The 230,686-nt window shown below is 65.8% G+C and carries 206 protein-coding genes, 2 rRNA genes and 2 pseudogenes (2 of these 210 cut by a window edge); 101 read left to right on the top strand and 109 right to left on the bottom strand.

Features of this window, described 5'->3' with window-relative positions:
- Together FOB72_RS28385 and FOB72_RS28380 are read left to right on the top strand one after the other, a co-directional pair.
- Positions 1-771, top strand: the 3' end of a protein-coding gene (locus FOB72_RS28385) for a DHA2 family efflux MFS transporter permease subunit (RefSeq protein WP_150376452.1). Its footprint begins 789 nt before the window's first position; 771 of the gene's 1,560 nt are visible here — the last part of the coding sequence; its start codon lies beyond the left edge, outside the window; it ends in the stop codon at positions 769-771.
- 35 nt (positions 772-806) lie between these two features.
- Positions 807-1,736 carry an oxygenase MpaB family protein gene (locus FOB72_RS28380; protein ID WP_150376449.1) on the top strand — a complete coding sequence of 310 codons (930 nt, stop codon included), beginning with the start codon at positions 807-809 and terminating at the stop codon, positions 1,734-1,736.
- 11 nt (positions 1,737-1,747) lie between these two features.
- Here FOB72_RS28380 and FOB72_RS28375 read toward each other — a convergent pair whose 3' ends face one another.
- Positions 1,748-3,241 (bottom strand): MDR family MFS transporter, encoded by a 1,494-nt coding sequence (locus tag FOB72_RS28375; RefSeq protein WP_150377510.1) that lies wholly within the window; start codon positions 3,239-3,241, stop codon positions 1,748-1,750.
- A gap of 229 nt (positions 3,242-3,470) precedes the next feature.
- Positions 3,471-5,591 carry a methyl-accepting chemotaxis protein gene (locus FOB72_RS28370; RefSeq protein WP_150376447.1) on the bottom strand — a complete coding sequence of 707 codons (2,121 nt, stop codon included), beginning with the start codon at positions 5,589-5,591 and terminating at the stop codon, positions 3,471-3,473.
- Between the two features lie 715 nt (positions 5,592-6,306).
- Here FOB72_RS28370 and FOB72_RS28365 point away from each other — a divergent pair.
- From FOB72_RS28365 to FOB72_RS28290, 16 genes are all read left to right on the top strand, one after another.
- On the top strand, positions 6,307-6,690 hold the full coding sequence (locus FOB72_RS28365; RefSeq protein ID WP_411859857.1) for an RNA chaperone Hfq: 384 nt from the start codon (positions 6,307-6,309) through the stop codon (positions 6,688-6,690).
- 147 nt (positions 6,691-6,837) lie between these two features.
- Positions 6,838-8,025: a FliC/FljB family flagellin gene (locus FOB72_RS28360; RefSeq protein WP_150376443.1), complete on the top strand. Its 1,188-nt coding sequence runs from the start codon at positions 6,838-6,840 to the stop codon at positions 8,023-8,025.
- A gap of 126 nt (positions 8,026-8,151) precedes the next feature.
- On the top strand, positions 8,152-8,532 hold the full coding sequence (locus FOB72_RS28355; protein ID WP_223851608.1) for a flagellar protein FlaG: 381 nt from the start codon (positions 8,152-8,154) through the stop codon (positions 8,530-8,532).
- A gap of 38 nt (positions 8,533-8,570) precedes the next feature.
- On the top strand, positions 8,571-10,013 hold the full coding sequence (gene fliD / locus FOB72_RS28350; RefSeq protein ID WP_150376441.1) for a flagellar filament capping protein FliD: 1,443 nt from the start codon (positions 8,571-8,573) through the stop codon (positions 10,011-10,013).
- Between the two features lie 17 nt (positions 10,014-10,030).
- Positions 10,031-10,480 carry a flagellar export chaperone FliS gene (gene fliS / locus FOB72_RS28345; protein ID WP_150376438.1) on the top strand — a complete coding sequence of 150 codons (450 nt, stop codon included), beginning with the start codon at positions 10,031-10,033 and terminating at the stop codon, positions 10,478-10,480.
- A gap of 1 nt (position 10,481) precedes the next feature.
- Entirely contained in the window at positions 10,482-10,814 is a 333-nt protein-coding gene (locus tag FOB72_RS28340; RefSeq protein ID WP_150376436.1) for a flagellar protein FliT, read from the top strand.
- A gap of 59 nt (positions 10,815-10,873) precedes the next feature.
- On the top strand, positions 10,874-12,217 hold the full coding sequence (locus FOB72_RS28335) for a flagellar hook-length control protein FliK (protein ID WP_150376434.1): 1,344 nt from the start codon (positions 10,874-10,876) through the stop codon (positions 12,215-12,217).
- Positions 12,214-12,528, top strand: coding sequence for an EscU/YscU/HrcU family type III secretion system export apparatus switch protein (locus FOB72_RS28330; protein ID WP_150376432.1), 315 nt, complete (start codon positions 12,214-12,216; stop codon positions 12,526-12,528). Before FOB72_RS28335 ends, FOB72_RS28330 begins: the two co-directional genes overlap by 4 nt.
- Before the next feature lie 175 nt (positions 12,529-12,703).
- Complete coding sequence (locus FOB72_RS28325; RefSeq protein ID WP_150376430.1) at positions 12,704-14,953, top strand: tetratricopeptide repeat protein; 2,250 nt, start codon at positions 12,704-12,706, stop codon at positions 14,951-14,953.
- Positions 14,950-15,723 carry a glucose-1-phosphate cytidylyltransferase gene (gene rfbF / locus FOB72_RS28320; protein WP_150376428.1) on the top strand — a complete coding sequence of 258 codons (774 nt, stop codon included), beginning with the start codon at positions 14,950-14,952 and terminating at the stop codon, positions 15,721-15,723. The genes FOB72_RS28325 and rfbF overlap by 4 nt, the downstream gene beginning before the upstream one ends.
- Positions 15,708-16,799 (top strand): CDP-glucose 4,6-dehydratase, encoded by a 1,092-nt coding sequence (gene rfbG, locus FOB72_RS28315; protein WP_223851607.1) that lies wholly within the window; start codon positions 15,708-15,710, stop codon positions 16,797-16,799. The genes rfbF and rfbG overlap by 16 nt, the downstream gene beginning before the upstream one ends.
- On the top strand, positions 16,796-18,049 hold the full coding sequence (locus FOB72_RS28310) for a class I SAM-dependent methyltransferase (RefSeq protein ID WP_150376426.1): 1,254 nt from the start codon (positions 16,796-16,798) through the stop codon (positions 18,047-18,049). The genes rfbG and FOB72_RS28310 overlap by 4 nt, the downstream gene beginning before the upstream one ends.
- Positions 18,046-18,606, top strand: coding sequence for a dTDP-4-dehydrorhamnose 3,5-epimerase (gene rfbC / locus FOB72_RS28305; protein WP_150376424.1), 561 nt, complete (start codon positions 18,046-18,048; stop codon positions 18,604-18,606). Before FOB72_RS28310 ends, rfbC begins: the two co-directional genes overlap by 4 nt.
- A 46-nt stretch (positions 18,607-18,652) precedes the next feature.
- Positions 18,653-19,723: an FkbM family methyltransferase gene (locus FOB72_RS28300; protein ID WP_150376422.1), complete on the top strand. Its 1,071-nt coding sequence runs from the start codon at positions 18,653-18,655 to the stop codon at positions 19,721-19,723.
- 8 nt (positions 19,724-19,731) lie between these two features.
- Positions 19,732-20,541 carry an NAD-dependent epimerase/dehydratase family protein gene (locus FOB72_RS28295; protein WP_150376420.1) on the top strand — a complete coding sequence of 270 codons (810 nt, stop codon included), beginning with the start codon at positions 19,732-19,734 and terminating at the stop codon, positions 20,539-20,541.
- Positions 20,532-21,185 (top strand): hypothetical protein, encoded by a 654-nt coding sequence (locus FOB72_RS28290; protein WP_191002289.1) that lies wholly within the window; start codon positions 20,532-20,534, stop codon positions 21,183-21,185. The genes FOB72_RS28295 and FOB72_RS28290 overlap by 10 nt, the downstream gene beginning before the upstream one ends.
- A gap of 14 nt (positions 21,186-21,199) precedes the next feature.
- Here FOB72_RS28290 and fliE read toward each other — a convergent pair whose 3' ends face one another.
- Entirely contained in the window at positions 21,200-21,523 is a 324-nt protein-coding gene (gene fliE / locus FOB72_RS28285) for a flagellar hook-basal body complex protein FliE (protein ID WP_150376418.1), read from the bottom strand.
- A 396-nt stretch (positions 21,524-21,919) separates the two neighbouring features.
- Here fliE and fliF point away from each other — a divergent pair, with 396 nt between their 5' ends.
- From fliF to FOB72_RS28255, 6 genes are read left to right on the top strand one after another with little or no spacing between them, the layout of a single operon-like run.
- A complete protein-coding gene (gene fliF / locus FOB72_RS28280) occupies positions 21,920-23,605 on the top strand; it encodes a flagellar basal-body MS-ring/collar protein FliF (RefSeq protein WP_150376416.1) in 1,686 nt (561 codons plus the stop codon).
- Positions 23,592-24,605 (top strand): flagellar motor switch protein FliG, encoded by a 1,014-nt coding sequence (fliG, locus tag FOB72_RS28275; RefSeq protein WP_150376414.1) that lies wholly within the window; start codon positions 23,592-23,594, stop codon positions 24,603-24,605. Before fliF ends, fliG begins: the two co-directional genes overlap by 14 nt.
- The gene (gene fliH / locus FOB72_RS28270; RefSeq protein ID WP_150376412.1) at positions 24,592-25,401 is read left to right on the top strand and encodes a flagellar assembly protein FliH; all 810 of its coding nucleotides are present in this window, start codon (positions 24,592-24,594) and stop codon (positions 25,399-25,401) included. Before fliG ends, fliH begins: the two co-directional genes overlap by 14 nt.
- Entirely contained in the window at positions 25,394-26,863 is a 1,470-nt protein-coding gene (gene fliI / locus FOB72_RS28265; RefSeq protein WP_223851606.1) for a flagellar protein export ATPase FliI, read from the top strand. The genes fliH and fliI overlap by 8 nt, the downstream gene beginning before the upstream one ends.
- The gene (gene fliJ, locus FOB72_RS28260) at positions 26,856-27,317 is read left to right on the top strand and encodes a flagellar export protein FliJ (RefSeq protein ID WP_150376410.1); all 462 of its coding nucleotides are present in this window, start codon (positions 26,856-26,858) and stop codon (positions 27,315-27,317) included. The genes fliI and fliJ overlap by 8 nt, the downstream gene beginning before the upstream one ends.
- 19 nt (positions 27,318-27,336) lie before the next feature.
- Complete coding sequence (locus tag FOB72_RS28255; RefSeq protein WP_150376408.1) at positions 27,337-28,884, top strand: flagellar hook-length control protein FliK; 1,548 nt, start codon at positions 27,337-27,339, stop codon at positions 28,882-28,884.
- 76 nt (positions 28,885-28,960) lie between these two features.
- On the opposite strand, the gene FOB72_RS28250 is transcribed toward FOB72_RS28255, so the two are convergent.
- The 8 genes from FOB72_RS28250 to FOB72_RS28210 all read right to left on the bottom strand — a co-directional run bounded on the left by FOB72_RS28250 (position 28,961) and on the right by FOB72_RS28210 (position 36,488).
- Entirely contained in the window at positions 28,961-29,341 is a 381-nt protein-coding gene (locus FOB72_RS28250; RefSeq protein ID WP_150376406.1) for a hypothetical protein, read from the bottom strand.
- A 200-nt stretch (positions 29,342-29,541) separates the two neighbouring features.
- Positions 29,542-29,856: a hypothetical protein gene (locus tag FOB72_RS28245; protein ID WP_150376404.1), complete on the bottom strand. Its 315-nt coding sequence runs from the start codon at positions 29,854-29,856 to the stop codon at positions 29,542-29,544.
- Positions 29,857-29,976: 120 nt separating this feature from the next.
- Positions 29,977-30,855, bottom strand: a complete 879-nt coding sequence (locus FOB72_RS28240) for a hypothetical protein (protein WP_150376402.1) — start codon at positions 30,853-30,855, stop codon at positions 29,977-29,979.
- 8 nt (positions 30,856-30,863) lie between these two features.
- Positions 30,864-31,406, bottom strand: coding sequence for a hypothetical protein (locus FOB72_RS28235; RefSeq protein ID WP_150376400.1), 543 nt, complete (start codon positions 31,404-31,406; stop codon positions 30,864-30,866).
- A 64-nt stretch (positions 31,407-31,470) separates the two neighbouring features.
- Entirely contained in the window at positions 31,471-33,012 is a 1,542-nt protein-coding gene (locus FOB72_RS28230; RefSeq protein ID WP_150376398.1) for an LGFP repeat-containing protein, read from the bottom strand.
- 526 nt (positions 33,013-33,538) lie between these two features.
- A complete protein-coding gene (locus FOB72_RS28225) occupies positions 33,539-33,877 on the bottom strand; it encodes a hypothetical protein (protein ID WP_150376396.1) in 339 nt (112 codons plus the stop codon).
- A 1,614-nt stretch (positions 33,878-35,491) separates the two neighbouring features.
- A complete protein-coding gene (locus FOB72_RS28215; RefSeq protein WP_150376392.1) occupies positions 35,492-35,803 on the bottom strand; it encodes a hypothetical protein in 312 nt (103 codons plus the stop codon).
- Positions 35,787-36,488 carry a hypothetical protein gene (locus FOB72_RS28210; protein ID WP_191002288.1) on the bottom strand — a complete coding sequence of 234 codons (702 nt, stop codon included), beginning with the start codon at positions 36,486-36,488 and terminating at the stop codon, positions 35,787-35,789. Before FOB72_RS28210 ends, FOB72_RS28215 begins: the two co-directional genes overlap by 17 nt.
- Before the next feature lie 251 nt (positions 36,489-36,739).
- On the opposite strand from FOB72_RS28210, the gene FOB72_RS28205 reads away from it, so the two are divergent.
- Entirely contained in the window at positions 36,740-37,066 is a 327-nt protein-coding gene (locus FOB72_RS28205; RefSeq protein WP_223851605.1) for a hypothetical protein, read from the top strand.
- 1,017 nt (positions 37,067-38,083) lie between these two features.
- On the opposite strand, the gene FOB72_RS28200 is transcribed toward FOB72_RS28205, so the two are convergent.
- The 10 genes from FOB72_RS28200 to FOB72_RS28155 form a co-directional block, all read right to left on the bottom strand.
- Positions 38,084-38,509 carry a hypothetical protein gene (locus tag FOB72_RS28200; protein ID WP_150376390.1) on the bottom strand — a complete coding sequence of 142 codons (426 nt, stop codon included), beginning with the start codon at positions 38,507-38,509 and terminating at the stop codon, positions 38,084-38,086.
- Positions 38,510-38,833: 324 nt separating this feature from the next.
- Complete coding sequence (locus tag FOB72_RS28195; protein WP_150376388.1) at positions 38,834-39,313, bottom strand: hypothetical protein; 480 nt, start codon at positions 39,311-39,313, stop codon at positions 38,834-38,836.
- Positions 39,314-39,330: 17 nt separating this feature from the next.
- Complete coding sequence (locus tag FOB72_RS28190; protein ID WP_223851604.1) at positions 39,331-41,574, bottom strand: DUF637 domain-containing protein; 2,244 nt, start codon at positions 41,572-41,574, stop codon at positions 39,331-39,333.
- A 10-nt stretch (positions 41,575-41,584) separates the two neighbouring features.
- On the bottom strand, positions 41,585-42,187 hold the full coding sequence (locus tag FOB72_RS28185) for a hypothetical protein (protein WP_150376386.1): 603 nt from the start codon (positions 42,185-42,187) through the stop codon (positions 41,585-41,587).
- A gap of 349 nt (positions 42,188-42,536) precedes the next feature.
- Complete coding sequence (locus FOB72_RS28180; protein ID WP_223851603.1) at positions 42,537-42,749, bottom strand: hypothetical protein; 213 nt, start codon at positions 42,747-42,749, stop codon at positions 42,537-42,539.
- 5 nt (positions 42,750-42,754) lie between these two features.
- Positions 42,755-43,105: a DUF6883 domain-containing protein gene (locus tag FOB72_RS33010; RefSeq protein ID WP_411859856.1), complete on the bottom strand. Its 351-nt coding sequence runs from the start codon at positions 43,103-43,105 to the stop codon at positions 42,755-42,757.
- Entirely contained in the window at positions 43,077-43,484 is a 408-nt protein-coding gene (locus FOB72_RS28170) for a filamentous hemagglutinin N-terminal domain-containing protein (protein ID WP_411859855.1), read from the bottom strand. Before FOB72_RS28170 ends, FOB72_RS33010 begins: the two co-directional genes overlap by 29 nt.
- 488 nt (positions 43,485-43,972) lie before the next feature.
- On the bottom strand, positions 43,973-45,514 hold the full coding sequence (locus FOB72_RS28165; RefSeq protein ID WP_150376382.1) for a SpoVR family protein: 1,542 nt from the start codon (positions 45,512-45,514) through the stop codon (positions 43,973-43,975).
- Positions 45,515-45,532: 18 nt separating this feature from the next.
- The gene (locus FOB72_RS28160) at positions 45,533-46,807 is read right to left on the bottom strand and encodes a YeaH/YhbH family protein (RefSeq protein ID WP_150376380.1); all 1,275 of its coding nucleotides are present in this window, start codon (positions 46,805-46,807) and stop codon (positions 45,533-45,535) included.
- Between the two features lie 87 nt (positions 46,808-46,894).
- The gene (locus FOB72_RS28155; RefSeq protein WP_150376378.1) at positions 46,895-48,817 is read right to left on the bottom strand and encodes a PrkA family serine protein kinase; all 1,923 of its coding nucleotides are present in this window, start codon (positions 48,815-48,817) and stop codon (positions 46,895-46,897) included.
- A 715-nt stretch (positions 48,818-49,532) separates the two neighbouring features.
- Between FOB72_RS28155 and FOB72_RS28150 the strand changes: the two genes are divergently transcribed.
- Positions 49,533-50,435, top strand: a complete 903-nt coding sequence (locus FOB72_RS28150; protein WP_150376376.1) for a LysR family transcriptional regulator — start codon at positions 49,533-49,535, stop codon at positions 50,433-50,435.
- A 45-nt stretch (positions 50,436-50,480) separates the two neighbouring features.
- Here FOB72_RS28150 and FOB72_RS28145 read toward each other — a convergent pair whose 3' ends face one another.
- The gene (locus FOB72_RS28145) at positions 50,481-51,491 is read right to left on the bottom strand and encodes a tripartite tricarboxylate transporter substrate-binding protein (protein ID WP_150376374.1); all 1,011 of its coding nucleotides are present in this window, start codon (positions 51,489-51,491) and stop codon (positions 50,481-50,483) included.
- A gap of 224 nt (positions 51,492-51,715) precedes the next feature.
- Here FOB72_RS28145 and FOB72_RS28140 point away from each other — a divergent pair, with 224 nt between their 5' ends.
- The 3 genes from FOB72_RS28140 to FOB72_RS28130 are packed head-to-tail and all read left to right on the top strand — an operon-like array spanning position 51,716 to position 55,204.
- Positions 51,716-52,897: an acyl-CoA dehydrogenase family protein gene (locus FOB72_RS28140; protein ID WP_150376372.1), complete on the top strand. Its 1,182-nt coding sequence runs from the start codon at positions 51,716-51,718 to the stop codon at positions 52,895-52,897.
- Positions 52,898-52,933: 36 nt separating this feature from the next.
- Positions 52,934-54,319, top strand: coding sequence for an MmgE/PrpD family protein (locus tag FOB72_RS28135; protein WP_150376370.1), 1,386 nt, complete (start codon positions 52,934-52,936; stop codon positions 54,317-54,319).
- Between the two features lie 24 nt (positions 54,320-54,343).
- Positions 54,344-55,204, top strand: a complete 861-nt coding sequence (locus FOB72_RS28130) for a MaoC family dehydratase N-terminal domain-containing protein (protein WP_150377498.1) — start codon at positions 54,344-54,346, stop codon at positions 55,202-55,204.
- A gap of 27 nt (positions 55,205-55,231) precedes the next feature.
- Here the strand turns inward: FOB72_RS28130 and FOB72_RS28125 are convergent, their stop codons facing one another.
- The 3 genes from FOB72_RS28125 to FOB72_RS28115 form a co-directional block, all read right to left on the bottom strand.
- On the bottom strand, positions 55,232-55,477 hold the full coding sequence (locus tag FOB72_RS28125; RefSeq protein ID WP_150376368.1) for a DUF1272 domain-containing protein: 246 nt from the start codon (positions 55,475-55,477) through the stop codon (positions 55,232-55,234).
- Positions 55,478-55,505: 28 nt separating this feature from the next.
- Positions 55,506-57,047 carry an acetolactate synthase large subunit gene (locus FOB72_RS28120; protein WP_150377496.1) on the bottom strand — a complete coding sequence of 514 codons (1,542 nt, stop codon included), beginning with the start codon at positions 57,045-57,047 and terminating at the stop codon, positions 55,506-55,508.
- Between the two features lie 168 nt (positions 57,048-57,215).
- Positions 57,216-58,241 carry a VirK/YbjX family protein gene (locus tag FOB72_RS28115; protein WP_223851602.1) on the bottom strand — a complete coding sequence of 342 codons (1,026 nt, stop codon included), beginning with the start codon at positions 58,239-58,241 and terminating at the stop codon, positions 57,216-57,218.
- Positions 58,242-58,490: 249 nt separating this feature from the next.
- Between FOB72_RS28115 and FOB72_RS28110 the strand changes: the two genes are divergently transcribed.
- Both FOB72_RS28110 and FOB72_RS28105 read left to right on the top strand, forming a co-directional pair.
- The gene (locus FOB72_RS28110; protein ID WP_150376366.1) at positions 58,491-58,805 is read left to right on the top strand and encodes a hypothetical protein; all 315 of its coding nucleotides are present in this window, start codon (positions 58,491-58,493) and stop codon (positions 58,803-58,805) included.
- Positions 58,806-58,928: 123 nt separating this feature from the next.
- A complete protein-coding gene (locus FOB72_RS28105) occupies positions 58,929-59,426 on the top strand; it encodes an acyl-CoA thioesterase (protein ID WP_150376364.1) in 498 nt (165 codons plus the stop codon).
- 70 nt (positions 59,427-59,496) lie between these two features.
- Here the strand turns inward: FOB72_RS28105 and FOB72_RS28100 are convergent, their stop codons facing one another.
- The 4 genes from FOB72_RS28100 to FOB72_RS28085 all read right to left on the bottom strand — a co-directional run bounded on the left by FOB72_RS28100 (position 59,497) and on the right by FOB72_RS28085 (position 63,004).
- Positions 59,497-60,924, bottom strand: a complete 1,428-nt coding sequence (locus tag FOB72_RS28100; RefSeq protein WP_150376362.1) for a sensor histidine kinase — start codon at positions 60,922-60,924, stop codon at positions 59,497-59,499.
- A 306-nt stretch (positions 60,925-61,230) separates the two neighbouring features.
- Complete coding sequence (locus tag FOB72_RS28095) at positions 61,231-61,434, bottom strand: CsbD family protein (RefSeq protein ID WP_150376360.1); 204 nt, start codon at positions 61,432-61,434, stop codon at positions 61,231-61,233.
- A gap of 54 nt (positions 61,435-61,488) precedes the next feature.
- Positions 61,489-62,058, bottom strand: a complete 570-nt coding sequence (locus FOB72_RS28090) for a hypothetical protein (RefSeq protein ID WP_150377492.1) — start codon at positions 62,056-62,058, stop codon at positions 61,489-61,491.
- A gap of 160 nt (positions 62,059-62,218) precedes the next feature.
- Positions 62,219-63,004, bottom strand: a complete 786-nt coding sequence (locus tag FOB72_RS28085; protein WP_150376358.1) for a substrate-binding domain-containing protein — start codon at positions 63,002-63,004, stop codon at positions 62,219-62,221.
- Positions 63,005-63,162: 158 nt separating this feature from the next.
- Here FOB72_RS28085 and FOB72_RS28080 point away from each other — a divergent pair, with 158 nt between their 5' ends.
- Complete coding sequence (locus FOB72_RS28080) at positions 63,163-63,684, top strand: sigma-70 family RNA polymerase sigma factor (protein WP_150376356.1); 522 nt, start codon at positions 63,163-63,165, stop codon at positions 63,682-63,684.
- Positions 63,681-64,481 (top strand): anti-sigma factor family protein, encoded by an 801-nt coding sequence (locus FOB72_RS28075; protein ID WP_150376354.1) that lies wholly within the window; start codon positions 63,681-63,683, stop codon positions 64,479-64,481. The genes FOB72_RS28080 and FOB72_RS28075 overlap by 4 nt, the downstream gene beginning before the upstream one ends.
- A gap of 9 nt (positions 64,482-64,490) precedes the next feature.
- Here FOB72_RS28075 and FOB72_RS28070 read toward each other — a convergent pair whose 3' ends face one another.
- The 3 genes from FOB72_RS28070 to FOB72_RS28060 form a co-directional block, all read right to left on the bottom strand.
- Entirely contained in the window at positions 64,491-66,707 is a 2,217-nt protein-coding gene (locus FOB72_RS28070; RefSeq protein WP_150376352.1) for a DUF6351 family protein, read from the bottom strand.
- Between the two features lie 98 nt (positions 66,708-66,805).
- Positions 66,806-67,159 carry a hypothetical protein gene (locus tag FOB72_RS28065; RefSeq protein ID WP_150376350.1) on the bottom strand — a complete coding sequence of 118 codons (354 nt, stop codon included), beginning with the start codon at positions 67,157-67,159 and terminating at the stop codon, positions 66,806-66,808.
- Between the two features lie 41 nt (positions 67,160-67,200).
- On the bottom strand, positions 67,201-68,124 hold the full coding sequence (locus tag FOB72_RS28060; RefSeq protein ID WP_150376348.1) for a LysR family transcriptional regulator: 924 nt from the start codon (positions 68,122-68,124) through the stop codon (positions 67,201-67,203).
- Positions 68,125-68,252: 128 nt separating this feature from the next.
- Here FOB72_RS28060 and FOB72_RS28055 point away from each other — a divergent pair, with 128 nt between their 5' ends.
- Complete coding sequence (locus FOB72_RS28055) at positions 68,253-69,032, top strand: SDR family oxidoreductase (RefSeq protein ID WP_191002287.1); 780 nt, start codon at positions 68,253-68,255, stop codon at positions 69,030-69,032.
- Between the two features lie 259 nt (positions 69,033-69,291).
- Positions 69,292-69,729: a hypothetical protein gene (locus FOB72_RS28050; protein ID WP_150376346.1), complete on the top strand. Its 438-nt coding sequence runs from the start codon at positions 69,292-69,294 to the stop codon at positions 69,727-69,729.
- A gap of 519 nt (positions 69,730-70,248) precedes the next feature.
- Here the strand turns inward: FOB72_RS28050 and FOB72_RS28045 are convergent.
- Together FOB72_RS28045 and FOB72_RS28040 are read right to left on the bottom strand one after the other, a co-directional pair.
- Positions 70,249-70,404, bottom strand: a pseudogene (locus FOB72_RS28045) (integrase core domain-containing protein); the annotation flags it as partial.
- 554 nt (positions 70,405-70,958) lie between these two features.
- A complete protein-coding gene (locus FOB72_RS28040; RefSeq protein WP_150376344.1) occupies positions 70,959-73,544 on the bottom strand; it encodes a bifunctional aconitate hydratase 2/2-methylisocitrate dehydratase in 2,586 nt (861 codons plus the stop codon).
- A 412-nt stretch (positions 73,545-73,956) separates the two neighbouring features.
- Between FOB72_RS28040 and fliL the strand changes: the two genes are divergently transcribed.
- From fliL to FOB72_RS28000, 8 genes are all read left to right on the top strand, one after another.
- Positions 73,957-74,445 (top strand): flagellar basal body-associated protein FliL, encoded by a 489-nt coding sequence (gene fliL / locus FOB72_RS28035; RefSeq protein ID WP_150376342.1) that lies wholly within the window; start codon positions 73,957-73,959, stop codon positions 74,443-74,445.
- A gap of 67 nt (positions 74,446-74,512) precedes the next feature.
- On the top strand, positions 74,513-75,526 hold the full coding sequence (gene fliM / locus FOB72_RS28030) for a flagellar motor switch protein FliM (protein WP_150376340.1): 1,014 nt from the start codon (positions 74,513-74,515) through the stop codon (positions 75,524-75,526).
- Positions 75,519-75,968 (top strand): flagellar motor switch protein FliN, encoded by a 450-nt coding sequence (gene fliN / locus FOB72_RS28025; RefSeq protein ID WP_150376338.1) that lies wholly within the window; start codon positions 75,519-75,521, stop codon positions 75,966-75,968. The genes fliM and fliN overlap by 8 nt, the downstream gene beginning before the upstream one ends.
- Positions 75,965-76,522 carry a flagellar biosynthetic protein FliO gene (gene fliO, locus FOB72_RS28020; protein ID WP_411859854.1) on the top strand — a complete coding sequence of 186 codons (558 nt, stop codon included), beginning with the start codon at positions 75,965-75,967 and terminating at the stop codon, positions 76,520-76,522. Before fliN ends, fliO begins: the two co-directional genes overlap by 4 nt.
- Positions 76,519-77,307, top strand: a complete 789-nt coding sequence (fliP, locus tag FOB72_RS28015) for a flagellar type III secretion system pore protein FliP (RefSeq protein WP_223851601.1) — start codon at positions 76,519-76,521, stop codon at positions 77,305-77,307. Before fliO ends, fliP begins: the two co-directional genes overlap by 4 nt.
- A 12-nt stretch (positions 77,308-77,319) precedes the next feature.
- Positions 77,320-77,589: a flagellar biosynthesis protein FliQ gene (gene fliQ / locus FOB72_RS28010; protein WP_150376336.1), complete on the top strand. Its 270-nt coding sequence runs from the start codon at positions 77,320-77,322 to the stop codon at positions 77,587-77,589.
- Between the two features lie 10 nt (positions 77,590-77,599).
- A complete protein-coding gene (gene fliR / locus FOB72_RS28005) occupies positions 77,600-78,385 on the top strand; it encodes a flagellar biosynthetic protein FliR (RefSeq protein WP_150376334.1) in 786 nt (261 codons plus the stop codon).
- A gap of 187 nt (positions 78,386-78,572) precedes the next feature.
- On the top strand, positions 78,573-79,217 hold the full coding sequence (locus FOB72_RS28000) for a response regulator transcription factor (protein WP_150376332.1): 645 nt from the start codon (positions 78,573-78,575) through the stop codon (positions 79,215-79,217).
- Here FOB72_RS28000 and FOB72_RS27995 read toward each other — a convergent pair whose 3' ends face one another.
- Together FOB72_RS27995 and FOB72_RS27990 are read right to left on the bottom strand one after the other, a co-directional pair.
- Positions 79,218-80,837, bottom strand: coding sequence for a phospholipase D family protein (locus FOB72_RS27995; protein ID WP_150376330.1), 1,620 nt, complete (start codon positions 80,835-80,837; stop codon positions 79,218-79,220).
- 101 nt (positions 80,838-80,938) lie between these two features.
- Complete coding sequence (locus FOB72_RS27990; RefSeq protein ID WP_150376328.1) at positions 80,939-81,778, bottom strand: mechanosensitive ion channel family protein; 840 nt, start codon at positions 81,776-81,778, stop codon at positions 80,939-80,941.
- Between the two features lie 137 nt (positions 81,779-81,915).
- Here FOB72_RS27990 and FOB72_RS27985 point away from each other — a divergent pair, with 137 nt between their 5' ends.
- Positions 81,916-83,112 (top strand): hypothetical protein, encoded by a 1,197-nt coding sequence (locus FOB72_RS27985; protein ID WP_150376326.1) that lies wholly within the window; start codon positions 81,916-81,918, stop codon positions 83,110-83,112.
- Positions 83,113-83,114: 2 nt separating this feature from the next.
- Here the strand turns inward: FOB72_RS27985 and FOB72_RS27980 are convergent, their stop codons facing one another.
- Genes FOB72_RS27980 through FOB72_RS27970 form a run of 3 tightly spaced genes read right to left on the bottom strand, consistent with a single transcriptional unit; the run spans position 83,115 to position 87,341 of the window.
- A complete protein-coding gene (locus FOB72_RS27980; RefSeq protein WP_150376324.1) occupies positions 83,115-84,587 on the bottom strand; it encodes an efflux transporter outer membrane subunit in 1,473 nt (490 codons plus the stop codon).
- 14 nt (positions 84,588-84,601) lie between these two features.
- Complete coding sequence (locus FOB72_RS27975; protein WP_150376322.1) at positions 84,602-86,206, bottom strand: DHA2 family efflux MFS transporter permease subunit; 1,605 nt, start codon at positions 86,204-86,206, stop codon at positions 84,602-84,604.
- Complete coding sequence (locus FOB72_RS27970) at positions 86,199-87,341, bottom strand: HlyD family secretion protein (RefSeq protein WP_150376320.1); 1,143 nt, start codon at positions 87,339-87,341, stop codon at positions 86,199-86,201. Before FOB72_RS27970 ends, FOB72_RS27975 begins: the two co-directional genes overlap by 8 nt.
- A 111-nt stretch (positions 87,342-87,452) precedes the next feature.
- Between FOB72_RS27970 and FOB72_RS27965 the strand changes: the two genes are divergently transcribed.
- On the top strand, positions 87,453-88,169 hold the full coding sequence (locus FOB72_RS27965; protein WP_150376318.1) for a CerR family C-terminal domain-containing protein: 717 nt from the start codon (positions 87,453-87,455) through the stop codon (positions 88,167-88,169).
- An 18-nt stretch (positions 88,170-88,187) separates the two neighbouring features.
- On the opposite strand, the gene FOB72_RS27960 is transcribed toward FOB72_RS27965, so the two are convergent.
- Positions 88,188-88,838, bottom strand: coding sequence for a response regulator transcription factor (locus tag FOB72_RS27960; protein ID WP_150376316.1), 651 nt, complete (start codon positions 88,836-88,838; stop codon positions 88,188-88,190).
- Positions 88,839-89,125: 287 nt separating this feature from the next.
- On the opposite strand from FOB72_RS27960, the gene FOB72_RS27955 reads away from it, so the two are divergent.
- The 4 genes from FOB72_RS27955 (at position 89,126) to FOB72_RS27940 (ending at position 92,503) form a co-directional block, all read left to right on the top strand.
- Positions 89,126-89,947: an alpha/beta fold hydrolase gene (locus tag FOB72_RS27955; RefSeq protein WP_150376314.1), complete on the top strand. Its 822-nt coding sequence runs from the start codon at positions 89,126-89,128 to the stop codon at positions 89,945-89,947.
- 26 nt (positions 89,948-89,973) lie between these two features.
- Positions 89,974-91,587 carry an MFS transporter gene (locus FOB72_RS27950; protein WP_150376312.1) on the top strand — a complete coding sequence of 538 codons (1,614 nt, stop codon included), beginning with the start codon at positions 89,974-89,976 and terminating at the stop codon, positions 91,585-91,587.
- Between the two features lie 53 nt (positions 91,588-91,640).
- Entirely contained in the window at positions 91,641-91,913 is a 273-nt protein-coding gene (locus tag FOB72_RS27945; protein ID WP_150376310.1) for a XapX domain-containing protein, read from the top strand.
- Positions 91,914-92,116: 203 nt separating this feature from the next.
- The gene (locus FOB72_RS27940) at positions 92,117-92,503 is read left to right on the top strand and encodes a response regulator transcription factor (protein ID WP_150376308.1); all 387 of its coding nucleotides are present in this window, start codon (positions 92,117-92,119) and stop codon (positions 92,501-92,503) included.
- Positions 92,504-92,602: 99 nt separating this feature from the next.
- On the opposite strand, the gene FOB72_RS27935 is transcribed toward FOB72_RS27940, so the two are convergent.
- Complete coding sequence (locus FOB72_RS27935) at positions 92,603-93,316, bottom strand: YoaK family protein (RefSeq protein WP_150376306.1); 714 nt, start codon at positions 93,314-93,316, stop codon at positions 92,603-92,605.
- 340 nt (positions 93,317-93,656) lie between these two features.
- On the opposite strand from FOB72_RS27935, the gene FOB72_RS27930 reads away from it, so the two are divergent.
- Entirely contained in the window at positions 93,657-97,598 is a 3,942-nt protein-coding gene (locus FOB72_RS27930) for an ATP-binding protein (RefSeq protein WP_150376304.1), read from the top strand.
- Between the two features lie 32 nt (positions 97,599-97,630).
- Positions 97,631-98,296 (top strand): response regulator transcription factor, encoded by a 666-nt coding sequence (locus tag FOB72_RS27925; protein WP_150376302.1) that lies wholly within the window; start codon positions 97,631-97,633, stop codon positions 98,294-98,296.
- An 11-nt stretch (positions 98,297-98,307) separates the two neighbouring features.
- Here the strand turns inward: FOB72_RS27925 and FOB72_RS27920 are convergent, their stop codons facing one another.
- Both FOB72_RS27920 and FOB72_RS27915 read right to left on the bottom strand, forming a co-directional pair.
- Positions 98,308-99,258, bottom strand: a complete 951-nt coding sequence (locus tag FOB72_RS27920) for a helix-turn-helix domain-containing protein (protein WP_150376300.1) — start codon at positions 99,256-99,258, stop codon at positions 98,308-98,310.
- A gap of 57 nt (positions 99,259-99,315) precedes the next feature.
- Entirely contained in the window at positions 99,316-99,990 is a 675-nt protein-coding gene (locus tag FOB72_RS27915) for a hypothetical protein (protein WP_150376298.1), read from the bottom strand.
- A gap of 244 nt (positions 99,991-100,234) precedes the next feature.
- On the opposite strand from FOB72_RS27915, the gene FOB72_RS27910 reads away from it, so the two are divergent.
- The 7 genes from FOB72_RS27910 (at position 100,235) to FOB72_RS27880 (ending at position 112,417) form a co-directional block, all read left to right on the top strand.
- Positions 100,235-100,933 carry a hydrolase gene (locus FOB72_RS27910; RefSeq protein ID WP_150376296.1) on the top strand — a complete coding sequence of 233 codons (699 nt, stop codon included), beginning with the start codon at positions 100,235-100,237 and terminating at the stop codon, positions 100,931-100,933.
- 68 nt (positions 100,934-101,001) lie between these two features.
- Positions 101,002-102,870, top strand: coding sequence for an amidohydrolase (locus FOB72_RS27905; RefSeq protein WP_191002286.1), 1,869 nt, complete (start codon positions 101,002-101,004; stop codon positions 102,868-102,870).
- Entirely contained in the window at positions 102,870-103,313 is a 444-nt protein-coding gene (locus FOB72_RS27900) for a DoxX family protein (RefSeq protein ID WP_150376294.1), read from the top strand. Before FOB72_RS27905 ends, FOB72_RS27900 begins: the two co-directional genes overlap by 1 nt.
- A gap of 23 nt (positions 103,314-103,336) precedes the next feature.
- Positions 103,337-104,419: a porin gene (locus FOB72_RS27895; protein WP_263364844.1), complete on the top strand. Its 1,083-nt coding sequence runs from the start codon at positions 103,337-103,339 to the stop codon at positions 104,417-104,419.
- Between the two features lie 259 nt (positions 104,420-104,678).
- On the top strand, positions 104,679-105,068 hold the full coding sequence (locus FOB72_RS27890; RefSeq protein WP_150376290.1) for a response regulator transcription factor: 390 nt from the start codon (positions 104,679-104,681) through the stop codon (positions 105,066-105,068).
- A gap of 16 nt (positions 105,069-105,084) precedes the next feature.
- Positions 105,085-110,802: an AAA family ATPase gene (locus tag FOB72_RS27885; protein ID WP_150376288.1), complete on the top strand. Its 5,718-nt coding sequence runs from the start codon at positions 105,085-105,087 to the stop codon at positions 110,800-110,802.
- Between the two features lie 103 nt (positions 110,803-110,905).
- Positions 110,906-112,417: an MFS transporter gene (locus tag FOB72_RS27880; RefSeq protein WP_150376286.1), complete on the top strand. Its 1,512-nt coding sequence runs from the start codon at positions 110,906-110,908 to the stop codon at positions 112,415-112,417.
- 2 nt (positions 112,418-112,419) lie between these two features.
- Here FOB72_RS27880 and FOB72_RS27875 read toward each other — a convergent pair whose 3' ends face one another.
- A complete protein-coding gene (locus tag FOB72_RS27875; protein WP_150376284.1) occupies positions 112,420-113,595 on the bottom strand; it encodes an HlyD family efflux transporter periplasmic adaptor subunit in 1,176 nt (391 codons plus the stop codon).
- Positions 113,592-115,082, bottom strand: a complete 1,491-nt coding sequence (locus FOB72_RS27870) for an efflux transporter outer membrane subunit (RefSeq protein WP_191002285.1) — start codon at positions 115,080-115,082, stop codon at positions 113,592-113,594. Before FOB72_RS27870 ends, FOB72_RS27875 begins: the two co-directional genes overlap by 4 nt.
- 309 nt (positions 115,083-115,391) lie before the next feature.
- Here FOB72_RS27870 and FOB72_RS27865 point away from each other — a divergent pair, with 309 nt between their 5' ends.
- The 5 genes from FOB72_RS27865 to FOB72_RS27845 all read left to right on the top strand — a co-directional run bounded on the left by FOB72_RS27865 (position 115,392) and on the right by FOB72_RS27845 (position 119,673).
- Positions 115,392-115,670, top strand: a complete 279-nt coding sequence (locus FOB72_RS27865) for a hypothetical protein (RefSeq protein WP_150376280.1) — start codon at positions 115,392-115,394, stop codon at positions 115,668-115,670.
- Between the two features lie 15 nt (positions 115,671-115,685).
- Positions 115,686-116,855, top strand: a complete 1,170-nt coding sequence (locus FOB72_RS27860; protein WP_150376278.1) for a hypothetical protein — start codon at positions 115,686-115,688, stop codon at positions 116,853-116,855.
- Between the two features lie 240 nt (positions 116,856-117,095).
- Positions 117,096-118,049, top strand: coding sequence for a helix-turn-helix transcriptional regulator (locus FOB72_RS27855; protein ID WP_150377484.1), 954 nt, complete (start codon positions 117,096-117,098; stop codon positions 118,047-118,049).
- Positions 118,042-118,569, top strand: a complete 528-nt coding sequence (locus FOB72_RS27850) for a DUF3331 domain-containing protein (protein ID WP_150376276.1) — start codon at positions 118,042-118,044, stop codon at positions 118,567-118,569. The genes FOB72_RS27855 and FOB72_RS27850 overlap by 8 nt, the downstream gene beginning before the upstream one ends.
- 24 nt (positions 118,570-118,593) lie before the next feature.
- Positions 118,594-119,673 (top strand): cytochrome d ubiquinol oxidase subunit II, encoded by a 1,080-nt coding sequence (locus FOB72_RS27845; protein WP_150376274.1) that lies wholly within the window; start codon positions 118,594-118,596, stop codon positions 119,671-119,673.
- A 24-nt stretch (positions 119,674-119,697) separates the two neighbouring features.
- Here the strand turns inward: FOB72_RS27845 and FOB72_RS27840 are convergent, their stop codons facing one another.
- Positions 119,698-120,174 (bottom strand): Dps family protein, encoded by a 477-nt coding sequence (locus FOB72_RS27840; RefSeq protein WP_150376272.1) that lies wholly within the window; start codon positions 120,172-120,174, stop codon positions 119,698-119,700.
- A 274-nt stretch (positions 120,175-120,448) separates the two neighbouring features.
- On the opposite strand from FOB72_RS27840, the gene FOB72_RS27835 reads away from it, so the two are divergent.
- The 9 genes from FOB72_RS27835 to FOB72_RS27795 all read left to right on the top strand — a co-directional run bounded on the left by FOB72_RS27835 (position 120,449) and on the right by FOB72_RS27795 (position 129,380).
- Positions 120,449-121,897: a sensor histidine kinase gene (locus FOB72_RS27835; protein WP_223851599.1), complete on the top strand. Its 1,449-nt coding sequence runs from the start codon at positions 120,449-120,451 to the stop codon at positions 121,895-121,897.
- Between the two features lie 142 nt (positions 121,898-122,039).
- Complete coding sequence (locus tag FOB72_RS27830; protein WP_150376268.1) at positions 122,040-122,522, top strand: VOC family protein; 483 nt, start codon at positions 122,040-122,042, stop codon at positions 122,520-122,522.
- Positions 122,519-123,754 carry an FAD binding domain-containing protein gene (locus tag FOB72_RS27825; protein WP_150376266.1) on the top strand — a complete coding sequence of 412 codons (1,236 nt, stop codon included), beginning with the start codon at positions 122,519-122,521 and terminating at the stop codon, positions 123,752-123,754. The genes FOB72_RS27830 and FOB72_RS27825 overlap by 4 nt, the downstream gene beginning before the upstream one ends.
- 28 nt (positions 123,755-123,782) lie before the next feature.
- Positions 123,783-124,151: a DUF485 domain-containing protein gene (locus tag FOB72_RS27820; RefSeq protein WP_150376264.1), complete on the top strand. Its 369-nt coding sequence runs from the start codon at positions 123,783-123,785 to the stop codon at positions 124,149-124,151.
- Positions 124,148-125,719, top strand: a complete 1,572-nt coding sequence (locus tag FOB72_RS27815) for a cation acetate symporter (RefSeq protein ID WP_150376262.1) — start codon at positions 124,148-124,150, stop codon at positions 125,717-125,719. Before FOB72_RS27820 ends, FOB72_RS27815 begins: the two co-directional genes overlap by 4 nt.
- A 169-nt stretch (positions 125,720-125,888) precedes the next feature.
- Positions 125,889-126,476, top strand: coding sequence for a TetR/AcrR family transcriptional regulator (locus FOB72_RS27810; RefSeq protein WP_150377482.1), 588 nt, complete (start codon positions 125,889-125,891; stop codon positions 126,474-126,476).
- Between the two features lie 4 nt (positions 126,477-126,480).
- The gene (locus tag FOB72_RS27805; RefSeq protein WP_150376260.1) at positions 126,481-127,407 is read left to right on the top strand and encodes a LysR family transcriptional regulator; all 927 of its coding nucleotides are present in this window, start codon (positions 126,481-126,483) and stop codon (positions 127,405-127,407) included.
- 120 nt (positions 127,408-127,527) lie between these two features.
- Complete coding sequence (locus FOB72_RS27800) at positions 127,528-128,715, top strand: MFS transporter (protein WP_191002283.1); 1,188 nt, start codon at positions 127,528-127,530, stop codon at positions 128,713-128,715.
- A 155-nt stretch (positions 128,716-128,870) separates the two neighbouring features.
- A complete protein-coding gene (locus FOB72_RS27795; RefSeq protein ID WP_150376258.1) occupies positions 128,871-129,380 on the top strand; it encodes a copper resistance protein CopQ in 510 nt (169 codons plus the stop codon).
- A 101-nt stretch (positions 129,381-129,481) separates the two neighbouring features.
- Here FOB72_RS27795 and FOB72_RS27790 read toward each other — a convergent pair whose 3' ends face one another.
- Entirely contained in the window at positions 129,482-134,347 is a 4,866-nt protein-coding gene (locus FOB72_RS27790) for a response regulator (RefSeq protein WP_150377478.1), read from the bottom strand.
- A 201-nt stretch (positions 134,348-134,548) separates the two neighbouring features.
- Here FOB72_RS27790 and FOB72_RS27785 point away from each other — a divergent pair, with 201 nt between their 5' ends.
- Both FOB72_RS27785 and FOB72_RS27780 read left to right on the top strand, forming a co-directional pair.
- The gene (locus FOB72_RS27785; RefSeq protein ID WP_150376256.1) at positions 134,549-135,010 is read left to right on the top strand and encodes an ion channel; all 462 of its coding nucleotides are present in this window, start codon (positions 134,549-134,551) and stop codon (positions 135,008-135,010) included.
- Positions 135,011-135,194: 184 nt separating this feature from the next.
- Entirely contained in the window at positions 135,195-136,103 is a 909-nt protein-coding gene (locus FOB72_RS27780) for a MipA/OmpV family protein (protein WP_223851598.1), read from the top strand.
- Here FOB72_RS27780 and FOB72_RS27775 read toward each other — a convergent pair.
- Both FOB72_RS27775 and FOB72_RS27770 read right to left on the bottom strand, forming a co-directional pair.
- The gene (locus tag FOB72_RS27775) at positions 136,094-136,819 is read right to left on the bottom strand and encodes an alpha/beta hydrolase (RefSeq protein ID WP_150376254.1); all 726 of its coding nucleotides are present in this window, start codon (positions 136,817-136,819) and stop codon (positions 136,094-136,096) included. The genes FOB72_RS27780 and FOB72_RS27775 overlap by 10 nt on opposite strands.
- Positions 136,820-136,922: 103 nt before the next feature.
- Positions 136,923-137,234, bottom strand: a complete 312-nt coding sequence (locus tag FOB72_RS27770) for a hypothetical protein (protein WP_150376252.1) — start codon at positions 137,232-137,234, stop codon at positions 136,923-136,925.
- 269 nt (positions 137,235-137,503) lie between these two features.
- Between FOB72_RS27770 and FOB72_RS27765 the strand changes: the two genes are divergently transcribed.
- Entirely contained in the window at positions 137,504-137,701 is a 198-nt protein-coding gene (locus FOB72_RS27765) for a DUF2188 domain-containing protein (RefSeq protein WP_150376250.1), read from the top strand.
- Between the two features lie 55 nt (positions 137,702-137,756).
- On the opposite strand, the gene FOB72_RS27760 is transcribed toward FOB72_RS27765, so the two are convergent.
- Genes FOB72_RS27760 through FOB72_RS27745 form a run of 4 tightly spaced genes read right to left on the bottom strand, consistent with a single transcriptional unit; the run spans position 137,757 to position 143,657 of the window.
- On the bottom strand, positions 137,757-138,896 hold the full coding sequence (locus tag FOB72_RS27760) for a hybrid sensor histidine kinase/response regulator (RefSeq protein WP_150376248.1): 1,140 nt from the start codon (positions 138,894-138,896) through the stop codon (positions 137,757-137,759).
- Positions 138,897-138,930: 34 nt separating this feature from the next.
- A complete protein-coding gene (locus FOB72_RS27755; protein ID WP_150376246.1) occupies positions 138,931-139,563 on the bottom strand; it encodes a chemotaxis protein CheB in 633 nt (210 codons plus the stop codon).
- A 9-nt stretch (positions 139,564-139,572) separates the two neighbouring features.
- Complete coding sequence (locus FOB72_RS27750; RefSeq protein ID WP_150376244.1) at positions 139,573-140,427, bottom strand: CheR family methyltransferase; 855 nt, start codon at positions 140,425-140,427, stop codon at positions 139,573-139,575.
- A gap of 8 nt (positions 140,428-140,435) precedes the next feature.
- Complete coding sequence (locus FOB72_RS27745) at positions 140,436-143,657, bottom strand: response regulator (protein ID WP_150376242.1); 3,222 nt, start codon at positions 143,655-143,657, stop codon at positions 140,436-140,438.
- Positions 143,658-143,927: 270 nt separating this feature from the next.
- Between FOB72_RS27745 and FOB72_RS27740 the strand changes: the two genes are divergently transcribed.
- A complete protein-coding gene (locus FOB72_RS27740) occupies positions 143,928-145,100 on the top strand; it encodes a GGDEF domain-containing protein (protein WP_150376240.1) in 1,173 nt (390 codons plus the stop codon).
- 5 nt (positions 145,101-145,105) lie between these two features.
- Here FOB72_RS27740 and FOB72_RS27735 read toward each other — a convergent pair whose 3' ends face one another.
- On the bottom strand, positions 145,106-145,519 hold the full coding sequence (locus FOB72_RS27735) for a hypothetical protein (RefSeq protein ID WP_150376238.1): 414 nt from the start codon (positions 145,517-145,519) through the stop codon (positions 145,106-145,108).
- Between the two features lie 298 nt (positions 145,520-145,817).
- On the opposite strand from FOB72_RS27735, the gene FOB72_RS27730 reads away from it, so the two are divergent.
- From FOB72_RS27730 to FOB72_RS27720, 3 genes and pseudogenes are all read left to right on the top strand, one after another.
- On the top strand, positions 145,818-147,266 hold the full coding sequence (locus tag FOB72_RS27730; RefSeq protein ID WP_150376236.1) for a catalase: 1,449 nt from the start codon (positions 145,818-145,820) through the stop codon (positions 147,264-147,266).
- Between the two features lie 89 nt (positions 147,267-147,355).
- Positions 147,356-147,877 (top strand): ankyrin repeat domain-containing protein, encoded by a 522-nt coding sequence (locus FOB72_RS27725; RefSeq protein ID WP_150376234.1) that lies wholly within the window; start codon positions 147,356-147,358, stop codon positions 147,875-147,877.
- Between the two features lie 93 nt (positions 147,878-147,970).
- Positions 147,971-148,720 (top strand): annotated as a pseudogene (locus FOB72_RS27720) (YoaK family protein); the annotation flags it as partial.
- A gap of 35 nt (positions 148,721-148,755) precedes the next feature.
- Here the strand turns inward: FOB72_RS27720 and FOB72_RS27715 are convergent.
- Both FOB72_RS27715 and FOB72_RS27710 read right to left on the bottom strand, forming a co-directional pair.
- Positions 148,756-149,514: an SDR family oxidoreductase gene (locus tag FOB72_RS27715; RefSeq protein ID WP_150376230.1), complete on the bottom strand. Its 759-nt coding sequence runs from the start codon at positions 149,512-149,514 to the stop codon at positions 148,756-148,758.
- 79 nt (positions 149,515-149,593) lie between these two features.
- Positions 149,594-151,480: a DUF4153 domain-containing protein gene (locus FOB72_RS27710; RefSeq protein WP_150376228.1), complete on the bottom strand. Its 1,887-nt coding sequence runs from the start codon at positions 151,478-151,480 to the stop codon at positions 149,594-149,596.
- Between the two features lie 212 nt (positions 151,481-151,692).
- Here FOB72_RS27710 and FOB72_RS27705 point away from each other — a divergent pair, with 212 nt between their 5' ends.
- Together FOB72_RS27705 and FOB72_RS27700 are read left to right on the top strand one after the other, a co-directional pair.
- On the top strand, positions 151,693-153,153 hold the full coding sequence (locus tag FOB72_RS27705) for an MFS transporter (RefSeq protein WP_150376226.1): 1,461 nt from the start codon (positions 151,693-151,695) through the stop codon (positions 153,151-153,153).
- Between the two features lie 193 nt (positions 153,154-153,346).
- On the top strand, positions 153,347-154,201 hold the full coding sequence (locus FOB72_RS27700) for an oxidoreductase (RefSeq protein ID WP_150376224.1): 855 nt from the start codon (positions 153,347-153,349) through the stop codon (positions 154,199-154,201).
- Between the two features lie 12 nt (positions 154,202-154,213).
- On the opposite strand, the gene FOB72_RS27695 is transcribed toward FOB72_RS27700, so the two are convergent.
- The 3 genes from FOB72_RS27695 to FOB72_RS27685 are packed head-to-tail and all read right to left on the bottom strand — an operon-like array spanning position 154,214 to position 157,330.
- Positions 154,214-155,434 carry an MFS transporter gene (locus FOB72_RS27695; RefSeq protein WP_223851597.1) on the bottom strand — a complete coding sequence of 407 codons (1,221 nt, stop codon included), beginning with the start codon at positions 155,432-155,434 and terminating at the stop codon, positions 154,214-154,216.
- A gap of 11 nt (positions 155,435-155,445) precedes the next feature.
- Positions 155,446-155,955: a flavin reductase gene (locus FOB72_RS27690; RefSeq protein ID WP_150376222.1), complete on the bottom strand. Its 510-nt coding sequence runs from the start codon at positions 155,953-155,955 to the stop codon at positions 155,446-155,448.
- Between the two features lie 13 nt (positions 155,956-155,968).
- On the bottom strand, positions 155,969-157,330 hold the full coding sequence (locus FOB72_RS27685) for an LLM class flavin-dependent oxidoreductase (protein ID WP_150376220.1): 1,362 nt from the start codon (positions 157,328-157,330) through the stop codon (positions 155,969-155,971).
- A 150-nt stretch (positions 157,331-157,480) separates the two neighbouring features.
- Between FOB72_RS27685 and FOB72_RS27680 the strand changes: the two genes are divergently transcribed.
- The gene (locus tag FOB72_RS27680) at positions 157,481-158,050 is read left to right on the top strand and encodes a helix-turn-helix domain-containing protein (protein ID WP_150376218.1); all 570 of its coding nucleotides are present in this window, start codon (positions 157,481-157,483) and stop codon (positions 158,048-158,050) included.
- Between the two features lie 111 nt (positions 158,051-158,161).
- A complete protein-coding gene (locus FOB72_RS27675; protein ID WP_150376216.1) occupies positions 158,162-159,283 on the top strand; it encodes a phospholipase in 1,122 nt (373 codons plus the stop codon).
- Here FOB72_RS27675 and cheZ read toward each other — a convergent pair.
- The 17 genes from cheZ to FOB72_RS27590 form a co-directional block, all read right to left on the bottom strand.
- The gene (gene cheZ, locus FOB72_RS27670; RefSeq protein ID WP_150376214.1) at positions 159,207-159,851 is read right to left on the bottom strand and encodes a protein phosphatase CheZ; all 645 of its coding nucleotides are present in this window, start codon (positions 159,849-159,851) and stop codon (positions 159,207-159,209) included. The two genes, FOB72_RS27675 and cheZ, sit on opposite strands and share 77 nt — an antisense overlap.
- Positions 159,852-159,860: 9 nt before the next feature.
- Positions 159,861-160,250 (bottom strand): chemotaxis response regulator CheY, encoded by a 390-nt coding sequence (cheY, locus tag FOB72_RS27665; protein WP_109585495.1) that lies wholly within the window; start codon positions 160,248-160,250, stop codon positions 159,861-159,863.
- A 30-nt stretch (positions 160,251-160,280) separates the two neighbouring features.
- Positions 160,281-161,351, bottom strand: coding sequence for a chemotaxis response regulator protein-glutamate methylesterase (locus FOB72_RS27660; RefSeq protein ID WP_150376212.1), 1,071 nt, complete (start codon positions 161,349-161,351; stop codon positions 160,281-160,283).
- A gap of 22 nt (positions 161,352-161,373) precedes the next feature.
- On the bottom strand, positions 161,374-162,030 hold the full coding sequence (cheD, locus tag FOB72_RS27655; RefSeq protein ID WP_150376210.1) for a chemoreceptor glutamine deamidase CheD: 657 nt from the start codon (positions 162,028-162,030) through the stop codon (positions 161,374-161,376).
- Positions 162,030-162,947 carry a CheR family methyltransferase gene (locus tag FOB72_RS27650; protein WP_150376208.1) on the bottom strand — a complete coding sequence of 306 codons (918 nt, stop codon included), beginning with the start codon at positions 162,945-162,947 and terminating at the stop codon, positions 162,030-162,032. Before FOB72_RS27650 ends, cheD begins: the two co-directional genes overlap by 1 nt.
- A 69-nt stretch (positions 162,948-163,016) precedes the next feature.
- Positions 163,017-163,511 carry a chemotaxis protein CheW gene (locus FOB72_RS27645; protein WP_150376206.1) on the bottom strand — a complete coding sequence of 165 codons (495 nt, stop codon included), beginning with the start codon at positions 163,509-163,511 and terminating at the stop codon, positions 163,017-163,019.
- Positions 163,512-163,551: 40 nt separating this feature from the next.
- Complete coding sequence (cheA, locus tag FOB72_RS27640; RefSeq protein ID WP_150376204.1) at positions 163,552-165,573, bottom strand: chemotaxis protein CheA; 2,022 nt, start codon at positions 165,571-165,573, stop codon at positions 163,552-163,554.
- A gap of 59 nt (positions 165,574-165,632) precedes the next feature.
- A complete protein-coding gene (gene motB / locus FOB72_RS27635) occupies positions 165,633-166,670 on the bottom strand; it encodes a flagellar motor protein MotB (protein WP_150376202.1) in 1,038 nt (345 codons plus the stop codon).
- A 13-nt stretch (positions 166,671-166,683) separates the two neighbouring features.
- Complete coding sequence (gene motA / locus FOB72_RS27630) at positions 166,684-167,547, bottom strand: flagellar motor stator protein MotA (protein ID WP_150376200.1); 864 nt, start codon at positions 167,545-167,547, stop codon at positions 166,684-166,686.
- A 120-nt stretch (positions 167,548-167,667) separates the two neighbouring features.
- The gene (flhC, locus tag FOB72_RS27625) at positions 167,668-168,273 is read right to left on the bottom strand and encodes a flagellar transcriptional regulator FlhC (protein WP_150376198.1); all 606 of its coding nucleotides are present in this window, start codon (positions 168,271-168,273) and stop codon (positions 167,668-167,670) included.
- Entirely contained in the window at positions 168,270-168,587 is a 318-nt protein-coding gene (gene flhD, locus FOB72_RS27620; RefSeq protein WP_109585504.1) for a flagellar transcriptional regulator FlhD, read from the bottom strand. Before flhD ends, flhC begins: the two co-directional genes overlap by 4 nt.
- A 399-nt stretch (positions 168,588-168,986) precedes the next feature.
- Entirely contained in the window at positions 168,987-169,739 is a 753-nt protein-coding gene (locus FOB72_RS27615; protein WP_150376196.1) for a DUF4088 family protein, read from the bottom strand.
- A gap of 122 nt (positions 169,740-169,861) precedes the next feature.
- The gene (locus FOB72_RS27610) at positions 169,862-171,718 is read right to left on the bottom strand and encodes a methyl-accepting chemotaxis protein (protein WP_150376194.1); all 1,857 of its coding nucleotides are present in this window, start codon (positions 171,716-171,718) and stop codon (positions 169,862-169,864) included.
- A gap of 180 nt (positions 171,719-171,898) precedes the next feature.
- The gene (locus FOB72_RS27605) at positions 171,899-172,384 is read right to left on the bottom strand and encodes a chemotaxis protein CheW (RefSeq protein ID WP_150376192.1); all 486 of its coding nucleotides are present in this window, start codon (positions 172,382-172,384) and stop codon (positions 171,899-171,901) included.
- 88 nt (positions 172,385-172,472) lie between these two features.
- Positions 172,473-172,856, bottom strand: coding sequence for a response regulator (locus tag FOB72_RS27600; RefSeq protein WP_150376190.1), 384 nt, complete (start codon positions 172,854-172,856; stop codon positions 172,473-172,475).
- A 211-nt stretch (positions 172,857-173,067) separates the two neighbouring features.
- The gene (locus FOB72_RS27595) at positions 173,068-175,059 is read right to left on the bottom strand and encodes a putative bifunctional diguanylate cyclase/phosphodiesterase (RefSeq protein ID WP_150376188.1); all 1,992 of its coding nucleotides are present in this window, start codon (positions 175,057-175,059) and stop codon (positions 173,068-173,070) included.
- A gap of 174 nt (positions 175,060-175,233) precedes the next feature.
- Positions 175,234-177,024 (bottom strand): methyl-accepting chemotaxis protein, encoded by a 1,791-nt coding sequence (locus FOB72_RS27590; protein WP_150376186.1) that lies wholly within the window; start codon positions 177,022-177,024, stop codon positions 175,234-175,236.
- Between the two features lie 478 nt (positions 177,025-177,502).
- Between FOB72_RS27590 and FOB72_RS27585 the strand changes: the two genes are divergently transcribed.
- Positions 177,503-177,808 carry an H-NS family nucleoid-associated regulatory protein gene (locus FOB72_RS27585; protein ID WP_109585511.1) on the top strand — a complete coding sequence of 102 codons (306 nt, stop codon included), beginning with the start codon at positions 177,503-177,505 and terminating at the stop codon, positions 177,806-177,808.
- 80 nt (positions 177,809-177,888) lie between these two features.
- Here the strand turns inward: FOB72_RS27585 and galE are convergent, their stop codons facing one another.
- Positions 177,889-178,908: a UDP-glucose 4-epimerase GalE gene (gene galE / locus FOB72_RS27580; protein WP_150376184.1), complete on the bottom strand. Its 1,020-nt coding sequence runs from the start codon at positions 178,906-178,908 to the stop codon at positions 177,889-177,891.
- 56 nt (positions 178,909-178,964) lie between these two features.
- Positions 178,965-180,056: a tyrosine-type recombinase/integrase gene (locus FOB72_RS27575; protein ID WP_411859853.1), complete on the bottom strand. Its 1,092-nt coding sequence runs from the start codon at positions 180,054-180,056 to the stop codon at positions 178,965-178,967.
- A gap of 164 nt (positions 180,057-180,220) precedes the next feature.
- Between FOB72_RS27575 and FOB72_RS27570 the strand changes: the two genes are divergently transcribed.
- Positions 180,221-181,204, top strand: coding sequence for an NAD(P)H-dependent flavin oxidoreductase (locus FOB72_RS27570; RefSeq protein WP_150376180.1), 984 nt, complete (start codon positions 180,221-180,223; stop codon positions 181,202-181,204).
- On the opposite strand, the gene FOB72_RS27565 is transcribed toward FOB72_RS27570, so the two are convergent.
- The gene (locus tag FOB72_RS27565; RefSeq protein WP_150376178.1) at positions 181,201-181,764 is read right to left on the bottom strand and encodes a PadR family transcriptional regulator; all 564 of its coding nucleotides are present in this window, start codon (positions 181,762-181,764) and stop codon (positions 181,201-181,203) included. The genes FOB72_RS27570 and FOB72_RS27565 overlap by 4 nt on opposite strands.
- A 295-nt stretch (positions 181,765-182,059) precedes the next feature.
- On the opposite strand from FOB72_RS27565, the gene FOB72_RS27560 reads away from it, so the two are divergent.
- Positions 182,060-182,329, top strand: a complete 270-nt coding sequence (locus FOB72_RS27560) for a hypothetical protein (protein WP_150376176.1) — start codon at positions 182,060-182,062, stop codon at positions 182,327-182,329.
- Positions 182,330-182,478: 149 nt separating this feature from the next.
- On the opposite strand, the gene FOB72_RS27555 is transcribed toward FOB72_RS27560, so the two are convergent.
- From FOB72_RS27555 to FOB72_RS27460, 20 genes are all read right to left on the bottom strand, one after another.
- On the bottom strand, positions 182,479-183,483 hold the full coding sequence (locus tag FOB72_RS27555) for a Bug family tripartite tricarboxylate transporter substrate binding protein (RefSeq protein WP_150376174.1): 1,005 nt from the start codon (positions 183,481-183,483) through the stop codon (positions 182,479-182,481).
- Between the two features lie 70 nt (positions 183,484-183,553).
- Positions 183,554-184,285 (bottom strand): SDR family NAD(P)-dependent oxidoreductase, encoded by a 732-nt coding sequence (locus tag FOB72_RS27550; RefSeq protein ID WP_150376172.1) that lies wholly within the window; start codon positions 184,283-184,285, stop codon positions 183,554-183,556.
- A gap of 171 nt (positions 184,286-184,456) precedes the next feature.
- Positions 184,457-185,659 carry a 3-oxoadipyl-CoA thiolase gene (gene pcaF, locus FOB72_RS27545; RefSeq protein ID WP_150376170.1) on the bottom strand — a complete coding sequence of 401 codons (1,203 nt, stop codon included), beginning with the start codon at positions 185,657-185,659 and terminating at the stop codon, positions 184,457-184,459.
- A gap of 65 nt (positions 185,660-185,724) precedes the next feature.
- Positions 185,725-186,372, bottom strand: a complete 648-nt coding sequence (locus FOB72_RS27540) for a 3-oxoacid CoA-transferase subunit B (protein ID WP_150376168.1) — start codon at positions 186,370-186,372, stop codon at positions 185,725-185,727.
- A 21-nt stretch (positions 186,373-186,393) separates the two neighbouring features.
- On the bottom strand, positions 186,394-187,077 hold the full coding sequence (locus FOB72_RS27535; RefSeq protein ID WP_150377472.1) for a 3-oxoacid CoA-transferase subunit A: 684 nt from the start codon (positions 187,075-187,077) through the stop codon (positions 186,394-186,396).
- A 334-nt stretch (positions 187,078-187,411) separates the two neighbouring features.
- The gene (locus FOB72_RS27530) at positions 187,412-190,531 is read right to left on the bottom strand and encodes an AAA family ATPase (protein WP_150376166.1); all 3,120 of its coding nucleotides are present in this window, start codon (positions 190,529-190,531) and stop codon (positions 187,412-187,414) included.
- Positions 190,528-191,673, bottom strand: a complete 1,146-nt coding sequence (locus FOB72_RS27525) for an exonuclease SbcCD subunit D (protein ID WP_150376164.1) — start codon at positions 191,671-191,673, stop codon at positions 190,528-190,530. Before FOB72_RS27525 ends, FOB72_RS27530 begins: the two co-directional genes overlap by 4 nt.
- Positions 191,674-191,735: 62 nt before the next feature.
- Positions 191,736-193,118, bottom strand: a complete 1,383-nt coding sequence (locus tag FOB72_RS27520; RefSeq protein ID WP_150376162.1) for a sigma 54-interacting transcriptional regulator — start codon at positions 193,116-193,118, stop codon at positions 191,736-191,738.
- A 15-nt stretch (positions 193,119-193,133) separates the two neighbouring features.
- Positions 193,134-194,855, bottom strand: a complete 1,722-nt coding sequence (locus FOB72_RS27515) for a TadG family pilus assembly protein (protein WP_223851596.1) — start codon at positions 194,853-194,855, stop codon at positions 193,134-193,136.
- 12 nt (positions 194,856-194,867) lie between these two features.
- Positions 194,868-195,236 carry a DUF3613 domain-containing protein gene (locus tag FOB72_RS27510; RefSeq protein ID WP_150376160.1) on the bottom strand — a complete coding sequence of 123 codons (369 nt, stop codon included), beginning with the start codon at positions 195,234-195,236 and terminating at the stop codon, positions 194,868-194,870.
- A 32-nt stretch (positions 195,237-195,268) separates the two neighbouring features.
- The gene (locus FOB72_RS27505; protein WP_223851595.1) at positions 195,269-196,135 is read right to left on the bottom strand and encodes a pilus assembly protein TadD; all 867 of its coding nucleotides are present in this window, start codon (positions 196,133-196,135) and stop codon (positions 195,269-195,271) included.
- Positions 196,132-197,175, bottom strand: coding sequence for a type II secretion system F family protein (locus FOB72_RS27500; RefSeq protein ID WP_150376158.1), 1,044 nt, complete (start codon positions 197,173-197,175; stop codon positions 196,132-196,134). Before FOB72_RS27500 ends, FOB72_RS27505 begins: the two co-directional genes overlap by 4 nt.
- A gap of 11 nt (positions 197,176-197,186) precedes the next feature.
- The gene (locus FOB72_RS27495) at positions 197,187-198,113 is read right to left on the bottom strand and encodes a type II secretion system F family protein (protein WP_150376156.1); all 927 of its coding nucleotides are present in this window, start codon (positions 198,111-198,113) and stop codon (positions 197,187-197,189) included.
- Complete coding sequence (locus tag FOB72_RS27490; RefSeq protein ID WP_150376154.1) at positions 198,106-199,422, bottom strand: CpaF family protein; 1,317 nt, start codon at positions 199,420-199,422, stop codon at positions 198,106-198,108. Before FOB72_RS27490 ends, FOB72_RS27495 begins: the two co-directional genes overlap by 8 nt.
- Before the next feature lies 1 nt (position 199,423).
- Positions 199,424-200,641 (bottom strand): pilus assembly protein, encoded by a 1,218-nt coding sequence (locus tag FOB72_RS27485; RefSeq protein ID WP_411859885.1) that lies wholly within the window; start codon positions 200,639-200,641, stop codon positions 199,424-199,426.
- A gap of 34 nt (positions 200,642-200,675) precedes the next feature.
- The gene (locus FOB72_RS27480; RefSeq protein WP_150376152.1) at positions 200,676-202,097 is read right to left on the bottom strand and encodes a type II and III secretion system protein family protein; all 1,422 of its coding nucleotides are present in this window, start codon (positions 202,095-202,097) and stop codon (positions 200,676-200,678) included.
- Between the two features lie 15 nt (positions 202,098-202,112).
- Positions 202,113-203,060 carry a Flp pilus assembly protein CpaB gene (gene cpaB, locus FOB72_RS27475; RefSeq protein ID WP_150376150.1) on the bottom strand — a complete coding sequence of 316 codons (948 nt, stop codon included), beginning with the start codon at positions 203,058-203,060 and terminating at the stop codon, positions 202,113-202,115.
- A gap of 31 nt (positions 203,061-203,091) precedes the next feature.
- The gene (locus tag FOB72_RS27470) at positions 203,092-203,568 is read right to left on the bottom strand and encodes a TadE family protein (protein ID WP_150376148.1); all 477 of its coding nucleotides are present in this window, start codon (positions 203,566-203,568) and stop codon (positions 203,092-203,094) included.
- A gap of 219 nt (positions 203,569-203,787) precedes the next feature.
- On the bottom strand, positions 203,788-203,994 hold the full coding sequence (locus FOB72_RS27465; RefSeq protein ID WP_150376146.1) for a Flp family type IVb pilin: 207 nt from the start codon (positions 203,992-203,994) through the stop codon (positions 203,788-203,790).
- A 408-nt stretch (positions 203,995-204,402) separates the two neighbouring features.
- Positions 204,403-205,626, bottom strand: coding sequence for a collagen-like triple helix repeat-containing protein (locus FOB72_RS27460; protein ID WP_150376144.1), 1,224 nt, complete (start codon positions 205,624-205,626; stop codon positions 204,403-204,405).
- A 567-nt stretch (positions 205,627-206,193) separates the two neighbouring features.
- On the opposite strand from FOB72_RS27460, the gene FOB72_RS27455 reads away from it, so the two are divergent.
- Positions 206,194-207,843: a collagen-like triple helix repeat-containing protein gene (locus FOB72_RS27455; protein ID WP_150376142.1), complete on the top strand. Its 1,650-nt coding sequence runs from the start codon at positions 206,194-206,196 to the stop codon at positions 207,841-207,843.
- A 161-nt stretch (positions 207,844-208,004) separates the two neighbouring features.
- Positions 208,005-209,681 carry a ShlB/FhaC/HecB family hemolysin secretion/activation protein gene (locus tag FOB72_RS27450; protein WP_150376140.1) on the top strand — a complete coding sequence of 559 codons (1,677 nt, stop codon included), beginning with the start codon at positions 208,005-208,007 and terminating at the stop codon, positions 209,679-209,681.
- A 39-nt stretch (positions 209,682-209,720) separates the two neighbouring features.
- On the opposite strand, the gene FOB72_RS27445 is transcribed toward FOB72_RS27450, so the two are convergent.
- Complete coding sequence (locus tag FOB72_RS27445) at positions 209,721-209,927, bottom strand: dodecin (RefSeq protein WP_150376138.1); 207 nt, start codon at positions 209,925-209,927, stop codon at positions 209,721-209,723.
- Between the two features lie 135 nt (positions 209,928-210,062).
- On the opposite strand from FOB72_RS27445, the gene FOB72_RS27440 reads away from it, so the two are divergent.
- Together FOB72_RS27440 and FOB72_RS27435 are read left to right on the top strand one after the other, a co-directional pair.
- A complete protein-coding gene (locus FOB72_RS27440; RefSeq protein ID WP_223851594.1) occupies positions 210,063-210,698 on the top strand; it encodes a phospholipase D family protein in 636 nt (211 codons plus the stop codon).
- A 238-nt stretch (positions 210,699-210,936) separates the two neighbouring features.
- A complete protein-coding gene (locus FOB72_RS27435; RefSeq protein ID WP_223851593.1) occupies positions 210,937-211,335 on the top strand; it encodes a hypothetical protein in 399 nt (132 codons plus the stop codon).
- 190 nt (positions 211,336-211,525) lie between these two features.
- Here the strand turns inward: FOB72_RS27435 and FOB72_RS27430 are convergent, their stop codons facing one another.
- Positions 211,526-213,277 carry a ShlB/FhaC/HecB family hemolysin secretion/activation protein gene (locus tag FOB72_RS27430; RefSeq protein WP_150376136.1) on the bottom strand — a complete coding sequence of 584 codons (1,752 nt, stop codon included), beginning with the start codon at positions 213,275-213,277 and terminating at the stop codon, positions 211,526-211,528.
- A gap of 151 nt (positions 213,278-213,428) precedes the next feature.
- On the opposite strand from FOB72_RS27430, the gene FOB72_RS27425 reads away from it, so the two are divergent.
- Positions 213,429-214,145, top strand: coding sequence for a dienelactone hydrolase family protein (locus tag FOB72_RS27425; protein WP_150376134.1), 717 nt, complete (start codon positions 213,429-213,431; stop codon positions 214,143-214,145).
- A 43-nt stretch (positions 214,146-214,188) separates the two neighbouring features.
- Here the strand turns inward: FOB72_RS27425 and FOB72_RS27420 are convergent, their stop codons facing one another.
- Positions 214,189-214,635, bottom strand: coding sequence for a MarR family winged helix-turn-helix transcriptional regulator (locus tag FOB72_RS27420; RefSeq protein ID WP_150376132.1), 447 nt, complete (start codon positions 214,633-214,635; stop codon positions 214,189-214,191).
- Between the two features lie 157 nt (positions 214,636-214,792).
- Here FOB72_RS27420 and FOB72_RS27415 point away from each other — a divergent pair, with 157 nt between their 5' ends.
- Together FOB72_RS27415 and FOB72_RS27410 are read left to right on the top strand one after the other, a co-directional pair.
- Positions 214,793-215,344 carry a YggT family protein gene (locus FOB72_RS27415; RefSeq protein ID WP_150376130.1) on the top strand — a complete coding sequence of 184 codons (552 nt, stop codon included), beginning with the start codon at positions 214,793-214,795 and terminating at the stop codon, positions 215,342-215,344.
- Positions 215,345-215,543: 199 nt separating this feature from the next.
- Positions 215,544-215,837: a hypothetical protein gene (locus tag FOB72_RS27410; RefSeq protein WP_150376128.1), complete on the top strand. Its 294-nt coding sequence runs from the start codon at positions 215,544-215,546 to the stop codon at positions 215,835-215,837.
- A gap of 149 nt (positions 215,838-215,986) precedes the next feature.
- Here the strand turns inward: FOB72_RS27410 and FOB72_RS27405 are convergent, their stop codons facing one another.
- A complete protein-coding gene (locus tag FOB72_RS27405) occupies positions 215,987-216,916 on the bottom strand; it encodes a LysR family transcriptional regulator (RefSeq protein WP_150376126.1) in 930 nt (309 codons plus the stop codon).
- A 199-nt stretch (positions 216,917-217,115) separates the two neighbouring features.
- Here FOB72_RS27405 and FOB72_RS27400 point away from each other — a divergent pair, with 199 nt between their 5' ends.
- On the top strand, positions 217,116-217,934 hold the full coding sequence (locus FOB72_RS27400; protein ID WP_150376124.1) for an IclR family transcriptional regulator: 819 nt from the start codon (positions 217,116-217,118) through the stop codon (positions 217,932-217,934).
- 14 nt (positions 217,935-217,948) lie between these two features.
- Here FOB72_RS27400 and FOB72_RS27395 read toward each other — a convergent pair whose 3' ends face one another.
- Entirely contained in the window at positions 217,949-218,794 is an 846-nt protein-coding gene (locus tag FOB72_RS27395) for a phytanoyl-CoA dioxygenase family protein (RefSeq protein WP_150376122.1), read from the bottom strand.
- A gap of 264 nt (positions 218,795-219,058) precedes the next feature.
- Between FOB72_RS27395 and FOB72_RS27390 the strand changes: the two genes are divergently transcribed.
- The 5 genes from FOB72_RS27390 to FOB72_RS27370 all read left to right on the top strand — a co-directional run bounded on the left by FOB72_RS27390 (position 219,059) and on the right by FOB72_RS27370 (position 225,228).
- Positions 219,059-219,985 carry an AAA family ATPase gene (locus tag FOB72_RS27390; RefSeq protein ID WP_150376120.1) on the top strand — a complete coding sequence of 309 codons (927 nt, stop codon included), beginning with the start codon at positions 219,059-219,061 and terminating at the stop codon, positions 219,983-219,985.
- A gap of 50 nt (positions 219,986-220,035) precedes the next feature.
- Positions 220,036-221,121, top strand: a complete 1,086-nt coding sequence (locus tag FOB72_RS27385; protein WP_150376118.1) for a DUF58 domain-containing protein — start codon at positions 220,036-220,038, stop codon at positions 221,119-221,121.
- On the top strand, positions 221,118-223,124 hold the full coding sequence (locus FOB72_RS27380; RefSeq protein ID WP_150376116.1) for a DUF3488 and DUF4129 domain-containing transglutaminase family protein: 2,007 nt from the start codon (positions 221,118-221,120) through the stop codon (positions 223,122-223,124). Before FOB72_RS27385 ends, FOB72_RS27380 begins: the two co-directional genes overlap by 4 nt.
- A gap of 74 nt (positions 223,125-223,198) precedes the next feature.
- Positions 223,199-223,702 carry a MarR family winged helix-turn-helix transcriptional regulator gene (locus FOB72_RS27375; RefSeq protein ID WP_150376114.1) on the top strand — a complete coding sequence of 168 codons (504 nt, stop codon included), beginning with the start codon at positions 223,199-223,201 and terminating at the stop codon, positions 223,700-223,702.
- Complete coding sequence (locus FOB72_RS27370; RefSeq protein ID WP_150376112.1) at positions 223,702-225,228, top strand: MFS transporter; 1,527 nt, start codon at positions 223,702-223,704, stop codon at positions 225,226-225,228. Before FOB72_RS27375 ends, FOB72_RS27370 begins: the two co-directional genes overlap by 1 nt.
- 28 nt (positions 225,229-225,256) lie before the next feature.
- Here the strand turns inward: FOB72_RS27370 and FOB72_RS27365 are convergent, their stop codons facing one another.
- Both FOB72_RS27365 and FOB72_RS27360 read right to left on the bottom strand, forming a co-directional pair.
- Positions 225,257-225,598 carry a hypothetical protein gene (locus tag FOB72_RS27365; protein ID WP_150376110.1) on the bottom strand — a complete coding sequence of 114 codons (342 nt, stop codon included), beginning with the start codon at positions 225,596-225,598 and terminating at the stop codon, positions 225,257-225,259.
- A 239-nt stretch (positions 225,599-225,837) separates the two neighbouring features.
- A complete protein-coding gene (locus FOB72_RS27360) occupies positions 225,838-227,298 on the bottom strand; it encodes a DegQ family serine endoprotease (protein ID WP_150376108.1) in 1,461 nt (486 codons plus the stop codon).
- A gap of 178 nt (positions 227,299-227,476) precedes the next feature.
- Between FOB72_RS27360 and FOB72_RS27355 the strand changes: the two genes are divergently transcribed.
- Together FOB72_RS27355 and FOB72_RS27350 are read left to right on the top strand one after the other, a co-directional pair.
- On the top strand, positions 227,477-227,947 hold the full coding sequence (locus FOB72_RS27355; RefSeq protein WP_150376106.1) for a MarR family winged helix-turn-helix transcriptional regulator: 471 nt from the start codon (positions 227,477-227,479) through the stop codon (positions 227,945-227,947).
- 74 nt (positions 227,948-228,021) lie between these two features.
- The gene (locus FOB72_RS27350; RefSeq protein WP_150376104.1) at positions 228,022-228,447 is read left to right on the top strand and encodes an organic hydroperoxide resistance protein; all 426 of its coding nucleotides are present in this window, start codon (positions 228,022-228,024) and stop codon (positions 228,445-228,447) included.
- A 48-nt stretch (positions 228,448-228,495) separates the two neighbouring features.
- Here FOB72_RS27350 and FOB72_RS27345 read toward each other — a convergent pair whose 3' ends face one another.
- The 3 genes from FOB72_RS27345 to FOB72_RS27335 form a co-directional block, all read right to left on the bottom strand.
- The gene (locus FOB72_RS27345) at positions 228,496-228,783 is read right to left on the bottom strand and encodes a GIY-YIG nuclease family protein (protein WP_150376102.1); all 288 of its coding nucleotides are present in this window, start codon (positions 228,781-228,783) and stop codon (positions 228,496-228,498) included.
- 72 nt (positions 228,784-228,855) lie between these two features.
- Positions 228,856-228,969 (bottom strand): 5S ribosomal RNA (rrf, locus tag FOB72_RS27340).
- A 124-nt stretch (positions 228,970-229,093) separates the two neighbouring features.
- A 23S ribosomal RNA gene (locus FOB72_RS27335) occupies positions 229,094-230,686 on the bottom strand; it runs 1,286 nt beyond the window's last position.

Here is a 230,686-nt window from a genome sequence, read left to right as displayed (position 1 = left end):
ATCGTCGATCTTCGCCTGTTCAAGGGCCGCAACTTCCTGGCGGGCACGGTGGCGATCTCGGTCGGCTACGCAGTGTTCTTCGCGAACCTCGTGGTGCTGCCGCAGTGGATGCAGCAATACCTCGCCTATCCCGCCGTCAATGCGGGACTGGTGACCGCACCGCTCGGCATCTTCGCGGTGATCCTCGCGCCCGTGGTCGGCAAGTTCCTGCCGAAGGCGGAATTGCGCGTGCTCGCCACGCTGTCGTTCCTCGGCTTCGCGGCCGTGTTTTTCATGCGGTCCAACTACACCACGGGCGTCGATACCTTCACGCTCGTGCTGCCGACCTTGCTGCAGGGCATTCCGATGGCGCTGTTCTTCGTGCCGCTGACCGCGATCATCCTGTCGGGCCTGTCGCCGGACAAGATTCCCGCGGCGGCCGGCTTGTCGAACTTCGCGCGCGTATTCTGCGGCGCGGTAGGGACGTCGCTGGCCACCACGGGCTGGAACAACCGCTCCATCCTGCATCACGCGCAGCTGGCCGAGCAGGCAAACCCGAACAACCCGACCTATGTGGCCGCGATCGATGGCATCCAGCGCACGCTGAATTTCTCGCCGGACCAGGCCATCGCGTTCTTCGAGCGCAGCCTGAACACGCAGGCCGTGATGCTGGGGCTCAACGATATCTTCTGGATCTCGAGCCTGACGTTCGTGGTGATCATTCCGCTGATCTGGTTCACGCGTCCCGCGCGTAACGGCGGCGGTGCGGCGGCCGCCGCGGGCGCGCACTGAGGACAGCCTGGCGGCGCGCGTAGTATGCTGCCGCCATGGATGTCAACACGCGCCCCAACCGTCTGATCTCGCGCCTGCGCAACCATGCGGGCGCGCAGGTTCGCGCGATCACGCGCAGCAATTCGGGGCTCACGCTCGACTACGACAACCCGCCCGGCGACCCCGGACTCTTCGGACCCGATGCGGTTTGCTGGCGCGTGCATGCCGATTTCCCCGCGATGCTTGCCGGCGGTGTGAGTGCATTGCTGCTGCAGGCGCTGCATCCGCTGGCCCTCTCCGGCGTCTGGGATCACTCGACGTTTCGCGTCGATATGCAGGGGCGCCTCGGGCGCACCGCGCAGTTCATCGCTGGCACCACGTACGGTAACCGCGCCGATGCGATGCGGTTGATCGAACGCGTGCGCCGTATCCATGCGGGCATTCGCGGCACCGCGCCCGATGGGCGGCCCTACGCGGCAGACGATCCGGCGTTGCTGACGTGGGTCCATGTAGCCGAGGTGTCGAGCTTCATGGCCGGTTACCTGCGCTATGTAGGGCCGCTTTCCGCCGCCGAGCAGGATCGCTACTTTGCGGAGGAGGCGCGCATCGCGGCGCTGCTGGGGGCACCCGATGTGCCGGCCTCGCGCGCGGCCATCGATGCCTATCTTGCCGCGCAGCGGCCTTTTCTGGTGGCGAGCGAGCGGACGCACGAGGTGGTGCGGCTCGTGATGTCGATGCCCGTTCCGCGACGGCAGTTGCTGCCGGCTGTACGGGTGATGACCGATGCGGGGGTGGCGTTGCTGCCCGCGTGGGCGCGGGAGATGTTGCGGCTTGACGGTGCGTCGCTGCGGCGGCCGATTTCGCTTGCGGCGATGCGGGTGCTGGCGCCTACGATGCGGTGGACGCTTGGGGCCGGGTTAGCGGCGCGGGCGCGCCGGCGGGCGCTGATGCCCTCTCCCGACGGAGAGGGCGCCGACCCGCGATAGCGCAACGCGCGTTACTCCGCTGCGGCAGCCGCCGCCTTGGCCGCCTCCGCCGGGCTGCCGCGCAGCGCGACCTCCTTGAGTCGCATGACGAGGAACGGCGAGATCAGCGAAACCGCCGCGCTCAGCAGGAACAGCGTGCGAAACGCGTGTTCCGCCGCCGCGCGGACGGCGGCCGCGTCGGCCTGGTCGGCGCCGCCCAGCGCCCGGCGGAACATGCTCATCAGCACATCCTCGCCCGCATGCCCCGTCGACATCGCCACGCCGCTATGCCGCAGCAGCGCGATGAGCACCGTCGTCAGCACCGCCACGCCGACCGCGCCGCCCAGCAGGCGCGAGAAAGCGGTGAGTGCCGTCGCGATGCCCATCTGCTGTTGCGGCACCGCGTTCTGCGTCGCCACGAGGCCACTCGGGAATTGAAGGCCGAGCGACAGGCCGAGCACCACCATCACCAGCAGGCTCGGCAGCACGTCGTGCACGGGCACGAACGCCAGCCCGACGATCGCGATCGGTGCGACGACCGAGCCCGTCATCTGCAGCGGCTTGTAGCGCCCCGTCCACGACATCATGCGCCCGGCGATAAACGCGCCGAACGGAATCGCAAGCGTCAGCGGGACCAGACGCAGCGCCGCGATATCGGCGGGCGCGCCGCCCACCACCTGGAACCGCAGCGGCAGCAGCACCGACATCGCGATCAGTTGGAAGAAGCACAGGAACAGCGTCGTGCAGCAAATGGCCACGGTCGGCACGGCAAGCAGATCGAGCGGGATCACCGGATCGGTCGCGCGGCGCTCCTGCCAGACGAAGATCGCGAGCCCCAGCAGACCCGCGAGCAACAGGCCGATCGACTCGGCTTCGAGCGGCGAATGCCCCTGCCCGAGGCGCGTGAGGAAGACGAGCACACCGGTGAGACCGCCGCCGAACAGCAACGCGCCCGGATAGTCGATGCGATGGCGCCGGCCGCTGACCGGCAGATGGCGCAGCGTGCGCCGCACGACGACCAGCGCAATCAGCGCGAGCGGCAGGTTGATCCAGAAGATCCAGCGCCACGACAGCCAGTGCGCGAGGTAACCGCCGATAACGGGACCCGCCATGCTGGCCACGGCCCACACGCCGCTGACATAGCCCTGATACCGGCCGCGCTCGCGCAGCGGCACCACGTCGCCGATGGTCGCCTGCGATACCGAGATCAGGCCGCCACCCCCGAGCCCCTGCAGGATGCGCGCGAGAATCAGCATCGGCATCGACGTCGCCATCGCGCAGAACACCGATGCGAGCGTGAACAGGATGATCGAGAAACTGAGCACGGCGCGCCGGCCGAGCACGTCGGAAAGCTTGCCGTAGATCGGCGTCACCACCGTGGAGGCGACGAGGTAGGCCGAAATCACCCACGCCATGTCGTCGAAACCGTTGAGCTGCAGCGCAATATCGGGCAGCACGACCGCGACGATCGATTGCTCGAGCGCGCCCAGCAGGATGGCGAGCATCAGGCCGAACAGCACCTGCATGACGGGCACCTGTGGCAATGGCGCCTGTGTGGCGGAAGCAGCGGCAGCGGAGACTGCACTGTCTCGGGCGGGGGAGGAGGAAGACATGGAGCGCGGCAGACGGCGGCGCTCGGGGCTCATGGATGTGCCGATGTGCGGCACGGGCCCTCGTTGGCCTTGTCTGCTCTTGTGATCAAGGAGAACCGCCATTGTAGGCGAGTTCTCCTTCGACGCGCATGTCCGCTTTCTTTCAGAAAGTTTCCCACTCGCCGGCGCCGGCGGTCGCGAGCGCGGGGCTCGCGGCCGGGCGGGCATGGCCCGGACGGCGCGCGGGCTGCAATACCGGCTCGCGGCGCTGACGCTCCACCGGACCGCGCGCTTTGGCCGGTGTCGCCGGCGTGCGCGTGGGCAGCACGGAAGCCTGCGGCTTGCGCGTCACCGGCGGGCGGACCGCTGCGGGGACGGCGGGTTCGCGCGTGGCGCGCGGTGCCGGGGCGGCCGTCGGTTGGGCGGGGCGCTTCGTCTCGGCAGGCGCCGGGCGCGCCGCAGCCGGAGCGGCCGCCGCGTTCACCGGGCGCGAGATGGCGCGCACGCGCGTGGCGGGCGCCGTCGTCGCGGACGAGGCAGCGGGCTCGCGCACGACTGCGGGAGTCGGCGAAGGCAAGGCGCGTCCGGTGCGAGCCGCGGACGAGGTGGATGCGGACGCGAGGGCGGGCAGGCGCGATGGCAGCGCGCGTGCGGAAGGTGCGGAAGGTGCGGCAAGGGCGGGCACTGCGGCATGGGCGATGGCTGCGCGGCTCGTCGCGGCACCCTGCGTGCCGCCGATATCGAACTTGGCGACTTCGGTCACCAGCCCCTGCGCCTGCTGCAGCAGGCTTTCGGCGGCCGCCGCGGCCTCTTCGACGAGCGCCGCGTTCTGCTGCGTCACGCCTTCCATCTGGGTAATGGCCAGGCTCACCTGCTCGATGCCGGCCGACTGCTCCTGGCTCGCCGCGGTGATCTCGCCCATGATGTCCGTCACGCGGCGGACCGCGCCGACGATATCGTCCATGGTCCTGCCCGCCTGCTCCACCTGCTTCGCGCCGTCCTGCACCTGCCGGACCGACCCGTTGATCAGTTCGCCGATTTCCTTCGCCGCCGCGGACGACCGCTGCGCCAGCGTGCGCACTTCCGCCGCCACGACCGAGAAGCCCCGGCCCTGCTCGCCCGCGCGCGCCGCTTCCACGGCCGCGTTGAGCGCAAGAATATTGGTCTGGAACGCAATGCCCTCGATCACCCCGATGATCTCGGTCACGCGCTGCGACGACTTCGAGATGCCGTCCATCGTCTCCACCACGCCGCGCACGGCACGGCCGCCCTGGCTGGCCACGTCGGATGCATTCACCGCGAGCTGGTTGGCCTGGCGCGCGTTCTCGGCGTTCTGACGCACCGTCGAGGTCAGCTGCTCCATCGATGCAGCGGTCTGTTCGAGCGAGGCCGCCTGCTCTTCCGTACGCTGGGACAAATCCGTGTTGCCGGTGCTGATCTCGCGCGCGGCGGTGTCGATCGAGCCCGCCGCCTGCTGAATGCCATGCACAAGGCTGCGCAATTGACCGAAGGCCCCTTCGAGCGCGCCGAGCATGCGGCCCATTTCGTCCTGGCTGCGCACCTCGATCGTATGGCCGAGCCGGCCGGCCGACAGCGCCTCGGCCGCGTCCAGCGCGTGCCGGGCGGGCCGCGTGATGGAACGCGTGATGGCCATGCCGAGCATGGCAGCGACCACCGCGGCCACGATGGCCAGGCCAATCAGCACGTCACGTGTGAGCTCGTACCGCTCGCTTGCGGTACCGACGGCGGAGATCGCCATCTTGCGGCCCGATGCCGAGAGTTCGTCGAGCTTCTCGAAATACGGCACCTGCGCCGGACCCAGCCCATTGGCGAGACCGCTTCGCGCGCCGTCGAAGTCGCTGGCCCGCAGTTGCTGGATCACGGCATCGAGCTGCTTGTTATAGCCTTCGCGCGCCTGCGTCAGCGAGTCCAGCATCGCCTTGCGATCGGGATGGCCCGACTGCTCGAGCAGCTTGCTGAATTCCCCGAGCGTGCGCGCCACGTCCTCGCGCACGGCGACGATGCGCTCGGCATTGCGCGTGACGATCGCCGGATCCTGCGACAGTGCCGCGTCGCGCACCAGCATGCCGATCTGTTGCGCGTCGCCCTTGACGCGATTGAGGTCCAGCACGCGCAGCAGACGCTGCTCGACGGCCGTATGCATGGCGTCGTTCATGCCATGGAGCGACGACACGCCCACTGCCGCCACGGCGGCCAGCAACACGACCACCAGCAGAAATGCCAGGGACAGCCTTGTCCCGATGCCTGTATTTCGCAAGCCCATCACCGTTCCCCTTCTCTCTTGTTCGCTTTGGTTTGGCAGGAGCGGCGTATCACCCCCGGCAGTTCAGGCCATGCGGGGGGACGCACGGAGGCCCTAACGGCGTGGCCGGAAGGCGACTTGAGGCGGAATTTGAAATGACGGGTAAAACACTGGCAGTTCGGCAAATTGACCCGCTGCCGGGTGGCGTCTAATAGCTCCCGTGCACTCTGAAGGATATGGAGCGACGCGGGCTCGCCAAAAAAAGAAGCCCACGCGCGGGGTGCTCGTAGGCTTTCAGGACTGCTGTAGAAGAACCGGACTTTTGGCTCAGGCCACGAATATAAACCCGCTTACATGAGGTGTAAATCGACCTTCTATCAGGGAAACCCCTGATGGTGGGTGTAAGTGGCAAGTGAATTTCTTCACTAAAAACATTCGAAGGCATCACTTTTGGCGCTGCCGAGAGATAACGGCAGCATCTTCACAAACCTTGAGTCTTTGGTTTGTGCCGATCGCGATTCTTTTGGCAAGTCTGTAACTCTCAATCCGAGAGTTACCTCAACCTCACAATTTTCACAACGATATTGTTAGAGCAAACGCTCTAGCCGATGGTCAGCGCTCGCTCTCGTCACGATTTGTAAAACTTTGTTACCCTTTGGCCTGAAGTATTCCCCTTCTCTTCTGGCAGCGCCCGATAAACAAGGCGACTGCGGGATCTCCCGCGCCGGTACCGAGAGTGAATGTTTCATCCCTCGTATCGTCGTCAGCCGCCAGATCCCTTGTGGGCTCTTCCGGAGAAGTTGTGAAGCAGGAAAAAAAGGCCTCCAGACCCAGTCGCAAACTACAGCACCTGCAATTTGCGGCCCACAGCGCCAGTCGCGTTCCGGTCATCGTCCACTTGTCGAACGGCACACGCCTCACGGGCGTGGTCATCGCTTCGGACAATTACATGCTGCTGCTCGGGCAGGATCTCGACGATCCGACGCCCGTGCTGGTGTACAAGCGCGCCGTCACGGTGGTGACGCCGGCCGGCCCCGAGGGCGAGGCCGTGGTGCCGGACGCGGAAACCTCGCCGGATTTCGTGCGCCTGTTCGTACCGCGCACCCGCAAGCGCCGCTGAGCACAACTCTAGTAAAAGTCACACTAAAGCTTCCCCACCGCTGGTCGATAACCCTTGCAACGGAGGCACTCTACCCCTGCTCCAGCAGGCAGCCAACGTTACGGCACCCGCCGGAATGCCTAAAACATTGCAAATAGGAGTCGTACCATGGCGCAAGTCATCAACACCAACATTCTGTCTCTGCAAACGCAGAGCAACCTGAACACCTCGCAAGCTTCGCTGAACAGCGCGATCCAACGCCTGTCGTCGGGTCTGCGCATCAACAGCGCAAAGGACGACGCCGCTGGCCAAGCCATCGCCAACCGCTTCACCGCCAACATCCGCGGCCTGACGCAAGCTTCGCGTAACGCCAACGACGGTATCTCGATCGCTCAAACGACCGAAGGCGCGCTGACCGAAGTCAACAACAACCTGCAACGTGTCCGTGAACTGTCGGTGCAAGCCGCCAACGGCACGAACTCGGGTTCGGACCTGAAGTCGATCCAGGACGAAATCAAGCAGCGTCTGGCTGAAATCGACCGCGTGTCGTCGCAAACCCAGTTCAACGGTGTGAAGGTTCTGGCCAAGAACCAGAACATGACGATCCAGGTTGGCGCGAACGACGCTGAAACCATCACGATCGGCCTGCAGCAAATCACGTCGAAGACCCTGGGCATCTCGGGCTTCAGCGTTGCTGGCCCGCAAGGCACGACCGGCACGATCGCCAACGGTACCGCTGTTACCGCCATCTTCGGCAACGGCGCAACCGGCACCAGCGCAACCGGCGTGTCGGCTGCCGACATCCAGCGCGCTCTGGGCCTGAACACCTCGTCGGCTATCAACGCCCAAGACCTGGTGCAAGACTCGAAGGGCAACCTGTTCGTTCGCGTGAGCATGACCGGCCTGACCGCCGCCGACGACACGGCTCTGTCGGCCAAGGGCTTCGCTGGCAACGGCACGGCTACCTCGACGACGATGTACATCGCCGTCAAGGCAAGCGACGCCGTGAACAACGGTACGACCGCTGGCTTCACGATCAACGGTGCAGCGCTGACGTCCTCGGACTTCCAGCAAACCGCTACGACGAACCCGCTGGCCACGATGGACGCCGCACTGTCCACGGTGGACAACCTGCGTTCGGCCCTGGGTGCTGTGCAAAACCGGTTCGAATCGACGATCAACAACCTGAGCACGACGGTGAACAACCTGTCGGCTTCGCGTTCGCGCATCGAAGACGCTGACTACGCAACGGAAGTGTCGAACATGACCCGCGCGCAGATCCTGCAACAAGCTGGTACGTCGGTGCTGTCGCAAGCCAACCAGACGACCCAGAACGTGCTGTCGCTGCTGCGTTAATCACGCCGCAGGAAAGGCCGGGCCGCAAGGCCCGGCCTTTTTGCCGGAATGTTTTGCAGGCAGACCGCTGCCTGCAAAGCGTTTCAACAGGACACTGACCCGAGCCTTTTCGGACGGAGAAAGACCATGGCACACCCTAATACCGTTTCGATGCCCCCGGCGCAGGTCGCCGCGCATCCCGCCACGAGCCAGGCGCCAGCGCCGGCCGGCGCGGCCAAACTGCCTGGCGAGCCGCAACGCGCGGCGGACCCCGCTGCCCCGTCTTTCTCCAGGAACTCCGATTCGTCCTCCGACACCACCGGTGCCGTGCAGGAGCTCGTCGATGTTCTCAAGACGACGTCGATCGGCCTGCGATTCGAGATCGACGACAAGACGCACCGCGTCATCACCAAGGTGATCGACAAGGACACGGGCGAGGTCATCCGGCAAATGCCGAACGAGGAAGTCCTGCGCGTCGCCCGCGCGATCGACAAGTTGCAGGGTCTGTTTGTCAGTCACGCCGTGTAGAACGGCATCCAGTTGAAGAAAAAAACAAGGTAAAGAACATGGCAGGAATCTCCAACATCGGTGTCGGTTCGGGTCTGAATCTGCAGGATCTGCTCACGTCGTTGCAGACCAACGAGAATCTGGCGCTTACGCCCATCCAGGATCAGGCCACCGCCTATCAGGCGAAGCTGTCGGCTTACGGCAAGATCAAGAACGCACTGGATGCGTACCAGGCGGCAGCAAAGAACCTGACGAATCCGAAGACCTTCTCCGTGGTGAAGGCGGCCGTCAGCAACGGCATCCTGACCCCCACGACGAGCACCGACTCCGTGCCGGGCAGCTACGCCATCAAGATCACGAAGCTCGCACAGGCGCAGACGCTGGCCTCGGCGGGTCAGGCCAGCCAGACCACGGCGATCGGCGGCGGCACCATTACGTTCGATTTCGGCAAGGACCTTGCCACCGGCGGCGCGCCGACCAGCACCAAGACGGTCACCATCGGTTCCGACACGTCGCTGCAGGGCATCCGCGATTCGATCAACAAGGCCGACGTCGGCGTGAAGGCCAGCATCGTCAATGACGGTTCGGGCACGCCCTATCGTCTGGTGCTGACGTCCGCCAAGACCGGCGAAGACATGTCCATGCGCGTGAGCGCCAGCGACAGCGCGGTCAGCAACGTCCTCGCATTCGATCCGACGCAAGCGACGCAGCCGAACGGCATGCAGGAAAAGATCAAGGCCGGCAACGCCGCCCTCACGGTGAACGGCATCGACATCGTCAGCCAGGAAAACACCGTCAAGGACGCCGTACCGGGCACCACGCTCGCCTTGACCGCAACCGGCGACACCACGCTGACCACGACGCAGGACAACGACGCCATCAAGAAGGCCGTCACGGACTTCGTGAGCGCCTACAACGCACTGCTGACGGAGGCCGCGACGCAGACGGCGTTCGACACCAGCGCCAACAAGCCTGGCGATCCTTCGAGCTCGTCGCCGCTGACTGGCGATGCCACGCTGCGCAACATCCAGACCAGCCTGCGCTCGATGCTCAATGCCGGCCTGCCCGATGGCAAGGGTGGCACGCTGTCGCTGTCGCAACTGGGTATCTCGTTCGACCTCGACACGTCCAACAAGGGTCAGAACTACGGCAAGCTCAAAGTCAACGACGACAAGCTCGACGCCGCGATCCGCGACAACGCTTCGGGCATGTCCGCATTCTTCGGCGGCGTGAACGGCAGCAAGGGCCTGGGCAACACGATTTCGGACTATGTTGATGGCCTCAACGCCGATGGCGGCGCACTGAATGCCGTGACCACCGGCCTGACCGACTCGCTCAAGGACCTGAACGACAAGTACACCCAGACCCAGGACCGCATCCAGACGACCATGGACCGCTACAAGGCTCAGTTCACGGCACTCGATGCACTGGTCGCCCAGCTGAACCAGACCAAGTCCTACCTGACGCAACAGTTCGCGTCGCTGTCCAGCAGCAACAAGTAACACTTTCGGAGATCGCCATGTTCGCGCGCCAAGGTATCAACGCTTACGCCCAGGTCGGTGTCCAGACCGGCGTCATGAACGCGAGCCCGCACAAGCTCATCGTCATGCTGTACGACGGTGCCCGCTCGGCCATCGCGCGCGCAAAGTTCCACATGGAGAACGGCGAAACGGAAGCGCGCGGCAACGCGATCTCCAAGGCAATCAATATCATCGACAACGGTCTCAGAGCCGTGCTGGATCATGAGGCAGGCGGAGACATCTCCGCCAACCTCGAGTCTCTCTACGAATACATGACGCGCCGGCTCCTGCTGGCAAATCTGCGCAACGACGCCACCCTGCTGGATGAAGTCGATGCACTGCTCGAGAACCTGGCCTCGGCGTGGGCCGCCATAGGCGACCCCGCGGCATCCGAAACCCAGCAGCCCTCCCTGGCAACCGAGGCTCAGCCTGCGCTGCAAGAATCCTGAAATGCTGTCTATGTCCCCTATCGTTCGTAGCTATGAAGAGCTGCTGTTGCTCTCAGAGCAAATGCTCGAAGCCGCGCGTGCCGGAAACTGGGACGCGATGAGCGAACTGCAGCAGGTCTACCTGGCCGAGGTCGAGCGCCTGCGCCAGCTGGACCATGCCGTGCCCTTTTCCGACAACGAGCGCCTGCGCCGCTTCCAGTTGCTCGAGCGCATTCTGGCGTTCGATGCGCGCATCCGCGATCTCACGATGCCGCGCCTCGCGCAACTGGGTAGCCTGCTCAACAACTCGCGCACGCAGATGAGCCTGCACCGCGCGTACGGCGCAGTAGTCTAGACGTCCCGCCCCTTACCCGAGGGGCGACGGTCGCGCCCCGCGTTTCCTGATACGTGCCCATGACCGGCGTTCATCTGCCTCCCAGCCTTCTTCCCGGGCACACTCCCGATCCGCAGCTGACGCGGCCATCCCTGACGATCGACAGGCTTGCCGCGCTGATGCCGGCGCCCGAGGTCACGCAGGGCGACGTGCAGTCGTCCACGGGCGGCGCGCTGCCGACACGTCAGCCGAATGGCGTCGCAGCAGGCGCCGGCAATCTGGCGAACGCTGCCCAGACCACATCCACACGCGAGACGCTCAGCTTCGCGGCGCGCGCCATCCTGGACGTGATGGGCAACGCCGACTCCGTTCCCATGCGCGCGGCATCGCCGCTGTTGCCTTCCGCGCCCGCCGCCGGCACCGCGCCCGCATCCGCAGCCGCGATGGCGAACGGACTGGCCGCACTGGTTGGCGAGAGCGGCCTGTTCTACGAGTCGCACCTCGAACAATGGGTCAGCGGCATGCGCCCCTTGACCTCGCTGCTGGCGGAACCGCAGGGCCCGCTGCGCCAGCCGGTCGCACCCGGTAGCCAGCCGCCGGCGAACGCCGCACCGCAGCCGAGCCCGGGCCCGGTCGCCATGCTGCCCTACAGCGGCCCCGCAACGCCTCCGTCACCACAGAGCAACCCGGCCGCCACGCTGGCGGAACTGACGCGCCCTGTCGTCTTCCCGCCTGCCAGTACGCATGGCGCCCCGATTCCCGTCAACGCCGCCTCCCACGACGCAGTGGCCGCGGAAGTCCTGCGCGCGAACAACCGTATCCGCCAGTCGTCACCGGGAGGCGCAAGTCCGGCGGGGACAGTCGGCGACGAACGCCGCGCGGCGCAGGCCAGCGCGGCAGCACAGGCGTATCAGGCGACGGCAGAGGTCTCGCACGACGGCTATCACATCGCGCGGGCACAGCGCGAGGCCGCCATCGCCAACTGGAACACGCCCGACCCGACCCCTTCTCCCACCGACACGGGGCCGCCCGTGCATCCCGCGACCGAAGGCGTGGTGCGCCAGCAGCTGGAACTGCTGGCAACGCAGCAGTTCCGCTTTGCGGTCGATGCATGGCCAGGCATGCCCGTCGATTGGGAGGTCACGCGCCATGAAGGCGGACAACAACGCGAGGGCGCGGCGGAAGGGACGGCACAATGGAGCACGCGCGTGCGGCTGTCGCTGCCACAACTCGGCAACGTCGAGGCCGTGCTCACGCTGGGCGCGCGCGGGCTGGAAGCGCGGCTGCTCACCCATGACGACAGCGCCGCCGCACGCCTCGCCGAGACGCGGGATACCTTCCGGCAGCAACTGGAAGCCCGAGGTATCGCGCTCTTGAACCTGCAGGTCCAGACCGCGGACGTGGCGGACGGAGCGGCAGCATGAGCCACCAGAACAACCCGGACCACAGCGCCGATCGCAACGCCGCCGTAGCGCTGGCCTATGCCGCCAGGGACAACGCGCCCCGAGTCGTGGCCAAGGGATACGGCGTATCCGCCGAAGCCATCATTGCGCGCGCGCGGGAGGCCGGCGTCTACGTGCACGGCTCGCCCGCGCTCGTGAATCTGCTCATGCAGATCGACATGGACAGCCAGATTCCGCCGCAACTGTATGTCGCGGTGGCGGAACTGCTGACGTGGCTCCATCAGGTCGAGGCCGCTTCGGACTCGCCCGCGCCGATCCCCGCCCTCCCCTGAGAACGTTGCCTGGCGCGTCTTCCCAGCCAGGAGACGAACTCGCCACGCGGTACGAAATAGCGCCAATTTAGTCCCGTGTTCGGGCCAATGGCGCGCATTCCCCTTTGTTAAGGTTTTAGCATCGGCCAACCCATAAAGCTCTGGGTGGCAATGTGCCTAAACAAAGCAGAATGCCATGAATAAAAACGTCTCGATGAGCCCCGCGCAGCGCCTCATCCAGCAGGCCTGGGCGGCCCACGCATCCGGCAGATTCGCGGAGGCCATCAAGCTTGCGGGGACTGCCAAGCGCAGTGGCGCCAGCCTCGCGGACGCGAGCTACATCGAAGCCGTCGCGATGTCCGGACTGGGCCGCAATGCGGAGGCCAAGGCGCTGGGCGAAGCCAGCCTGAAGCGCTTTCCCAACCATGCCGGGTTTCTCGGCATGCTGGGCACGCTGGAGCTCCAGCTCGAGAATTTCGACGTCGCGGCAAAGCTGCTGAAAAGCAGCCTGGACCTGCAACCCGAGGTCGGCCATCTGTGGCAGGCCTATGGCGCGGCGATGTTCGCGCTCGGTCATTACAACGACGCGCGAATCGCCGGCGAGCGTGCCGTGGCGCTGCTGCCGAACGACCCCGCCGTGGTCGGCAACTACGCGAGCGCGCTGCGGGAATCGGGCGCCACCATGGAGGCGATTCCGGTGATGCGCCAGGCCTGCGCGCTGGATCCCCTGCAGCGCATCAACCGCTCGAACCTGCTGTTTACGATTCTCTACGACGAGACCATCGGCGCCGAGCAGCTGCGGCGAGAAGCCACCGACTGGGCGGAAACGCTGGCCCGCATGCCGATCGACGGAAAACTGCCCGAATTGAGCGGCAGCGATGGCGACAAGATTCGCATCGGCATCCTCTCGAACGACTTGCGCCGCCATGCGGTCGCCTACTTCCTGATTCCCCTGATCGCGAACATCGATCGCACCCGCTTCGAAGTGCATCTGTTCTCGCTCACGAGCGTGACCGACAACGTCACGCAGAAGATCCGCCAGTATGCGGAGAGCTTTCAGGATGTGTCGAAGCTGAAGGAGGCCGAAGTCGTCAGGCGCATCCGCGCCGCACGTTGCGACGTCATGGTGGACCTCGGTGGGTACACGGGCGCATCGCCGCTGCAATACATGGTGCACAGGCTCGCGCCAAAGCAGCTGACCTGGCTTGGATACCCGGGCACGACGGGTATGAAGGAGATCGAGTATCGCGTGACCGACTGGACGGCCGACCCCGCGGGATTCGAGCACAACTACAGCGAGAAGCTGCTGCGTGCGCCGATCTTCAGCGCGTTCCATCCGATGGTCACCAATCCGCTGTTCATCTACGAGCCGAAGTATCGCGTGTGTCCGACGCCCGCGCTGGAGAATGGCTACATCACGTTCGGCTCGTGCAATCACATCGCCAAGCTCGGCCCCAAGACCATGCGTCTGTGGAGCGCGGTACTCGCGCGCTGCCCCAACTCGCGGCTGCTGGTGGAAGCCGCGGGATGCGACCGCGAAAGCGTGCGCGAGATGTTGCGCACGCGCATGGAACAGCACGGCATCGACACCAGCCGCGTGGATATGATTCCGCGCGATGGCGCCAATCAGTACCTCACCTACCATCGCATCGACATCGCACTGGACACCGCGCCGGTCACCGGCGGCACCACCACCTGCGATGCGATCTGGATGGGCGTGCCCGTCGTCACCTTCGCGGGTGACACGTTCCATCAGCGCGTGTCCACCCCGTTCCTGCGCGCGGCCGGCCTCGACGAACTCATCTGCGAAACCGAGGAGCGCTACATCGAAGTGGCATGCGCGCTCGCGTCCGATATCGCGCAGCTGGACGGCATTCGCCAGTCGATTCGCCCGCGTGCCGAGAAAAGCGAGATGTTCGACGCCCCCCGCTTCGCCACCTGGTTCGAGGACGAGGTGACCGAGATGGTCAGGGAATTCAAGCCCACCTCCCACGAACGCGTGGCGCGCAGGGAAGGCGTGTTCTTTGGCGGTACCTGGTATCCGGCGGAAGACCTCGTGCTGTCGGTGGCCGCGCATCTGCATCTGCGCGAATACGGCCCGCTGCGCAACGTGCTGGAGAACCTGACGTCCACCTGGTATCGCCACTGGATGATCGCGTACGGGCTCGCCGAAATCAAATACGCGGAAGGCAAGCACGAAGAGGCCATCGAGCTGCTGGTGGAGGCCATCGGCATGCGTCCGTACGCATTGCCCCTGTACCGAAAGCTCGGCATCTGGATGGACGAGCAGGGCCTCGACAAGTCGGCACTCGCCCAACTGCTGGACGACCAGTTCGGCCTGGCGCTGGAAACGCTGGAAGCTTCGGCGGTACCCGACGTGTTCGAGATCCTTGGCATCACCATCGAGCGCATCGACAACAACGTGGCGGAGGAAGCAACCGCATGAAAGCCGTGATCCTCGCCGGTGGCCTTGGCACCCGCATCTCCGAAGAGTCGCACCTGCGCCCCAAACCGATGATCGAGATCGGCGGCAAGCCGATTCTCTGGCACATCATGAAGATGTACTCGGCGCACGGCGTGAACGAGTTCGTCATCTGCCTCGGCTACAAGGGCTACGTCATCAAGGAGTACTTCGCCAACTACTTCCTGCACATGTCCGACGTGACGTTCGATATGCGCGAGAACCGCATGGCCGTGCATCACCGCAAGGCCGAGCCGTGGAGCGTGACGCTCGTGGACACCGGCGAGGACTCCATGACCGGCGGACGCCTGCGCCGCGTGCGCGAATACCTGGAACCCGGCGAAGCGTTCTGCTTCACCTACGGGGACGGAGTTTCCGACATCGACATCAGCCGCGAAATCGCATTCCACCGCTCGCATGGCCGCCAGGCGACCGTTGCCGCCGTGCAGCCGCCGGGCCGTTACGGTGCGCTGGAGCGGACCGGCCATGATCTCGTCAGCGGTTTCACCGAGAAGCCGCGCGGCGATGGCGCATGGATCAATGGTGGCTTCTTCGTGCTGCAGCCCGAGGTGATCGACCTGATCGAGAGCGATGGCATCTCGTGGGAAGAAGCGCCGATGCGCGAGCTGGCCGGCAGCGGGCAGATGGCGGCGTTCGAACATACGGGGTTCTGGCAGCCCATGGACACGCTGCGCGAGAAGAATCTTCTCGAAGACCTCTGGCAATCGGGCAAGGCACCGTGGAAGATCTGGTAACGACGCCGGGCCCCGCGAACGTCTTCGCGGCCTATCGCGGGCGACGCGTTTTCATCACGGGCCACACCGGCTTCAAGGGCGCGTGGCTGGCCCTGCTGCTCGCGCGCTTCGAGGCGCAGGTGAGCGGCTATGCGCTCGCGCCCAATACCGAGCCGAGCCTGTTCCATGCGGCCGATGTCAGGTCGGCACTGGAGCGCCATACGATCGCCGATGTGCGCGACGCGGGCGCGCTCTCGCAGGCCATGCGGGACGCACAGCCCGAGATCGTGCTGCACCTTGCCGCGCAGCCGCTCGTGCGCGCGAGTTATCGCGATCCCGCACAGACGTGGTCCACCAACGTCATGGGCACCGTGAACCTGCTCGATGCCGTGCGCGCCTGTCCGTCGGTGCGCGCCGTGATCGTGGTCACCACCGACAAGTGCTACGACAACAAGGAATGGCTCTGGGGTTATCGCGAGACCGATGCGCTCGGCGGTCACGACCCCTACAGCGCCAGCAAGGCAGGCACTGAACTGGTCGCGGCCAGCTATCGCAAGTCGTTTCTGGCCGAACGCGGCGTGCTGCTTGCCACCGCGCGCGCCGGCAACGTGATCGGCGGCGGCGACTGGTCCGAAGACAGGCTGATTCCCGACGCGGCCCGCGCCACCGCCGCGGGCCGCGCGCTGGAGATCCGCAGCCCGCACGCGACGCGGCCCTGGCAACACGTCCTCGAGGCGCTCCATGGCTATCTGCGGCTCGGCAACCGCCTGCTCGATGGCGACGCGACGCTGGCCGACGCGTTCAACTTCGGGCCGGAGCCGCGCGACAACGTCCCCGTTGCCGCGGTGCTGAACGGCCTGCGGTCTCACTGGCCCGAGCTGGCCTGGAAACATTGCCCGCCACCGGGCGCCGCGCCGCACGAAGCGCACAACCTGTACCTCGACGCGGCGCGTGCCCGCACCGTCCTGGGCTGGACACCACGCTGGACGCTCGAGGAAGCACTGGCCGCCACGGCGCGGTGGTACCGCACGGTCCAGCTTGCGCCCTCAGAGGCACGCGCCATCACTGAACAACAGATCGGGCAATTCTGCGCATGAACGCTCAACTCAACGCTCACCCTGCGAACTGCCGCGCCTGCGGCGCGCCGCTGGCACACACGATGGTGGACCTCGGCCTGTCGCCGGTCTCCAACGCCTTTATCAAGCCCGAGCATATCGCGCGCGGGGAGATGTTCTATCCCCTGCACGCCATGGTGTGCGACAGCTGCTGGCTCGTGCAGCTTCGCGACGCCACCCCGGCGGAGACGCATTTCCACGACGATTACGTGTACTTCTCGTCGTTCTCCACGTCCTGGCTCGAACACGCGCGCCGCTATGTCGAGGCGATGACCGCGCGCTTCGGACTGAACCGCAACAGCCGCGTGATGGAAGTGGCCAGCAACGACGGCTACCTGCTGCAGTATTTCCAGCAGGCCGGCGTGCCCTGCCTTGGCATCGAGCCGTCGGCCAACACCGGCGAAGCCGCGCGCGCGAAGGGCATCGACAGTCGCGAGCTGTTCTTCGGCGAGCGCACCGCGCGCGCGCTGTGCGTGGAGGGCTGGCAGGTGGATCTGCTGCTCGGTAACAATGTGCTGGCGCACGTCCCCGATATCAACGACTTCGTGGGCGGCATGCCGGTGGTGCTGAAACCGGAAGGCGTGGTGACGCTCGAGTTTCCGCATCTGCTGCGCCTGCTGGAGCAGAACCAGTTCGACACGCTGTACCACGAGCACTATTCCTACCTGTCGCTGACCGCGCTGGTGCCCATCCTCGCGCGGGCGGGCCTGCGCGTGTTCGACATCGAGCATCTGCCCACGCATGGCGGCAGTCTGCGGTTGTTTGCCTGCCACAACGGCGCGAAGCATTCCACCTCGGCCAACGTCCAGGCATGCCTGGACGAGGAACTCCGCGGCGGGCTGACTTCGGTCGAGCGATACACGGCGTTCTCCGAGGGTGTACGCCGTGCCCGTATCGATCTGCTCGCCTTCCTGATCGATGCGCGCCGCAAGGGCAAGCGCGTGGCGGCCTACGGCGCCGCGGCCAAGGGCAACACGTTGCTGAACTACTGCGGCATCGACTCGGACCTGATCGAGTACGTCGTGGACCGCAACCCCGCGAAGCAGAACAAGCTGCTGCCGGGCTCGCGCATTCCCGTGCTGGCGCCGGAAGCCATCGATGCACGGCGGCCCGACTACCTCGTCATCCTGCCCTGGAACATCAAGGACGAGGTGATGGAACAGATGTCGGGCATCCGCGCCTGGGGCGGCCGCTTCGTGGTGGCCATCCCGGAAACCGTGGTGCTGCCGTGATCTTCACGCCGGCCCGCATCGCGGGCGCCTGGATCGTCGATCCCGAGCCGCTGGCCGACGAGCGCGGCTTCTTTGCCCGTACCGTCTGCGTGGAAACCTTCGCGGCGCATGGCATCGACGCGCGCTTTGCGCAGCAGAGCGTGTCGCGCAATACGCGCGCGGGCATCCTCCGCGGCATGCATTTCCAGCAAGGCGAGCACGCCGAAGACAAGCTCGTTCGCGTGACGACGGGCGCCGTGCACGACGTGATCCTCGACCTGCGCGCCGACTCCCCGACGTATCTGCAGTGGCAGGCCGTGGTGCTCGACGCGCAGATGCAGCGGGCCATTTATATCCCCAAGGGCGTGGCGCACGGTTTTCAAACGCTGTCGCCCCTGTCCGAGGTGTTTTACCAGATGACGGTACCTTTCGCGCCGGGCAGCAGTGCCGGCGTGCGCTGGGACGATGCCGACATCGGCATCGTCTGGCCCGATTGCGCGGAGCGGCTGATTTCCGCGAAAGACCTTGCCTTACCCACGCTGGCCGCACTGACGGCATCGACCGATCAGGCCGGCTGATCCTCTGATTCAACCTGAACACTGACTACCCGAAGCGGAGCCACCCATGACGACCGAACATTTGCAGAAGCTTTCCGACGCGTTGCGCACGGTGGGCGGCAGCGCCGCCGCCCGCGACAAGGTCATTGCCCTGTGCAAGAACATCGAGCAGGACCTTTCCGGCTACGAAGGCAGCGTGCGCGACGACATCACCGGTCCGATCGTCGATGCCATGTACAACGAAGAATCGCGCCTGCGGAAAACGCTGTCCGACGGCACGGTATTCGAGTTCCTGTACCGCACGAAGATCGCGCGCGATTTCCTGATGAGCTCCCCGTCAGCGCCGGACCACGTATGGGAACCGCAGACCACGAAGCTGCTGGTCCGCCTGTGCGAGCGCGGCGGCCACGCCGTGGTGGGTGGCGCCTACTTTGGCGATCAGGTCATCCTGATGGCGCGCCAGCTGGCCCGCGCGGGCGGTACCTGCCACGCATTCGAGCCCAACGCCGACCAGCTCGGCATGCTGCGCAACAACGCGCAACTGAACAATGTGGAGAACATTCGCAGCTGGCGCCTGGGCCTGTGGTCCGACAGCACCACGCAGCTGCGCCTGGTCGGCCATGACTCGTTCGCGCACGCCGAGCAGACCACGGATCAGACCGGCAGCGACAGCTTCATGACCGTGACGATCGACGACTACTGCGCCCAGCAGAATGTGGACAAGCTGAGCCTGATCATGCTCGACATCGAAGGCGCGGAGCTGAACGTGTTCAAGGGCGCGGCCAGGCAACTGGCCCGCCCGGCCGGCGAGGCACCCAATCTGGTCTTCGAAGTGCACCGCCACTACGTCGACTGGAGCCGCGGCCTCGAGAACGCCGAAATCGTCACGATGCTCAAGGGGTACGGCTACCACGTCTACGCCGTGCGCGACTTCAACTCGAATGTCGATATGCAGGGCCGCCCCGTGGAACTGGTGCCGGTGGACAACGTCTTCCTCGAAGGCCCCGCGCACGGCTTCAACATGGTTGCCGTCAAGGAGCCCGGTCTGCTCGAGGGTAATGGCTTCGCGGTCGTTCCCGGCGTCAGCCCGAAGCTGCTCTGGCACCGCGATCCGGCGCTGCACCACCCGGTCAACTGAGGAACGCGATGCGCTGTACCGTCATCGGCGGCGCCGGCTTCGTCGGCAGCCGCCTGGCCAGCACCCTGCGGCAGGCCGGCCATGAAGTCTGGGTCCCCGCGCGCGGGGACCGGGCGCTGTTCAACCGCGATCTCGGCCGCGTCTACTACTGCGCGGGGCTGACCGCCGATTACGCGGCGCGTCCGTACGATACGGTGGCGGCGCACGTCACGCTGCTGTCCGACGTGCTGCGTGCGAACCGCTACGACCATCTGGTCTATCTGTCGTCCACGCGGCTTTACGACGCATCGCAGCTGCCCCAGGGCGACGAGGCGGCGGCGCTGACCCTGCAGCCCGCCAACCCGCGCGCGCTCTACGATTTCTCGAAAGGGCTCGGCGAGAACCTGTGCCTGACCGTCGCCGAGGGCCGTACCGCCGTGGCACGGCTGTCGTGCGTATTCGACTGGACGCCGGACTCCCCGGGATTCCTTTCCGAATGGCTCGTGCGCGCCGCCGGCGAACGCACGTTCCGGCTCGACAGCGACGCCGGCTTCGTGCGCGACTATATCCACCTCGATGATGTCGTCGAAGCGCTGATCGGCATTTCGACGCGCGGCGCGGGCGGCATCTTCAACGTGGCCAGCGGCGAGAACGTGTCCAACGGCGAGCTGGCGGAAGTGTTCAACGGTGCGGGATGGGATGTGACGATGGCACGCAAGTCGCCCACGCAACGCGCCGCGGTGTGCAGCACGGCCGCGCTGCGCGCGCTGGGCGTCGTGCCCCGCGACGTGCGCACCGTGGTAGCCGGTTATCTTGCGGGGATTCGCCCATGGAACTGATTGGACAGACGCGCGATTCGCTGGCGGCCTATACCTGCGCGCAGGTGGCCAACCTCGTGCCGGACGGCCGCAACGACGGTTTGCTGCCGGTGGTGTCGCGCCATATGGACGAGGCGCTCGCGCGCACGGGGCGTTGCATCGATGCGGTGCGCATGTGGCGCCCCGGCCAGTTCAACTACCTGCACTCGTCGCAGTACTGCCAGTACCTGTATTACCTGGCCAACACGATCTGGCGCAACGAGCGCCACGGCGAGGCGTGCACGAAGCTGTTCCTGCTCAACAAGGCGCTGAATGCGATCGATCTGTTCTACGAGATCGAGATGCCCGAAGTGTTCTTCATCGGCCATTCGGTCGGCATCGTGCTGGCCAAGGCCACGTATGGGAACTATCTGGTGCTCTACCAGAACTCGACGGTGGGGAAGAATCACGGCATTGCACCCGTGATTGGCGACGGCGTGGTGATGTATCCCAACACGGCCATCATTGGGCGCAGCCATGTGCGCAATGGCTCGGTCATCGCACAGGGCGTGAGCGTATTGAACCGCGACACCCCGGGCGACTGCCTCGTCTATGCCGGCACGGCCGGCGACCTCGTCTGCAAGCCCGCGCAGGAGCGCGCAGCCGAGGAGTACTTCCGTCTCTGATCTTCCGTCTCTGATCAGACGGGCATGTTCATCATTTCCTGATACGCAGCCGCCAGGCGGTTGCGCACCTGCACGGCGGTCTGGAACGAGACGTTCGCCTTCTGCAGGTCGATCATCACGTCATTCAGCGCCACGCCGGGCTTGCCGAGTTCAAATGCCTCCGCCTGGTTGTTGGCGTGTTCCTGCGCGGCGTTGACGCGCGCGAGCGAGCGCTGCAGTTCACCGGCAAAGCCGCTCGTGGTAGCGGCCTGGGCCGAAGCCGCGCCGCCGCCGGCCGCGGTCTGGGCCAGGCCGCGCAACTGCTGCAGCATGCTTTCGATGGAAGAAATCGTGGTCATGTCGTAGATCGGTCCAGCAAAGGTTGGAAATCGGGATCGAAACCGCCCTCGAGACGCATGATGCGGCGAACGCATCACAACAAGATGGCTTCTCACCTGTTTCGGCCCTCGCACTGTAGACCCGGCCCGTCTCCATCCAAAGGTTGAAATCACGCGGAAAACCTCGCCTATTCAGTCGATTGTGGATCGACCGTTTGGCCGATGATCGCTACCGTGCCGAATCTGGCGTGCGGTCGTGAGTTCCCCGGCCGTTCGCCTTGGCGACCATCCATAACCTTCGCGGGGAGTACGCGTGTTTTCTCAGCAGCGTAATGAGAGCCGTGCCGAAATGACTAACGGCAAGACCAGCCAGAGTGGCAAGGGCAGGGTTTCCCCGGCCAATCCGGAGACGCGTGCATGAACGCCGCCGCAGCCCTGCCGGGCGGCTCCGCGCTGCTCGACAAGATCAAGGCCAATCCACGCCTGCCGCTGATGCTTGGCGGTGCCGCGCTGGCCGCCGCCATCGCCGTCGGTGTGATGTGGTCCCGTGCCCCCGACTACAAGGTCCTGTACACCAACCTGTCGGAGCGTGACGGCGGCGCAGTGATCGCCTCCCTCCAGCAGATGAACGTGCCGTACAAGTTCGCCGAAGGCGGCGGTGCGGTCATGGTGCCGGCCGACAAGGTGCACGAGATGCGCCTGCGCCTGGCTTCGCAGGGCCTGCCGAAGAGCGGCACCGCGGGCATGGAGCTCATGGACAACCAGAAGTTCGGCATCAGCCAGTTCGCCGAACAGGTCAACTACCAGCGCGGTCTCGAGGGCGAGCTCTCCCGCTCGATCGAATCGATCGCCGCCGTGCAGTCCGCGCGCGTTCACCTCGCGATTCCGAAGCCCACGCTGTTCGTGCGCGAGCGTCAGAAGCCCACCGCGTCGATCGTGCTCCAGCTCTATCCGGGCCGCGCGATCGACGAGGGCCAGGTCGCCGCGATCAGCCACCTGGTGTCGTCGAGCGTCCCCGAACTGACCCCGAAGTCGATCTCGATCGTCGATCAGCACGGCAACCTGCTGTCCGGCAACGGCGACCGCTCGCTGGACGCGACGCAGCTCAAGTTCGTGCAGCAAGTCGAGCAGAACTACGTCAAGCGCGTGGAAGCCATCCTCGCGCCGATCGTCGGCAAGGACAATGTGCACGCGCAGGTCACCGCGGACGTGGACTTCTCCACGGTCGAGCACACCGACGAGAGCTACAAGCCCAACCAGGATCCGTCGAACGCCGCGATCCGCAGCCAGCAGTCGAGCGAGTCCAGCCAGGAAGGCGCGGCACCGGTCGGCGGCGTGCCCGGCGCGCTGTCGAACCAGCCGCCCGCCGCCGCGCAGGCACCGATCGCCAACCCGCAGCCGCCGCGCCAGCCGGGTCAGCCGAACCCGCCGCCCGCGCAGGCCAACCAGGCCAGCACGCAGACCGGCACCGCCGAGAAGACCGGCCCGCGCAGCAACCGTCGCGATACCACCACCAACTACGAACTCGACCGCACCGTGCGCCACGTGCAACAGGCACCGGGCGGCGTCAAGCGCCTGTCGGTCGCGGTGGTCGTGAACTACCGCCAGAAGGCCGATGCCAAGGGCAAGATGGTCGCCGAGCCGCTGCCGGCCACGATGCTGACGCAGATCGAGAACCTGACCAAGGAAGCGATGGGTTACTCGAGCGATCGTGGCGACTCGCTGAACGTGGTCAACAGCCCGTTCACCGACGACCGCGTGATCGAGCCCGAAGTGCCGCTGTGGAAACAACCGCAAATGATCGATCTCGCCAAGACCGGCGTCGGCTACCTGCTGCTCGCGATCCTCGCGCTGTTCCTGTGGTTCAAGGTGGCACGCCCGGTGGTGCGCAAGTACACCGCGCCGCCGCTGCCCGCGCCGACCGAAGCCGACGCCACCACGGAAGCCGTGCTGCTGCCGCCGGAAGAAACGACGAATCCGGAGCTGCTGCGCCTCGCGGCCAAGTACGAAAGCGATCTCGCCCTGGTGCGCGACGCCGCGCAACGCGACCCGCGTCTGGTCGCCAGCGTAATCAAGCAATGGATGGCCAATGACGAACGCTAAGTCCACCTCCCCTGAAAAGGGTCTGCAGAAGAGCGCCATCCTGATGATGGCGATCGGCGAAGATTCCGCAGCAGAGGTCTTCAAGCATCTGTCGCCGCGCGAAGTGCAGGGCCTCGGCTCCGCCATGGCCAGCCTGTCGTCCGTGACGCGCGAGGAAATGGCCGAGGTACTCGCCGAGTTCCGCGGCGAGACCGAACAGTACCTGGCGCTCAACGTCGATTCGAGCTCGTTCATCAAGAGCGTCCTCAACAAGGCGCTGGGCGAAGAGCGCGCGCTGTCCGTCATCGAGGACATCCTCGAGTCCCGCGACCCGGGCGGCGGCATCGATTCGCTGAACTGGATGGATGCCACGTCGGTGGCCGAGCTGATCAAGGACGAGCATCCGCAGATCATCGCGACCATCCTCATCCACCTGGATCGCCAGAAGTCCTCCGAAGTGCTGGGCTTCTTCACCGACCGCCTGCGCAACGACGTGATCCTGCGTATCGCCACGTTCGGTGGCGTGCAGCCGGGCGCGCTGCAGGAACTGACCGACGTGCTGACCAAGCTGCTGGCGGGCCAGAGCCTGAAGCGCAGCCGCATGGGCGGTGTCCGTACGGCGGCCGAGATCATCAACCTGATGAGCACGGCGCACGAGGAAGCGGTCATCGACGGCGTGCGCACGCACGACGCGGACCTCGCGCAGAAGATCATCGACGAGATGTTCCTGTTCGAGAACCTGCTCGAAGTGGACGATCGCGGTATCCAGCGCGTGCTCAAGGAAGTTGCCACCGAGTCGCTCATCGTGGCGCTCAAGGGTGCACAGCAGGAACTGCGCGACAAGTTCATCCGCAACATGTCCACCCGCGCCGGCGAGATGCTGCGCGAGGACCTCGATGCGCTGGGCCCGGTTCGTGTGTCGCAGGTCGAGGCCGAGCAGAAGGCCATCCTGCAGGTGGTGAGACGCCTGGCGGAAGCCGGCGAAATCCAGATCGGCGGAGGCGACGATGCCTATGTCTGAACGCGGCTTTTCCGCAAGCCGCGGGTTTTCCGGCGGCAACGCGACCCTCAAGTCGGAATCCCGCTCGGATCTGAGCGACGACGGCTTTCAGGCATTCGGCGCGCCGCGCGGCGTCTCGCGCGGCCGTGGCGACAGCTGGCAGCGCTGGCAGATGGTCTCGCTCGATCCGCGAGATCGGCTCAAGGCGCTCGAGGCGCAGTTGCCTGTCGAGCCGCCGCCCCCGCCGCCGATCGACTTCGAAGCCCTCGATGCGATGCGCGAAGGCGCGCGCAAGGAAGGCTATGCGCAGGGCTACAGCCAGGGCCAGACACAGGGCTATGGCGACGGTCACCGCGAAGGCTATGCGCGCGGCCTGGAGTCCGCGCGCAATGAAGCCGCACGGCTGCAGGAACTGGCCGGCAACTTCCGCGATGCGCTCGGACGCGTCGATGCCGAGATCTCCGACGCGCTGATCTCGCTCGCGCTCGACGTGGCGCGCCAGCTCGTGCGCAAGACGATGGAACTCGACCCCGCGGCGCTGCTGCCGGCCGCGCGCGAACTGCTGACGGCCGAGCCCGCGCTCGCCGGCTCGCCCGCGCTGCTGCTCAACCCCGAGGATGTGCCGCTCGTGGAAACGCATCTGCGCGGCGAACTCGAAGCGGCCGGCTGGACCGTCCGCCCCGATCCATCCATCGCGCGCGGCGGCTGCATTGCCAGCGCCGCCAGCGGCGAGCTCGATGCGAGCCTCGCCACGCGCTGGAGCCGCGTCGTGAAGGCACTGGGCCGCAACGATCCGTGGGAGCCGCCTCATGCGTGATGCGCAGGCGAACGTGCAAGGTGTCGCGCCAGCGCCGGCATCTACCGCCGCACAGCAGCACACGCACCTCTGGCGCGATGCGCTGACGTCGGCCTCGACGGGCCTCGCCGATCTCGACAGCAAGCGTACCTGCGGCCGCCTGACGCGCGCGGCGGGTCTCGTGCTCGAGGCCGTGGGCCTGCGCCTGCCCGTGGGCAGCGACTGCCTGATCGAGCTGCCGGCCGGCCAGCATGGCCATGGCGGCCCGCGCACGGCGGAAGCCGAAGTCGTGGGCTTCGGTGCCGATCGCCTGTACCTGATGCCGCAATCGGACGTCGTCGGCCTGGTGCCGGGCGCCCGTGTCTATCCGCTGGAACCGTCTCCGCTGCCGGCCGGCGTGGCCACGCCGCGCGAGCCCGGCTCCAAGCGTCTGCCCGTGGGTGAAGGCCTGCTGGGACGCGTGCTCGATGCCGCCGGTCGCCCGCTCGATGGCCTGGGCCCGATCACGGCCGCCAGCGAAGTGCCGCTGGCCGGTACGCAGATCAACCCGCTGACGCGCGCGCCGATCGAAACCGTGCTCGATACGGGCGTGCGGGCGATCAATGCGATGCTCACCGTTGGCCGCGGCCAGCGCATGGGCCTGTTCGCGGGCTCGGGCGTCGGCAAGAGCGTGCTGCTCGGCATGATGGCGCGCTATACCAACGCGGAAGTGATCGTGGTCGGCCTGATCGGCGAACGCGGCCGCGAAGTGAAGGAATTCATCGAGAACATCCTCGGCGAAGAAGGCCGCAAGCGTTCGGTCGTCGTGGCCGCGCCGGCCGATACCTCGCCGCTGCTGCGTATGCAGGGTGCCGCGTATGCGACGCGCCTTGCCGAATACTTCCGCGATCAGGGCCGCCATGTGCTGCTGATCATGGACTCGCTCACGCGTTACGCGATGGCCCAGCGCGAGATCGCGCTCGCCATCGGCGAACCGCCCGCCACCAAGGGCTATCCGCCCTCGGTCTTCGCCAAGCTGCCGACGCTCGTCGAGCGCACGGGCAACGGCCCCGAAGGCGGTGGCTCGATCACGGCCTTCTATACGGTGCTGACCGAAGGCGACGATCAGCAGGATCCGATCGCCGACTCGGCCCGCGCGATTCTCGACGGCCATATCGTGCTGTCGCGTAGTCTCGCCGAGGCTGGACACTATCCGGCCATCGACGTCGAAGCATCCATCAGTCGTGCCATGACGGCACTGATCGACGCGCCGCAGTTTGCCTCCGTACGGCGTTTCAAGCAGTTGATGTCTCGCTACCAGCGCAATCGCGACCTGATCAGCGTCGGCGCCTATGTGCCCGGCAGCGATCCGGAGGTGGACCTCGCGATTCGCCTGCATTCGCGCATGGAGGCCTTCCTGCAGCAGGACATCCCCGAGCGCGCGGACTACGCGAACTCGGTTGCCCACCTGCATCAGCTATTCGAGAGGATGGAACATGCCTAAGCCCTCACCGCTGAATACGCTGGCCGATCTGGCCCAGGACAGCACCGACAAGGCCGCGCGCGAGCTCGGCCGCCTGCAGGGCCTGCGCACGCAGGCGGAGCAGCAGCTCAACGCGCTGACGCAGTATCGACAGGAATATCGCACGCGCATGCAGGCGATTGCGGCGGAGGGCATGACGTCGAGCCGCTGGCAGGACTTCTCGCGGTTTCTCGACTCGCTCGACCAGGCGATTCGCCACCAGACGAGCGCGCTGGCCAAGGCCGAGGCGGACCTGATTGCCGGCCGCGCCAACTGGCAGCATCAGAAGCGCCGCCAGAATTCGTTCGACACGCTGATCACGCGCGCGGAGACGCGCGAGCAGCAGATCGTCGCGCGCCGCGAGCAGCGTGCCAGCGACGAATTTGCAGCCCGTGCGGCGCGTGTCGCGCGGGAGCCGGCCAACGGCCAGAACTGAACTTCATTATCTGCCAACCATGATCGATATCAGCAAGATTCTCGGCACGGGCGCCGCGAAGGCAACCGGCACCGCCGGCGTCGGCGGCAGCACGATCGATGCCGCCTTCCAGGACGCCCTCTCCCGCGCGCGCGACAAGGCGCCGCGTCAGCAGAACAACGCGACGTCGCAGCCCGTCAACGTCGGCAAGCCGGCCAGCAAGGTAGCGGAGAAGGGAAACCAGAAGGCCGCCGAGAAGCCCGCGGACAAGCCGGCCGCGCAGGAAGCGAACAAGCCTGCCGACAAGTCCGCCAGCAAGTCGGATCCATCCGACGGCAAGACCACGCAGGCCGCCAAGGCGGACGAGGACAAGAAGGATACCGACACGGCGCAGAGCGCTGAAGACGCCGCGAAGGAAGCCGCAGCGGCGGCCGCGGCACTGGCGCTCGCGATGCTCGGCCAACCGCCGGCCCAGCAGACCACCGCAGGCAATGCCACCGATACGGTGGATCCCGCGCTTGCCGGCCTGAGCAGCCTGCCGGGTGTCAACGGCGCGGCGGGGACGGCCGCGCAACAGGGTGCCGCGACGAACCAGATCACCGCCACGTCGGCGGCCGCCGCCCAGGCAGCCGCGACTGCCGCAACACAGGCCGACGCAGCAGCCGCCCAGACGGATACGGTCGCCGCGCAGACCACGCTGCCGGCCGAGGTCAGCGTCACCAAGGCCACGACCATGAGCCCGGCCGACACGCTCGCGACCATCGCGCAGCAACGCGCCGCCGCGCAGGCCACGACCGGTACCGCCGACAAGCCCGCACAGCCGTCGATCACGCCGTCCGCGCTCGCCAATCAGGACGCGCATGGCGGCCAGACCGGCGGCCATTCGGGCAGCCAGCAATCGCAGGCAGGCCTCGGCCAGCCCGCGCAGGCCGCGCAGCCGCAGACGGCTGCCAATACCAGCGCGGCTGGCACCGCCGGCGCGAGCTACGCTGCCGCACAGGCCAATGCACGCACGGGCGAAGGCACCGACACCGGTGCCACCAACTCGAGCAGTGCTGCCACGCTGGCCTCGGCCATCGCGGCGCAGGCCCCGACGCCCGCCGCGCAAGCCACGGCTGCTGCCGCAGCCCGCGCCGTGGTCGCCCCGAACGTCGGCGACAACAACTGGTCGCAGGCACTGGGCCAGCATATGGTCCGGATGTCCACGCAAGGCAGCCAGACGGCCGAGCTCGATCTCAATCCGCCCAATCTCGGTCCGCTGAAGGTGGTGCTGAACGTCGTCAACGATCAGGCGCAAGCCCAGTTTGTATCCCCGCACCAGGCTGTCCGTGCCGCGGTGGAATCGGCACTGCCGCACCTCCGCACGTCGCTCGCGGAAAGCGGCATTCAGCTCGGCCATACGTCGGTGGGTTCGGAAGGTTTTGCGAATCAGGCGGGCAACGGCCAGCAGCAACAGCAGCGTCAATCGTTTGCTGGCGGCCAGGGGAGCAGCTTCGGCCAGGCTTCGAACTTCGGTAATGAACCGGCGGTGCCGGTGGCGCGCCCGCAGCGGGTGCTCGCGCAAGGCGAAGTGGATACGTTCGCCTGATGTCAGCCTGCTGCCCTCTCCGGTGCGAGAGGGCAGGCCCCCGCATCAGGCGCGGGCATCTGTGCCTGCACGGCCGCTATCGGTCCCGCGGGTCCCGCGGGTCCCGCTCGAGGATCTCGGCGGCATCGCGCTCGCGGAATTCGGCGGCATCGAAGTGCGTCGGCCACTCGCCGCCATGGGTCACGGCATCCAGCTCGATGGCATTCTCGTCTTCGAGCCAACACGCGAACGACCCGCCATCTTCGAGCCTCACGTGCTCGAAGGTCCAATCCCACTTGCGGCGATGCATGCCGGCGAGCGGCACCGAGAGCTGGATCCGCGTCAGAAACCCGACCTTGGTCTCGATCCGATGCTTTGCACGCAGGCCATCGATCTGCGCACGGATGGCGACACTCGTGGCATCGTCATCGCGGAATAGCTTGGACAGCGCATATTGTTCCTGAGCCGTGAGTCGCATCGGATTCATTTCCTTTATTAGAATTAAAGGCAAAAAAAGCCCGGCCGCATCGCGATAAGAACACCACCACTTGCCCTGCAGATTCCCATCTGCGACGCGCCGGACCGAACACACCGCGGGCAGATCGAGTGCCTGCGGAGGCCGGCTACGGCGTTATCGGGGATCCAATCCAACTTCGCGAGCAGCCAACAAGGAGTAATTTAGATAAATTCCTCCAAACCGACTATGGTATTTCGCCGATATTTCATTACTTTTTTCGATATTTTTTCGAATTTTTTATGATTAACCGCGATACCTTCGTTGTCATGATGATCGGGATTTTCTGACGAGAAATGGCAAGGCAACGCGCTGCGTCGTCGGTTGCGAGGGTAGTCGCCTGAGAAGCTTCCTAGATGGTTTTCGGAGCGCGGCGGGAACCGGCGGGGTGACGCCAGGGCGCTCGCAACCACCTGGATGCGCTCCGCGAGCATGGCCATCACGAGCGCGCCCGAGAGCCCCTGCAGACGCTGGGGCAAGCGTCACGGTGACACCTCTGCCGTCAGAAATACCGTCGAACCGACGCCCTATTTCTTCGCCGAAGGCAGTGCGGTCAATGTGACGGGCCGCCGGTCGTATGAATTGCCTGCCGGCTCAATCTAGCCACGACGCGTGGCGCCGGGGGACCCGTTGCAAGTGGTAGTCAGTTGCAGCGATCCGGCGTGAATTCCCGCGCCCGGCAGGTTGATGGGACCCGAGTCCAGCAGGAATGGCATCGTTTGACCCAGGCCTGCCTGACCTTTGAAGCTCAGTGTCACGGGAGAGGCCGACAGGGCAAACGGCGGCGACAATGTGATGGAGCCAACCGCAAACGCGAAGAAATCGGTCACGCGTGCTGGCGTTGGGGTACTGAACGCTGTCGGACTCCCATACACCGAGGGAGATGCCGGAATAGGAGTGGGCACCCCGATGCCCACGACCTTGCCGACATAGCGCGCAGTCAGGTTGTTTATCACGTCATGGATATCAAACAAGAACACGCCGACTTCCACGATCTCGCCCCCGGTGAGGCCTCCCAATAGTTGCAGGGTGAACGACTGACCATAGGGACACTGCGTGGCGGGTAGGCAAGGCCCCGGTAATGGAGGACGCGGATCGATGGGAATGTCGTGGTGCGGGTGCGGACCGTCTTGGAGATTGACAATGTCCTGATCCAGACTGGCTATCGTCTTGCGCCCGATGATATTGTCGATCTGATTGGCAAAGTTGAAGATGTGGCGCGCCTGCTTGTAGCGGGCTACGGCACTGGCAAAGGCGGCGTCATAGTTGCCGTTGACCGTGACCAAGCCAACGCCCAACTCGGGAATCTGTTCGGCGATGATGCTCAGTGCCAACTGCACCAGTTGGATGTGTTCGCCCTGTTGTCCGACGGTAAAATGGCTCACCGGTTCGTTTGGCACGCCATTGGCGCAATTTTCCAGGCGCTGGAAGACCGCAGTGGGTGCATGGGTGAACATATTGGATTTCAGCGTGCTCATCGTCCCTCTCAGCTCGGAAGTGTCTCGAAGTCCAGTGGAAAGGCAGCCATGCCCGACGCATACACCTCGACTTCCACGCGGCGGTTCTCGGCGCGCTGCATTTCATTTGCGGGTGTCTTGTTGATGAGTTGCGCGGCACCCATCGAATGCCTGACCATCAGGATGCGAGGCCAAACCAGACTAGCGTCAGGTGATCCGATCAGCGCGGAAAGTTGGTCGACAAACCACTGGCCGGCGCTGGCGACGCGCCCCACTGACGCCTCGTATTCGCTGTCGCGTCGTTGCTCTGCCGACATGTCCTGTCGATCCTGTCGATCCGAGTGTGCTGTCACGACAATGACCGCCGTCGACGTGGGGCTTTGCATAGCCGTGGCCACGCGCAGCACGAGGCCCGCCACGGCTTGTTGATCAGCAACTGGTGCCCGCGCCAAGCGAACGCCAAAATCGGACTCGCCTGACTGATAGCCGCCAAGTACATACAGGGATTGATTCCAGTTCGCCATCATTGACTCGCTGAAAATAAGAAATGTTTCAGAGTCGGCGCGTGACATAGAGAGCCGGGTTCAGCAGGCCCCAGATGTCACTCAAGTGAATGTTGTAGGTCATGCTCAACCCCTAACGGTTACGCGCTGTCAGCAAGATGGGCGAAATTCTCCTGCTACCTTTCAAGACGTTCTGAAGCGGCGCGCGGTCTTTTCCAAACACCAGAACAAGCTTGTCCAGATTCAGGAGCAGTCGGTCGGAGACCTTGCCCGACTGCGCGTCCCACCAAAGCTGTCCATGTTCGAAAATACTGATGCGGTCGAGCCCATCGGCACCGTTTCCTTCGATAGTGGCCTCGTCCGTACGGGGGTAGCCAAGGGGGCCTTCGCAATGACCCCGCCGCATATATTCCAGGAAGATTCCGCCGTACACGACGTGCGCGCCGAGGTCCGGATGCCAGAATAGGCCGCCCGTCGGTCCGTTGTTATTCGAGAAAATCTTGTATCGCCCTCCGCGAGGCCCACGGTTGTAGTTAGCGAGGGGAGAGTGCAAGTTAGCTTGCGGTACCCAAGCCGCCGCGCGCTCGTCATGAGCCAAGATGTCCTGCCATTTGGCGTCCAGCGGATCGCCCAAATCCTGCTTTCGTTTGGGCAACTGGATCACCACAGGCATCGCCCCTTCCAGCGTACATCTCGTGATATCCCGCGAACACTCTCCGGCCCTGGTGGCCAGCTTTGGCAGAAGTGCGTCCGTATCGTGGTAGGCGCTTTTTATCTTTTCGATATCGGGCGTCTCAAACTGCTCTGGAAACCGCAAAATGAAATCCAGCTGAGACCTGAGTGCAATACCCTCGACAATCCGCTTGCCACACTCCTTGATCGTGTCGTCTCGCACCGCCTGTTCCGCCCAACTTGGCCCAGGAGGCATCGGGAGGTAGGCGAATTCCTTGAGGGAGCACCGGAAGTCCACGGGGTCGGATTTGACGGCCTGGTTGAAGGTTTTGTAGAGGTCCTTCAATTCCTGCATATTGGTGGGATTCAGCTGCCCCGAGCCGCCGGCCATGATGACCCGGATCTGCATCGACGACTTCTTCTTGGCCTCGTCAATGGTGCTTTGAAAAGCCACGTTCACGTCGCCGCCCGCCATGAAGTTTCCGATGGACATATCCAGCGACATTTTCAAATCCTTATGGCTGGTCTCATCGTAGGTTTCGAAGACGAAGACACCATAGAAGTCGCCTCCGCTATAGACCTCATCGATATAATAATCCCCATAAGTCAGGCGAAACTGCTCGGGGGAGTTGCGATACGCCTGCTCGGCTTGTGGCGTAAGCCGCGCGCCTTTCATGTGGCGCGCAGGATTTTGTACGATCGCTGAAAATAAAATATAGATGGAGTATTGATTGACAGAGTGTTGTTGTGCGAGCGAGAACTTTGCATTGGCATTACCAAGCGGTAGATAATGCACGCTCGCGCTGACCGAAAGATTCATCGACTCCACCAACGACTCTTGCGATTCGATGATGCGCACATCAGACTGGACTTCTTGCCCACCGTGTCCGTCTCCGCCATTGACAATCGAGTCATAGGCAATGGCCTCCGCGCGCGGTTCTTCGGTAAGCCCGTCTACACCCACGCCAAAGCGCATACCTTCCGTAAGGTTCACTACCTTCATGATGCCCTCCCCAAGCGCGAGCCCCTTCGACAGGCGGTCATTTCTGAGCTTTGACCGGAAGGAGGGGAAATAAATGACGGCACAGCTCGCGTAATTCGCGCCCCGGCTTTCTTCTTGCGATGAAAGAACTGCTTTATTGAGCTATAAAGAAGAGTATTGTCTACGCGGCAATGTGGCCCGCAGAAGATCTTAGGCGTTGTAATCTGTACAAGCAAGGTAGAAAAAATTGTACTTCTCTGACGTAATCAGAGATTTAACTCTTGGCGCGCGCAGCCTGATTAATGACTTAGGCGAATGAGATTTGGGTTGTTGAGCGACTCTGTCTTGCGTATTGTTGTTGGCGACACAGTTGTCAGCCATATGATTTGGCCAACGTGCGGCTCATTGCTTGCCCAGGACGCGGGCAATACGTGTAATGATGCCTCGATGGGCGGTTAGGAAGAGCCGGACGGAGCCCCGAAGCTAGCGCCGTCTCCTGGGCAGCTCAAACGAGAAGCGCGAACCCTCAGTATCACGCTCGCGGGCGTTATCGGTCCCGCTCGCGGAACTCGGCGGCATCGAAGTCCGTCGGCCACGCGCCGCCGTGGGTCACGGCATCCAGCTTGATGGCGCTCTCGTCCTCGAGCCAACACGCGAACGACCCGCCATCCTCGAGCTTCGCATGCTCGAAGGTCCAATCCCACTTGCGGCGATGCACGCCGGCAAGCGGCACCGAGAGCTGGATCCGCGTCAGAAACCCGACTTTCGTCTCGATCCGATGCCTCGCACGCAAGCCATCGATCTGCGCACGAATCGCGACACTGGTGCCATCGTCGTCGCGAAAGAGCCTTGACAGTGCATACCGTTCCTGAGCCGTGAGTCGCATCGAATTCCTTTCCTTTATTGGATCTAAAGGCAAAAAAATCCCGGCCGCATCGCGATAAGAACGCCACCACTTGTCCTGCGGATTCCCATCGGCGACGCGCCGGACCGAACACACCGCGGGCAGATCGAGTGCCTGCGGAGGCCGACTACAGCGTCATCGGGGATCCAATCCAACTTCGCGAGCAGCCAACAAGGAGTAATTTAGATAAATTCCTCCAGCCCGACTATGGTATTTCACCGGTATTTCATTACTTTTTTCTATTTTTTTCGAATTTTTTATGATTACCCGCGATTCCTTCGTTGTCATGAGGATCGGAATTTTCTGACGAGAAATGGCAAGGCAACGCGCTGCGTCGTCGGTTGCGAGGGTAGTCGCCTGAGAAATTTCCTAGATGGTTGTCAGAGGGCGGCGGGGCCCCGCGCGCTGACGCTGCGCCCGACCCGCAGCAGCCGGCGGAGTTGCGTACCACCTGTTCGACCACCTGCAGGACTTTGATAGGTCTGAGTTGTATATTTTCCGAATCTTGGCGGTACGTTGGGATTCGCCAATTGACCGACCCGGCGACAGTTGCCCAAACATCTGAGCCGAAATCGAAGATCCCGTCGACTTCTGCGCCGTCTGCTGACTGATCTCCTGAGCCTTCTCGTTGCTGGTGCTATTCCACCGACTCAACGCGCTCGCCTGTGCCGATACGTTCTGCGCCTGCAGATTGCGCAACAGCGCTGACACACGCCGCTACCCCTCTGCGGCCGCCGCCGCGCCGTCCTGCCCAAGCGCTTGTGCCACACCTGCGCCGGCCAGCATTGCGATGGCAGTAATGAGCGCCGGATTGGCGCGGGCCGCGTTGGTCCGTACTCCCGCAGCATCGCCCACCAATGGCGCAACCACAGCCGAAGTCGCCCCACCAATGGCACCAACTACACAGCTACCGCTCGACCAATTCCAGGGACTGTTCTCGTATTACCGCCGGGCCCTTATAACGGACTCGGCTGAACATGGGGAATTTCATTGGCGGATCCTAGTGAAGCCAGAGAACAGTGTGTTTATTTTCATCGACTCCGGATCTTGCTGCTATGCGAGCAGCGCTATTTTCGATTGCGTCCGTTGCAGCACCACGTACAGCCCCATCAAGGGGCTTGGCACCGACCAGTTTGGCAATCAGTGGTATGCCAAAATACTGCCGGATGGATCCCACCTTTGGGGTAGTGTTCGAAATGGTGTTCTTCAGAACGGTGGCCTGAATACGACCCCCAGAGAACTTTTAATCCGGCTACCGGACTGTCGAGGGCAACTAAATGAACGTCCAACCAGATAGTGTCACTCTCAAGGAGGCGTACCTAGCAATGTACGAATTCTTGGTTGAGCTTTACCAGAGAACTCAGTCTGATGAGCTCGGTTCGCTGCTAGGTGATTTGAGTCTCCTTCCAGATGGCACCACAGCCGATCCCGCTGCCTGGGGAGATTGGCTGCGATGTATTGAGCGGGCTCGAGGTGGGGGAGTGGATGTTACCCTTGTGCTACCCCCACCTCATTGAACAGATCTATTCTGTGACTGCTGAGAGAAGACCCGGCCGTGGCCGGGTCTAGCCGCGCAGGGGCAAGTAACCAACCCTGCTACCGTCTGTCAAACCTCTTGTCCGATTCCAGCTCCGATTTAAAGCCCATTAGCAGACCAACCTCCAAGAGCTTGATGGCCGCAGCTCCGGAGAGCTTGAACGGAAAGGACTCCAGCGCGCCACTTATATATTCATAGGCAAGTCCATACTCCGCCGCGAGTTTAATGAACTCGCGTATTTGTGCCATCTGATCCTCATTCGATAACGTCGTCGCCGGGTAGTAGGCCGCAATCTCTGGTTGACCTTCCAACTCATTCAGAACAAACAGCAAGTTGGCTTCGATCAGATCATCGTTAGAAAGCGTGGTCATTTTTGGATTCCTTGGCAAATTGGGTTGCGGCAAACGCCTGCCCTGCGACTGCAGCCAACAGCACGGCGCCGGAGCCTGCCGTCACGATCGAGATGGCCACAGCGGCCGCCATCGCCACGATCTGACCCAGAATCCCGAAACCCTTCTTTTCCTTAATGAACTGCGTATGAATGTCGTCGGCCACCGTGCCTTCGACGTAGTTCAACCCAAGGCTCTCTTTGAGCTGCGCGATCAGCGCCGCGCTGGCGTCTGCATCGACCGATCCAACAGCGCGCGTAATCCGGAACGCATCGTTGATCGCGCGGATGCTGTCGGCCTCGATGTCCATCTGCATCGCCGACAGGAAGCCGCCCGGCTGCACCACCGTGCCCGTGACGACATTCCAGCCACCCTGCGCCTTGTAGGCATTGGTGCCGATGGACACCACGTTCGGGCTCAGGTCGATGCTCTCCGCCCTGACCGTCAGCGTGTCGCTCGCGACGATCTGGCCGGTATTGCGCAGTTGACCGTCTACGGCGATCCTGATGTTGTCGCCACTGATCGTGCCGCCGGTCGGCAGCGACAGTGCCTGCGCGTAGCCTTCCGGCAGGTAGACCTGCGGCACCAGCGCGTTCACGCTGGGACAGACGCTGCTCGCCGCGGTGCATCGCGGGTCGGGTACCGCCTGCTCGACGTACCACAGCATCGGCGCATCGAGCGCCTTGATCTGGTCGTCGGTCAGCGCCTGACCCGGCGTGATGTGAAGAGAAATCTTGCGTACGCACCCGGCCTGCAGATGACTCTTGACCCTCCATAACCGAGTGTTCACTCTATATGCGTCTCGTCCCCAAGACCGATCACTACGGGAAAAGCAAATGACGCACACAATGCATTTTTGGTTCGGCGTTGCCAACCTCCACGCTTGGCTCGTTAATTCCTGAGTCGTGGCGTGACGTTATGTCGTCCGAATTGAAATATATCAATCGAAATTCTATTTCCAGCGAGTGCAAAAATCTTAGTTCTGCTTTCATGGAAAAAGTATTCAGATGTCCTTTGCTAATCGCGCTCATCGAGGCCATGGTCAACGACGACAGTGACGAGGCCGCCAGCAGCCACCTCGCGCAAGGCAACCCCATCTACGCCTCGACCCCGGACACCCCTAGCGGCCGCGTCGAGAAGCGCTTCCCCGACGGTCGGCGACAGATCGTGCGATTCGACCTGAACGGCGAGCACGTCATCGTCGATGACGTGCAAACGGTATCCGGACAGTCACAGGACCCGTAGAGCAACGCCGACATACGCGAAGAACCCGGCTTCAGCCGGGCTCTGCAAATCTATCTTGGGTCTTCACTCTTGGCTGCGTGGACAGCCTTTAGCCAATCGTCCCATTGAGCGGGATCGTTTGTACTGCCGTCTGCCTAAATCGTCTACGCCATCCCGCTCAGCATTACTGCGATGTCATCGCTTCGGCAACCATCCCTCTCGTAGTACTGATCCAAAAAAATAAACATCGCACGATAGGCTTCATTCACTGTCAACCTTAAGACTACACCTGGGAACTGTGGATACCCGTTGGCAACATCACCGGCGGGTCCAGCGAGACGTTCGCGATCCACGAGGCTGCCCTTGAAGCCGGCCGCGCCTACCGCGAAGCCGAGTTGCGGCAGCTATAGAAACTGTGAACCCGACCAAGGCCGGGTTCACTCTGCAAAGTCGGCCTACCCTGGCCCTTACCTAAGGAGTACTCAACTTCTTGAGTCCTTTAGATATTTCGCCGAGGCGGCGTAATCGGAGCCATGGGTCTGCAACAAGCTCCCGCGGATCAACATCAAGTAGATGAGCATATCCATCCGCTATTCTTCCGAGAGTACCCTCCACCAGTAGCGCGAGATCCTGTTCACTCGCACGGCCATCCAAGATGTTCTGGAGCGCAGAATAGAATGCTGCATTGTATGCAGAGAGGTTAGCGAGCCCCTTTCGATCCCAATTTGATGCCAGCCATTCCAGTTCCTTCCTTAACTCAGGACTTGCCGTCATAGTTCTCCTCAACTCAAGATTGGGCCGATCGTCACTGCTACTAGTTGTCCACCAATTCGCAAACAGCTCCTAGCTCCGATGCCCTGTCCACAAATGAGCTTGTGCAATCTGGTGAAACGGCAACCACGACGGCATCCCCGCTAAGGATTGAATCAACATACTGCTTCGCCTCCGACAGGGACAGCCCGCAGTTCTCTCTAAGCAGAGAGCCAAGTTTGACTTTATTGAATCCAAACTTCCAGCCTGTTATCCGAATCGACGTCATTAATTCACCTTGCTTTTAACGCCGCGCGAAATTTCCCGCGGATTCGTACCGGTCGCCCTCGTTCCATTATTGATGACGACTTCAAGATCAGCGGGAAACCGACATGCTGCTTTAGCTATACTTCCATCCAACGCGACGCTCTTGAAATCCCCGCAGATCTCCGGCGCCCCACCGCTCGTATCGAGTGCAAGAACAAGGCAAGCATCCATATCCGTAAGCGTTGCCGTGCGCGCCTCGCCATCGTTCAAGCTCGAAACAAACGTCTCCCAGCACGAATATTCGAACCACATACTTCCACGATACTCCAGGCTGTGCCTGAACTGCTGCACGCGAACGACAACGTCCATTTTCATAGACGGAACATGCTCGTCTGTCGCAATGACGTCGAGCTCCAGCTGAAATGGCTTGTCGATCGTGACTTGCATAGCATCAAAGCCAACCGATGTTGCTCGTACTCGATCATTTCAATTTCATCCATTGCTTGCCCAGGACGCGGGCAATACGGTGTGATATCGCCTCGATGGGCGGCTAGGAAGGGGCCGACGGAACATGCCGGCATAAGGGAGGCGTCCCCAGTCCAGCGACTGGTGGCCAGTCTTCGGCGTCCGGCTCGGCCAGTACGTCGGCCGGCGTCGGCTCCGGCTCTTACTCGGGGAGCTGTGCGGCCGGGCGAGCGCCAGCCGCACCGGGTGCGTCGCCACGTGGATGTCCTGTAGTCGGGCATCACTGGCGCAAAGCGAACGCCAAGTCTACTGCCGTCTCATGGGTAGCTCAAACGAGAAACGCGAGCCCTCAGTCGTTTTCCCGCTGATTTTGGACGATGTCACCATATAGCTTTCAACGACACCTTCGGTACCAAACTTCCAAAGCTCCGTGCCATCTTGAGCAATGCCAACAAAGCCCATCTCATCGCGAACAATTAGCGAATCACCGATCTCGATGAATTCGTGAAACACCAAAGGCATGCGGAAGGAGAAGCACTTGATACCAATCGTCAAGTCATAGCAGACCAAATATTCATTGATACCCACAAGCATACGCTGACCATCGAGCACGGCCTGCGGCACCAGACCTAAGTTCGCGTAACCAACGTTCAGATGCGAGCCTTCCAGCGTTTGAAAATATCCCCACGTATTCGCATCGCAGGTCAACAGCGTTCCCAGTACCTTTCCCCCAGAAGCGCGCGCCTCCATGTCGCTGCGGGAGTCGCAAGGTACCCACTTCAGCATGTCAAATCCGGTCATAGTCACTTGGCGATAATGGTAAGTACCTTCCCGTTCAACTCAACAAACTGAACCTTTGAGCCTGTACCAGTTAGGCCTGGCAAATAGAACTCCCGCAGGTTGCTACCCGGCACCGTTCCCGGGCCAACAATGGATGACGGGTCATTGTAGGCTTGGTTAAGCAACTGCGTCACTGTTGCACGGTTTGCAGGAGTATCGGCAATTCCGATTCTGCTTGCATTCCCTGCTGCTCTAGCTGCGTTGTACACGTTCGACGAATCGATGTTGTTGTTGAACAGGAAGTCCAACTTGCGCCCGTTGTCACCGAACGTAAGCTCGCTCGCCACGTTTGTGGCCCCACCCAACGCCACCGCGGTGCGGCTGCCGGACGTCGTCGGCAAAGCATTGCTTTGGCCTCCACCACCAGGCAACGACCCGACCCCACCGCCGCTAAAACCCATAGAACTGATCAGCGCGTTATAGGTCAGTCCCAAGTCCCCAACAGGCAGCACACCTGCCTGAGCACCCGCGATGTATGCGTTGAGCGCCGCATTATGTAGCCAATTCCGCTCCTGCACCGTCAGGTTAGGGTCCTGTGCCGCTACGTTCAGATCCTGGATTGTTTGCCGGATGTCGGCCGCATTCAAGACGCTCGTCGGCTGGCTCTCGAAGCTGTATGCGCGAGTCAGGAGCGTGCGCGTCTTCGTGCTCATCGCATTGTTCAGCGCCTCGTTCTGCGCCGCCGCAGCCGCCGCATTGGCGTTCTGACCAAGAGCCGCAGCCAGCCCACCACCCGCCAGCATCGCAATCGCCACCGTCGCGGCGTTGTACACCGGGTTGTTGTAGCTCGTCGTGGTCGTTACCGTACCGTCCCCGTTGTCAACGGTGGTCACGGTCTGGCTGCCGCCGTACAGCCCGTCCCGCACCAGCGGCGCTACAACAGCACTGGCCGCCCCACCAATGGCACCGCTCTCGCAATCCCCACCCATCGCACTCTGCGCCGCGCACCCCAGCGCCGCATGGCTGGCGATGTTCTGCAAGCTCAGCGGGTCGGTGTGGCTGCCGATATCGTTTGCACCGAGCGCAGCCGCCTGCCCGACCAGGTTATTGATGAGCGCCTGTCCGAAGCTGCCCCCATTGAACGCCGTGTTGACCCCGGCGTTGATCAGCCCTGTGCCGACCATGCCGACCGCCTGCTGGTAGACGGTGCCGGTGGCACCATCCTTTGCCGCCTGCAGCGCACCCCCGGCGGTATTGCTGCCAGCCAGGTTCGCGAGGGTGTTGGTGTCTTTGAGCGACTGACCCCATTCGCTCACGCCAAAGCTGCTGCCATCGAACGTGATGCCATTGGTCAGGCCCGCTGTCACCGCCCCGATCAACCCCGCCTGCGCAATCTTCCCGAAGTTGAGACCCTGGCCAGAAACGATTTGGCTAGCCATGCTGCCGGCCATGCTGGACAAGGCGGCGACCATCATCGCCTGACCCAGCGTCATGCTCGACAGCGCCACTCCCATTGCCGCAGCGGCGGCGCCCGCCGTCACGATGGAGGCAGCAACGGCCGCGACCATCGCGACAATCTGTCCCAGCGGTCCGAAGCCCTTCTTCTCCTTGATGAACTGCGTATGAATGTCGTCGGCCACCGTGCCTTCGACGTAATTCAACCCAAGGCTCTCTTTGAGCTGCGCGACCAGCGCCGCGCTGGCGTCCGCATCGACCGATCCATCAGCGCGCGTAATCCGGAACGCATCGTTGATCGCGCGGATGCTGTCGGCCTCGATGTCCATCTGCATCGCCGACAGAAAGCCGCCCGGCTGCACCACCGTGCCCGTGACGACATTCCAGCCACCCTGCGCCTTGTATGCGTTGGTGCCGATGGACACCACGTTCGGGCTCAGGTCGATGCTCTCCGCCCTGACCGTCAGCGTGTCGCTCGCGACGATCTGGCCGGAATTGCGCAGTTGACCGTCTACGGCGATCCTGATGTTGTCGCCGCTGATCGTGCCGCCGGTCGGCAGCGACAGTGCCTGCGCGTAGCCTTCCGGCAGGTAGACCTGCGGCACCAGCGCGTTCACGCTGGGACAGACGCTGCTCGCCGCGGTGCATCGCGGGTCGGGTACCGCCTGCTCGACGTACCACAGCATCGGCGCATCGAGCGTCTTGATCTGGTCGTCGGTCAGCGCCTGACCCAGCGTGATGTGGTTGGCTTTTGCGTACTCGGCCGCGTTGTTGTAATGCAGGACCCCTTGCTTATCCCACGCTCGCTCCACTCATGCCACGCTAGCGAGGCTTACACTGCTGCCCATCTCCATAATTCTCGAGTAGCGCCTTTCTCCACTCCGGCACCAGATGATCAAACGGGAACAGTGCAGAAGCGCCTCCCTCTACTAATTCTTTGATGGGCTTAGCCCACAGCTGACCGAGTGGACCATGGAACCGTTCGTAATGGGCATCGTCGCGCAATGCGATTACTGCTACATCGTTGCTTTTCTCACAGTAAATGCACCATGCACCAGCGTCGGAAACGCAGACATATCGGTCTACCCTATAGAGCCAGCCGTTACCCGGCCCACCTGAACGTAGCGCCTCGTTGTATTCATCGACGGTTGTGACTCGATCTATGTAGATTGCTGCGACGCTCTCAAACTCCAAGACGGGTGTTGCGTCAAGATTAACGATGCAAGAAACTGTCCCATCTTCTAAGCACATGAGTTCCGTAACAGCATCGATAAAGTGCTTGCCGAAGATGCGATCTGATTCACAGAAAAGAAATCTGCGCCAAGCTCCAGAGAAGACGAACTCTGGGAGCAAGGCGTCGAAATTGATCGATTTCTTGACATTTTCGAATGCCGCCAATCGCGCGCAATTATCCATCTTCACCATTTCATCAACTCCCTCGCCTATTGCGGCTTAAGAGAAATCTTTGCCGATACGCCGCCAGGGCCGAAGTATTTGGCTCCAGCTTGACCAGTCGCCCGTTTCATTGACGAGCAAGGCGCGTCCACACGAACGTGCGGCCGCTCAGCCTTCCGGAGGGGAGGCCGGGCGCTCGATCGTAGGCTGAGGGAAATGCCACCTCGATGGGCGGGCCAGGAAAGGGCCAGCCGAACATGCCGCTAGAGAGCCTCGCCAGCCTGGCGACGTTGGTCCGCCTTCGGAGTCGGCCTCGGCGTCCAGCTCGGCCAACAGGTCAGCCCGTGCCGTGCGATTGTCGGCACCGCCTAGCAACAAATCACTGAATGTCGAGGGCGTCTATCGTCGCAAGCGCATATCCACCGCTGCCCTCCAAAAATGCCTCCACTTCATAGGCAACCGGTGCGCCGGGATCGCCGAATACGACCACAACTGACACAACCGTTCCAATCGGTAATACGACAACGTTGTGTTCGCCGATCATCGTGGCCTCGACTGCCTTCGACAACGAAAACACATCATTCTCTTTCATCACTCTCATTTTTTCGTCGGAATTCCCGTCACAAATCGAACAGTACCCGAATTGTCCTTCATGAACACAAACGTCGTATTAATCGTCTTTCCGTTTGCACCCGTGATTGGGATGACCTGCTCATAGGTTTGCCCGTACTGTGTAGTCTTCGTCGCTACGGCCGTAGCGGGGTCGAAACGCAACTGCGATGCAAGATCCCGCCAGTTGCTCCGGTCAAAACCAAGGGCTTGGCTAAACCAGTTAGCTTTGGTCTGATTCTGCGGATGTGCGGCGACAAGCAAATATCCGCTTAGTTTGCTTTCTAGGTTTGACGTATCGAAGCCAACGCTACTGCTTTTGTCCCCGCCCAAAGTCACGGCGGTTCGACTGCCGGTCGTGGTCGACGCTGATACCGTTGGGGTTGGCAATCACGACATTGGCGCGTGGCCCCAGCACGCTGAGCGGGCCCTCCAGCAGCGAAGGGTTCGTACCCGTGACCTGATTCAGGATCGTCCGCGCGCGTGCCGAGCTGTTGTCCAGATCGACGCCCGCTCGCGGGACATTGAACTCGCGATAGTTATTGGTGGAAACGCCACCCATGGCAGCCGCGACGCCCACGGTAATGTGGCCGCCCGCACCGGTCGTGACTGTCGTCGGCGTGCTGCCATCGGCAACGACACCCGCCGCGAAACAATGCGCGGCCATGACGCCAAGCAGACATGCCACCGCCGCCCCGCGCGTGCGGCGGCCGACCACTGGCGCGCGTGGCCGGACCCGTACAACCCGAACTCGATACAACGACCCACCCCTCTTATCTGATCTTCTTCTCTGATCTATTGCCGCGCACGATAGCAAACGAGAAATTCGTCGAAAAGCGTTAATCGAAACACGTTTGGCATTTGTCAAAACGCCGCAACTTTCGTCGGACAGTGATTTGAATATTTATTCGGGAATGTGCCGAGCCTGCGGTATTGACGGCGTAGGCAGCCGCATGGAGACTGCAGCAATGCTGTATTCGAGACGCAGCACCGCCCTCCGGCCAGTGCCCGATATTGGCGTGCTAAAGCTGTGGAAAATTGCGCCGTTAATCTTCGATAAGGGCGCATTCGCCCGCATCTCGACATTGCATCGGATGCTTCCTATCGATACGGCCGCGGCCCTACTGAAGTGGGATTGTCACGAACTCACGAACGATCGCCGGCCGATACCTTCCCTGGCGAGAAGGCACGGGCCGGGGTTCAATTTCAGGCAGCCTTCCTCTGCTGCCCATGCCGCCGTTCCGGCTTGCACTCGTATTTCATCTCGCTGCGGCCATCCTCGTAACCGACCTCCAGCCGGACCGTGAAGCCCCACAGCCGCGTCACGTGGCGGATCACCTCGTCGAAGTTTTGCGCGAGCGGGCGGCGTTCGTTCTGCATATGCCGTAGCGTCAGCGAGCGGTCGCCGCCGATGTCCACGCCCGTCACCTGGATGTTCGGCTCCATGTTCGACAAATCGTACTGGTTCGCCAGCAACTGGCGAATCGCACGATAGCCTTCGTCGTCGTGGATGGCCGTGACGCGCAGCTTGCCTTCGCGGTCATCGTCCAGTACCGAGAACAGCTTGAGTTCGCGGATCACGCGTGGCGACAGGAACTGGAGGATGAAGCTCTCGTCCTTGAAGTTGCGCATCGCGAAGTCCAGCGTCTCGCGCCAGTTGCTGCCCGCGATTTCCGGCGCCCAGCGGCGGTCTTCCTCGTCGGGGTTCTCGCACATGCGGCGCAGGTCCTGGAAGATCAGGAAGCCCAGCGTGTACGGGTTCAGACCGCTGTAATACGGGCTGTGGTACGGGGGCTGGTAGATGACGTTGGTATGCGCCTGCAGCAGCTCCAGCATGAACGCATCGTTGACGAGTTTCTCTTCGTACAACTGATGCAGGATCGTGTAGTGCCAGAACGTGGCCCAGCCCTCGTTCATGACCTTCGTCTGCCGCTGCGGATAGAAGTACTGCGCGATCTTGCGCACGATGCGCACGATCTCGCGCTGCCACGGCTGAAGCTTCGGCGCGTTCTTCTCGATGAAGTACAGCAGGTTCTCCTGCGGCTCGGGCGGGAACGCGATCTCCGGTTCGAAGTTGTCCTCCTCCTCGAGCCGCAGATGCGGATGCCGATGCTTCGGCAGCGTGCGCCACAGGTCATTGACCTGCATCTGCAGGTAGTTCTCGCGCTCGGCCTGCCGCGCGGCCTCTTCCGTGATCGACAGTTTCTTGGGCCGCTTGTAGCGATCCACACCGTAGTTCTGCAGCGCGTGGCACGAGTCGAGCAGCACCTCGACCTCCTGCTCGCCATAACGCTGCTCGCATTCGGCCACGTAGTTCTTCGCGAACAGCAGGTAGTCGATGATCGCGTCCGCGTTGGTCCACGTGCGGAACAGGTAGTTGCCCTTGAAGAACGAGTTGTGCCCGTAGCAGGCATGCGCGATCGTCAGCGCCTGCATCGGCATCGTGTTCTCTTCCATCAGATATGCGATGCACGGGTTCGAGTTGATCACGATCTCGTACGCCAGCCCCATGTAGCCACGCTGGTAGCTGCGCTCGGACGCGAGGAAATGCTTGCCGTACGACCAGTGGTTGTAGCCGACGGGCAACCCCGACGACGCATACGCGTCGAGCATCTGCTCGGCCGTGATGATCTCGATCTGGTTCGGATACGTGTCGAGACCGAACTCGCCCGCGATTCGCGCGATCTCGCGGTCATAACGCTGAACCAGTTCGAAGGTCCATTCGGAACCCGTGGAGAGGTAGGCCATATGCTTCCCCGATAAAAGCTACCGCGCCGGCCAGGCCGCGCGCTTCTGGAAGAGATCGTGCAGCACCGGATAGATCTCGTCGGCGCCGATGATCCGTTGCATCGCGAAGTGCTCGAACTGGCCCTTCACGGTCATGTACTCCTCCCAGAGGTTCTGTGGTTCCTCCGACGCCACCTCCACGTACGCGTAGTACTGCACCAGCGGCAGGATCGACTCGCGCAGCAGGCGGCCGCACAGCTCCGAATCGCCGGCCCAGTTGTCGCCGTCCGATGCCTGCGCGCAGTAGATATTCCACTGCCCCGGCGGATAGCGATCGTGGATCACCTCGACCATCAGCTTGAGCGCGCTCGACACCACGGTGCCGCCCGACTCGCGCGAGTGGAAGAAGTCTTCCTCCTCGACTTCCTTCGCCACGGTATGGTGGCGAATGAACACGACGTCGATGCGTTCGTAGTTCCGCTTGAGGAAGAGATAAAGCAGCATGAAGAACCGCTTGGCGAGATCCTTGCGGCTCTCGTCCATGGAGCCGGAGACGTCCATGAGGCAGAACATCACCGCCTGCGCCTGCGGACGCTTCTTCAGCACGCGGTTGTTGTAGCGCAGGTCCAGCTTCTCGATGAACGGCACGCGATCGACCTGCGCGCGCAGATGCTTCATCTTCTCCTGCAGCGCCAGCGCGTACTCGGAGTACGGCTCGCCCTTCTCGAGTTCTTCCGAATACTCGAGCTCGAGATCGCGCAGGCGTTTCTGGTAGGGGCTCGACAGCGCGATACGGCGTCCCAGCGAACTGCGCATCGTGCGCAGGATCGACAGATTGGACGGCGTGCCATCGATGGAGTAGCCGGCGCGCACCTTGCGCACGTCGGTAATCTTGGCGAGGTGACGCTTGGCCAGGTCCGGCAGCGCCATGTCCTCGAAGAAGAAGTTCAGGAAGTCCTCGCGCGATAGCGTGAAGACGAAATCGTCCTCGCCCTCGCCGCTGTCGCTCGCGCGGGAGCCACCACCGCCGCTGCCCTGCTGCTGGCGATCGAAGCTATCGCCGCGGACGAACTTCTTGTTGCCGGGATGAATCCATTCCCGCCGACCGCCCTGACCGTGGTGGAAGATGGGCTCGGAAATATCCTTGACCGGGATCGAGACCTGGCCGCTCTGCTCGATGTCCATGATCTTGCGGCCGGACACCGCCTTCGCCACCGCTTGCCGAATCTGCTCCCGGTACCGCTTGATGAAGCGTTGCTGATTGACGGCGCTTTTGTTGCCGCCGTTTTCGCGTCTGTCGATGACCGTAGCCATAAGCCGCCTTTATGGAGACCGCCCGGAAAAGCATCTGCTGAGTTCAGAACTGCTTCGCTTCATTTCCAGACGGTCTCGTGAAGTGTATTACGACGATTTCCTGACTCGCAGATACCACTCGACCAGCAAACGCACCTGCTTCGGCGTATATCCTTTCTCCACCATGCGGTTGACGAAGTTCTCGTGCTTGTCCTGGTCCTCGCGCGACGACTTGGCATTGAACGAGATCACGGGCAGCAGATCCTCCGTGGTGGAGAACATCCGCTTCTCGATCACCATCCTCAGCTTCTCGTAGCTGGTCCACACCGGATTCTTGCCGCCGTTGTTCGCCCGCGCGCGCAGCACGAAGTTCACGATCTCGTTGCGGAAGTCCTTGGGATTCGAAATCCCCGCGGGCTTCTCCACCTTCTCGAGCTCATCGTTCAGCGCATTGCGGTCAAGGATTTCGCCGGTATTCGGATCGCGGTACTCCTGGTCCTGGATCCACAGATCGGCAAACACCACGTAGCGGTCGAAGATGTTCTGGCCATACTCGGAATAGGACTCCAGATAAGCGGTCTGGATTTCCTTGCCGATGAACTCCACGAACGGCGTGGTCAGGTACTCCTTGATATACGACAGCAGCTTGGCTTCCTGTTCCGGCGGGAACTGCTCGCGTTCGATCTGTTGCTCGAGCACGTAGAGCAGGTGCACCGGATTGGCCGCCACCTCGGTATTGTCGAAGTTGAAGACCTTGGACAGTACCTTGAACGCGAAGCGCGTCGACAAGCCGTTCATGCCTTCGTCGATGCCAGCGTAGTCGCGATACTCCTGATACGACTTCGCTTTCGGATCCACGTCCTTCAGGCTCTCGCCGTCGTACACGCGCATCTTGGAGAAGACGTTCGAGTTCTCGGGCTCCTTGATACGCGTGAGCACCGCGAACTGCGCCATCATCTTCAGCGTGTTCGGCGCGTTGGGCGCCGCGGACAGCGAGCTGCTACGCAAGAGCTTGTCGTAGATCTTCACCTCGTCGGACACGCGCAGGCAGTACGGCACCTTCACGATATAGATCCGGTCGAGGAATGCCTCGTTGTTCTTGTCGGCCTTGAAGCTCTGCCATTCGGCTTCGTTCGAGTGCGCGAGGATGACGCCATCGAACGGAATCGCGCCGAAGCCTTCCGTACCCTTGTAGTTGCCTTCCTGCGTGGCAGTCAGCAGCGGGTGCAGGACCTTGATGGGCGCCTTGAACATTTCGACGAACTCGAGAAGGCCACGGTTGGCCAGGCAAAGTCCGCCGGAATAGGAATAGGCATCCGGATCGTCCTGCGGGAAGTCCTCCAGCTTGCGAATGTCAACCTTGCCGACCAGCGAGGAGATATCCTGGTTGTTTTCATCGCCAGGCTCCGTTTTCGCGATCGCGATCTGCGCCAGCACAGACGGACGCAGCTTCACCACGCGGAACTTCGTGATGTCGCCGTTGAACTCGTGCAGACGCTTGACGGCCCACGGCGAGGGAATGGTATTCAGGTAGCGCACCGGAATGCCATAGTCCTCCTCCAGAATCTTGCCGTCTTCGTCGGGCGAGAACAGCCCGAGCGGCGATTCATGGATGGGCGAGCCCTTGAGCGCGTAGATGGGAACCTCCTCCATCAGCGCCTTGAGCTTCTCGGCCAGCGACGATTTGCCGCCTCCGGGAGGGCCCAACAGATAGAGGATCTGCTTGCGTTCTTCGAGGCCCTGCGCCGCGTGCTTGAAGAAGGAGACGATCTGTTCGATCGTGTCCTCCATTCCGTAGAAGTCGCGGAACGCCGGATAAACCCGGATGACCTTGTTGAAGAACAGTCGCGACAACCGCGGATCGTGGTGTGTGTCCACGAGTTCGGGTTGTCCTATTGCGGCGAGCATGCGTTCCGCCGCAGTGGCATAGGCAGAGGTGTCCTTCTTGCAGATCTCCAGGTACTCCTGGATCGTGTACTCCTCTTCCTTGCGTGCTTCGAACCGCGTGGCGTAGTGGCCAAAAATGTCCATACCTCACTCCCGTCAGAGTCCCACCAGAGTCCACCTCCGAGGCGAAGAAGATGTTCTACTCCCCCAGCAGACTTCGCGGCAACGCTGACTCCATCACCCCGGCTTGACGGACTTGCCATGTTGCGAAGTCTTTACTTCATCATAGTCAAATAACGGCAGAGGTGAGATCGGAGTTGACGCCTGCAACGTGATGAAATGCATAACGACATCACGCTGCGCGCTTCGCTCATGAGCATCGATGAAAACTGACACTCGCGATCCTGACTCGCACGCGACGGGCCATTGACCATGCTTGTGACACACCTTACACCTTTCCAGCACAAGATGCATATCCGGGAAGGCTAACGGTTTGTAACGCCTGCGCGAAAAACGTTCCCCGCCTACATCGCTGTCAGCCAATTCCCTACAAGCATGAACGCCATTAGGTTGAGTGCGCTCATGCCAATGCAATGCGAATGGTGGAGTCTCGCGCGCTACCATCCCGCTTTGCGAAAACGCACGACGTGCGCATGCACGGTGCGTCGATGCATTAACCCATGATCGTCATGTGGAATCACGCACCGGTAGGGTGCGCGCGCAACGTCAGGCAGAATCCTGTCTGCGCTACAGCAGGTTGCATGCCAAATGGGCCCGCAGTGGATCAATGCGTGGCGACGCTGCAACGCAACATCGCCGCATAGCCAAATAGCGACTTCGGTCATAACGATATCCGCCCATGCACTACGACCTTACCGACCTGCGGCTGTTCCTGAACGTGGGCGAGACCGAGAACCTCACGCGCGCGGCCGAGCGCAGCTTTCTCTCGCTGCCCGCTGCCAGCACGCGTATCAAACAGCTGGAGGAGAGTTTCCAGACCCAGCTGCTGATCCGGCAGGTCAAGGGCGTGCGGCTGACGCCGGCCGGCGACGAACTGCTGCGCCATGCGCGCGAGGTGTTCCGGCAGCTCGAGTGCCTGCACTCGGACCTGCGCCCGTATGCCAAGGGCGTGAAGGGCCGCGTGCGCCTGCTGGCCAATACCACCGCGACCAACTCGTTCCTCGCCACCGCCCTCTCGCGCTTTCTTTCGGAGAACGCCGATGTCGATATCGAACTGGAGGAGCACCTGTCGGCGGAGATCGTGTCGGCAGTGAGCGCGGGAGCGGCGGACCTCGGCATCGTGGCGGGCGAGGTGGCCACGGCCGACCTCGACGTCATGCAGCTGTGCAGCGACGAACTGATCGTCATCGCGCCGGTCAACCACCCGCTGCGGGACTTCAAGCGGCTGCATTTCGCCGATCTGCTCGATACGTGCCGGTTCGTGGGTCTCAACCAGTTCTCGGCGATCCAGAGCTTTCTGGACCGCATTGCGAGCGGTATGGGCAAGCGCATCAGCCTGCGCATCCAGGTGGGCAGCTTCGACGCGGTGTGCCGTATGGTCGAAGCCGGGGCGGGCATCGCGATCGTGCCGAACAGTTGTGCCCGGCGTTACGCGAGCCGCAAGGTGCTGCGTTTCATCCCGCTGGAGGACGAATGGGCGCGGCGTGAACTGCGCCTGTGCCGCCGTCCGGGCCGCGAACTGCCGCAGTTCGCGGAGACCCTCGTGAAATATCTGGCGGAGGCGGCGCGCGAACCGGTCTGATCCCGGTCCGCGCCGCGCTCGGCCCGCGGTGCCCGCGGTCGGCCGTCAGTCCGCTTTCACGCCTGCTGCCTTGATGATCGGCGACCATTTGTCGATCTCGGAGGCCAGCCATGTCCGCAGTCCCTCGGGGGTCTGCTTGTCCTCGGGCACGATCACCGCGCCGAGCTCCTGCATGCGCCTGACCACCGCAGCGTCCTTCAGGGCGGTCTTGAGCGCGCCGTCGAGCTTGTCGATGACCGCCGGCGGCGTGCCCTTGGGCGCATAGATGCCGTGCCACACCTTGACCTCGAAGTCCTTGAGGCCACCCTCGCGCAGCGTCGGCGTATTGGGGAGCGCCGCGATGCGCTGGGCCGTGGTCACGCCATACAGCTTGACCTTCTCCGCCTTGATGTGCGGCAGCGTCTGCGTGGTCTGGTCGCACAGGACGTCCACCTGCCCGCCCAGCAGCGCGGTCAGCGCCGGCGCGGTACCCTGATAGGGAATGGTCTGCAGCTCCACCCCGATCGCCTTCTGGAACAGCATGCCGCACAGCTGCGACACCGCGCCCAGGCCCGCATTGGCGAGGTTCACCTTGCTCTGGTTCTTCTGGATATAGCTGACGAGCTCGGGCAGCGTGTTGGCGGGGAGGTCGTGCCGGCCCAGCAGCGTCATCGGCACGTCGGCCACCTGGCCGACGAACGAGAAGTCCGACAGCGGCTTGTACGGCAGCTTCGAATAGAGCGCCGGCGCCGTGGCCATGCCGTTATGGTGGATCAGGATCGTGTAGCCATCGGGCGCGGCCTTGGCCACATAGGCCGCCGACACCGTGCCGCCCGCCCCGAGCCGGTTCTCGACGACCACGCTCTGGCCCAGCGACCTGGACATGGCGGCGGCGACGGACCGCGCCACCACGTCGGTGGGACCGCCCGCCGCGAACGGCACGACCATCGTGATCGGGCGCGACGGGAAGGGGTCTGCCGCATGGCCGGTCGCGGGCAAGGCGGCCGCCGCGGCGACGGCCAGGGCGCAAGTCATGGCGGTGAAGGGGGGCATGGCAGGGATGCGCGAAGCGGTCATGAAGTCTCCTACGGTTGTTATGACATATCGAGCGAGCGTGAAAGGAATCGCCGGCTCACGCAATTCCGATTTGCCGAAGGCTGCGCACGTCGGCGCGGAAACCTAGGGTTGTCCCCAGCGCCCCCCCTAAATTCATCCCTAAGCCGTGCTTTCGCAAATCCGAATTTTCGCGAGACGGGGGCTCGGGAATAATCCGAACGACCCAACGCCAACACAGGCCCCCAATGCAAGCGAATCCGGAACAAACCCAGGACCACGACCAGATCTACCCCGAAATCCGGGAAGCCGTCCGCGACCTCTGCCAGGGGTTCGACTCCGCCTACTGGCAGCGCGTGGAGGAACAAAGTGCGTTTCCCGAGGAATTCGTGCAGGCGCTGACCCAGGCGGGCTGGCTGTCCGCGCTGATCCCGGAGGCCTATGGCGGGTCCGGCCTGCCGCTGACCGCGGCATCGGTGATCATGGAAGAGATCAACCGCAGCGGCGGCAATTCGGGCGCGTGCCACGGCCAGATGTACGTGATGGGCTGCCTGCTGCGCCATGGTTCGGAGGAACAGAAGGCACGCTGGCTGCCCGGCATCGCTTCGGGCGAGCTGCGCATGCAGTCGATGGCCGTGACCGAGCCGACCACCGGCACCGATACCACCAAGCTCAAGACCACCGCGGTGCGCAAGGGCGACCGCTATGTCGTCAACGGGCAGAAGGTATGGATCTCGCGGGTCCAGCACTCGGACCTGATGCTGCTGCTCGCGCGCACGACGCCGCTCGATCAGGTCAAGCGCAAGTCCGAAGGACTCTCGGTGTTCGTCGTCGATCTGCGCGATGCCATCGGCAATGGCCTGACGGTCCGGCCGATCCGCAATATGGTCAACCACGAGACGAACGAGCTGTTCTTCGATAATCTGGAGATTCCGGCCGAGAACCTGATCGGCGAGGAAGGCCGCGGCCTCAAGTACATCCTCGACGGCCTGAACGCCGAGCGCATCCTGATCGCGGCCGAGTGCATCGGCGACGGCTACTGGTTCGTCGATCGCGCCAGCGGCTACGCCCGCGAGCGCATCGTGTTCGACCGGCCCATCGGCCAGAACCAGGGCGTGCAGTTCCCGATCGCGCGTTCGTTCGTGAACGTCGAGGCGGCCAGCCTGATGCGCTATCGTGCCGCGCAGCTATTCGATGCGGGCAAGCCCTGCGGCAAGGAAGCCAATATGGCCAAGCTGCTCGCGGCCGATGCCTCGTGGGAGGCCGCCAATGTCTGCCTCCAGACGCATGGCGGGTTCGGTTTTGCCGCCGAGTACGACATCGAGCGCAAGTTCCGCGAGACGCGCCTGTATCAGGTGGCGCCGATCTCCACCAATCTGATCCTGTCGTACGTGGCCGAACACGTGCTGGAACTGCCGCGATCGTTCTGAGATTGATCGTTCTGAGATTCCGAGGAGACACCCGCCATGACCCTGTCCTCCAGCGAGGCCACCTACCCCACGCGCCAGCTCTGCGAATTCCTGGCCAACCTGAAGCTCTCCGACGTGCCGGCTCCCGTAGTCGAGCGCACCAAGGACCTGTATCTCGACTGGATCGCCTCGGCCATCGCGGGCAAGGATGCGCCCGCGATCCGCCGCCTGCAGGAGTTCGCGGGCGCGATGGGACCCGGCACCGGCGACGCCGAGGTCCTCGTTGACCGACGCCGGACCTCGCCCTACTTCGCGGCGCTGATCAACGGCGCGTCGTCGCACGTGGTCGAGCAGGACGACGTGCACAACGGCTCCGTGCTGCATCCTGCCGCCGTGGTGTTTCCGCCCGTGCTCGCCGCCGCGCAGGCCGAAGGGCGCAGCGGCAGGGACGTGCTGCTCGCCTCGATCGCGGGCTACGAGGCCGGCATCCGTATCGGCGAATTCATGGGCCGCTCCCACTATCGCGTGTTCCATACCACCGGCACCGTCGGCACGCTCGCCGCGGCGGCCGCCGTGGCCAAGCTGTTCGGCCTCGATGCCGAGGGTATCAACCAGGCGCTCGGCACCGCCGGCACGCAGGCCGCGGGCTTATGGGAGTTCCTGCGCGACGCCGCCGACTCCAAGCAGTTACATACGGCGAAGGCCGCGGCCGACGGCCTGCAATCCGCATGGCTCGCGCGCGCGGGCTTCACGGGCGCCAGACGCATTCTCGAAGGCGCGCAGGGCATGGCGGCCGGCATGTCGAGCGACGCCAACCCGGCGGCGCTGACCGATGGCCTCGGCACGCGCTGGGCCACGGCGGAAACCTCGTTCAAGTACTTCGCCTCGTGCCGCCATACCCATCCGGCCGCCGACGCGCTGGCCGCGCTCGTGCGCCGCGACGGCATTGCCGCTGAGCAGATCGCAAAGGTCACCGCGCACGTGCATCAGGGGGCGATCGACGTACTGGGCCCCGTCGTCAATCCCACCACGATCCATCAGGCCAAGTTCTCGATGGGGACGGTGCTCGGGCTTGTGGCCGTGCATGCGCACGCGGGCCTCGGCGAGTTCGAGACCCAGGCCCTGCAGGACGCACGCGTGGCGGCATTCCGCGACAAGGTGGAGATGGTGCTCGACGAGGAGATCAATGCCGCGTATCCGCGCCAGTGGATCGGCCGCGTGACCGTGCACACCACCGATGGCCGCACGCTCGAGGCGCGCGTGGATGTACCCAAGGGCGACCCCGACAACACGCTGTCGCGCCCCGAGCTCGAGGCCAAGGCCATTCAGCTCGGCGCGTTCCGTCACGGTGCCAGCGAGGCCGAGATGCGCGCGATCATTGCGCGGACATGGCGCCTCGACGCCGAGGCCGATGTCCGCAACTGGCTGCCTGCCGCCCGCTGATATCGACTACCAGACACGATGACCATGACTGAAGAGAAAACGCTGGCCCACCTCCGCGAATGGATCGGCCGCAGCGAATCGCGCACCGAGATCCTCGCCCCCGAACCGGTGCTGTCGCTGGCCGCCACGTTCAACCTAGATGGCGACGCGCTGGCCGCGGGGCCGCTGCCGCCGCTGTGGCACTGGCTCTATTTCCTGCCGCGCGCGCCGCAGGAGACGCTGGGCCCCGATGGCCATACCCGCCTCGGCGGCTTTCTGCCGCCCGTGCCGCTGCCGCGCCGCATGTGGGCGGGCAGCGAGATCGCGTTCCACGCGCCGCTGCGCGTCGGCGATACGGTCACGCGCACGTCAACGATCCGCGATGTCACGCACAAGAGCGGCCGATCGGGCGAGCTGTATTTCGTGACGGTCGATCATGCGCTGACCGTCAACGGCAAGACGGCGATCGACGAGCGCCACGATATCGTCTACCGCGCGGCAGCCGAACCGGGCCTGCCGATGCCGCCGCGTCCGCGCCTGGAGCACCGCGCGCAATGGCAGCGCACGCTGCAGGCCGACCCGGTGCTGCTGTTCCGCTACTCGGCGCTGACGTTCAACGGCCACCGCATTCACTACGATCTGGAGTACGTGCGCGATGTGGAGGGCTACCCGGGACTGATCGTGCATGGCCCGTTGCAGGCCACGCTCATGCTGGAATTGCTGCGGCAGGAACAGCCCGGCGCACGCGTGAAGACGTTCGGCTTCCGCGGGCTGGCGCCGTTGTTCCATATCGATACCGTCACCGTGGGTGGGGCGCCCGATCCGGCTACACCGGGCCGCGTGCTGCTGTGGACCGGCGACGATGCCGGCGGCCAGGCCATGCAGGGCTGGGCGACGCTCGGCTGACGCAAATCGCGGGGTGGGGGCAGGCGCTCAGGCGCCCCCGCACCCCGCCGGCTTGAACACCCGCTCCGTCGAGGGCGGAAACTTCGCGAGCTTTGCGGCGGGGCGCCTTGGCCGCGCCACGAGCTCGCCGCCGCAGTTCGGGCACACGCCATGCAGCTTGTCCGTCGCACAGTCCACGCAAAACGTGCATTCGAACGTGCAGATGCGCGCATCGGCGCTGTCGGGCGGCAAATCCCTGTCACAGCATTCACAGCCGGGCCGGAGTTGGAGCATGATCGCCTCCTTCGCGCTCAGATGACCGTCAGATAACCAGCTCGATCAGGAACGGGCCCTTGCGCTGGTTCGCCATCCGGAACAGATCGTTGAACGTATCCATGTCCGTCGCGCGCGCGCCTTCCACGCCCATGCCGTTCGCCAGCTTGACCCAGTCGAGATCCGGATTGCCGATATCGAGCATATCGAGCGCGGTCTTGCCCGCGTTGGCGCCCACACCCGCGAGTTCGCCCAGCAGGATCGCGTACTTGCGGTTGGCCAGCAGCACGATCGTGACGTCGAGCTTCTCCCGCGCCATGGTCCAGAGCGACTGCAGCGTGTACATGCCCGAGCCGTCAGCCTGCAGCGAGACCACGCGGCGGCCCGGCGCGGCGATGGCGGCACCGGTCGCGAGCGGCAAGCCCTCGCCGATCGCACCGCCCGTCAGTTGCAGCCAGTCGTGCGGCGCGGCGTGCACGGTGCCCGGATAGAACGCGCGGCCGAAGCTCACGCTCTCCTCGATCACCACGGCCTGCTCGGGCAGCAGCGCGGTCAGCGACTGCGCCACGGCTTCCGAGGTGATCGCACCCGATGCCGGCGAGTGCGCCAGCGAGGCGGTCGGCGGCAGTTCGGCCTTGCGCGCGCCGAGTGCTTCGGCCAGCCGCGCCAGGGCGTCGCCGAGATCCTGTTCCGGACGTGCAAGCACGTGGATGGTCGCGTCTTCCGGATAGGGACGCGGCGACTTGCCCGGATACGCGAAGAACGTCACGGGCGGCGGCGCGCCCACGAGCACCACATGGCGGATACCGGCAAGCTTGGTGCGGGCCACGTCGCCCGAGTACGGAATGCGGTCGATCGCCAGACGTCCGCGGCCACGCGTCACACGCGCGTTGGACATCGGCGTGATGAGCCGCGCGTCGGTGGCGGCAGCGATGCGATGCGCATGGGTCAGCGCGCCCTCGAGCAGCGCGCTGCCGGCCAGCACGATCAGCGTCGGCTCGCCGCTGCGCAGCACGCGCGCGGCATGCTCGATGGCATCGGGCGAGACCTGCGGAACGGGCAGCGGGGGCAGCGGCGCGGCCACCTGGCCGCCTTCGTCCCAGCACACATCGGACGGCAGGATCAGGCTGGCGACCCCACCGGGCGCGCCCATGGCTGCCTGCACGGCAATCGCGGCATCGGCGCCCACGGAGGCAGCCGTGGTCGCGGTGCGGGTCCAGACGGAAACGGGGCGTGCCCAGCCTTCGGTATCGGCCGTGAGCGGTGCGTCGAACGGACGATGGTAGGTGGCCTGGTCGCCGATGATATTGACGATCGGCGTCTGCGCGCGGCGCGCATTGTGCAGATTGGCGAGGCCGTTGGCGAGGCCGGGCCCGCAGTGGAGCAGCGTGGCGGCGGGCTTGCCGGCCATGCGCGCATAGCCGTCGGCGGCACCGGTGACCACGCCCTCGAACAGCCCCAGCACGCAGTGCATGCCGGGAATGCGGTCGAGCGCCGCGACGAAATGCATTTCGCTCGTGCCGGGGTTGGCAAAGCAGGTATCCACACCGCACGCGAGCAACGTCTTGACGAGGCTCTCGGCCCCGTTCATCGTTGTGCGGCCACTGGTCACGCCTTCGTTCTCACTCACGGTCTTCGTCTCCATTGCGGTGATCCGTCACGGTCGAGGGGGGAGACGCATAGTGTAGCGGCATCGATGCGGGCCCGGCGCACCCGTGGGGCGCGCCGCCAGCGCATTGCGTGCGAATGCCGGACGAAGTCAGGCCGCGCGAAGCCCGGTGTCCGCGGTATCCGATTCCTCACGCAGCGCGCAGGCCACGCTGGCGCGAATGCCCTCGGCCATGGCCTGCTTGCGCCGCCAGGCAGAACGCTTCTTCGAGGGGATGTCCGCGATATCGCGCACGGGCTGCAGCACGGGAATCGCCATATTGCCGTCCGGCAGGTCCACCGCGTGCGATTCCCGCCAGAACGTTTCGTAGTCCGCCTGAATCTCGCGCGGCGTATTGCGCTGGCGTCCAACGTGGTTCGCGCGCGAAACGGCGACGATGCGGCGCGCGCCGATATGGCCCGCCAGCGCGAGCAGCGCTTCCATGACGGCGTCCTTCGGGCGCACGCCCTCGCAGGCCTTCGTGGAAGCGCGAATGTACTCGCGGCTCGCCTCGCCCTTCGGGCCCTGGAGCCCGCCGATAAACACGGCGGGACCGTCGTAGCCATGCGTCAGGTAGAAGCTCAGTTGCGCCAGACAGGTGTCGGTCGCGCTATCGACCCAGTAGAACGCGAGCTCGCCTTCCTTCGGGTTCGGGCCGGAGTCACCGAGGCGCAGCGTGTAGCGGCCGGTCTCACCTTCCCCGTCGTCACCAAATTTCCACGTGAGACCGCCGTCGAGGTAGATACGCTCGCAGACGGGGAGCGGCAGCGTGGCATGCATGACGCCGTAGTGATCGGCCACGAGGCTGGCGCGCTCGTGGAACGTCATGCCGAGTTCGCCGAGCGGCCGATACGGACGCTCGAGCAGGCCGGGCCGCTTCGCGATCACACGTTGCAACAGCGTGCACGACCCGACGGACCGCAGCCACGGCCGCACCGCACCTTCCCGCAATGCCGACAACGCCACCATGCGCATGCGACGCGTCCAGCAGCGGCGCGTCCCGGCGGGATAGCACGCCGCCGACAGCATCGCCATGGCGCTCAGATATTTGAGATAACGCAGCGGCCCCGTTCCCCACGGTCCCCTGCCCTCCCGGACTCGCACGAGTCCCTGCCACATCGGAACGAATTCCTGCACGACTCACTGCTCCCCTGTCTTGCCCTGCCTACTTTCGCCTGTCTCACTGCTGGCTCGTAATGATCGGTAACGGATTGAAATATTCCTGCGTTGACAGGGGAGACGAGGAAAGTCAGCGCCTATTAGCGCACTTTTAAGGGGATAAGGGCAGCATGCGGCAACCCACACTACGAAACATATTGAAACGTGCGCCGGGCTGCGCGGCTGATAAGCTTGGAATGTGTCCGATCCGACTTCCGGGAGTCCACGATGCGCCGCACGATGCGCCAATCAGCCGCTCACCTCGTCCTGGCCGGTTGCTGCCTGATGACGCTCGCGGGACATGCGCTGGCAGACGCCCGCACGCGCGCCACTGCGGAGTGCAGGAAGGCGGTCAAGCAGCAGGGTCACGAGAACGCCAGATTCGACACCATCAACGCGATGGAAGGCCGGACCAGCATGGCCGTGGTCGGTGAAATCACCGACGGCGACAAGCGCTACGCGTTCCAATGCAACTTCGACAAGGCGCTGAAGGTCACCGACCTGCCGATGCGCGAGCTGCCCGCGCCCCAGCCGCAGAAGTAATCTCCCCTCCACGGCGGGCCCCCGCCGTTCCTCCCGTCAAGCCAGAATGCGTCATGCCCCGCACGTCTCCCGGGGCACGCGCCGGCTGCCGCGTTGCAGTCAGAACCCTTCAGGAGCTTTTCCATGTTGATGCGTGACGTGATTCCCCAAGTGCTGAACCGCGGTACCGCCCTGCTCGATCAGGACGCGCTGGAAACCACCCCGCAGAAGACCTTCCACCATGCCATCGATATCTATCTCAAGGACTCCAATGCCTTCATGAACACCTATTTCGCCCGGTACTTCGAATGGCAGGGCATCTGCCGCGAGCGCTGGTTCCATGAATGCATCCACGGTAACCTGCTTGCCGCCGGTGGCGTGTTCGTGACGAAGCGTGCCCATCAGGAATACGTCGAGGAAACGTTCCCGTTCCAACGCGTCGATTGCTACCTCAACACGTTCCAGGTGCGGCAATGCTCGGCGTACCTGCTGTTCCGCTTCAGCGTCGAAGGCCGCCCCGTGTCGCTGGGCTATCAGCAGATCGTCTTTGCAGACCGGGAAAAGCGTATCTCGCGCTTTCCGCGCGAGATCATCGAACGGGTCAAGGAATACGAGCTCGTGCTGCCGCCGTTCGCGAACTGAGCCCTCATCCCATCTTGTCGGAAGTGTGTAGTTGAGAGGGTATAGCTAAAAGTGCGTGCCGCCGGAGCGGTCAGCCGGCGGTGCGCGTGCGCAGCCGTTCGTCGGGACGATCGCCGAGCGGATGGAAGCGCGGCAGGCGCAGCGTGAAGGTGGTATGCACCCCGGGGCGCGACGCGCATTCGATACGGCCGCCAAAGGCTTCCATCACACGCCGGCAGAACGCGAGGCCCAGACCGTTGCCACGGCCATGCGCCTTCGTCGAGAAGAACGGCTCGAAGATCCGCGGCAGCACGTCCGCGGGAATGCCGGGGCCGGAATCGCTGAAGCGCAGCAGGTAGAAGTTGCCCTCGATGCCGCCTTCGATGCGGATCTCGCCGCTGCCATGCGCGCGAATCGCGTAGAGGCCGTTCTTGAGCAGGTTGAACAGCACATACACCAGCAGCGTATCGGAGCCGACGAATCGCCAGTCCGGCTCGAAGCCATGCACGCGCACACGCTCGCGCTCCTCGGGCTGGAACGGATAGCGTTCCATCGCCGCCTCCACGCATGCGGCCACACCATACGGCGCGAATGTGCTGCGGTCCAGCCGCTCGAGCGTCACGGAAGCCAGCGCCATGTCGATGACGGTGCTCGTCCCATCGACCTCGCGCGTAATGCCCCCGATGAGCTGGCTCATGCGCTCGATCTGTCCGGGCCGCATGCGGTCCTCCATCAGCCCGTGCTCGACGGCCAGGCGATACCCCTGCAGCAGCCGCGGCCATGCCAGCGCGATTTCCTGCACCTGCATGCGGATGGTCGCGAGCGGCGTGCGGACTTCATGCGCGACGGTGGCCGCGAGCGAGTACGGGTGCATCAGGTCGTAACGCACGACGCTGAGCGCGAGAATGCCGAGACTCATCGCGATAAAGATCGCGCCCGGCGGATAGAACGCGAGGCCGTAGTTGACGCCGTAGTCGACGGCGGCGACCGAGTACAACCCCAGCGCGAGCAGGCACAGGTTGAAGCGCCGGCGGCGTTCGGCCGTCGCATTGGTGCGCGCCTTGACCAGCAGCCACGCGCAGCGCGCAGCCAGCACGACCGTCTGCAGCACGTGCAGCGGATGCAGCGGCCCGGCTTTCGGATACTCGCCGAAGAACAGCGTGTAGTAGCCCGACACCACCTGATGCGTGGTCAGCAGCAGCACCGACAGGATCAGGCTCATGCCGTACGACACGAGCAGCGCGGGACGTTCCCTGCGGCACTCGGTCGCTTCGCAGATGAAGTGGTAGAACGTCGTCGGCAGGAACAGGATGAACAGATAGCCCACGCGCGCGAGCAGCAACGCGACGTCGGGATGTTCGGACTGGAACAGGAATGCCCACGTGCCCTGCCACGCGAACGTGGTCGCGCAGAGCAGGAAGAACGACGTCGATACGCGCGTGACGCCCTGGGTCACCAGCACATAGAGGCCGTAACCGAGGAAGATCGACGAGACGAAGGCGGGCAGGATCGCGTACATGCAATGCCGCGCCTTGGAGAATTTCGCGCGGCGCCGAAGCAGGTTGAGACGCCATTGGGAGCCGCAATGTTAAGTCGCGATCGATGGGGTCCGTACTAAATTCGGCGATATTCAGTCCTAATTAATGCTTAATTCGTCACGCACGGCAGGTATAGCGCGGCGTTTACGCCACAAAACACGCACCACGCACAGACGGCCCGGGGGATCGTCCCCACTTGAGTCGGGGTTCGGGAAACGACAACGGGGCCGAAGCCCCGTTGTGTGCGATGCACCGTCCGCGCATCGACTTTGGCGATCGATCGCTGCTTACCAGCGAGCGTCGCGTTCCCACGCCTTCATCTCTTCCTCGGCGCGCTCCTTGGTGTAGCCATAGCGCTCCTGGATGCGGCCCGCGAGCTGGTCGCGCTTGCCGTTGATGACGGTCATGTCATCGTCGGTCAGCTTGCCCCACTTCTCCTTGATCTTGCCCTTGGCCTGTTCCCACTTGCCTTCCATTTGGTCCCAGTTCATGTCGGACTCCTTGCGGGTTGGTGTGTCGATTGGTGTCGGAGGTCGCTCGCCGGATTAGCGTGCGTACTTGGCCTTCACGTTGGCCTGGCACTTGTCCTTGGCGTCGCCGGTCATGGCGTCACACTTTTCCTTGTCGGCCTTGTAGGCGGCGTCCGTGGTGTCCTTGCGGGCGTCCGCACGCGCCTCGGCGACATCGGTGCTGGTACCCGTGGCCGCAGCCTTGGTCACCTTCGCAGCGCCCAGGGCCTGCTCATGGGCAGCCTTGGCCTGCTTCACGCACACGTCCTTGTCGTTACCCGACTTGTCGTCGCACATTTCCTTCGACACGTCGTAGTCGCGATCGGCCTTGGTCTTCATGGCCTTGGCATGCGCCTTGTCCGTGCCGTCGCGGCGGGCTTCGGCATTGGCCTTCGCCACATCGCGGTCACGCTTGGCTTCCGCCTTGCAGACGTCCTTGGCGTTGTCCTTCATCGCGTCGCACTTCGTGTTCGCGGTCTTGTAGTCGGCGTCGGCCGTCTTCACGGCGGCGTCGTAGTCGGCTTTGGAACCGGCTTGCGCATACGCAAAGCCAGCGGGGGCGGCAACCATCATCGAACAGACTGCGGCGCAGAACAGTTTCTTCATCGTCATGTCGTGCTCCTTCTCTTAAGTGGATTTTTTCTCCGGGCCCGGCGTCTTGCGCCGTGGCCACACCGTAGTTGAAGGTTACGTTCCTGCACCGGGATGAAGCAGCGGCCCCCTTCCGAAATGTACGTAAGACAATTCCCACACTTATTTTTCGACGCTATTTTTCGACGCTATCGAGGCCCGAATCCTTGACGACCGTCTGTGCGGCCGGCGCCGAGAGAAACTCGAGCAGTGCGCGCGCTTCCGCCGGATGTGGCGCATTCACGGGAATGCCCGCCGCGAAGCGTGTGACCGATTGCACGGACTCCGGAATGCGCCCCGCGAACGACACACCCGGCACGGGCAGCAGTTCGCTCACCTGCTGGAAGCCGAGCTCGTACTGGCCATCGGCTACGACCGTCGCGACCGGAATCTTCTCGATCTTGCTGGCCTTGCCGCGCATCTGCGCGGTAATGCCCAGACGCGCGAACAGTTCCTTCTCCACATACACGCCGCTCGCGCTGTCCGAGTAAGCCACCGACTTCGCACGCAGCAGCGTCTCGCGCAAGGCATTCTCGGTGCGGATGTCGGGAACGGTCTGGCCCTGGCGCACGACCATGCCGATACGCGAGTCCGCGAGCTCCACACGCGATGCCGGATCGACCACGCCCTTGCGGATCAGATCGTCCAGCGCATAGCCGACCATGATCACCACGTCGGCCTGCTCGCCGCGCGCGAGGCGATTCGGAATGGCCTCCCGCGACTGTCCCATCGACGGTCCGAGTTCGGTCTCGATGGGGTTGCCGCTTTGCGCGCTGTATTGCGGACCGAGGATCTTGTAGGCGGCCGTGAATCCGCCCGACGTCATCACGCGCAGCGTGGCGGCATCGACCTGCGCGGTGGGCAGGAACGCGGGGACGAACGTCGCGGCGAGCAGCCATGCGGCCGCACGGAACTTGTACATAATGTCTCCTTCTTCTGAGGGTCTCGCCCGGACTCGGGCAAGGCACTTTAAGCCTCGCGCCGCACGTGCGTCCATTTTTTTCGCGGACGCGTGGAATAATCCCCGATGCCGTTCGTCTTCCCTGCAGTTGAACCCGAAAGCCCACTGGGCTGACCGACATGAGCAAGGACTTTACCGATGACGAACTGCGCGAGGTGATTCCGCGGCTGCGCCGTTTTGCGCTGTCGCTGACGCGCCAGGAGTCCAGCGCCGACGACCTCGTGCAGAGTTGCCTCGAGCGCGCGCTGTCGCGTCGCGAGACGCGGCGCGACGAGGGCGATCTGCGCGCGTGGCTGTTCTCGATTCTCTATCGCGTGTTCCTCGACGGCCAGCGGCGCGCCAAGCGTTATGCGGGCCTGCTGTCGCTGTTCGGCGTGGGCCAGGACGAGGACATGGCGCCCTCGACCGAAGACGTGGTGCTCGCGCGCTCGGCGCTCGACGGCTTTCACCGGTTGCCCGTCGATGCGCGCGCGTTGCTGCTGCTCGTCTCCGTCGAAGGACTCAGTTATCAGGAGGCCGCGGATACGCTCGGCGTGCCCATCGGCACGGTGATGTCGCGTATCTCGCGCGCGCGCAAGGCGCTCCGCGATCTGACCGAAGGCCAGGTCGTTGCCCAACCTTCCCTGCAGGTGATGAAATGAATGCCCTGATGCCCACCGAACCCGAACTGCACGCCTACGTGGATGGCGAGCTCGACGAGACGCGGCGCGGCCAGATCGAAGCCCTGCTGCCGACGCACCCCGAGATCGCGCGCGAGATCGAGCAGATCCGCCTGGCCTCGCAACGATTGCGCGCGAGCCTGGAGCCGCCGCCGGCCGATACGCCCGCGCGGCTCGATCCGTTCCGCATTCGCCGCACGCTGCGCGATCGCACGCGCCAGCGCATGTCGATTGCCGCTTCCGTCATGATGGCGCTCGTCGTGGGCGGCTTTGGCGGCTGGCAGTCGCGCGAGTACGCGATGCGCCAGACGTATCTGCCGATGGCCGATGCCGTGCAGGCGTATCGCATGTTCGCGTCGAACGATATACAGCCCGTGTCCGCGAACGCGGTGGCCAACGCCGGCGACGACGGCATGATGGTCGATATCAAGGCCAGCGATCCGCGCGAGTTGCAGGCCTGGCTCAACCATCATTTCGTGCAGCCGGAAACGCTGCCCGACTTCAGCGCATATGGCTTCAAACCCGTGAGCGGGCGGCTGATGTCCGCGCAGCAGGGCACGGCCGCGATGGTGCTCTACCGCAATGCGCAGGGGCAGTCGATCGTGTTCTATGTGCGGCCGCCCGGCGACGTGCTGCACTTCGACAACGGCAATCGCAAGGATGGCAACCTGCTTGCGCAGTACTGGCGTCAGGGGCGCTACTTCTACGCGGTGGTCAGCCCCACCGACACGCCGGCCACACGGCCCGTACAGCAGGCCGTGGAGCCGACGCGGAGCTGAGCCGGCGCGTCAGGTCTTGGTGATATCGAATACCACGTTGACCGGCGACGGGCCGAACGAGCCGTTCGGCACCACGCCGGTCTGGTTGATACCGGGCTTGCTCCAGTCGCATACGCCGTTCGGGAAGATCTGCTGGAGCCGCGTCATCTCGGCACCCGAGAACATCACCGTGTAGTCGGTGGCGGCTATCGGCTTGAGCGTGCACTTGATGATATTGGCCGCGACAGGCCCGCCGGCCACGATGCGCGGCGCCGTCCACGACGGGAACAGGCCGTTGCAGGTGGTGTTGGCGATGGGGCTCAGCGTCTGCGTCTCCGTGACGAAGGTGTTCGCGTCGCTCCAGCATCCATCCACGGCCGCCGCCGGCTTGTACGCCACCACCTTGTCCTTCTGCGCCGTGCCGGTCTTGTCGGCCTTGTACGCGGCCACCCATTGAATGAAGGTGTTCCACGCGTTGGCCGACGGCACCGGATTGCCGCGCCACATCACGTGATTGCGGCTATCGCCATTGGCCTGCACCATGCGCTCGCGCACGGCGAAGTGGAACCACTGGTAGTGATAGCCGGAGTCGTCGTTGTAGATGCCCGTGACGTCGAACACGGGAATGCTGGCGAGGCCGCCATTGGTGCCGAGCTGCAGGCCGCTCTGCTGCGCGCGCAGGATCGCGCCCGCGTCGCCCACCGTACGTGCGGGAACATAGTTCGCATCCTGGTCGTAGCCGCCGATCCGTTCGTTGAGATCGAGGAACTGCGTGGTCGTGATCGATCCCGCATTGAGCGCCGCGAGCCCGTATTGCACGCCGACGTTGTCGAACGGCCGCAGTGCGAAACCCGTTGCGGGATTCACGCCGTAGATGTTCTTCGACGCGTCGTAGACCGTACCGCGAATACCCGTTGGATTGGAGACCGGGTCATACCGCTGTGCGGTGGGCACGATCGCGTTGAACGGCGCCGACACATACCCGGCATAGTCCACGCGATTCGGCACGGGGTCCGTGCGGCCTGCCTGGTTCGCGGCATCCTCGAATGCCTTGCGGCTCTTGTATCCCGTGACCGCGGCGATCTGCGCGTCCGTGAACGCGGTTGGATTGACCGTGATGTAGTGCGTGATCAGATGGCCGTCCGACCCCGAGAACGCGATGCCGAGCGGATCGGGGAACGTGCAGAGCAGCATCACGCCATCGAACAGGCCTGGGATGCGGTCGGCCGGCTGCGCGCTACCGTAGGACCCGCCCGAGCATCCGGCGCTGACCGTGAAGTCGGGCACGCCGAACGTCTTGATCGCGGCTTCCTTCGACATCATCGCGGCCTCGCTTGCCAGCACGGCATTGCAGTTGTTCGACGCATGCTGGAGCGTGTTGGCGAACATCGCATAGCCTTCCGCGAGCCGCTGCACGTTGAGCAGACTGAAGTCGAAGCCCGCGCTCTGCAGGTTGCCCTGCGCGCCGCCCTGCACGTACCATCCGCCGGGGCAACCGAACCCTTCGATGGCGATCATGCGCCGGTTCCAGGCCTTGGGCGGTTTCAGCGGCGTGGGCGCGCTCTCGGTCGTCGGATCGTGCAGCACCGCGTTCTGGTAGATGCCGCGATCGACGGTGCCCGTTTCCACGCGCACGATGAACGGCACCTGCTGCCCCGCGAGCGTGGTGACGGTGGCAACGTCGGCCGGACGCGCGGCGGTGCTCGTCATCGGCTTGAGCGTACCGTCCGTCGTCGACTGGTACATGTAGGTGACGCGTGTGGCCGCCGAGCAGTTGGCGTCGAGCGCCGCGCCAAGCGTCGAGCCGTCGGGCAACAGGAACGTGGATGTCTGGCAGATGAACGGTGTCTGCCACGGTCCGGAGATCACGGGGCCCGTGATCGGATAGTTGGTCATCGTGATCGTCGACGACGCCTTGCCGACGCGCGCGACCACGCTGTTGAGCCCATTGGTCAGTCCGGTTACCACGGCCTGGCGATGCGAACCGTTGGCCGGACTCGGCTGGAACTGGCTGGTGACGTCGTTGCCGTTGAGCGTGATCTGCAGCGGACGTTTGTCGGTGACGGTGGTCGGTACCGCGACGTCGATCAATGCGGTGCCGCCTGTCACGTAGTCGGGTTGCGACGAAAGCAACTGGACCGTGGGCGCTACGCCCGGATCGTCATCGTCGCTTCCGCCGCAGGATGCAAGGCCGATGGCCAGCATGCCGGCGAGCGCGGCGCTGCACCATTTTCTGGACGCGTTCATGAGTGTCTCCAATCTCGTTGTGGAACGAATCGCGGGGCAGGTCGCTCAGCCAGCTTAGATCGCGGAGACAGTCATTACAAAAATACTTGCTTCACAGGTTAGTCGCCCAGCGCGGCGTCGATCATCGCGCCGGCCAGGCCGATAAGCAGCGCGAAGGCGGACGCAATGAACCAGCGTACGGTGCGGCGATACTCGGGTACGGCATCGTCCTCGATGCGCAGCGCGCGGAACAGCGCGACGATCTGCAGCGCAACGGCCAGCAGCAGGCACGCACCGGCAAGGATCGAGAGCGAACTCCATCGGCCCGTGCTCTCGAATCCCCAGAAACGCCAGAACGCGAGGGAGAAGCCGAGCAGTACCGTGATGGCGGTGATGATGCCCTGCCGGAATCCCGATGGCACGGTCGGTGGCGGAGGTGGAGGCACGGGACGCTCGTCGGCGGGTTCGGTCATGGGGCAGGCCGCGCGAATGGGATGTGACGAGTATAGATGGCTCAACGACCGTCAAAGCGCCGGCCGATGCCGCGTGCGCGGAAGGCATCGATCACGAAGTCGATGAACACGCGCGTGCGGGCGGGCAGCAGGGTCTTGTTCGGGTAGTAGAGCGAGATCGGTCCGTTGTCGGCGCACCAGCCCGGCAACAGTCGCTGCAGCGCGCCGGACTCCAGCCACCGCGCCGCGTGAGGCATGGGCAGCAGTGCAATGCCCAGCCCTTGCATCGCGGCGTGTGCCATCGCCTCGGGATCGTCGAAGATCGCGCGCGTGCGATGCACGGCGAGGGCTTCCTCGCCTACCGCGCTCCGCAGCGTCCATGCGCGCACGCGTCCGGTCGAAGCGGACCGCCGTGTAATGCCATCGAGCTCGGCGAGGTCGGACGGGTGCCGCGGCATGGGGCGGCCCTTCATGAAGGCGGGGGAGGCGGTGACCACGACATGCGTGCGCGCGAGCTCGCGCGCGACCACGCCTTCGGTCAGCTCGATACCGCCGCCGATCGCCGCGTCGAATCCGTCGCGGATGAGGTCGACGGCGCGGTTGTCGAAGTGCCAGTCCGGCACGATCGCCGGATACCGATCGAGGAAATCGTTGAGCAACGGCAACAGATGCTCGCGGCCGAACGCGAGGCCCATGCCCACCTTGAGCACGCCGGTCGGGTTACCGGCATCCTGCGCGGCGCCCGCGAATGCGTCGCGCAGCGTGGCATAGGGATCGGACACCTGCCGGAAGAACTGTTCGCCCCCCTGCGTGAGCGTGAGCCGCCGCGTGCTCCGCTGGAACAGGCGCAGCCCAAGGTGCGACTCCAGCCGCGCGACGTTCTTGCTGACTGCGGCCGGCGTAAGGCCCAGGCGGCGCGCGGCGGCCGAGAAGCTGCCCGTATCGGCCGACTGCACAAAGGATTCGAGAAGGTTGAGCGCTTCCATATGGAAAGCAGCTTATACCAGTCTTATACCTTTGGTTGAAGAAGTTTCTGCTTTTTCATTACTACCGGTACGGGAGTGCGGCGACCATACTCCGTTCACCTTCTACTGATTTCGAACTGGAGTTGAACATGAGCACGAACCTCGACAACACGCTGAACGACACGATCGCCCGCAACCTGACCGGCAAGGTCGCCTTCGTCACGGGCGGCGCACGCGGCATCGGCGCCGCCATCGTCCGCCGGCTGGCCAACGCGGGCGCGGCGGTCGCCTTCACGTACCAGCAGTCGGCCGCGGGCGCCGAAGCACTGGCCGACGCCATCCGCGCCGAGGGCGGCCGCGCCCAGGCCTACAAGGCCGATGCCGCCGACACGGCCGCACTGGCCAGGGCCATCGACGAGGCCGCACGCGAATTCGGCAAGATCGACATCCTCGTCAACAATGCAGGCGTGCTGCGCCTCGGCCCCGTCGAGGCGTTCTCGCTCGAGGACTTCGACCTGACGCTGGCGGTGAACGTCCGCGCGGTATTCGTCGCCGCGAAGGCAGCGCTGCCGTACATGGGCGAAGGCGGCCGGATCATCAACATCGGCAGCACCAACGCCGACCGCATGCCGTTCGCTGGCGGCGCCGCCTACGCGATGAGCAAGTCCGCGCTCAAGGGCCTGGTGCAGGGCATGTCCCGCGACCTCGGTCCGAAGGGCATCACGGTGAACAACGTCCAGCCGGGACCTGTGAACACCGACATGAATCCGGAGAACAGCGACTTCGCAACGTCCCTCCACGGCCTGATGGCCCTGCCCCGCCACGGCCGCCCCGAAGAAATCGCGGGCATGGTCGCTTACCTCGCGAGCCCGGAAGCGGCGTTCGTGACGGGCGCCAACCTGAACATCGATGGTGGCTTCGCGGCGTAAGTCTGCACGCCCAGCAAAAGCCCACGCGCAGCGATGCGCGTGGGCTTTTACGTTCTGAAGGAACATTTCGCATAACGCCGATGGATGCCCACTATCGACTCTTCTACTATCACCGCTCACAAACATGCGGCTCCAGCGGCGGCCGCCTCGTAGAACAACCCCACGGTGAAAAATGTCGGTACGTTCGGAAGCGCGTATGCGCTTTATAAAGAGAGTTCAACTCGCACTCGACGTGGCACAGGACAGAATTCGAGGTTTGATGAACGACCTTACGGTTCAGGCCGAAATTGTGCATAGCCGACAGGTCCCAGACATCATCGGCAAATGGAGATCCGTGGCAAAGCTTAACTGGGACGCCGCTCGGCGCAAGTGCGGTTCCACCACGAAAAGCTGCTTCGTCGGGATACGCACAGCGGAGATCGTTTGCATTCTTTCTCTGATCCGCGTTTCAAAGGCAGGGCTTCATACGAAGCTGCTGTTCATCGAGCGCGACGAGCATCAAGACCAATCAAAGGGGAAGGGATTCTTGGCCATCGAAGCGGTTCTCGAAGCCGTCGCTGCAGTTTTTGGTTCGGCGTACATTGTGCTCGACGCACCTCTCAAGGAAACGATAGAGTATTACTCCTCACATGGGTTTCGCGTCGCGCGCATCAGAGGCCGAAGCGCCCGCACCATGACGCGCCCGGTGAGAAGCTAGTAAGATTGAACAATGTTGTTTTGCTGATTCCCAACCCGGGACGATGTCATGGCTAATAGAGCTACTGCTAAACCTCGACTTGTCGCCAAGCCCCGCCTCACCGAAGCTGATGAGGAACGCGCGGCACTCGCTCGCGTGCGTGCCCTTTTCGCAAGACCCGACATGAGCGTTGAGGCGTTGAGGGCCAGGGCGGAAGAACTCCGGAAATGGGAAGAGGAAACAAACTTCAAAGGCGGCGCTTACGTTGGAATTCTCCGCTGAATGCACCACTTCCAAGGTTTGAGAAGCCCTGCCGATGCGGGGCTTTTTTCAGCTCCGTCTGAATACGCCACGCCCGTCACGAGCTTCCGCAGAACGACGCCGAGCGTCGCCTTCATGCCCCGATCATAAGAGGACTGAATAGCGGTGAAGGATCCGCGTACGCGCGCGTGGACCGTTCTGACCTGCCCCCGGTTTTAGTACGGCATGCGATTAGACAATCAGCGTCTTGGCGTGACGCATCGAAACAAACCAGTGTTAGTTCAGGCATTCGTCGCGGAACCGACCGTTGAAGCTCTGGATATAGGCATTCTCCACAGGCTTGCCCGGTCGAATGAACGAGAGCGTAACGCCTGCCTCGTAGGCCCACGCATCCAGCACCTTACCAGCGAACTCCGGACCGTTGTCGCGCGTGATCAACGCGCGCGCAAGCGTAAGCACCGAGGTGGCCGTTCGACTTGAGCAGTGGGTTGGCGGTCCGACTGCCGAAACATGGCTTGGCCTGCAAGCCAATTATGATTTCTGGCAACTGCGACATTCGAGGCAGATCTCACGGCTGGCGAAGGCACAAGCGCTAGTCAGCGTGCGTGAGGCGGTCGCCATAAATGAAATCGCACAAGTGCGATGGATGCCCCCCTCCGACTCATCTAACATCGCCCACTCGAAATCATTTGGGGCCTTCCGGATGACTGAGGTCACAGCAGCCTCGTGGCATCGCAATCCATGCCGAATGCTTCAGTCGTTCGCAAGTCCGCAGTCGCGCTTGACAACTGCGGCGGTGAATGCCCCGATGCTCGGGTTACTTGGTGTCCCAAATGGCACCCATTTACTCGATGCCCCAAAGGCATCTCTTAAGAAAGGGCGCGCGAGCGCCCTTTCTGCTTTTTAGGTCCAGGCGCGAATCGCACTGCACGTAACAAAAAAACCCCACGCGCATCGCTGCGCGTGGGGTTTTCAATAAGCCCGGAAGCTTAGGCCGTGACGGTGTCCGCCACTTCCTTGAAGTCTTCGATCTTGTCGAAGTTCATGTACTGATAGATCTTGTCGCCGTTGGCGTTGATCACGCCGATGTCGGTCATGTACTCGTCCTTGGTCGGGATGCGGCCGAGGCGCGAGCAGATGGCGGCGAGTTCGGCGGAGCCGAGGTACACGTTCGTGTTCTTGCCCAGGCGGTTCGGGAAGTTACGCGTGCTGGTCGACATCACCGTCGCGCCCTCGCGGACCTGGGCCTGGTTGCCCATGCACAGCGAGCAGCCCGGGGATTCCGTGCGGGCGCCGGCCTGGCCGAACACGCCGTAGTGGCCTTCCTCGGTCAGTTGCTTCTGGTCCATCTTGGTCGGCGGTGCCACCCATAGCTTCACCGGAATGTCGCGCTTGCCCTCGAGCAGCTTCGACGCGGCGCGGAAGTGGCCGATGTTGGTCATGCAGCTGCCGATAAACACTTCGTCGATCTTGGCGCCGGCCACGTCGGACAGCGTCTTCACGTCATCCGGGTCGTTCGGGCAGGCCACGATCGGCTCGTGCACGTCGGCCAGGTCGATCTCGATCACGGCGGCGTACTCGGCGTCCGCATCGGGCGCGAGCAGTTCCGGCTTGGCCAGCCACGCTTCCATCGCCTTGATACGGCGTTGCAGGCTGCGTGCATCTTCATAGCCCTGCGCGATCATCCACTTCAGCAGCGTGATGTTGCTGTTGATGTATTCGATGATCGGTTCCTTGTTCAGGCGCACCGTGCAGCCGGCAGCCGAACGCTCGGCCGACGCATCGGACAGCTCGAATGCCTGCTCCACCTTCAGGTCGGGCAGACCTTCGATTTCGAGGATACGGCCCGAGAAGATGTTCTTCTTGCCCTGCTTGGCCACGGTCAGCATGTCCTGCTTGATCGCGTACAGCGGAATCGCATTGACCAGATCGCGCAGCGTCACGCCGGGCTGCATCTTGCCCTTGAAGCGGACCAGCACCGATTCCGGCATATCCAGCGGCATCACGCCGGTGGCCGCGGCAAACGCCACCAGACCCGAACCTGCCGGGAAGCTGATGCCGATCGGGAAACGCGTGTGCGAGTCGCCGCCGGTGCCCACGGTATCGGGCAGCAGCATGCGGTTCAGCCACGAGTGAATGACGCCGTCGCCCGGACGCAGCGAGATACCGCCGCGCGTGCTCATGAACTTCGGCAGCGTGTGGTGCGTCTTCACGTCCACAGGCTTCGGATAGGCCGAGGTGTGGCAGAACGACTGCATCACGAGGTCCGCGGAGAAGCCGAGGCACGCGAGGTCCTTCAGTTCGTCGCGCGTCATCGGGCCCGTGGTGTCCTGCGAACCCACCGAAGTCATCTTCGGCTCGCAGTACGTACCCGGACGCACGCCCTTGCCTTCGGGCAGGCCAACCGCACGGCCGACCATCTTCTGCGCCAGCGTGAAGCCCTTGCCGGAGTCGGCCGGGTTCTGCGGCAGACGGAACAGCGTGGACGGGGCCAGGCCCAGCGCCTCACGTGCCTTGGCGGTCAGGCCACGGCCGATGATCAGCGGAATACGGCCACCGGCGCGCACTTCGTCGAACAGCACGTCGGACTTGACCTTGAATTCGGAGATGACCTGCCCGTTCTTCAGCGCCTTGCCATCGTATGGACGCAGTTCGATCACGTCGCCCATTTCCATCTGCGACACGTCGAGTTCGATCGGCAGCGCGCCGGCATCTTCCATCGTGTTGTAGAAGATCGGAGCGATCTTGCTGCCCAGGCACACGCCGCCGAAGCGCTTGTTCGGCACGTAGGGGATGTCTTCGCCCGTGAACCACAGCACCGAGTTCGTGGCCGACTTGCGGCTCGAGCCCGTACCCACCACGTCGCCGACGTAGGCGACCAGGTTGCCCTTGCCCTTCAGGTCTTCGATGAACTTGATCGGGCCGCGCTTGCCGTCTTCTTCCGGCGTGATGCCGGGGCGCGCGTTCTTCAGCATCGCCAGCGCGTGCATCGGAATGTCGGGGCGCGAGAAGGCGTCCGGGGCCGGCGACAGATCGTCGGTGTTGGTTTCGCCGGTCACCTTGAACACGGTGATCGTGAGGCTTTGCGGCACTTCCGGACGGCTCGTGAACCACTCGCCCTCGGCCCAGCTCTTGATCACGGCGGCGGCGTGGGCGTTGCCCTTGTCGGCCTTTTCCTTGACGTCGTGGAAGGCATCGAACATCAGCAGCGTGGTCTTCAGGCCGTTGGCGGCCACGGCGCCCACTTCGGCGTCGTCGAGCAGCTCGATCAGCGGCGAGATGTTGTAACCGCCGAGCATCGTGCCCAGCAGTTCGGTAGCGCGAGCGCGCGAAATCAGCGGCGTCTTCTCGCTGCCGAGTGCCACGGCGGCCAGGTACGAAGCCTTGACCTTGGCGGCGTCATCCACGCCAGCCGGCACACGATAGGTAATCAGATCCAGCAGGGTCTGCTCTTCGCCGGCCGGCGGATTCTTGATCAGTTCGATCAGGTCGGCGGTCTGCTGCGCGGTCAGCGGCAGCGGAGGGATGCCAAGCGCGGCGCGTTCGGCGACATGGGCACGATAGTTATCAAGCATGGGAACCTGCTGGTAATAGGGTTTTCAGTTCTTTTCTGTCTCGTCGCAGCGACCGGCGTAGCCGACCGTGCCGCCGTGATTGTAATCCGAAGTGGGAGAGAGATCAAATGTCTTATATCTTATATAAGAGTAACGACCGCAAAGCCTTATCCAGCCTAGCCCGTCCCCTGAAACCGACATAGAAGACCCGAGCGACGCCGCACGTCCGTTGTTTTCGCGACACGGGTGTCTTAAGTTCCGCCCGGGCGATTCGTTAACCAATGCATGCAGGGGCGATTGGCATGCACACGCCAGCGCCTTGCCACGCCCGTTCGGCTCAAACGGCCAAGCTGAGCGGGTTTCCCCCTTTTTATCGGCCCTTTGCTTGTCTGCGATTCCGGAAGAATGGCAGGCAATTCGACACAGGCTTCTCATGGCGAACACGCTTTCCCCCTCCCAGACTGGCGGCAACCCCAGCAAGCGCGGCCGACTGCTGCTGATTGGCGGCGGCGTGCTGGTGGCAGCGTTGGGCGTTGGCGGCTTCGTGCTCGGCAGCGTCTTCGGTGGCAGCCACACTCCGGCGGCTCCGGCCGCTCCGGTCGTGCCGCCGCCGATCTTCGTGCCGCTGGATGCGTTCACCGTCAACCTCAAGAGCGAGGACGGCGATCGCTTCCTGCACACCGGTCTGTCGCTGAAGGTGGCGGATAGCGAAACGCAGGCGCGTCTCCAGCAGTACCAGCCGGAAGCGCGCAGCCGCATCCTGCTGATCCTGTCGGCGCGCCAGCCGGCCGATCTCGCGACCGTGGAAGGCAAGCGCAAGCTGGCGCAGGACATCCAGCAGGCGGTGAGCCAGCCGTTCGCGACGGGTCTGCCGCCGCAGAAGATCCTGGATGTCTTGTTTACATCGTTCGTGGTGCAGTAAGGCAGGGCCGCCCCGCGAACCCAAGCAATTTGATATTTACACAGCCGTTCATGGGGCAGGACACTAGATGGCCTACGACAAGTTCCTCTCGCAGGACGAGGTTGACGAACTACTGAAAGGTGTATCGGGAGAAGCCGATACACCTGAAGCCAGCAGCGCACCCGCGGCCGACGAGACCGGGATCCGTCCCTACAACCTCGCGACGCAGGAACGCATCGTCCGCGGCCGTCTGCACACGCTCGAGATCATCAACGAGCGTTTCGCGCGTTCGTTGCGGTCGGCGCTGTTCAACTTCATCCGCCGCGGCGCCGACATTTCGGTGGGCACCGTGCGCATCGAGAAGTACGGCGACTTCGTGCGCAACCTGCCGGTCCCGACCAACCTGAACCTGGTCCACATGAAGCCGCTGCGGGGCACCGCGCTCTTCGTGTACGACCCGAACCTGGTCTTCCTCGTCGTCGACAACCTGTTCGGCGGCGATGGCCGTTTCCACACGCGTGTGGAAGGCCGCGACTTCACGCAGACCGAGCAGCGCATCATCCGGCGCATGCTGGACCTGACGCTCAACAGCTACGGACAAGCCTGGCGCACCGTGCATCCGATCGACCTGGAGTTCGTCCGGTCGGAGATGCATACCAAGTTCGCCAACATCGCGATCCCGACCGAGGTCGTGGTGACCACCGCGTTCCATATCGAGCTCGGCGCCGTGGGCGGCCAGCTCCATGTGTGCTTCCCCTATTCGATGATCGAGCCGGTCCGCGAACTGCTGACCAACCCGCTGCAGGATGAGGTCGAGGTCGACAAGCGCTGGCTCGGCCAGCTCTCCGACCAGCTTCGCTCGGCGGAAGTCGAGCTCGTGGCCGAGTTCACCCATCTCGAAAGCACCGTGGGCGATGTGCTCGCGCTGCGCGCCGGCGACGTGCTGCCAATCGAACTGCCGGAACATCTGTTCGGCAAGGTCGACGGCGTGCCCGTCATGCAATGCGGTTTTGGCACGATGAACGGCCAGTACGCGTTGCGCGTAGAACGGATGATCAATTACCAAGACACCGATTCCAACAAGGAAACCGATCATGACTGACGGCAAAGAGGACAAGCCGGTCGATCCGATGGACGATTGGGCCAGCGCCCTCGCGGAGCAGACCAGTGCCGAGGCAGAACCTGCCGCCACGCCAGCACCTACCGCGGCATCGCCCGTGGCAACTCCGGCGGCAGCCGCCGTGTTCCCGCCGCTGGCGCAGGACGCTCCGACCGGCTTCCACAACGATATCGGGATGATTCTCGATATTCCGGTGCAACTGACGGTGGAACTCGGCCGCACCAAGGTGCCCATCAAGAACCTGCTGCAACTCGCGCAGGGTTCGGTGGTGGAACTCGACGGCCTGGCCGGCGAACCGATGGACGTGCTCGTCAACGGCTACCTGATCGCCCAGGGCGAAGTGGTGGTGGTCAACGACAAGTTCGGCATTCGCCTGACGGACATCATCACGCCGTCGGAACGTATCCGGAAGCTCAACAAATGACAGCCGTAACGGGCCGGCCGTTCGTGCGCCGGCCTTTCATTCGCCGCGTGTGCGCCGGCGCGTTGTCGATGGCCTCGGTGGCCGCTCATGCCGCCGACGCGCTCGTGCTCAGCACGGCCAGCGCTGCCAGCAGCGTGGCGGCCAGTCCCGCCAGCCACGGCGCGGCACCGGCCATCAGCACCGGCGGCAGCCTCGCGCAGGCCGGCCTTGGCCTGTTCGGCGTCATCGCGCTGATCCTCGCCATTGCATGGATCGCGCGGCGTACCGGCCTCGTCCGCCATACCAACGGCGGCGGCGCGATGAAGGTCGTCGGCAGCCTGATGCTCGGCGCGCGCCAGCGTCTGGTGATGGTCGAGGTGGGTGACACCTGGATCGTGCTCGGCGTCTCCGCCGGCGAGATCCGTCCGCTCCATACGATGCCGGCACCGGCAGACCGCGCCGCGCATGTGTACGGCAGTACGTCCGGCACCGGCACCCAGCCGCCGCACGGCATGTCCGGCTCGTTCGCCGAACGGCTGCTGCGGTCGATGCAGGAAAACCTGAAGAAGTCATGAACAACGTGCGTGCCGCGATTGCGCGGCGCTTGCCCAAGGCCGTGGGGCCCCTTGCCGCCCTCGCGCTGCTCTCGCTCGCGCTGCTGTCGCCGTCCCTCGCGTCGGCACAGGGCCTGCCCGGCGTAATCAGCAAGCCTGCGCCGGGTGGCGGTCAGATCTGGTCGCTGTCGATCCAGACGCTGATCCTGATGACGTCGCTGTCGTTCCTGCCGGCGGCGATGCTGATGATGACGGGCTTCACGCGCATCATCATCGTGCTCGGCCTGCTGCGGAACGCGCTCGGCACGGCGTCCTCGCCGCCCAACCAGGTGCTCGTCGGCCTGTCGCTGTTCCTGACGTTCTTCGTGATGTCGCCGGTGTTCGACAAGATCTACACCGACGCCTACAAGCCGCTGTCCGAAAACAAGATCAGCCTCGAGGCCGCCGCCGGCAAGGCCGCCGCGCCGTTGCGCGCGTTCATGCTGCGCCAGACGCGCGAGAAAGATCTCGCCATGTTCGCGCAGATGGCCAAGGCGCCCGAGATGCAGGGTCCCGAAGACGTGCCGATGTCGATCCTCGTGCCCGCCTTCGTGACCAGCGAACTGAAGACCGCGTTCCAGATCGGCTTCACGATCTTCATCCCGTTCCTCATCATCGACCTCGTCGTCGCCAGCGTCCTGATGGCGATGGGTATGATGATGGTGCCGCCCGCGACGATCTCGCTGCCGTTCAAGCTCATGCTGTTCGTGCTCGTCGATGGATGGCAGCTGTTGCTCGGCTCGCTCGCGCAGAGCTTCATGAACTGACCGGAAGCCGCCATGACGCCAGAGATAGTGATGACCATCGCCACGCAGGCGATGAAGATGACGCTGATGCTGTCCGCGCCGCTGCTGCTGGTGGCGCTCGTGGCCGGCCTCGTCGTGAGCCTGTTCCAGGCCGCGACGCAGATCAACGAAATGACGCTGACGTTCATCCCCAAGCTGCTCGCACTGTTCATCACGATGGTGCTGGTCGGTCCGTGGATGATCAACACATACGTCGACTACATGCGGGAAGTGTTCGAAAGCATTCCCGCGATGGCGCGCTGAGCGGCCTTCCATGCTAGACGTCACCACCGACCAGCTCTACGGCTGGATCGCCGCGTTCCTGTGGCCCATGTTCAGGCTGCTTGCCCTGATCGCCACGGCGCCGCTGTTCGGTGAGTCGAGCATCCCCCGCCGCGCCAAGGTTGCCCTGGCCGGTCTGCTGGCGGCAGTCGTCTCGCCCACCCTCTCCAATATCCCCGCCGTGCCCGCGTATTCGTACGAAGGGCTGCTGATCATCGTCAACGAGGTCGGCATTGGCGTGGCGATGGGTTTCACGATGCGGCTCGTGTTCGCCGCGGTGCAGGTGGCCGGCGAATACACCGGCCTGCAGATGGGCCTGTCGTTCGCGTCGTTCTACGACCGCAATTCGGGCGGCCAGACGATGGTCCTGTCGCGCTTCATGAACCTCGTGGCGACGCTGATGTTTCTGGCGGTGGACGGCCACCTGACCATGCTCGCCACCGTGGTGGACAGTTTCAACGGGCTGCCGATCGCGGCCTCGCCGCTTTCTGGCCACGGCTGGGGTGCGATCGCACGCGCGGGATCGCTGGTCTTCGCCTGGGGCACGCTGCTGGCCCTGCCGATGATCGCCACGCTGCTCACGCTGAACCTGGCCCTGGGCATCCTGAACCGCGCGTCGCCGCAGTTGTCGATCTACGCGGTCGGCTTTCCGATCACGCTGGCCGGCGGCATGCTCGTGCTGATGCTGGTAATGCCGCAGATGAGCGCGTACATGCAGCATCTGATCGAAGCGGGCCTGCAGACGATGACGACGGTCCTCGAGCAGTTTGCCAATTAGGCGGAATGCCGGCACGACCCCGCGCGCGCAGTGTCTGCATAGGCGGAGTCGTCCCCTGTAACACCGCAGTTTGGCTAATATTCACAGCGCGATTTAAGTACAGGCCTAGCCCCGCAGCCTAGGAGAAATCCTATTATCTGGGGCCGCTTGTCGCCCCCTGCTTTCGCTGCGCTGGAATCCGACTGTCATGATCAAGGTTATCGTTGCCGACGACCATCCCGTTGTCCTCGATGGCATCGCCCGCGCGCTTGCGCAGGGCAACGGCGTCGAGATCGTCGGTCATGCAGCCAATTCCACGGAACTCGTGCGGCGGCTCGATACCGCCTCGTGCGACGTCATCGTGACGGACTATGCGATGCCGGGCGGCCAGTTCGGCGACGGCCTGCCGATGCTGCAACTGCTGCGCCGGAGGTACCCGACCACGCGCATCGTCGTCATGACGATGCTCGACAATCCCGCGCTTATCCGCAATATCTGGAAAGTCGGCGTGTCGTCGATCATCAACAAGGCCGACGAAGTCGAGCAGCTGTTTCCGGCCATCCGCGCCGCATTCCGCGGCCAGCACTACGTCACGCCGCTCGTGCAGTCGATGCTGTCCCTCGCCCACCCCGACCGTCCCGAACCGGGCCCGCGCCTGAGCCGCCGCGAGCTCGAGGTACTGCGCCGTTGCGCGCAGGGCATTCCGCTCGTGGAGATCGCGCGCGTGGCCAACCGCAGCGCCAAGACCATCAGCGCGCAGAAGAGCGTGGCCATGAAGAAACTCGGGCTCAGCAACGACTACGAGCTCTACGAATACGCCAAGGCGAATGGCCTGCTCGGCGACGCCGATTGATCAGAGCTCGTCCTCGATCGGCAGCAGGCGCAGCAGATTGACGCCAATATGCTGGAACGCGCTCATGCCGGGTTCCTTGTCCACGGTTACCATCGCGCCGCCCTGCTCGCGCGTCGTCCACGTGAGCGTTTCGCTGCCGTTCTCGTCCTTCCTGAGCCCCACCTTGTAGGCGACGTCGAGCAGGGTCTTGTCCATGTTGTCGGCAAAGCGCTGGCTCAGCGTGGGACTTTCCACGACCACGCCCATCTCCGTGTTGAGCCGGATGGAGCGAGGGTCGAGGTTCAGCGAGCCGATATAGAGCCGCTGGCGGTCGACCATATAGGCCTTGGCATGCAGGCTCGCGCGCGAGGAAGCGAACATGCGCGGTTTCTTGGTCGTGCGGGTCAGGTCGCCGAAGGCGGTCGCCTTGAGCTCGTACAACTCCACGCCCGCATGCAGCAGCTTCTTCCGCCAGGGCGCGTAGCCGGCATGCACGGCCGCGACGTCGGTCGCCTCGAACGAATTCGTCAGCACGAGGATATGAACGCCCCGCTGAATCTGCGCCTTGAACCAGTCGATGCCGTCTTCGTTGGGCACGAAATACGGCGAGACCAGCACCAGATCCGATTTCGCCTGCTCCAGCAGCTTGCGCAGCTGCGGACTGCCGTGCGACGACGCGTCGTCCGGATCCTCCCTGATCTTCTCGGGGCGGTCCGCAATCACGCCTCCGCCGCCGACGTAGCCGGGCAGCCGGCCCGCCTCGATGCCCTTGGCCAGACCGGAGTCGAGCAGCTCCTGTACATAGGGGCTGGCCCGTGCCGCCTCGCCCTCTTCCTGAATCTGCTTGCGCATCGCCCGCATCTCGGCCGGCGCTTCCTTCCCTTCGGGCACGAGGGTCGCCACGGCATAGGCGCTCTCGTCGTTCCAGTACTGATCGAAGGTGGCCGAAACCGCCGGGACCACCGGGCCGGCGACCATGACGTCGAGGTCCGAGAAATCCACGTCGGGCCGTGCCGAGAAATAGGCATCGCCGATATTGCGGCCGCCGACGATCGTCACGAGGTTGTCGATCGTCATCTGCTTGTTGTGCATCCGGCGGTTGAGCCGGCCGTAATCGACCAGCAGCTGGAGCCACCGCCCGCCGCGCTGGGCAAACGGATTGAACAGCCGGACCTCGATATTGGGGTGGGAATCCACCGCGGCCCAGACCTTGTCGGACTTGTCCGCGTGCAGGTCATCGACGAGGATGCGCACGCGCACGCCGCGGTCGGCGGCATCGATGATGTCACCGATCAGCGCCTTGCCCGTGTGGTCGGCGTCGAAGATGTAGTACTGGAGATCGAGCGATTTCGTGGCAGCCCGGGCCAGCGCCAGGCGCGCGGCCAGCGCATCGGGCCCGGTGCCCAGCGGATAGAAGATCGATTGCCCGGGGTTGCGGGCCAGCCGGGGCGCCAGCGCCTTGCCGAGCGCCGTGTCGGCGTTGTCCGTGATCGCGGTGGTCCGGGTGCGGCCCTCGTTGGGGGGCAGGCCCGCGCATCCCCCCAGCAGCACGGCCATCATGGCGGCCGCAAGCCATACCGCTACCCATGACCGCCCCACCCATGACTGCCCGACGCATGACCGCGCAACCCGTGACGCCATGATCCACTCTCCCTCGACACCTGCCAGTCATCCGCTCTTGTCCGGTGCCACGTCGCGGGCGTGGCTACCCGAACACTACACCGGCGCGTGATTTTGGGAAGTCATCCAGCGTCTGACACGGGCGTTTCTTTCTGTTGGGCACTGTGCCGGTAGTAAGCGCGCACAATCTTCTGCGCCACGGGCAGGCGGGAGCCGATGGGGACCGGAAACCGGACCACGGCGTCGTAGCGGCCGGCGTCCACGGGGTCGAACACCACGCGCGGCTCGAACTGCGACAGATCGACGAAGCGCATGTCGCCATACCGCCGCAGTTCGCGGCCGGCCTCGTCCATGAACGCCGCGCATGCCTCGCGCGCGGCCGCGAGGAGGCCGGCCTCCACCGCATCGGGATCGGTGCCGACCGGCAGCGGAATGCGCACCATGTCCAGCGCGTAGCCGCCGGCCTTGGAGTGATTGCGCACGGCCGTGGTCAGCAACATGCTGTTGGGCACGAGCACCGTGAAACCTGTGTACTGGCGCGCGGGCGCAACCTCCACGAGCGTCGTGGACAGCACGTCCATATCGATGACCTCGCCCGAAAACGGCCCGATCTCGACGAGGTCTCCAAGCTGGAACGGGCGCGAGATCATGCGCATGAACGCGCCAAGGAAACACATCACGAGTTCCTTGCCGACCAGCAGCATGGCCGCCGCGAACGCCGCCAGCGAAATGGCCACGCTCTTGAGTTCCGACACCCAGATGCCGAGCAGCAGCATGAACATGATGGCCGCCACGATGTTCCGCGTGGCAACGGTCCATGCGCGATAGCTGCCACGGTTGTCCGCCTGCAGCCGCGCCTGGAAGAAGCGGTTGACGAGCTTCATGATCAGCGTGCCAACCAGCACGATGATCGCGCTTGCCACGATATTGACCAGGATGCTGTCGTTCGCGTTGAAATGCATGAGTCACCGGGATCGGGGGAGAAGCCCCGCAGTTTAACCCCGTCGGCGCGACGCAATTGGCGGGTCGGCGATTGAGCCAATGCGGGCGCCCACGCTACCGTCATCTTTCCGGCGCCACGCGCTCCTGGACAAACCCCATGGATATCCTGATGCTGATGCTCGCCGCCACCTATGCGCAGCCGTCGCCGGACCCCGGCACGCGGCGAGCCAACGTCGCGCAATGCCTGCGGGCCCTGTCGGATCCGACCCGCGGCCGCACGCTCGCGGAGCGGTGCGTGGCGCCGCAAGACGACCCTGCGGCCAACCTCGGGGCCGATCCCGGGGGCGATCCCGGGGGCGATCCGGTAGCGAGATACGCCGCGTCGCGCGCGTGCGCGGCGCAGGCGCAGGCGCGGGACGGGCCCGGCGACCGTCGTACCCGGCGCCAGATCGACCCCTGCACCGTCCGCGTGCAACTGGTCATCGCGCTCTACCGCCTGTTGACGGGCAGCCGCTGGGATACGGCAGCCTTCGGCACGGCGATCGATCGGGCCGGCCTGGGTCAGCCATCGGGTCTCCACGGCACCTGGACACCGCAGTTCGAGCGTCACGTCCGCGACCACGCGCACGCAATGGGTCCGTCGTGGCGCCGGGTTCTCGACGATGCGTTTCGCGACGCCGCAACCGCGGCGATCGCCGCGGCCGGCAACGCCCATGCGGCACTGCACTATGTCTATCCCGTCACGCTACGGCGCGGGACCCACGCCGTGACCCCGCATCTGGCCGGGCAGCATGGCGCCCCGACGATGCTGGCGAATATCGATCTTGCGGTCATCCACTTTCAGCAGACGGCGATGGGAGGATGGCGCGGCGCCTCGGATCGGGACTGGCAAACGGTGCTCGGTGTCGCGACGCGCTGGCATGAGCGCTACGCCGCGGCCGCGGACGATGCCACGCTGCCGGCTCACCTGCGCGACGCCGCCCGCGCCGCGCGCTGGCATGCCTACGTCGTGCGCGAGCAAATTTCGAATCGCGATCCCAGCGAGATCTATCTGTATGTGACCCGCCACGGCGCGCCCCTGGGCATCCTCCGCGCAACGGTCAGCGAGGATCCCGAGGAGGCCGATGCCATGCCGCACTCGGACATCGAAGATCTGCTCCTCGCCCCCGACTCCGTGCTGGCGCTACCCGGGCAGCCTCGATTGATCGACATCGACAGCTTTGCCATCCAGGCGTACCTCGATCTGGCGCGGGACGACGGGCACCGCACCGTCACGTTCCCGGTCCACGGCGAGGCAGACGCCGCGCTGGCCTATCGCAACGGATTCCGGCCCCCGCGCCATGACGAGTTATAGGGTCAGCCGCCGTTGGTCCAGCCGAGACCGAGCGACTTCTGCAGCGAGACGTAGTCGCGCAGCAATCCCGCATCGCCCGAGATGCGATCCTGCTGTGCCACCACGCGCGTGCGTTCGACGTCGAGCCACTCGAGCAAGCTCGCCGTGCCCGCGCGATAGCGCTGCTGCTGCAGGGTGGCGGCTCGCTCGGCCGACGCCTCCACGCGACGCAGCGTCACGACGTTCTCGCGCTGATAGCCATAGCGGGAGAGCGCGATGTCGGCATCGCGCAGTGCCTTGAGCACCGTGCTCTCGTACGTGGCCTGTGCCTCGTCGCGGCCGGCTTCGGCACTATCGACGTTGGCGGCCACGCGGCCGAAGTCGAGCGCGTTCCATTGCAGGCGCGGCAGCGTGAGCCATGTCGCGTTGTCCTTGCGCACGAGGTGGCCCGGCACGGCCGCCGAATAACCGAGCGATCCCAGCAGCGACACCTTGGGGAACCAGTCGGCTTTGGCCGATCCGATCTGCGCGGTACGCGACGCGAGCCGCCGCTCCGCCGCGCGAATATCGGGCCGCGACTTCAGCAGCGCGGCCGGATCGCCCACGGCGACGGTTTCCGGCAGTTGCGGCAGCGGCCTCGCGTCCGTGAGTTCGGCATCGAGCGTGCCCGGACCGCGGCCGGTCAATTGCGCAAGCTGATCGCTGGCTTCGACGATCGCCGCCTCCACGGGCGCGATGCGCGCGCGCGTGTTCTCCAGTTGGGTGAGCAGCCGCTCCACCTCGAGCTGCGACGCCACGCCGCGCGCGCGGCGTTGCTCCGTGAGGTCGAGGATGTCCGCTTCCAGTTTTTCCGAAGCGCGCAGATGCGCAAGGCTGGCCTGCTGCTCGCGCAGGTTCACGTAGGCCTGCGCGACATCGGCGGCCAGCTGCACATGCGCATCGGCCAGCTCCTCCGACGAAGCCTCCGCTTCGGCGGAGGCGGCCTGTACCGCGCGCCGCGTGCCGCCGAACAGGTCGAGCTCCCAGCTGGCGTCGAAGCCCGCGATATAGAGCGTGAGCGGACCCCGCCCACCGCCGCCGCCCGCATTGCCATCGCCCGATTGGGACGAGAGCGCCGACAGGTCCGGCGAGCGCGTGCGCAGCATGGCCGCATCGACGCTGGCCTTGGGCAGAAGGTTGGCCTCCTTGCCGCGCAGGCCGGCACGAGCCTGACGCACGCGGGCCCGCGCCGCGCGGATATCGGGGCTGTTGGCCAGCGCCGTGGCGATCAGGCCGTCGAGCTGCGTGTCGCCAAGCGCGTGCCACCAGTCGGCCACGCCGGGCGCGGTGGTGGTGCGCACCGGCGCATGCGGAAACGCGGGTGCGGTCAGCGCGTTGCCGGCAACGTCGGGCGCGCCATGGTAGTCGGGGCCGACGGTGCAGCCCGCGGCCGCCAATGCAGCGGCAATTGCAGTCAGCGCGGCCAGCGTGCGGTGGGCGAAGGGAATACGTGTCATGTCCGGAGCCGGCATCAATGGCCGGAAGAAAGCGGCGTGCCCGCGCGCGGCGACTTGAGCATCAGTGCCAGCGGAATGCAGAGCAGCAACGCGACACCGAGTGCGTAGAAGGTTTCGGAGAACGTCATCACCGCGGCCTGCCGCGCGATCTCGCCCGACAGTTGCGCCACGGCCTGCAGCTTGGCGTGCGCGGCATCGCCGTGCTGCGCGATAAAGCCGCCGATGCTCTGCGCCATATGTTCCTGGCCGATCGTGCTGTTCGCGGTGACCGACTCGCGAATGACGGCATCGTGATAGGCGTTGCGGCGGTCGATCAGCGTGCCGAGCAGCGCCAGGCCGATGGAGCCGCCGAGATTGCGCGCCATGTTGTAGAGGCCCGCCGCATCGCCGGCCTCCTCGGCGGCCACGGCCGCCATCGACGCCTGGTTCAGCGGCATCATCGCCAGAATCTGCCCGAAACCGCGCAGGATCTGCGACAGCGCGAAGTCGTGCCCGACACTGTCCGTCGTCAGCGAGATATCGAGCATGCAACTGGCAAAGTACAGCACGAGGCCCGTGATCACGAGCCAGCGGCTATCGACCTTGCCGAGCAGGCGCGGCAATACGGGCATCATCAGGAACGCCGGCAGCCCCGATAGCAGCATGATGCCGCCGGCCTGTTCGGCGTTGTAGCCGGAGATCGTCGACAGGAACTGCGGGAGCAGATAGGCCACGCCGTACAGCCCGGCGCCGACCGTCGATACGATGAGGATCACGCTCGCGTAGCTGCGGTTGAGCAGCAGGCGCAGCCGTACGATCGGCTGCTTCGCGGTGAACTGGCCCACGATCATCATGCCGATGCCCACTGCCGAGACCACCGACAGCCACACGATCAGGTGCGACTCGAACCAGCGCTCTCGCTGCCCTTCCTCCAGCACCACGGTCAGCGAACTGAGGCCGATGGCGAGGCCGACGATGCCAAGCCAGTCCGCGTCGACGAACCTGCGGTAGTTGGGCTTCTCGGATTCCAGACCGAAATACAGCAGCGGCACGAGCACCATCGTGATCGGCAGATTGAGGAAGAAGCACCAGCGCCAGCTCGCGTTCTCCGCCAGCCAGCCGCCCACCACGGGGCCGAGCAACGGACCGAGCAGCACGATCAGCCCGAACATCGACATGCCGATGGGCATCTGATGCCGCGGCAGCCGCGTGCGCACGATCGTCTGCGCGGTCGGGATCATCGCGCCGCCGGCAAATCCCTGCCCGATACGGCCGATGACCATTTCGGTAAGCGAATGCGACATCCCGCACATGATCGAGAACGCGGTGAACAGCACCGCGTTCCACAGCAGGAAACGGCGCAGGCCGAACACGCGCGTGAGCCATGCGGTCAGCGGAATGATCACGATCTCGGCCATCAGGTAGCCCGTGGACACCCACGTGCCCTCGGTGCCGGCCGCACCGATCTGCCCCTGGATCTGGGGCAGCGCGGAGTTCGTGATGGAGATATCGAGCGTCGCGAGCAGCGCGCCGAGCGAGCCCGCCGCGACCGCGATCCAGTCGCCCGTGCTCGCGTTGGGCTGCCGCGCCGGCGTGGCAGGGTTGCCCGCGGCGCCCGCGGCCGCGGCGGCCTCAGCCATGCGCGGCTCCGGTGGCCGCGGTCGTGCTTGACTCATGCGCCCGCGTGTCGACATCGACCACGACCGACAGCCCCGGCACGAGCACCGGACGCGCGTCGTTCGGCACATCCACGTGGATACGCACGGGCACGCGCTGCACGATCTTCGTGAAGTTGCCCGTGGCGTTCTGCGCGGGCAGCAGCGCGAACTGCGAGCCGGTTCCCGGCGACAGGCTATCCACGGTGCCGTGCAGCGGCTCGCCCGGCAGCGCATCGACGTGGATGGTCACGGTCTGCCCGGCACGCATGCGACCCACCTGCGTTTCCTTGAAGTTGGCGGTGAGATAGAGCTCCTGCACGGGCACCACGGTCAGCAGGCGCGTGCCCGGCTGTACGAGCTGGCCCACGCGCACGCCGCGATCGCCCACGCGCCCGGCCTGCGTCGCCCGCACGACCGTATCGTCGAGATCGAGCCTGGCCTGACGCGCGCTGGCTTCGGCCACTTCAAGCTGCGCGTGCGCCTGTTGCAGGCGCGCCTGCAACGTCGTGACCTGCGTCTGTTCGACCTTCAGCGATGCCTCGTTGGCATTGAGCGTCGTGGTCGCGCGCGTCTGGGCGTTGCGCAGCTCGGCGCTGCGCTCTTCGGTCTCGGCGCCCGACTTCACGAGCGGCGCGTAACGTGCCACCTGCGAGGCCGCGTACGTTGCGTCGGCACGCGCCCCCTCGACCTGCGCGCCGGCCTGGGCAATGCGGGCCTTCTGCTGCGCGAGATCTGCCTCGGCCCGCGCGACATCGGCCTGGCGCGCGTTGACGGTGGCCTGTGCCTCGTCGAACGCCGCCTGGTACTGGCGATTGTCGAGGCGCACGAGCGGCTGGCCCACCGTCACCTGCTGGTTGTCGCGCACGTACACCTCGGCGACATAGCCCGTCACCTTCGGCGCCACGGCCATGCTGTCCGCCTGGAGATAGGCGTCGTCGGTGCTTTCGATAAAGCGGCCATAGGTCCACCAGCGCACACCGTAGACCGCGGCGGCGACCAGCACGACCACGCCGGCGACAATCAGGAAACGGCGGCGGCCGGACGCCCGCGCGGGCGCGGCCTTGGCCGGAGTGTCCACGGAGGACGCGGGTACGGACGGGGAGGAGGAGGCCGACATGAGGGATGCGTCGTGCAATTGCGATAGGAGCGCACAATTATTCCACTTGGAAAAAATGTGTCAACTGTTATATTTCGGCCTGTAGCGAAACACCACAAAAGGAAAGGACACATGGCGCGACACCGGCCCGCGGCGGAAGGCGGCTACCAGCGTGGGGAAGAAACCCGCGCGCGGATCATCGAGGCAGCCCTGGAACTGTTCGGCACGCACGGCTTCGAGGGCGCGTCCACGCGCGACATCGCCCGGCACGCGGGCGTCAATGCGCCGGCGCTCCAGTACTACTTCGACAACAAGGAAGGGGTGTACCTCGCCTGCATCCAGTTCATCATCGACCGGGTCTGGGCGCGGCTGGAGCCGACGGTCTCGGCGGCGGAGGCCGTGCTGGCGCGGGCGGATGCGGGCGAGGCCGGCGACGACGCGCTGATGGACGCCTACCTCGCCATCCAGTCGGTATTCGTGTCGTTCGCGGCGGACTGCGGCGATACCACGCCGTGGCGGCAGTTTCTCGCGCGCGAACGCGCGGGCCTGGGGCCGCCGGCCGCGTTCGACCTGTTCGACCGCGGCCTCAACCAGCGGCTGTTCGGCGTCACGAGCTCGCTGATCGGCCGGCTGACCGGACGCCCGGCGACGGACGAGATCACGCGCATCCGCACGATCGCGATCGACGGCCAGGGCGCGGCGTTTCCGACGAAGAAGCGCAACGTATTGCGCGCAATGGGATGGGAAACGATCGGTCCCGACGAGGCGGCCAGGATTCAGCGCGTGATACTGGAACAGACGCGGATGCTGCTGCGCGCGCTCGTGCTCGAGCGCGACGCAGGAAAGTAGGAGCCTACCCGGGGGAGCTTACTCGGTCTTGCAGATCCCGATCTGCTGGGCCATCAGCACGAGGTCCGCGAACGTGCGGGCCTTCATCTTGCGCATGGCCTGGCCGCGGTGGATCTTTACCGTGACCTCGCTGATGCCGATCTCGCCGGCGATCTGCTTGTTCAGCAGCCCGGCCACCGCCATGCCCATGACCTCCGACTCGCGCGGCGTCAGCGTGGCGTAATTCGTGCGGATCTCTTCCACCTTGCGCAGGCCGCGGCGGCGCAGCCGGTCTTTCTCGAGCGCCGCCGATACCGCGTCCAGCAGATCCTGGTCCCGGAACGGCTTGGCCATGAAATCCTCGGCGCCGGCCTTCATGGCCGCCACCGTCATCGCGATATCGCCGTAGCCCGTCATGAAGATGATCGGGATATGAATGCCCATCTGGCCGAGGCGGGTCTGCAGGTCGAGGCCGCTGGGGCCGCGCAGCCGTACGTCGAGCACGAGGCAGCAGGGCACGTCCGGCATCTTGTATTCGAGCAGCTCGGCCGCCGAGCCGAACAGCATGACCTGCATGCCGACCGACCGGAACAGGTTGCCCAGTCCCGCGCGCAGCATGGCGTCGTCGTCGACGATCAACACCATCGCGTCTTCGTTGGCGACGGCAGGCTCCCCGCTCTGCGATGTCACGATTTCTCTCCGTTCCGCTCGTGGGCGTCGTGTGCGGATTATATACAGCGGTGCGGGCGGCACAATGCAGCCGCCAGGGACGGCCACCCCGACCGTCCGGCGTGCATTTCAACACACTGCCGCCGTCACTGCCACCCATACCATTGGCTGAGTCCGCCGCTCTCGCGGCGGAGGCTTCACGAACCTCGATTATGGGTCGACCGACTAATACGAAGGGCCAATGGTTGCGGCCCAGTCCGAGGTCTAGTCTGACCATCCCCTCCCATGACTTCAATGGATCCATCGCCATGAGCTACATCACCACCAAGGACGGTACCCGCATTTTCTACAAGGACTGGGGCAGCGGCCGCCCGGTCGTCTTCTCCCACGGCTGGCCCCTCAACGCCGACGCCTGGGACGCGCAGATGCTGTTCCTCGTGCAGAAGGGTTTCCGCGTGATCGCGCACGATCGCCGGGGCCACGGCCGCTCGGACCAGCCCGCGCAGGGCAACGACATGGATACGTACGCCGATGACCTCGGCGCCGTACTCGACGCGCTGGATATCCAGGGCGCCACGCTCGTCGGCCACTCGACCGGCGGCGGCGAAGTCGCGCACTACATCGGCCGCCACGGCACGAAGCGCGTCGCCAAGGCCGTGCTGATCGGCGCGGTGCCGCCCATCATGCTCAAGACCGAAGCGAACCCCGGCGGCCTGCCGATGGAGGTGTTCGACGGCATTCGCAAGGGCGTCGCCGACAACCGCTCGCAGTTCTATCAGGAACTCGCGCTGCCGTTCTTCGGCTTCAACCGCCCGGGCGCCAAGGTGTCGCAAGGCACCATCGACAACTTCTGGGCACAGGGCATGACCGGCGGCGTGCTGGGCCACTACCTGTGCGTGAAGGAGTTCTCGGAAGTGGACTACACCGAGGACCTGAAGAAGATCGACGTGCCGACGCTGATCCTGCACGGCGACGACGATCAGATCGTGCCGATCGACGACGCTGGCGCGCTGTCCGCCAAGATCGTCAAGAACGCGACGTTCAAGGTCGTCAAGGGCGGTGCGCACGGCATGTGCGTGGTGCGCGCCGACGAAATCAACGCCGAACTGCTGGCATTCCTCAACACCTGATTGCAACCAAGACGCCACCCGCATACATGACCTCGACGACCGCCAGACCTGCCGCGGGCTCTTTCGCACCGCTCGCGCAACCGACGTTCGCCATCCTGTGGGTGGCCACCATTCTCGGCAACATCGGCAGTTTCATGCGCGATGTTGCCAGCGCGTGGCTCGCCACCGACCTGTCGACCTCGCCCGCGGCAGTCGCCACGATCCAGGCCGCGGCCACGCTGCCGGTATTCCTGCTCGCGATTCCCGCCGGCGTGCTGTCCGATATCCTCGACCGCCGCCGCTTTCTCATCGTCATCCAGATCGGTCTCGCGATCGTCAGCGGCTCGCTGATGATGCTCGCGTGGCGCGGCGCGCTGACCATCGAACTGCTGATCGGCCTCGCATTCGTGGGCGGCATCGGTGCCGCGATGATGGGACCGACGTGGCAGTCCATCGTGCCCGAACTGGTCCCGCCGAGCACCCTGCGGCAGGCCGTGGCGCTGAACGCGCTCGGCGTGAATATCGCGCGTGCGATCGGTCCCGCCACCGGCGGCCTGCTGCTGGCCGCATTCGGCGCATCGGCGACGTATGGGGCCGACCTGCTCAGCTATCTCTTCGTGATCGGCGCGCTGATCTGGTGGCGGCGCCCCGTGCAGCCGCCCGATCCGCTGCGCGAGCATTTCTTCAGCGCGTTCCGCGCGGGCCTGCGCTTCACGCGGGCGCACAGCAAGCTTCATATCGTGCTGCTGCGCGCGGCCGTGCATTTCGCGTTCGGCAGCAGCATCTGGGCCCTGCTTCCGCTCGTCGCACGGCAACTGCTGCATGGCGGCGCTGGCCTGTATGGCGTGCTGCTGGGCGCGGTGGGCGCGGGCGCGATTGCCGGCGCGCTGATCATGCCGCCGCTGCAGAAGCGGCTCGATGCCGACGGCATGGTGCTGCTCTCCGCCGCCGTCACCGCCGTGGTCATGGCCGTGCTGTCGTTCGCGCCGCCCGTATGGCTCGCGCTGCCGCTGCTGTTGCTGCTCGGTGCCGCGTGGATCATGGCGCTCACCACGCTCGGCGGCGCCGCGCAGGCGATCCTGCCCAACTGGGTGCGGGGCCGCGCGCTCGCGGTCTACCAGATGGTGTTCAATGGCGCGATGGCGGGCGGCAGCCTGCTGTGGGGCTTCGTCGCGCAGGCGCTCGGTACGCCGCACGCGCTGCTAATGGCCGCGATCGGCCTTGCGATCGCCGCCTCGCTGCTCCATCGCGTGCGCCTGCCGCGCGGCGAGGAGGACCTGGTTCCCGCGCAGCACTGGCCCGAACCGGAAATGGCCGATGGCATGGCCGACCGGATCACGCACGATCGCGGACCGGTGATGATCCTGATCGAATACCGCGTCACGCCCGCCAATCGCGACGACTTCCTGCGCGCGGTCTACAAACTATCCGAGGAACGCCTGCGGGACGGGGCGTTCAACTGGGGCGTGATGGAAGACCCCGCGGACCCCGACCTCATGACCGAATGGTTCCTCGTGGAATCGTGGGCCGAGCATCTGCGCCAGCACCGGCGTGTGCCGAACGCCGATGCCGACGTGCAGCGCGATATCGCGCAGTTCCACTCGGGTAGTGAGCCGCCGCGCGTGCGGCATCTGCTCGGCGTGGGTCTGCCCGCTGCCTGAGCAAGTGTTCGTTACAGCGCGTCATTCGCATTCACACTATTCGCATTCGAACCATGAAACTCTATCTCGTCTCCCTCGGTGCCGGCGTGCTCGTCGGCATCATCTATGCACTGATGCAGGTGCGTTCGCCCGCGCCGCCCGCAGTGGCGCTTATCGGGCTGCTCGGCATGCTGATCGGCGAACAGGTGGTTCCGCCTATCAAACGCATGCTGGCGGGCGAGCCGGTTACAGTCGCGTGGTTCCACGCGGAGTGCGTGCCGAAGATCACGGGCACGCCCGGTCCGCTGGCCTCGCGCGAGTCGCCCGCGAAGGACGAAGCGCACTGATCGGATGCTGTGCACCGGTGTCGCATGTGGCACGTTACGGTGGCAGGGGCTTCGTTCCACGAGCGAACAGTACCCAATTGTGGGATACCCAGATATGTCGCGTGCCAGTATGCTCACCTCAGATAGCAGCCGTCACGACACGACAACGCTGCTATCGCCCTGAGGAGCCTTAAGGATTCCGTGTGATTGCTGTCTCCGGTGTCATGTCACCGACCGCTTCCGCTACTACGCATGCCATTGCCATCGTCGATGACGATGAGGCCGTTCGGGTGGCGGTTGGCCGTCTGCTGCGCTCGTTCGACTTTCGCGTGGAACTCTACGCGAGCGGTCCAGACCTGCTCGATGCGCCGTGTATCGATACGCTCTCCTGCATCATCAGCGACGTACAGATGCCCGCGATGAGCGGATTTGCCGTGTGCCAGGCGTTGCGTGCGCGTGGCTGCGAAGTGCCGGTGATCCTGATGACCGCCTTCGCTGGCGACAACATGGAACAGAATGCGCGCGCCGCGGGTGCGACGCAGTTCCTCTCGAAGCCTTTCGACGAGGACGATCTGATCCATTGCATCGAGCGCGCGCTGAGCGGCGGCTGAGCGTCGGCTGAGCGTCGGATTGACCGGACCGGACCGCATCGAACGATGCGAATCCGGCAACCGTGCCTTCTCTTCATGCAATCGCTTCATGCAATCGCTTCATGCAATAGATTTCGCCGCGCCGACCGCCCGCACGCGCGTGCCGCTCAGTGTGGCCAGCACGACCACCGGCACCCAGGCGGCCCAGTAACCGACCCACAAATACAGCCGCGCCCCGAGAATCGCTCCCGCCGCGAACGCGAGCACGCCCGGCACCATCTTCGCCAGCCGCCCGCGAATCGCGGCACGCTCTTCCGGCGCCGCGGACAGCAGGTCCACGACATCGATCACCACCTGCGTCGTATTGCCCGTCATGATCGTCGTGGGACCGAGCTCGGCCAGCGCCGTGCGCGAGAGTGCGTTCTGCACGGCCATCGCAGTGACCGCGAGCAGTCCGGTCGCGGTGCCGAGCCAGACGGCAGCCGTCCCCGTGCTGCCGGTCAGCGCGATGCCGGCAACGGCAAACAGCGCCAGCAGCAGGCATTCGATGGCGACCAGCATCGCCACCGCATGGGGCTGCCGCGCCGCAAGGCGCTTTTCCGTGATGCGCACGAGCGCCACCGCCACGACGAACGTCGGCAGCGCGAGGACCTTGAGCGCGAGGGACTCCGCATGGCCGACCGAGGCGACGCCGATCATGATCAGGTTGCCGGTCACGTGTGCGGTAAACAAACCCGCGAGCGCGATAAAGCCGATGACGTCAATGAACCCCGCGACGAACGCGAACGCGGGCAGGTGGTATTTCGGGGAAGGTGGCTGGCTGGCGGATGGCATGCTGGCTCCGTGCAATGTTATTCAATTCGGCTCAATGCGTGCTTGCATAATCTGAGCGACCAGGGATGCAATATAGGCTGATACCGCCGAATCGAGCCCGGTTCGTGTCGAAGTCAATGTTCAATATTTTTGAATTAAAAGTTTGCCCAACGACTACCATTGCAAAAGCAGTCGCACCGTTGCCGGACGCGCCGAAAGACCGCGCTGGCATCAGGGGAAAGTCATCGGACAACCCTGACCCCTGTTAAAAGCTTGCGAAGTAAAAGTTTTGCTTTGCAGGCGATTGCCTCGGTTCCATCCGCGAGTGACGGATGTTGTGTGGGTAGCTGACGCTTGGACGATGTACGCCTCTTCATTTCTGGACGCACGCCGCGAATCTGGCTTCGAGATCTTCTGGGAAGATGCCGACGTCATCTTCGGCAAGTTCCGCCGTCCCGACGCGGAGGGACGCTGGCACCCCATGCTCGCGGTCTGGACGCACAGCGACAATCCGGCGCCCGCGACGCTGTGCCGCCTGGCGCGCGAATACGCGCTGCGCGACGTGCTGGACAGCGCCTGGGCGGCGCGCCCGCTGGCCTCGCATCGCGAGCGCGGCCATGGCGTGCTGCTGCTCGAGGACCCGGGCGCCACGCCGCTCTGCCGCCTGACCGGCACGTCGATGGACGTGGACCGGTTCCTGCGGCTCGCGGTACCGATCGCGTCCGCCCTGGCCGGATTTCATGCCGCCGGTCTGCTCCACCGCAATATCAAGCCCGCGCATATCCTCGTGGATACGGAGCGGGATGCCGCTGACGGCGCCGCCGAGGCCCGTGCGTGGCTGACCGGCTTCGGCATCGCCACGCACGAGGCCGACCGCGGCGACGCGCCCGCCCCGCTCCACGAGATTGCCGGCACGCTCGCCTATATGGCACCCGAACAAACGGGATGCATGGACCTGCCCGTGGATGCGCGCAGCGATCTGTACGCACTGGGGATCACGTTCTACGAGATGCTTGCCGGTACGCTGCCGTTCCGCGCGCACGACGCGAAGGATTGGGTCTACAACCATATGGCGCGCCAGCCCGCCCCCGTCGATCAGGGCCGGCGATGGATTCCCGCCGCGGTGGCACAAATCGTGATGAAGCTGCTGGCCAAGGCGCCCGAAGATCGCTATCAAAGCGCCGCGGGTCTCGCCGCGGACCTGCGGCATTGCCTCGAGGCCTGGCGGCAGGCGCGCGATATCGCCCCGTTTCCGCTGGGCCGCTATGAGCGCGCCGCGCGCGATCCCGCATTCCGCGCCGTGCCGCATGCCGACCGGGCCGGTGGCATGCGGCGCAACGATGCCGCGCCGCCGCGCGACATTCCGGAGGCCGAACGCCGGTTCGCCGCGCTGATCGATGCCAACGCCAACCTGTTCGAACTCGCCGCGGCAACGCGCATGCTGCTCGAACTGCTGATGGCGAGCGACCAGCGCGAACGCGCGGCCGCCGTAGGCGTGCAGTACCTCCAGCGCGCCGAGGGCGGATGGGCCGCGCATCCGCGCGCGGAGGACGTACAGCATGAGTTCCGCCTGCTGCGGCAGCGGTTGCGCGAACGGCTGGGGGAGCGGCCGGTCGCCGACCTGCTCGACCTGCCGCCGATGACCGACCGCGTGGCCCTGGGCACCATGGACGTGCTCACGGCCCTGATGCCGCCGGCCTGGTACACCGACGAGTATCTGCGCACGCGCGTGATCCTGCGCATGGTCAACCTGAGTCTTGCGCACGGCAATGCCGATACGTCGTCCCTCTGCTATGCGTGGCTGGCGATGATCCTCGAGCCGGCCGCGGGCAATGCCGAGAATGTCGCGTTCGCGCAACTGGCCATGGCGCTTGCGGACCGGCGCGGCATAGCCAATGTGCAGGCGCGCGTCTATCAGGTGGTGGGCGCGCATGTGCTGCCGTGGCGCGACCCGTTGCCGGTGGCGACCGGGGTGCTGCGCCGCGCGCTCGATGTGATGAGCCGCATCGGCGACGTGACCCACGCTTCGTTTATCCACAACAATCTGATCACGCATGCGCTGGTCGGCGGCGATGCGCTGGCGACGGTTCAGCCCGAGGCCGAGGCCGGCCTGGCCTATGCGCGCCACGCACGCTTTGGTCTGGCGACCGATCGCATTGCCCCGCAGCTGCAGTTGATTCGCACGCTGCGCGGCCTGACGCCGGTGTTCGGTTCGTTCGACGAGCCCGGCACCGACAAGGGAGCCGGCGAAGCGGGCGGATTCGGGCAGAGCGGTTTCAATGAAAGCGCCTTCGCGGGGCGTGTCACCGGCGACGCTGGTCTCGCGCTCGCCGCGTGCTGGTACTGGATTCGCCGGCTGCAGGCGCGTTTCTTCTCGGGCGACATCGATGCCGCCGTCCATGCGGCCGACCAGGCCGAGCGTCTGCTCTGGTCCTGCCCGTCGTTCCTGGAACAGGTGGAGCACTGCTTCTACGCCGCCCTCGCGCTCGCCGCCCAGCGCGACAACGCCACGGACGCGCAGCAACGGCGGGAGTCGCTGGCCGTCTACCATCGCCAGCTCCAGAGCTGGGCCGCGCATTGTCCGGCGACCTTCGCCGACCGCGCCGCGCTGGTCGGGGCGGAGATCGCGCGGCTCGATGGCCGCGACGGTCGCGATATGGAGGCCATGCGGCGCTACGAATCCGCGATCGAGGCCGCGCGCGATCAGGGACACATCCACCTGCAGGCGCTTGCGAACGAGCTGGCCGCGCGCTTCTATCTCTCGCGCGGATTGCCCAAGGTCGCGCGGATGTATCTGCGGGAAGCACGGCGCTGCTATAGCCACTGGGGCGCCGATGCCAAGGTCTGGCAACTCGATGCGCTGTATCCGCGCCTGGCCGATGAAGACCGCCCGCCCGCGCCGACGGGCGCTATCGGGAGCCCGCTCGGCGGCACCATCGGCGCCCCGCTGGAGCATCTGGACCTCGCGACCGTGCTCGAGGTATCGCAGGCGATCTCGCGCGAGATCCACCTCGACAAGCTTGTGGACACGCTCATGCGCACCGCGCTGGAGCAGGCCGGCGCCACGCGCGGCATGCTGATCCTGCTGCGCGATGGCCGCCCGCGTCTCGCGGCCGATGCCGTCGCCGACGAGAACGGCATCGTCGTGCGAACGCCCGAGGCGGAGGCCGAGGCGGGTATCCAGGCCGGCGCCCCCACTGCATCGGTCGCACCGCTCGCACCGCTGGGAGCGGACACCGCGCCGATCCCGCTGATCGAGCAGGTGCTCGCCTCCGGCGAGAGCGTGGCCGTGGACAACGCGCCCAATCTGTCCGCCTATATGAACGATCCGTACGTGCAGCGGCATCGGCCCCGCTCGATGCTGGGCCTCCCGCTGTTCAACCAGGCCACGCTGGTCGGCATTTTGTATGTGGAGAACCGGCTCGCGCCACGCGTGTTCATGCCGGCCCGCGCCGCGATGCTCAAGCTGCTCGCCTCGCAGGCCGCCGTCGCGCTCGAGAACAGCCGCCTGTACCACGAGCGCCGGCGCGCCGATGCCGCGCGAATGCAGGCGCAGTGCGAGCTTGCGCACGTCTCGCGCGTGATGACGCTCAGCGCGCTGGCCTCGTCCATCGCGCACGAGGTCAGCCAGCCCCTTGCCGCGATCATCGCCAACACGAGCGCGGCCATGCGCTGGCTGCGCCGCGCGCCGCCGAACCTCGACGAGGCGCAGGCCGCCCTGCAGGGCGTGGCCGCGCAGGGCGAACGCGCGAGCGCCGTCATCGTGGGCATGCGCGCGCTACTCAAGAAGACGGCTACCGCATACGAGCGCGTGGACCTGAACGCGGTCATCGGGGACACGCTGCCGCTGGTGCGCGGCGAGGCCGCGCGGCGCCGTTGCGCGATCGCCATGACGCTGGCGACGGACCTGCCACACGTGGCCGGCGACCGCGTGCAGCTGCAGCAGGTGGTGCTCAACCTGCTGATGAATGCCATCGAGGCCAGCGCCGAGCCGGAAGGCGTTGCCAGACCGCGCCGCCGCGAGATCCTCGTGCGTACCGCGCGGGCGGAGGCCGGGGGCGTACTCGTGGCCGTCCACGACGAGGGCGTCGGACTGCGGCCGGACCAGGCCGAGCAACTGTTCGAAGCGTTCTACACGACCAAGGAGCAGGGACTGGGCATGGGCCTTGCAATCTGCCGGTCGATCGTCGAGTCGCATGCGGGCCGCCTGTGGGCCTCGCCGAATCACCCGGCGGGCGCGATCTTCCAGTTCGTCATCCCGGCCGACGTATCGAATATCGATTCCCCCACTCATCACTCTTGAAAAGTTTCATCGAAAGCTTTAAGTATCGACACATGGAAGCCACCAACCGATTCTCAGACTGGACCGAAGACGCCGCGAACGAGTTCCTGGTGCTCGTCGTGGACGACGACGCGGCCGTGCGCGAAGCGGTGTCCGGTCTGTTCGCATCGATAGGCCTGCGCGTGGTGCAGCACACGACGGCCGAAGCCTTGCTGGCTGCGCCCCTGCCGGAACAGCCTAGCTGCATCGTGCTCGATATCTCGCTCGGCGGACTCAGCGGCCTGGAGCTGCAGACACGCCTGCGCAAAGATGGCATTCATACCCCCATCGTCTTCCTGTCCGGCGTCGGCGACGTGCCGATGACGGTGTCCGCGATGAAGGCAGGCGCGATCAACTTCATCGCCAAGCCGTTCCGCGACCAGGAACTGATCGATGCGGTATTCGAAGCGCTGCACCTCGACGTCCAGCGCCGCGCGGAACTGGCGCGCACGGCGGCCCTGCGGATCGGCTTCGCGAGCCTGACCCCGCGCGAACGCGATGCGATGACGCTGCTCGCGCGCGGTTTGTCGAACAAGCAGGTGGCGGACATGCTCGATATCAGCCCCGCGACGGTCAAGACCTACCGCGCGCAGACGATGAAGAAGATGCAGGCGCGTTCGTTCGCGGAACTCGTCACGATGGCGCGCGCGCTGGACCTGGTCACGGCGCAGCCGGACTGATCCGACGCCGATCAGGGCATTTCCCTGCCAACCGCCTCGCGGCGCCAGACTCCGGGGGTGACGCCCGTGGCGCGCGAGAACACGCGGGTGAAGTGGCTCTGATCGCAGAAGCCGCATGCCACGGCCACGTCGGCCAGCGCCAGTTCGGTATTGCGTAGCAGGCCATAGGCGCGCTCGAGCCGGCGCTCGATCAGCCACTGGTGGGGTGTCTGTCCCGTCGATTCGCGAAACGCGCGCGTGAAATGGCTGCGCGAGAGCTGGCACGCGTCGGCCACCTCGCCGACGGACAGGTTACCGTCCATGCGCGCGGCCAGCATTTCCTTGGCGCGCTCCACGCTGCGCTGGGGCAGCCGCCTGAGCGCCTTGCCGCCATCCTCGGGCAATGCCGCGCCGCCGCCATAGCGATGCACCAGATGCGCGCCGATGGCGAGGCTCAGTTGATCGACGAACAGCTGGCACGCCTGCTCCGGGTGCTGCAGCAGTGGCACCATCGCGTGGGCCAGATGCGCAAGCACCGGATCGGCATGGGCGGCCATCGGCTGGAGATTGCCCGTCCCCGCGCCGCGCTCGAGGGCCACGCGCTCGATAAACGCGCGCGAGATCTCCACGAGCATGAAATCGAAGTCGCTGCAGAAATCGGCCTTGTACTCCACCGCGAGACTGCGGAGGTAGATCGCGCCGTTGTCGAAGTCGTGCGTGTTCGCATGCCGGCCATCGAAGATGCGGCGACGGTGGCCGCCGCGCAACGATACGCCAAGCAGCACGCCGCGGTCCGTGGCGGGCATGACGACCTGCGTCGCGCGCTTGCCGAGCGAACTCTTGCGGTAGAACTGGACGTCCTTGCCGATCAGCGCCTGATCGTCGCTAAGCCGGTCGGCCGTGCAGCCGAAAGTGTCCACGCTGGCAGCGGCGGGCGCCTGAGGCAACGGCGGGGGCGCCGTTCGAGGAGCGATCGCGGGCATGAGAATCTGGAAGTCGTGCGGCATAAGACCACCAGAGGATAGCAGGATGCAGCGAAGTCATGCATGCGCGCGCGCACCGACGGGCGAGACTGGCATGACCGGAAGCTCCGCACTGCGGAGTGTCGCGCCATCGAGGGTCAGCGCCATGGTCACGCTGCCATGCGCATCCCGGCGCGCGGCCAGCTCCAGCCGCCCCGCGCCCGGCGGCGCCGATGTCCATGAGCCGAGACCGTCCAGTGTCTCCGCCAGCAGGCCCAGCACCGCATGCTGGACGCGCGCGTGCTCGCCCTGCACACGCGCCAGCGATGGCTCGACTTCGACATGCAGGTCGAACCCCGCGTTGTATACCGCGGCACGCGCGAGGGGCACCACGTCGTCGATGGCACGGCCGAGATCGAACAGGGCGAGACAGTCCCCCGGCACACCACCGGACAGTCCGCCCTCCGCCAGCATCAGGGCGTGCAGGCAACGGATCTGTGCTTCCGCGCGCGCGGCCTGCTCCTGAATACGGCGCAAGCCTTCCCGCAGGTTCGCCGCGACCTCGTCGTCGCCGATCTGGCCCGCCGTCTGGCCCGCCGTCTGGCCCTCACCCCCACGCAGCGCGCGCTGCGCGGCGCCCGCCTCGAGCCCGATCACGGTCAGCGGTTCGCGCATGGCGTGCGCGATCGACGCGGCAAGCGCTGCCAGCGGGTCCCGGCGTGAGGCCGGGTCCGTGCGGTTCGAGCGGGTCATGACAGCACCTTTCCTTATGCAACCGTCGATGCGACGGCGAATCTTCCCGGAACCGCGACTGGCGATCCCGTTGGCAATGTACATGCCGCACCGCGGCATCGATAGGACGGCTGTGCGGTTTTTGTACAAACGTGTGCCGCTCCTCCTGATAGTGGAAGCCGCTAATACGATGAGGGGATGGTCGCGAAGGAGGCTCGCACATAGTCTTCCGGTTCCTGCCCAACCCGTCGCAAGGAGTGACACCATGTCCAATCCCAAGCTCGAAGTGCTGACCCCGCACAACAGCCAGCTGATCATCATCGACCACCAGCCGCAGATGGCATTCGGCGTGCAGTCGATGGACCGCCAGACGCTCAAGAACAATGTGGTCGGCCTGGCCAAGGCAGCAAAGATTTTCAACGTTCCGACCACGATCACGACCGTGGAAAGCGATTCGTTCTCCGGCTACACGTACCCGGAACTGCTCGACGTGTTCCCGAACGCGAAGACGCTGGAGCGCACCTCGATGAACTCGTGGGACGACCAGAAGGTCCGCGACGCGCTGGCCGCGAACGGCCGCCGCAAGGTCGTCGTGGCCGGTCTCTGGACGGAGGTTTGCAACACGACGTTCGCGCTGTGCGCGATGCTCGAGGGCAACTACGAGATCTATATGGTGGCCGACGCCTCGGGCGGCACCACCAAGGATGCGCACGACTACGCGATGCAGCGCATGGTGCAGGCCGGCGTGGTGCCCGTGACCTGGCAACAGGTGTTGCTGGAATGGCAGCGCGACTGGAAGAACCGCGACACGTACGACGCCGTGATGGCCGTGGCCAAGGAACACTCGGGCGCGTACGGCATGGGCGTGGACTATGCCTACACGATGGTACACAAGGCAGCCCAGCGCACCGCCACCCCGCACGAGTCGATCGCGCCCGTGCACGCACCGGTGATCGAGCGCTGATGCGTCGTCGCCAGTTCCTTGCTTCGGCTGCCGCGCTCGGCGCGGCGGCTTCCTCGGAGATCTTTGCCATGTCCTCGTCCCAGACGCCAGATCTGATCCTCGTCAACGGCAAGTTCGCCACGCTCGACCGCTCGCGCCCGCAGGCGGACGCGGTGGCCATTCAAGACGGGCGCTTTGCCGGCGTGGGCACGCGCGAGGACATCATGAAGCTCGCCGGCCCGCAGACGCGCGTGATCGACCTCAACGGCCGCCGCGCGATTCCCGGGCTGATCGACAGCCACATGCACATCATCCGGGGCGGTCTGAACTACAACATGGAGCTGCGCTGGGACGGCGTGCGCTCGCTCGCCGACGCGATGCGCATGCTCAAGGCGCAGGTGGACCGCACGCCCGCCCCACAATGGGTGCGCGTGGTAGGCGGCTTCACCGAGCACCAGTTTGCCGAGAAGCGGCTGCCGACCATCGAGGAACTGAACGCCGTGGCGCCCGACACGCCCGTGTTCATCCTGCATCTGTACGACCGCGCGATCCTCAACGGCGCGGCGCTACGCGCGGTGGGCTATAACAAGGACACGCCGAACCCGCCGGGCGGCGAAATCGTGCACGATGCGCACGGCAATCCCACGGGCCTGCTGCTGGCCAAGCCGAACGCGACGATCCTCTACGCGACGCTGGCCAAGGGCCCGAAGCTGCCGCCCGAATACCAGAAGAACTCCACGCGCCATTTCATGCGCGAGGTGAACCGGCTGGGCGTGACGGGCGTGATCGACGCCGGCGGCGGGTATCAGAACTACCCAGAGGATTACAACATCATCGAGGAACTGCACGACGAAGGGCAGCTCACGGTGCGCCTCGCCTACAACCTCTTTACGCAGAAGCCGAAGGAAGAGCTCAGCGACTTCAAGACGTGGACGTCCACGGTGAAGCCGGGCCAGGGCGACGACCTGTACCGTCACAACGGCGCGGGCGAAATGCTCGTCTACACCGCGGCGGACTTCGAGGACTTCCGTGTCGAACGGCCCGACATGCCGCCGTCGATGGAAGCGGACCTCGAGCCCGTGATCCGCCTGCTGGCCGAGAAGCGCTGGCCGTGGCGCCTGCATGCCACGTACAACGAGACCATCTCGCGCGCGCTGGACGTGTACGAGAAGGTGGCCAAGGACATCCCGTTCACGGGCCTGAACTGGTTCTTCGATCACGCGGAAACCATCACGGACCGCAATATCGACCGGATCGCGGCGCTCGGCGGCGGTATCGCCGTGCAGCACCGCATGGCCTATCAGGGCGAGTATTTCGTCGAACGCTACGGCGCGAAGGCCGCCGAGGCCACGCCGCCCGTGAAGAAGATGCTCGAGCGCGGCGTCAAGGTCGGGGCCGGTACCGATGCCACGCGCGTGGCATCGTACAACCCGTGGGTATCGCTGTACTGGCTCACGACCGGCAAGACCGTCGGCGGCATGTCGATGTACCCGCAGGCCAACCTGCTCGACCGCGAGACGGCGCTGCGCCTGTGGACGGAAGCCAATACGTGGTTCTCGTCCGAGGAAGGCAAGAAGGGCCGCATCGCCGTGGGCCAGCTCGCCGACCTCGCGGTGTTGTCGGCCGACTACTTCTCCGTGCCCGGCGACGACATCCAGGACATTACCTCGGTGATGACGATCCTCGGCGGCAAGGTCGTGTACGGTGATGGCGAGTTCGGCAAGTTCTCGCCGGAACTGCCCCCGGCGATGCCCGACTGGTCGCCCGCGCGCCATGGCAGCCGCTATCAGCCGCGCCCGACGGCGCAGACGAAGCTGGCGCTGAACACGGCCTGCGGCTGCGCCTCCTCGTGCGGCGTGCACGGCCACGCGCATGCGCGCGCCTGGACATCGAGTGTGCCCGCGAGCGACGAAAGCTCGTTCTGGGGCGCCCTCGGCTGCTCGTGCTGGGCCTTCTGATGCGCGGCGTCTCCCTGCCCAACTGGGTGCGCACGCTAGCGCTCCTGCTGATCTGCGCGGCCTACCTGCAGGGCGGGCTCGTCAAGCTGTTCGACTTCGGCGGGGCGGTGGCCGAGATGCAGCACTTCGGCGTGTCGCCCGCGGTGCCGGCCGCGGCGGCCGTCATCGCGCTGGAGCTGGTGGCGCCGCTCATGATCGTGCTCGGCGTGTGGCGCTGGCTCGGCGCGCTCGCGCTGGGCGTCTTCACGCTGGGCGCGACCTTCATGGCCAATCGATATTGGGATGCGCCGCCCGAGGCGCGCTTCATGCTGATGAACGCGTTCTACGAGCACCTCGGCCTGTGCGGCGCGTTCCTGCTGATCGCATGGGAAGACCTGCGCCAGCGCAAAGCCAGACACGGCGCCGCCGCGGCATCCGACATGACCGGTAGCGCCCTGCGATGATGGCGACAAAGGTGAGGAAGGCGCTGGTGTTCGCGGCAGCCGGCGGCACCGCGGTGTTCACGGGGTCCGCGATGGCCGGTTCGCTGACCGTCTACGGCCGCCTGAACACCGCGATCGAATATTCGCGGGCGACTACGGCAACCGACGGCACCGCGCTCGGCAGCGTGGTGCGCCAGACCAATTACCGCTCGGTCTTCGGGCTGCGCGGCGAGGAGGACCTCGGCGGCACGTTCAAGGCGGTCTGGCAGATCGAAAGCAACCTGTCGCTGGACACGGGCCAGGGCGTCATCGCGAGCCGCAACTCGCGCGTGGGTCTGCAGGGCGACTATGGCCTGATCTTCGCGGGCCACTGGCACACCCCCTATACCGAATCGACGATGGGCTACGACCCGTACTATCCGACCACGGCCGGCTACATGGCCCTGATCGGGAACGGGTCCACCTCGACGTCGAACAATATCGACGACACGAGCTCGTTCGACCGCCGGCAGAAGAACATCGTCCAGTACCGTTCACCATCGTTCGGTCCGGTCAGCGTCTGGCTCGGCGCGGGCCTGCCCGAGGAAAAGACCATCGTCGCGCGCAATCCGGCGCTGTACTCGGCGGCCGTCGTCTACGACTCGGGTTCGCTGAACGCGACCGTCGCCTACGAAGTGCACCAGCATTACCAGGCCGCCAGCCGCAACGACGACGCCATCAAGTTCGGCGTGGCATGGCAGATTCTGACGGGCACGCGCGTGGCCGCCGTCTACGAGCATCTGCACTATCGGACCGACACCGGCGATCTGCAGCGCAACGCCTACTACGCCTCGCTGGTCCAGCAGGTCGGCGTGGGCAGCGTGCGCATCGGCTTCGCGCTGGCCGCCAATGGCACCGGCTCCTCCACGGACACGATCGGGTTCTTCCGCAGCGGTCCGGACACGGGCGCGACGCAGTTCACGGTCGGCTACGATTACCCGCTTTCCAAGCGCACGGCATTGTTCGCGTATTACAGCCGCATCAACAACCGCAGCCGGGCCATTTATGACTTCGCGATCAACGAACTGGGCGTCAGCGCGGGGGCGGATCCGCAGACCGTGGCACTCGGTATGCGGCACAATTTCTGACGCGTGAGGGCGGGAAACGAGATGGTTACGGGTAATACCAAGGTATTAGCGGCCACCCTTCTGGGGCGAGTAGCGGCGGTGCCCCGGGACAGGGTCTCTGCGACCCGCGTGGAGTGTGGCGGATTGCGCGGTGTGTCGGCGGGACGACGACAATACCACCGTATGATATGGGCCGCAGGCCGTCGGGACTATCCTGTCAGCAAGCGGTGGAGGGCGTCGGACCCCTCGTCATCGCTCAAGACGACTCGAAGGATTTTGTGTGACTGCCACCCCCGTGATTGCCATCGTCGACGACGACGCTTCCGTCAGGCATGCCATGGGACGATTGGTGCGCTCGTTCGACCTGGATGTGGAACTCTTCAGCAGTGGCCCCGAATTGCTGCAGTCCGCGTCGATCGACCACATTGCATGCCTGATCACCGATATCCAGATGCCCGCGATGAACGGTTTCGCATTGTGCGAAGCGCTGCGCGCGCGCGGCTACGACATGCCGGTGGTCTTCATGACCGCTTTTGCCCAGGAAGGTTACGAGCAGCGCGCCCGCGACGCGGGCGCTTCGTGCTTTCTGAACAAGCCGTTCCAGGACACTGATATCATCCGCTGCATCGAAAGTGCATTGCTGCCACGCCTGAGACCACCGACCGCCTGACGCCCTGCGCCGCATCATGACGAGCGAACGAATTGGCTTACCGGAGCGAGGCCTGCCTGACGTTACCCCCGTCACCCCGCCCGACGCCATCGCGTTACCTGAGTACCGCTTCGAGACCATCCATCAGGATGGCATCGTCGCGTTCGCGCGCGGTGTGCATCCCGGCACCGGCCATACGATCGTGCTCGCCCATGCGGCTTCGGCACAGGTGGAAGCGGAGGCCGCGCGCCGGCTCGAGAACGAGTTCGGCCTCCGCGCGCTGCTGCGCCCAGAGTGGGCCATCAAGCCACGCGGACTCGCGCGCTATCGCAACGGCGTGGCCGCGATCTACGACGACCATACCGGCACCCCGCTGACCCTCTTGATGGCCGAACGCCAGCCGCTTGCGCGCGTGCTGGCCATTGCCGTCAGCGCCAGCGCCGCGCTGCGCGCCGCGCACGAGTCGGGCCTGGTCCACTGCTCGCTCACGCCCTGCAGCCTGCTTGTCGAGCCCGGCGGCCGCTGTCGCCTGGGACGCTTCGATTTCGCGCAGCACGCGGTCGATGGCAGCACGAGCCAGAACGGCAGCCGCAACGGCACCCACTATCAGGGCGGCTTCAACGCGGGCCCGATGATCACGATCGCGGACCAGGCGCCGGCCTACATGTCGCCCGAGCATACGGGGCGCACGCACCATGCGATCGACGTCCGCAGCGACCTGTACTCGTTCGGCGTGGTCCTCTACCAGCTGCTCACCGGGCAATTGCCGTTCAGCGCGCGGAATCCGTCGGACCTGACCGAGTGGATACACAGCCATGTCGCGGGCACGCCCGCACCGCCGCACGAGATCGCGCCCGATGTGCCCGAGATGCTGGCGAACATCGCGCTGAAGCTGCTCGACAAGCGTCCCGCACACCGCTATCAGTCCGCGGCCGGCCTCGAAGCCGACCTCGCGCGCTGCGCCGAAGCGTTGGCCCGCGACGGCCGCATCGATCCATTCGAGCCTGGCACGCGCGACCGGCCGGGTGCCCTCGAGTTGCCGGACCAGTTGTTCGCGCGCGAGCCCGAACTCGCGCGGATGGCCGACCTCTGCACGCGCGTGGCCGCGAACTCGCGGCCCATCGCCGTGGCGCTGACGGGGCCGTCCGGCATTGGCAAGTCCGCGCTGATGCGCACGTTCGCGCAGGGCATGCCGCAGCGGCGCGTATGGTGCGCGGCCGGCAAGGCCGATCCGATCCGGCGCGACGTTCCCTATGCCGTTCTCGCCGACGCGTTCCGCGGCCTCGTGCACCAGATCGTGGGCCTGCCCGAGGACGCGGTCCGCATGTGGCGCATGCGCCTGCAGCAGGCACTGGGCGCCTATGGCCGCGTGGCGTCGAGCATCGCGCCCGCGCTGCGGCTGCTCGTGGACGAGTTTCCGGAGTTGCCCTCCGCCGAGCCGGTCGAACCGGACATGCACGTCGATCTGGCGATGCGGTGCCTGATCCATGCGTTCGCGCAACCGGACCGGCCCTTCGTGCTGCTGATCGACGACATCGAATGGCTCGACCGGCCGACACTCGAACTGCTCTCGCGCCTCGCGGGCGGCACGGGACCGCTGCGCCTGCTGCTCGTCTGCACCGCGCGGACCGCCGATGCCACGTCGCTGGCTGCATTGCGCGAGCGCGTCGCGGTGCACGATATTCCCGTCTCCGGCCTGCCCGTCGATGCCGTGGCGGCGATGCTTGCGCAGACGCTGCGCGCGCCCGATGCCGCCATGCGTCCGCTTGCGGAGGTCGTCCATGCGAAAACGCTCGGCAATCCGTTCTTCGTGCGGCAGTTCTTCAAGACGATGGCCGACGAACGGTTGATCGCCTATGCCGCGGACGCCGGGTCCGAGACGAGCGGATGGCGCTACGACCTTGCCGAGATCGATGCACGGACGTGCACGGACAACGTCGCCGAATACAGCCTCCAACATCTGCAGCAACTGCCCGACGACACGCGCCGGCTGATCGGTGGCATGGCCTGCCTCGGCAGCGTCTCGTCGTTCGCGCTGCTGTGCGACACCTTCGCGATCGACGAAGCGGCATTGCATGCGCGGCTCGCACCGGCCTGCGCGGCGGGTCTGCTGGTACCGACGCGGCACGATTACCTTTTTGCGCATGACCGCATCCTCGAGGCCGCGCATGCATGGCTCGACGATGACGCGCGCGCGCGCGTGAGCCTGCGCGCCGGGCGGCTGCTCGCGCGTGCGCTCTCTGCCGGCGAAGGCACCGGGTACGCGGGCGATATCCGCGACCACGCGCGCGGCGACGGCATGCGGGACGACGTGCTGTTTCGCGCGGCCGGCCTGCTGGCCCAGGCCAACGCGATGGCATCGTCGGATGCCGAGGCGTTCGATACGGCCCTGCTGCTTCTGGCCGCCGCACAGCGCGCGCGGCGTGCGGCCGCATACGACGCGGCGCTCCGCTACGTGAGCAACGGCCTCGATTATCTGCAGCAGGCGGCAGCCTCCGTGGACGGCAAGGGCCTGTACCACGCGCTGCGCGAGGAACAGGCGATGTGCTGGTTCCTGCAGGGCCGCCTCGACGCGGCGCTCGCGCTGGTCACGCAGCTGATCGACGGTCCTGGCGACGTGCTGCAGCGCGCGAGCGTGTACCGGCTCAAGGTGGAAATGCATTCGCGCCGGTCCGAGAACATGCTCGCGGTGGAAACCGCGATCGCGGGTCTGCGCCTGTTCGGCATCGAATTGCACGCGCATCCGTCCGCCACCGCCTGCAATACGCTGTACGCAACCATCCAGCCCATGCTTGCGGCCGCCACGCTGAACGCGATGCTGGCGTTGCCCGTGATGGACGATGCCGATACCGAAGCCGCGATGAGCCTGCTGGCCGCGCTGATGGTCCCGGCCAGCTTCACGGACGAGAACCTCGCTTTCCTGAGCCTGTGCCAGATGCTGCGGCTGACGCTGCGGCACGGCATGACGGCCGCGGCCACGTCCGCGCTCGCCTGGCTCGGCGTGCAGGTCTGCCATCGCTTCGATGCCTACTCGGACGGCTTCCGCTATGGCGAGATGGCCCGGCGGCTCGTCAATCATCATGGCTACGCGGCCCATATGGCGCGCGTGCAGCTGCCGCTCGACCAGCTCAGCGTATGGACGCAGCCGCTGTCGTATTCGATCGAATGCGCGCGCGCGGGTTTCGCGACGGGCGTTGCTCACGGCGACGTGACCAGCGCGTGCTATGCGTGCTGCCATGTCGTCGCCGCGATGCTGGTCCGTGGCGACCGCCTCGACGACGTCGCGGTGGAGATCGCGCGCGGCCTCGAGTTCGTGCGGCGCGCAGGATTCCACGATGTCGAGTCGATCCTGCTTGCACAGCAGCGCTTCGTCGATGGCCTGCGCGCGGGCGTGGATGCGCACGACACCGCCGCGCAGCGCTGGATCGACGAGGTGGGCCCCGACGGCGAAGGCATGCCGCGCGGCGAGCGGCTCTCGACGTTCCAGTTCTGGCACTGGCTCTACCGCGCGACGATGCTGCTGCTCGCGGACCGCCACGAGGCGGCCGCGATGTGCCTCGATCGCGCCGCCACGTTCGCGTGGTCCGCACCGGCGCATATCCATCAGCTCGACTTCCGCCTGCTGCGCGCGCTGACCATCGCGGCCGTGCCCGACGAGCCCGACCACGAGGCATGGAATACGCTGCGCGCCGACGCGCGCAAGATTCGCGGCTGGGCCACGGTCAATCCGGTCACGTTCACGGACAAGGCGCTGCTCGTGGAGGCGGAGATCGCGCGGCGCGAAGGCGACGCCATGCGCGCGATGACCCAGTACGAGCAGGCGATCGCGCATGCGACGGCGCACGGGTTCGTGCAGACCGTGGCCCTCGCCCACGAACGCGCGGCCCAGCACTGCGCCACGCTGGGCCTTGCCGCCGCCGCGCACGCGCACCGCCGCGACGCGCGCGATGCCTATGTGCGCTGGGGCGCGATGACGAAGGCGCGGCAGCTCGAGGCGCGCTTCCCGGAACTCGTCGATCCGAAGCAGCCGCGCACGTGGCAGCTTGGCGAAGGCTTTCACACCGTCGATATCGAGAGCGTGATCAAGGCCTCCCGCGCGCTGACCGAGGAGATCCGGATCGAGGGGCTCATCGACAAGCTGATGACGATCGCGCTCGAGTATGCGGCCGCGCAGCGCGGCCTGCTCATCCGCATCTACCCGGAAGGGCCGCTCGTGGAAGCGTGTGCCGATACCGCGGTCGATGGCGTGCGCGTCCGCATCGCGCAGGACCAGCTGCGCGCCGACATGCTGCCGCTGTCGATGTTCCATACCGCCACTCGCACGGGACAGGTGGCAATGGTCGGGGCGTCGACGCGCGCCAGTCCGTTCGCGATCGATCCGTATCTCGCGCAGCAGCCGGACTGTTCGGCCATCTGCATTCCGATGGTGCGGCACAACGAGGTCATCGGCGCGCTCTACCTCGAGAACCGGCTCGTGCGCGATGCCTTCACGCTCGATCAAACCCGCCTGCTGGAGCTCGTGGCCGCGCAGGCCGCGATCTCCCTGCGCACCGCCCGCCTCTATGACGATCTGCTCGTCGAGAACGAACGGCGCCAGCGCGTGGAGCGCGAGCTCCGCACGAGCGAGGCCACGCTGGCGATGGGCGAGAGCGTGAGCCATACCGGCAGCTGGCGATGGGACCTGCGCGAAGATCGCTTCTATTGCTCTGACGAGCTTCTGCGCATCTACGACCTCGACCCGACCGAGCGCGATTCGCCATTCGAGGTGTTCCTGTCGCGCATGCATCCCGAGGACCGGCCCGCGATACAGCGGCTGGTCGAGATCAATACCGCGCAGCGGCTGCCCGTGCAGGTGGAGCATCGCATCGTGCGCCGCGACGGGTCGATCGTGCACGTGGCGGTGATCGGCAAGCCGATGCCGCCGGAAAACGCCGCGCCCGACGCCACAACGTCGGGCGACGAGGAACCGCTGCGGTATTTCGGCACGGTAACGGACATCACCGCGCGCAGGCAGGCGGAAGATGCCGTGCGCAACGCGCAGGCGGACCTGGCCCGCGTCGCGCGCGCGACCACGGTGGGGCAGCTCACCGCGTCCATCGCGCATGAGATCAACCAGCCGCTGATGTCGATCGTCTCCAACGCCGGGGCGAGCCTGCGCTGGCTCGCGCGCGCCACGCCCGATATCGACAATGCGCGCGAGGGGCTCGTGGCCATCGCGAGCGAAGGCCAGCGCGCGGGCGACATGATCCGCAGCCTGCAGGGCCTGACGCGCAACGCCGCGCCGGTACTGGCCTCCGTGGATATCCACGAAGCCATTCGCCATATCCTCGCGATCTCCCGCAGCGAGATCGCGCGGCGCAACGTGACGGTGCAGCTGGAACTCGGCGCGGAGCCGTCGCATGCGTTCGGGGACAGCGTGCAGCTGCAGCAGGTCATTCTCAACCTCGTCGTCAACGCGATCGAGGCAATGGGCGATATCGAGGGCCGCGCGCGCATCCTGCGCATCGCGACGCGCATTGTCGATGGCGATGCGATCGAGGTGAGCGTCGGCGACACCGGCGTGGGGATCGGCGCGGAGGCGGCCGAGCAGGTGTTCGAGCCGTTCTACACGACCAAGGTCAACGGTATGGGGATGGGCCTCGCAATCTGCCGCTCGATCATCGAGGCACATCGCGGCCAGCTGCGCGCGGCCGCGCTGGTCCCGTACGGCAGCACCTTCTCCTTCACGATTCCGCTGCACGCACCCGCCACCTGACGGCGAGACCCATACGATCAGGTAGGAACGCTGCGACCACCGGACGACTGACGCGCCGGCGCGGCATCGATATGCTCCATGAACCAGGTTTCAGGAGCCACGGATGCCGGCCGTCCCACTGAGCGCGCTGCCCACGCTGGGGCGCCCCGCCGTCTTTACGCTCGGTCTCGCCCTCGGGTGCGCGACCGGCGTCGACTTCATCGCGACGTCGATGCTGGCGACGGGAGCCGTGCATATCCGTGCCGGGGTCTATGCGACGCCGGACGATTTTCTGTGGTGCCTTGCCGCCTACGCGGGCGCGGCCGTCGTCGCCAACCTGATCCTGCGCGGTGTGGCGGACTTCATCAGCTATCGCGGCGCTACGCTGCTCGGGCTGGCCATCGCCATCGCGGGCAGCGTGCTATGCGCGCTCTCCGACAACGTGGTGCAGCTCTCGCTGGCGCTGGCCGTGCAGGGCCTTGGCGCGGGTGGGCTGTTCGCGGCCTCGCGCACGCTCATCCAGTTGCTGGCGGCCCCGCAGGAGCGTGCGAAACTGCTCTGGCCATTCGTCATCGGCGCGCTCGGACTCAATGCGACCGCGCCGTGGACCACGGCCATCCTGATGCTCGATGCGGGCTGGCGCATGATCTTCGTGCTGCAGGCGGTCGTCATCGCATGTACATGGCTGCTCGTTGCCTGCACCTATCCGCGGCGCGTGCGGCCGCCGGTGCTGCCGGACCTCGATACGCTGGCGGCGCTGGACTGGCTGACCGTGATCGTGCTGGGCGCGGGGGCGCTGATCCTGATCCATGGGCTCGCCAACCTGCGGATCTATACCGCGCTCGATACGCCCGAGGTATTGCTATGGCCGCTCACGGGCGCGGTGCTCATGGTGCTGGCCTTCGCGCGCCTGCGCCGGCGGCCCGATGCGTGGCTCAGCCCGCGCCGTCTTGGCGGCAGGCGATACCAGACCGGCGTCCTGTTCTATGCCATCTATGCGGTCTTCGCGGGGCTGTGGAACTATCTGATTCCCAACCTGCTGCAGCTGGGGTTCGGCTTCACGTTCGAGTCCAGCGGACGCATTCTCACGCTGACCGAGGCGTTCGGCGTCTGCATGGCCATCCTGTTCGTCTGGTATGGCATGCAGCTGCCGGGCACGCGCCGTTACCTCGCGCTGGGCTACCTGATGACGGCCGCCGCCGCGTGGCTGTTCTCCACGCGTATCGAGACTGATCTGTCGATGGCGCGCATCATGCCGGTGCTGCTGCTTCAGGCGGCTTCGCTACCGTTCACGCTGCTGTTGGTGGCGCGGTTGTCGTTCCTCGAGACGTCGCTCGAGGATTTTCCGCATGCCTACCAGTTCAAGAACATCGTGCGGCAACTGGCGACCGCGGCGGGGACGGGGCTGGCCGCGCAGGGATTGCAGTTCGGCGAGGCCGTTGCGCGCACGCAGCTTGTCGATCGCGTGGATCCGTTCCGCCTGGGTGGCGTGCCGTCGGCGACGGCCCTGGCCACGCTGTCGCAGCAGATCGACCAGCAGGCCACGCTGGTGGCGACGGCCAACCTGCTGGCGATCGTCGGATGCGGGTGCCTGTTGGTGGCGGTCTTTGCCGGCTGGCAGCGCTGGCTGCGGTAGCCCTATCCCGCATTGGCCGCGATGATCCGCGCGATATGCGCGTCGGCCTCGCGCGCAACTTCGGCATAAACGTCGGTACGCAACGGCGTGAGCGGCGGCAGCGTGGCGAGCGACGCGCCCCGATCGTCGCGCGTATCCACCGACACACTCATCGACAGTCCAATCCGCAGCGGATGCGCGGCCAGCTGCGCGGGCTCCAGGGCGATGCGCACCGGCAGCCGCTGCACGACCTTGATCCAGTTACCCGTCGCATTCTGCGCCGGCAGCAGCGAGAACGCCGCGCCGGTGCCCGCCGAGAACCCCGCCACCTTGCCGTCGTAGCGCACACGATTGCCGTACAGGTCCGCGTACAGCGCAACCGGCTGGCCCACGCGCACGCGCCGTAGCTGGTTTTCCTTGAAGTTGGCGTCCACCCATACCTGGTTCAGCGGCACCACGGCCATCAGCGGGGTGCCCGGTGCCACGCGCTGCCCCACCTGCACGGCGCGGCGCGCGATAAAGCCATCGACGGGAGCAGGCAAAGCCGAGCGCGCAAACGCGAGGTACGCGGCGCGGTAAGTAGCCGCCGCACGGGCGACGTCGGGATGCGCGGCCAGCGTCGTGCGGTCCGTCAGCGCACGGTTGGATACCAGTTGCTCCTGCGCCGCGCGCAAAGCGGCGGCAGCCGTGCGCACGGCGGTCTGCGCATGCTCGACTTCCTCCCCCGACACGGCGCCCGGGTTCGTGACCGCCTGGCGTCGCCGCAGATCGTCCTGCGCACGCGCGAGGTCCGCCGCGCGCTGGGCGATATTGGCCGACAGCGTCGCGTTGTTGACGTAGAGCGTGCGTACCTGCCGCACGGTCGCGGCCAGCTGCGCCGCCGCCTGCTCCATCGCGACTTCGCTATCCGCGCGGTCGAGCTCGACCAGCGGCTGCCCTTCGCGCACGTATTGCGTGTCGTCGCCGGCGATGGAAACGACCGTGCCGGTGGTGAGCGGGGTCACCTGCACCACGTTGCCACCGACGTAAGCGTCCTCGGTGGAGGCGAAGTCGTGGACGTCATGCCACCAGTAGAGCCCAGCCGCGATACCGGCGACGGCAATTGCCGCGGCGATGGCGGCGATCTTGCGGCGCGAGAGGTGCGGGGGTGTGCCGATCGGAGTCGGACTGGTCGCGGGACCGGAGTTCTGCACTGTCATGGCACGCCCTTTTCCAAATATCCCCCACCCAGATCCCAAACCAGCGCCATCAGCAAATCCACCTGCTGCCCCCGCAATTGCGCCGCCTGCCGCTGCTGCTCCAGCACCGCCGTCTGCGCATCGAGCACCGCAAGCTGGTCCAGCAGTCCCACATGCCAGCGATCCGTCGCCAGCTGCCACGCCCGCCGCGACAGGTCCAGGGCCTGCGCCTGCTGCGTCCGCTCGGTAGCCACCGCATGCAGGCTCCCCACCGTGTCCGCGGTCTGGCGCAACGCGTCGGCGAGCGTCTGGTTGTAGTCCGCCACGGCCAGATCGTATTGCGCGTACCGCCCGTGGAGATCCGCACGCAGCTTCCCACCCTCGAAGACGGGCAGCGTGACCGAAGGGCCGAACGAAAACGCGCGGCTCGCGCCAAGCAGGAAATCCGACGGGGTGATGGTGGTCAAGCCGCCCATCGCCGACACGCTGATATCGGGCAGGAACTCCGCCTTTGCGACATCGATATCCTGCGACGCCGCCTCGACCCGCCAGCGCGCGGCCACGAGATCGGGCCGGCGCGACAGCAGACCGATGCGCGCGTCGTCCGGCAGCCTGTCGAACGGCCCCGCGCCCGGCCCCTCGTGCGAAGCGAACAATGTGGGCCGCGCAATGTTCAGCCCCCGATCGGGCCCTTCCCCCATCAACGCGGCAATCTGGTGCCCGGTGACGTCGATCGCATCGTCGAGCTGCGTGAGCTCGGCCTCGATGCTCGCCACGCCGGCGCTCTGCAGCGTGATGCCCACCTGCGTATCGAGCCCGGCCGCATGCCGCGCCTGCTCCAGCGACGCCAGGTCGCGCCGCTGCGCGACGGTCGTCGCGGTCACGTCGCGCAGCGCATACAGCGTGGCCAGCCGGGCATACACGCGCGCGACGCTCGTGGTCAGCAGCAGCCGCGCGGACTGTTGCTCCGCATCGGCCTCGCGCACGGTGGACAGCGCCGATTGCAACGCCGAGCGGTGCTTGCCCCAGAAATCGAGGTCGTAGGTCAGCCCCGCGCTGAGGTGCACCTGATCGAACCACTTGCCCGCCAGCGACGTGCCACGCAAGACATCCGTCTCGGAAATGCGCTCGCGCGCGATACCGCCCTGGATATCCGCGTGGGGATACAACCCGCTGCGCGCGCCCTGCGCCATCGCTCGCGCCATCTCCACCCGCGCGATCGCGGCCTGCAGCGTGGGACTGCCCGCCACGGCCTCATCGACGAGCGTGCGCAACTGCGGATCGCCGAAGCGGTCCACCCATCCCGCATCGGGCCATGCCCCATGCTCGGCGGGCAGGCTGCGGGCCGTCGCGGCCACCGGCGCGAGGGTCTGCGTCGTGTGTCCGGCGCCAAAGTCCGCACAGCCGCCGAGCGCCGCCATGGTGACGGCGGCAAGCATCGACGCGGTCCATCGTGGTGCGTCGCGCATGCGGGATACAGGAAAGGCCGCGAATGCCAGCGAGGCCATGACCGACTCCAGTGGTCCGCGAAACATCGCGAAAGGTGTATCGGAAGTGCAACCCATTCGTGCGGGACAGTGCGCCCTGCAACGTCCCCGCCATTGTCCGGTCGCGCGGCCGGCCGCCATCTTCGCGATCCCGACGCCATTTCCAAATGGAACGACTTTGGACCATTGGTGCCAAGTCAACTGCACGAGGTTTCCCTTGACTCATACCTTCGTGTAACGCCTCACCGACCACGCGCCAATTGTTACCACCATGCCCTGGCTCCTACGATTCCGTACAACAAGCACACATATGGCAATGGAGGTCCGAACATGACGTACCGGCATCTTTGGCTCCAGCTCCTGATCGCGTTCGGCGGCGCGGCAATCGTATCGATGGCACTTGCCGCATGCCTGACGACGGAGTCCTCGATCGGCACGAGCACGCTCGGCGCTTCGCACCGGAATGGTGAATACGCGAACCGCGCGGGCCGGGCGAGCCTCGCCACCGATCGCAACGTCAATCCGGACATGGACCGCGACATGCGCGGCCTGCGTCCGGCCGACCTGCGCGTCTATGTCAACACGACGCCCACGCACCAGCCACGCTGATCCACGGATACCGACATGCCTCTCTTCCAGCGTCCTCGCGCCATCATCGTCGGCGGCTCGCTCGGCGGGCTCTTCACCGCGATCTGCCTCCGCGCGATCGGCTGGGACGTCGAAGTCTTCGAGCGCTCGCCGCGCGATCTCGACAGCCGCGGCGGCGGACTTGTCCTGCAGCCCGATGTCACCGATGCACTGGATTTCTCCGGTGTCACTTACGGCCCCGGCTTCGGTGTGCCCTCGCGGGACCGCATCTTCGTCTCGCGCGACGGCACCGTGCGCCGCATGTATATGCCGCAGGTGCAGATCGCGTGGAATGGCCTGTACCTGCGGATGCGTGAAGCGCTCGGACCGCTGGTCCATGCGGGCGAGACCTTCGTATCGTTCACGCAAGACCCCGCTTCGCCGCCGGCAGCCGCTCGTGTCACCGCCCACTTTGCATCGGGCCGCAGCGCGCAGGGCGACCTGCTGATCGGCGCCGACGGGCCGCTGTCGAGCGTCCGCGCGCAGCTGCTCCCGGCCGATACGCCGACTTACGCCGGCTATGTCGCGTGGCGCGGCGTGCTGCCCGAAGACGGGCTCGGCGAATCCAGCCGCGCGCTGCTCGACGACGCTTTCGCCTTCCAGGATGGTCCGGGCCATCAGTTCCTCACCTATCGCATTCCGGGCGAGGACGGCAGCGTGCGGGCCGGAGAACGTCGCCAGAACTGGGTCTGGTATCGCCGCGTCGCCCAGGGCCCCGCACTCGAGGCGCTGCTCGAGGACCGAACCGGCCACCGTCACACCCATTCGCTCCCGCCTGGCGCGCTGCGCGAAACCGAAATGCATGCGCTGCAGCGCGACGCGCGCCACATGCTCGCGCCGGCGCTCGCGAGCCTCGTCACCGCGACGCCCGATCCGTTCGTGCAGCTGATTCACGACTACGAAGCGCCGCGCATGGTGTTTGGCCGCGTGGCGCTGCTCGGCGATGCCGCATTCGTCGCGCGTCCGCACACCGGTGCCGGCGCTGGCAAGGCCGCGGGCAACGCGCTCGCGCTGGCGCGCGCCCTGCAGAACGTGATGCATGACGTCGAGGACATCGATAGCGCGCTGGCCGGCTGGGAGCTCGCGCAGCTGCCCGCCGACCGGCGCCTGGTGCGCTGGGGCATTGCACTCGGGCGCCGGATCATGGACGTGGCACAGCCAGCATGAGCCCGCTCGATGCCGCAGGAAGGAAGCAAGGAGTCATTGTGATGAACGAGAACGAGAGCCTGTTGCTGATGTACGGATGGATCGCCCTCGCCGTGATGAATCTGGTGCTGATTGCCGTTGCGTTCATCCAGTACACGGACTGACGTCCACCACCGAAATTACGGAGTTTTTCCCATGAAAGACGTTTCGATGCCGGTGCCTGTGTCGCCCGCATACCTGCCCCACCCGGCAGCCCTGCCCATGCAGCGCGACGCGGCGCCCTTGCTGGACCTGACGCGTGCCGCGCGGATGCCGGACCCGGTCCAGCCGGAACGGGCATGGCGTTATCCGCCGCAGGCCGCGCCGAGCGAGCTCGATACCATCCTCGTCTCGCGCTGGAAGTGCGAAGTCGGCGAAACGCAGACCGTGTCCCATCCCGGCGATGCGCGCTGGCATTGCATCAGCCTGAACCTGCGCACCGCGTCGGTACGTCTGCTCTGCGGCGGCAAGCCGATCTTCGACGGCCGCCTGGCACCGGGCGCGGTACAGATCACGGCGCCCGGCGTGGCCGCCACCGCGACCTACGAAGGCGCGTGCGACGTGCTGCATCTGTTCGTGCCGCAAGCGGTGCTGGCACGGTGCCATACCGACCAGTTCGGCCATGCGCCGGACGGCGATGTGATTCTCGACGATCCGTTCTTGCACACGGACCCGGCGCTCGAACGGCTCGGCCAGGCACTCGCGGTGGCGCAGACGCAGGACCCGGGGCTCGGCCGCATGTTCGCGGACAGCGTGGCGCTGGCAATCGTCTCCCGCGTGGTGGCCGCGCACTTCCACCGCGCGGCCACGGGCCAGCGCACACGCGCCAAGCTGCCCCAATGGCGCCTGCGCCGCGCGCTCGAATATATCGATGCCAACCTCGACACGCCGATCGGCCTCGCCGATATCGCGGAGAGCACGGGTATGACACGTATGCATTTTGCGGCGCAGTTCCGCCGCACCACGGGCATGCGCCCGCACGAGTACCTGCTGCGCCGCCGTATCGAACACGCGCAGGATCTGCTGCGGCAGACCGAGGGCAGCGTGCTCGACGTCGCGCTGCGCTGCGGCTTCCGCTCGCAGGCGCACTTCACCACGGTCTTCAAACGCTTCGTTGGCGATACGCCGCATTGCTGGCGCGTCAAGGCAGCATCCACCGGGAGCTCCCATGCTTGATTCCGCGTACACCGCCCTGGACGCCAATCGCGAGTCGTCCGACCCGCAAGAGATGCATGACAGCCATCGGAGCACCGCGCACGACACGTGGTCGCGCACCGTCGCGCTGCTCGCCCCCCAACGCATTCCGCCCGGCTCGCTGGCATCGATGACGGCCCACGCGGCCGATGCGGACGCTCACCGCGCACAGCGGGTCCAGCGTCCGCATGCGCCGATGGTCACCGTCATCGAACGGCCGAGCCCGACGCTGGCGATCGTGAGCTGGCGCGATGCGACGCATTGCCGCTACGGCGAGCAGATCTGGACCGCCGCGTCGGCGCGTTCGTCGGGAACGTGCGCGCTCACGGGCCGGCCCATCGCGCGCGGCGAGGCGATCTTCCGCCCGCAGCGTTCGCGGCCCGCCGCGCTCAATGCCGGCGCGATGATTCTCGCGGCGGCGCTCGAACAGGCATGCCACGTCAACGAGCCCGTGCGCGACGAGCCGCGTCCGGTATTCCGCTATCGCGCACACGGACGCTGATACGGGCCATACCGGAAGCACTCGATGGACTCCCTTCCCCATTCGTTGCTCGTCGACGTCTGGTTCTGCATCCTCGCGCTCATGGCCGCGTGCTATGTGGTCTCCGACGGATTCGATCTCGGCATCGGCATCCTGAGCCTGCTGGCGCCGGACCGCGCCACGCGCGAGGTGATGATCGACACGATCCTGCACGTGCGCGACGCCAACGAGACCTGGCTGGTCGTGCTCGGGGGCGGTCTGTTCGGCGCGTTTCCCGCCGCGTACGCGATGCTGTTGCCGCAGTTGTATGTGCCGGTGATCACGATGATCCTCGGCCTGATCGTCCGCGGCGCGGCCGTCGAACTGCGCGGTACCGCACCCGAGCCGGGTCCGCAGCTACCGGGGCTGCCCGATACGCAACGCCGGGCCCGGTGGGGACGCACCACGTGGGACGGTCTGCTTGGCGCCGGCAGCCTGGTGGCGGCCGTGTCGCAGGGCGCGATTCTTGGCCGCATCCTCACCGGGATGCGGCCCGGCACGTGGCATGGCCTGCTCGTGGTGGCCGCCATGGTCGGCGTCACCGCGGGGTACGCGCTGCTGGGTTCCACATATCTGATCGGCCGCGCGATCGGCCACGATATGGCGTCGAAGGGCCTGGCGTCCGTGGATCGCCGTGCGCGACGATGGACGCTGTGCGCGCTGCTGCTGGCCGTATCGGGCGCGCTGCTGCTGGCCGGCGATCTGCTGTGGCATCGGCGCGAAACGGTGCAGGCGTTGCCGCTGCTGCCGCTCGCGCTGGGGGCGGTCGCGCTCGCGCTCGCGTTGTATCTGGCCCAGGTCGTCGCCTCGCTGCGCGATGTGGCGCAGACGGGCCATGCCGGCGCGCGGCGCACACCGTTCGTCATGGCGGTGCTGCTGTTTCTGGTATCGCTGGCGGCGCTCGCGTCGAGCGTGTTTCCCTATATTGTGCCCGGACACCTCACGCTTGCCGAAGCGGCGTCGGAAGATCGCGTCCTTGCCCTGATGCTCGCCGGCGTTGCCGTACTGTTGCCGATCATGATCGGCTATACGCTGTATCGGAATCTGCGAAGCATGGCCCGCCCGTCCGCGGGCCGTGTCACGTGACAGTTCCGTGACGGACATCGCCAATTACTTTGCCGCCTCGGCCAGGAACCACGCACGGCGCTGCGCCTCGTCGATCCAGTTCTCGAGCAGGCTCGCCGTGGCGACGTCGGCATGGTCGTCGCAAAGATCGTGCGATTCCAGCATCGCGGCGACAATCGCGAGATTGTCGGCATGCAGTTCGCGTAGCATTGCATGCGGCGTGACCGATTCCTCATCGTTGTCGCGCAGGCGCTGCAGGCGGGCAATATTCCCGATGGACCGCAGCGTGGTGCCGCCGATCTTGCGCACGCGCTCGGCGATATCGTCGGTGATCGCGAAGATCTGCTCCGACTGCTCGTCGAGCATCAGGTGATAGTCGCGGAAATGCGGACCGGACATGTGCCAGTGGAAATTCTTGGTTTTCAGGTACAGCGCGAAAACATCCGCCAGCAGGCGGTTGAGCGAATCGGAGATTTCGGTGACGGCAAGGCCGGGATCGGCGGCGCGCGAAGGATCTAGCATGTTGGCTCCAGGGAGTGGTTCGGGGGTGCATGCTCATAGTGCGCCCCGACCGTGACTCGCGCTTTGCATCGGAACGGCGGTTTTCGCAATTGCCCGCACACCGCCCCGGCCATGCCTTGCCATGTAGACAGGCAGTCATACTTTCATATGATTACAACAGCCGAGACATTGGCTTAGTATCACGATCGGGTCATGGTATTCACGCCATACACAGACGACTTCCTGCCGCATGCGTAACGAGACGACCAACCGACTACTGATAAGCGCCGCATGCGTGCTGGCGGTAGCCATCTTCCTGATCGACGCGCTGACCACGCTCGACTTCGCGATCGCGGTGCTCTATGTGCTCGTCATCCTGATGGTGGCGCTCACCGGTTCGATGCCGGCCACGCGGCTCGCGGGCGGTGCGTCGGCCGTGCTCACGCTGACCGCCTATGGCGTGGCGCCGCCGCATATGGACGATCATGGCCACCTCGTGCGCTGCCTGTTCGCGCTGCTGGCCATCTGCACCACCACGCTGCTCGCGCTGCGCATGCTCGCCGACATGGCGCAACGGCGCCTCGCCGAGGCCGCGCTCGCGCGCAGCGAGGCGTTCCTCGCGGAAGCGCAGAAGCTCAGCAAGACCGGCAGTATCTTCATCCGCTTGCCCGAGGGCTCGATGGTGTGGTCCACGGAGTCGTATCGCATCCTCGGCTATCCGACCACCGAAGACGCGCATCTGAACCGCATCATGCCGCGCGTGCATCCCGACGATCTCGCGGATGTGCAGCGCACCCATGCCGCGATGCTCGGGGGCGCGCCGCTCATCGAGATCAAGCACCGGCTGCGCATGCCGGACGACGAGATCCTGCACGTGCACGTCGTGGCGCGGCGCACGGTCAGCGATGGCGATCGCCATGAGTACGTGGGCGCGCTGATGGACGTGACGGAAACGGTGCGCACGCAACAGGCATTGCAGGGCACGATGGCCGAGCTCGCGCATGCCGCGCGCGTGGCCACGCTGGGCCAGCTCGCGGCATCGATCGCGCACGAGGTCACGCAGCCGATGGCCGCCGTGATCGCCTGCGGCAATTCGGCGCTGCGCTGGCTGCGCCGGCCGCAGCCGAACCTCGAGGAAGCCGCTGAGTCCGTCGAGCAGATCGTGCGCGATGCGAGCCGCGCCACGGAGATCATCCAGCGCATTCGCGCAATGGCGCGCAAATCGACGCCGAAGTACGAACAGATCGACGTGAACCGGCTCGTGGTCGGCGCGCTCGAGGTGGTACGGAGGGAACTGCACGACCATCGCGTGGCCGCCGACATCGATCTGGCCGCCAGGTCCGCCACCATTCGCGGCGACTGGACGCAACTGCAGCAGGTGCTCGTCAACCTGATGGTCAACGCCGTGCAGGCCATGACCGCGGTGCCCGGCCGCAGGCAGCTCACGGTATCCAGCCGTACCGCGCCGGACGACGCCGTGACCGTGATCGTCAGCGATACGGGTCCGGGCATCCCCGCCGAGCAAATGACCCGCCTCTTCCACGCGTTCCACACCACCAAGACCAACGGCATGGGTCTGGGACTGTCGATCTGCCGCGGCATCGTCGAGCGCCATGGCGGCACGATCGAGGCCGAGTCCCCGCCGGGCGGCGGTGCCACGCTGATCGTACGGCTGCCGCTGGCGGCGGGCGACGACGCGCGCCCGACCGCCGTTGTGCCCAGCGACGTCCCGATAGAGAAGTAAGCCACTACTTCTCCATTTATCGATCGAAAAATAAAACCGCCATCGGGGAAACTACTCACCCGATGCGGCTTGGCGTTCCTGCTGCATGCCCCTATATTTATCACACGATCACTAATCGATTGATAAATTAAAGGAGGCAGCGATGGCCCTCACGAAACTGGCCCATTACTCCATCCGCACGACCGACCTCGAACGGTCGTGCGCATTCTACGAGCGCGTGCTCGGGTTCCGCCGCGGCTACCGGCCACCGTTCGACTTCCCGGGCGCATGGCTCTACCTCGGCGACGACGAGCGCGAGTTCGGCACGGTCCACATCATCGGCGTCGATCCGAACGACAGCGCCGGCCTCGCGCGTTATCTCGGCGACCGCGGGACCCCCGCAACGGGCACGGGCACGCTCGACCATATCGCGTTCCTCGCCACAGGCGTCACGGAAATGTGGGCGCGGCTGCGCGCGGAAGGGATCGCCTGGCGCGACCGCACGGTACCAAGCCTCGGCCTGCATCAGGTCTTTATCGAAGACCCCTCGGGCGTCACCATCGAGCTGAACTACCCCGCGGCGGAAGTCGCGGGACTGACGCTGCCCGAACAGACGCAAGCGAGCGCGACGGGAGCACACGCATGAACGCCGCCTCGTCAACCCACGCGGTCGGCCGCAAGACCGCCATCGTCGTCGGCGGCTCGCTCGGCGGCCTCTTCGCGGCCAACATGCTGTCTCGCGACGGCTGGAAAGTGGAAGTCTTCGAACGCACGCCCGAGGCCCTCGCCGGCCGTGGCGCCGGTATCGTGACGCACCCCGAGCTGTTCGAGGCGCTCGCGGCGGCGGGCATCGCCGTCGATGACGGCATCGGCGTACAGGTCGATGCGCGCGTTACGCTCTCGCGCGACGGCACGGTGCTGTCGGAACGCCAGTTGCCGCAGACGCTGACGGCCTGGGGCAAGATGTATGAAGTGCTGCGCCGCGGCTACACCGGCAGCTATCGTTCGGGCGCGGTGGTCGCGCGCGTCGATAGCGATGCCGCGCAGGCCACCGTCACGCTGCAGGACGGCACGCGCCACCATGCGGACATGGTCATCGCGGCGGACGGCTTTCGATCCTGCGTGCGCGCCCAGTTGCTGCCCGATGTCGATCTGCAATATGCGGGCTATATCGCCTGGCGCGGCCTCGTGGACGAGTCGCGCCTGTCCCCGCGCACGCACGCCGATATCTTCGGCAAGTTCGCATTCTGCCTGCCGCCACGCGAGCAGATCCTTGGCTATCCGGTCGCCGGCGATGCCAACAGCATCGTCCCGGGCCAGCGCCGCTACAACTTCGTGTGGTACCGCGCCACACGCGAGGAAGACCAGTTGCCGGACCTGCTTACCGATGCCGGCGGCAAGTACTGGGCGCACGGCATTCCGCCGGGCCTGATCCGCCGCGACGTGCTCGACGAGATGGAAGATGCCGCCACGGCGCTGCTCGCCCCGCAATTCGCGGAAGTCGTCACGCGCACACCCCAGCCGCTATTCCAGCCGATCTTCGACCTTGCGGTTCCGCGCATGGCGTTCGGCCGCGTGGCCCTGCTCGGCGATGCGGCGTTTGTCGCGCGACCGCACTGCGGCATGGGCGTGACCAAGGCGGCCGGCGACGCGATGGCACTCGCGCAGGCACTGCGCGGCACGCCGTCGATCGCCGACGCGCTGCAGGCGTACGAGGCCACGCGCGTGCCCATCGGCCACGCGATCGTCGAGCACGCGCGGCACCTTGGCGCCTATATGCAGGCACAACTCAAGAGCGATACCGACCGCGCCATGGCCGAACGCTATCGCACGCCGGAAGCCGTGATGCGCGAAACCGCGATTTCGCGCCGCTTCTGAAGACACGTCATACGGACGGAGACAATCGATGACCCATACCGCCCCCACGATGTCCGCCGCCGCGCGGCATCCGCACGATGCGACGCCCCCGCCAGTGGCGCCGCACCCGATGCTCGGCCAGCCGGCCTTCGAGCGCCTGCAACGCGCGCGCCGCCGCTTTTCGTGGACCCTCACCGCCACGATGCTGGCCGTCTACTTCGGCTTCATCCTCACGCTGGCGTTCCGGCCCGCCTGGCTGGCCACGCCCGTCGCGGCCGGATACCCGACGACGGTCGGCATTCCCATCGGCTTCGGCATGTTCGTGTTCACGTTCGCGCTCGTCGCGGTCTACGTGTATCGGACCAACACGGTGTACGACCGCCAGATCGCGGCGCTGCGCGAAGGAGCATCATCATGAGCATCGGCCAGGGACTCAACACCATTGCCATCGGCATGTTCCTCGTGTTCGTGATCGCGACACTCGCGGTCACGCGCTGGGCCGCGCGCCGCAACCATAGCGTGGCCGACCATTACGCGGCGGGCGGCAGGATCACCGCGATGCAGAACGGCTGGGCCATCGCCGGCGACTATATGTCCGCGGCCTCGCTGCTCGGCATCTCCGCACTTGTGTTCACGAGCGGCTACGACGGCCTGATCTACTCCATCGGCTTCCTCGCGAGCTGGCCGATCATCCTGTTCCTGATTGCCGAACCGCTGCGCAATCTCGGACGCTACACGCTCGCGGACGTGCTCTCGTACCGCCTGCGCCAGCGGCCGATCCGCGCGTTCTCGGCATCGAGCTCGATCGTGATCGTGCTGCTGTACCTCGTCTCGCAGATGGTCGGCGCCGGCAAGCTGGTCGAACTGCTGTTCGGCTTCAGCTATACGTCCGCCGTGGTCATCGTCGGCGTGCTGATGGTCGTCTACGTGTTCTTTGGCGGCATGCTCGCCACCACGTGGATCCAGATCATCAAGGCCGTGATGCTGCTGGCCGGCGCCGCGTTCATGGCCTTCATGGTGCTGAGCCGCTTCGGCTTCAGCCTGGACAGCCTGTTTTCGAGCGCAATCGCCGCGCATGCGAAGCACGACGGCATCATGCGGCCCGGCGGGCTCGTCTCCGATCCCGTGTCCGCGGTGTCGCTCGGGCTTGCGCTGATTTTCGGTACCGCGGGCCTGCCGCACATCCTCATGCGCTTCTTCACGGTCGGCGACGTCAAGGCCGCGCGCAAGAGCGTGCTGTACGCGACGGGCATCGTCGGCACCGGCTACGCGCTGATCATCGTGATCGGCTTCGGCACCATCGCGCTCGTGGCCAACGATGCGAGCTATCACGACGGCGCGGGCAAGGTCATCGGCGGCGTGAACATGGTGGCGGTGCATCTCGCCCATGCCGTCGGCGGCAACGTGTTCCTCGGCTTTATCTGCGCGGTGGCGTTCTCGACGATCCTCGCCGTGGTCGCGGGCCTGACGCTCGCGGGCGCCTCGGCGGTGTCGCACGATCTCTATGCCACCGTGATGCGCGGCGGCAAAGCCTCGGACCGCGACGAAATGCGCGTCTCGCGCCTGACCACGCTCGTGCTCGGCGTACTGTCGATCCTGCTCGGCATTTTGTTCGAGAAGCAGACCATCGCGTTTATCGTCAGCCTGACGTTCTCGATCGCCGCCAGCTCCAACTTTCCGGTGCTGCTGCTGTCGATCTACTGGCGCGGCCTCACCACGCGCGGCGCGGTGGCGGGCGGCACGCTGGGGCTCGTCACGGCCGTGGTCCTGACGGTGCTGAGTCCGACGGTCTGGGTGCAGGTGCTCGGTCACGCGACGGCGATCTATCCGTACGAGTATCCCGCGCTGTTCTCGATGGCGGTCGCTTTCGCCGGCATCTTCCTGTTCTCGGTGACGGATCGTTCGGCGCGCGGCGCGTGGGAACGCACGGCCTACCAGAACCAGCGCGTCGATTGCGAACTCGGCAAGCTCGATACCGCGGGATGACACACGCGGGAATGACGCAGCGCGATGGCGGACGGTAGAATCCGTACGTCATCCGCCATCCCATCGCCAGAGGTCCACATCCATGGAGTCCAGCAACGCGCCCGCCCGCGACGACGGCACCGCGAAGACCACGCGGCGGCTTCTGCCCGAAGAGCGCGAGCAGCAGATCGTGGAAAAGGCGATCGAGCACTTCACGCGCAACGGGTTCGCGGGCAGCACGCGCGAGCTTGCGCGGCAGATCGGCGTCACGCAGCCCCTGCTGTACCGCTACTTCGACAGCAAGGAAGCGCTGATCGAACGCGTGTACAACGAAGTGTTCCAGTGGCGTCCGGTCTGGGAGCGCCAGATCGCGGATCGGTCGGTCCCGCTGACGGAGCGGCTCCATGCGTTCTATGTCGACTATTCGTCCGTGATCCTGCGCGAGGAGTGGATTCGCCTGTTCATCTTCGCTGGCCTGACGCACGAAGGCATCAACAACAAGTACCTGAGCAAGCTGCGCAGCAAGGTCTTCCTGCCGGTACTGGCCGAAGTGCGCGAGGCATACGAGATTGGGCCGCCGCGCGGCGCGGCCGAGACCGATGCCGAGATCGAGATGATCTGGAGCCTGCATGCCGCGATCTTCTATATTGGTGTGCGCAAATGGATCTACGGGCTGAAAGTGCCGACCGACCTCGACGCGGTCATCCGCCAGAAGGTCGATATGTTCCTGCACGGCGCGCCGGCCGCGATGCGCAAGCTGCGCGACACCGGCAAGTAAGCCGATGGACAAACTGCTCGCGCTGAAGATGTTCGTCGAGACCGTCGACGCCAAGGGTTTCTCCGCGGCCGCGCGGCGCCTGCAACTGGCCACTTCGTCGGTCACGCGCGCGCTGGACGGACTGGAGGCATCGCTCGGCGCGGTGCTGCTCAACCGCTCGACGCGGCAGGTCACCGTGACCGAGGCCGGCGCCGCGTACTACCGGCAGGCACGTGGCATTCTCGAAGCGGTAGAGGAAGCCGATGCGATGATCGCCGATCGCGGCGACGCATCGCACCCGCCCGTCGGACAGTTGCGCGTCTCGATACCGGTGGCCTTCGGGCGCCGCTGCATCGCGCCCTATCTCGGCGCGTGGCTCGCCGCCCATCCGCAGCTCGAACTCGAAGTCACGCTCACGGACGATATCGTCGATCTGCTCACCGCGCGCATCGACGTATCGGTGCGGCTGGGCGGCGCGGCCGCGTACGACAACGTGATCGCGCGCGAGATCGGCCGCTTTCATCGGCGCGTGGTCGCCACGCCCGCCTATCTGGCCCGTCACGGCACGCCCGCGGCGCCGATGGATCTCGTCGAGCATCGATGCCTGCGCTTCAGCTACGGCACGCGCGATCAGGTCTGGACCTTCCGGCGGGACGACGCAAGCGAGACGGTGCCGATCGCCGGCCATTTCCGCAGCAACAATACCGAGGTGCTGCTCGAGGTATTGCGCGCCGACGGCGGCATCGCGCTGCTGCCGGACTGGCTCGTCGATGACGATATCGCCAGCGGACGCGTAACGGCATTGTTCGGCGACTGGGACATTCATCCCGACCAGTCGATGTCTGTGGTTTCTGCGCTATATCTGCCCAATCAGCGAGGCTCGCGGCGCGTCGCCGCGTTTCTCGCATTCCTGCAGACGTTGCCCACGTTGCGTCCTTCGCCCGCAGCCTAGGGCCGTCGCGCGCGCATTGCGTCGCCCGCAACGCTGATTTGTCCGGCGTTGCGCTTCCCCGCGCGCATACAAGCCTCTACGATCCGTCCATCGTCCTCCCTCGTCTTTCGGATCGGAATCATGCACTCGTCCTCACCCACCGCCGACCACGCCGGCATGTCCGGCACGCTGGTCGCACTGTTCGCGCTCTGCGCGGGCCTGCTCGTCGCCAACCTGTACTACGCGCAGCCGATCATCGAACTGATCGCGCCCGCAGTGGGCCTGTCCGTCCCGAGCGCGAGCTTTATCGTGTCGCTGACGCAGATCGGCTACGCGATCGGGCTGTTCTTCCTCGTGCCGCTCGCGGATCTGCTCGAGAACCGGCGCCTGCTCGTCATCAGCGGCATCGCCACCGCCGCGAGCCTGCTCGGCGCGGCGGTGTCCTCCCACCCGGGGCCGTTCCTGCTGGTCTCGCTGCTGCTCGGCCTGAGTTCGGTCAGCGTGCAGATCCTGATTCCGCTGGCCGCGCATCTCGCGCCGGAAGCGCAGCGCGGGCGGACGGTCGGTACGATCATGGGTGGGCTGCTCACCGGCATCCTGCTGGCGCGGCCGCTCTCGAGCATGCTCGCGCAATACCTGGGCTGGCGCGCGGTGTTCCTGATTGCCGCGGCCATGACGCTGGCGACCGTCGCCATCATCGCGCTCACGCTGCCCCGCCGCGTGCCCGGCCATCGGGCCAGCTATGGGGAACTGCTGGTGTCGCTGTGGCATCTGTTCACCCGCCATGCCGTGCTGCGCCGGCGCGCCCTGTACCAGGCGCTGCTGTTCGCCGCGTTCAGCCTGTTCTGGACCGCCGCACCGCTGGAGCTGGCCGCGCACTACGGGCTGTCGCAATCGCAGATCGGCATCTTTGCGCTGGTCGGAGCGCTGGGCGCGGTGGCCGCGCCCATTGCGGGGCGGCTTGCCGATGCCGGGCACACCCGCGTCGCCTCGTACGTCGCGATGATCCTGGCAGCTCTGAGCTTTCTCCCCGGGCTGGCCGGTGGGGCGGTTGGGCTCTATGCGCTGGCGCTGACCGGCATCGTGCTCGACTTCGCCGTGCAGATGAACATGGTGCTGGGCCAGCGCGCGATCTATGCGCTCGATCCCGCGAGCCGCGGTCGGCTGAACGCGCTGTATATGACCGCGATCTTTGCCGGCGGGGCGCTGGGGTCGGCCGTGGCGAGCGCGCTGTATGCGCATGTCGGCTGGCACGGCGTGGTCGCGACCGGCAGCGGGCTCGCGTTGGTATCGCTAGGCGCGCTATTCGTCGCTTCTGACCGCGATTAAGTTACGCATACCTCTCTTATAGAACGTCGTTTGCGGTTAGAGCGACGTTTCTAAACTTTCCCCTTGCTTATCTATCTAGTAGTAGATAATATTCAGTCCATCGACGCACCTACCTAGTAGTAGATGCAGGAACCGGACAGACCCAGGAGCCAATCATGACCGCCAAGACCATCCTTACCGCCGCCGCCCTCGCCGTTGCTTTCATCGGTGGTGCCGCCCAAGCCGCCCAGGGTTCGCGTGACCCGTACCTCGACGGTGCCCGCACCATCAGCGAGCCGCGCAGCACCTTTACCGACGGCGCCCGTATCGGCAATCGCGATGGCTTCACCGACGGTGCTCGTACCGCCGACCCGTATCTGGATGGTGCCCGTGTTGGCAAGGCCGACCCCTTCACCGACGGAGCGCGGGTGGGTACCCAGACGGTTGCTGGTCTGGACCGCGTGGGCGTCTCCGCCGAACCGAGCCGCACCGTCGATCCGTACAAGGACGGCGCCCGCGTCGGCAAGGCCGACCCCTTCACCGACGGAGCGCGGGTGGGTACCCAGACGGTCGCCGGTCTGGACCGCGTGGGTGTCTCCGCCGAACCGAGCCGCACCGTCGATCCGTACAAGGACGGCGCCCGCGTCGGCAAGGCCGACCCCTTCACCGACGGCGCCCTCGTCTGATCGGTAGCCAGGTTGCTCCGTACCCTCGCAAGCGGACCCTCCCACCGCAAACGAGGGGTGCAAGAAGAAACCGGCGGCCCCCATGGCCGCCGGTTTCCCGTTTACCGATCTCGCGACATCACGCCCTGTAGCGCGCCGATAAACGTATCGAGCGCATACGGTTTGCGCAGCGAGATCGCGTGCGGCAGTATCCGATGCTGTTCCGGTGTCAGCGTCACGTCATAACCGCTGACGAAAACGATCTGCAATGCCGGCCATTCGAGAGCCGCTTCCATCGCAAGGTCGATCCCCGACGCGCTCCCGAGCCCCACATCGGTCAACAGCACGTCGATGCGGTTCGCGCGCATGGCACGCATGGCTTCCTCTTCGTTGCTGGCCTCGATGACCTCGATGCCGAAGCTGCGCAGCAGTTCCGCCGAACTCGTGCGCACAAGGTCGTCGTCATCGACGAACAGCAGCCGCATCTCGGCAAGCCGCGGCACCGGCCCCGCCTGCTTGTGCGCTTCCGGCACCGGCACGGGATGGAGCACGGCGCCCCCGCACGCGATCACATAGCGGATCTTGCGCGCCAGCGCCTCGTGCGAATACGGCTTGGACAGCAGTTCGATACCCGCATCGAGCCGTCCCGAATGCACGATCGCATTGTCCGTATAGCCGGAGGTGAACAGCACCGCGATACCGGGCAGCCGCTCGCGCACCTTGCGCGCCATCTCGGGACTGCGCATGGGTCCCGGCATCACGACGTCGCTGAACAGCACGTCCACGGATACCCCGCTCTCGACGATGGCGAGCGCGCTCAGCGCATCCTTGGCCTTGAGCACGCGGTAGCCGAGATTCGACAGCATATCGACCACGGTATTGCGCACGTCCTCGTCGTCCTCGACCACGAGCACGGTCTCGGTGCCGCCCGTGGCGGCGCCCACATCGACATCGGTTTCGAGATCTTCTTCCTGACGTTCGCGCGGCAGGTACAGCCGCACGGTCGTGCCGAGGCCCGACTCGCTGTAGATCTTCACATGCCCGCCCGACTGCTTGACGAAGCCATAGACCATCGACAGCCCGAGTCCCGTGCCCTGCCCTTCCGGCTTGGTCGTGAAGAACGGCTCGAATACGTGTTCCTGCACGTCCGGCGTCATGCCCATGCCCGTATCGGTTACGGCCACCATCACATACTGGCCCGGCGTCACGTCGGCATGGCGCTGCGCGTACGCTTCGTCGAGCGACGCATTGCCGGCCTCGATCGTCAGCCTGCCATGGCCCGCCATCGCGTCGCGCGCGTTGATGGCCAGGTTGAGCAGCGCGTTCTCGACCTGGAACGGATCGACGAGCGTGTTCCACAGGCCGCCCGCGACGATGGTCTCGATCTCGACGCCATCGCCGAGCGCGCGCCGCAGCATGTCGTCGAGCCCGCGGATAAAGCGTCCAAGATTGACCACCTTCGGCGCGAGCGGCTGCCGCCGGCCGAACGCGAGCAATTGCGCCGCGAGCTTGGCGCCGCGTGCCACACCGGCCAGCGCATTGCGCACGCGCTGTGTCGGACGCGCCTCGGTGGCGACATCGGTGGCAAGCAGCTGGAGGTTGCCGCCAATCACCTGCAACAGGTTGTTGAAGTCATGAGCCACGCCACCGGTGAGCTTGCCGATGGCTTCCATTTTCTGCGCCATGCGCAGCGCCTCGTCGGCCTGCCGCAACGCCTCGGCCGCCTCGCGATCGCCCGTCACATCGCGGCCCACGCCATGGATGCGGCTCGACGACGGATCCAGTGTGAGCGTCCACGCGATCCACCGCCACTGCCCATCCTGCCGCCCGAACCGGCATTCGTGCCGGACAGCGCTGCCCTCGCGGCGCAACGCGATCATCTGTTCGGTCATCGACACGAGATCGTCGGGATGAATGAACACGAGGCACGAGCGTCCGAGGAGCACGTCGGGCGACAGGCCCAGCGTGCGCTGCCATGACGGACTCACGCGCTCGAGCGTCCCGTCCGCGGCCGCCACCATCAGCAGGTCTTCGCTGAGATCCCACAGCCGGTCACGGTCGGCCACGGCCTCGTTGACCCGGCGCTCCAGCGTCGTGTTGAGTTCGCGCAGTGCATCCTGCGCCTTGGTGCGCTTGGCGATCTCGGCCTGCGCGGCCTGATAGAGCCGCGCATTGTCGATGGCGACCGCGGCCTGCGCGGCAATCCCCACGAGCACGCGCTCCGCGCGCTCGGTGAACATGCCGGCTTGCGGATGACCGAAGAACAGGCCCCCCAGCACATCGCCGTTGCGTGAAATCACGGGCGCGGCCAGATAGCTGCACACCTGCAGATGCCCTTCCGGCATGCCGCGGTGCGGCGGATTGCGGCCGAAGCGCGGATCGCGGGTGATATCGTCGGACCGCACGATGCCCTGCCCGAGAAACGTCGGCGCGAATACGGCGGTATTGCGCGGCATCGGGAACTTGTCGAACGCTTCCTTCGGCACGCCCGACAGCGAATACAGCATGTAGGAGCCGCCCTTGTCGTCGAGCACGTTGTAGAAGAACGCGCCGAACGCCGCGCCGGTCAGCTCGGTCGCGGCATCGGTGACCACCTGCACCGCGCGGCCGAGGTCGAGTTCGGCCGCGACCGTCGTACCGACGGCATTGAGCACTTCCAGCACCCGCGACTCGTCGCGCAGCCGGCGTTCGGTCTCGCGCCGCAAGCGCGACAGCTGCAGGTTGCTCGCCACGCGTGCCAGCAACTCGCGCGCGGAGAACGGTTTGATCAGGTAATCGTCGGCGCCGCTCGCGAGGCCGCTCACGCGGGCTTCTTCTCCTGCGCGAGCCGAGAGCAACAGCACGGGCGTGTCCCGCAGCGTGGCATCCTCGCGCAACATGCGCACCAGTTCCACACCGTCCATGCCGGGCATCATCACGTCGGAGACGATCAGGTCGGGCGCCTGCGCGCGGGCGAGGGCCAGCGCTTCGCCGCCATCGTTGGCCAGGCGCACCTCGTGCCCCGCGCCCTCGAGCAGCCGCCGCATGTACTCGCGCAGATCGGCGTTGTCGTCCGCGACGATCATGGTCGCGCGCGCACTGTCGTCCATGGCGTCGTTGGCGGCGGCATCCCCCGTGGCGGCAGCCGGTGTGGCCACCGCTTCGGCCATGGCACCCCAGCGCGTTGCGGTCTCCGCATAGGCGCGTGCCTGCGTGCTCATCTCCACGGGCGCGGGCGCCGGCAGCGGCGTCTGCTGCGACGCGCGCGGCAGGCGCACGACGACGCGCGTGCCTTCGCCGAGCCGGCTTTCCACCGCGATGACGCCGCCGTGCTGCTTCACGAGTTCCTGCACCAGGGCGAGCCCGATGCCGCTGCCTTCGATGGAACGGCCCATTGCGCCGGCCACGCGGTGAAAGCGTTCGAACAGCCGCGGCAGCTCGGCCTCCGGAATGCCGATACCCGTATCGCGCACGCTGAGTTCGACGTCGCCCTCGGAGGTGGCGTTCACCGCGACTTCGATCGTTCCCTGGAACGTGAACTTGTACGCGTTCGACAGCAGGTTCAGGACGACGGTCTCCCAGATCGTCCGATCGATCGCGACCGGTGCCGGCATCGGCGGGCAGTCCACGACGAGCTGCAGGCCCGCCGACTCGATGGCGGAGCGAAACAGCGAGGCCAGTTCCGCCGTGAACGCAGGGAGGTCGGTCGGTTGCGGCTGCATCTGCAGCCGGCCCGCCTCGATGCGCGAGAAGTCGAGCAGCGCATTGACGAGCTTGAGCAATCGCATGCCGTTGCGATGCGTGATCTCCAGCAGCGCACGGTCGTCGTCGGCGCCGGGACGGTTCAGCATCTCCTCGAGCGGCCCGAGCATCAGCGTCAGCGGCGTGCGGAACTCGTGACTGATATTCGAGAAGAACGTCGTCTTGACGCGATCGATCTCGGCCAGCGCCTCCGCGCGCCGGCGCTCCTCCTCGTAGGCATCGACGTAGCCGAACGCGCCGCTGATCTGCCCCGCGACAAGCCCGAGAAAGCTGCGATAGCGGTCGCCGACGAGACGGTACGGGTTCAGGCCGAGCACCAGCACCCCGTGCTGGGATGTCTCGCCCGACGGAGACACCGGCACGATGGCGACCTGCTTCGGCGGCACGCTCCATGCGCCGCCGGGCAGCCGCTCGCCCTCGGCGGGCGAATCGACGACCACCACGCGGCCCTGCTGGAGCGCGTCGTAAGCGGGCCATGCCGCGGGGGAATCTGGCGCATCGCAACGCAAAGTGGCAGGCGCCATCGCATGATCGGCCGCAATGCCTTCGCTGCCGGCCAGCGCGAGTTCGCCGGCACCGCGATCCCCAAGGTAGAGCAGTGCGAACGTGACATCGTGCGGATTGGTTCGCAGCGACTGCATGGCCACCCTGCAGACCTCGTCGCGCGTGCGCGCTTCCGCGGTGGAGGCGCCCAGCTCGCGCAGCAGCGTCAGTTGCCGCTCGGCCAGCACGCGTTCGGTGCCGTCGCTGTTCGCGCAGATGATGCCGCCGGTCCCGCCTTGATCGTCGGGCACCGGGCTGTACGAGAACGTGTAATAGGTTTCCTCGGGATACCCGTTGCGCTCCATGATCAGGAGCTTCTGCTCGACGAAGATCCCTTCGACGCCGGCCATCGCCGTCGCGAGCAGCGGCCCGATGTCGTCCCAGATCTCGCGCCATACCGACCTCGTCGGCTGCCCGAGCGCCGCGGGATGGCGGCCGCCGATAATGGCCTTGTATGCGTCGTTGTAGAAGAAGAGGAGATCTTCGCCCCAGCCGATCCAGATCGGCTGCCGCGAGGTCAGAATGATGCGGATCGCGGTCTTGAGGCTCTGCGGCCATTGCGCGGGAGCGCCGAGCGGCGTGCCGGTCCAGTCGAACGCACGGATGCGCGCACCCATCTCCCCGCCGCCGGCGAGAAACGCGGGCGAACCGTCGTCACCGGACATCCCGGTGCCGGAGGACGTGGTGGTCCCCGAGTGGGTCATTCCGGAGTTGGTCATCTCGGAGTTGGTCATCCCTGTCTCCCGCCCCGCGACAGCACCATCGACATCGCATCCTCCGCGCCCAAAAGGGCGTGATTGTGATCATCGCCGCGTACGCGCGGTAACGCAACCGGTACAAATGCCCGACCAGCGCGCGCCGACTCCGGCGTATAGTGTCCCCGACTCCTCCCGAACCTGCCTGCCATGCAAGACACCACGGGTTCCTACCTGATCGCCATTGCCATGACGGCGGTGCTCACCATCATTACCGTGGCGCTGCACTATGAAGCGCTGCGACTGATCTCCGCCATGCATCCCCGCCGCTGGAGCGGCAAGGTCAATATCGGCGCGATGATCGTGCTGATCATCGCGGCCCATTGCGCCGAAGCCATGGTGTTCGGCCTGGGGTACTGGCTCGGTACCGACATCCTGCATCTGGGCTCCCTCAAGGGCATGCCCGACCACGGTACCGCGGCGTACATCTACTTCTCGCTCGAAACCTTTACGACGCAGAGTATCGGCGACATCTTTCCGGTGGGTCCCCTGCGGCTCGTGGCTGCGGTGGAACCGGTCGTCGGCCTGATGCTGATCGGCTGGTCGACGTCGTTCACCTTTCTCCAGATGCGGCGCGACTGGCGCGCGGACGAGGTGGACGACAGCGCCTGAGATCGCCGAAGTGACAATGACGGCGACATTACCGGAGGCGATCATAAGCATTGGCGGCCACGCACGAAATCGGCGTCCCTCCTACAAACTTGTGAGATTCGAGGAAGTTGCGACGGCTAGGCGTTCGATGAAAAGATAAGTTGCCGTCATCCACGGCGCTGTCTGCTCACCTTCGGAGGGAATCGTGCCGACCACCAACAAGAAAAAATCCGCGCCCTTGCGCGCACGGCTTGGCATGCTGCTGGCCCTTTTTGCGCCCCTTTTCGTGCCCCTTTTCGCGACCCTTTTCGCGACGTTCTACACCTCGCAGGCGCATGCCCAGACCCCGTCCCCGCTGCCCGAGTGGCAGTATTCGGTCGGCGTCCCGCTGCGCAAGCTCTATGCACCCGATATCCCGACCTGGGAAGTCCGCGTCGGCGCCGCGATGACCGTGCGGCCGCGCTATGAGGGGGCAAACGACTACTACATCCTTGGCGGCCCCAGCATCGACGTCCGCTACAAGGACCTCGCGTTTGCCTCCACGGGCGAGGGCATCGGCTTCAACGCGATTCATACCGAGCGCGTCCGCATGGGCCTGGCCATCACCTATGACATGGGGCGCCGCGAGAAGAAGGACCACGATCATCTGGCCGGCATGGGCAATATCGGCATCGTGCCCGAGACGAAGATCTTCGCCGAATACGTGGTCTCGAAAGAGTTTCCGCTCGTGATTCGCGCGAATATCCGGCGTCAGCTCGGCGGCTCCGACGGCTGGATCGGCGACGTGGGGGCGTATATGCCAATGCCCGGCAGCTCGGAGAAATTCTTCTGGTTCCTGGGCCCGACCATGTCCTTTGCCGACTCTCGCTATATGCAGACATGGTTCGGCGTGAACGCCCAGCAGGCGGCACGTTCCCAATACGCGGAATATCACCCTGGCGGCGGCATCAAGTCGTATGGCGGCGGTGTGTCGGCGATCTGGATGTTCAGCAAGCACTGGTTCGCCACCGCCGACTTCGGCGTGTCGGCCCTGGTCGGCGATGCGCGCAACAGCCCCATTGTGCAGCGCTCGACCAACCTGACCGGCGATATCTCCGTCAACTATCAGTTCTGATCCGCGGGCGGCGGCCGGCGCAGGTATCCCTCCACCGCGGTGCGTAGGGCCGGCAGCTTGCCCGTGAAGAAATGCCCGGCGCCCGGAATGACGACCACCGGCAGTTCCTGCGGCCGGGCCCACTCGAAGACGTTGACCAGCGGCACGCGCTCGTCGCGTTCGCCATGGATGACCAGCGCGCCCGGCGCGATCGCCGCGACCGCGGGCGTTTCATAAGCCAGCGTTTCCGACAGGCGCCCATCGGGCATGCCGGACAGGATCAGGTGCGCGATCGACTCGCCGCTGTCCCCGAGTTCGCCGATGCCGAGCGTCAGCACATAGGCGCCGAACGAAAATCCGGCCAGCGCGAGCGGCAGACCCGGGTATTGCGCGCGCAGCTCGCGCACCACGGCCAGCACGTCCTGCGCTTCGCCGGGGCCGCCGTCGTAGGTGCCTTCGCTCGCGCCGACACCGCGATAGTTCGGGCGCGCGACCAGGAAGCCGTGGGCCTGCAGCGCGCGCGCGAGGACCTGTGGAATCTTGTGCTCGGCGGTACCGCCCTGGCTCGGGTGCGGGTGCGCGACCACGGCGATGCCGGCCGGCGCGCCGGTGGGCGCATCGATCAGAACCTCGAGGGCGCCCGCGGGACCGGGGAACGATTCCCTGCGGGTGGGTGCGACAGCGGCGGAAGGCGTGGACAGCGTGGACGGGGATGAGGAAGGGGAGGACGAAGCCATTGGGAGATGAATGCGTGCGATGTGCAAACGCAGCATACCCGCAGCGCGCCCCGCGCTGCAACGGCGCGTGCGAACGGATTTGCCAAAGCCTGGGTTCCGGAGATCAGTGCGGACGCTCCGCGGGAATGACCGACGCGATCTCGGCGCGACGCACGCTGACGCAGTCGTCGAGCTCGAGCCCCTCCGCCACCACGAGCATCTCGGCGCCGCGGCTGATCGCATAGATCTTGCCGTACCAGAGATCGGGCCCCGCCACACCCGTCAGGCGAATGCTGAATTCGGTCTCCTGGTCACGGCTGCAGACGGTTACCAGATCGCCCACCTCGGGCATGGCGGCCTCTTCCGCCATGGGGACTTCCCGGGCCGCCACCGTCAGAGGCATCTGCGCGATGCCGCGTGCGAACCTCGCTTGCATGGTCAACTCCTGCGCGTCGAATCTCGTATTTCTGAAGGATAGGATCGCGTCGCCGATTCGCATAATGAAGTGCGCGACGGGCGTCTTCACGCCATGTTGGCCGCATATCGTGCCCGCGCCTGCGTCACTTTCCGCGCCAGATCGCATCAACTGGCACGGGCCTTGCTTCGCTCGAAACTGACAAACGTGTCAGACAGCGCCGGATAGTCCACCATCGCCGCGGCGCGCAAGATTGATGCCACCAGACTGAAACACAGAAGGAGATCACGATGGAAGCCACGCTTCATGTCATGCCGTACGGTGCCGGCTGGGACGTTATTCACGAAGGTTCGCGCTATGCCGAGTCCCATCACGCCACGCTCGACGAGGCAATTGCCGCGGGTACGCGCCGCGCGCGACTGACGAAGGTCGAGCTGCTCGTACACGGCAGCAACGGCGAAGTCAGCGCCCGCAGCATGCCTGCCTGACACCGCCTCACGTACCACGCCAGTCACCTGCTGCCCGAGTCGTTCGTCCGCCCGCTCATTCGCCCGCGGAACACTCGCGCGGCAGCGTCACCACAAAGATCGTCTCCCCGTCCCCCGACTGCGCGTCCACACTGCCGCCATGCAGCGTCACGAGCTCGCGCGTGATGTAGAGGCCGAGACCGAGTCCCTGCGACATGCCGCTATTGGCGACGCCACCGAGCGCACCCTGGTTCCCGTTGGTCGAGGACCCCGAACGGAACGCCTCGAAGATATGCGGCAGCACGGCGGGATCGATCGTGCCGCCATTGCGCACGGTAATGACAACGCGCGAGCGATCGCCTCCATCCACATGCACGGCGATCGGTGTCTCCGCATCTCCATGATGCAGCGCATTGCCGATCAGGTTGGTCATGACCTGCGCGATCAGGTCCGGATCGATCTGCGCCATCGTGTTGCCCTGCGAGGCGATGACGATACGGCCCTTGCCGTAAGCCACCTCGTACTCGTCGACGATGGCCGTGCAGATCGCGTGGACATCCTCCTTTAGCGGATTCAGGTGCACGCGGCCGCCATGCAGCCGCGCCACGTGCAGCAGCTGGTCGACCATGCGCGCCATGCGCTCGCTGCTGCGCTGGATACGGTCCGTCGCGGGCCGCAGCTTCTCTTCGCCACCGAAACGTCCGAGGAAGGACGCGGACGCGATGATCGCGGACAGCGGCGTGCGCAGGTCGTGCGCGAGCACCGCCATGAGCATCTCGTTGGTCTTGAGCAGCTGTTCGGCCGTCTTGAGCTGCTCCGCCATCTGTTGCTTGTTGCGCGCGAGCTGCACGAACACATCGACCTTGGCCGCGAGCACGCGCGCGTCGATCGGCTTGAACAGGAAGTCCACCGCACCGCTCGCGTAGCCACGGAACGCGCGCTGGCTGTCTTCGCCCGCGGCAGTCAGAAACAGGATCGGGATATGGCTCGTGCGCTTGCTGCCCCGCATGAGCTCGGCCAGTTCGAACCCGTCCATCTCCGGCATGTGCACGTCGAGAATGGCAAGGCCGAATTCGTGCTCGAGCAGCAGTTCGAGCGCCTGCGCGCCCGAGTTGGCATGGACGATCTCGACATCGGGCTTGGCCAGCACGGCATCGAGCGCCGTCAGGTTGCTGGCGATGTCGTCGACTGCAAGGATCTTGATGGGTGTGGACATAGTGATCGTGATCGTCTGTTGCTCTGTTACCGCTTCATTCGCTGAACTCGCGGCGCAATGCCTCGCCCATATCGGCCAATGGCAGGATACGATCGGCGGCGCCGCGCGCGATCGCGTGTTCGGGCATCGTCGCCACCGCCGCGCTCGCGGGGGACTGCACCCAGGTAATACCGCCGCCCGCGCGAATCGCGCTCAGCCCGCGGGCACCGTCGTCGTTGGCGCCGGACAGCAGGATGCCCAGCACGCGCTCGCGCCATGCGACGGCGGCCGATTCGAACAGCACGTCGATGGACGGCCGCGAGAAGCGCACCGGCGGCTCGACCGACAGCGAGAACGATGCATCGTCGATCCCCGCCCGCTCGACCAGCAGATGGTAGTCCGACGGTGCCGTGTAGATATGTCGCGGCAGCACGGGCATCTTGTCCTCCGCCTCGCGCACCGGCAGCGCACAACGTTCGCCGAACACCTCGGGCAACAGGCTCGGCACATCGGGCCGGAGATGCACGACCACGATCACCGGCGGCGCGAAGTCCGCGGGCAACTGCGGCAGCAGCATGCCCAGCGCCTCGATGCCCCCCGCCGACGCACCGATCACGATCGCGGCCGGCCGCCTGCCGGCCACTGTCGTGGACCGCGCGGCGATGGGTGAAGGCTGGCGTGCGCTCATCGCTGTGCCTCAGACTTTGCGATACAGCCGTTCGCGCGCATCGACGGTCTCGAAGTCGCCCGCATGGGTGGTGAACTGCAGGCTCTCCTTGCTGCCGAGCCCAAGGAAACCGCGCCGCGCGAGCGCATCGCGGAACAGGCCGATCGCGCGATCCTGCAACGCGCGATCGAAGTAGATCAGCACATTGCGGCACGAGATCAGCTGCGCTTCCTGAAACACGCTGTCGGTGGCCAGGCTATGGTCCGCGAAGACCGACTGCCGGATCAGGTTGGCGCTGAACTTCGCCTTGCCGTACGCCGCGTGATAGTAGTCCGACAACGAACGGCGCCCGCCGGCCGCGAGGTAGTTCTCGCCGAACACGCGCAACCGGCCCGCATCGTAGACGCCCGCGCGCGCGGCGACAAGCGCTTCCGGGTTGATATCGGTGGCATAGAACACCGTGCGCTCGGCCAGGCCTTCTTCTTCGAAGAGGATCGCGAGCGACCACAGTTCCTCGCCGCTGCTGCAGCCGGCCACCCAGACGTTGACGGACGGATACGTCTGCAGCACGGGCACCACGTGCTCGCGAATCGCGCGGAAGTAGCTCGGGTCCCGGAACATCTCGCTGACCTGCACGGTGAGGTACTGCAGCAGCCGCGCGAACACCGCGCTGTCGCGCAGCATGCGGTCCTGCAGCTGCGACAGCGTGTCCAGTCCGAAGTCCTGCGTGGCCTGGCTCAACCGGCGCCGCAGCGACGCGCGCGCGTAGCTGCGGAAGTCGTGCTGGTACTTGCGGAAGATGGCTTCCAGCAACAGGTCCAGCTCGATCTCGAACGTCGCATCGGGCAGACGAATATCGCCGTCGGCATCTTCCGGCAGCGTCATCTGGGGTTTCAGCTTGCGTGTAGCCATACGCGGCAGAGGGAAAGAAGTTTATCGACGTCGATGGGCTTGGCGATGTAGTCGTTGGCGCCGGCCTGCAGGCAGGCCTCGCGGTCCGACGGCATGGCCTTGGCGGTCAGCGCGATGATCGGCAGCCGACCATGCTGCGGCATCGCGCGAATGGCGCGCATCGCGGTAATGCCGTCCATCTCCGGCATCATGATGTCCATCAACACGAGGTCGACATCGTCGTGCTCGGCGAGCTTGTCGAGCGCCTCGCGGCCGCTGCGCGCGATCTCCACGGTCGCGCCGAGCGGCTCCAGCACGCGGGACAGCGCGAAGATATTGCGCGCATCGTCCTCGGCCAGCAGCACCTTGCGCCCGTCGAACGCATCGTCGCGGCTGCGCGCGTCGCGCAGCATGCGCTGTTGCTCGGGCGGCAGCGCGGACTCGACACTATGCAGAAACAGCGTCACCTCGTCGAGCAATCGCTCGGGCGAGCGCGCGCCCTTGATGATGATCGACTTCGAATGCCGGCGCAGGCGCTGCTCGTCCTCGGCGGACAACTGGCGTCCCGTGTAGACGATGACCGGCGGCATGGCCTGTCCGCCGTTGCCGGCATCCGCCGCCATGCGGGCGAGCAGATCGTGGCCCGTGCCATCGGGCAGGGCCATGTCCATGACCACGCAGTCGAAGCGCTGGCCCGAAAGTGCGGCGACGCCCTCGGCGATGCTGTCCGCCGTGACGATCTCCACGTCGAGCGAGCGCAGCAGCGCGCGAATGCTCTCGCGCAGCACCGCATCGTCCTCCACCACGAGCACGCGCCGCATGCCCTGCACCATGCGGGCCTCGAGTCCGCGGATGGCGGCGGCCAGCTGGTCGCGGCCGCTCGGCTTGAACGTGTAGCCGATGGCGCCGCGATGGAGCGCGGCTTCCGCATGATCGCTCACCGAGATCAGGTGCGTCGGGATATGGCGCGTCGCGGGGTCGTGCTTGAGCCAGTCGAGCAGCGTCAGGCCCGATTGGTCCGGCAGCGCCACGTCGAGCAGGATCCCGCACGGCTGATGCTCGCGCGCCAGTTCCAGGCCCGCGCCGGACGTCGTTGCGTGAATGCAGTCGAAGTCCAGTTCGTGCGCGAGGTTGTACAGGATATTGGCAAACGCGATGTCGTCCTCGACCACGAGGATCAGGCGGCTGCCACGCGACCGTTTCGCGCGATCGTCGGCGATCGGCGCGGGCCAATGGGGGGTGCCTCCCGGGGTGGCTGCCGGTGTGCCTGCCGGGGTGCCATTGACGTGCGCGGACCGCTCGGGGGCCGGCGCGCGCGACGGTGACGATGGCGGCGTGGCGGCCGGTGCGGCGGGTGCGGGCACCGCACGGGCGACCTGCGCCGCCTGCGGGAACGGTACGCCCGTCGTCACGAACCCCGCGCGCGCGGCCTCGTCGGCACCGAGTACGCGCGGCACCGTCAGCGAGAACACGCTGCCTTGCCCCGGTTCGCTGGCCACCGCGATCGACCCGCCGAGCAACCGCGTCAGCTCGCGCGAGATCGACAGCCCCAGCCCCGTGCCGCCGAAGCGCCGGCTCGTGGTGCCGTCCGCCTGCTGGAATGCCTCGAAGATGACCTGTTGCTTCTCGCGCGGAATACCGATCCCGGTGTCGCGTACCTCGAACCGGACCGCGTCGTCGCCCTGCGCGGCGATGGCAAGCGTCACGGCGCCCTGTTCGGTGAACTTGAACGCGTTGGACAGCAGGTTCTTGAGCACCTGCTGCAGGCGCTGGCCGTCTGTAACGATCGCCGGCGGCGTGCCCGGCATCACCTCCACGCGCATGGCCAGGCGTTTCTGCGTGGCCACGGGCTGGAACATCTGCTCGAGCGTGCGCGCGAACGTCTCGACGTCGACCGGTTCCGGCTCGATGGTCAGGTGGCCGGCCTCGATCTTCGACAGGTCGAGAATGTCGTTGATCAGGTTCAGCAGGTCGGTGTTGGCCGCATGGATCGTCGCGGCATAACGCACCTGCTCTTCATTGAGCGTGCCGGGCTTGTTCTCCTGCAGCAGCTTGGCAAGAATCAGCGCGCTGTTCAGCGGCGTGCGCAGCTCGTGCGACATATTGGCGAGGAACTCGCTCTTGTACTGGTTCGAGCGTTCGAGCGCGCGCGCGTTGGCGGCCAGTTCCGCCTGGAACGCGAGCATCTCGCGTTTTTGCGTTTCCAGCCGCTGCGCGTGTTCCTCGAGCTGGACATTGGTCTGCTCGAGCTCGGCCTGCTGCGACTCGAGACGCGCCTGCGATTCCATGAGCGCGCGGCCGCGCTCCTCGAGTTCCTCGTTGGAGACGCGCAACTCTTCCTGCTGAACCTGCATTTCCTCGCTTTGGCGCTGCGTCTCGGTAAGCAGGGCCTCCAGCCGGTGCCGGTAGAGCGCGGCGCGCAGCAGCATGCCGATCGGCTCGCCGATGCGTTCGAACAGTTCGACCACGTCCGCGGTCTCGCGCTGAGTGCCGACAAAGCCAAGCTCGACCACGCCGACGGTCTCGCCTTCCGCGGTCAGCGGCGCGGCAACGATCTCGCCCGCGCCGGTGCGGCCCAGCGCCGACGACACGGGCAGATAGTCGGCGGGCAGCCCGCCGATGGCGATCACCCTGCCTTCGGCCGCCGCCTGACCCGCGATGGTCTGCCCCGACACCAGCACCTCGGGTGTCGATTGCGGCAAGGCCCAGCCCGCGAGCCGCCGCAGCGTGCCGCCTTCGCACTCGTAGACGGCGCCGACATGCGCGCCCAGCGTCTGCGCCAGCGCGCGCACGAGCGCGTCGCCCACATTGCCGGCCGACTGCGGGTTGCGCACGGCCTGGTGGATCCGGACCTGCGACTGGTGGAGCCAGGCGCTCCGTTGCACCGCCAGCCGCGAGACGGTATAGCGATAGATCACCACCGCGAGGAACCAGATGACCGCGAAGCCAAAGCTGCGGTTGACGATGGCAACGATGGGGCTGGCCCCCGGCGGCGACAGGTAATAGCCCGCCACGAGCAGGATCGACGTGCTGGCGGCGGTCAGCAACGGCAGGCGCGGGCTGTCCGAGAACAGTGCCAGGCAGACCGGCACGAGGTAGAACAGCCACGCAGTGACGCCCAGCGGCGTCAGGGCGTCCGCGACGAACACAACCGCGAGTGCGACGGGCACCACGATCGTGCCAATCAGGAAACGTTGAAACGAGGTTTGTAGCAAACCGGTCATGAAGGTCGACGGAAGTGGTCGGGCGTCCGGACCGTTTGCCAGAGGCGGTGGGCAGGCGGCGAGCCGGGCGCAAGGCGCTCCATCCTACCGCGCGTGTCCGCGCCTGGCTGTCGGTGTACCGCCGACAATTGATGCGGTGCGGCGGCGTTCCGGGGCAATGGCCGGGGTCCCGGGCACGGCATCGAACCGCCCGATACCCCCCCTTCGGGCGCGCGGAATTTTCCACCCGGTCTGGCAGAATGCCGGCAGATGACGCAACCGTACTCGCCCATGTTCCTGTCACCCCGGGTCTATTCGTCCCCGCGGTGGCGCCCAATTCGCTGGATTGCGGATCCGGGCCGCGACGTCACGCCTGAAATCCGCGAAGCGCTGGTCGGCAGCCTGTTCGGCACGCTATCCATCTTCTATGGCGGCATGCTCAACACCGTGCTGGTGGCGGTCGTCATCACGCTGCATATGCGTACCGCGCCGTTCTATGGGTGGCTGGGCATCGAGGTGGCGATCTGCGTCGCGCGCATCGTCGTGATGACCATCGCGCGCCGCGCGGGCCTGGCAAGGCAGCCCACGCCCACCGATATCCATATCGCGCTCGCGCTCGCGTGGGCAGGCAGCGTGGGCCTCGGCACGTACTTCTGCGTGACGCGGGGCGACTGGCTCTCCGCCGCGATGGCATGCCTCTCCGCGGCGGCAATGTGCGGCGGCATCTGCTTCCGCAACTACGGCGCGCCGCGCATGACCACGCTGATGATCCTGCTGAGCCTGGGGCCGACCTGCGTGGGGGCGATCGTCGTCGGCGAGCCGCTGTTCCTGCTGACGCTGCTGCAGTTGCCGGTGTATGTCGTCAGCATGTCGAGCGCGTCGTTCCGCATGAACGCGATGGTCGTGGCCACGATGCGTTCGGAACGCGAAAACGCGCATCGCGCGCGGCACGACTCGCTGACGGGGCTGCTCAACCGCGCGAGCCTGATCGCCGAGATCCGCGAGGCGAGCGCCGCGCGCATGGCCGCGGGGCGCTACCTGACACTGCTCTATCTCGATCTGGACGGTTTCAAGCCGGTCAACGACTCGTACGGCCACGGCTGCGGCGACGAACTGCTCGTACGCGTGGGCGCCCGGCTGCGCGACGCGGTGCCGGGGCGGGGCCAGGTCTACCGGATCGGCGGCGACGAGTTCGTGATCATGCTGCGTAACGAAAGCCGCGAGAGCGTGCAGGCGCTGGCGCAGCAGTTGCTGAGAGAGATCGGCGAAGGGTACGAGCTATCCGGAGGATTGCAGGTACGGCTCGGCGTGAGCATCGGCATCGCGCACGTCCGGCCCGAGGGCCAGAACGCCGACGCCATTCTCAATATGGCCGACCGGGCGCTGTATATGGCCAAGGCGCAGGGCAAGGGACGCTACGAATTCGCGGCGGCCGAGCACGAGACCGCGGCCGGCAGCCATTGATCCGGTTACTCGTCAACGGGGCGCGGAGGTGGGACGGCGTCCTCCTCCGTCGGCAACATCCCCATCAGATGCGCGTTGAGCCGCGACAGTTCCTGCGCGATATTGCCGGGAAACCCCTGCCGGTCGCCGCGCCGGTCGATCAGCAGATCCGCCAGATAGGCCAGCAGCGCGGCCTCGTTCGTGGCCAGCACCGCCAGCTGGTTCGCAATGCGCGGGTATCCATGGAACAGCTCGAGCGGGCGCGCCAGCGGCGGCAGTTCGCGCAGCCACCGCAGTGCGCCGGCCGAAAGCTTCTGCGGGACCATCGTCTGCGGGTCGCGCAATTCGGTCCAGTCCGCGCCTTCGCGCTTGCGCGGTTCCCCGTCGAGGATCCGCCTGGCTTCGGCGACACTCACAAACTCGAAAGAAATCGGTTCCATGCCGCCATTCTATCGGCCATCGCGTCATAAAACGCCGAACGCTTGTTGCGCCGATGCCACCGTGCGAATTCGAAACCTTAACGGAGATTTAAGGATTGGCAGAAAGACGGCGGCGGCCGCTATCGAAACAATTGAACAATTCGATATGACGCCGCGGCGGCCTTCTGCCATAGTGCATTCGAACTTCACCGGGAACGCAGGGGTCCCGGAACCCGCCGCGGGGCCACCCCCCGTGGTGTTCCACAACGACAAGGCATGACTCACCGATGGCATGCCAGCCCGCATCAAGGATATCGTCATGAGCAAATTGACCACCGCCTTCGGCGCACCCGTACCCGATAACCAGAACATCCAGACCGCCGGCCCCCGTGGCCCCGCGCTGCTGCAGGACGTCTGGTTCCTCGAAAAGATGGCGCACTTCGACCGCGAGGTGATTCCCGAGCGGCGCATGCACGCCAAGGGCGCGGGCGCTTTCGGCACGTTCACCGTCACGCATGACATCACGAAGTACACCCGCGCCAAGCTGTTTTCGGAAGTGGGCAAGAAGACCGAGCTGTTCGTGCGCTTCTCGAGCGTGGCTGGCGAGCGTGGCGCGGCCGATGCGGAACGCGATATCCGCGGCTTCGCGGTGAAGTTCTATACCGAGGAAGGCAACTGGGATCTGGTCGGCAACAACACGCCCGTGTTCTTTATCAAGGACCCGCTGAAGTTCCCGGACCTGAATCACGTGGTCAAGCGCGATCCGCGCACCGGCCTGCGCAGCGCCGAAAGCAACTGGGACTGGTGGACGCAGTCGCCGGAGTCGTTCCACCAGGTGACGTACGTGATGGGCGATCGCGGCATTCCGCGTTCGTTCCGCCATATGCACGGCTTTGGCAGCCACACGTACAGCTTTATCAGCGCGCAGCAGGAACGTTTCTGGGTGAAGTTCCACTTCGTCTCGCAGCAGGGCATCGAGAACCTGACCGACGCGGAAGCCGCCGAGGTGGTGGGCCGCGACCGCGAGTCGAACCAGCGCGATCTGTACGAAGCCATCGAACGCCGTGAATTCCCGAGCTGGAAGCTGTTCGTGCAGATCATGCCCGAGAAGGAGGCCGGTTCGTATCGCATCAACCCGTTCGACCTGACCAAGGTGTGGCCGCACAAGGACTATCCGCTGATCGAAGTCGGCGTGATGGAACTGAACCGCAACCCGGAAAACTTCTTCGCCGATGTCGAACAGGCCGCGTTCGCGCCGTCCACCATCGTGCCGGGTATCGGCTTCTCGCCCGACAAGATGCTGCAGGGCCGTCTGTTCTCGTACGGCGATGCGGCACGCTACCGCCTGACCGTCAATCACTTCCAGATTCCGGTCAACGCGCCGCGCGCGGCCAAGAACGTGAACTTCTACCATCGCGATGGCGTAATGCGCGTGGATGGCAACTTCGGCGGCCGCATCGGCTACGAGCCGAACACGCGTGGCGAATGGCAGGAGCAGGCCGACTTCCGCGAGCCGCCGCTGTCGCTGGAAGGCGCCGCCGACCACTGGAACCATCGCGTGGACGACGACTACTTCTCGCAGCCTGGTGACCTGTTCCGCCTGATGCCGCCCGATGCGCAACAGCGCCTGTTCGAGAATACCGCGCGCGCGATGGCCGGTGTCTCGCGGCCGATCAAGGACCTGCACATCAAGCACTGCACGCAGGCCGATCCGGCCTACGGTGCCGGCGTGGCCGCGGCCATCGAGGCGTTCGACGCGAAGAAGTAACACGAAGAAGCAAGACGAAGAAGCAAGCTGTTCGCGCTTTGCCCCGCGCTCCCTCGGGGGAGCGGGGCCATCCTTCAGGAATACCGATCATGAGTGACGCACAACAATCGCCGGCACCGGGCGACGAGGAACGGCTGCTCGAAGCCATGCAGGAAGTGTTCACGCTGGCGCGCAGTGGCGACGGCGAGAGCCTCGCGGCACTGATCGAGCGTGGCCTGCCGCCCAACCTGCGCAACGAGAAGGGCGACAGCCTGCTGATGCTGGCCAGCTATTACGGTCACGCGGACGCCGTGCGCGCGCTGCTCGACCATGGCGCCAATCCGGACCTGCGCAACGAGGCCGGCCAGACGCCGCTGGCGGGCGCGGCCTTCAAGGGCTTTCGCGATATCGTCGAACTGCTCCTGACGCATGGCGCCGATGTCGAGGGCGCGTCGCCCGACGGCCGCACGGCGCTGATGACCGCGGCAATGTTCAACCGTACCGAGATCGTCGAACTGCTGATCGCCCACGGCGCCAACCCCGACGCCCGCGACAGCCGCGGCATGACGGCGGCGGACGCGGCGGCCTTCATGGCAGGCCGCGGTGGCGTCCAGCTGGGGCCGCTGCACTGACGGGTGACGGCGCGACACGTTCAGGCGTCGCGTCTTTACACAACCTCGCAAAAATGCCATCGTGCATCGTCCCGCCGACTTGAGGGGTTGGTCATGCCGATACATTACCTTCGCGGACTTTCCGCCCGCGAACGCTCGCCGAGTGCGAACCAGCACCTGGGCCTGCTGCTGGCGTTCGTCGCAGGCGCGACCAATGCCGGGGGCTTCCTGGCCGTGCAGCAGTACACATCCCATATGACGGGCATCGTCTCGCATATCGCGGACGAACTCGCCCTGGGCGAGCTGGTCGCGGTCTCGGCCGGCATCGGCGCCGTGGTGTGCTTTCTGGTCGGGGCCTCGGCCTGCGCGGTGCTCGTCAACTGGGCACGGCGCCAGCATCTGCGCAGCGAATTCGCCGCGCCGCTGATGCTCGAGTCGCTGCTGCTGCTCTGCTTCGGCCTGCTCGGGCATGCCTTCGTCGGCCACAACTGGATGTTCGTGCCGGCCACGGTGGCCGTGCTCTGCTTCATCATGGGCCTGCAGAACGCGCTGGTCACGAAGGTCTCGCGTGCGGAAATCCGCACCACGCACGTCACGGGCATCGTGACGGACCTTGGCATCGAACTCGGCAAGCTCTTCTACTGGAACGTGGATGCCAATGGCGAAAAGGTTCTGGCCAACCGCGCGCGATTACGGCTGCTGGGTTCGCTGCTGGCCATGTTCTTCCTCGGCGGCGTGCTGGGCGCGCTCGGGTTCAAGCACGTAGGGTTCGCCGCCACGGTGCCGCTCGCGCTGCTCGTGTTCCTGCTCGCGGCGGTGCCGGTTTGCGACGACCTGCTGGACCGGCTGGCCGATCGCCAGCGCTGATCGGCCTCCACCGTTCTTAACCGCGGCCGGCCTTATCCGCGCCCGACAAAGGGCATCTTCGTGGCCATCACGGTCATGAACTGGACGTTGGTCTCGAGCGGCAGGTTGGCCATATGCACCACGGCATTGGCCACATGCGCGACATCCATCAGCGGCTCGGGGCGAATCTCGCCGTTGGCCTGCGGCACACCGCGCGCCATGCGCGAGGCGAGATCGGTCCCCGCATTGCCGATATCGATCTGCCCGCACGCGATGTCGAAGGCACGCCCATCGAGCGAGAGCGCCTTGGTCAAACCCGTGATCGCGTGCTTGGTCGACGTGTACGGCGCCGTGTTGGGCCGCGGCGCGTGAGCGGAAATCGATCCGTTGTTGATGATGCGGCCGCCGCGCGGGTCCTGCGACTTCATCAGCGCGAACGCGGCGCGCGCGCACAGGAACGAACCCGTCAGGTTGATATCGACCACCGCCTTCCATTGCGCGACGGTCAGTTCGTCGATGGGGATGCCCGGCGCGTTGATGCCCGCGTTGTTGAACAACAGGTCCAGTCGCCCGTAGGTCTCGCGGATCCGCGCGAACAGCTGGTCCACCGAAGCCTCGTCGGCAACGTCGCATTGCACGGCCAGCGCATCGTGCCCCGCCGCGCGGGCTTCCGCCGCGACCGCCTCGACGGTTTCCGCGGTGCGGCCCGCGAATACCACGCGGTAACCCGCCTCGGCCAGCGCCAGCGCCGTTGCCTTGCCAATGCCCCGGGCCGCGCCCGTGACCAGTGCCACCTTTCCTGCCTGTGCCATGCCTATGTCTCCTGTTGCGGATGCCAAGTTGTCCTGTGTCGGTAATACGGTGTCCGATACGGAAATGCCGTGCCGGTGATTATCCGCCAGTGGACGTCGAAGGGGCCGACGCCGGCGCGGCCGCTTCCGACGGCGACGCATCGAGCAGGGCCGAGGGCCGGGGCACCGGCATATGGCACGGCGGCGGGCCGGACTCGGCCGGCAGCAGCCGGACGACCTGATCGCCCATGTCGATCTGCGGGAGGGCCTGCGGCACCTGCGCGTACGTCCCCCTCGCCATGCTCTCGCGCACGGCATCCGCGCATTCCGCGCGCACCTGGAACCGCGCGGCGCGGCGCCATATGCCGTCTGCCTCCCGCGCGAACACCTGCGCGTCCTGCCGGTTGACCTCCATCAGCACCACGTTGCCGCCGCTGCCGGGCAGGAAATCCACCACGAAGGCGTCGCAGCGCTTCGTCCGCGCCATGAGGCAGCCCGGCAGAAACTGCCGCGCGGCGGCATCGCCCCATGCATTGTCGAAAAAGGACGCCGGCACGGGACGCCCGGGCGTGCGCTGGTCGATCAGGCTGGCAATCGCCTTCGCGTCGGGCAGCTCGCCCGACGCGGGCGGACGGGTCGCGCTGGCAGCATGCCGCCGGATCGCCTCGGCGTTCGGGCCATCGCCCTCCGCGACCAGCCGGGCCAATGCCTCGCGGCCATAGCGCCCGGCATGCGCTTTCAGGTAGTGGAAGTCGAATTTGTCGGGCGCGATGCGGCCGGCCTCCAGCCGCGCGACCTGACTCTTGACCGACAGCCGCGCGGGATCCGCCACGGGCGTGTAGAGCGCGACGAGTACCACGACCGTGAGGCACGCGGTCAGCACGTTGGTCGAGGCGATACGGAGCATGCCGGCATTGCGTTCGAGCGCGGCCCACGCATAGCCGACCGCATAGCAGCCGGCCAGCAGCAATGCCGCGGCGGTCAGCACGCGGCGCTCGGTCAGGCCGTACTGCTGGATGCGCAGGAACAGGGCATAGCCCGCGATGCACACGAGGGGGACGAGGATCAGGCAGGCGGCCGACGTCGCGAGCCGCAGCACGCGCGGCACCGGCCCTTCGGCAAGACCGCTCTTGTACACCGCATTGATCAGCACGACGAGCAGCGCCGCCGCGCCCAGCAGCAGCGTCGCCGCCGAGCGCGTGGCCCACAGCGGCGCCAGCCCCCTGACCGCGAGCGTCACCAGGAAGCCCAGCAGCAGCGCCACCAGCAGCGGCAGCACCCAGGACAGCAGCGTGAGCACGAGGGTCCGTACGCCGCGCACGAATTCGTCGCGCACATCGGTAATGTGCAGGCCCGCCGCAAACGCCATGGTCAGCACGGGAATGTTGAACCACGCCTGCCGCAGCAGGGTTTCGAGAAAGCGCAGGCCGAGCAACTCGAACAATTCGGCGCCGATCCACAGCACGAGGTACAGCACCGCCGCGAACAGGGCCGCGAGGTGGCCCTGGATACCGATCTTCCAGCCGATGCGGAAATAGGCCGGATAGGGCGCGAGATAGGTCCCCGCGGTATCGGCGGCCACCACGATCGCATAGGCGATGAACATGATCGTGGCCGCGATAAATGCCACGTGCGTGGACGGATAGCGCGCGCGGGCCAGTTCCACGCCGGCCGGATCGATATGGCGCCAGGCATCGTGAAAACCGAGCATGGCCACCACGGCCGCCAGCAGCACGCACCAGAAAACGAGGCGCGGCGCGCGCAACTGCGAGAAACCGAGAATCGCGACGGGCGGAATCATCAGCGCCGCCAGCAGCATCGGAGCGAAAACATAATCGCGCGCGAGCGCGGAATGATCCTGCGCGGCGCGGTACAGCGAGTACAGAAGAATCCCTTGCCCGGCGCCGACCAGCACGCGCCCCAGAAACAATGCCCTCTCCCGTTGTCTTGCCTCCCTGGTGGCCGACCCCGCCATCATCATGTGCATGGACTTTCCTGTTATTCGGATATCTGTCGGAAATGCCACGCCATGATAATTCAGATCACTTTACGGCAATGGACATCCCAAGGTGTGATGTAAAAACGTCAACGATCCGCAGGCGATAAACATATAACGACAAACCATTTTGTTGTCCCGCCATGTCCGCGTAGCATGCGGCGCTTCGCCAGACAGGGAAAACCTGCCCTCATCACCATCACATGTCAGTCGATCTCGCCCTCTCTCCGGGCACCGCGGCCAATGCCGCCGCATCCTCCAGCAGCAAGGCCACCATCCGTTCCGCCGCCGACGTGGCACGGCTCGTCAACGAAGGCGGCGCCAAAGTCAGCAATGCCCGCATGGTCGTGGCCATCGCGCTGGGCGGGGTGTTCCTGGACGCCTATGACCTCGGCGCGCTGGCCTTCGGCCTCAAGGATGTCGCGAAGGAATTCAACCTGACGCCGGCCGGCACCGGCATGGTCGCCTCCGCCATCACATTCGGCGCGATCGTCGGCGCGTTCCTCGGTGGCTACTTCACCGACCGCATCGGCCGCTACCGCGTGTTCATGGCCGACATGCTGTTCTTCGTGGTTGCGGCCATCGCGTGCGCGCTGGCCCCGAACGAGTACGTGCTGGCGGGCGCCCGTTTCGTGATGGGCCTCGGCGTCGGCATCGACCTGCCCGTGGCCATGGCGTTCCTGGCCGAGTTCTCCAAGCTGCAGGGCAAGGGCAACAAGGCTGCGCGGGTGGCCATGTGGTGCCCCACCTGGTATGCGGCCATTTGCGTGTCCTATCTGCTCGTGCTGCTCTGCTATGCGGCACTGCCCGAAGGACATGGCGGCCTGCTGTGGCGCATCATCCTCGGCTTCGGCGCGGTCCCCGCGCTGGTCATCATCGCCGTGCGCAGCCGTTATATGAGCGAATCGCCGGTATGGGCGGCCAATCAGGGCGACCTCAAGAGTGCCGCGGCCATCCTCAAGCGGTCCTACGGCATCGATGCCGTGGTCGCGCCCGACGCGGTGGCCGCGCCGGCCAAACGCAAGGCCGCGTGGAGCAACTACGCGGTATTGCTCAAGGGCGTCTACGCCCGCCGCACGGCGCTGGCCACGATCATGTCGATTGCCTCGTCGTTCGCCTACAACGCGGTGGCCTTCGGCCTCCCGGTCATCATTGCGAGCTTCCTCGCGCAGTCGATGCTGACCACGATCCTGGTCTCGCTGGCGCTGAACCTGCTGTTCGCGTTCGTCGGCGGCCTTATCGGCGTGCACCTCGTGCCGAAGACCGGCGCGTGGAAGCTGACCACGGTCGGTTACGCGTTCCAGCTGGCCGCGCTGATCGGGCTGGCCATCATCGGGAAGCCGCACGGCGGCGGCGAGGTAGTGGCGGCGATCGGCTGCCTGGCGGTATTCCTGCTCGGCCAGGGCTTCGGTCCCGGCGCGCATACGATGACCTACGCGTCGCTGAGCTACCCGACCTCGCTGCGCGGCGTGGGCGTGGGCCTGAATCAGACGCTGATGCGCGCCAGCTCCACGGTGTCGCTGTTCCTGTTCCCGGTGCTTGCCGCCGCCCTGAGCACCAAGGTGTTCTGGGTCATCGCGCTGGCGCCGCTGGCCGGCCTGCTGTCGCTGCTGGCCATCCGCTGGGAGCCCGCGAATTACGACGTGGACGCGGAAGACTTCTGATCGTCGCCACCGCAAGCACCACAGAGGCCCGGATATTCCGGGCCTTTTTGTTGCCATGATTCACAACCATCCGTTGTGATTCATCCAATTCAAACCACCATTGTTTGTGGATCGACCGCTGCCTACCATTGCTGTCAACGGTGACCGACACCTCGGCACCGACCCTCAACGAACAAAGCAAAGGAGTTGGATCATGGCGCAATCGAACAACGCAAAAGTCTGGTTTGTGACCGGTGCCTCGCGCGGCTTTGGCGCGCTGATCGTGCGCGATGCGCTGGCACGTGGCGATCGGGTGGTCGCCACGGCGCGCAATCCGCGGCAGATCATCGACGCGCTGGGCGAGCATCCGAACCTGCTGGCGGTAAAGCTCGACGTGACCGACGAGGCTGAAGCAGCGGCGGCGGTCGGGCAAGGCGTGGCCCGCTTCGGCCGGATCGACGTGCTCGTGAACAACGCCGGCTTCGGCGTGCTGGGCGCGGTGGAGGAAACCAGCCTCGCCGAAGCGCGCCGGCTGTTCGAGACCAACGTGTTTGGCGTGCTGGCCGTCTCGCGCGCGGTGCTGCCGCAGATGCGCCGCCAGCGGAGCGGCCATGTCATCAATATCTCGTCGCTGGGCGGCTACGGCGCGTACTTCGGCTGGGGCGTGTACGGCTCGACCAAGTTCGCCGTGGAAGGCATCACCGAGGCGATGTCGCAGGAACTGACGCCGCTGGGCATCCGCGTGACGGTGGTCGAGCCCGGCTTCTTCCGCACGGACTTCCTCAACGACAACTCGCTGGTCTCCACCGTCGAGCGCATCGGAGACTATGCGGAGACCGTCGGCAAGATGCGCGACGTTGCCGCCGATCTCAACCACAAGCAGCCCGGCGATCCGCGAAAGCTCTCGAAGGCGATTCTGCAGCTGGCCGACGCCGACACCCCGCCGCTGCGCCTGCCGCTCGGCACCGACGCGATCGCGCGTATCGAGCAGAAGCACGCTTACGTCGAGCGCGAGCTGGCCCAGTGGCGCGAACTGTCGGCCTCGACCGACCACGCCGAAGCCGCCTGACGCAGGCGGCGGCTAGCGTTTGCCGCCGGCCAGCCGCACGGCGTCGGGATGGTTTCGCAGCCGCCACATCGCGATGCATCCCAGCGCCGGCCCGATCGCCAGCATCCCGAACCCGCCGCGCCAGCCCAGCGCGGCGACGATATCGGGAACAAGATGGATGCTCACAAGCGTGAGCAGGAAGCCCGCGCAGGTCTGCGCGGTCAGCAGCGTCCCCACCGATGTGGGTTCGGCCAGCTCCGTGACGCTGGCCGAGAACTGCGCGGAGTCGGCAATCACGGAGACACCCCAGACCAGCGCGACGATCACGAGCACCGCGATCGGTGCCTGTGCAAGCCATCCCATCGCCGCCGCGCAGCAGGCGCTGGTCGCCATCGCGCCGATGGTGACGGCCGTGCGGCCCACGCGGTCCGCAAGCCAGCCGCCGAACCAGGCACCCACGGCGCCCACCGCGATCACGATGAACGTCACCCACTCCGCCTGCAGCCGCGCATCGGGCATGCCGCGCGCGCTGAAGGTCTGCTGCAGGAACAGCGCGAGCCACGCCCACATCGCGTAGAGCTCCCACATGTGCCCGAGGTAGCCGAGGTTCGCTAGCCGGAGCGACGGCTGCCGCCACGCCTGCGCCATCTTCGCGACGTCGATGCGCGTGGCGCGCCGGATATTGGGACCGATGCCCGCAAACGCGATCAGAACCGCCGCCACCGCCGCGCATCCTGCCGCGATGCCGTAGATCGTGCGCCATTCGAGGCCACCGGTCGCCGCCAGCAGATGGGGACTCGCGGAGCCGAGCGTCAGCGCGCCGACCAGCAGGCCGATCAGCAAACCGAGGTCGCCGCGCGCCCACGTGGCCGCAAGCCGCATGCCCACCGGATAGACGCCCGCCATGCACATGCCGGTCAGGCAGCGCAGCAAGACGACGATGGGGCCCGTGGGAGGCAGGAACGCGAGCAAGCCCGTGGCCAGCGCCGCAATCAGCGCGGATGCCGCGAACAGCCGCCGCAGGTCATAGCGGTCCGGCAGCGACAGCAGGGCCGAGCCGATCGTGCCGACCACGAAGCCGAACTGCACGGCACTCGTCAGCAGTGCTTCGTCGAACGCGGCGATCGCATGCGTGTGCTTGATCACGGCCACGACCGAGCTCGACGAGAACCAGACGCCCATCGCCGCCACCTGCGACACGAGCAGAATGACGAGCGAGGCAAACTTGCCACGCATCGTGTGGCTATCGATCACGCCACCGTCCATCACGCGATCGACGCGACCGGCGACGCCATGGGTGCGGCCACCCGATGGAAATCGCGCGCGAAGTAGATCAGCCCGTCACGATCGCTGGCCGTGCGTGCGGCCTTGATCGCGCAGAAGAACACCGTATGCGTGCCGACCTCGGTCACCGAAGCAATCTCGCAGTCGAGCGCGCTGACCGCGCCATGGAGCACGGGCGCGCCCGTGGCCAGCCGATCCCACTCGGCGCAGGCAAAGCGCTCGGCAATCGACAGGTCGCGCGTGGAGAAATGCGTGGCGATATCGCGCTGGTCGGCGGACAGCACATTCACGCACAGGCGGCCGTTCTCGCGCATCGCCGCGTTATTACGGCTCGCGCGGTTGATGCAGACGAGCAACGTGGGCGGGTCGTCCGTCACCGCGCACACGGCCGATGCCGTGCAGCCCGCGAGCCCCGCATCGCCATCGGTCGTCACGATATTGACGGCGGCACCGAGGCCGGCCATGGCATCGCGGAAAGCAGTCTTGTCCATGTCCATCACCCACTCACCGCACGTTGCGATACTGCGCGGCCGTATGCGACGCCGGCAGGCGCGCATGGCCGAACAGCTTCTCGCGATAGGTTCCGTCCCGATACGCGGTCTTGTACACACCGCGCGCCTGCAGCCGCGGCACCAGCAGCTCGACCACGTCGTCGAAGCATTCCGGCACGACCGTGCGCGACAGGTTGAAGCCGTCCACGCCGGTCTCCTCGCTCCATGCCACGAGCATGTCGGCCAGGCGATCCGCCGACCCCACCCACGGCGCCTGCCGGCTGCCCAGCACCATCTGTTCGAGCAGCTTGCGGCGCGTCCATTGCGGCCCCGCGCTGCGATTCATCGCCTCCACGTTGGAGACGATCGCCTGGCTCTTTCCAGTCTGAATCGGCTCGTCGAGGTCGTACTTCGAAAAGTCGATGCCGAGCGACGCGGCCGCATGCACGAGCGCCGCTTCGTCGCTCACGTAGCGCCTGTACGCCTCGAACTTCTCGCGAGCCTCGTCGTCCGTACGCCCGACGATCAGCGTCGCGCCCATGAACACCTTGACGTCGTCCGCACCGCGGCCGAGCCCGACGGCGCGCGCGCGAATGTCATCGACGATCTCTTTCACCGCTTCCTTCTTCTGGCCGTTCACGAACACGCATTCGGCGTGCGTGGCCGCGAACTCGCGCCCGCGCGTCGAAGATCCGGCCTGGTACAGCACCGGCGTACGCTGCGGCGACGGCGCACACAGATGCATCGCATCGACCTTGTACTGCTTGCCGTGATGATGGATCACGCGCACCTTTTCCGGATCGGCATACACGCCGCGCGCGCGGTCGGCCAGCACCGCGTCGTCGTCCCAGCTGCCTTCCCAGAGCTTGTAGACCACGGACATGTACTCGTCGGCGAGGTCATAGCGATCGTCGTGCGCCATCTGTCCGTCGATGCCAATCGCGCGCGCGGCGCTGTCGAGATACCCGGTCACGACATTCCAGCCCACGCGGCCACCGGTCAGATGATCGAGCGTCGACATGCGGCGCGCGAACAGGAACGGCTGCTCGTAAGTGAGGTTGCAGGTCACGCCGAAGCCCAGATGGCGCGTCACGGCGGCCATCGCGGGAATGACCAGCGTGGGGTCGTTGACGGGCACCTGCACGCCGCCGCGCAGCGCGGCATCGGCGTTGCCGCCATAGACATCGTAGACGCCGACGACGTCCGCGAAGAATACGCCGTCGAACAGCCCGGCCTCGAGCTTGCGCGCGTACTCGGCCCAGTACTGGAGTTCGGTGTAACGCGCCGACTCGTCGCGCGGATGGGTCCACAGCCCCTGCTGGATATGACCGACACAGTTCATGTCGAAGGCATTGAGGCGAATCTCGCGCGGCATCGTGGGGGCTCCGGCCAATTGGAATATTCGTCTACTATAGTGGACGTGCGACTACCAATCAATCCGATCTCATAGCAGGGTTAACCCTTGAGTGGGGCCCGGGCCACAGCGCACCCTATAATTCGCCGTTCCGCCAGCAAGGACCCTCGCATGGATAGCCGACTCGCCGCCGACCCCACCCACGCCATCTCCGCCCGTGTCCGCATCGAGCGCGAATCGCGGGGCTGGTCGCTTGCCGAACTGGCCGACCGGTCCGGGGTATCGAAGGCGATGATCAGCAAGATCGAGCGCGGCGAGGCAAGTCCCACCGCCACGATCCTCGGCAAGCTCTCCGGCGCCTTCGGGCTGCAATTGTCGATGCTGCTCGCGCTCGCCGAGCAGGCGGGGGAGCGGCTGAGCCGCCACGACGACCAGCCGGTCTGGCAGGATCCCGAAACGGGCTATACGCGACGCGCGGTGTCGCCCCGCAATGGCGGCATGATCGAACTGATCGAAGTCACGCTGCCGGGCAATGCGCGCGTGTCCTACCCGTCCTCCGCCTTCACGTTCCAGCACCAGCAAATCTGGGTCCGCGAGGGTACGCTCGTGTTCGAGGAAGGCGAACTCGTGCACACGCTGGCGCCCGGCGACTGTCTGCAGCTCGGCGCGCCCGCGCCGTGCACGTTCGTGAATCCCGGCAAGACGCCCTGCGTTTACGTGGTCGCGCTCGTGCGGCGCTGACAGGGCCGCCATTCGCCGATATCGAGGCGCGATTGAATCCTGGTCAAGGAAATCGCGCGCCGCGCATTCCAGCATGACAGCTCCGATCCACGAAGACAGGAGCGCATGGTCATGCAAGATTCCCATCACCGTGGCCGCTGGCTGGCCCTCTGGCTCGCCGTTGCCTGCACGGCCCCGGCGCCGCCGGTGCAGGCCCGGCCCACCGGCGCCTATTCGCAGCATCCGCACCCGATCCGGCTGCATCCGGACTGGATGTCCCGCCTGCCGGACGATCGTTTTCTCAACGATATCTCGATACCGGGCACCCATAACTCGATGAGCCGCTTCGGCGGCGATGCCGTCGCCACGCAGGCGATGCCGCTTCGCGCGCAGCTGTACGCGGGCGTGCGCGCGTTCGACATTCGCGTCCGGCTGGTCGACAACCATCTGCACGCGTATCACGGCCCGATACGGCAATATGCGACGCTGCGCCGGATCCTCGGCATCATGCGGCAGTTCCTCCGCAGGCATCCCTGCGAAGTGCTGCTGGTGCGCGTGCGGCTGGAAAGCGCGCCGGTATGGAGCACCGTGTCGATCGACGCGGCCGTGGCCATGGAGACCGCGCCGCACCGCGACGCGATAGAGATCGCCTCGCCTGCCGTGCCCCGGCTCGGCCGCGTGCGCGGCCGCATCGTGCTGTTTCCGGAGCGGCTGTACTTCACGCACCACGACGTCTTCGACGCGTGGTATCTGCGCACGAACTGGGATCTATACGAGAAATGGGAGCGGGTGCGGCGCGCGCTCGACAAGGCGCGCGCCAGCGACGTGTTCGACGCCACGCGACCGTGGGGGCAGGTCACCTACCTGTCGGCATCGGGGGGCGCCTTTCCTTACTTCGCCGCGAGCGGGCAGATTGCCGCCAACGAAGGCGCGAGCCGTCTGGCGACGGGACTCACGTCGCCGGCGTTCCAGTACGCGTATCCGGACTTTCCGCGCGTGAACTGTTTTCTGGGCATCTGCACCATCGCGTTCGAGGGCATCAACTACCTGACCCTCGCATACCTGTACAGATGGCAGCCACGCTATGTCGGCGTCGTGATGGCGGATTTCCCCGGACCATCGCTGATCCGGGAAATCATCGCCACGAACACGCGGGCACGTGTGCCCGCAAGGCCGATCAGAAGCCGAGGCTTGCCAGCAGGTCGTCCACCTGCGACTGATCCGCCACCACGTCCGCCTTGCCTTCGGGGTTGATCTGCGGGCCGTTGAGCAGCGTGGCCTGCGTGGCTTGCGTATCCACGCGGCGATCGGCGGGCACGTTGTCGATCAGCACCTGCAGCAGTTCCTGCTCGAGCGAACGGATCATGTCCATCATCTTCTTGATGACCTGGCCCGTCAGATCCTGGAAGTCCTGGGCCATCATGATCTCGAGCAGCTGGCTACCGGTCGCGCGCGTCTTCACCGGAACATCGGCGAGGAACTCGCGCGTGTCCAGCACGAGCGCGCGTGCGTCCTGCAGTTCCACCGGCTTGGCGAACCACTCTTCCCAGCGCTTGTCCAGCGCCTCGGCTTGCGTTTCGAGCGCGGACTGCAGCGGCTGGGCGATCTCGACCGCGTTGAGGCTGCGCTCGGCCGCCTTCTCGGTCATCGTCGCGATGTAGCTCAGGCGATCGCGTGCGTCGGGAATGGCCTGGGCGGCACGCTCGATTTCCTTGTCGAGCCCCAGCTCCCGCATGTTGTCGCGCAGCATCCTTGTGAGGTTGCCGATACGATGGATGATCTGCTCGGCCGAATCAATGGCAGAAGTCTGAGTCGTCGACATGGCAGCACCTTACTCCTTGCCCAGCTTCTCGAAGATCTTGGTGATCTTCTCGTCGAGCGTGGCGGCGGTAAACGGCTTGACCACGTAGCCGTTGGCACCGGCCTGCGCGGCGGCAATGATGTTTTCCTTCTTCGCCTCGGCCGTGACCATCAGCACCGGCGTCTTGGCGATCGCGGGAATCGCGCGGATCGACTGCAGCATCGTCAGGCCATCCATGTTAGGCATATTCCAGTCCGACACGACGAAGTTGAAGCTGCCGTCCTTGACCTTCTCCAGGCCGGCGGCGCCATCTTCGGCTTCGTCGACGTTGTTGAAGCCCAACTCCTTGAGCAGGTTACGGATGATCCGACGCATGGTCGGGAAGTCGTCGACCACCAGGATCTTGATGTTCTTGTCCACTCTACGGCTCCAAAACAGTTGTGGATAAATTTAAACGCGCTGCGCCCGTGCACCGAATGTCGCCAGATGCGCCATTACGCGCTGGCTCATCGACTGCAGAGGCACCACTTCATGCACGCCACCGGCGGCTATCGCCTCCTTCGGCATGCCAAACACGATGCAGGACTGCTCGTCCTGCGCAAGGTTGTACGCGCCGGCATCGCGCATCCGTAACATGCCCTGAGCGCCGTCCTTGCCCATGCCGGTCAGGATCACGCCCGTCACGTTCTTGCCGCCATGCACGGCCGCCGAATCGAACAGCACGTCCACGGAGGGCCGGTGGCGGTTCACGGGCGGATCCTGCGACAGGTGCGCGACATAGTTCGCGCCGCTGCGCGCGAGCATCAGGTGCGAATCACCGGGCGCAATATACGCGTAACCGGGCAGCACACGTTCGCCATGTTCGGCTTCCTTGACCGTAATGCGGCACAGGCCGTTCAGGCGCTGTGCAAACGAGCGTGTGAATCCGGCCGGCATGTGTTGCACGATCATGACCGCGGGACAATCCGGCGGCAGCGGCATCAGGAATTCCTTGATTGCCTCGGTGCCGCCCGTCGATGCGCCGACGATGATCAGCTTTTCGGTGCCCAGCAACGGGCTGCGCAGGATCGGTGCCGCCGCGGCGGTGGTGGGTGCCGTGGCCGTGGAACGCACGCGCGCGCGCGATGCCGCGCGGATCTTGTCGGCGATGGTGTCCGTATAGTCGATGAGGCCGTCGCGGATGCCGAGCTTCGGCTTGGTCACGAAGTCCACGGCACCGAGCTCCAGCGCCCGCATCGTGATTTCGGAACCGCGTTCGGTCAGCGACGACACCATGAGCACCGGCATCGGCCGCAGGCGCATCAGGCGCTCGAGAAAGTCGAGCCCGTCCATGCGCGGCATTTCCACGTCCAGCGTCAGCACGTCCGGATTCAGACGCTTGATCGCATCGCGTGCGACCAGCGGGTCCGGTGCCGTGCCCACGACCTCCATGTCGGGCTGGCTGTTGATGATCTCCGTCATCAGGCTGCGTATCAGCGCGGAGTCATCCACGCACAGCACCTTGATCTTTGCGGCGGTCATAGTTCTGCGTCTCTTGTAGTCTTCACGACGACGTCTTCGACGTCGCCTGCCGCGTAAACAATTCCACGGCGCCTCGCGCGGGCGTTTTCGTGGACGTGGACAGCGCGCGGGCCAATGCCCGTTCGTCGCGCTCCACGACGACCGTGTCGTCCTGGCGGGTCAGCCGGCGTACCAGCGCCAGCCCCGTCAGCGGGAAATAGCTCACACGCCGGGCATGCGGACCGCGCAAGTCCTGTGCCGCCACGCGTATCTCTTCCGTTCTCAGGTACTTCAATACGAAATCGGCATTTCGATCCCCAATATTGAGGGTCGTCATGTTCGCGAGCACCGCGCCACCGCCAAAAACCTTCGCTTCCAGCCGTTCGCGGCGCGCGCCCATCTTCAGCAGTTCGTTGATCAGCACTTCCAGCGCGTAGCAGCCGTAGCGCATCGATGCCGAGAGCACGCGGTCGGGTCCGGCGTTCTCGTCGTCGGGCAGCATGAAATGGTTCATGCCGCCGACGCCGGCGACCTCGTCGCGGATGCACGCCGCGACGCACGAGCCCAGCACGGTGGTCAGCACCACGTCGTCACCGGTCACGTAGTACTCGTTCGGCAGCAGCTTGATGGCCTGCTTGCCGAACTCGCGATCGAAATACTTGCGCGTGGCGATGGCCTCGGGCATCTGCGGAGTTCGCATCACGCACCTCCCGCGCCGGCGCGGCCGGCGAGTTCGTACACGGTCTGCCCGCGCAGCTGGAACGCGCGCGTGACGTACGAGAAGTTCTCCGAGTGCCCCGCGAAGAGCAGGCCGTTCGGCTTCAACAGCGGCGCAAACCGCTCGAGGATGCGGCCCTGCGTCGGCTTGTCGAAGTAGATCATCACGTTGCGGCAGAAGATTGCGTCGAACTGCTCGCGAATGCCCCAGTCCGGCGCGAGCAGGTTCAGCGCGTCGAAAGTGATGGTCGAGGCGAGGTCTGGCTTGACCTTGACCGCGCCGGCGCGCGAGCCCGTGCCCTTGAGGAAAAAGCGTTTGAGCCGTTCCTGCGACAGGCGCGCCACCTGTTCGGTCGTGTAGACGCCGTTCCGCGCCTTGGCCAGGACCTGCGTGTCGATGTCCGTGGCCAGCACGGTGCCGGCACGATCGCCAAGCGCCTCCGCGAGCGTGATCGCAATCGAGTACGGCTCCTCGCCGGTCGATGCGGCCGCGCACCACACGCTGTATGGACGTCCGGTCTTCCTCGCGTGCTCGGCCAGCAGCGGAAAGTGATGTGCCTCGCGGAAGAACGAGGTCAGGTTCGTGGTCAGCGCGTTCGTGAAGTATTCCCACTCCACCGAACCTTCGTCGGCCTCGAGCATCGCAAGATAGCTGCCGAAGTCGGTGAGCTGCAGCGCGCGGAGCCGGCGCGCGAGGCGGCTGTAGACCATCTCGCGCTTGTGGCTGCCCAGCGAGATGCCGGCCCGCTTGTGAATCAATGCGCGCACCTTCTCGAAGTCCCGCTCGGTGAGCAGGAAGTCGCGCATATCGTCACGCAGCGGCGTGATCACGGGCATCGTGGGCGAAACAGCCCCCGCTGGCTTCCCGATGGCACTGGCGGAAGAACGGAGCTGCGTCATGATGAATGTCTTGGTAGAAGCCCGCCCCGAAGGGCGAGCAGGCTTGCATCGTTGCTTGCGAGGACGGGATCAGGCCAGTTCGGCCTCGATCAACGCCATTTCCGGGCTGGTCATCATGCGTTCGATATCGATCAGAATCAGCATGCGGCCTTCCACAGAGCCCAGACCCGTCAGGTGCTCGTTGGACACCGACACGCCGAACTCCGGTGCGGGACGAATATCGTCGCCCGTCAGCGTCAGCACGTCCGACACGCCATCCACGACGATGCCGACCACGCGGCCCGCGACGTTGAGGATGATGACGACGGTCTGATGGTCGTAACGCACGTTGCCGAGGCGGAACTTCAGCCGCAGATCGACGATCGGGACGATCACGCCGCGCAGGTTCGTCACGCCCTTGATGAAATCGGGCGCGTTGGCGATGCGGGTCACCGTCTCGTAGCTGCGAATCTCCTGCACCTTGAGGATGTCGATGCCATATTCCTCGGTGCCGAGCGTGAAGACCAGGAACTCCTGGCCCGAGGCCTCGCTCCCCTGGGTATCGATGTGTCCGATGCCGGCCATGTTTGCTCTCCTTGTCTGAGTGTTGCGCGCGTCCGCCCGATCAGGCGAGCACCGGATCCTGACGGCGCACGCCGGTGCGCTGCAGCGCCGCGACGTCCACGATCAGCGCCACGCTACCGTCGCCCAGAATCGTGGCGGCGGAGATGCACGGCACCTTGCGATAGTTCGTTTCCAGATTCTTCAGCACTACCTGGTGCTGACCGATCAGCTGGTCCACCAGCAGCGCGAAGCGCTTGCCTTCGGCCTGCAGGATCACGGCGATGCCCTGCGTCGGTTCCTGCAGCGCGCCGTCCACGTTGAACACGCGGTGCAGCTCCAGCAGCGGCAGGTACTCGCCCCGCACGTTCATCACGCGCTCGGCGTTGGCGGCGGTATGCACGTCCTCGGCCTTCGGCTGCAGGGACTCCATCACGCAGTTCAGCGGCAGGATGAAGGTCTCCTCACCCACACGCACCGACATGCCGTCGAGAATCGCGAGCGTCAGCGGCAGCACGATGCGCGTCGTGGTGCCATTGCCCGGGCGCGACGCGATTTCCACGTGGCCGCCCATTTCCTGGATGTTTCGCTTCACCACGTCCATGCCGACGCCGCGGCCGGACACGTCCGTCACCACTTCGGCGGTCGAGAAGCCCGGCGCGAAGATCAGCTGCCACACTTCCTCGTCGCTGATGTTTTCCGACACCGGCAAGCCGTTCTGGATCGCCTTGGCGAGAATGCGCTCGCGGTTCAGGCCACCGCCGTCGTCGCTCACCTCGATCACGATATTGCCGCCGTGGTGCTGCGCGGAGAGGATCAACTGGCCCGTCGGCTCCTTGCCGGCGGCGATACGCTTCTCGGGCGTCTCGATGCCATGGTCGAGGCTGTTCCGCACGAGATGGGTCAGCGGGTCGATGATCCGTTCGATCAGGCCCTTGTCCAGCTCGGTCGCCTTGCCGAACGTCACGAGGTCGATCTGCTTGCCGAGCTTGCTGGCCAGGTCGCGAACCAGGCGCGGGAAGCGCGAGAACACGTAGTCCATCGGCATCATGCGGATCGACATCACCGCTTCCTGCAGGTCGCGCGCGTTGCGTTCCAGCTGGCCCATGCCGGAGAAGAGCCGGTCGAACAGCACCGGGTCCAGCGAGGACGCGGTCTGTGCGAGCATCGATTGCGTGATGACCAGTTCGCCGACCAGGTTGATGATCTGGTCGACCTTCTCGGTCGGCACACGGATCGAACCCGCGTCGGGGCTGTGCGCCGCGGCGGCCGCGGGCTTGGCTTTTTCCTTCGCGGCGGCCGGCGCGGCCGGGGCCGACGCGGGAGCCGGCGCAGGGGCGGCGGCTACCGGAGCCGGAGCGGGCGCGGGCGCGGCCGCCGGCGGCGCGGTGCCATCGGACGCCTCCACCACGATCTGGTCGCCGTCGATCACGAAGCAACAGACCGCGATGATGTCATCGGCGCTGCATGCGCTATTCAGCCAGATCGTCAGGTCGCCCTCGGCTTCCTGCTGTCCGGTGATCTCGCCGAGGTTGGCAATCTCTTCGCGCAGCAGCGCCTGGTCCGCCGGCGATACCTTGATCAGGCGAATCTTGAGATTGCCGCCCGCCGGCGCGGCAGCCGCGGCGGGTGCAGACGCGGCGACGGGTGCCGGTGCGGCCGCGGGCGCATGCGCCCCGGCGTCACCACCGGCTTCCTGCGCAAGCTGCTGCAGGACCGCGCAGATTCGCGCCAGAGTTTCCGGATCGGGTTCGGTCCCGTTGCGATAGGCGTTGAGCTGGTCTTGCAACACGTCCTTGGTTTCCAGAAAAGTGTCGATGATGGCCCGCGTGAGCGCGATTTCCTGCCGACGTGCACGGTCGAGCAGGTTCTCGAAGATGTGCGTGGTCTCGGTCAGCGCCGAGAACCCGAACGTGGCGGCGCCGCCCTTGATCGAGTGCGCCGCGCGAAAGATCGCATTGAGCTCTTCCGCATCGGGGGCATCGAGATCCAGCCCGAGCAGCAGTTGCTCCATTTCTACGAGCAGCTCTTCCGCCTCTTCGAAGAAGGTCTGATAGAACTGCGTAATATCGATATCGACAGACATGGCCGTCCTGGTCCGCTAAATTGCCTTTGGATGCGCCGCGCTTTCACGCGCGGCGCGCCTCATTCGCGCTTGCCTGCTGCCGCCGGCGCCGCGGTTGCCGCCGCGCCCGCTGCCGGCGTTGCCGCCGGTGCTGGCGCGCCTGTCGCTGCCGGTGCCTTGGCCGCCGGCGTTTCCGCCGCCGCCACGCCAGCCTGCAGCTCCTGTGCGGCCTTGCCCTTCTGCGCGGCCACCGATACTTCGGCGGCACTCGCGTTCTCGGACTCGAACTGCGCCTGAGCCTTCTTGTTCAGCACGACGATGCTGATACGCCGGTTGACGGGCGCCAGACGGTCGTTCTTGTCCAGCGGCATCGTGTCGGCCAGGCCCAGCACGCGCAGCACCTTGCCTTCGTTCATGCCGCCCGCGATCAGCTCCTGACGCGAAGCGTTGGCGCGATCGGCCGACAGCTCCCAGTTGCTGTACGCCCGCTCGCCCGCCATATAGGTCTGCGAGTCGGTATGACCCGACAGGCTCACCTTGTTCGGCATCTCGTTGAGCACCGGACCGATCTCGCGCAGGATGGTGCGCATGTACGGTTCCACCGCGGCGCTGCCGGTGCGGAACATCGGGCGGTTTTGCGTATCGAGAATCTGGATGCGCAGGCCTTCGCTCGTGATGTCCAGCAGTAGCTGCGGGCGAAACGCGCGCAGCACGGGGTTGTTCTCGATGGTCGTCTCGAGGCGGGTCTTGAGCTGGCGCAGGCGTTCGGATTCCTGCTGCTCGCGGCGGCGCGCATCCGACGGATCGTTGGTCTGCGCGCGCATCACCTCGCCATCCTTGGCCATCGGATCCTTGCCGCCACCGGGCACGACGCTCTTCGACATGCTGCTCTTGTCGCCACCCGCGATCGCCACCTTCAGCGGCGTGCGGAAGTACTCCGCCACGCCGACGAGGGCCTTCGGCGATGCCGAGCTCAGCAGCCAGAGCACGAGGAAGAAGGCCATCATGGCCGTCATGAAGTCGGCGTAAGCGATCTTCCAGCTGTGGTTGCCGTGCGGCTTGGCGCGCGACTTCGCCTTCTTGATGACGATGGGGCGCAGATCCTGGGCGCTGCTCATGACTGCTCTCCCGTCAGGTCAGGCTCTTGACTTCGCGAACGTGGTCGTCGAGTTCAAGGAAGGACGGACGCACGGTGGAGTACAGGACCTTGCGGCCGAACTCCACGGCAACCAGCGGCGCATAACCGTTGAGCGAGGCAAGCAGCGTGACCTTGATGCACTCGTACATCTTCACGCTCTCGTCCACCTGCTGCTCGATGCGAGCGGCCAGCGGCGAGACAAAACCGTAAGCGAGCAAAATACCGAGGAACGTACCGACCATCGCGTGGGCGATCAGTGCGCCGAGTTCGGCCGGCGGCAGATCGGCGGAGGCCAGTGCATGCACCACGCCCATCACCGCGGCGACGATACCGAAGGCCGGCAGGCCGTCGCCGACGCGCGACAGCGCATGGGCGGGGACCTCGGCCTCGTGGCGATACGTTTCGATTTCGTGGTCCATGAGCGCCTCGATCTCGAACGCGTTCATGTTGCCGTTGACCATCATGCGCAGATAGTCGGTGAGGAATTCCATCATCACCGCGTCGGCCAGGATACGTGGGTACTGGCTGAACACGCTGCTCGCGGCAGGGTCGGCGATTTCCTTCTCGAGGAACAGGATGCCCTCGCGGCGCGCCTTGGACAGCAGCACGTACAGCAGTGCCATCACGTCCAGGTAAAGCTCCTTGTTGTACTTGGAGCCGCGCAACAGCTTGGGCAGGGCCTTCATGGTCCCCTTGATGGCCTTGCCGCTGTTGGTACTGATGAATGCGCCGACCGCTGCACCACCGATGATGATGAGTTCCGCCGGTTGGTAAAGCGCGCCCATGTGGCCGCCGGTGATGGCATACCCGCCCAGCACCGCACCAAGCACGACGACATAGCCAAGAACTACAAGCACGATCGGATCCCCGTCTAGAAAACACGCGTCAGCGCACAAGGGCCCTTCGTACAGGCGCGCGGGGTCACCGCGCGCCCCGATCTCGGGGCCCGCCTTGCCGCCGCGGACGTCGCCTGGGAATCAGGCGTGGGTCTGCGCGGCTACGGCGTCCTTCGAGAGCTTCTTGACTTTCCCTGCCCGTGAGGGCGGACGGCACAGGCTGCAGACAAAGTTCGCGTGCGGCTCATAGGCATGCGTCACGAACTGTCCGCCGCAGCATGTGCACGTGGAAAGCTGCAGCATATTGCTCTCGAAAAACCGTACTAACGTCCAGGCACGGGTGAAACTTAAGACAATTTCGCCGCCCAGCAGCGAAACGTGCTCGAGGTACAGGCGATAGCTCGCCACCACGGCGCGGATACCCGACGTCTCGCCTTCCTGCACCATGAACTGGTAAGCGGAGAAGAACAGGGACGAATGGATATTCGGCAGCCAGGTCGTGAACCAGTCTGTCGAGAACGGGAGCATGCCCTTGGGCGGCGAGGCGCCGCGGAGCTCCTTGTAGAGACGGATCAACCGGTCGCGCGAGAGCGTGGTCTCGGCTTCGAGCACCTGAAGACGCGCACCCAGGCCGATCAGCTCGATGGCGAGCTGGGTCTGGTTGGCATCCTGCAGGACACTTTTTCGGTTGGGTACGGGAGTCGCCGTGAAACTGCGGGCCGGCTGGGCCTGAAGGAGAGCGGTCAATTGAGCTGCTCCACAGGTTGCCGGGCAAGCAGGATTGCAGCATGGATCTGCTGCATATCATGGCTCTTGGCCGTGTGAGTGAGCGTGGATAGCAGCGCATGATCGTCGAAACGGAACCTGCACAGCACCATATTCGATGCCGCCAGCTTGACGAGCTGCGCCGATGTCAGTTTGGCAAGAATCTCAGCAATTTCCTTGCTGACGCCAAGCCTGAACATGGCTTCCACCTGGTTTTCGCGCACCAGTCGTTGCGCGAGCAGCAGATAGGCGAGGTTAACCTCCCTGATCTCCTGGAGAACTTCACTGCTTTCCAATTTTTCCCCGCTACCAAAAAACCCTTCGACCGCTTGTCCGGCGCTTACCGACACGTTTGAAGCTGTGTCGGCGACCAGATCGTTGCTGTGCGTGTGCGATGGGTACGACGTACGACAATAGGAACTACGCCCGGTATCACCTACATCTCTGAAGCGTTACAGATGTTACAGAGTGTAAGTGAAACTGTTACGTTTATATCGGCAATCGGCCCGCAATGCCAATCCCTACTTAGGTTGGGGGGGAACAAATGTCGTATGGAAAAGACATAGCCCCGCTAATTTGTAACAGCACAGATGTCAGACATGTAGTTAACGCGCGTTTACGTATAAGGCGGTATCACCGCCGACAACTGGTTGTGACGGATGAGATACAGGCCTTGTCCGCGCCGATGCATTCCACTATTGACGCAAGGGTGCGGCTTGACTAAAGAGCTGCCGCAACCAGGCCGCGAGGCGCGAAAAGATGTCGTCCGGTGCCTCGCGGAACAGATGCGGCCGCGCACGTTCCACCTGCTCCAGAACGCGCGCGGCCTCATCCGCGCTGACAGAACCGTATTCGAGCGCGAGACCCAGCAGCGCGCGCATCTCGCCCACCTTGCTGCGCCCCAGCGCCTCGCTCTGTTCGGTCTGCAACGCGTACATGAGGTCGTAGGCCCGCTGGCGCAGGCTGTCCGCGATGCGCCACGCCGGCGTGCGCATGCGTTCCTCTATCGTGCGGACATCGACGGCGCTGGCGGCGATCTGCGCGGCCAGCGCTTCCGTGAAGGCCGCATCGGCCCCGGCTTCGCTGAGAATCTGCTGCGCCCACTCGCGCGCGTGTTCGACGCGCTGCGCGGGCGTCCATTCGGGCTGTACGGCGAGGCCGAAGCCAAAGCGCTGCGCGTCGCGCATCAGCGCCGACAACGCGTTCGGCAATTGCTTGTCGAAGACCTTCCGCGCCCATCCGTACTCGCCGCTGGCCAGCAGCCGCATGACGGCGCGTTCGGTCAGCGGGCCGTCCTGCTGCAGCAGACGCGCGCGCAGGAAGTCGTCGAAGGCGGGCGGCACGAACTCGGCATCGAGCCCCGTCGAGACCCTTACAAAAGCGTCGAAGTCCGCTCTGAGTCTGGCCGTCGCCTCGGCCGACAGGGACAGATTGATGTCGGTGGTCATGATGTCATGGAACAAAAGCGCGTCCCGGCACGCACGTCCCCGCGGCAGCGGGGGGCAGGCATGCGTGGGACGCGCGTGGCACGTGGGTACCCCGGATCAGGTTCACGACGGGCACAGGGCCCTCAGAACGCGCTCCAGTCGCCATTGTCGGAAGCACCGCCAGCGGTGGCCGGGCGCAGTGCCGGCGCATCGCTTGCTGCCACTTCCTCGAAATCCGCTGCACTGGCTGCCGCGGCAGCGCCCGCGCCGGCCGCCGCTGCCTTGCCGCCACGGGTGGCGCGCGTCTTGGCTGCCGCGAGACGCGGTGCCTTCGATGCCGCCGATGCCGAGAGCGCGGGCTTGGTCACCGAGCGCACCGCCGGTACGACGGCGGAACCCAGCGACGGACCGCTGCCGGCTTCGTCGTCCTGCGACAGGCGGAACGTGGCCACCGAATCCTGCAGACGGCCGGCCTGCTCCTGGAGCGAGCTGGCGGCAGCGGCTGCCTGTTCCACGAGTGCCGCGTTCTGCTGCGTCACTTCGTCCATCTGCGCCACGGCCTGGTTGACCTGCTCGATGCCCGAGCTCTGCTCGGCCGACGCCGCGCTGATCTCGCCCATGATGTCGGTCACGCGCTTGACCGCCTGCACGATCTCGCCCATGGTCTGGCCGGCTTCGCCCACGAGCACGGAACCATTGTCCACGCGCGCCACGGTATCGCCGATCAGGCCCTTGATTTCCTTTGCCGCATTGGCGGAGCGTTGCGCCAGGCTGCGCACTTCGCCGGCCACCACCGCGAAGCCGCGGCCCTGCTCGCCCGCGCGTGCCGCTTCCACGGCCGCGTTCAGTGCAAGGATGTTGGTCTGGAACGCGATGCCTTCGATCACGCCGATGATGTCGACGATCTTGCGCGAGGCCTCGTTGATCTCGTCCATCGTCTGCACCACGCGGCCCACTACTTCGCCGCCGCGCACGGCGGTTTCGGACGCGTTGGCGGCAAGGCCGCTGGCCTGACGCGCGTTGTCCGCGTTCTGGCGGACCGTGCTGGTCAGTTCTTCCATGCTCGAAGCGGTTTCCTCGAGCGAGGCGGCCTGCTGTTCCGTACGCTGCGACAGATCGTTGTTGCCGGCGGCGATTTCACGCGATGCCGTACCGATCGACTCGGCCGATTCCTTGAAATCGCGCACCATCCGCGACAGGTGATGCTGCATCTCGCTCATGGCGTGCAGCAGGCTCGACTTGTCGCCCTTGCGCAGCGATACCGCGGCGGAGAAATCGCCGTCCGCGATGCGCGAGGCAATGCGGGCCGCGTAGCCCGGTTCGCCGCCAAGCTGGCGCGACAGGCCGCGCGCGAGGAACATCCCCAGCAGCACGGATACGACCAACCCGCCCAGCACCAGCACCAGCATGACCACGCGCGAGCTCTTGTACACGCCGTCCGATTCGTCCATGTTGGCGCGCGCACGCTCGTCGCGGCGCTTCACCATCTTGAACAGCACGTCCTCCAGCGCGCGGCTGTCCTTGAGCAGATCCGAGCTTTCCGTGAACACCGTGCTCTCGAACTGCGACGTATCCAGCGGCTGCTTGTTCACGAGTTCAACGTACTTCGTCATGCGCTCGCGGAACGGCGGCACGAGGGTCTCGTACTGCTTCACCATCGCCTGGCCTTCCGGCTGCGTGAACGAGCCCTTGGCCGCCTTCACGCGCTCTTCCATGGTCGCCAGCGACTTCTCGATGCGCTCCTTCTCGGTCGCGCGCTCGCCCATCGTGGAGGCCGACAGCAGCGCGATCTGCGCGCGGCTCGCATACACGAGGTTGATGTTGCCGTCCTGCACGGCCTTCAGCGCCTGCAGGTCCTCGTTGTAGATCTTGCCGGTCCATTCCGCCATGCGCCCCATGTTGATCACGCCAAGCAGGCCCATGATGGCGCCGATGACGGATACGACCAGGAAGCCGGCTATGAGCCTGGTCGTAACGCGTAGTTGATTGAACCACTGCATAGAACTACCCCCTTCTGTCAGAAAAGACCGGGAGTGGCATCGCTGCGCTCTCCCGCATTGTTGTCGTGGCCGTACCGGCCACTCTTGCCCGTTCCCGCCGCCAGCCCTGTTAGGTTCTGATGCCGGCAGCAAGGCGGACCGGGCCGCGACGCCCGCATCCGCGCTCCCCTACGGGTTCCCTCAGGCGGCGCCAGCCGCCGCGTCGATGGCCGCGAGTTCTTCCACGCCCATCAGCTTTTCGATATCGGCCAGGATCAGCATGCGGTTCTCCACCGAACCCAGACCCCGGATGTAGTCGGTTTCCATGCCGCCGGACAACTGCGGCGTCGGCTTGATCTGCGACTGGGACAACGTCAGCACGTCGGACACGCCGTCGACCACGATGCCCGTCGTACGTCGATTGAGGTCGACGATGATCACGACCGTGTACTGGTCGTAGCTGATCTTTTCCTGACGGAACTTGATGCGCAGATCGATGATCGGCACGATCGTGCCGCGCAGGTTGATCACGCCCTTGAGATAGGCCGGTGCATTGGCGATCTGCGTCACCGATTCGTAACCACGAATCTCCTGCACCTTGAGGATGTCGATGCCGTACTCTTCGCGGCCGAGCCGGAAGGCCAGGAATTCTTCCCCGGCGCCGTCAGCCTTCGTCTGGATAGTCATGTTGCCCCGCTGCAGTGTTGGTGGGGGATGGCCCCACAGTGTTAACGGCGGCGGATCGGGTGGCTGAAGGGCGACTTTGCTACGCCGGTCACCCCACCGTGGGAGGGGGCAAAAGCGCTTCGACCGATGCGATCAGCTGGTCGGGGTCGAACGGCTTGGCGAGAAAGCCCGACGCGCCGGCCTCGCGCGCCTGCGCGCGGATCTGACCGTCGGCTTCCGTGGTGAGCATCAGAATCGGGGTCGCAGCATAGTGCGGCGTCTCGCGCAGCGCGCGGATCAGCGTCAATCCGTCCATGCCGGGCATGACCTGATCGGTCACGAGCATGCCGAACGCGCCTTCGCGGGCGACCTCGTGCGCCTCCTTGCCGTCGGCGGCCTCCGTGACCGTGTAACCGGCGGCGCGCAGACATGCCCCGATCATGCGGCGGATGGACGGCGAATCGTCGACGACGAGGATGGTTGGCAGGGACATGGCGGGCTCCGGATAGCGAGGGCAAGGGCGGCAAAGGCGCACCCATTTGACGCTCGGTCTCTTGGTCTTATCGTCCGCGCAGCCGCCTGCTTTAGCGCGGTGAAGGGGGGGTTAGAGCAAAAGCTCTAACTCTGGCGCTAAATTTCCCGCAAACCCGGCAATGCGAAACGGTCTCATTGCGCGTTGCACGGTTACGCCACCGCGCGCGGGTTCAGACGCGAACAGGTTGCGTGTCGCGCAGAATCTCGGCGAACGACGACGCGTCGAGTGGCTGGGCCATGAGGTAGCCCTGCACCTCGTCACACCCCATGGCATTGAGGATGTCGAGCTGCGAGTGCGATTCGACGCCCTCGGCCACGACCTTCATGCGCAGCTCGTGCGCGAGCGCGACCATCGAGCCGACGATGGCGCGGCCCTGCGGGTCCGCATCGAGCCCGCCGATCAGCGTCCGGTCGATCTTCAGCGTGCCGACGCGCAGGCGCTTCAGGTAGCCGAGGCTCGAATATCCGCTGCCGAAGTCGTCGAGCGCCACGTGGATACCGAGCGATTGCAGCTCCGCCAGCGTCTCCAGCGACTTGCCGATGTCCTTCATCGCCGCGGTCTCGGTGATCTCGAGCGTGATCGCCGACGGCGGAATGTCGTGCTGGTGGATCTGCTCGAGCAGGTACTGCGGGAAGTTGCGGCTCGCGAAACGCAGTCCCGACACGTTGATCGCCACGGGAACCACGGGCAGTCCCGCGTCCTGCCAGAGCCGGACCTGCGCGCACACGCTGGCAATGACCCAGTCGTCGAGCTTGTCGATCTGGCCGGACTGCTCGGCCACCATGATGAACTCGGCGGGATTGACCACGCCGAGCGTCGGGTGGCGCCAGCGGCAAAGCGCTTCGGCGCCCACTACGGTGCGATGCTTCACGTCGAACTTGGGCTGGTATTGCAGCGACAGCCCGTCGTCCTGGATCGCGAGCCACAGGTCGCGCCGGATCACGCGCATGCGGCGCGCGCGCTCGCCCGCGGCGGAGTTGAACACGCGCACCTGGTTCGACCCGCTCTCGCGCGCCTCGGACAGGCTGACGCGGGCGGCCTGCATCAGGCCCTCCGACGTCTGCGCATCGCGCGGATAGATCGCGATGCCGATATTCACGCCGATCTGCATCTGCAGTCCGCGCGCGGCCACGAATTCGGCCAGCGAACCCAGCACGCGCGAGCCCAGCTCGTGCGCGCGCCCGTGGTGCACGAGCTCGGGCACGCCCACCGCGAACTCGTCGCGGGCCAGCCGCGCCAGGAAGTCGTGCGGTTCCAGCGCGGCCTGCGCGAGCGCGCCCGCGTCCTGCGCGAGGATATCGTCGGCGCGGACTTCGAATACCTCGTCGACCTCGCGGAAGTCGGCGATATGGATCAGCAGCACCGCGCAGCCGGTCTCGGTCAACCGCGCCTGCGCAAGGGTCTGGTCGAGCCAGCGGCCGAACGCGATGCGGTCCGGCAGATCGGTCGAGACGCTGTACTCGCCCACGGCCTCGCCGCCGCGTCCGGACGGCCGCACGGTCAGGCCCGGAATCCGCCCGACCTGCTTCCGGCCGCCGCGCATACCGGCCGCGCGGGGCAGCGACGCGGCCGACGGGAAGTCGTCCGGGGTGTCTTCGATCAGCGTGGCCTCGGGACGCATCGGGGCGGGGAGCCAGCCGCGCGATTGCGCGCGATGGAACGCGAACATCGCGAAGCACAGCAGCGCGATGCCGCCGCCGAGCCAGCCCGGGTCGGGCAGCACGGCCGCGTCGAGGCAGGCGCGCGCGGTCAGCGAACCGTTACCGCACAGCCGGCCCATGCGCGCACCGGCCACGGCGACCATGCCGGCACCGCCGAGCATCGACATCACGGCCACCACGCGCCAGGCACGCGTGGCACCGCGCAGCCATTGTTTCAATAACGTGAAGACGTGGGCGGACGCGATGGCGGCAGCGGTCGCGGAGGCGAACGCCGACACCGCGCGCACCGGATCCTCGAGCGCCGAGAGCGAACCGGAACCGATGGCTACCCATAGCGGCAAGCCGATCGACGCCTGCGACATCACGGCGGCCGACCACGACAAGCGGCGCAGCAGCTTGCCGTCCCGGCCCGCGTCCGGCCTGGCTGAGCGCATGCCAAGCGCGGCGGCGGCACCGAGCAGCACAGCGAACAGCAGGAGACTGGAAGTCGAGGCAATCATTCGGGGCTTAACAAGCTGGGGCTTACAGGCTGCGGGCTTGCGCGAGTCCGGAAAGGTGAATCCTGGGAGCGCTTGCGCGACTCACACCGACGAGGCGGGCACAAAAGCCCGCATCATGGCATTTTGCTGACGCCGTGTGAACAGCCGTTCGCTCAATTCCTTTCATTCAGAACGTCAGAACGCGCTCCAGTTGTCGTCGGCGGACGCAGCAGGGCCTGCCGCGGCAACGCTGGGCCGCAACAAACGCGTCTCGCGTGGCTTGCGTACAACGGGCGCGCGCGCCCCCGACGGCTTGACCGGCTGGCGCGCGGCCTGCGTGCGCGCCACGGCCGGCAAGGCAGCCGGGCTGGGTGCCAGATCGGGCGCCACGCGCGCCACGGCGGCGGCGACCATCGGCGCCGGCCGCGTGCCGCTGGCCGCGAGCGTGAACACCGACACCACGTTCTTGAGCTTTTGTGCCTGCTCTTCGAGCGCGCCCGCCGCGGCCGCGGCTTCCTCCACCAGTGCCGCGTTCTGCTGGGTCACTTCGTCCATCTGGCTCACGGCCTGATTGACCTGTTCGATGCCCGTGGTCTGTTCCTGCGTGGCCGCGCCGATCTCGTTCATGATGTCCGTCACGCGGCGTACGGCCTGGACGATCTCGCCCATGGTCTGGCCCGCCTCGGCCACGAGGCGCGTCCCCGACTCCACGCGCTGTCCGGACTCGCTGATCAGCGATTCGATTTCCTTGGCCGCATTGGCCGAGCGTTGCGCGAGGCTGCGCACCTCGCCGGCCACGACCGCGAAGCCGCGGCCCTGCTCGCCGGCGCGCGCCGCTTCCACCGCGGCGTTGAGCGCCAGGATATTGGTCTGGAACGCGATGCCCTCGATCACGCCGATGATTTCGACCACCTTGCGCGACGCGCCGTTGATCTCGTTCATCGTATCGACCACGCGGCCCACCACGTCGCCGCCCTTGAGCGCGATCTGCGACGCCTCGCCGGCCAGCATGCCGGCCTGGCGAGCGTTGTCGGCGTTCTGGCGCACCACGGTGGTCAGTTCTTCCATGCTCGCGGCGGTTTGTTCCAGCGACGACGCCTGTTCCTCGGTGCGTTGCGACAGGTCCGTGTTGCCGGCCGAGATCTGCTGCGTGGCCGAGGCGATCGAATCGGTGCCGCCGCGCACTTCCGCGACAATGCCGGACAGGCTCTCCTGCATCGCTGCGAGCGCCTGCATCATGCGGCCGATCTCGTTGCGGGACACGCTGACGATCCGCGAGGTCAGGTCGCCGCGCGCAATGCGCTCGAACACGCCCAGCGCCTCTTCCACCGGCCGCACGATCGCGCGATGCAGCGTGATGGTGCCGGCGACGGCGATCAGCATGCCCAGCGCGATCAGGGCGACGGCCATGACACGCAGCCGTTCGAAGCGCGCCTGCGCGCCCTCGAAGTTGTCCTTGCCCGTCCGCAGCTGGAATTTCTCCAGGGCTTCGTGCGCGCTGCCCAGCGCGCGTTGCAGTTCCGGCATCGTGTCGCGTGCGAGGCGCAGCGCTTCGTCACGGTTCTGCGACAGCAGCGCGTTCTGAAGCGGGCCGATGCCCTTCTCGAAGAAGTCCTGCCGCTTGCGCCCGAGCTCGGTCGCCAGCGCCTTTTCCTCGTCGCCCTGCGGAAGCGCCAGATAGCGCTTCCAGGCGGTATCGGAAGCATCCACGAACACCTTCGAACGATCGACATGCTTCTTCGGATCGTCGTTTTCCGAGCCCGGCATGACGCCGCGGTCCAGCGCCAGGCGCAGGCGCGTCGTACCGAGCATCGCCTCGCTGAGCGCCTGCGCCGACGCGAGCTGATTTGAATAAGTTTCCTTGAGCGCATCGTTGGACTGCGAAATGCCATGCAGCCCGGCACCGCCGACCAGCAACAGAATTGCCGTCAACGAAGCCATCGCCCCTCTAAGGAGCGTTCTGATCTGAATATTCTGAAAGGACATGATGCGCCGAAGCCATTAGGTTGGATGCGACGAAGGTTCTCCTTACCCCCGTTCCGGCGGATCACTCCGTGGTGATCCGCTCTTGGGCAATAACGGCGACCCCGATACATCCTTGAGGCATTGCGGTAAATCGCAAACGCGAATGCAGATTCGCGCACTTCGGCATCGGATCGGTAATTGTCGAGGCCTCGGCACACGCTCGGAGTTTTCCCAGTGGTAGTGCTGGCGCGGGATCGCGGTACATTCGGTCGATTTTCACGAATCCGGCACAGAATGCCGATGAGAAAATTCTGCATCTTCGGCACCGTCTGCATCGCTACGGCGAAAATACCTGGCGACCCGCATTCCGCGCGAAAGTTCAGTGCGCAATTTGAAATGAGGACATTCTTCATTTCTCGGGCACAGACCGATACGCGGATTTGCAGTCACGCAATAAATGGTTATAATTCCCGTCGTCAATTCAGCGATCGAGGCAACCATGGCGACCTATCAGGAAATCGTTCAGAAAATCAACGAACTGCAGAAGCAGGCCGAGGAGATCAAGTCTCGCGAGCAAGCTGCAGTGATTGCCGATATTCGCGAGAAAATCGAACAATATGGCCTGACGGCTGACGATCTCGGGTTCGGCGCCAAGCCGGCGGCCGGCAAGAAGGCCAGCCGCAAGGTGCCGGTTCGCTATCGCGATACCGCTGGCAATACCTGGACCGGCCGCGGCAAGCGCCCGGGCTGGCTGACGCAGGCGCTGGCCAACGGCAAGACCGTCGAGGATTTCCTGATCCGCTAAAGCGGGCCAGTTTCGGCGACAAATAAAAAACCGGGCATTGCCCGGTTTTTTCTTATGACCGTGACGGCCAGCCGGGCCGGCTAACCTGCAAAGCCCAGCGGATTCATCGACTGCCAGCGCCACGAGTCCTCGCACATGCGATCGATGTCATGCTGCGCGCGCCAGCCGATCAGGCGCTGCGCGAGCGCGGGATCGGCGTAGCACGAGGCGATATCGCCGGGGCGGCGATCCACGATCTGATAAGGAACGGGCCTGCCGCTCGCACGTTCGTACGCCTTGACGACCTCGAGCACGCTGTAGCCGCGGCCGGTACCCAGATTCACGGTAAAACCCTCGTTCTTGTCGCGCAGGTACACCAGCGCGGCAAGGTGGCCATCGGCGAGGTCGCTCACATGGATATAGTCGCGCACGCCCGTGCCATCGACGGTCGGGTAGTCACCCCCGAATACCATGAGCTTTTCACGGCGGCCGCCGGCCACCTGCGCGACATATGGCATCAGGTTGTTGGGCACGCCGCCCGGGTCTTCACCGATCAGGCCGCTGTCGTGCGCGCCGACCGGATTGAAATAGCGCAGATAGCCGATTTTCCAGTCGGGATTCGACAACTCGAGGTCGCGCAAAATCTGCTCGCCCATGAGTTTCGTCTGCCCATAAGGATTCGTCGCCGAAAGCGGAAAATTCTCGAGGATCGGCACCGTGTGCGGATTGCCATATACGGTCGCCGACGAGCTGAAAACCAGCTGGCGCACATTGGCAGCGTCCATTGCCGCGCAAAGCGTGAGCAGGCCGTTCAGGTTGTTGTCGTAATACGCGAGCGGCTTGGCCACCGATTCGCCCACCGCCTTCAGCGCGGCGAAGTGAATCGCCCCCGTGATCCGGTGTTCGCGGAAAAGCTTGTCCAGCAACGCGCGGTCGCGCACGTCGCCTTCCACGAAATGCGGATTCGATCCGGTAATCCGCGCCAGCCGCTCCACGACCGCGCGATTGCTGTTGCACAGATTATCGAGGCCGATGACGTTGTATCCGGCATTGTGCAGCGCGACCCAGGTATGGGAAGCGATATAGCCGGTGGCTCCTGTCAGCAGTAAGGTCTCGGACATGTGATCGTTTTCTGGATGGAAGTCGTTGAGCGGTCGGCCATCATACCCGCCGAAGGTTACGCCGAAGATACATCCGCGGCCCGGTTACCGGTCAGGGCGACCTGCAACCCGGCACGTGCCTGCCATGCCTGATACGCCGCATGGAGCCGCCAGCCGGATTCGAGGTCGCGCATGCCCAGCAATTGCGCCACTGCCGCGGGCGGCATGCCCGCGTCGAAATGCATTGCGCCACAGGTATTGCGCAGTGTCTGTGGGGAGGCGCGCTCACTGCGGCCAGCCAGCACACCCGCTTCGTCGAGCAGCATTTCCACCCGGCGATAGACGGACGCGGCATGCATCGGCCGCCCCGATGCCATCGCCGGAAAGACGAGATCGCCCAGCGTCCCCGCCGCGGCGCGCAGCGCGAGCCACTGCCGCAACGGCGCGTGCGCAAACCCGAACAGCGTCGCGGTGTAGGCGCGCCCGTTGTCTGCACGCACCATCTGCAGGGCGGGCATGCCATGGTCGTCGCGATCCGCGAGCCCGTCAATGGCATCGAGCCGCAGTGCGCGGATCTCCGCCACCTTGAGGCCCGCGCCGAGCAGCACCGCCACGAGCGCGACGTCACGCGCGCGCTTCCACTGCGTGGGGGAGACGCGCGCTTCCCCACTCCCGCGACCGTCCCCGCGTCCCTCCCCGATATCGAGGGGGTTGTCGCCGGCGGGCGCCAGCACGCGCGCGACGAGCAGATCGCGCTCACCCGGCAGCAGAAATGCGGTGGGATCGTTCTCCCCATCCGCGAGCTTCGCGCGAACGGCCAGGCTCGCGGGATTCTGGAGATCCTGCCGCGCGAGCGAGAGGTGCTGGAACACGCGCTCGATCAGACGCGCGTAGCGATACCGATGCGACTTGTGCAGCTTTTGCGCGTCGAGAAATTCGCCGATCTGCGCCGCCGACCACGTCAGCGGCGCCAGGCCCTGCTCGCCGGACCAGCGGAGCAGCTTGCCCCACATCGAGCGATAGACCACCGCCGTACCGTGCCGGAAGCCATGTTGCGAGAGCCAGCCATCGAACGCGCGTTCGGGGTGGGCGCGCCAGCTGTCGAGGTCGGCGTCGAAGAGGGCTTCGGCGTGCATGGCCAGGTGGTCGGCGCTGGAAGGGGTGGTCACTGACGATTCCGTCATGCTGGCAGGCGATGCGCTCATTGTAGACAACGCGCCACAGGAACATCCACTTGCGACGGCGGCAGGCTCCTCTATACTATGCACACACTATGCAACTAGTTGCACATCACCTGTTACCTGTCGATAACCTTCGCCGGAGACTTCCTGCCATGGCCCTGCCTCCCCTGCTGCAAGACCGCCTGTCCCTGCCCGCGGTGTGCTCGCCGCTGTTCATCATCTCGAACCCCGACCTCGTGATCGCGCAGTGCAAGGCTGGCGTCGTGGGATCGTTCCCCGCGCTGAACGCCCGCCCGGCCGAACAGCTCGAAGTCTGGCTGGACCGCATCACGACCGAGCTGGCCGAGCACGACGCGCGGCATCCCGATCGCCCGTCGGCGCCGTTCGCGGTGAACCAGATCGTCCATCGCTCGAACGACCGGCTCGAACACGACCTCGAACTGTGCGTGCGGTACAAGGTGCCCATCGTCATTACGTCGCTTGGCGCGCGCGCCGAGGTCAACGACGCCGTCCACAGCTATGGCGGCATCGTGCTGCACGACGTGATCAACAACCGCTTCGCGCGCAAGGCCATCGAGAAAGGCGCCGACGGCCTGATCGCCGTGGCGGCCGGTGCCGGCGGCCACGCGGGCACGATCTCGCCGTTCGCGCTGCTGCATGAAATCCGCGAGTGGTTCGACGGTCCGCTGCTGCTGTCCGGCGCCATCGCGAGCGGCAACGCCGTGCTGGCGGCCCAGGCGGCCGGTGCCGACCTCGCCTATATCGGCTCCGCCTTTATCGCCACGGTCGAAGCGAACGCCGACGCCGCCTACAAGCAGATGATCGTGGACAGCGGCGCCGACGACATCATCTACTCGAACCTGTTCACGGGCGTGCATGGCAATTACCTGCGCGAGAGCGTCGTGCGCGCGGGCCTCGACCCGGACGCGCTGCCGGTGTCGGATCCCACGTCGATGAATTTCGGCTCGACGCGCGTCAAGCCGTGGAAGGAGATCTGGGGGGCCGGCCAGGGCGTCGGGGCGATCAAGCGCGTGGTACCCGCGGCCGATCTCGTGCATCGTTTCATCGAGGAATACGCGCTGGCGCGCCGTCGCCTCGGCCTTGCGGAGGCTCGCGCCGCCGCCGTGGCCGCCTAGGACGGCATGGGCGCCGCGAGCAGCGGCAACAGTTCGCGGCCCCAGGCCACCCAGTCTTCCTCGAAACGGATACCGCGCTGGAGCAGCGCGTACTGCAGCTGCTGCGCGCGATCCATGCGCGCGGCGCCAAAATCCTTGCGCTCGATATTGCGATAGGTCTCCAGGCGCGCCTCGTGCAACGCGATCAGGCGCGCCATTTCCTCGCCCAGCCCGAGCGGGCCGATGGCCGCATCCGCACGCAGCTTGACCAGAATTTCCTCACGCTGGTCGAGCCCGTGCCCCGGCGAACGGACCCAGCGCGCGAGCTCCTCCCGGCCCGCGGGCAGCACGCGATATACCTTTTTACGATTCCTTTTTTCCGCTTCGTCGCCTTCTGACACGCTTGCGGGCTCTTCCACGGCGATCCAGCCCTGCTCCGCCATGCGTCCGAGCTCGCGGTAGATCTGCTGGTGCGTGGCGTGCCAGAAGTAGCCGATGGACCGGTCGAAGCGGCGTGCAAGGTCATAGCCGGACGACGGCTTCTCGATCAGCGAGATCAACAGTGCGTGCGGAGTGGACATGCGTTCGTTGGGAGTTTCCGACGGGCACGGAGCTTGCAAGATGGGGGGTCGCCCGTGACGATCGCGTAATGGTAGCGCGCAAGTCGGGGCAAGTCATGCCGTTAACCGGTGAGACCGTGCCCGGATCTGGAGAAGACATTCACCAGAATGTGACAAATGTCACCTTCATCCATTTCTGACAATTTAAGCAGTTGTTCCGATACAGAATTAAAAAAGTCGAAATGGCAATTCTCGTTCGTCTGCAATACATTCCAGACATTGCAACCCGCATCCAACGGCACCCTGGGAGTCTGTCATGAATGCAAGACCGGACACTGCAACCCTGTCCGCGCTCGCCGAATTGTCGGAATTGTCCGCCGAGTCGTCCCCCGACGCGTCCGAGATTTCGATTCCGCCGAGCGATCGTCCCGGTCCGATCCAGCGTCGCGCCACGTCCGCACCGATCTACTACCGGCTGCCCGACACGCCGGAAGGCCACCATATCAAGGAGTACGCGAGCGGCCTGCGCCAGCTCGTGCGCTTCGTCGGCGTCGAGGAGCAGGTGGTCAAGTACAGCCTGTCCTGATGCACCGTTGTCTCCTCCCGCCCCGAAGGCTGGGGCCTGGGATTCATCCGCGACTGCATACATGTCGCGGTTTTTTTTGAAGGCTGCTGGCCCCAGACGAAAAAAAGCCGGCGTAGCGCCGGCTTTTTTATGGTGCTGAAGCGGATCGATCAGTCCACCGTCGCGCCCGAGGCCTTCACCACCTTGGCCCACTTGGCGGCCTCGGTCTTCATGAAGGCAGCCAGTTGCGCCGGCTTTTCCGGATTCGGTTCGGCGCCCTGCTCGGCCAGCTTCTTCTTCACCTCCGGCATCGCGAGGATCTTCACGACTTCGGCGTTCAGGCGATCGACGATCGGTTGCGGCGTACCGCCCGTGGCGTACAGCGCGAACCACGAGGTCGCCTCGTAGCCCGGCACACCGGCTTCGGCCACGGTCGGCACGTCCGGCAGCGCCGGCGAGCGCTTGGCCGAGGTCACGGCGATCGCGCGCAGCTTGCCGGCCTTCACGTGCGGGTACGACGACGGCAGGTTGTCGAACATCAGGCCGATCTGGTTGCCCAGCAGGTCATTCACGGCCGGGGCGCTGCCCTTGTACGGAATGTGCTGGATATGCAGGTTCGTCATCATGTTGAACAGTTCGCCCGACAGATGGATCGACGAACCGCTGCCCGACGAGCCGAACGACAGCTTGTCCGGGTTCGCCTTCACGTAGGCGATCAGTTCCTTGATGTTGTTGACCGGCACCTTCGGGTTCACGACCACGACGTTCGGCACCATGGCCACGCGCGAGATCGGCGCGAAATCCTTGACCGGGTCGAACGGCAGCTTCGAGTACAGCGACTGGTTGATCGCGTGCGTACCGATCGTGCCCATGAACAGCGTGTAGCCGTCGGCCGGCGCCTTGGCGGCCAGGCTTGCGCCGATGTTGCCGCCCGCGCCCGGACGGTTGTCGATCACCACGGGCTGGCCGAGCGACTTGCCCAGTTCCAGACCCACGATGCGCGCGAGGATGTCGGTGGTGCCGCCAGCCGAGAACGGCACGATCAGCGTGATCGGCTTGCTCGGGTACGCCGGCTGTGCCTGCGCGCCGCCCATGGCCGCGATACCGGCGGCGAGTGCCACGCCGGCTGCCAGCAGGTGTCTGCGCACCTTCGAAGGTTGTTTGGTAATGCTCATGCTTGACTCCACTATATCGATGGGACCGTGCGACCCTCGTGGGACCGCCGGGTTATGCTGATTCTTGTCATCAAATGGGCGCGACGCCCAGGGTAGTGCCGCCGCAGACGTACAACACCTGACCGGTCACGAAACCGTTGTCGGGCGACAGGAAGAAGAGCGAGGCACGTGCCACGTCTTCCGGCGTTCCCATGCGCTTCACCGTGATGCTCGCGAGAATGCGCTTGGTCTGTTCGCTGCCTTCCGGATTGCTCTTTCGGAACAGCTCGGTGGCGATAGGACCCGGTGCCACGGCATTGACGGTGATACCGTCTCCGCCCAGCTCCATCGCCAGCGTACGGGTCATGCCAACGAGGCCGGCCTTGGTCGCGGCATACACCACGCGATCCGGCTTGCCGAGCGCCGCGCGCGAGGCCATGTTGACGATGCGGCCATAGCCGGCCGCGCGCATCGCGGGCAGGCAGGCCTGGGTCAGCAGCATCGACGCCTGCAGGTGCAGGCCGACGACGTAGTTCAGATCCGCGACGGTCGCCGTGTCGGCCGTGCCGGGGCGCGTGGCGCCCGCATTGTTCACGAGCCGCGTAACGGCGAATTGCGAGGTCACCTGCTCCGCCACGGCGCGGGTCGCCTCGGCATTGGTCAGGTCGGCCTGGAAGAAGGTCATGTTGGGATGGGACCAGGTGGGGGCAACGTAATCGACGTTGATCACCCTGGTGACGCCATCGGCCAGCAGCATTTCGCTGATGGCGCGGCCAATGCCGGAACTGGCACCGGTAACGAGCGTGGCAACGGGAAGGGACATCTCAATACTCCGCACCGGCTAACGACGCCGGTTCCATCAGAAAAAGATGCGGCAAGGCCGGCGAGCCTGTCGGCCCGGCCGCATTTGCTCTACCTCGTTGGGGAAGAGACAGCACTGAACCTTCCCACTCAGGGTTAACGGCAGGAAGGACAGAAGGTTGAGCGCGAAGGGTTACACGCGCTCGATCACCATCGCGATACCCTGGCCCACGCCGATGCACATCGTGCACAGCGCGTAACGGCCGCCGGTACGGTGCAGCTGGTACATGGCCGTGGTCACCAGGCGCGCGCCGCTCATGCCGAGCGGGTGGCCCAGCGCGATTGCGCCGCCGTTGGGGTTCACGCGCTTGTCGTCGTCGGCCACGCCAAGCTGACGCAGCACGGCCAGGCCTTGCGCGGCGAATGCCTCGTTCAGCTCGATCACGTCCATCTGGTCGATGGTCAGGCCGACCTGCTTGAGCACCTTCTGCGAAGCGGGAACGGGGCCGATGCCCATCACGCGCGGCGCCACGCCGGCGGTGGCCATGCCCACGATGCGTGCGCGCGGCGTCAGGCCGTGCTGCTTGATGCCGGCTTCGCTGGCGAGCAGGATGGCGCAGGCGCCGTCGTTCACGCCCGAGGCATTGCCGGCCGTCACGGTACCGTCCGGACGCACCACGCCGCGCAGCTTGGCCAGCGCTTCCATGCTGGTGGCACGCGGATGTTCGTCGCGCTCGACGACGATCGCGTCGCCCTTCTTCTGCGGAATGGTGACCGCGGTGATCTCTTGCGCCAGCGTACCGTCGGCCTGCGCGCGCGAAGCCTTCTCCTGGCTGCGCAGCGCCATCAGATCCTGGTCTTCACGGCTGATCTTGTAATCGGTGGCCACGTTCTCCGCGGTCTCGGGCATCGAGTCCACGCCGTACGCGGCACGCATCGCCGGGTTGACGAAGCGCCAGCCGATGGTCGTGTCGAAGATCTGCGCATCGCGCGAGAAGGCCGAGGTGGCCTTGCCCATCACGAACGGCGCGCGGCTCATGCTTTCCACGCCGCCGGCGATCATCAGGTTGGCTTCGCCCGACTTGATGGCGCGCGCGGCCGTGCCGGTCGCGTCCATGCCCGAGCCGCACAGGCGGTTGATCGTCGAGCCCGGCACCGCTTCCGGCAGGCCGGCCAGCAGCAGCGACATGCGCGCGACGTTGCGATTGTCTTCACCCGCCTGGTTGGCGTTACCGAAGATCACGTCGTCGATCGCGGCCGCGTCCAGACCCGTGTTGCGCGCGAGCAGCGCGCGCAGCGGCACGGCGCCCAGATCGTCGGGGCGAACCGCCGACAGGCTGCCGCCGTAACGGCCGATGGGGGTACGGATGGCGTCGCAGATAAAGGCTTCGGTCATGGTCTGTCTCTCTCGGTGCTATGTCGTTGCGTATCGAACGGTCGGGCGGCCAATCAGGCGGCCAATCAGGCGGCCACTGCCTGCTTGAGGGTCACGCCGGTGACGCGCTGCAGTTCCTCGAAGGTCAGGCCTTCCACGAGGTCGCGCGCGACGAGGCCGTCGGGGGTCACGTCGATCGTGGCGAGGTCCGTATAGATGCGCGTCACGCAGCCGATGCCGGTCAGCGGGTACGTGCATTCCGCCACGACCTTGCTCTCGCCCTGCTTGGTCTGGTGTTCCATCATCACGAACACTTCCTTGGCGCCGATGGCGAGGTCCATCGCGCCGCCCACGGCGGGAATCGCACCCGGCGCGCCGGTGTGCCAGTTCGCGAGGTCGCCCTTCGCGGACACCTGGAACGCGCCCAGCACGCAGAAGTCGAGGTGGCCGCCGCGCATCATCGCGAACGAGTCCGCATGATGGAAGAACGAGCCACCGGCCTTCAGCGTCACGGGCTGCTTGCCGGCGTTGATCAGGTCGCCGTCTTCCTCGCCGGGCGCGGGCGCCGGGCCCATGCCCAGAACGCCGTTCTCGCTATGCAGCAGGATTTCGCGGTCGGCGGGCAGGTGGTTGGCCACCAGCGTGGGCAGGCCGATGCCGAGGTTCACCACGGCACCTTCGGGAATGTCGTTGGCCACACGGGCGGCCATTTGATCGCGGGTCAGGCGTTGCATGTCTGTTCTCCTTGTCGCGCGTCAGGCAGCCTTGGCGGCGGCGCCTTCGATCTTCACCACGCGCTTGACGAAAAGGCCAGGCGTGACGACACGTTCGGGGTCGATCTCGCCGAGCTCGGCGATATGGCTGACCTGCACGATCGCGCATTTGGCGGCGGTGGCCATGATCGGGCCGAAGTTGCGCGCGGTCTTGCGGTACGTCAGGTTACCCCAGCGGTCGGCCGTGTCGGCCTTGATCAGCGCGAAGTCCGCGTAGATCGGCTTCTCGAACACGTAGCCCTTGCCGTCGATGATCCGCGTTTCCTTGCCCTCGGCCAGCGGCGTGCCGTAGGCCGTGCGCGTGAAGAAGCCGCCGATGCCGGCACCGGCCGCGCGAATGCGCTCGGCCAGATTGCCCTGGGGCACCAGTTCCAGTTCGATATCGCCCGCATGGTAGAGCGAGTCGAAGACGTACGAGTCGGCCTGGCGCGGGAACGAGCAGATGATCTTGCGCACCTGACGGGCCTTGAGCAGCGCGGCCAGACCGGTGTCGCCGTTGCCGGCGTTGTTGTTGACGATGGTGAGGTCGCGCGCGCCCTGGGCGATCAGTGCGTCGATCAGTTCCGCGGGCATGCCCGCAAGACCGAAGCCGCCGATCATGATCGTGGCGCCATCGTGGATGTCGGCGACCGCCGATTCCACCGAGTCATAAAGCTTGTTGATCACTTGCGTTCCAATCACGGAAGGGTCCGGCAGAGGTCCGGGCCCGGGCCGCATGGGGCGGCGCGCAAAGGAGGTCTCCGGATAATTCTTGCTGGACGATTCATCCGCTGCGTCGCGGCTGGGCGCGGCGGCAGCGGAACAGGGTCCGACAATCTTGTGTTGTCTGGTACAAGCGGCACGGTGGCGCCGCAGGCTGCTTCCTTGTGGAATCGATTTGTTCGCCTATCGAACTTGAATTCGCACAATGAACAGTGGGAAGGAGATTACACCTGCGACCATTGCCCGGTCAAGCCGGCGGGACGGCACTTGCCGCCCCGCGCGTCGGGCTTCCGTGAGCTTAGGGTAGTTGAAGCACCGCGTGGCTGCCGGCCGCGCCGGGGCGGACTTCCAGCCGCACGTCGATGCGTTCGCGGAGCTCGCTCACGTGCGAAATGATGCCGACCAGCCGGCCCGCCTGCTGGAGATCCAGCAGCGTGCGGATGGCGAAGTCGAGGCTCTCCGGGTCGAGCGTGCCAAAGCCTTCATCCACGAACAGCGTGTCGAGCTGGATGCCGCCCGCGCGCGATTGCACGACGTCGGCAAGGCCGAGCGCCAGCGACAGCGAGGCGAGGAATCCTTCGCCGCCGGAGAGCGTATTGGCCGGACGCGTGCCGCCGGTGTCATGGTCGAACACTTCGAGGTCGAGGCCGCCCGCGCTGCGCTGGTCCACCTGCTCGCGCACGCGTTGCAGCGTATAGCGGCCGCGGCTCATGCGCATGAGGCGCTGCGACGCGGCCTCGAGCACTTCGTCCAGCAGCGAGGCGAGCACGAAGCGCTGGAACGTGATGCGGCGCGGATTGTTGCCATTGGCCACTTCCGACAGGCGTCCGAGTACCGCGTAGCGTGTCTCGATATCGCGGCCGTCCGCTTCCAGCGCGTCGAGCAGGCGCTGGCATTGCAGCAGCGTCTCCCGCGCGGCGGCCAGTTCGCTGCGCTGGCGGATTGCGGCCTCGAGGTTGGCGGCGGCGGTGTCGCGTGCAGCCTGCAGGGCCGGGAGGTCGGGCGGTTGCAGCGATTTCGCTTCGGCCTCGGCACGTTCGCGGCGGTCTGCCGCACGGGCGATCTCGAGCTCGAAATCGCGTACGGCCTCGTCGAGGGCGACCATCGCGGCCGGGGGCAGGCATGCGGTCTGCCAGGCTTCGAGACTGTCGAAGCCGGCGGCGGCAATCGCGTTGACGAACGACGCCTGCGCCTGCACGTGGCGCGCGTCGGTCTGCGTCAGCTGCGTACGCGCGGCGTCTAGCGCGGCCACGGCCGCGGCCAGCTGCGATGCGGCATCGCGTTCGGTCATCTGCGCGCGTTGCAATGCCTGCTCAAGCGCCAGCGCACGCTCGCGCGCTTTGGCGAGCGCGGCTTCGAGCGCGACCGGGTCGCGCGAGTCCTCGGGCACCTGCTCGCAGGCGCCACGCCATTCGCCTTCGAGTTGCGCGGCGGCCTGCGCGAGCTGCTGCGCGACGTGCTCGGCCTCGCGCGCCTGCGCGACGGCGGCTTCGTGCGCGCCACGCGCATCGGCATGCGCAGCCTCGAGGTTCGGCAACCGCGCGCCCGCTTGCGCCGCGACCTTGAGCGCGTCCGTCAGCCGCGCCACCTCCCCATCGATCGCCCGCGCGGCGGCCGCAATGTCGTCATCGGACGCGTTGGGCGCGCTGGATGCGTCGTCCATCCGGGCCACAGCCGGCGCCGGCTGCAGCCGTGCCAGTTCCGCAAGATCCGCAAGCCGTGCCTCGGCCTGCGCCAGCTCTCCATACGCAGCATGCCGGCGCGTAGCGGTCGCCTGGACCTGCTCGTCCGCCCGATGCAGCGCATCCCGGCTCGCATCGAGTTGCGCGTCGCCGATCGACAACAGCTCCGCATGCACCGCCGGCGACGGATGCTCCGTGCCGCCACATACGGGGCATGGCGCGCCGCGCGCCAGGTCGCTCGCCAGCCGCGCGGCCTGTCCCGCGCGCCAGGCCCGTTCATCGTGCACCAGCGCCTGCCGCGCGCCATCGCGCGCGCTCACGGCGCGAACATGCGCATGCTCGGCCGCCGCCAGCGCCTCACGCAACCCGGGCATGCGCGCACGCGCGGCCGCGTACTGCGCCAGCCGCGTCTGCTGCTCGACCGCCTGATCGCGCTGCAACGTCAGCGTGGCCATCGGTATCGCCTCCGCCCGCGCACGCTCCAGATCGACCGCGACCGTCTGCTGACGCTCCAGATGCTTCGCCACCGCCGCCGTCGCCGTATCGCGCGCACGCGTCGCGCCCACCAGCGCCTTCGCGGCATCGGCCAGCCGCGCCTGCAGCGCACTCATCTGCCGCGCGCGCGGCAGCATCGCCTCCCGCGCCGCAATCTCGCGTTGCAGCGCCACGCGCATCTCGCCACGGCCCTGCTCGCCGGCCAGCACCTCGGCCGCCGCGCGCGCGGCCGTCGAATGCGTCGCCACCTCCTGCTCGCGCTGGGCCAGCGCTTCCCGCGCCTCGGCCTGATCGCGCGCCATCGCCGCCAGATGTTCGGCCATTGGCGACACCTGCGCCGCCCGCTGCGCCGTGCGCAGCCGCGCGCGCTCCGCAACCATCGCCTCTCGCCGCGCGGAGAGCCTGCCGAACGCTTCCTCCGCGTCCTTCCAGCGCTTGAGCTGCTGCGCCTCGATCTCGGCCTTGCTCAACGCAGCCCGTGCCGCATCGCTATCGGCACGCGCAAGCTGCTCCTGCCGGTCGAGCATCGCCAGTGCATCCTGCTGCCCCGCGATCCGCGCGGCCAGCGCCTCCGGCGTTGCCAGCGCATGCTGATCGAGCAGCGTCTTCCGGCGCAGCGAAATCGCATCGGCCTCGCGGCGGATGCCCGCCGCCTGCTCCTTCAGCAGTTCCTCGACGCGCCGATAGAGTTCGGTCTGGAACAGGCGCTCGAGAATCGCCTGCCGTTCCTGCGACTTCGCGGTCAGCAGTTCGCGGAACCGCCCCTGCGGCAGCACGATGACCTGCCGGAACTGCGCGCTGTCGAACCCAAGCAGTTCGCGCACCGCATCGCTGACGCGGCCAGGCTGGGTCGCCTTGCTGACCCAGCGCTCCTCGGCCAGCGCGTCGAGCTGCGCCTTGGGAATCTCGCGCACGAGCGTGCCCGACGCACGAAGGCTCGGACGCTCCTGCGCGGGCGAACGCGTGACGCGGTAGCGCTGCGAACCCAGCGCGAACTCGAGCGTGACTTCGGTGCGCAGCGCCGGATCGGCATTGGCATTGCGCATATCGCGCGGATCCCGCTCGCCACCGGACGTGTCGCCATACAGCGCAAAGCAGATCGCATCGAGCAGCGTCGTCTTGCCAGCGCCGGTAGGGCCATGAATGAGGAAGAACGCCTGGTCCCCCAATTGGGTGAAATCGATCGACTCGCTGGTTGCGAACGGACCGAACGCCTGCAATTTCAGGTGCAGCGGTTTCATGCCGATTCCCTTTCCGATGCCGCCATTGCGGCAAGCAGGTCGTCCAGCGTACGGCGCTGGTCCACGTCGAGGTCGGCGTCGGCCACCTCGCGGAAGAAGCTGGCGAACAACGCGCCGGTATCGAGTTCGCGCAGGCGGCGTCCCGCCTCGCGTGCGCTGCCGCTGCGCGCGAGCACCGCGCGCTCCATGGCCAGCGCGTTCGGATAGGCCTGCCGCAGCCGCGCCATCGGATCGAGCAGCGCGCCGGCATCCGTCAGTACCGCATGAATGTAGTCGTCGCGGCAAGGGTCATCCGCCGCGCTGGCGATAAGCGTGGCCAGTTCGCCACGCAACAGCCGCAGATCGCGCATCGGCCGCAGGGCGATCGGCTCGATGCGCACCGCGCCTGCCCCGTCGAGTTCCACCAGCGACACGCTCTTGGCGTGGCCCGCCTCCGACAGCGAATACTTGAGCAGCGACCCCGAGTAATGGACATTCGTGCCCAGCGTCTGCGGGCGATGCAGGTGGCCGAGCGCGACATAGTCGAAGCCGTCGAACACGCCGGCCGCGACGGCACCGCTGCCGCCGACCGAGAGCGGCCGCTCCGATTCGCTGGCCGCGCCACCCACGACAAACGCGTGCGCCACGGCCACCGATCGCGTGTTCGCCGGATGCGCGGCGCGAATGGCCGCCAGCTGGGCACCCAGCGCCGCCTCGTGATGCGGGAGTTCGAGGCCCAGCGCGTCGCGCACGACGGCCGGTTCCGCGTAGGGGATCGCATAGATGCGGACGTCGCCATGCGCGTCGCGCAGCGTGAGGCCGCTGGCCTGCGCGCCCACGCGTCCCGCCACATGCAGACCCTGTCCGGTCATGAGCCGCGCGCCGAAGTCCAGCCGCTGGGCGCTGTCGTGGTTGCCGGCGATCATCACGACGGGCACACGCTCGCCGACGACAATGCGCGCCAGCACATCGTCGAGCAGTGCCACCGCGTCCGGCGGGGGCACCGCGCGGTCGTACACGTCGCCCGCGATCAGCACGGCGTCTGGCCGTGCATCGCGGACAAGGGCGACGAACTGGTCGAGCACGTGGGCCTGATCCTCGATCAGGCTACGGGCATGGAACAGCCGACCGAGATGCCAGTCGGCGGTGTGGAGAAAGCGCAATCTGATTCCTTGGGCAACGTCATTCGCGACACGAGTGCCGCATCATAACGTCACGCCGCGGCTCAGGCGGATTCCACTTCGTTGTCCGCGGCTTCGCTGTCGACGATCTGATACTTGCGCATCTTCTCCCACAGCACCTTGCGGCTGATGCCGAGGCAGGTCGCGGTGTCCTGCCGGCGCCATCCGTTCGCGTCCAGCGCCGCGATGATGCGGCGCCGCTCCTCGGCATCGCCGCGCGACTCGGCCGGACGCTCGCCGCCATCGAACGCGCCGGGACGCAGGCCCCGGAACAACGGCCGGATGCGATCCTCGTCCCAGGCACCGCACTGCTGCACGGTGATCCCCACGCGCTCGGCGAGGTTGCGCAGCTCGCGCACGTTGCCGTTGAAGAACGCGGTGCCCACCGCGCCCTTGAGCCAGTCCGGCATCGGCGGCAGCACGTCGAACCGCTTGGCGCCCATCATATGGCGCATGAACGATTGCAGCAGCGCCACCTTGTCCGCGGCACCGCGCTCCTCGAGGCTTGGAATGCGCAGCTCGATCACCGCCAGCCGAAAGTACAGGTCCGCGCGGAACTTGCCCTGCCCTACCGCCTCGCGCAGGTCCTTGTTGGTCGCCGCGACGAGGCGGAAGTCGAGCTTCACCGGCAGCGCCGATCCCAGCCGCGTCAATGCGTTCTCCTCGAGCACGCGCAGCAGCTTGACCTGCTGGAACAGCGGCAGGTCGCCGATTTCGTCGAGGAACAGCGTGCCGCCGTTGGCCTGCTCGAAATACCCTCGATGCGCGAACATCGCGCCCGTGAACGCGCCCTTGGCGTGGCCGAAGAACTGCGATTCGAACAGTCCATCGGGAATCGCGCCGCAGTTCACCGCGATGAACGGTCCCTTGCCGTACGTGCGATTGCGATCGTGGAACAGGCGCGCAATGCGCTCCTTGCCCGCGCCGGTCTCGCCATAGAGCATCACGTTGCTGTCGAAGTCGGCGAACGTGTCCACCTGCTGCAGCAGTTGCAGCATCGCGGGCGATCCGGCCACGAGGTCCGCGACATCGGGTCCCGTCTCCGATGCGGCCAGCAGCTGGGGCATCAGCTTGCCGATCTGCGTGCGCAGGTCCGGCCCCGAGAAATCGTGCGGCAGGATATGGGCGTATTCGGCCGGGAAGCGGCCCGGGTCGACCTCGCGATCGGGCGCGGCGACCCACACGACGGGCATGCCATGCGCGGCTTCCCACTCGAGCGTGAATTTCGCGGTACCGATCGCCGATGCACTGATCACGGCCACGCAGGGTTTCGTACGCGGCTCGGCAGGAAACGACTCGAGCGCGCCAGCGCGAATCACATCGACCCCAAGCGGCGTGAGAAAGCGCGCGACGCGGTCGGCAATCTCGTACTTGCCTTCCCAGACATAGACTTCGAGGCTCTCGTAGGCCCAGCGGTCGGCTTTCATGATTTCGTTTTCGTTTCAGTACACCAGTTCGGCGTTGTTGCAGTCGATGCCATTCATCCAGAGGTCGGCATTGCCGAGCTGGATGCCAAGCGGCTTCAGCAGGCTGTTGACCACAAGGTCCAGCAGATTGGCTACCGGCGTCAGCAGCGCCGCCAGAAGTCCAGGAATATCGATGATGGGCGGTATCAGGATCCCGCCCAGATCGAGCGTCGGACGCAGGTTGTTGAGCAGCGAGGTCACCGCGGTCGTCAGTTGATTCGTGGCCGGCGCCTGCACATATCCCCCCGGCGCCAGCACGATGTCCTGCGATCCCGCCGCGCCCACCGGATTCGATACCGGCACGTTGACGACCTTCACACCGAGGATATTGGCCAATACCGTCCGCGTCGGCTCGCAGCTCGCGGAGCCATCCGAGTTGGCCAGGCACACCCTCGCCACCTGCTGCGTGAGCCGAAGCGTCGCGCGCCGGTCCGCGGACGTGGCGGCGCATTGCATCTGCGTAAGCGAGGCGTTGGCGGACGCCGCTTCGACGTACAGCGGCAAATTCACCGAGGCCACCGCCAGATCGACCACCACGTCCAGCCGCAGCCCCAGTTGCGCGGTCTGCGCCGTGGTCTGCCACGTATTCGTGCCGGTCTGCCGGACGGGACCAACGGCCGTCTGCGGCGGCTGCGTGACGTAGAGCCCCGCGCTGGTACGCGCGATGCCCAGATTGACATTCCCGAGGCTCACGCGAGCGCCATTGCTGTTCGCAAGCTGCGCGGACAGCATCAGCAGCGACGCCACGTTAAGGCCGACCTCCGCCGCCGACGAGGCCGCCGGGGCCAGCACGCCGAGCGCGAGCAATCGCGCCATGCTCACGGCAACGCCGACGGCCCCCACACCGAGCGTGGTGGCGGGACTACCTAGCGCCACGCCGAGCAGCGCGCTCTTGTTGGCCGCCTTCAGCACCAGCGCGTAGAAGTCGCGCAGCGACAGCTGCAGCCCGAGCAGCTGATCGATCGTGCCCACGCCCGCGGCCACGCGAAGCTGCTCCAGCGTGATATTGGTGCCGACTAGCCCGCTCCAGTCCAGCGCCGAGAAATTCACGGTCACGTTGGGACCCAGCAGCTTGCCCAGCAGGCCATTCGCCGTGTTCACGTCGAGCAACCCGCTGGCCAGCGAAAACGACGCCACCGGCGGACTCCCCGCCGCAATCGCCTCCGCCCGCAATTGCCGCCCACTCGACCCCGGAAACACAAACAACACCGGCAACGTCATCGTCGCCTGCACGCGTACCGCATTCGGCGACACCGTCGCCGGGTTGTAGCCCGCGTTGAAATGCCGCCTGCTGTCGCCATTCGCTGGATTGCCCGGATCCCAGAGCCCGAGGCACGCGCGCATGCCATCCGCCGCGCCGCTCGCCACATCGCCGCACGACGTCGTCACCGCAGGCTTGTAGCCGTTCTGCGTCGCCGTGCCCTGCACGGCCGCCATCACGCTGGCGCTGGTCGTCGCAAGATCCGCCGCGCGCTTGAGTTGCTGCGCGCCCGACACCGCCGCCAGATCCGCTATCTTCTGCAGCTGCCGCTGCCCATAGAACACATACCCGATATCGATCGACACCAGCGCCGCCACCCCGATGGTCGCCATCAGGATCACCGCCATCGCGCTCACGGCGCCACGCTGCCGCGCACGCGCGCAACATGCGCCGCTCCCGCGAGCGGAGAAGGTCCTGGAGGCAAACGTGGCGTGCATGACCGGCCGTCCTTACTGCCCCAACGCCTGCCCGAACGACTGACTGCCCGACCCGCCGCGCAGCGGACTGCCCGTCGCCTGGCTCGTGAAGTACTCGGGAATCGCGTAGCGGAAGCTCTCCAGATAGCGCTCGTAGCCAAGCGCGGCCTGCTCGCCCGTCATCGGCAGGCCGGGGCCCGCCTGCGCGCCCGAGCGCTGGATCTGCAGCAGCGCGCGCGTATCGTTGCGCTCGGCGATGGGCGCCATCCGCACCGGCGGGGGCGCGGCATCGGCCGCCGGCTGCTGCGCGAATGCCGGCGTGGCGGGCAGGCAAAGCGCCGCGCCAAGTGCTAGCCCAACAGCCGGGGCGGCAAAGGTTCGGAGGCGGGTGGCAAGGTTCATGGCGGATGTCCTGTTGCGATGGAGGCCGGGCATCAGGGTTGTGCCCCCGGTTGTATTCCCGGTTGTATTCCCGGTTGTATTCCCGATAGCGCGCCGCGCGCGTCGGTCATGGCCAGCGGCTTCCCCGCCGCGACCTTGCCCGCCGGGCCACTCATGGCATTGGCCCGCGCCTGTGCCGCGCGCGCGATACGATCGGCTTCCTTTCGAATCGCCGCACGCGTGTTCTCGGGCAGGTTCGCCTGCTGCATCATCGCGGTGGCCTGCGCGCGCTTGCCGTCCGCCATCATCCAGACCGCGGCATTGCTGACGATGCGCGGGTTCGTCCCGTCGAGCTGAAGCGCCTGCATCACGGGCACCTTCGCTTCCTGCAACGCGCCCCCGCGCATCAACGCATAGCCAAGGTCGTTCGCGATGGGCGCATTCACGGGATCCAGCGTCGCGGCCTGCCGCAACGCCATCACCGCCCGCGTGAAATCGCCCTGGCGTCCCGCAAGCAATCCCAGCCCGTGGTAGGCCCGCGCCGCCCGATCGGTGCCGGTCAGATCGCGATAGGCCTGCGTGGCCGCATCGTCCTGGCCCGTCTCGCGCAATGCATCGGCGCGCAGCAACCTGAGTTCCGGCGTCGCGCCAAAGCGCTGCTGGTAGGCGTCGATATGCGCCAGCGACGCGTAATACAGCCCCTCCTGCTGCATGCGGCCGATCAGGCCCAGGTACACGGCCTTGTCGCTGTACTCGGCACGCTCCTCCTTGTCGCGCAGCTTCGCGAGCTCGATCTGTGCCTCGGCCTGCTGGGCCATCCGCTCGGCGCTGTTGGAACCGGCCCCCAGCCCGGCGCAGCCGCCCAGCAGGGCCATCGTCGTCATCGCGGCCATCGCGCGTGCCATGCTCTTCATCGTCATCGTGCCGCACCCATCTGTGCCAATAACCGAATGGCGCCAAGAAAGCCCGGTCCCGCGGTGATGATCAGCAGTACCGGCAGCAGACTCACCACCATCACGCCCGTCATCTTCACGGTCAACTGGCCGATTTTTGCCTTCATGCGCGCCTTGCGCGCGACCTGCAAACGTTCGCCGAACTGGCGCAGCGGCTCCTGCACGCCACCGCCATGGCGGTCCACCTGCGTCAGCAGGGTGATCAGGCCCTTCAGATCCTCGCTATCGAACAGCCGGCCGATGCGCAGCAGCGTCTGCTCGCGCGAGCGGCCCGAGGCGAACTGCTGGTTCGCGCGATGCAGCTCGGGGCCGAGCACGCGCAGCAGATTGCCGAACTCCACCACGATGATCTGCAGGCTCTGGTCGATCGACATACCCACGCCCTGCAGCAATCGCAGCATGTCGATCAGGACCGGCAGTTCCTCGTCGACCTGCGCGAGCCGCGCCTTGGCGCGCCGGCGCAGCCAGAGCTTGGGCGCGAAGAACCCGAAAGCGAATGCAACGAATCCCCACGTCAGCGCCGCATCGCTACCGCGTGGCAGCTGCCAGATCACGGCAACGATCGCCGCCACGATGGGCAGCGCCACGCGCAGCCCGCCAAACACGGTACGCGCGCGCACGCCGTAGTAGCCGCACTGCTCGAGCAGCGCCTGCTCTTCCTCGGTCACCACCGCGCGGCCGATGCGCGACTCCAGCCAGCGCTGGTTGAAGCGCGTCTGGATCGTCTTCCCGAGCGAGTTGCCGAGTTTGCCGCCGAGCGCCGTGCCCGCGACGCTCGTGGCGCCCGTGGCGCTCGTGGCGGCGGCTGCATTGGCAGCGGCCGCGACGCCGGCCGCCGTGGCGGACGCCGCCGGCGCTGCAGCACCGGCCTGCCGCTGCAGCGCCGAGTCGATCGTGCGCGTCGCGCGCGAGCGCTGCCGCCACTGCCGCAACAGCGGCCATGCGAGCAGCCCCGCCGCGCATGCGACCATCAGCAGGCTGAGCGAGACCAGTGTCGTCATCGTCATGGTCGCGCTCCCTAAATCGATCGGGCCAGCCGATACAGCAGCGCGACGCCCGCGATCTCGAGGCCCCCCGCGGCAATCAGCATGGCGCGGCCCGCGGGGTCCTGCCACATCGACAGGATGTAGCCCGCATTGATCACGAACAGGGCGCCGGCCATCACGAGCGGGAGCAGCCCGAGCACCCATGCCGACATCCGCGTCTCCGCCGACAGCGCCAGCAGTTCGCGCTGCGCTTCCTCGTGATCGCGCATGAAGGTCGCCGTGCGCTCCATCACCACGTCCGCGCGCCCGCCATAACGCGTGGCCAGCCGCAGCACGGCCGCCACCATCACGAGTTCGTCGAGGCGATACACGCGCCCCACCTGCAGCACCGCCTGGTCGAGCTCCTTGCCCGCGCGTTGCAGATGAATCGCCTGCACGAGGCACTGGCGCAGTGGCGCTTCCGTGTTGACCACCGTGTTCTGGAATGCGGCGGGCACGCTGCTGCCAATCGCCATCAGCCGCACCACGCCATCGAGAAAGCCCGGCAACTGGCGCAGCATGCGGTGCTTGATGCGCCGAATGCGCAGCGATACGAAAAACGCGATCAGCGCGCCCGATACGACGAGCATCGCCACCGCGCCGATCGTGCCGCCCAGCATCGCGCCGACGAGGATCGTGACGCCCGCGGGCACGCCGAAGCGCAGATATGTGCGCCGCGTATCGGCAAGATCGGCGCGCCGCAGCAGCTCGGTCCAGCGCCGCTTGAGATCGCGCGCGCTGGCCTGCGGACCCGGCTCCACCGGCGTGGCGTAACGCGCGCGCACCTGCTCGGTCTGCGCCTGCAAATGCGCGCGCGCCCCCTCGGCCTGCGCGCGTGCGCGTGCCGTCGCGAGCATGAGCAGGCCCGCGCCGAGAATCACCAGCGCGATGGCCGCGAGCAGGAGGCTGGCGCTAGACATCGAAGCGGTCGTCGAGCATGAAGCCGGCCGGACGCATGCGCGCCAGCTTCGGCGAATGAGGCATCAGGCCGAGCGAGAGCCAGCGGTCGGTCTCGCTGCCGTCCGGTCCCTGCACAGGCTCGTGGCGCCACAGCTCCTGCGTGGAGATGATGTTGTCGCCAAGCCCGGTGACTTCGGTAATCGACAGGATGCGGCGCTTGCCGTTGGACAGCCGGCCGATCTGCACGATGAAGTCGATGGCGTTGGCAATCTGCCGCCGCAGGCTGATCTCGCTACCCTGAAACCCAGCGAAGCCCGCCAGCATCTCCAGACGGTACAGGCACTCGCGCGGGCTGCTCGCGTGGATCGTCCCCATCGAGCCATCGTGGCCCGTGCTCATCGCCTGCAGCATCTCCAGCACCTCGCCGCCGCGCACTTCCCCGACGATGATGCGGTCCGGCCGCATTCGCAGGCTGTTGCGCAGCAGATCGCGAATGGTCACCACGCCCGTGCCCTCGAACCCGCCGGGCCGGCTCTCCAGCCGGACCACGTGCGGGTGATTGAGCGCCAGTTCCGCGGTGTCCTCGATCGTGATCACGCGTTCGGTCACGGGCACGAACGTCGCCAGCGCGTTGAGCAGCGACGTCTTGCCCGAACTCGTGCCGCCGCTGACGAGAATATTGCAGCGCGCCTTGACCGCGGCTTCCAGCAGTTCGCAGATCTCGGGGTTCATCGTGCCGAGCGATTGCAGGTCGGCCGGCGTCAGCGGGTCCTTGCGGAACTTCCGGATGGACACCACGGGCCCTTCGAGCGCGAGCGGCGGAATGATGACGTTGATGCGGCCCCCGTCGGGCAGACGCGCATCGACCATCGGATTCGACTCGTCGAGCCGGCGGCCGATCGGCGCGAGAATCCGGCGCACGATGCGCAGCAGATGCCCGCCATCGGCAAAGCGCACGGGAATGCGTTCCAGCACCCCATGGCGCGACACATACACGTCCATCGCGCCGTTGACGAGGATGTCCTCCACGGCGGGGTCGTTGAGCAGATCCTCGATCGGCCCGAAGCCGGCCAGCTCCTTGGTCAGCGCTTCGGAAATCTGGCGCAGTTCCACTTCGTTGATCGGAATGCGGCGCAGCCGCGTGAAGCTCTCCAGTTCCAGGTCGACAAAGCGCTGGATCGCCACGCGCGACCACCGGCCGAACTCCGCACCGAGTTCCTCGATGCGCGTCAGCAGATGCTCGTGCGCGGCCTCCTTGATCGTATGGAATTCCTGCGAAGCAGGAAACGGGGCAGCGGCGTTGTCCGAGAATTCGATCGCTTGCGTCATGTCAGTTCCCAGCCCGCTTGCCGCGCGGCGCGCGCCAACCATCGGGCAGTTTCTCCTTCATCCGGGCCAGCAGTCCGCGATCGGCCGCATGCCCCGCCTGATAGCCCAGCCGTACCGCGAGCGCCTCCACGGCGCGTACATACGGGTCGGCGGGCAAGTCGTCCGCGAGCACCACGCCGCGGTTGGTCGCCAGCAGCAGCGCTTCGCGCCGCTCGGGCAGCGTGTCCACGGCGTGCACCCCCACGCGATCGGCAATCTGCGCCGCATCCACGCCCAGACGCGCGTCGAAACGCGAGACCACGAGCCGCAGGTCGTCGCGCTCGATCTCGCGCTTCTTCAGTTCCTGCAGCAGCTCCGCGGCGGACACGATCGCGCCGAGGCTCTGCTCCACGACGATCATCACGTGATCCGCCGCATTGACGATCTGCGCCATGAAGTCGATATTCGTAAAGCCGCCGAGATCGATCACCTGCAGATCGAAAAAGGCGCGCAGCCGTTCGAGCAGGGCGAGCGCTTCCGAGTACGAGATATCGCGCAGCTCGCCCAGCGTGGCCGGCAGCGGCAGCAGCGAGACGCCGTTGGCCTGATGCGCGAGCGCGGTCTGCACGAACACCTGATCGAATCGCCGCAGGTTGCGCACCGCCTCGACGAAATGAAACTCGGGCGTGACGTTGCAGTACAGCGCCGCATCGCGCACGGGCAGGCCGAGGTCCAGCAGCAGGACTTCCGACGACGCGCCGCGGCGTGCTGTGGCGGCCAGGTTCACGGCCAGCGTCGTCGCGCCGACGCCGGCCCTTGCGCCGAGCACGGCCACGATGCCGCCCCGCCGCGTCGGCTCCGCGGCCTTCACCTGCGAGCGCGGCAACATCAGGCGCTTGACCACGGCCGTGGCATCGGCCGGATTCCCGCGCAGGTCGATAAAGTCGCGCACGCCCGCGCGCAGCGCCACGAGCATGGCTTCCGGTTCGGTCGCGTGTCCCACGGCAACGAGCGGCAGCGTGGGGAACAGGCGCACCACATGCTCGGCCAGCCGTCCCGACACCTGCGCATGCGCCCCCGAGAAGTCGAGGAATACGAGGCCCGGGCGAATCGCGCTCACCTGTTCCACGAACGACTCGTGCGAACCGTCTTCGGCCACGAGCGCGCCCAGTCCCGTCAGCGCGCCCCCGAGCCACTGGCGCACATCGTCGCGCCGCGTGTTCATCAGGAAGTAATCGATCTCCACGTCTCGCTGCATCATCGGTGCCCGATCCTTATCGCGAGAAGCCGGGCAACGTCGGATCGACGTATTCCCCGGCCATGAAGCGCCCCCACACGTTCGGGTTCGCCTTCGTGGTGCCATCGTTGCCGACGGCTGCCACCGCGGGCGCATCCCTGGCCATCGGCTTCACGAGGTGCGGCGTCACGATGATGACCAGTTCGCGATCCTCCTGATGGAAGTTCAGGTTCTTGAAGAATGCGCCGATCACGGGCAGGTCGCCGAGGAACGGCACCTTGCTCACATTGCTCACGGTGTTGCGGCTCACGAGCCCGCCGATCACGAAACTCTCGCCATCGCCGAGCTCGATCATCGTGTCCGCGCGCCGGGTGACGATCGCCGGCACCGAGGCGCCGTTGATCTGGATGCCGCGCGACGGATCGAGGTCGCTCGCTTCGGGCGCCACCTTCAGCGCGATGCGCTGGTTCGAGATCACCGTCGGCGACACCGTCAGCCCGATACCGAACGGCTTGAACTGGATCGTCGTGGTCCCGAGCGCCTGCGGCACCGGAATCGGAATCTCGCCACCCGCGAGAAAGCTCGCGCTCTGTCCGGACAGCGTGACCAGCGTCGGCTCCGCCAGCACGCGCACGAGCCCGTTGGCCTCGAGAATGCTCAGGTTGGCAAAGAGGCCGCGCGACGCCGAGGCCGCAATCAGGTTGAACGCGCTGGCAATCGGCACCGTGCCCTCGATATCCGTACCCTGCCCGCTCGGCGTGATCTTGGTGATGCTGGTCGGACTGAACGAGCCGAATGCAAAGCCGCCGTTCTGCTTGAAGAAGTTCAGGCCCACTTCCTTGATGATGGTCTTGCTGATCTCCACGACCTTCACGTCGACCTGCACCGTGCCGGAGACCGGTACCGTCGAGCGATCGACGATGAGTCCGCCCTTCGCATCGGCCTTGCCGTCCGCCGCCTTGCCATTCGACGTGGCCATGCGTGCCGCGCGCTGCGCGCGCGCCGCCGCGGCCGCGTCGGGAGACTGCCCGCTGATGGTGGCGCCAGCGGTGGAGATGCTCACATCGGCGCCACCCCGGTCGGGCGCTACCGCATCCACCTGTACCGAATAACTGATCGGTGTGCCGCCGGCCCAGATCATCAGGTCGGTGATACCGGGCGACTTGGCGACGACGAGCACGGAGGGCGGACCGCTGCGGTGCTTGAGCAGCAGGGCATCGGCCACGGCCGGATTGCTCACGGCCACGCGTTCGAGCGCGGGGCCGGGACGAATTTCCTGTTGCGCCCCGGCGAGCATGCGCATCGAGCGCGTGCCGGTAGCGGCTTCCTGCGCGCGAGCGGATGCCGCGAGCGCGAGCGACAACGGGAACGACAGCGACAACCACAGCGATAGCGCCAGCGATGCGGCAACGAGCGTCGAAGCACCGGATCGCAAGGCAACGAAAGGATGAGTAGGCATACCGTGCGACTCGTGTTATTCGATATCCCGCTTGCCGGCGCGGATGACTTCCACGCCGGAAGTCCGGGTCGTCGTTGCGGCCTCGCGGCGCACCGGGGCGGCAACCGGCACCGGTTGCGCAGCGGGTGGCACGGGGCGGACCGCGGCCGGCGGGCTGCCGATCATGCCGGCCAGCGCCACCCCCGCAATCGCGCGATCGGCGGGGGCATGCGTCGCTTCCGCGGGCACGCCGGCGCGCGCCTTCAGCACCCCCGCGGGCTCGGGGAACATCCCGTCGCTCGGCATCTCCGGATCTTTCGGATTGCGCAGGGCCAGCATCAGACGCCCCGCCTGCTGCGCCAGCGCGAGCTGGCTCACCGCGGCGAGGGGCACGGACAGTACCGCCGTCTTCGCGCCGTCGCGGCGCGTCATCATCTGCTCCGCCTCGTGTGGCGGCGCTTCGTTGACCGCACCGTGACCGTAGGCCAGCACGCGCAGCCGGGACAGCAGCATGCGCGCCTGGCTTTCCGCGATCTCCTGAGAGTCGCGGCGCATCACCACGAACACATCGACGTAGTCGCCGGGCTGGACCTGATGGCCCACGCCGATCACCTCATCGACCGCCACGGCCACCGCGCGCTCGCCCTCCGGCACCTGGCGCGCGAGACCGGCCAGCAGCTGACTTTCGAGCACGGGCGCATTCGCGCCCAGCGCCACGAGCGGCACCTGTCCCACGACGCGCGTGGTGTCGCGATAGGCGCCGCCGGGATCGATCGGCAACTGTTCGATCCGCACGGCATCGGCGGTAATCGGCTTGCCGGCCTCGACCGCGCGCGTAGTGACCACCACGGGATGCATGGCCACGGTCCCCGTCTGCGGCGCCACGGGCGTGCTCTGGCGGCCCACCTGCCACGCCAGCAGCGCCAACAGGCCCGCCAGCACGAGCAGGCAGACCGCGATGATTCGGATGGTATTGCTGCTCATGCATCGACCCTTTTGAGACCCGGCGTTGTTGTCATGTATCCGGCGAAAGCTGCACGGTCGCGCTGCCAGTGAGCGTCGCCGGTACTGGGACCAGCGGCAGCGTCGGCAACAACGTCCTAGTAGGCAGGTTCAGGGTCACGCGCACGCAGACGGCTCCGGCAGGCGCTGTACATGCAATGGCCTGCGCGATATCTGCGCTATTGACGAGCGAACGAATGGAAACCGGCAGCGTTGCCTGTGCAGTCTGCGCGGCGGCGAGCACGCGTGGCCCCACCGTCGACCCCGCGTTGCCGCCGTTCGATGCCAGCGGGTAGCGCAGCGCAGCGCGCGCGCCTTCCGCCGCAGCGAGCGTCAGCGCCTGCTGCAGAGCAAATACAACGCCGTAATAGACAATGCCCAGCACTACCGATATCAGCATCGGCAGCACGATGGCGAACTCCAGCGCCGCAACCCCCGCGGTGCGGCGCCGGCTCCGGTTTCCCCGGTTCCGGTTTCCAACTCGTGACATGCTTCACCCGGTCGTAAGACCGCCGCGCGCCAAACCGGTGGCGCGGACCCTGAATGAGAAAACGTTCTTGCGGATCGACGTGAAGGCATGGACGTAACGCACACGCAGGACGCACGCCCCCCCGCACTCGCACGCGAAACGTGCGAACGTCTGTCGGAAGATCAGAAGCGCGACAAGGTGTGCGTGACGCTCATGCGTTCACGCGAGGGGCCCGTGTGGTCAACTGCCAGAACCAGAACCGGTCGACGTACCAGTCATCATATTCTTGACGGTGGTGCCCAGCGTGGTGAAGCCCGAACTGATATCGGTGCCCAATTGCTTCGCGCCGACGGCGATGCCCAGCGCCACGAGACCCACGATGAGGGCGTATTCGATCGCGGTAGCACCGCGTTGTTGTCGTTGAAAGCGCGCCAGCACTTTTTTCATGATTTCACTCCCGACGTGAAAAAACACAACTCGCGACCCCAGCGCTGCTGTTATTTACCCCGTAAGTCCCGTACTAACTCTAATTGGTTAGTTACTTTTGACGTTTTTCTCGCTGGTGGAGAATTTATAAAACATGCATTGTCGTAGACATACCCCCCATTCGAGCTATGCGAGTGTGAGCATACGCACAGACAAGCGTTTGAAGCACGGAGTACGGGCGAGAGTAAGCCCTCGCTGAATACTCATTTTGTTAAAGAACGGGGTTGAGACATGGAGAAAGTGCAGCGTCCGGACTTTAAGAGCCGGAACGCTGCATGCTGCGAATAAAAGGATGCGCCGCGCGGGGTAAGGACGACAGCGCACCGTAAAGTAGTCGTTAAGGGAAAATCCTGATGAGCGAAATGCCACTCAGCGCGCAAGGCCGAGCAGATTCGGCAACCCGAGTGCCGTCTGTCCGCTCGTGCCCGTACCCGTCGCACTGCCCGCGGCACCCTTGAGCCCGCCCGTCAGGCCTCCAACCAGGCCCGTCACGGGCGCGAGCAGACCGGTGACCGGCGCAAGCGGGCTGGCGCTCCCGCTTCCACCCGTCGCACCGCCCGTCACGTTCCCGAGACCGCCCGTCAATCCGCCCAGCAGACCCGTGACCGGCGCGAGCGGGCTGGCGCTCCCGCTGCCCGAACCACCGAGGCCGCCGAGGCCACCCGTCAAACCGGAAAGCGGCAGGTTATTGAACAGGCCGCCAAGCGGATTGCCGCCGACGCTGCCATTGCCGTGCAGGACCACACCGGCCACCGCCACGGTCTTGCCCAGTTCGGTCACCACACCGCCGAGCGGCGATACGACGGGCGCATGCGTATTCGTCAGCATGCTGCCGCCGCTCGCAACGGTGCCGCCGAGCGTGGCAAGCAACGTGTTCACCGGCGCGCCGAGTCCCGTGGCCGCCCCCACCGTCTGCGTCCCGTTCGTGACCTGCGTGGTCAGCGGCACGATCGCCTTGCTCACCTGCGTCGTGACCTGTGCCACGGGGCCGTTGCTCAGCGCGTCGCCGAGCTTGCCGCCAGCGGTCTGGACCACGTCGCCGACCTTCTGCACGACGCCGCCCACGGGATTCACCACCGGCGCGAGCGGAGCGAGCTGATCGCTGCCGAGCGACTTCACGACATCGCCGACGCTCGATACCGTCTCGCCAGCCTTCACGACCACGTTGCCCGTATTGCCGACGGTCACGCCCACGGGGTTATCCACCGCACCGATCTTGCCGAGTCCATCGCGCACGCCACCGCCCAGCGTGGCCACCGTCTCGCCTGCCTTGATCAACACGCCACCGGTCGCGTCCTGCGTGGCATCGGGCAGCAGCGGGAGGTTCGCATCCTGCAACTGCTTGCCGATCTCGCTCACGGCATTGCCCGTGGCCACCACGGTATTGCCCACACCGTTGCCGACCTGGCCGACAGGCGTGGTCTGCGGCGTCTGCGCGGGGGGCGTGGGATTGGAAGGCGTCGAGGGCTGGTTCGGATTACCCGGATTCGCACCGCTGCCATTGCCGCTCGAGGAGCAGCCAGCCAGCATGAGCAGAGCCGCCGCGCTGGCGACGGCCATCACATTCATCGGACGGTGGGTCGTGACCTTCATGATTGTTCTCCTTTGGTGTTCTTTCGCTATGGATCCCGCGCGGCTTTAATGCTCGATCGACATCTACGTGGCCGACCACCCGTTCGGATCGGCGACGCTGCATTCATCGATGCGCTGTCGAATTTCGCGGACCCTGTTCCGCAAAGCGCGTGCCAAGCGCTGACGCTTGTCTCAAACGATCCTGTGCCGCGGGTCGCCAGCCCTTGTGACAGGCGGCTCTCTGGCATTTCGCCACCGCGTGCCGCCGCATCGCGATGGCCGCCGCGCGGACGTTACGTGTCACGAAACGTGTTTCGCCGTCACCGCGCCGTTACGTAACGCGTAACGCGATGCGCGGGCCGCGCCGGCACCGTCCGCTTGATGCGCGCGTTTGACCGATGCCGCGCAAAGCCTTGTCGCAGGCGGCTTCCAGCGACCACCCCCCACAGAAGCGGTACGGACACCGTCCACTGGCACATCGCTTGCGCTAATGGCATACGGGTACGGCGCGCCGCCATATGCAGGGCACAACAGCGGCAACGAGCGTCGTGAGTCCTTTGTCGGGTAAATCAAAAAAGGAATACGGTCATGCGCAACGCACAACGTCGTGCTTCGAAGCACGCAGCAAACCAGGTCAATCACAACGAGATTCGTCACCCCATCGCCAACAAGGTGGCGCTGGCCGCGCTGGTCGGCGCGCTGCTCGCTCTGGGCGGCTGCGCGAGCGGCAGCGGTTCCACCTCGATGGGCACCGCGGGCACGTCCGGCAGCAACGGTTCGACCGGCACCATCGGTGGCGGCAACGGCGGCACCGGTGGCGGCACCGACAGCGCCAACAACGGTGGCAACAATGGCGGCAACAACGGTGGGAACAACGGCGGCAATAACGGTGGCAACAACGGCGGTAACAATGGCGGCAACAACGGCGGTGAAACCGTCGTCAAGACGCCGACCAGCACCGTCGCCGACAACGCGGGCAACATCGTCAATAGCATCGGCAACGCCGTCACCGATATCGGCAATCAGGTCAAGAACGCACCGTTGCCCGTCGTCTCGACGCAGACCAAGGAAGGTCTCGGCGGCGTACTGACCTCCGTTGGCGGCGCGGTCGATGCGCTCGGCACGGGCGTGAAGAACGGCCTCGGCAACATGCCCAACAATGCGAACCCGCTGGGCACGACCGTTGCCAGCACCGGCAACGTCGTCAGCAACCTCGGCGGCGCGGTCAGCAATGCGGGTGGCGCGGTGGCCGGCCTCGGCACCGGCGCGCTCGCGCCGCTCGGCGCGGTCACCACGCCTGTGGGCAGCCTGGTCACGCAAGTCGGTGGCGTGGTCGACAAGGTCGGCGACAAGCTCGGTACCGCGCTCTCCACGGGGCCGGTCGAGCAGATCACGAGCAGCGTCAGCAAGGCGATCGTGCCGCTGACCTCGGCCTTGACCAGCACCACGCAGAACGTCGGCGCCGCCACCGGCCTCGGCGTTCCCGTCAGCACGCTGCTTGGCGCGCTGGGCGGCGCGCTCGCCAATGGCGGCAACACCATCACCCATACCAATACGCCGGTGGTCTCGAGCGTGGGCGGCATCGTCACCAGCGCGGGCAACACGGTCGCGTCGGTCGGCGGCATCGTCAACAACCCCGGCGGTGCCGGCAGCGGCGGCAATCCCCTCGCCCCGATCACGGGCCTGCTCGGCGGTCTGACCGGTGGTGCGAACGGTGGCGCGGCCAGCGGCCCGCTTGCACCGGTCACCGGCCTCGTCAGCGGTCTCACCGGCGGACTGACCGGTGGCGCCAACGGCGGCGCGGCCAGCGGCCCGCTTGCACCGGTCACCGGCCTCGTCAGCGGTCTCACCAGCGGCCTGACCGGTGGCGCAAACGGCGGCGCGGCCAGCGGCCCGCTTGCACCGGTCACCGGCCTCGTCAGCGGTCTCACCAGCGGCCTGACCGGTGGCGCAAACGGCGGCGCGGCCAGCGGCCCGCTCGCACCGGTCACCGGCCTCGTCAGCGGCGTGACCAGCGCGCTCACCGGCGGCGCCAACGGCGGCGCGGCCAGCGGTCCGCTCGCACCGGTCACCGGCCTCGTCAGCGGCGTGACCAGCGCGCTCACCGGCGGCAACGCGCCCGCGGGCGGCACCGGCGGATCGGGCTCGGGCAGCACCGCCAACCCGCTGGCACCCGTGACCGGCCTCGTCGGCGGTCTCGTCGGCGGCGTGACCGGCGCACTCGGCGGCAAGCGCTGATCCGCGGCAATCCACAGCACGGCAACACCGCAGTACGGCAGCGGCTTCGCAGAACCGGCAGGAGGGAACGGCACCCCTGCCGGGCGAAGTCCGCGGCTGGGCCACACGACACGTGGCCAATCCACAGCCGGCATGCAGTCTATTTTTTCTGGGGTATTACCATGCGTACACGCCATCGCGTCGCCGCGCTCATCATCGGCGTCGGTGCTTGCCATCACCTGCCCGCGTTCGCCGAACGCAGCCCTGTCCAGGGCGATCCCACCCAAACCCTGCCGAGCATTGCACCCGCGAAGCCGCCGCAAAGCAACGTGACCGTCCAGGTCGAACGGCCCGATAACGCGTTGCAGAACCTGCTCGCCGCGCGCCTCACGCCGCGCCGCTTCCAGATCGAAGGCGTCAAGACGCTGCCGTTCGACCAGATCGCCGCCAAGTTCGCGCCGCTCGCCAATCACGAGATCACCGTCGCGGAACTGCTCAAGGCCGCGGAAGAGGTCACCGCGATGTACAAGGAAGCGGGCTACCCGCTCTCGTTCGCCTTCGTGCCGGCCCAGGCGTTCGAGAACGGCAATGTGCTCGTCACCGTGGTCGAAGGCTATGTCTCCAACGTCACGGTGCAGGGCAAGCCTGGCCCGTCCGAGGGCCGCCTGCGCAAGATCGCGGAACAGCTCAGGAAGGATCGTCCGCTGCGCAGCGAAAGCTTCGAACACTATGTGAACGTGCTTGCGCAGCAGCCCGGCATGCAGGTGGCCGCCACCGTGCAGCCGCCGACCACCACCGATGGTGCCTCGGAGATGGTGCTCGACGTCAAGCGCAAGCCGTTCACGTTTGGCACGGGCCTGGAATACGTGTCGCCCGGTATCCGCGGCATCGCCACGGCGACCACCAACAGCCTGACGCCGCTCGGCGAACAGATTTCGGTGTCGGCGCTCTATCCGAAGGGGCCCAACGGCGAGGAGTACTACGCGGCCAGCTATGCGCAACCGATCGGCACGGAGGGGATGCTCGCCAAGCTGTACGCCTCGCACTATCGCGGCAACCCGCAGAATTCCACGCTTGCGCCCATCGGCTTCGAATCGCGCTACGTCAACGACAGCAAGCGCGTCGGCACCTCGCTGAGCTATCCGTTCATCCTCAGCAACCGCCATACGCTCACGGGCACCGGCGGCTTCTACCTCAACGAACAGTTCGAGCGCTATACCCAGGCCGTGCAGCCCGGCGCCGGGCGCGAGGTCACGCTGGGCACCAACGTGCGCGTGGCCAGCGCGGAACTCGCCTACCAGTTTCGTGGGGAAGGGGTGACGCGCAGCGCCACGCTCGGCGTGTTCAAGGGCATCGACGGCCTTGGCGCCAATCGCGAGAACAATCAGAACGATCTGAGCTTCGTGCGCACGCGCCTGCTGGTCTCGCAGGCCAACGACCTGCCGCTCGGCTTCGGCGTCGCGTTCTCGGCGGCGGGCCAGTACAGCGCGCAGAAGCTCGCGTCGAGCGAGCAGATCAGCTTCGGCGGCCGCTTTTTCGGCCTCGGCTATCCGGCCGGCGAGGTCGCGGGCGACAAGGGGTTCGGTGCCTCCGCGGAAATCAACCGCATGTTCGCGGTGGACTTCGTGTACCTGAAGACGCTGCAGCCGTTCATCGCGTACGACATGGCGCGCGTGTTCTCCAACAGCTTCTCGCTGTCCCACCGCAGCCTCGCCTCGGTCGCCCTCGGCCTGCGCTTCTCTGACCGCCGCTTCTACTCGATGGATATCTCGCTGGCTCAGCCGGTCGGCGACAAACCGGTCAACGCGAGCCACCGGTCACCGCGGATCAATTTGCTGTGGTCGTATCAGTTTGATTGAGGGAGAGCGGCCGGGATGGCCCGCCTCTCCCCAGGCCAATCAATTCACACGGAACCCAATCTTCAGGGTCACCTGAAAGTGCGCCACCGCGCCATTGACTACATGCCCGCGCGTCTCGATGACCTCGAACCAGTCGATATGCTTGATCGTCTCATTGGCCTTCGCCAGGGCACTGCGAATCGCCGCGTCCGTGCCATCGGGCGCCGTTCCGACGATCTCGACGAGCTTGTACGTGTGGTTCGACATGAGAACTCCTATCTGGTTGGATGTCTCTCCATCATAGGCAACACGTAAGCAGGTGTGATCGATATTGCCCCGGCAGACACGGCCTGCTACCCTGCGGGCCGGTTTTCGAACATCCTGCCAATCGACTCAATCGCCGTGCCCGCAACCCTCAGCTCCCTCAGATCCCTCCGCTCCCTCAAGCCCCGCCTGCGTTCCCGCCTCCTCGTCACCGTCGCACTGCTGGCCTGCGCCACCGCCGCCCAGGCCCGACTCGCCTCGTCGCTCGAGAGCCTGGCCGATGCCCTCGGCACGCCCGCCGCGCGCCCCGCGCCGTTCGCCACGGGCAGCAGCTACACGCTGTGCTTCGTCCCGGACGGCCCAAGCTGCCAGGACATGATCGTCGATGCCATCGGCAAGACGCGCCGCAAGCTGCTGATCCAGGCGTACTCGTTCACCAACGCGGCCATCGCCGAAGCCGTCGCCGACGCGCACCGCCGCGGCGTCGATGTGCGCGTGATCGTGGACAAGAGCCAGACCTCCGAGCGCTACACGAGCGCCACGTTCCTCAAGCACGCGGGCATTCCCGTCGTGGTGGACACCAAGCCCGCCATCGCCCACAACAAGGTCATGGTGTTCGACGACCAGGCCGTATTCACGGGCTCCTTCAATTTCACGAAGGCCGCGCAGCAGCGCAACGCCGAGAACGGCATGCTCATCCGCGGCGACGCGGCGATCGTGCGCGCCTACACGGACAACTGGAACACGCGCTTCCGCCAGTCGTCCGAATACTGACGTCCCCTCCCCGCCGCACCCTCGGCCGAGGGCCCATGCCCGCCGGGAAGCGAATCCCGGCGTCAGGTCTTGCCGACCCGACACGGATCGTGCGAAAACGCACGACGCCAACGCCGTGCGCCCTCGAAAAATTCAGCGAAACACCGACATACGAGCTGTGCCCGCCGTTATCTACTAGAGCCATGATCATCAGCGGCCCGGCGTACTACGGTGCGTACACCGCGAGAGGACATTGCAGATGAAAACCGTTTTCAAGCGCGTGGCGCTGGCTGCGGCGGCCGCTAGCGCACTCACGCTCCCTGTCGCGGCGCAAGCCGATCTCACGACGGCCACATCGGGGCCGTTTACCTATGTGTGCGGCGGTGTCGCACAGGACGAACAGCAACAGTTGCGTTCGGAAGCCAGTCACTACGACATGGGGCTGCTCTTCACCAAGGGCAGCAATGGCGAGTACCTGGCCGATGTCAACGTCAAGCTGCTGCGCAACGGCAAGCAGGTCGCCGAGTTCACCTCGGACGGCCCGCGTTGCCTGATCAAGGGACCGCGCGCGTCGTATCAGGTCGTGGCGACCTATGAAGGCGCCTCCAAGCGAACCACGCTGAGCCCGGGCGCCAGGAACGTGCAATTGCGTTGGTAACGACATTGCGCTGGTAACGACATTGCGCTGTTAACGAGCTTCACCGACAAGCTTCACCCGCTAGCAACGATCAGCAGTACTGCGACCGCCCTGGGCGGTCCGATGCCGGAAACCCGTCCCCGTCGGGTTCCGGCATTTTTTTTGCCGGCCTCAGATCGAGCAGCTGACCCGGACGCCAAGCAGCGTCCCTTCACGCATCCTCGACGACGGCGCCCGCAGCGCGCGCGACAGCGACGCATCGATACCGAGTACGCTCCCACGTCGCGCCCACGCCAATGGCCACGCCCGTCAGCGCGCCCGAGCGCGCGGCGGGATTGCGGTTGATCACGTTGCCCCAGTCCAGCCCCGCATAGACGCGTCCCCGCACGTTATGCGTTCCTTGCAGGACCTGCCACGGCACGCTTGCCTCGGTCCGCACGTAGTAGCCGTGATCCCCGCCAAGCGAATGGTCCATGAAACCTCGCACGGTACCGGGACCGCCGATCAGCAGTTGCTGCGACCCGTAGAGCGTGTTCAGCGAATACTGTCCGCTGAACTGCGCGGACAGCACCAGCGCCTGCCTGCCCAGCTGCAGCCGTCGCGCATGGGTCATCGACAGCGTGAATTTCTGGAACTGCGCATGGGGCGCATCGTCCGGCAGTCCCGCGGGATCGTGATACGCACCGATCATCGCCAATCCGCGTACGGCGCCCACACGCGCCGTGGAGATGCCGCCGAACCGCCGCGTCGTCACGCCGACGCCGAGATCGGCAAACGTGAAATCCCGGTCGCTGACGCCGATCGGCAGCCCCGCGATCCACGTCTGGCCCGATTGCAGCGCCAGCCGCCCCGATACCGAGACCCGCGACATCGCGTCGCGGTAGACAATCCAGTCGTCGCTCACGCCGAACACATCGGTACGGCCCTCGACCTGAATCCTGCGTCCGCTGCGCGGTAACGTCACCGTGTTCAGGTAATTGCTGCGGCTCCATTGCATCGATGCCGTGTGATAGCCGTATGGCACCTGCATCTGGAACGCCGTGGCTTCCGACCGATGGCTGCCTTCGAGCGGAAACACCGACTGCCGGCGCGTCAGCGCGAACAGCTCGTTGAAGCCGAAGGGACTGTCCGCCGTGATCGTCGCCGACAACGTGTTGCGGCCCGTCGCCTTGGTACCCATATTGTCGAACGACGTGTACAGGTGCACGGGCCGCGTGCCGCGGTTGGTCACCTTCACGATGGTCTGCCCGGGCTCGCTACCCGGGTACAGCCCCACGCGCGCATCGTTCGAAGACAGCCGGTTCATCTGCTCGACGGCCTGCTCCACGTCGCGCAGGTTGAGCAATTCGCCCGGCCGCGCCGCAAACACGCCCGGCGGCCAGACCGCATTCGCGCGGTCGCTGTCCACGTCGTACCGTTCGATGACGCCCGGGATCACGTTGATCTCGAGCGTGCCGTCGTCGGCGATCTGCTCCGGCAGATACGCACGCGTGGTCACCTCGCCGCGCAGGATGAAAGACCGCGTCAGCTCCACGATCATCGCATTCAGATCCGCAGCGCTCAGGCATCGGTTCTCGTACGTCTGCCGCATCCGCGTCAGCGCCTCTGCGTCCACCCGCTCCACATCGCCGGTGAGCGCAATGCGCGTGACCTCGCGGCATGTCCCCGCATCGTCGGGCCGACTGGCTTCGGTCTGCCCGGACATCGCGTCGAGGTCGGCCCCTTCCGGTTCCGGCAATGCGCGAAGCGCGCGCTCCTGATCTTCCTGCAGACGTTCCTGTTGCTGATTCTCGATCAGCTGGTCGCGCCGCAGCAGCCGCGACGCGGAGCCGTTACCGGGGGACACCTGCGGCTGGCCCGACTGCTGTGCGTGGGCCTGCGTGGAAAAACCGGGCAATACACAAGCTGCGCCGAGCAGCGTGGCAAACGGCGAGATGCACTGACGATTCAACATGAGCGGCATGAGCAAGACATCGATGAATGTAACGGGTCGTCACAATCTCATAGACGTCGCGTCTTGCCTCTCGGAATACGTCCAAACATGCATGCGACATGACGTGGCACACTTGCGCACTCGTCCCTGCAGTCCTGTTCAAACCCCGGAGTACTGACACATGGCAACCACGCCCAATAGCCGCTGGATTCGAGTGGAAACGAACGATGGCGGCTTCGACGCCTATCTGAGCCTGCCCCCCGCGGGCAAGCAGGCCAATGGCCCAGGCATCGTGCTGATCCAGGAAATCTTTGGCGTCAACGAACATATCCGCTCGGTTGCGGACCAGTACGCGTCCGATGGATACGTCGTCCTCGCACCGGACATTTTCTGGCGCCAGGCCCCGCGCATCGAGCTCGGCTATGCCGGCGCCGACATGGAACAGGCATTCGCGCTGCGCAAGGCCACCGACGTCGACGCGGCCGTGTCGGACATCGCGGCCACGGTGCGCGCGTTGCGCGCCGAACTAGGTGGCAGCGGCAAGGTCGCGGCGGTGGGCTACTGCTTCGGCGGCCTGCTGTCGTATCTGTCGGCCGCGCGCGGTCTCGTCGATGCCGCGGTGCCCTACTACGGTGGCGGCATCCACGCGAACCTCGCGGAAGCGCCCAAGCTGAGCGTGCCGGCCCAGTTCCACTTCGGCGCACTGGACGCGCATATCACGCTCGACCAGGTCGCCGACATCCGCGCCGCCGTCGAAGGCAAGCCGGACACGGAAGTGTTCGTCTACGAAAAGGCCGATCACGGCTTCAACTGCTGGGCGCGCGGGTCCTATCACCAACCCTCGGCCGCACTGGCCCACGGGCGCGCATTGGCCTTCCTGTCCCAGCACCTGAGCTAGGAGCCTTCCGATCGGGCGCACGAGGGCGAGGAGCGCGATGCCGTCAGGCGTCCCCCTCCTCGCCCTCGTCGTTGAATGCGGTAATCCGCGCCACCCGGAACGTGTTACGCAGCGATTCGAGCTCGGCGCGGTGACGCATGGCAAGACGATTCAGACTGCGTTCGCCCTTGGGCAGCAGATGCACCTCGACGATGCGCCGATCGTCGGCATTCACCTTCCGCGTGACCAGGCCCGCGGCCTCGCAGCGATTGACCAGCGCGACCACGCCGTGCTGCTGCGTCTGCAGCCGCTCGGCCAGTTCGCCCACCGAGGCCCAGTTCCGATCCGGAAAGCCGCGGATATGGAGCATCAGCAGATATTGCTGTACCGTCATCCCCTCGCCCCGCGCGGCATCTTCCGAAAAGCGCAGAAAGCGCCGCAGCTGATAGCGGAAGTCAGACAATGCCTCGAATTCCTGCTTGGTGAGCGGTGCGGCGGTCTTGCGTGTCATGTGTCGGCGGATGTGCGCCACCAGACGGCGTGGCGTTGTAGAGGTCGCCCATTATAGGGGGCGCATTTGCTACGTCCGGTGCGGTCGCGCGCATAGCGAGGTGTGGCAGAATCTGTGCGGTCGTAGACACCTTCACTACCCACCGGAAATCCGCCGAATGTTCACGGAAATCGTCACGTTCCTGCTCGATATCGTCTTCACGCTGTTCGGCATGGCGCTGCTGCTGCGCCTGTGGATGCAGCTGACCCGCCTGCCTTCGCGCAATCCTGTCTCGCAGGGTGTGTTCCAGATCACGGACTGGCTCGTTCGGCCGCTGCGCCGGATCATCCCCGGCTTCGGCGGCATCGACTGGGCCACGCTGATCGCGGCCTGGCTTACCGCCGTGGTCTATCTGGTCTGCCGCACGCTCGTGTACGAGGGCGATCCGCTGGGCTTCCTGCCCGTGATCCTCGCCATTGCCGTCCTGCACGTGCTCAAGTGGGGCATCAGCCTCATCATGTGGGTCACGCTGCTGATGGCGATCCTGTCGTGGGTGAACCCGCAGTCGCCGGTGGCGCCGGCCATCTACCACCTGACCGAGCCGCTGCTGCGTCCGCTGCGCCGCGTGGTGCCGCGTCTGGGCGGATTCGATATCTCGCCGCTGATCCTGTTCGTGATCGCGCAGATCCTGCTGATGGTCCTCGCGCGCCTGAGTTTGGGAAGTGTCTGAGGCAGCTCCCGGGAAGCCGTTAAAGCGCCCTAAAAAGCACATACATTAAAGACTTTTAGGGTTTTTACTGATTGTTCAGGGAGCTGGACAGACTGTCGAGGATTACCCCTTTTTCCCGCGCGTGCTGGCGCCTACATTACAGCCACCGTGGCACCCAACCACGATGCTTCCACAAAAATACAGTAGGACCAGCACGACAATGAAGACTCTCTCCAAGCTCCAGGGCACGGCCGCGGCTGTGCTCGTTACTCTAGGCCTCACCATGGGCGCCGCTGCCAACGCCGCCCAACCCCTGACCGATCTCGCCCGTCTCGACGGCAGCATCGGCCACGTTGGCACCCGCGATCCGTACACCGACGGCGCGCGTGGCGTCAACGAACCCCGCAGCACCTTCACCGATGGCGCACGTTCGGTCAGCGAGCCGCGCAGCCCGTACAGCGACGGTGCCCGCACCGTCACGGAACGTCGCGACGCGTTTTCCGAAGGCGCCTGACCGCGCCACGCCGAGGACGCGACAGCGTCCGAGGCCTGCTTGACCGCTCCCTGCCCGGAGCGGGCCACGGTGAGAGGCGGACAGCGAGTGCAGCACGGCTCGGCAGCCCGCCTCCCCCCAGCATCCCCTCCCCCGCATCCTCCGTCCCCCTACCAGGTCAGTCCCGGATTCACCGCGGCACCGTCCTCTTCTTCCCCCATCATCGATTCGATCGCTTCCATGAATGCGCGCACCTTGCGCGGCTGGAGCCGGCGGTCGGGCAGTAGTGCGAATACTCGTAGTGGCGGTAACGGCACATCGGGCATCACCCGAACGAGTCGTCCCTGCGAAATCTCGGTCTCCGCGTAAGTCATCGGCACGCGCGCGATGCCTAGGCCGGACAGCGCGGCCTGCAGCCGCAGTTCGGCGTTGTAAGTCTGCATGCGCGGGCGAATCGGCACGGAGACCCGCTCGCCATCGCGCGTGAACTCCCAGAAGGTCGCGCCCGGCGTGGCCAGCGTCGGCATATTGGAGAGGTCTTCGGGCTGCATCTGCGCGGGCAGGCTTGCCGCCAGCGACGGCGCCGCCACGAGGCCGCGCTCCACGTGCCAGATGCGGCGGGCGATCGTGCCCGAGTCGGGCAGGTCCGACTCCACGGTGACGAAGGCAATATCGAACCCCTCGCGGATCGGATCGACCAGCCCCTGGGAAATTTCCACCGTGATATCGAGTGCCGGATGGGCGGCCAGCGTGCGGCAGATAACGCCGCCCAGCTGCTGAGCCCCGAACTCGTAAGGCGTGGCGATGCGGAGCATGCCCTGCACGCGCTCCTCGCGTGCGAGCGTTTCCTGACGGATCTCGCGTAATCGCGCGAACAAGGGCGCCACGTCGCGATAGACGGCGCCGCCCGCGTCGGTCAGCCGCATGCGGCGCGTCGTGCGCTCGAGCAGCTTGGCGCCGATTGCCGTTTCCAGCCGTGCCACCGCCGCCGAGACGCGGGACTTCGGGCAGTCCAGTTGCGCGGCGGCCGCGGTAAAGGTGCCTTGCTCGACCACGCAGCAGAACGCCTCCCAATCATTCCACTGGATTGTTTCGTTCACCGGGTGCTACCAACGTTGTGCAAACGCACATTATGAGGGAGAGCGATACGCGCGCAAGCGCCGGGGGCACAATGCGGGACGATGCGGACAGCCGAGACTGGCGAGTCGCGCATATTTCCACTACGATTTCGGCCTTTCCGTGCCATGCCGGCGCGGCGGTTCGCTTGCGAATCCACCTTCTGACCCGACTTTCCGATCGATGGCGAGCCAAGCCGACCACGAACCGGGCGCGCCGCAGGGCGCCGCCACCGAGAAACCCAGCGACAGCTACGTGCAATCGTTTGCGCGTGGGCTATCCGTCATTCGCGCCTTCAACGCCCAGCATCCCGCGCAGACGCTGACCGAAATTGCCCAGGCCAGCGGCCTGACGCGCGCGGGCGCCCGCCGCATCCTGCTGACGCTGGCCGGACTCGGCTATGTGCAGGCGGACGGCAGACTGTTCCGCCTGACGCCCAAGATCCTGGACCTGGGCTTTGCCTACCTGACCTCCATGCCGTTCTGGAATCTGGCCGAGCCCATCATGGAGGCGCTGTCCCAGTCGGTCCACGAAAGCTGCTCCATCTCCGTGCTCGACGGTACCGAGGTCGTCTACGTCCTGCGTGTACCCGCGCGCAAGATCATGACGATCAACCTGTCGATCGGCAGCCGGCTGCCCGCCTACTGCTCGTCGATGGGCCGCGTCCTGCTCGCGGGCCTCGACGAAGCGGAACTCGACCGGGTACTGCGCGCGTCGGACCTGCGCCAGCGCACGCGTCGCACGGTCACCGATATCGACGCCCTGAAGACGCTGATCGCGGGCATTCGCGCGCTCGGCTGGGCGCAGAACGATCAGGAACTCGAGGAAGGACTGGTATCCGTGGCCGCGCCGATCCGCAACCGGTCGGGCCAGGTCATCGCCGCCATCAATATCAGCGGGCAGGCCAACCGGACGAGCGCGCAGGAAATGGTCGAGCGCTTCCTGCCACCGCTGCTCGAGGCCTCGGAAAAGATCTCGGAGCTGGTCCAGCTGCGGACCTGACCCCGTCGCGGGCCTCAGTAAGCGGCCGGGGGCAGCTCCACGCTGCCGAACTCCGCCGAACGCGAGCCGGCCACCGGGCGGTTGCTTGCGCCGAAGTAAGCAAACGCTATCGACAGTTTGACCGCATCCGACTCGTTGCGTCCGGCGCTATGGAACAGCCGGCTGTCGAAGATCAGCACGTCGCCGCGATGCAGCGCGAGCGGCACGGTGCCACGCAGCAGCTGCTGGCTGGCCGGATGTGCCTCCACGAGAAACTCGGCCGGATCCAGCTGTGCCGGTTCGAGCTTCGCCTTGTGCGAGCCCGGAATCACGCGCAGCACGCCATTCCGTTCATCCTCGTCGCCGAGTGCCAGCCATACCGTGACCAGTTCCGGACTCACGAACGACCAGTAGCGCGTGTCGCGGTGCCAGCCGGTCTGGCTGCCGTAGTACGGATGCTTCGTCATCACGCTGTTGTGGTGCGCGAGGGTCAGCCGCGCGGGCTCGCCCAGCAGCGCCTCCACCGTTGCCACGATGCGTGGATCCGCGGCCCAGCGGCGATAGGCCTCGTCCCGTCCGTAGGCCTGTCGCAGCCGGCGCACGGTCGCGCCGCCCGTCGCCTGGCGCGTGGCCGGCGCGCCCGGATAGCCGAGATCGGCCTCGAACTCCACGGGCGGCACCGCGGCCGCCAGGTGTTCGCGCGTCACGGCTTCGAGGCCGGCGCATTGCGCCTCGCTCGCGAAACCGCGCAGGATCACATAACCGCCCGCATGAAAGGCACGCGCGAGACTCGCCAGACCAGCCCGATCGGCCAGCGGCGCGGAAGAGTCGAATTCCAGGGACACGGACGCGTCAGAAGCGTCCTCTAACGGAAGAGTCATTGCAGCGGATAAGAGCAATCTGAAAAAGCTGGCGGGCGCCAACACACCGATGATGCCAGAACCAGCGTGCGCACGCGCAAATTGCGGTCATCCCGCCTTCGCATTCCTGGGCCGCGAGGCGGCCCGGAGCGTCGTTGTGGCAATTGCACCATGCGTGCGGAAGCAGACCGTTCGCCCGGCTCGGGCCGCCGCTACAATGGGCGGGTATGTTTTAAACCGCCCGCTATTCCGATCGACGTCCCGACCGTCAGAAGACAGGCCAACGTGACTGCCCGCCCAAGGATTCTCGCCTCGCTCGCCGAGGCCCAACAGCAACTCGGCCGCATCGTGCTGGGCAAACCGCGCCAGGTCCGGCTCGCCCTGGCCTGCATGCTGGCCGGCGGTCACCTGCTGCTCGAGGACGTACCGGGCGTTGGCAAGACCACGCTTGCGCACGCGCTGGCCCGTACGCTCGGCCTCCAGTATCAGCGCGTGCAGTTCACGAGCGACCTGCTGCCCGCGGACCTCATCGGCGTCTCGGTCTTTATGCGCGATGCTGGCGAGTTCCGTTTCCATCGCGGCCCCGTCTTCGCGCAACTCGTGCTCGCCGATGAAATCAATCGCGCGCCGCCCAAGACGCAGAGCGCACTGCTCGAGGCGATGGCCGAACATCAGGTCACGCACGACGGCGCCACGCACGCGCTGCCGGCGCCGTTCTTCGTCATCGCCACGCAAAACCCGCTCGAGCAGATCGGCACTCACGCGCTGCCCGAATCGCAGCTCGACCGCTTCACGATGCGCATCTCGCTCGGCTATCCCGACCCGTCGTTCGAGCGCGTGCTCTACCTCGGCGGGGCATCGGCCAACGAGGCCGCGCCCATCATGAATGCCGAGCAGGTGATTGCGCTGCAGGCCGCGGCCGCGAAGGTCTATGCCGCGCCCGCGCTCGTGGACTACGTGCTGGCGCTGGTGCATGCCACGCGCGCGGAAGGCAGCTTCGCGGCCGGCCTGTCGCCGCGCGGCGGTCTTGCGCTGCTGGCCTGCGCGCGCGCATGGGCGCTGCTCGATCAGCGTGAAATGGTCGTGCCCGAAGACGTGCAGGCCGTGTTCGCGGCCGTGGCCGGCCATCGCCTGCTGCCCTCGGGCGCCGGCAAGGGCGCGAATCAGGCCGCGGTCGTCGACCGTCTGCTCGCATCGGTATCGATTCCCTGAGCGCGCGCGAACGCCAACGCGTTTTCCATTCCGCCCGCGCCGCCGCTGCCATGTCCACGTCGACATCTCCCAACACGTCCGCGCGCCCGCGTCGCCCCCGCAGCCCCGGCGACTGGCTGCGCCGTTCGCATGGGCCCGTCAACGGCGTCGTCACGCTGCATCGCCGCCAGCTCTATATCCTGCCGACGCGCGGCGGCATGGCATTCGCGGTGCTGCTGCTCGCCATGCTGATGACCTCGCTGAACTACAACATCAGCCTTGGCTTTGCCCTGACGTTCCTGCTCATCGGAATCGTCATGGCCTGCATGTGGACCGCATATCGCAATCTGCTCGATCTCGAAGTCGGCGCCGGCGCGGTCTCGCCCGCGTTCGTCGGCGATGCGGCCGTGTTTGCGCTGCAGGTCGATAACCGCGACGACACCGCGCGCATCGGCGTGGAGGCGCGCGCCAACGCCGCCCGGACGCCTCGCGCGAAATTGCCGCGCGGGAAATTGTCACCATCGGCCGCACCGTCCGCGATCTCCACCGCATCCACCGTGCCGACGGAAGCCGCCTCGCTGACGCTCGATGCGCAGGCCAGCGGCGCGCTGGCGTTGCGCCTTCCGGCAACGCGCAGGGGCCGCTTGTCCCTGCCCCGCGTCACCCTCGAAAGCCGTTTTCCGTTCGGCCTGTTCCGCGTCTGGAGCTATGCGGACCTGCCGCTCGCCACGCTCGTGTATCCCGCCCCGGAAGCCGGCGCGCCTCCGCTGCCACTGCTCGCGCGCGCCGACGACGCCGAGGACGGCACACTCTCCGTTGCATCGGACGACGGCATCGACCAGCTGCGCCGCTACCGCACCGGCGATCCGTTGCACCGTATCGCGTGGAAGCACAGCGCGCGCACGGGACGCTGGATGAGCCGCACGGGACAGACGCCGCGCGACCCCGCCTGCTGGCTGGACTGGCATGCCCTGCCCGATGGGCTCGACACGGAGGCTCGCCTGTCCCGCCTCTGCGCGTGGGTGCTGGCCGCGGGCGACGACCTCGACGTCGGCCTGCGCCTGCCCGCCGTGGAAATTCCGCCGGGCCACGGTGCCGCGCATCGCCGCGCCTGCCTCGAAGCACTCGCGCTCTGGCCCGAGCGTCCGGCATCATGACCACTGCCCGCCTTCGGCCGCTCGCGCATCAGGAACACGGCATGCTGATGGGGCAGCTCGCGCTGGTGCTTGCGCCGCAGGCGCGTACGCTGCCGGTCTCGGTCAGCCTGCTTCTGGTCGTGCTCATGGCCTGGCGCTGGCTGCTGTGGCGCCAGCGCGCGCCATTGCCGTCGCGCACGATGCTCGCGGTCATCGCCATGCTCGTGCTCGCCACCGCCGCCGCGCTGGTCTGGCAGGCAGGCGGGAGCCTCGGGCGCGATCTCTGCGTCGCGCTGCTCGGCGCGTTCGTCATCCTCAAGCTGCTCGAATGCCGGGCGCTATCCGATGCCACGATGGTCACGCAGCTCTCGTTCTATCTGCTGCTGACGCTCTATCTATCGGACCAGCCGTTCTGGCTCGCGCTGTACAGCATGGCCATCGGCGCATGGGTCCTGCGCAACTGGCTCCTGCTTCACCATCCCGAGGCACGCGGCCGGCTCGCGATCTGGCCGCTGCTCGGGCGCATGGCGCTGATCGGCCTGCCGTGGGCGCTCTTCCTGTTCGTACTGTTCCCGCGCCTCGATCATCCGCTCTGGCGCCTGCCGCAATCGGAGTCGACGGGGAAGACCGGCATTACGGATACGATGCGCCCCGGCAGTATCGGCGAGCTGATCCGCTCCACCGAGATCGCGTTTCGCGCGGACATGGCCGGCGACCCGCTGCCGCCAAGCGCGCTGTACTGGCGCGCCCTCGTGCTGTGGCGCTACGATGGCCAGCAATGGCGGACGCTGGAGCAGCAGCGGTTGATGCGCGCCGCGCCCGCGCTGCGCGACGATGCCCTCGATGCGGCCGCGCCGCCGGGCATGCGCGACTACTCGGTGACGCTCGAGGCAAGCCAGCAATCGTGGCTCTATCTCCTCGACCGTGGCGTCGCGCTATCGGGCATGCCCGAGGCGCGGATCTCCTACGACGGCGAGTTCTTCGCGCGCGTACCCATCGACCGCCCCGTCCGCTACCGTGCGCGCTCGGCGTTCGACCGTGGCACCGAGCCGCCCGCGACACTGCCCCCGCGCATCCGCGCCCTGGCCCTGGAACTGCCCGACGGCAACCCGCGCAGCCGCGCGCTCGCCGCACGATGGGCCGAGCAGTTTCCCGACCCGTGGCAACGCGTGCAGGCCGCGCTGCGCGTCTTCGCGGGCGAGGCGTTCTACTACACGCTGTCCCCGCCGCCGCTCGGCAGCCAGCAGGTCGATTCGTTCGTGTTCGATACCCATCGCGGATTCTGCGAACACTATTCCAGCAGCTTCGTGTTCCTGATGCGCGCGGCCGGCGTCCCCGCGCGCGTGGTCACGGGCTACCAGGGCGGCGAGTACAACACGATCGGGCGGCATTACATCGTGCGGCAGTCGGATGCCCATGCGTGGGCCGAAGTCTGGATCGATGGCCGCGGCTGGGTGCGCGTGGACCCCACCAGCGCGGTGGCGCCAAGCCGCGTGGAACAGGGCGTGGATGCGGCACTGGCCGGCGATGAAGCGGACGCGGTCCGTTCGCTGCGCGCGCCGGGCTGGCTGCGCGACCTGCGCTGGGGTCTCGATGGACTGATGTACACATGGCAGCGCTGGATCCTCGACTACGACCGCGCGCGCCAGATGTCGCTGCTGCGGCAGTTCGGCATGGACGACCGCCTGCCGCAGATCCTGATGGTCGGGCTGGCCGCGCTCACGTTGCTCGGGCTGATCCCGCTGTGGCTGCGCCGCCAGCGCCTGGACCCGCTCCAGGCCCTCTACGCACGCTTCTGCCGCGAACTCGCGAAACGTGGCTACGAGCGTGGCGCGGCGGAAGGCCCCCAGGACTATGCTCGGCGTGCCGCCGCGGCCATGCCGCAGGCCGCGCCCGCGCTCCATGCGTTCACGGCCGAGTACGTGCGATTGCGCTACGGCGCGCCGCCCGCGGTGGGGCGAGGGAGTCTGGCCGCGCTCCATCGTGCGTTGCGCGATGTCATCCGTTCCCTCCGGCAACGCTGACGCCATCGCGGATTGCAATGCCGCGGGGGGATGCATATAATTTCATCCGTAATTATATCGGATGAAATAAAACCATGTCGTTCGAACGCCGCATCGACCGCTTCTGCGAGCAGCACCCGGAGGCGCCACGCGACCTTATCCTCGCTTCTCGTCTGCTGCTCCGGTCCGCCCGGCTGTTGCGCAACCACATCGAGCGCGCACTGGCGCAGTTCGATCTCGACCTCGGCCAGTATCTGGTGCTCAGCATGCTTGCCATCGATGCCGGCGAGCCGACCATTCCGTCCGAACTCGGCGTCGCGATCGATGCCACACGCACCCAGATGACCCGCCTCGTGGACCGCCTCGAGGCACGCGGGCTGGTACGCCGCACGGCCTCCACGCAGGACCGGCGCAGCCTCGAACTCAGCCTCACGGCAGCGGGGCAGCGCCTGCTCGATCGCGCGATTCCCGCCGTGCATGCGGCCTATGGCCAGGCCTGGGCGCCGTTCGGCGATAGCGGACTGGCCGCCGCCACGCGCTCGCTCAACAAGCTCCACCAGACCCTCGCCGCGCTGGAAGCCGACGCCGGGCAGTCGTGATGCCGCGGCTGACCCACCGTCGGCGGCAGACGCTGCTGATGATCCTGCTCGGGCTTGCCACGGGCGTCGAGTTCCTCGAGAACATCATGTTCGTCTTCGCGTCGACGCATATCGTCGGCGGGATCAACGCGGACCCGCGCAGCTTCGCGCTCGTGCAGGCCGCGTACGCCATCGGCAGCATGCTGATGATCCTCAAGCAGAACTGGTTCGCGCGGCGCTTCGGCTATCGCCGCTACCTGACCGGCGCGCTGCTCGTGTTTATCGCGGGCACGATCGGGGCCGGCACCAGCGTGTCGCTGCCGCAAATGGTCATGGCACGCTTCGTCCAGGGCTTCGGTGGCGGCGCGCTGTTCACCAGCTGCCGCATTCTCGTGAACGTGCTGTTCGGCGCCGCGGACCGACCGCGCGCGCTGAAGATCTTCATGCTCGGAATCTTTACCGCATCGGCGCTTGCGCCGGCGTTCGCGGCCGAGCTCATCGAGCGCGGCGTCTGGCAGGACGTGTTCTTCGGCGTGCTGCCGTTTGCCATCGTCGCCGCGATCGGTGCGTGGCGGTTGCTCCCCGATGCGGAGACCAAAAGCGACAACGAGGGCCTCGCGCTGGGTCCGCTGCTGCTGTTCGGTGCCGCCATCGTGACACTGCAGTCCGCACTGGCGGTCGCCCGGTTCGATCTGTTCTCGCATCCGCTGCGGCTCGCCGCCGTGGCCAGCCTCGCCCTTCTGCTGCTCGGGACGTTCCTCTGGCGGCAATGGCACCACGCCGCACCCCTGTTACGCCTGCGTGGCCTGCGCGACCCGGTCTACCTGACCGGGCTCGCCATGTATTTCGTCTATTACCTGATCAGCAATCTCAGCAGCTACGTGTTCCCGGTCCTGGCCGAGCAGGCGTTGCGCATCCCGCTGGCGACCACGGGATGGCTCAACACGTTCTCGGCCGGCATCAGCCTCATGGGAATCCTGATCTACCTGCGGGTCTCGCGACGGCTGCCGCGCAAAAAGCCCGTGATGGTCGCGGGCCTGATCGTGATGGCCGCCTCGGCCTGGTATTTCTCGCGCCTGTCGCCAGAGGTCGGCCCGTCGGCCATCCTGTGGGGGCTGCTGGGCAAGGGCCTGTTCGGCGTGATGGTCATCATCCCGATCGCGGGCCTGACGTTCCGTTCACTGAGCGCGGACGACTTCGGCCATGGCTATCGCAGCAAGAACCTGTTGCGGCAGGTGGCAAGTTCATTTGCGTCGGCGCTGGGAGCGGTACTGCTGCAGAACCGGCAGTTCGCGGTCAGTGACCAACTGATGCATGCATTGGGACAGAGACCGGCGGAAACCGCGCAATGGGTACAGTCGGCGCAGTCCGCGCTGATGGCGCGCGGCCTCGGTACGGGTCAGGCGCATGCGGGCGCGCTGGCGGAGCTCGGCATGATCGTGGAACAACAGGCGCGTCTGGTGGCCTGCGGAGATCTCTACCGGCTGATTGCCGCACTGTCGCTGGTCGCGGCAGTGTTCATGCTCTTACAACGGCGGCTCGACTAGGCGAGTCCGCTTGGGCCTGCGGGGTGGATCAGAAAAGCGACAGTTGCCGCATGCCGAAGCCAACGGTTTCCTCGACGCGCGCACGCGCATGGACGAGCGAACCCTCGGCACCCGAGTAGTTGCCGGCGGCCCATCGATAGACAACAGGCAATTCACCGCGATCGGACAGCCGGACCTCGCCGAGCTTCTCGCCACGATCGTTACGGTAGTAGTGGGAACGATAGCCGCGCTCCCAATGAGGCGGCTCGACCTTCCTGCGTCTGCGCGGAGACGCTGCGCTGCCCGCTGACTTGCCCGACGACTGCCGGGCACGCTCGGTACCTGGAGTGGTTCCGGACGTCAGGGGGGCGCGGTTGAAATCCAACTGCATAGACTTCCTTCTTCTGTCGATTCAGCAGGAACCAGACGTGGTGACCGAAATCACCACACGCTTCATGCATCGCAGTCGAGATCATACCTGTTCGCGCGCGCTTCGGGTGTGTTTTGTTGCCTTGGAATCGGCCTCTGGCAAGGCTTTGCGGGTATGTATACGTCCCGTATACGTCAGCGTATACGGGACGTATACCTGCCTCGGGTGCAGCGTAAACCGCGTCACCCGAGGCGTGTCGATCAGCCGAGATCGAGCGGGATGAAGATGCGCGCATCGTCGCGCTGGACCAGCAGCGCCACCTGCTTGCCCGCCTTCGACACGAGCGACTTCAGCTGATCCGCCGAGTTGATCGGCGTGCCGTTCAGCGACAGGATGACGTCGCCCGGCTGAATGCCGACCCGCGCCGCGGGGCCCGCCACGTCCTCGACGACGAGCCCGCCATCGATGCCGCTGTCACGCTTCTCGTTCGGCGTCAGCGGACGGACGGCCAGGCCCAGCTTGCCACCGGCGTCGTTCTGGTTCGACTTCTGCGCGACCGCGGAGTCCTTGGCCGTGCCCACCTTTACCGACAGCGTCATCGGCTCGCCCTTGCGGATGACCTTGAGCTGCGTCTCGGTACCGGGCTTGATATCGGCCACATGCTCGGGCAGATCGCCGGAATGGTCGATCACGTCGTTGCCGAGCTGCACGATCACGTCGCCCGGCTTGAGGCCAGCCTTCGCCGCGGGGCTGTCCGGCTCCACCGAATTGACGAGCGCGCCCGCGGGCTTCGGCAGGTTGAACGACTGCGCCAGCGCCTGGTTGACTTCCTGCACCGAGATGCCGAGACGACCGCGCGTGACCTTGCCATGCGCCACCAGCTGTTCCTCGACCTTCGTCGCGACGTTGATCGGAATCGCGAACGACAGGCCCTGGTAGCCGCCGGTCTGGCTATAGATCTGCGAGTTGATGCCGATCACCTCGCCGCGCTGGTTGAACAGCGGACCGCCCGAGTTACCGGGGTTCACGGCCACGTCGGTCTGGATAAACGGCACATAGGTGTCGTCGGGCAGCGAGCGCGATTTCGCGCTGACGATGCCGGCCGTCACCGTGTTCTCGAAACCGTAGGGCGAGCCGATCGCCACCACAGGCTCGCCGACGCGCACCTTCGACGGATCGCCCAGACGCACGGTCGGCAGATCCTTCGCGTCGATCCTGATCACGGCAATATCGGTCTGCGGGTCGGAGCCCAGTACCTTCGCCTTGAACTCGCGGCGATCGGTCAGCTTCACGGTCACCTCGGTGGCGTTGTCGACCACGTGGGCATTCGTCAGGATCAGGCCGTCGGGGCTCACGATAAAGCCCGAGCCCAGCCCGCGCACGAGCTGCGGCTGCTGTTGCTGCGGTGCCTGGAACTGCGGACCGAAGCGCTTGAAGAACTGGGCAAGCGGATCGTCGGGGTCGATGTTCGCGCCCTGTGCCGAGGTGCGCTGGGCGCGCGCCGTCACGCTGATGTTCACGACCGCGGGACCGTACTGGTCAACGATCGACGAAAAGTCCGTCGGCGTCGCGACGGCCACGGGCGACGACGACGCAACGATGGGCGCCGGTGCGGCATATCCCGGCGTGATGACTTCCTTCTGCAGATACGTGTAGCCCCCGGCAATGGCGGCGAGTGCTGCGATACCGAAGGCAGAGCGAGCAAGCGTCTGGCGGATCATGGTCTTCTTCCTTTCTGATGTCCTTTGCGCGGGGGATTCCGGCGCGACAGTGTCATCCTAGGGACGCAGACTTAAATCACACTTAAAGAACGGATGCGGGCCCAAACAACCCTGCGCGCGATGCGGCCATCGCAAAATTTATCTTGCACACAATTGAATTGCGTATAAGATATCTCACATGGACATCGACACGCGCCCCTCCGAGCCCGATTCGCTGCTGCTGCTGGATCAGCAGCTCTGCTTCGCGCTGTATTCGAGCTCGCTGGCCATGACCAAGGTATATAAGCCCATTCTCGGTGAGCTTGGACTTACTTACCCGCAGTATCTGGTCATGATGGTGTTGTGGGAGCGCGAGAAGCTGAGCGTATCGGAACTGGGCCATCGCCTGTCGCTGGACTCCGGCACGCTGACCCCGCTTCTCAAGCGGCTCGAGTCGATGTCGCTGGTCACCCGGGAGCGGGATCCCGCGGACGAACGCCGCGTGCTCGTGACCCTTACCGGCGCAGGCTGGCAGCTTCGCCAGCGTGCGCGGGGAATTCCGGAGAAGTTGTTATGTGCAACACAGTGCTCGATTGAAGAAATTCAGACGCTGACACTGCGTTTGCAGGCATTGCGGTCTACGCTGGAGAACGCGCGGACCGATGGATGAACGCCGCATGTGCGGCGTCGATGAAATCTTTGACTTCAACCTGCCCTTTTTAGGCGACGAACCAGGAGCAAGAAATGACCAAGCTGGACAAAGTCCTTTACACCGCCCATGCATCTGCCACCGGTGGCCGCGACGGCCGCGCCGTCACGTCCGACGGTCAGCTCGACGTCAAGCTCGCCGTACCGAAGGAAATGGGCGGTGCCGGCAACGGCCTGAATCCCGAGCAGCTGTTTGCCGCAGGCTACTCCGCTTGCTTCCTGGGCGCGATCCGCTTCGTGGCCGGCCAGCAGAAGATCGCGATTCCCGCCGACGCCAAGATCGACGGCTCGGTCGGTATCGGCCAGATCCCGGCCGGCTTCGGCATCCAGGCCGAACTGAAGATCTCGCTGCCCGGCATCGAGCGCGAAGCGGCCCAGAAGCTGGTCGAGGCCGCACACCAGGTGTGCCCGTACTCGAACGCGACGCGCGGCAATATCGAAGTGACGCTGACCCTGGTCTGAGCGACGCAGTAGCAGAAAGCAAAAACGCCGGCGCAAGCCGGCGTTTTTTTATGTCTGTTCGGGTTCAGGCGGTTCGAGTTGCGCGCAGAAGGCGCGCTTTTGCGCGGCCGTCATTCGCTTGGTAGCGATCTCCGCGCGCAGCGCTTCCGACTTCGTGGCAAACCGCATCCACCCGAGCAATCGCACGGGCTTGCGCGCACGCGTGTATTTCGCGCCGATTCCCGCGACATGCGCGGCATAGCGCCGTTTCACGTCCGTCGTAATACCGGTATAGATCGAATTGCCTTCGCATTCGAGCATGTACAGATACCAGCACGGGTCGTCTTCGGTCGTCATGCGGTGCGTGAATCAGAAGCGTAAAAAACAAAACCCCTCAGCGGAGTGCGCTGAGGGGTTCTGAGCATAAGAGCCTGGCGATGACCTACTTTCACACGGGTAATCCGCACTATCATCGGCGCGGAGTTGTTTCACGGTCCTGTTCGGGATGGGAAGGGGTGGTTCCAACTCGCTATGGTCACCAGGCATAAGGGGTTGTCACGCTGACCGGAGGTCAGCGGGACGAATCTGGGTGTAGTAAAGGGGGGTTGTGTCGTATATGGCCGGCACATTAGCGGAACGCTATCACCAGGCAAGACACACTGGTTATAGGATCAAGCCTTACGGGCAATTAGTACTGGTTAGCTTAACGCATTACTGCGCTTCCACACCCAGCCTATCAACGTCCTGGTCTCGAACGACCCTTCAAGGAGGTCAAGCCTCCAGGGAATCCTCATCTTCAGGCGAGTTTCCCGCTTAGATGCTTTCAGCGGTTATCTCTTCCGTACATAGCTACCCTGCGATGCCTCTGGCGAGACAACAGGTACACCAGCGGTACGTCCACTCCGGTCCTCTCGTACTAGGAGCAGCCCCCGTCAAGATTCCAACGCCCACGGCAGATAGGGACCAAACTGTCTCACGACGTTTTAAACCCAGCTCACGTACCTCTTTAAATGGCGAACAGCCATACCCTTGGGACCGGCTACAGCCCCAGGATGAGATGAGCCGACATCGAGGTGCCAAACACCGCCGTCGATATGAACTCTTGGGCGGTATCAGCCTGTTATCCCCAGAGTACCTTTTATCCGTTGAGCGATGGCCCTTCCATTCAGAACCACCGGATCACTATGTCCTGCTTTCGCACCTGCTCGACTTGTCGGTCTCGCAGTTAAGCACGCTTTTGCCATTGCACTTTAGGTACGATGTCCGACCGTACCAAGCGTACCTTCGAACTCCTCCGTTACACTTTGGGAGGAGACCGCCCCAGTCAAACTGCCTACCATGCACTGTCCCCGACCCGGATTCACGGGCCAAGGTTAGAACCTCAAACAAACCAGGGTGGTATTTCAAGGACGGCTCCACGTGAACTAGCGTCCACGCTTCAAAGCCTCCCACCTATCCTACACAGATCGGTTCAAAGTCCAATGCAAAGCTACAGTAAAGGTTCATGGGGTCTTTCCGTCTAGCCGCGGGGAGATTGCATCATCACAAACACTTCAACTTCGCTGAGTCTCGGGAGGAGACAGTGTGGCCATCGTTACGCCATTCGTGCAGGTCGGAACTTACCCGACAAGGAATTTCGCTACCTTAGGACCGTTATAGTTACGGCCGCCGTTTACCGGGACTTCAATCAAGAGCTTGCACCCCATCATTTAATCTTCCGGCACCGGGCAGGCGTCACACCCTATACGTCCACTTTCGTGTTTGCAGAGTGCTGTGTTTTTATTAAACAGTCGCAGCCACCATTTTATTGCAACCCCTTCACCCTTCTGGCGCAGGCCAGTCAAGCTACCAGGGCGTACCTTATCCCGAAGTTACGGTACCAATTTGCCGAGTTCCTTCTCCCGAGTTCTCTCAAGCGCCTTAGAATACTCATCTCGCCCACCTGTGTCGGTTTGCGGTACGGTCTCGTATGACTGAAGCTTAGAGGCTTTTCTTGGAACCACTTCCGATTGCTTCGCAGCATAAAGCCGCTCGCCCCACACTCTTGAATTCCGCGCCCGGATTTGCCTAAGCGCCTTCTCCAATGCAGGGACCGGGACTTCCAACACCCGGACAACCTTCCGCGATCCGTCCCCCCATCGCATCATACGACGGTGCAGGAATATTAACCTGCTTCCCATCAGCTACGCATCTCTGCCTCGCCTTAGGGGCCGACTCACCCTACGCCGATGAACGTTGCGTAGGAAACCTTGGGCTTACG

Source organism: Cupriavidus pauculus (assembly GCF_008693385.1).
GTDB lineage: Bacteria > Pseudomonadota > Gammaproteobacteria > Burkholderiales > Burkholderiaceae > Cupriavidus > Cupriavidus pauculus_D.
Note: the sequence above shows the minus strand (reverse complement) of the source record. Positions and strands in the feature narration are given on the sequence as shown.

Bases quoted from the DNA above. Each gene is read 5' to 3' on its own strand.
- FOB72_RS27745 (WP_150376242.1), bottom strand. From the start codon at position 143,657: ATGACCGGTTTGCTACAAACCTCGTTTCAACGTTTCCTGATTGGCACG.
- FOB72_RS28205 (WP_223851605.1), top strand. From the start codon at position 36,740: ATGTCGTCCGAATTGAAATATATCAATCGAAATTCTATTTCCAGCGAG.
- FOB72_RS28085 (WP_150376358.1), bottom strand. From the start codon at position 63,004: ATGTACAAGTTCCGTGCGGCCGCATGGCTGCTCGCCGCGACGTTCGTC.
- fliD (WP_150376441.1), top strand. From the start codon at position 8,571: ATGGCAGGAATCTCCAACATCGGTGTCGGTTCGGGTCTGAATCTGCAG.
- FOB72_RS27595 (WP_150376188.1), bottom strand. From the start codon at position 175,059: ATGATTGCCTCGACTTCCAGTCTCCTGCTGTTCGCTGTGCTGCTCGGT.
- FOB72_RS28065 (WP_150376350.1), bottom strand. From the start codon at position 67,159: ATGACCGAACCCGCCGACGAGCGTCCCGTGCCTCCACCTCCGCCACCG.
- FOB72_RS27920 (WP_150376300.1), bottom strand. From the start codon at position 99,258: ATGCCCGCGATCGCTCCTCGAACGGCGCCCCCGCCGTTGCCTCAGGCG.
- FOB72_RS28295 (WP_150376420.1), top strand. From the start codon at position 19,732: ATGCGCTGTACCGTCATCGGCGGCGCCGGCTTCGTCGGCAGCCGCCTG.
- fliI (WP_223851606.1), top strand. From the start codon at position 25,394: ATGCGTGATGCGCAGGCGAACGTGCAAGGTGTCGCGCCAGCGCCGGCA.
- FOB72_RS27350 (WP_150376104.1), top strand. From the start codon at position 228,022: ATGACCAAGCTGGACAAAGTCCTTTACACCGCCCATGCATCTGCCACC.
- FOB72_RS28300 (WP_150376422.1), top strand. From the start codon at position 18,653: ATGACGACCGAACATTTGCAGAAGCTTTCCGACGCGTTGCGCACGGTG.
- FOB72_RS27935 (WP_150376306.1), bottom strand. From the start codon at position 93,316: ATGCCATCCGCCAGCCAGCCACCTTCCCCGAAATACCACCTGCCCGCG.
- fliS (WP_150376438.1), top strand. From the start codon at position 10,031: ATGTTCGCGCGCCAAGGTATCAACGCTTACGCCCAGGTCGGTGTCCAG.
- FOB72_RS27750 (WP_150376244.1), bottom strand. From the start codon at position 140,427: ATGACGCTGCCGGAAGATGCCGACGGCGATATTCGTCTGCCCGATGCG.
- FOB72_RS27805 (WP_150376260.1), top strand. From the start codon at position 126,481: ATGGACAAACTGCTCGCGCTGAAGATGTTCGTCGAGACCGTCGACGCC.
- FOB72_RS27795 (WP_150376258.1), top strand. From the start codon at position 128,871: ATGACCGCCAAGACCATCCTTACCGCCGCCGCCCTCGCCGTTGCTTTC.
- FOB72_RS28355 (WP_223851608.1), top strand. From the start codon at position 8,152: ATGGCACACCCTAATACCGTTTCGATGCCCCCGGCGCAGGTCGCCGCG.
- FOB72_RS27885 (WP_150376288.1), top strand. From the start codon at position 105,085: ATGACGAGCGAACGAATTGGCTTACCGGAGCGAGGCCTGCCTGACGTT.
- FOB72_RS27410 (WP_150376128.1), top strand. From the start codon at position 215,544: ATGAAGACTCTCTCCAAGCTCCAGGGCACGGCCGCGGCTGTGCTCGTT.
- FOB72_RS28080 (WP_150376356.1), top strand. From the start codon at position 63,163: ATGAGCAAGGACTTTACCGATGACGAACTGCGCGAGGTGATTCCGCGG.
- FOB72_RS27345 (WP_150376102.1), bottom strand. From the start codon at position 228,783: ATGACGACCGAAGACGACCCGTGCTGGTATCTGTACATGCTCGAATGC.
- FOB72_RS27455 (WP_150376142.1), top strand. From the start codon at position 206,194: ATGCGCAACGCACAACGTCGTGCTTCGAAGCACGCAGCAAACCAGGTC.
- FOB72_RS28335 (WP_150376434.1), top strand. From the start codon at position 10,874: ATGACCGGCGTTCATCTGCCTCCCAGCCTTCTTCCCGGGCACACTCCC.
- FOB72_RS27565 (WP_150376178.1), bottom strand. From the start codon at position 181,764: ATGTCCACTCCGCACGCACTGTTGATCTCGCTGATCGAGAAGCCGTCG.
- FOB72_RS27870 (WP_191002285.1), bottom strand. From the start codon at position 115,082: ATGGCCTCGCTGGCATTCGCGGCCTTTCCTGTATCCCGCATGCGCGAC.
- FOB72_RS27675 (WP_150376216.1), top strand. From the start codon at position 158,162: ATGCAAGATTCCCATCACCGTGGCCGCTGGCTGGCCCTCTGGCTCGCC.
- FOB72_RS27940 (WP_150376308.1), top strand. From the start codon at position 92,117: ATGTCACCGACCGCTTCCGCTACTACGCATGCCATTGCCATCGTCGAT.
- FOB72_RS27380 (WP_150376116.1), top strand. From the start codon at position 221,118: ATGACCACTGCCCGCCTTCGGCCGCTCGCGCATCAGGAACACGGCATG.
- FOB72_RS27915 (WP_150376298.1), bottom strand. From the start codon at position 99,990: ATGACCCGCTCGAACCGCACGGACCCGGCCTCACGCCGGGACCCGCTG.
- FOB72_RS27775 (WP_150376254.1), bottom strand. From the start codon at position 136,819: ATGGCTTCGTCCTCCCCTTCCTCATCCCCGTCCACGCTGTCCACGCCT.
- FOB72_RS28160 (WP_150376380.1), bottom strand. From the start codon at position 46,807: ATGGCTACGGTCATCGACAGACGCGAAAACGGCGGCAACAAAAGCGCC.
- FOB72_RS27360 (WP_150376108.1), bottom strand. From the start codon at position 227,298: ATGATCCGCCAGACGCTTGCTCGCTCTGCCTTCGGTATCGCAGCACTC.
- FOB72_RS28230 (WP_150376398.1), bottom strand. From the start codon at position 33,012: ATGAAGGTAGTGAACCTTACGGAAGGTATGCGCTTTGGCGTGGGTGTA.
- fliG (WP_150376414.1), top strand. From the start codon at position 23,592: ATGACGAACGCTAAGTCCACCTCCCCTGAAAAGGGTCTGCAGAAGAGC.
- FOB72_RS27415 (WP_150376130.1), top strand. From the start codon at position 214,793: ATGTTCACGGAAATCGTCACGTTCCTGCTCGATATCGTCTTCACGCTG.
- FOB72_RS27385 (WP_150376118.1), top strand. From the start codon at position 220,036: ATGTCCACGTCGACATCTCCCAACACGTCCGCGCGCCCGCGTCGCCCC.
- cheD (WP_150376210.1), bottom strand. From the start codon at position 162,030: ATGCGAACTCCGCAGATGCCCGAGGCCATCGCCACGCGCAAGTATTTC.
- FOB72_RS28225 (WP_150376396.1), bottom strand. From the start codon at position 33,877: ATGCGACTCACGGCTCAGGAACGGTATGCACTGTCAAGGCTCTTTCGC.
- fliQ (WP_150376336.1), top strand. From the start codon at position 77,320: ATGACGCCAGAGATAGTGATGACCATCGCCACGCAGGCGATGAAGATG.
- FOB72_RS28095 (WP_150376360.1), bottom strand. From the start codon at position 61,434: ATGAACTGGGACCAAATGGAAGGCAAGTGGGAACAGGCCAAGGGCAAG.
- FOB72_RS27995 (WP_150376330.1), bottom strand. From the start codon at position 80,837: ATGGCGTCACGGGTTGCGCGGTCATGCGTCGGGCAGTCATGGGTGGGG.
- FOB72_RS27880 (WP_150376286.1), top strand. From the start codon at position 110,906: ATGCCGGCCGTCCCACTGAGCGCGCTGCCCACGCTGGGGCGCCCCGCC.
- FOB72_RS28290 (WP_191002289.1), top strand. From the start codon at position 20,532: ATGGAACTGATTGGACAGACGCGCGATTCGCTGGCGGCCTATACCTGC.
- FOB72_RS27570 (WP_150376180.1), top strand. From the start codon at position 180,221: ATGGCCCTGCCTCCCCTGCTGCAAGACCGCCTGTCCCTGCCCGCGGTG.
- FOB72_RS28255 (WP_150376408.1), top strand. From the start codon at position 27,337: ATGATCGATATCAGCAAGATTCTCGGCACGGGCGCCGCGAAGGCAACC.
- fliE (WP_150376418.1), bottom strand. From the start codon at position 21,523: ATGACCACGATTTCTTCCATCGAAAGCATGCTGCAGCAGTTGCGCGGC.
- FOB72_RS28215 (WP_150376392.1), bottom strand. From the start codon at position 35,803: ATGACCACGCTTTCTAACGATGATCTGATCGAAGCCAACTTGCTGTTT.
- FOB72_RS27845 (WP_150376274.1), top strand. From the start codon at position 118,594: ATGGACTCCCTTCCCCATTCGTTGCTCGTCGACGTCTGGTTCTGCATC.
- fliN (WP_150376338.1), top strand. From the start codon at position 75,519: ATGACTGACGGCAAAGAGGACAAGCCGGTCGATCCGATGGACGATTGG.
- FOB72_RS27860 (WP_150376278.1), top strand. From the start codon at position 115,686: ATGCCTCTCTTCCAGCGTCCTCGCGCCATCATCGTCGGCGGCTCGCTC.
- FOB72_RS27540 (WP_150376168.1), bottom strand. From the start codon at position 186,372: ATGCAACGCCTGACCCGCGATCAAATGGCCGCCCGTGTGGCCAACGAC.
- FOB72_RS27785 (WP_150376256.1), top strand. From the start codon at position 134,549: ATGCAAGACACCACGGGTTCCTACCTGATCGCCATTGCCATGACGGCG.
- FOB72_RS27520 (WP_150376162.1), bottom strand. From the start codon at position 193,118: ATGAAAGCCGACCGCTGGGCCTACGAGAGCCTCGAAGTCTATGTCTGG.
- FOB72_RS28000 (WP_150376332.1), top strand. From the start codon at position 78,573: ATGATCAAGGTTATCGTTGCCGACGACCATCCCGTTGTCCTCGATGGC.
- FOB72_RS27770 (WP_150376252.1), bottom strand. From the start codon at position 137,234: ATGCAAGCGAGGTTCGCACGCGGCATCGCGCAGATGCCTCTGACGGTG.
- FOB72_RS27445 (WP_150376138.1), bottom strand. From the start codon at position 209,927: ATGTCGAACCACACGTACAAGCTCGTCGAGATCGTCGGAACGGCGCCC.
- FOB72_RS27740 (WP_150376240.1), top strand. From the start codon at position 143,928: ATGTTCCTGTCACCCCGGGTCTATTCGTCCCCGCGGTGGCGCCCAATT.
- FOB72_RS28235 (WP_150376400.1), bottom strand. From the start codon at position 31,406: ATGTCACGCGCCGACTCTGAAACATTTCTTATTTTCAGCGAGTCAATG.
- cheA (WP_150376204.1), bottom strand. From the start codon at position 165,573: ATGTCTGTCGATATCGATATTACGCAGTTCTATCAGACCTTCTTCGAA.
- FOB72_RS27725 (WP_150376234.1), top strand. From the start codon at position 147,356: ATGAGTGACGCACAACAATCGCCGGCACCGGGCGACGAGGAACGGCTG.
- FOB72_RS27830 (WP_150376268.1), top strand. From the start codon at position 122,040: ATGGCCCTCACGAAACTGGCCCATTACTCCATCCGCACGACCGACCTC.
- FOB72_RS28250 (WP_150376406.1), bottom strand. From the start codon at position 29,341: ATGCGACTCACGGCTCAGGAACAATATGCGCTGTCCAAGCTATTCCGC.
- FOB72_RS27950 (WP_150376312.1), top strand. From the start codon at position 89,974: ATGACCTCGACGACCGCCAGACCTGCCGCGGGCTCTTTCGCACCGCTC.
- FOB72_RS27965 (WP_150376318.1), top strand. From the start codon at position 87,453: ATGGCGCGACACCGGCCCGCGGCGGAAGGCGGCTACCAGCGTGGGGAA.
- FOB72_RS27605 (WP_150376192.1), bottom strand. From the start codon at position 172,384: ATGACTATCCAGACGAAGGCTGACGGCGCCGGGGAAGAATTCCTGGCC.
- FOB72_RS27615 (WP_150376196.1), bottom strand. From the start codon at position 169,739: ATGACCACCGACATCAATCTGTCCCTGTCGGCCGAGGCGACGGCCAGA.
- FOB72_RS28060 (WP_150376348.1), bottom strand. From the start codon at position 68,124: ATGGAAGCGCTCAACCTTCTCGAATCCTTTGTGCAGTCGGCCGATACG.
- FOB72_RS27975 (WP_150376322.1), bottom strand. From the start codon at position 86,206: ATGGCTGAGGCCGCCGCGGCCGCGGGCGCCGCGGGCAACCCTGCCACG.
- cpaB (WP_150376150.1), bottom strand. From the start codon at position 203,060: ATGAGCAGCAATACCATCCGAATCATCGCGGTCTGCCTGCTCGTGCTG.
- FOB72_RS27980 (WP_150376324.1), bottom strand. From the start codon at position 84,587: ATGACACGTATTCCCTTCGCCCACCGCACGCTGGCCGCGCTGACTGCA.
- FOB72_RS27395 (WP_150376122.1), bottom strand. From the start codon at position 218,794: ATGACTCTTCCGTTAGAGGACGCTTCTGACGCGTCCGTGTCCCTGGAA.
- motB (WP_150376202.1), bottom strand. From the start codon at position 166,670: ATGAGCAGCGCCCAGGATCTGCGCCCCATCGTCATCAAGAAGGCGAAG.
- FOB72_RS27610 (WP_150376194.1), bottom strand. From the start codon at position 171,718: ATGCAGTGGTTCAATCAACTACGCGTTACGACCAGGCTCATAGCCGGC.
- FOB72_RS28075 (WP_150376354.1), top strand. From the start codon at position 63,681: ATGAATGCCCTGATGCCCACCGAACCCGAACTGCACGCCTACGTGGAT.
- FOB72_RS27505 (WP_223851595.1), bottom strand. From the start codon at position 196,135: ATGACGATGAAGAGCATGGCACGCGCGATGGCCGCGATGACGACGATG.
- FOB72_RS28040 (WP_150376344.1), bottom strand. From the start codon at position 73,544: ATGCTTGATAACTATCGTGCCCATGTCGCCGAACGCGCCGCGCTTGGC.
- FOB72_RS27955 (WP_150376314.1), top strand. From the start codon at position 89,126: ATGAGCTACATCACCACCAAGGACGGTACCCGCATTTTCTACAAGGAC.
- FOB72_RS27855 (WP_150377484.1), top strand. From the start codon at position 117,096: ATGCAGCGCGACGCGGCGCCCTTGCTGGACCTGACGCGTGCCGCGCGG.
- FOB72_RS27930 (WP_150376304.1), top strand. From the start codon at position 93,657: ATGTACGCCTCTTCATTTCTGGACGCACGCCGCGAATCTGGCTTCGAG.
- fliR (WP_150376334.1), top strand. From the start codon at position 77,600: ATGCTAGACGTCACCACCGACCAGCTCTACGGCTGGATCGCCGCGTTC.
- FOB72_RS27800 (WP_191002283.1), top strand. From the start codon at position 127,528: ATGCACTCGTCCTCACCCACCGCCGACCACGCCGGCATGTCCGGCACG.
- FOB72_RS28185 (WP_150376386.1), bottom strand. From the start codon at position 42,187: ATGGTGAAGATGGATAATTGCGCGCGATTGGCGGCATTCGAAAATGTC.
- galE (WP_150376184.1), bottom strand. From the start codon at position 178,908: ATGTCCGAGACCTTACTGCTGACAGGAGCCACCGGCTATATCGCTTCC.
- pcaF (WP_150376170.1), bottom strand. From the start codon at position 185,659: ATGACCGAAGCCTTTATCTGCGACGCCATCCGTACCCCCATCGGCCGT.
- FOB72_RS27425 (WP_150376134.1), top strand. From the start codon at position 213,429: ATGGCAACCACGCCCAATAGCCGCTGGATTCGAGTGGAAACGAACGAT.
- FOB72_RS27650 (WP_150376208.1), bottom strand. From the start codon at position 162,947: ATGACGCAGCTCCGTTCTTCCGCCAGTGCCATCGGGAAGCCAGCGGGG.
- FOB72_RS27645 (WP_150376206.1), bottom strand. From the start codon at position 163,511: ATGGCCGGCATCGGACACATCGATACCCAGGGGAGCGAGGCCTCGGGC.
- FOB72_RS27555 (WP_150376174.1), bottom strand. From the start codon at position 183,483: ATGAGCATTACCAAACAACCTTCGAAGGTGCGCAGACACCTGCTGGCA.
- fliM (WP_150376340.1), top strand. From the start codon at position 74,513: ATGGCCTACGACAAGTTCCTCTCGCAGGACGAGGTTGACGAACTACTG.
- FOB72_RS27990 (WP_150376328.1), bottom strand. From the start codon at position 81,778: ATGCATTTCAACGCGAACGACAGCATCCTGGTCAATATCGTGGCAAGC.
- FOB72_RS28120 (WP_150377496.1), bottom strand. From the start codon at position 57,047: ATGAACGGGGCCGAGAGCCTCGTCAAGACGTTGCTCGCGTGCGGTGTG.
- FOB72_RS28165 (WP_150376382.1), bottom strand. From the start codon at position 45,514: ATGGCCTACCTCTCCACGGGTTCCGAATGGACCTTCGAACTGGTTCAG.
- FOB72_RS28090 (WP_150377492.1), bottom strand. From the start codon at position 62,058: ATGAAGAAACTGTTCTGCGCCGCAGTCTGTTCGATGATGGTTGCCGCC.
- FOB72_RS27590 (WP_150376186.1), bottom strand. From the start codon at position 177,024: ATGTCCTTTCAGAATATTCAGATCAGAACGCTCCTTAGAGGGGCGATG.
- fliO (WP_411859854.1), top strand. From the start codon at position 75,965: ATGACAGCCGTAACGGGCCGGCCGTTCGTGCGCCGGCCTTTCATTCGC.
- FOB72_RS27685 (WP_150376220.1), bottom strand. From the start codon at position 157,330: ATGCCGCGCGAGATTCGCCTCAATGCCTTCGACATGAACTGTGTCGGT.
- FOB72_RS27560 (WP_150376176.1), top strand. From the start codon at position 182,060: ATGAATGCAAGACCGGACACTGCAACCCTGTCCGCGCTCGCCGAATTG.
- FOB72_RS27710 (WP_150376228.1), bottom strand. From the start codon at position 151,480: ATGCACATGATGATGGCGGGGTCGGCCACCAGGGAGGCAAGACAACGG.
- FOB72_RS28110 (WP_150376366.1), top strand. From the start codon at position 58,491: ATGCGCCGCACGATGCGCCAATCAGCCGCTCACCTCGTCCTGGCCGGT.
- FOB72_RS27905 (WP_191002286.1), top strand. From the start codon at position 101,002: ATGTCCTCGTCCCAGACGCCAGATCTGATCCTCGTCAACGGCAAGTTC.
- fliL (WP_150376342.1), top strand. From the start codon at position 73,957: ATGGCGAACACGCTTTCCCCCTCCCAGACTGGCGGCAACCCCAGCAAG.
- FOB72_RS28070 (WP_150376352.1), bottom strand. From the start codon at position 66,707: ATGAACGCGTCCAGAAAATGGTGCAGCGCCGCGCTCGCCGGCATGCTG.
- FOB72_RS27530 (WP_150376166.1), bottom strand. From the start codon at position 190,531: ATGAAACCGCTGCACCTGAAATTGCAGGCGTTCGGTCCGTTCGCAACC.
- FOB72_RS28180 (WP_223851603.1), bottom strand. From the start codon at position 42,749: ATGAAAGAGAATGATGTGTTTTCGTTGTCGAAGGCAGTCGAGGCCACG.
- FOB72_RS28370 (WP_150376447.1), bottom strand. From the start codon at position 5,591: ATGGGCTTGCGAAATACAGGCATCGGGACAAGGCTGTCCCTGGCATTT.
- cheZ (WP_150376214.1), bottom strand. From the start codon at position 159,851: ATGTCGACGACTCAGACTTCTGCCATTGATTCGGCCGAGCAGATCATC.
- FOB72_RS28140 (WP_150376372.1), top strand. From the start codon at position 51,716: ATGCAAGCGAATCCGGAACAAACCCAGGACCACGACCAGATCTACCCC.
- FOB72_RS27585 (WP_109585511.1), top strand. From the start codon at position 177,503: ATGGCGACCTATCAGGAAATCGTTCAGAAAATCAACGAACTGCAGAAG.
- FOB72_RS27500 (WP_150376158.1), bottom strand. From the start codon at position 197,175: ATGACGATGACGACACTGGTCTCGCTCAGCCTGCTGATGGTCGCATGC.
- FOB72_RS28210 (WP_191002288.1), bottom strand. From the start codon at position 36,488: ATGCTGTGGTACGTCGAGCAGGCGGTACCCGACCCGCGATGCACCGCG.
- FOB72_RS27400 (WP_150376124.1), top strand. From the start codon at position 217,116: ATGGCGAGCCAAGCCGACCACGAACCGGGCGCGCCGCAGGGCGCCGCC.
- FOB72_RS28050 (WP_150376346.1), top strand. From the start codon at position 69,292: ATGAACGACCTTACGGTTCAGGCCGAAATTGTGCATAGCCGACAGGTC.
- FOB72_RS27875 (WP_150376284.1), bottom strand. From the start codon at position 113,595: ATGACAGTGCAGAACTCCGGTCCCGCGACCAGTCCGACTCCGATCGGC.
- FOB72_RS28360 (WP_150376443.1), top strand. From the start codon at position 6,838: ATGGCGCAAGTCATCAACACCAACATTCTGTCTCTGCAAACGCAGAGC.
- FOB72_RS28195 (WP_150376388.1), bottom strand. From the start codon at position 39,313: ATGCTGAAGTGGGTACCTTGCGACTCCCGCAGCGACATGGAGGCGCGC.
- FOB72_RS28150 (WP_150376376.1), top strand. From the start codon at position 49,533: ATGCACTACGACCTTACCGACCTGCGGCTGTTCCTGAACGTGGGCGAG.
- FOB72_RS27420 (WP_150376132.1), bottom strand. From the start codon at position 214,635: ATGACACGCAAGACCGCCGCACCGCTCACCAAGCAGGAATTCGAGGCA.
- FOB72_RS28375 (WP_150377510.1), bottom strand. From the start codon at position 3,241: ATGCAGGTGCTGTTCGGCCTGATGCTCGCCATCCTGCTGGGCGCGCTC.
- FOB72_RS27680 (WP_150376218.1), top strand. From the start codon at position 157,481: ATGGATAGCCGACTCGCCGCCGACCCCACCCACGCCATCTCCGCCCGT.
- FOB72_RS28325 (WP_150376430.1), top strand. From the start codon at position 12,704: ATGAATAAAAACGTCTCGATGAGCCCCGCGCAGCGCCTCATCCAGCAG.
- FOB72_RS27515 (WP_223851596.1), bottom strand. From the start codon at position 194,855: ATGCACGCCACGTTTGCCTCCAGGACCTTCTCCGCTCGCGGGAGCGGC.
- FOB72_RS28240 (WP_150376402.1), bottom strand. From the start codon at position 30,855: ATGAGCACGCTGAAATCCAATATGTTCACCCATGCACCCACTGCGGTC.
- FOB72_RS27945 (WP_150376310.1), top strand. From the start codon at position 91,641: ATGAAACTCTATCTCGTCTCCCTCGGTGCCGGCGTGCTCGTCGGCATC.
- FOB72_RS28135 (WP_150376370.1), top strand. From the start codon at position 52,934: ATGACCCTGTCCTCCAGCGAGGCCACCTACCCCACGCGCCAGCTCTGC.
- FOB72_RS28155 (WP_150376378.1), bottom strand. From the start codon at position 48,817: ATGGACATTTTTGGCCACTACGCCACGCGGTTCGAAGCACGCAAGGAA.
- FOB72_RS28055 (WP_191002287.1), top strand. From the start codon at position 68,253: ATGAGCACGAACCTCGACAACACGCTGAACGACACGATCGCCCGCAAC.
- FOB72_RS27755 (WP_150376246.1), bottom strand. From the start codon at position 139,563: ATGAGCGCACGCCAGCCTTCACCCATCGCCGCGCGGTCCACGACAGTG.
- FOB72_RS27480 (WP_150376152.1), bottom strand. From the start codon at position 202,097: ATGCCTACTCATCCTTTCGTTGCCTTGCGATCCGGTGCTTCGACGCTC.
- FOB72_RS28105 (WP_150376364.1), top strand. From the start codon at position 58,929: ATGTTGATGCGTGACGTGATTCCCCAAGTGCTGAACCGCGGTACCGCC.
- rfbF (WP_150376428.1), top strand. From the start codon at position 14,950: ATGAAAGCCGTGATCCTCGCCGGTGGCCTTGGCACCCGCATCTCCGAA.
- fliP (WP_223851601.1), top strand. From the start codon at position 76,519: ATGAACAACGTGCGTGCCGCGATTGCGCGGCGCTTGCCCAAGGCCGTG.
- FOB72_RS27375 (WP_150376114.1), top strand. From the start codon at position 223,199: ATGTCGTTCGAACGCCGCATCGACCGCTTCTGCGAGCAGCACCCGGAG.
- FOB72_RS27660 (WP_150376212.1), bottom strand. From the start codon at position 161,351: ATGACCGCCGCAAAGATCAAGGTGCTGTGCGTGGATGACTCCGCGCTG.
- FOB72_RS27790 (WP_150377478.1), bottom strand. From the start codon at position 134,347: ATGACCCACTCGGGGACCACCACGTCCTCCGGCACCGGGATGTCCGGT.
- FOB72_RS27985 (WP_150376326.1), top strand. From the start codon at position 81,916: ATGGATATCCTGATGCTGATGCTCGCCGCCACCTATGCGCAGCCGTCG.
- FOB72_RS27460 (WP_150376144.1), bottom strand. From the start codon at position 205,626: ATGAAGGTCACGACCCACCGTCCGATGAATGTGATGGCCGTCGCCAGC.
- FOB72_RS27815 (WP_150376262.1), top strand. From the start codon at position 124,148: ATGAGCATCGGCCAGGGACTCAACACCATTGCCATCGGCATGTTCCTC.
- FOB72_RS28130 (WP_150377498.1), top strand. From the start codon at position 54,344: ATGACTGAAGAGAAAACGCTGGCCCACCTCCGCGAATGGATCGGCCGC.
- FOB72_RS27465 (WP_150376146.1), bottom strand. From the start codon at position 203,994: ATGAAAAAAGTGCTGGCGCGCTTTCAACGACAACAACGCGGTGCTACC.
- FOB72_RS27715 (WP_150376230.1), bottom strand. From the start codon at position 149,514: ATGGCACAGGCAGGAAAGGTGGCACTGGTCACGGGCGCGGCCCGGGGC.
- FOB72_RS27820 (WP_150376264.1), top strand. From the start codon at position 123,783: ATGACCCATACCGCCCCCACGATGTCCGCCGCCGCGCGGCATCCGCAC.
- FOB72_RS27510 (WP_150376160.1), bottom strand. From the start codon at position 195,236: ATGAACCTTGCCACCCGCCTCCGAACCTTTGCCGCCCCGGCTGTTGGG.
- FOB72_RS27690 (WP_150376222.1), bottom strand. From the start codon at position 155,955: ATGGACAAGACTGCTTTCCGCGATGCCATGGCCGGCCTCGGTGCCGCC.
- FOB72_RS27430 (WP_150376136.1), bottom strand. From the start codon at position 213,277: ATGCCGCTCATGTTGAATCGTCAGTGCATCTCGCCGTTTGCCACGCTG.
- FOB72_RS27850 (WP_150376276.1), top strand. From the start codon at position 118,042: ATGCTTGATTCCGCGTACACCGCCCTGGACGCCAATCGCGAGTCGTCC.
- FOB72_RS27550 (WP_150376172.1), bottom strand. From the start codon at position 184,285: ATGTCCCTTCCCGTTGCCACGCTCGTTACCGGTGCCAGTTCCGGCATT.
- FOB72_RS27365 (WP_150376110.1), bottom strand. From the start codon at position 225,598: ATGCAGTTGGATTTCAACCGCGCCCCCCTGACGTCCGGAACCACTCCA.
- FOB72_RS28200 (WP_150376390.1), bottom strand. From the start codon at position 38,509: ATGCAAGTCACGATCGACAAGCCATTTCAGCTGGAGCTCGACGTCATT.
- FOB72_RS27925 (WP_150376302.1), top strand. From the start codon at position 97,631: ATGGAAGCCACCAACCGATTCTCAGACTGGACCGAAGACGCCGCGAAC.
- FOB72_RS28125 (WP_150376368.1), bottom strand. From the start codon at position 55,477: ATGCTCCAACTCCGGCCCGGCTGTGAATGCTGTGACAGGGATTTGCCG.
- FOB72_RS28310 (WP_150376426.1), top strand. From the start codon at position 16,796: ATGAACGCTCAACTCAACGCTCACCCTGCGAACTGCCGCGCCTGCGGC.
- fliH (WP_150376412.1), top strand. From the start codon at position 24,592: ATGCCTATGTCTGAACGCGGCTTTTCCGCAAGCCGCGGGTTTTCCGGC.
- FOB72_RS27490 (WP_150376154.1), bottom strand. From the start codon at position 199,422: ATGACGCAAGCGATCGAATTCTCGGACAACGCCGCTGCCCCGTTTCCT.
- FOB72_RS27370 (WP_150376112.1), top strand. From the start codon at position 223,702: ATGCCGCGGCTGACCCACCGTCGGCGGCAGACGCTGCTGATGATCCTG.
- FOB72_RS27450 (WP_150376140.1), top strand. From the start codon at position 208,005: ATGCGTACACGCCATCGCGTCGCCGCGCTCATCATCGGCGTCGGTGCT.
- FOB72_RS27840 (WP_150376272.1), bottom strand. From the start codon at position 120,174: ATGCTAGATCCTTCGCGCGCCGCCGATCCCGGCCTTGCCGTCACCGAA.
- FOB72_RS27470 (WP_150376148.1), bottom strand. From the start codon at position 203,568: ATGTCACGAGTTGGAAACCGGAACCGGGGAAACCGGAGCCGGCGCCGC.
- FOB72_RS27495 (WP_150376156.1), bottom strand. From the start codon at position 198,113: ATGTCTAGCGCCAGCCTCCTGCTCGCGGCCATCGCGCTGGTGATTCTC.
- fliF (WP_150376416.1), top strand. From the start codon at position 21,920: ATGAACGCCGCCGCAGCCCTGCCGGGCGGCTCCGCGCTGCTCGACAAG.
- FOB72_RS27900 (WP_150376294.1), top strand. From the start codon at position 102,870: ATGCGCGGCGTCTCCCTGCCCAACTGGGTGCGCACGCTAGCGCTCCTG.
- FOB72_RS27760 (WP_150376248.1), bottom strand. From the start codon at position 138,896: ATGTCCACACCCATCAAGATCCTTGCAGTCGACGACATCGCCAGCAAC.
- FOB72_RS27765 (WP_150376250.1), top strand. From the start codon at position 137,504: ATGGAAGCCACGCTTCATGTCATGCCGTACGGTGCCGGCTGGGACGTT.
- FOB72_RS27700 (WP_150376224.1), top strand. From the start codon at position 153,347: ATGGCGCAATCGAACAACGCAAAAGTCTGGTTTGTGACCGGTGCCTCG.
- FOB72_RS27910 (WP_150376296.1), top strand. From the start codon at position 100,235: ATGTCCAATCCCAAGCTCGAAGTGCTGACCCCGCACAACAGCCAGCTG.
- FOB72_RS28380 (WP_150376449.1), top strand. From the start codon at position 807: ATGGATGTCAACACGCGCCCCAACCGTCTGATCTCGCGCCTGCGCAAC.
- FOB72_RS28100 (WP_150376362.1), bottom strand. From the start codon at position 60,924: ATGTACGCGATCCTGCCCGCCTTCGTCTCGTCGATCTTCCTCGGTTAC.
- FOB72_RS27825 (WP_150376266.1), top strand. From the start codon at position 122,519: ATGAACGCCGCCTCGTCAACCCACGCGGTCGGCCGCAAGACCGCCATC.
- FOB72_RS27970 (WP_150376320.1), bottom strand. From the start codon at position 87,341: ATGTCGGCCTCCTCCTCCCCGTCCGTACCCGCGTCCTCCGTGGACACT.
- FOB72_RS27435 (WP_223851593.1), top strand. From the start codon at position 210,937: ATGAAAACCGTTTTCAAGCGCGTGGCGCTGGCTGCGGCGGCCGCTAGC.
- FOB72_RS27355 (WP_150376106.1), top strand. From the start codon at position 227,477: ATGGACATCGACACGCGCCCCTCCGAGCCCGATTCGCTGCTGCTGCTG.
- FOB72_RS27705 (WP_150376226.1), top strand. From the start codon at position 151,693: ATGTCAGTCGATCTCGCCCTCTCTCCGGGCACCGCGGCCAATGCCGCC.
- FOB72_RS28340 (WP_150376436.1), top strand. From the start codon at position 10,482: ATGCTGTCTATGTCCCCTATCGTTCGTAGCTATGAAGAGCTGCTGTTG.
- FOB72_RS27735 (WP_150376238.1), bottom strand. From the start codon at position 145,519: ATGGAACCGATTTCTTTCGAGTTTGTGAGTGTCGCCGAAGCCAGGCGG.
- FOB72_RS27865 (WP_150376280.1), top strand. From the start codon at position 115,392: ATGACGTACCGGCATCTTTGGCTCCAGCTCCTGATCGCGTTCGGCGGC.
- FOB72_RS27730 (WP_150376236.1), top strand. From the start codon at position 145,818: ATGAGCAAATTGACCACCGCCTTCGGCGCACCCGTACCCGATAACCAG.
- FOB72_RS28145 (WP_150376374.1), bottom strand. From the start codon at position 51,491: ATGACCGCTTCGCGCATCCCTGCCATGCCCCCCTTCACCGCCATGACT.
- FOB72_RS28330 (WP_150376432.1), top strand. From the start codon at position 12,214: ATGAGCCACCAGAACAACCCGGACCACAGCGCCGATCGCAACGCCGCC.
- fliJ (WP_150376410.1), top strand. From the start codon at position 26,856: ATGCCTAAGCCCTCACCGCTGAATACGCTGGCCGATCTGGCCCAGGAC.
- FOB72_RS27600 (WP_150376190.1), bottom strand. From the start codon at position 172,856: ATGTCCCTGCCAACCATCCTCGTCGTCGACGATTCGCCGTCCATCCGC.